Origin of the sequence: Rhodococcus sp. 05-2255-1e, from assembly GCF_002259025.1 — a bacterium.
GTDB classification, from domain to species: Bacteria; Actinomycetota; Actinomycetes; order Mycobacteriales; family Mycobacteriaceae; genus Rhodococcoides; species Rhodococcoides fascians.
Genome location: NZ_NOZE01000040.1, coordinates 1 through 229,918 on the forward strand (window position 1 = coordinate 1; position 229,918 = coordinate 229,918).

The 229,918-nt window shown below is 64.3% G+C and carries 220 protein-coding genes and 1 pseudogene (1 of these 221 cut by a window edge); 104 read left to right on the forward strand and 117 right to left on the reverse strand.

Going from position 1 to position 229,918, the window contains the following annotated elements; all coding sequences use genetic code 11:
• Positions 1-132: 132 nt before the first annotated feature.
• Positions 133-417, reverse strand: a complete 285-nt coding sequence (mftB, locus tag CH262_RS23380) for a mycofactocin biosynthesis chaperone MftB (protein WP_094718535.1) — start codon at positions 415-417, stop codon at positions 133-135.
• Positions 418-419: 2 nt separating this feature from the next.
• Positions 420-533, reverse strand: coding sequence for a mycofactocin precursor MftA (gene mftA, locus CH262_RS23385; protein ID WP_069973092.1), 114 nt, complete (start codon positions 531-533; stop codon positions 420-422).
• Between the two features lie 277 nt (positions 534-810).
• Between mftA and mftM the strand changes: the two genes are divergently transcribed.
• Positions 811-1,638 (forward strand): mycofactocin oligosaccharide methyltransferase MftM, encoded by an 828-nt coding sequence (gene mftM / locus CH262_RS23395; RefSeq protein WP_094718537.1) that lies wholly within the window; start codon positions 811-813, stop codon positions 1,636-1,638.
• 308 nt (positions 1,639-1,946) lie between these two features.
• Here the strand turns inward: mftM and CH262_RS23400 are convergent, their stop codons facing one another.
• The gene (locus tag CH262_RS23400) at positions 1,947-3,197 is read right to left on the reverse strand and encodes a molybdopterin molybdotransferase MoeA (protein ID WP_094718538.1); all 1,251 of its coding nucleotides are present in this window, start codon (positions 3,195-3,197) and stop codon (positions 1,947-1,949) included.
• Positions 3,194-4,252, reverse strand: coding sequence for a GTP 3',8-cyclase MoaA (moaA, locus tag CH262_RS23405; RefSeq protein WP_094718539.1), 1,059 nt, complete (start codon positions 4,250-4,252; stop codon positions 3,194-3,196). The genes CH262_RS23400 and moaA overlap by 4 nt, the downstream gene beginning before the upstream one ends.
• A 217-nt stretch (positions 4,253-4,469) precedes the next feature.
• On the opposite strand from moaA, the gene CH262_RS23410 reads away from it, so the two are divergent.
• Entirely contained in the window at positions 4,470-5,522 is a 1,053-nt protein-coding gene (locus tag CH262_RS23410) for a helix-turn-helix domain-containing protein (protein ID WP_080732023.1), read from the forward strand.
• Positions 5,523-5,546: 24 nt separating this feature from the next.
• On the opposite strand, the gene CH262_RS23415 is transcribed toward CH262_RS23410, so the two are convergent.
• The 12 genes from CH262_RS23415 to CH262_RS23470 all read right to left on the reverse strand — a co-directional run bounded on the left by CH262_RS23415 (position 5,547) and on the right by CH262_RS23470 (position 19,945).
• Positions 5,547-6,536 carry an NAD(P)/FAD-dependent oxidoreductase gene (locus CH262_RS23415; RefSeq protein WP_072692113.1) on the reverse strand — a complete coding sequence of 330 codons (990 nt, stop codon included), beginning with the start codon at positions 6,534-6,536 and terminating at the stop codon, positions 5,547-5,549.
• Positions 6,533-6,847: a ferredoxin gene (fdxA, locus tag CH262_RS23420; RefSeq protein WP_027496268.1), complete on the reverse strand. Its 315-nt coding sequence runs from the start codon at positions 6,845-6,847 to the stop codon at positions 6,533-6,535. The genes CH262_RS23415 and fdxA overlap by 4 nt, the downstream gene beginning before the upstream one ends.
• Before the next feature lie 37 nt (positions 6,848-6,884).
• Positions 6,885-9,065 carry a molybdopterin-containing oxidoreductase family protein gene (locus CH262_RS23425; protein WP_094718540.1) on the reverse strand — a complete coding sequence of 727 codons (2,181 nt, stop codon included), beginning with the start codon at positions 9,063-9,065 and terminating at the stop codon, positions 6,885-6,887.
• A 119-nt stretch (positions 9,066-9,184) separates the two neighbouring features.
• Positions 9,185-9,865 carry a MadR family response regulator transcription factor gene (locus tag CH262_RS23430; RefSeq protein ID WP_032365661.1) on the reverse strand — a complete coding sequence of 227 codons (681 nt, stop codon included), beginning with the start codon at positions 9,863-9,865 and terminating at the stop codon, positions 9,185-9,187.
• Positions 9,862-11,214, reverse strand: a complete 1,353-nt coding sequence (locus tag CH262_RS23435; protein ID WP_027496265.1) for a MadS family sensor histidine kinase — start codon at positions 11,212-11,214, stop codon at positions 9,862-9,864. The genes CH262_RS23430 and CH262_RS23435 overlap by 4 nt, the downstream gene beginning before the upstream one ends.
• Positions 11,211-12,398 carry an iron-containing alcohol dehydrogenase gene (locus tag CH262_RS23440; protein ID WP_027496264.1) on the reverse strand — a complete coding sequence of 396 codons (1,188 nt, stop codon included), beginning with the start codon at positions 12,396-12,398 and terminating at the stop codon, positions 11,211-11,213. Before CH262_RS23440 ends, CH262_RS23435 begins: the two co-directional genes overlap by 4 nt.
• A 186-nt stretch (positions 12,399-12,584) precedes the next feature.
• The gene (madC, locus tag CH262_RS23445) at positions 12,585-14,102 is read right to left on the reverse strand and encodes a MadC family VWA domain-containing protein (RefSeq protein WP_032387069.1); all 1,518 of its coding nucleotides are present in this window, start codon (positions 14,100-14,102) and stop codon (positions 12,585-12,587) included.
• Positions 14,099-15,136: a MadB family AAA-type ATPase gene (locus CH262_RS23450; RefSeq protein WP_032365664.1), complete on the reverse strand. Its 1,038-nt coding sequence runs from the start codon at positions 15,134-15,136 to the stop codon at positions 14,099-14,101. The genes madC and CH262_RS23450 overlap by 4 nt, the downstream gene beginning before the upstream one ends.
• Before the next feature lie 82 nt (positions 15,137-15,218).
• Positions 15,219-16,490, reverse strand: a complete 1,272-nt coding sequence (mdo, locus tag CH262_RS23455; RefSeq protein WP_027496261.1) for an NDMA-dependent methanol dehydrogenase — start codon at positions 16,488-16,490, stop codon at positions 15,219-15,221.
• A gap of 198 nt (positions 16,491-16,688) precedes the next feature.
• Entirely contained in the window at positions 16,689-17,921 is a 1,233-nt protein-coding gene (locus CH262_RS23460; protein ID WP_094718541.1) for an MFS transporter, read from the reverse strand.
• An 84-nt stretch (positions 17,922-18,005) separates the two neighbouring features.
• Complete coding sequence (locus tag CH262_RS23465) at positions 18,006-18,776, reverse strand: glutamate racemase (RefSeq protein ID WP_094718542.1); 771 nt, start codon at positions 18,774-18,776, stop codon at positions 18,006-18,008.
• Positions 18,773-19,945: a cystathionine gamma-synthase gene (locus CH262_RS23470; RefSeq protein WP_032365667.1), complete on the reverse strand. Its 1,173-nt coding sequence runs from the start codon at positions 19,943-19,945 to the stop codon at positions 18,773-18,775. The genes CH262_RS23465 and CH262_RS23470 overlap by 4 nt, the downstream gene beginning before the upstream one ends.
• 81 nt (positions 19,946-20,026) lie before the next feature.
• Between CH262_RS23470 and CH262_RS23475 the strand changes: the two genes are divergently transcribed.
• Complete coding sequence (locus tag CH262_RS23475; protein ID WP_048319849.1) at positions 20,027-21,199, forward strand: acyl-CoA dehydrogenase family protein; 1,173 nt, start codon at positions 20,027-20,029, stop codon at positions 21,197-21,199.
• Positions 21,200-21,256: 57 nt separating this feature from the next.
• Here the strand turns inward: CH262_RS23475 and CH262_RS23480 are convergent, their stop codons facing one another.
• The gene (locus CH262_RS23480) at positions 21,257-22,642 is read right to left on the reverse strand and encodes a cystathionine beta-synthase (RefSeq protein ID WP_094718543.1); all 1,386 of its coding nucleotides are present in this window, start codon (positions 22,640-22,642) and stop codon (positions 21,257-21,259) included.
• A 62-nt stretch (positions 22,643-22,704) separates the two neighbouring features.
• Between CH262_RS23480 and CH262_RS23485 the strand changes: the two genes are divergently transcribed.
• Entirely contained in the window at positions 22,705-23,751 is a 1,047-nt protein-coding gene (locus CH262_RS23485; protein WP_241258259.1) for an SGNH/GDSL hydrolase family protein, read from the forward strand.
• A gap of 72 nt (positions 23,752-23,823) precedes the next feature.
• Positions 23,824-25,044, forward strand: coding sequence for an acetyl-CoA C-acetyltransferase (locus CH262_RS23490; RefSeq protein ID WP_027496254.1), 1,221 nt, complete (start codon positions 23,824-23,826; stop codon positions 25,042-25,044).
• Between the two features lie 64 nt (positions 25,045-25,108).
• Here CH262_RS23490 and CH262_RS23495 read toward each other — a convergent pair whose 3' ends face one another.
• On the reverse strand, positions 25,109-25,957 hold the full coding sequence (locus CH262_RS23495; RefSeq protein WP_094718544.1) for a Bax inhibitor-1/YccA family protein: 849 nt from the start codon (positions 25,955-25,957) through the stop codon (positions 25,109-25,111).
• A 197-nt stretch (positions 25,958-26,154) separates the two neighbouring features.
• On the opposite strand from CH262_RS23495, the gene CH262_RS23500 reads away from it, so the two are divergent.
• A complete protein-coding gene (locus CH262_RS23500) occupies positions 26,155-26,580 on the forward strand; it encodes a hypothetical protein (protein WP_027496244.1) in 426 nt (141 codons plus the stop codon).
• A gap of 24 nt (positions 26,581-26,604) precedes the next feature.
• Here the strand turns inward: CH262_RS23500 and CH262_RS23505 are convergent, their stop codons facing one another.
• The gene (locus tag CH262_RS23505) at positions 26,605-27,723 is read right to left on the reverse strand and encodes a class I SAM-dependent methyltransferase (RefSeq protein WP_094718545.1); all 1,119 of its coding nucleotides are present in this window, start codon (positions 27,721-27,723) and stop codon (positions 26,605-26,607) included.
• Between the two features lie 91 nt (positions 27,724-27,814).
• Here CH262_RS23505 and CH262_RS28235 point away from each other — a divergent pair, with 91 nt between their 5' ends.
• Positions 27,815-27,937 carry a hypothetical protein gene (locus tag CH262_RS28235; protein ID WP_255032376.1) on the forward strand — a complete coding sequence of 41 codons (123 nt, stop codon included), beginning with the start codon at positions 27,815-27,817 and terminating at the stop codon, positions 27,935-27,937.
• A 3-nt stretch (positions 27,938-27,940) separates the two neighbouring features.
• Here the strand turns inward: CH262_RS28235 and CH262_RS23510 are convergent, their stop codons facing one another.
• Both CH262_RS23510 and CH262_RS23515 read right to left on the reverse strand, forming a co-directional pair.
• Complete coding sequence (locus tag CH262_RS23510) at positions 27,941-28,465, reverse strand: peroxiredoxin (RefSeq protein WP_027496242.1); 525 nt, start codon at positions 28,463-28,465, stop codon at positions 27,941-27,943.
• Positions 28,466-28,511: 46 nt separating this feature from the next.
• Positions 28,512-29,078: an antibiotic biosynthesis monooxygenase gene (locus CH262_RS23515; protein ID WP_094718657.1), complete on the reverse strand. Its 567-nt coding sequence runs from the start codon at positions 29,076-29,078 to the stop codon at positions 28,512-28,514.
• A gap of 172 nt (positions 29,079-29,250) precedes the next feature.
• On the opposite strand from CH262_RS23515, the gene CH262_RS23520 reads away from it, so the two are divergent.
• A complete protein-coding gene (locus CH262_RS23520; protein ID WP_027496240.1) occupies positions 29,251-29,748 on the forward strand; it encodes an Lrp/AsnC family transcriptional regulator in 498 nt (165 codons plus the stop codon).
• Positions 29,745-30,887, forward strand: coding sequence for an NAD(P)/FAD-dependent oxidoreductase (locus CH262_RS23525; protein ID WP_094718658.1), 1,143 nt, complete (start codon positions 29,745-29,747; stop codon positions 30,885-30,887). The genes CH262_RS23520 and CH262_RS23525 overlap by 4 nt, the downstream gene beginning before the upstream one ends.
• A 67-nt stretch (positions 30,888-30,954) precedes the next feature.
• Here the strand turns inward: CH262_RS23525 and CH262_RS23530 are convergent, their stop codons facing one another.
• Positions 30,955-31,602 (reverse strand): TetR/AcrR family transcriptional regulator, encoded by a 648-nt coding sequence (locus CH262_RS23530; RefSeq protein WP_052057208.1) that lies wholly within the window; start codon positions 31,600-31,602, stop codon positions 30,955-30,957.
• Positions 31,603-31,711: 109 nt separating this feature from the next.
• Here CH262_RS23530 and CH262_RS23535 point away from each other — a divergent pair, with 109 nt between their 5' ends.
• A complete protein-coding gene (locus tag CH262_RS23535; RefSeq protein WP_032387074.1) occupies positions 31,712-33,181 on the forward strand; it encodes an MDR family MFS transporter in 1,470 nt (489 codons plus the stop codon).
• A 32-nt stretch (positions 33,182-33,213) separates the two neighbouring features.
• Here CH262_RS23535 and CH262_RS23540 read toward each other — a convergent pair whose 3' ends face one another.
• From CH262_RS23540 to pdhA, 3 genes are read right to left on the reverse strand one after another with little or no spacing between them, the layout of a single operon-like run.
• A complete protein-coding gene (locus CH262_RS23540; RefSeq protein ID WP_094718546.1) occupies positions 33,214-34,563 on the reverse strand; it encodes a dihydrolipoamide acetyltransferase family protein in 1,350 nt (449 codons plus the stop codon).
• A gap of 57 nt (positions 34,564-34,620) precedes the next feature.
• Positions 34,621-35,625: an alpha-ketoacid dehydrogenase subunit beta gene (locus tag CH262_RS23545; RefSeq protein ID WP_032371090.1), complete on the reverse strand. Its 1,005-nt coding sequence runs from the start codon at positions 35,623-35,625 to the stop codon at positions 34,621-34,623.
• The gene (gene pdhA / locus CH262_RS23550; protein WP_094718547.1) at positions 35,622-36,704 is read right to left on the reverse strand and encodes a pyruvate dehydrogenase (acetyl-transferring) E1 component subunit alpha; all 1,083 of its coding nucleotides are present in this window, start codon (positions 36,702-36,704) and stop codon (positions 35,622-35,624) included. The genes CH262_RS23545 and pdhA overlap by 4 nt, the downstream gene beginning before the upstream one ends.
• Positions 36,705-36,838: 134 nt before the next feature.
• Between pdhA and CH262_RS23555 the strand changes: the two genes are divergently transcribed.
• Positions 36,839-37,318: an Lrp/AsnC family transcriptional regulator gene (locus CH262_RS23555; protein WP_027496234.1), complete on the forward strand. Its 480-nt coding sequence runs from the start codon at positions 36,839-36,841 to the stop codon at positions 37,316-37,318.
• Positions 37,319-37,601: 283 nt separating this feature from the next.
• Positions 37,602-38,630 (forward strand): Glu/Leu/Phe/Val family dehydrogenase, encoded by a 1,029-nt coding sequence (locus CH262_RS23560; RefSeq protein ID WP_094718659.1) that lies wholly within the window; start codon positions 37,602-37,604, stop codon positions 38,628-38,630.
• Between the two features lie 111 nt (positions 38,631-38,741).
• Here CH262_RS23560 and CH262_RS23565 read toward each other — a convergent pair whose 3' ends face one another.
• Both CH262_RS23565 and gabT read right to left on the reverse strand, forming a co-directional pair.
• The gene (locus tag CH262_RS23565; RefSeq protein WP_032366251.1) at positions 38,742-40,193 is read right to left on the reverse strand and encodes an NAD-dependent succinate-semialdehyde dehydrogenase; all 1,452 of its coding nucleotides are present in this window, start codon (positions 40,191-40,193) and stop codon (positions 38,742-38,744) included.
• A 1-nt stretch (position 40,194) separates the two neighbouring features.
• Entirely contained in the window at positions 40,195-41,559 is a 1,365-nt protein-coding gene (gabT, locus tag CH262_RS23570) for a 4-aminobutyrate--2-oxoglutarate transaminase (protein WP_094718548.1), read from the reverse strand.
• Between the two features lie 129 nt (positions 41,560-41,688).
• Between gabT and CH262_RS23575 the strand changes: the two genes are divergently transcribed.
• Positions 41,689-43,185 (forward strand): PucR family transcriptional regulator, encoded by a 1,497-nt coding sequence (locus CH262_RS23575; RefSeq protein WP_094718549.1) that lies wholly within the window; start codon positions 41,689-41,691, stop codon positions 43,183-43,185.
• 28 nt (positions 43,186-43,213) lie between these two features.
• Positions 43,214-43,924 (forward strand): YoaK family protein, encoded by a 711-nt coding sequence (locus CH262_RS23580; protein ID WP_032366254.1) that lies wholly within the window; start codon positions 43,214-43,216, stop codon positions 43,922-43,924.
• On the opposite strand, the gene CH262_RS23585 is transcribed toward CH262_RS23580, so the two are convergent.
• From CH262_RS23585 to CH262_RS23595, 3 genes are read right to left on the reverse strand one after another with little or no spacing between them, the layout of a single operon-like run.
• On the reverse strand, positions 43,921-45,606 hold the full coding sequence (locus CH262_RS23585) for a flavin monoamine oxidase family protein (protein WP_094718550.1): 1,686 nt from the start codon (positions 45,604-45,606) through the stop codon (positions 43,921-43,923). The two genes, CH262_RS23580 and CH262_RS23585, sit on opposite strands and share 4 nt — an antisense overlap.
• Entirely contained in the window at positions 45,603-46,448 is an 846-nt protein-coding gene (locus CH262_RS23590) for a carbon-nitrogen hydrolase family protein (RefSeq protein ID WP_094718551.1), read from the reverse strand. The genes CH262_RS23585 and CH262_RS23590 overlap by 4 nt, the downstream gene beginning before the upstream one ends.
• The gene (locus CH262_RS23595) at positions 46,445-47,077 is read right to left on the reverse strand and encodes a helix-turn-helix domain-containing protein (RefSeq protein WP_094718552.1); all 633 of its coding nucleotides are present in this window, start codon (positions 47,075-47,077) and stop codon (positions 46,445-46,447) included. Before CH262_RS23595 ends, CH262_RS23590 begins: the two co-directional genes overlap by 4 nt.
• A 115-nt stretch (positions 47,078-47,192) precedes the next feature.
• On the opposite strand from CH262_RS23595, the gene speB reads away from it, so the two are divergent.
• On the forward strand, positions 47,193-48,152 hold the full coding sequence (gene speB / locus CH262_RS23600) for an agmatinase (protein ID WP_027496227.1): 960 nt from the start codon (positions 47,193-47,195) through the stop codon (positions 48,150-48,152).
• 7 nt (positions 48,153-48,159) lie between these two features.
• Here the strand turns inward: speB and CH262_RS23605 are convergent, their stop codons facing one another.
• Positions 48,160-49,059 carry a universal stress protein gene (locus tag CH262_RS23605; protein ID WP_094718553.1) on the reverse strand — a complete coding sequence of 300 codons (900 nt, stop codon included), beginning with the start codon at positions 49,057-49,059 and terminating at the stop codon, positions 48,160-48,162.
• Positions 49,056-50,495 (reverse strand): amino acid permease, encoded by a 1,440-nt coding sequence (locus tag CH262_RS23610; protein WP_027496225.1) that lies wholly within the window; start codon positions 50,493-50,495, stop codon positions 49,056-49,058. Before CH262_RS23610 ends, CH262_RS23605 begins: the two co-directional genes overlap by 4 nt.
• A 215-nt stretch (positions 50,496-50,710) precedes the next feature.
• On the opposite strand from CH262_RS23610, the gene CH262_RS23615 reads away from it, so the two are divergent.
• From CH262_RS23615 to CH262_RS23625, 4 genes are all read left to right on the forward strand, one after another.
• A complete protein-coding gene (locus CH262_RS23615; protein WP_032366258.1) occupies positions 50,711-51,925 on the forward strand; it encodes a PucR family transcriptional regulator in 1,215 nt (404 codons plus the stop codon).
• 160 nt (positions 51,926-52,085) lie between these two features.
• Positions 52,086-52,241, forward strand: a complete 156-nt coding sequence (locus CH262_RS27845) for a hypothetical protein (protein ID WP_167326732.1) — start codon at positions 52,086-52,088, stop codon at positions 52,239-52,241.
• Complete coding sequence (locus tag CH262_RS23620) at positions 52,238-53,302, forward strand: TerC family protein (RefSeq protein ID WP_027496223.1); 1,065 nt, start codon at positions 52,238-52,240, stop codon at positions 53,300-53,302. Before CH262_RS27845 ends, CH262_RS23620 begins: the two co-directional genes overlap by 4 nt.
• 79 nt (positions 53,303-53,381) lie before the next feature.
• On the forward strand, positions 53,382-53,930 hold the full coding sequence (locus tag CH262_RS23625; RefSeq protein WP_027496222.1) for a Dps family protein: 549 nt from the start codon (positions 53,382-53,384) through the stop codon (positions 53,928-53,930).
• Positions 53,931-54,005: 75 nt separating this feature from the next.
• Here the strand turns inward: CH262_RS23625 and CH262_RS23630 are convergent, their stop codons facing one another.
• Positions 54,006-54,467, reverse strand: coding sequence for a hypothetical protein (locus CH262_RS23630; protein ID WP_027496221.1), 462 nt, complete (start codon positions 54,465-54,467; stop codon positions 54,006-54,008).
• Positions 54,468-54,585: 118 nt separating this feature from the next.
• Between CH262_RS23630 and CH262_RS23635 the strand changes: the two genes are divergently transcribed.
• Positions 54,586-54,783, forward strand: a complete 198-nt coding sequence (locus tag CH262_RS23635; protein ID WP_027496220.1) for a CsbD family protein — start codon at positions 54,586-54,588, stop codon at positions 54,781-54,783.
• 62 nt (positions 54,784-54,845) lie between these two features.
• Here the strand turns inward: CH262_RS23635 and CH262_RS23640 are convergent, their stop codons facing one another.
• Positions 54,846-55,580, reverse strand: coding sequence for an EAL domain-containing protein (locus CH262_RS23640; RefSeq protein WP_256988938.1), 735 nt, complete (start codon positions 55,578-55,580; stop codon positions 54,846-54,848).
• Positions 55,577-56,833, reverse strand: coding sequence for a PucR family transcriptional regulator (locus CH262_RS23645; RefSeq protein ID WP_032366259.1), 1,257 nt, complete (start codon positions 56,831-56,833; stop codon positions 55,577-55,579). The genes CH262_RS23640 and CH262_RS23645 overlap by 4 nt, the downstream gene beginning before the upstream one ends.
• A 353-nt stretch (positions 56,834-57,186) precedes the next feature.
• Between CH262_RS23645 and CH262_RS23650 the strand changes: the two genes are divergently transcribed.
• Positions 57,187-58,380 (forward strand): esterase/lipase family protein, encoded by a 1,194-nt coding sequence (locus CH262_RS23650; RefSeq protein WP_094718554.1) that lies wholly within the window; start codon positions 57,187-57,189, stop codon positions 58,378-58,380.
• Positions 58,381-58,449: 69 nt separating this feature from the next.
• On the opposite strand, the gene CH262_RS23655 is transcribed toward CH262_RS23650, so the two are convergent.
• The 5 genes from CH262_RS23655 to CH262_RS23675 form a co-directional block, all read right to left on the reverse strand.
• Positions 58,450-59,472 carry an LLM class flavin-dependent oxidoreductase gene (locus CH262_RS23655; protein ID WP_094718555.1) on the reverse strand — a complete coding sequence of 341 codons (1,023 nt, stop codon included), beginning with the start codon at positions 59,470-59,472 and terminating at the stop codon, positions 58,450-58,452.
• 33 nt (positions 59,473-59,505) lie between these two features.
• On the reverse strand, positions 59,506-60,357 hold the full coding sequence (locus CH262_RS23660) for a glycosyltransferase family 2 protein (RefSeq protein WP_094718556.1): 852 nt from the start codon (positions 60,355-60,357) through the stop codon (positions 59,506-59,508).
• On the reverse strand, positions 60,354-61,292 hold the full coding sequence (locus CH262_RS23665; RefSeq protein WP_256988940.1) for a glycosyltransferase: 939 nt from the start codon (positions 61,290-61,292) through the stop codon (positions 60,354-60,356). The genes CH262_RS23660 and CH262_RS23665 overlap by 4 nt, the downstream gene beginning before the upstream one ends.
• 77 nt (positions 61,293-61,369) lie before the next feature.
• Complete coding sequence (locus CH262_RS23670) at positions 61,370-62,482, reverse strand: glycosyltransferase (RefSeq protein ID WP_032366263.1); 1,113 nt, start codon at positions 62,480-62,482, stop codon at positions 61,370-61,372.
• Positions 62,479-63,513, reverse strand: a complete 1,035-nt coding sequence (locus CH262_RS23675) for a glycosyltransferase (RefSeq protein ID WP_256988942.1) — start codon at positions 63,511-63,513, stop codon at positions 62,479-62,481. The genes CH262_RS23670 and CH262_RS23675 overlap by 4 nt, the downstream gene beginning before the upstream one ends.
• 202 nt (positions 63,514-63,715) lie before the next feature.
• On the opposite strand from CH262_RS23675, the gene CH262_RS23680 reads away from it, so the two are divergent.
• The 4 genes from CH262_RS23680 to CH262_RS23695 all read left to right on the forward strand — a co-directional run bounded on the left by CH262_RS23680 (position 63,716) and on the right by CH262_RS23695 (position 68,118).
• Positions 63,716-64,660 (forward strand): WcbI family polysaccharide biosynthesis putative acetyltransferase, encoded by a 945-nt coding sequence (locus CH262_RS23680; RefSeq protein WP_256988944.1) that lies wholly within the window; start codon positions 63,716-63,718, stop codon positions 64,658-64,660.
• Complete coding sequence (locus CH262_RS28240; protein WP_256988945.1) at positions 64,657-66,975, forward strand: glycosyltransferase; 2,319 nt, start codon at positions 64,657-64,659, stop codon at positions 66,973-66,975. The genes CH262_RS23680 and CH262_RS28240 overlap by 4 nt, the downstream gene beginning before the upstream one ends.
• A 133-nt stretch (positions 66,976-67,108) precedes the next feature.
• Positions 67,109-67,306 carry a hypothetical protein gene (locus CH262_RS23690; protein WP_156158546.1) on the forward strand — a complete coding sequence of 66 codons (198 nt, stop codon included), beginning with the start codon at positions 67,109-67,111 and terminating at the stop codon, positions 67,304-67,306.
• Positions 67,307-67,404: 98 nt separating this feature from the next.
• Complete coding sequence (locus tag CH262_RS23695; RefSeq protein WP_051365079.1) at positions 67,405-68,118, forward strand: CDP-alcohol phosphatidyltransferase family protein; 714 nt, start codon at positions 67,405-67,407, stop codon at positions 68,116-68,118.
• Here the strand turns inward: CH262_RS23695 and CH262_RS23700 are convergent.
• On the reverse strand, positions 68,066-68,902 hold the full coding sequence (locus CH262_RS23700; protein WP_094718560.1) for a YihY/virulence factor BrkB family protein: 837 nt from the start codon (positions 68,900-68,902) through the stop codon (positions 68,066-68,068). The two genes, CH262_RS23695 and CH262_RS23700, sit on opposite strands and share 53 nt — an antisense overlap.
• Positions 68,903-68,941: 39 nt before the next feature.
• Positions 68,942-69,334 carry an OsmC family protein gene (locus tag CH262_RS23705; protein ID WP_027496209.1) on the reverse strand — a complete coding sequence of 131 codons (393 nt, stop codon included), beginning with the start codon at positions 69,332-69,334 and terminating at the stop codon, positions 68,942-68,944.
• Positions 69,335-69,541: 207 nt separating this feature from the next.
• Here CH262_RS23705 and CH262_RS23710 point away from each other — a divergent pair, with 207 nt between their 5' ends.
• A complete protein-coding gene (locus tag CH262_RS23710; RefSeq protein ID WP_032387094.1) occupies positions 69,542-70,495 on the forward strand; it encodes a hypothetical protein in 954 nt (317 codons plus the stop codon).
• Between the two features lie 76 nt (positions 70,496-70,571).
• Here CH262_RS23710 and CH262_RS23715 read toward each other — a convergent pair whose 3' ends face one another.
• Positions 70,572-71,753 carry a zinc-dependent alcohol dehydrogenase gene (locus CH262_RS23715; RefSeq protein ID WP_027496207.1) on the reverse strand — a complete coding sequence of 394 codons (1,182 nt, stop codon included), beginning with the start codon at positions 71,751-71,753 and terminating at the stop codon, positions 70,572-70,574.
• Positions 71,754-71,880: 127 nt separating this feature from the next.
• Here CH262_RS23715 and CH262_RS23720 point away from each other — a divergent pair, with 127 nt between their 5' ends.
• The gene (locus CH262_RS23720; RefSeq protein ID WP_094718561.1) at positions 71,881-72,879 is read left to right on the forward strand and encodes an iron-containing redox enzyme family protein; all 999 of its coding nucleotides are present in this window, start codon (positions 71,881-71,883) and stop codon (positions 72,877-72,879) included.
• Here CH262_RS23720 and CH262_RS23725 read toward each other — a convergent pair.
• Positions 72,861-73,025: a CDGSH iron-sulfur domain-containing protein gene (locus CH262_RS23725; protein ID WP_063216898.1), complete on the reverse strand. Its 165-nt coding sequence runs from the start codon at positions 73,023-73,025 to the stop codon at positions 72,861-72,863. The genes CH262_RS23720 and CH262_RS23725 overlap by 19 nt on opposite strands.
• Positions 73,026-73,086: 61 nt before the next feature.
• Positions 73,087-73,773: a HemK2/MTQ2 family protein methyltransferase gene (locus CH262_RS23730; protein ID WP_094718662.1), complete on the reverse strand. Its 687-nt coding sequence runs from the start codon at positions 73,771-73,773 to the stop codon at positions 73,087-73,089.
• Positions 73,774-73,975: 202 nt separating this feature from the next.
• Here CH262_RS23730 and CH262_RS23735 point away from each other — a divergent pair, with 202 nt between their 5' ends.
• Together CH262_RS23735 and CH262_RS23740 are read left to right on the forward strand one after the other, a co-directional pair.
• Positions 73,976-74,443, forward strand: a complete 468-nt coding sequence (locus tag CH262_RS23735; protein WP_094718562.1) for a hypothetical protein — start codon at positions 73,976-73,978, stop codon at positions 74,441-74,443.
• Between the two features lie 8 nt (positions 74,444-74,451).
• Positions 74,452-75,633 carry an NAD(P)/FAD-dependent oxidoreductase gene (locus CH262_RS23740; protein ID WP_094718663.1) on the forward strand — a complete coding sequence of 394 codons (1,182 nt, stop codon included), beginning with the start codon at positions 74,452-74,454 and terminating at the stop codon, positions 75,631-75,633.
• Between the two features lie 25 nt (positions 75,634-75,658).
• On the opposite strand, the gene glsA is transcribed toward CH262_RS23740, so the two are convergent.
• On the reverse strand, positions 75,659-76,867 hold the full coding sequence (gene glsA, locus CH262_RS23745; RefSeq protein ID WP_032387098.1) for a glutaminase A: 1,209 nt from the start codon (positions 76,865-76,867) through the stop codon (positions 75,659-75,661).
• A 106-nt stretch (positions 76,868-76,973) separates the two neighbouring features.
• On the opposite strand from glsA, the gene CH262_RS23750 reads away from it, so the two are divergent.
• Entirely contained in the window at positions 76,974-77,972 is a 999-nt protein-coding gene (locus tag CH262_RS23750; protein WP_052067056.1) for a fumarylacetoacetate hydrolase family protein, read from the forward strand.
• Positions 77,973-77,975: 3 nt separating this feature from the next.
• Here CH262_RS23750 and CH262_RS27850 read toward each other — a convergent pair whose 3' ends face one another.
• The 11 genes from CH262_RS27850 to CH262_RS23800 all read right to left on the reverse strand — a co-directional run bounded on the left by CH262_RS27850 (position 77,976) and on the right by CH262_RS23800 (position 89,573).
• Positions 77,976-78,119 carry a hypothetical protein gene (locus CH262_RS27850; protein WP_155288482.1) on the reverse strand — a complete coding sequence of 48 codons (144 nt, stop codon included), beginning with the start codon at positions 78,117-78,119 and terminating at the stop codon, positions 77,976-77,978.
• Between the two features lie 165 nt (positions 78,120-78,284).
• On the reverse strand, positions 78,285-80,480 hold the full coding sequence (katG, locus tag CH262_RS23755) for a catalase/peroxidase HPI (protein WP_218829328.1): 2,196 nt from the start codon (positions 80,478-80,480) through the stop codon (positions 78,285-78,287).
• Positions 80,481-80,555: 75 nt separating this feature from the next.
• Positions 80,556-81,035: a Fur family transcriptional regulator gene (locus tag CH262_RS23760; protein WP_032366272.1), complete on the reverse strand. Its 480-nt coding sequence runs from the start codon at positions 81,033-81,035 to the stop codon at positions 80,556-80,558.
• A gap of 128 nt (positions 81,036-81,163) precedes the next feature.
• Entirely contained in the window at positions 81,164-81,433 is a 270-nt protein-coding gene (locus CH262_RS23765; RefSeq protein WP_032366273.1) for a metal-sensitive transcriptional regulator, read from the reverse strand.
• Between the two features lie 52 nt (positions 81,434-81,485).
• Complete coding sequence (locus tag CH262_RS23770) at positions 81,486-81,905, reverse strand: DUF302 domain-containing protein (RefSeq protein ID WP_032383505.1); 420 nt, start codon at positions 81,903-81,905, stop codon at positions 81,486-81,488.
• Between the two features lie 42 nt (positions 81,906-81,947).
• Positions 81,948-84,101: an MMPL family transporter gene (locus tag CH262_RS23775; protein WP_256988948.1), complete on the reverse strand. Its 2,154-nt coding sequence runs from the start codon at positions 84,099-84,101 to the stop codon at positions 81,948-81,950.
• 164 nt (positions 84,102-84,265) lie between these two features.
• Positions 84,266-84,730, reverse strand: a complete 465-nt coding sequence (locus CH262_RS23780) for a MarR family winged helix-turn-helix transcriptional regulator (protein WP_051365075.1) — start codon at positions 84,728-84,730, stop codon at positions 84,266-84,268.
• Positions 84,731-84,744: 14 nt separating this feature from the next.
• Positions 84,745-86,541 carry an acetyl/propionyl/methylcrotonyl-CoA carboxylase subunit alpha gene (locus tag CH262_RS23785; protein WP_094718665.1) on the reverse strand — a complete coding sequence of 599 codons (1,797 nt, stop codon included), beginning with the start codon at positions 86,539-86,541 and terminating at the stop codon, positions 84,745-84,747.
• Between the two features lie 14 nt (positions 86,542-86,555).
• Positions 86,556-86,780: an acyl-CoA carboxylase epsilon subunit gene (locus tag CH262_RS23790; protein ID WP_094718563.1), complete on the reverse strand. Its 225-nt coding sequence runs from the start codon at positions 86,778-86,780 to the stop codon at positions 86,556-86,558.
• Positions 86,777-88,387 carry an acyl-CoA carboxylase subunit beta gene (locus tag CH262_RS23795; RefSeq protein WP_094718564.1) on the reverse strand — a complete coding sequence of 537 codons (1,611 nt, stop codon included), beginning with the start codon at positions 88,385-88,387 and terminating at the stop codon, positions 86,777-86,779. Before CH262_RS23795 ends, CH262_RS23790 begins: the two co-directional genes overlap by 4 nt.
• A gap of 43 nt (positions 88,388-88,430) precedes the next feature.
• A complete protein-coding gene (locus tag CH262_RS23800) occupies positions 88,431-89,573 on the reverse strand; it encodes an acyl-CoA dehydrogenase family protein (RefSeq protein ID WP_032383940.1) in 1,143 nt (380 codons plus the stop codon).
• Positions 89,574-89,666: 93 nt separating this feature from the next.
• Between CH262_RS23800 and CH262_RS23805 the strand changes: the two genes are divergently transcribed.
• The 6 genes from CH262_RS23805 (at position 89,667) to CH262_RS23830 (ending at position 93,115) form a co-directional block, all read left to right on the forward strand.
• A complete protein-coding gene (locus CH262_RS23805) occupies positions 89,667-90,248 on the forward strand; it encodes a TetR/AcrR family transcriptional regulator (RefSeq protein ID WP_230074079.1) in 582 nt (193 codons plus the stop codon).
• A gap of 81 nt (positions 90,249-90,329) precedes the next feature.
• Positions 90,330-91,349, forward strand: coding sequence for an LLM class flavin-dependent oxidoreductase (locus CH262_RS23810; protein WP_027496194.1), 1,020 nt, complete (start codon positions 90,330-90,332; stop codon positions 91,347-91,349).
• An 84-nt stretch (positions 91,350-91,433) separates the two neighbouring features.
• Positions 91,434-92,240 (forward strand): transglutaminase-like domain-containing protein, encoded by an 807-nt coding sequence (locus CH262_RS23815; RefSeq protein WP_027496193.1) that lies wholly within the window; start codon positions 91,434-91,436, stop codon positions 92,238-92,240.
• Positions 92,241-92,354: 114 nt separating this feature from the next.
• Entirely contained in the window at positions 92,355-92,525 is a 171-nt protein-coding gene (locus tag CH262_RS23820) for a CsbD family protein (RefSeq protein ID WP_027495724.1), read from the forward strand.
• An 88-nt stretch (positions 92,526-92,613) separates the two neighbouring features.
• A complete protein-coding gene (locus CH262_RS23825; RefSeq protein ID WP_174557318.1) occupies positions 92,614-92,871 on the forward strand; it encodes a lipopolysaccharide assembly protein LapA domain-containing protein in 258 nt (85 codons plus the stop codon).
• A gap of 28 nt (positions 92,872-92,899) precedes the next feature.
• A complete protein-coding gene (locus CH262_RS23830; protein WP_032368864.1) occupies positions 92,900-93,115 on the forward strand; it encodes a hypothetical protein in 216 nt (71 codons plus the stop codon).
• A gap of 11 nt (positions 93,116-93,126) precedes the next feature.
• Here the strand turns inward: CH262_RS23830 and CH262_RS23835 are convergent, their stop codons facing one another.
• From CH262_RS23835 to thiD, 3 genes are all read right to left on the reverse strand, one after another.
• The gene (locus CH262_RS23835; RefSeq protein WP_094718565.1) at positions 93,127-94,632 is read right to left on the reverse strand and encodes a Mur ligase family protein; all 1,506 of its coding nucleotides are present in this window, start codon (positions 94,630-94,632) and stop codon (positions 93,127-93,129) included.
• Complete coding sequence (locus tag CH262_RS23840; RefSeq protein WP_032364705.1) at positions 94,629-94,934, reverse strand: membrane protein; 306 nt, start codon at positions 94,932-94,934, stop codon at positions 94,629-94,631. The genes CH262_RS23835 and CH262_RS23840 overlap by 4 nt, the downstream gene beginning before the upstream one ends.
• Before the next feature lie 154 nt (positions 94,935-95,088).
• Positions 95,089-95,880: a bifunctional hydroxymethylpyrimidine kinase/phosphomethylpyrimidine kinase gene (gene thiD, locus CH262_RS23845; protein WP_032368862.1), complete on the reverse strand. Its 792-nt coding sequence runs from the start codon at positions 95,878-95,880 to the stop codon at positions 95,089-95,091.
• Positions 95,881-96,117: 237 nt separating this feature from the next.
• Here thiD and CH262_RS23850 point away from each other — a divergent pair, with 237 nt between their 5' ends.
• From CH262_RS23850 to CH262_RS23880, 7 genes are all read left to right on the forward strand, one after another.
• Positions 96,118-96,555: an SRPBCC family protein gene (locus CH262_RS23850; RefSeq protein ID WP_027496188.1), complete on the forward strand. Its 438-nt coding sequence runs from the start codon at positions 96,118-96,120 to the stop codon at positions 96,553-96,555.
• A gap of 171 nt (positions 96,556-96,726) precedes the next feature.
• Positions 96,727-98,097: an APC family permease gene (locus CH262_RS23855; protein WP_052056739.1), complete on the forward strand. Its 1,371-nt coding sequence runs from the start codon at positions 96,727-96,729 to the stop codon at positions 98,095-98,097.
• Positions 98,094-99,686, forward strand: a complete 1,593-nt coding sequence (locus CH262_RS23860; RefSeq protein ID WP_094718566.1) for a phytoene desaturase family protein — start codon at positions 98,094-98,096, stop codon at positions 99,684-99,686. The genes CH262_RS23855 and CH262_RS23860 overlap by 4 nt, the downstream gene beginning before the upstream one ends.
• Positions 99,687-99,843: 157 nt before the next feature.
• Complete coding sequence (locus CH262_RS23865) at positions 99,844-100,194, forward strand: STAS domain-containing protein (protein WP_141214482.1); 351 nt, start codon at positions 99,844-99,846, stop codon at positions 100,192-100,194.
• A 31-nt stretch (positions 100,195-100,225) separates the two neighbouring features.
• Complete coding sequence (locus CH262_RS23870; RefSeq protein WP_179275092.1) at positions 100,226-100,615, forward strand: STAS domain-containing protein; 390 nt, start codon at positions 100,226-100,228, stop codon at positions 100,613-100,615.
• On the forward strand, positions 100,612-101,046 hold the full coding sequence (locus CH262_RS23875; RefSeq protein ID WP_032368860.1) for an ATP-binding protein: 435 nt from the start codon (positions 100,612-100,614) through the stop codon (positions 101,044-101,046). The genes CH262_RS23870 and CH262_RS23875 overlap by 4 nt, the downstream gene beginning before the upstream one ends.
• A 17-nt stretch (positions 101,047-101,063) precedes the next feature.
• A complete protein-coding gene (locus tag CH262_RS23880) occupies positions 101,064-102,344 on the forward strand; it encodes a PP2C family protein-serine/threonine phosphatase (RefSeq protein ID WP_094718568.1) in 1,281 nt (426 codons plus the stop codon).
• Here the strand turns inward: CH262_RS23880 and dctA are convergent.
• The 6 genes from dctA to CH262_RS23910 form a co-directional block, all read right to left on the reverse strand.
• Positions 102,266-103,696 carry a C4-dicarboxylate transporter DctA gene (dctA, locus tag CH262_RS23885; protein ID WP_094718569.1) on the reverse strand — a complete coding sequence of 477 codons (1,431 nt, stop codon included), beginning with the start codon at positions 103,694-103,696 and terminating at the stop codon, positions 102,266-102,268. The two genes, CH262_RS23880 and dctA, sit on opposite strands and share 79 nt — an antisense overlap.
• Before the next feature lie 154 nt (positions 103,697-103,850).
• Positions 103,851-104,630 carry an ABC transporter ATP-binding protein gene (locus tag CH262_RS23890; protein WP_094718570.1) on the reverse strand — a complete coding sequence of 260 codons (780 nt, stop codon included), beginning with the start codon at positions 104,628-104,630 and terminating at the stop codon, positions 103,851-103,853.
• Positions 104,627-105,616 carry a FecCD family ABC transporter permease gene (locus CH262_RS23895; protein WP_080729059.1) on the reverse strand — a complete coding sequence of 330 codons (990 nt, stop codon included), beginning with the start codon at positions 105,614-105,616 and terminating at the stop codon, positions 104,627-104,629. Before CH262_RS23895 ends, CH262_RS23890 begins: the two co-directional genes overlap by 4 nt.
• Positions 105,617-105,675: 59 nt before the next feature.
• Entirely contained in the window at positions 105,676-106,722 is a 1,047-nt protein-coding gene (locus CH262_RS23900; RefSeq protein ID WP_027496182.1) for an ABC transporter substrate-binding protein, read from the reverse strand.
• Positions 106,723-106,836: 114 nt separating this feature from the next.
• Positions 106,837-107,766 carry an MBL fold metallo-hydrolase gene (locus tag CH262_RS23905; RefSeq protein WP_256988968.1) on the reverse strand — a complete coding sequence of 310 codons (930 nt, stop codon included), beginning with the start codon at positions 107,764-107,766 and terminating at the stop codon, positions 106,837-106,839.
• Between the two features lie 2 nt (positions 107,767-107,768).
• A complete protein-coding gene (locus tag CH262_RS23910; protein WP_032368892.1) occupies positions 107,769-109,433 on the reverse strand; it encodes an FAD-binding dehydrogenase in 1,665 nt (554 codons plus the stop codon).
• Positions 109,434-109,561: 128 nt separating this feature from the next.
• Between CH262_RS23910 and CH262_RS23915 the strand changes: the two genes are divergently transcribed.
• Entirely contained in the window at positions 109,562-110,764 is a 1,203-nt protein-coding gene (locus CH262_RS23915) for a helix-turn-helix domain-containing protein (RefSeq protein ID WP_218829325.1), read from the forward strand.
• Between the two features lie 113 nt (positions 110,765-110,877).
• Here CH262_RS23915 and CH262_RS23920 read toward each other — a convergent pair whose 3' ends face one another.
• The gene (locus CH262_RS23920; protein ID WP_094718573.1) at positions 110,878-111,777 is read right to left on the reverse strand and encodes a 3-hydroxyacyl-CoA dehydrogenase; all 900 of its coding nucleotides are present in this window, start codon (positions 111,775-111,777) and stop codon (positions 110,878-110,880) included.
• Positions 111,778-111,936: 159 nt separating this feature from the next.
• Between CH262_RS23920 and CH262_RS23925 the strand changes: the two genes are divergently transcribed.
• A complete protein-coding gene (locus CH262_RS23925; protein WP_032385547.1) occupies positions 111,937-112,302 on the forward strand; it encodes a DUF1330 domain-containing protein in 366 nt (121 codons plus the stop codon).
• 41 nt (positions 112,303-112,343) lie between these two features.
• Here the strand turns inward: CH262_RS23925 and CH262_RS23930 are convergent, their stop codons facing one another.
• From CH262_RS23930 to CH262_RS23945, 4 genes are all read right to left on the reverse strand, one after another.
• Positions 112,344-113,168, reverse strand: coding sequence for a dienelactone hydrolase family protein (locus CH262_RS23930; RefSeq protein WP_094714738.1), 825 nt, complete (start codon positions 113,166-113,168; stop codon positions 112,344-112,346).
• Positions 113,169-113,198: 30 nt separating this feature from the next.
• On the reverse strand, positions 113,199-113,534 hold the full coding sequence (locus tag CH262_RS23935; protein ID WP_135046238.1) for a DUF2834 domain-containing protein: 336 nt from the start codon (positions 113,532-113,534) through the stop codon (positions 113,199-113,201).
• A gap of 70 nt (positions 113,535-113,604) precedes the next feature.
• A complete protein-coding gene (locus CH262_RS23940; RefSeq protein WP_027496175.1) occupies positions 113,605-114,897 on the reverse strand; it encodes an MFS transporter in 1,293 nt (430 codons plus the stop codon).
• On the reverse strand, positions 114,894-116,531 hold the full coding sequence (locus CH262_RS23945; RefSeq protein ID WP_094718666.1) for a class I adenylate-forming enzyme family protein: 1,638 nt from the start codon (positions 116,529-116,531) through the stop codon (positions 114,894-114,896). Before CH262_RS23945 ends, CH262_RS23940 begins: the two co-directional genes overlap by 4 nt.
• A 153-nt stretch (positions 116,532-116,684) precedes the next feature.
• On the opposite strand from CH262_RS23945, the gene CH262_RS23950 reads away from it, so the two are divergent.
• The 3 genes from CH262_RS23950 to CH262_RS23960 all read left to right on the forward strand — a co-directional run bounded on the left by CH262_RS23950 (position 116,685) and on the right by CH262_RS23960 (position 119,621).
• Positions 116,685-117,314 (forward strand): TetR/AcrR family transcriptional regulator, encoded by a 630-nt coding sequence (locus CH262_RS23950; protein WP_094718667.1) that lies wholly within the window; start codon positions 116,685-116,687, stop codon positions 117,312-117,314.
• 82 nt (positions 117,315-117,396) lie between these two features.
• A complete protein-coding gene (locus CH262_RS23955; RefSeq protein ID WP_094718574.1) occupies positions 117,397-118,605 on the forward strand; it encodes an acyl-CoA dehydrogenase family protein in 1,209 nt (402 codons plus the stop codon).
• Positions 118,602-119,621 carry a phosphotransferase family protein gene (locus CH262_RS23960; RefSeq protein ID WP_094718575.1) on the forward strand — a complete coding sequence of 340 codons (1,020 nt, stop codon included), beginning with the start codon at positions 118,602-118,604 and terminating at the stop codon, positions 119,619-119,621. The genes CH262_RS23955 and CH262_RS23960 overlap by 4 nt, the downstream gene beginning before the upstream one ends.
• 15 nt (positions 119,622-119,636) lie before the next feature.
• Here the strand turns inward: CH262_RS23960 and CH262_RS23965 are convergent, their stop codons facing one another.
• Both CH262_RS23965 and CH262_RS23970 read right to left on the reverse strand, forming a co-directional pair.
• Positions 119,637-120,539: an arabinofuranosidase gene (locus CH262_RS23965; RefSeq protein WP_032385763.1), complete on the reverse strand. Its 903-nt coding sequence runs from the start codon at positions 120,537-120,539 to the stop codon at positions 119,637-119,639.
• A gap of 112 nt (positions 120,540-120,651) precedes the next feature.
• Positions 120,652-122,259, reverse strand: a complete 1,608-nt coding sequence (locus CH262_RS23970) for a diguanylate cyclase domain-containing protein (RefSeq protein ID WP_094718576.1) — start codon at positions 122,257-122,259, stop codon at positions 120,652-120,654.
• A 191-nt stretch (positions 122,260-122,450) separates the two neighbouring features.
• Here CH262_RS23970 and CH262_RS23975 point away from each other — a divergent pair, with 191 nt between their 5' ends.
• Positions 122,451-123,608 (forward strand): beta-ketoacyl synthase N-terminal-like domain-containing protein, encoded by a 1,158-nt coding sequence (locus tag CH262_RS23975; RefSeq protein ID WP_032368854.1) that lies wholly within the window; start codon positions 122,451-122,453, stop codon positions 123,606-123,608.
• A gap of 56 nt (positions 123,609-123,664) precedes the next feature.
• Here the strand turns inward: CH262_RS23975 and CH262_RS23980 are convergent, their stop codons facing one another.
• The 7 genes from CH262_RS23980 to CH262_RS24010 form a co-directional block, all read right to left on the reverse strand.
• The gene (locus tag CH262_RS23980) at positions 123,665-123,868 is read right to left on the reverse strand and encodes a zinc-ribbon domain-containing protein (protein WP_027496168.1); all 204 of its coding nucleotides are present in this window, start codon (positions 123,866-123,868) and stop codon (positions 123,665-123,667) included.
• Between the two features lie 97 nt (positions 123,869-123,965).
• Positions 123,966-125,159 (reverse strand): flavin reductase family protein, encoded by a 1,194-nt coding sequence (locus CH262_RS23985; protein WP_032385552.1) that lies wholly within the window; start codon positions 125,157-125,159, stop codon positions 123,966-123,968.
• A gap of 126 nt (positions 125,160-125,285) precedes the next feature.
• Positions 125,286-125,906 carry a response regulator transcription factor gene (locus tag CH262_RS23990; protein ID WP_057473990.1) on the reverse strand — a complete coding sequence of 207 codons (621 nt, stop codon included), beginning with the start codon at positions 125,904-125,906 and terminating at the stop codon, positions 125,286-125,288.
• Between the two features lie 80 nt (positions 125,907-125,986).
• Positions 125,987-127,450, reverse strand: coding sequence for an aldehyde dehydrogenase family protein (locus CH262_RS23995; protein ID WP_094718577.1), 1,464 nt, complete (start codon positions 127,448-127,450; stop codon positions 125,987-125,989).
• 85 nt (positions 127,451-127,535) lie between these two features.
• On the reverse strand, positions 127,536-128,813 hold the full coding sequence (locus CH262_RS24000; protein ID WP_094718578.1) for an amidase: 1,278 nt from the start codon (positions 128,811-128,813) through the stop codon (positions 127,536-127,538).
• Positions 128,810-129,079, reverse strand: coding sequence for a hypothetical protein (locus tag CH262_RS24005; protein WP_057473889.1), 270 nt, complete (start codon positions 129,077-129,079; stop codon positions 128,810-128,812). The genes CH262_RS24000 and CH262_RS24005 overlap by 4 nt, the downstream gene beginning before the upstream one ends.
• Before the next feature lie 122 nt (positions 129,080-129,201).
• Positions 129,202-130,725: a PAS domain-containing sensor histidine kinase gene (locus CH262_RS24010; RefSeq protein WP_094718668.1), complete on the reverse strand. Its 1,524-nt coding sequence runs from the start codon at positions 130,723-130,725 to the stop codon at positions 129,202-129,204.
• A gap of 210 nt (positions 130,726-130,935) precedes the next feature.
• Between CH262_RS24010 and CH262_RS24015 the strand changes: the two genes are divergently transcribed.
• The 6 genes from CH262_RS24015 to CH262_RS24040 all read left to right on the forward strand — a co-directional run bounded on the left by CH262_RS24015 (position 130,936) and on the right by CH262_RS24040 (position 136,080).
• Positions 130,936-132,090: an acyl-CoA dehydrogenase gene (locus CH262_RS24015; RefSeq protein WP_094718579.1), complete on the forward strand. Its 1,155-nt coding sequence runs from the start codon at positions 130,936-130,938 to the stop codon at positions 132,088-132,090.
• 17 nt (positions 132,091-132,107) lie between these two features.
• Entirely contained in the window at positions 132,108-132,473 is a 366-nt protein-coding gene (locus tag CH262_RS24020) for a hypothetical protein (RefSeq protein WP_032385555.1), read from the forward strand.
• Positions 132,474-132,573: 100 nt separating this feature from the next.
• On the forward strand, positions 132,574-133,872 hold the full coding sequence (locus tag CH262_RS24025) for an aromatic ring-hydroxylating oxygenase subunit alpha (protein ID WP_032385767.1): 1,299 nt from the start codon (positions 132,574-132,576) through the stop codon (positions 133,870-133,872).
• Positions 133,865-134,377, forward strand: coding sequence for an aromatic-ring-hydroxylating dioxygenase subunit beta (locus tag CH262_RS24030; protein WP_032385556.1), 513 nt, complete (start codon positions 133,865-133,867; stop codon positions 134,375-134,377). The genes CH262_RS24025 and CH262_RS24030 overlap by 8 nt, the downstream gene beginning before the upstream one ends.
• Complete coding sequence (locus CH262_RS24035; RefSeq protein WP_094718580.1) at positions 134,374-135,114, forward strand: SDR family NAD(P)-dependent oxidoreductase; 741 nt, start codon at positions 134,374-134,376, stop codon at positions 135,112-135,114. The genes CH262_RS24030 and CH262_RS24035 overlap by 4 nt, the downstream gene beginning before the upstream one ends.
• Before the next feature lie 9 nt (positions 135,115-135,123).
• Entirely contained in the window at positions 135,124-136,080 is a 957-nt protein-coding gene (locus tag CH262_RS24040) for a PDR/VanB family oxidoreductase (RefSeq protein ID WP_094718581.1), read from the forward strand.
• 100 nt (positions 136,081-136,180) lie between these two features.
• Here the strand turns inward: CH262_RS24040 and CH262_RS28245 are convergent, their stop codons facing one another.
• The 5 genes from CH262_RS28245 to fdhA form a co-directional block, all read right to left on the reverse strand.
• A complete protein-coding gene (locus tag CH262_RS28245; RefSeq protein ID WP_256988954.1) occupies positions 136,181-136,972 on the reverse strand; it encodes an amidohydrolase in 792 nt (263 codons plus the stop codon).
• Complete coding sequence (locus CH262_RS28250; protein WP_256988955.1) at positions 136,924-137,880, reverse strand: amidohydrolase; 957 nt, start codon at positions 137,878-137,880, stop codon at positions 136,924-136,926. The genes CH262_RS28245 and CH262_RS28250 overlap by 49 nt, the downstream gene beginning before the upstream one ends.
• 46 nt (positions 137,881-137,926) lie before the next feature.
• On the reverse strand, positions 137,927-139,294 hold the full coding sequence (locus CH262_RS24050) for an MFS transporter (RefSeq protein ID WP_094718582.1): 1,368 nt from the start codon (positions 139,292-139,294) through the stop codon (positions 137,927-137,929).
• Between the two features lie 171 nt (positions 139,295-139,465).
• Complete coding sequence (locus CH262_RS24055; RefSeq protein ID WP_032385561.1) at positions 139,466-140,020, reverse strand: nuclear transport factor 2 family protein; 555 nt, start codon at positions 140,018-140,020, stop codon at positions 139,466-139,468.
• Between the two features lie 201 nt (positions 140,021-140,221).
• Positions 140,222-141,439 carry a formaldehyde dehydrogenase, glutathione-independent gene (gene fdhA, locus CH262_RS24060; protein WP_032385562.1) on the reverse strand — a complete coding sequence of 406 codons (1,218 nt, stop codon included), beginning with the start codon at positions 141,437-141,439 and terminating at the stop codon, positions 140,222-140,224.
• A 207-nt stretch (positions 141,440-141,646) separates the two neighbouring features.
• Between fdhA and CH262_RS24065 the strand changes: the two genes are divergently transcribed.
• From CH262_RS24065 to araA, 9 genes are all read left to right on the forward strand, one after another.
• On the forward strand, positions 141,647-142,657 hold the full coding sequence (locus CH262_RS24065) for an aldose epimerase family protein (RefSeq protein WP_179275093.1): 1,011 nt from the start codon (positions 141,647-141,649) through the stop codon (positions 142,655-142,657).
• Positions 142,658-142,773: 116 nt separating this feature from the next.
• Entirely contained in the window at positions 142,774-143,775 is a 1,002-nt protein-coding gene (locus CH262_RS24070) for an ABC transporter substrate-binding protein (RefSeq protein WP_094718669.1), read from the forward strand.
• A gap of 10 nt (positions 143,776-143,785) precedes the next feature.
• The gene (locus CH262_RS24075; RefSeq protein WP_094718584.1) at positions 143,786-145,417 is read left to right on the forward strand and encodes a sugar ABC transporter ATP-binding protein; all 1,632 of its coding nucleotides are present in this window, start codon (positions 143,786-143,788) and stop codon (positions 145,415-145,417) included.
• A complete protein-coding gene (locus tag CH262_RS24080) occupies positions 145,414-146,478 on the forward strand; it encodes an ABC transporter permease (RefSeq protein WP_080729054.1) in 1,065 nt (354 codons plus the stop codon). The genes CH262_RS24075 and CH262_RS24080 overlap by 4 nt, the downstream gene beginning before the upstream one ends.
• Positions 146,475-147,512, forward strand: a complete 1,038-nt coding sequence (gene yjfF / locus CH262_RS24085) for a galactofuranose ABC transporter, permease protein YjfF (RefSeq protein WP_256988956.1) — start codon at positions 146,475-146,477, stop codon at positions 147,510-147,512. Before CH262_RS24080 ends, yjfF begins: the two co-directional genes overlap by 4 nt.
• Positions 147,509-148,570, forward strand: coding sequence for a LacI family DNA-binding transcriptional regulator (locus CH262_RS24090; RefSeq protein WP_256988957.1), 1,062 nt, complete (start codon positions 147,509-147,511; stop codon positions 148,568-148,570). The genes yjfF and CH262_RS24090 overlap by 4 nt, the downstream gene beginning before the upstream one ends.
• A complete protein-coding gene (gene araB / locus CH262_RS24095) occupies positions 148,560-150,233 on the forward strand; it encodes a ribulokinase (protein ID WP_032385563.1) in 1,674 nt (557 codons plus the stop codon). Before CH262_RS24090 ends, araB begins: the two co-directional genes overlap by 11 nt.
• Positions 150,230-150,907 (forward strand): L-ribulose-5-phosphate 4-epimerase, encoded by a 678-nt coding sequence (locus CH262_RS24100; protein WP_094718585.1) that lies wholly within the window; start codon positions 150,230-150,232, stop codon positions 150,905-150,907. The genes araB and CH262_RS24100 overlap by 4 nt, the downstream gene beginning before the upstream one ends.
• A 36-nt stretch (positions 150,908-150,943) precedes the next feature.
• A complete protein-coding gene (gene araA / locus CH262_RS24105) occupies positions 150,944-152,428 on the forward strand; it encodes an L-arabinose isomerase (RefSeq protein WP_032368850.1) in 1,485 nt (494 codons plus the stop codon).
• Positions 152,429-152,459: 31 nt separating this feature from the next.
• On the opposite strand, the gene CH262_RS24110 is transcribed toward araA, so the two are convergent.
• From CH262_RS24110 to CH262_RS24155, 10 genes are all read right to left on the reverse strand, one after another.
• Positions 152,460-153,152, reverse strand: coding sequence for a ZIP family metal transporter (locus tag CH262_RS24110; protein WP_094650344.1), 693 nt, complete (start codon positions 153,150-153,152; stop codon positions 152,460-152,462).
• 86 nt (positions 153,153-153,238) lie between these two features.
• Positions 153,239-154,177 carry a TAXI family TRAP transporter solute-binding subunit gene (locus tag CH262_RS24115; protein WP_094718586.1) on the reverse strand — a complete coding sequence of 313 codons (939 nt, stop codon included), beginning with the start codon at positions 154,175-154,177 and terminating at the stop codon, positions 153,239-153,241.
• 25 nt (positions 154,178-154,202) lie between these two features.
• A complete protein-coding gene (locus CH262_RS24120; protein ID WP_094718587.1) occupies positions 154,203-155,567 on the reverse strand; it encodes an MFS transporter in 1,365 nt (454 codons plus the stop codon).
• A gap of 123 nt (positions 155,568-155,690) precedes the next feature.
• On the reverse strand, positions 155,691-157,106 hold the full coding sequence (locus CH262_RS24125; RefSeq protein WP_027496157.1) for a sensor histidine kinase: 1,416 nt from the start codon (positions 157,104-157,106) through the stop codon (positions 155,691-155,693).
• Between the two features lies 1 nt (position 157,107).
• Positions 157,108-157,767 (reverse strand): response regulator transcription factor, encoded by a 660-nt coding sequence (locus tag CH262_RS24130; RefSeq protein ID WP_094718588.1) that lies wholly within the window; start codon positions 157,765-157,767, stop codon positions 157,108-157,110.
• 51 nt (positions 157,768-157,818) lie between these two features.
• Positions 157,819-158,928 (reverse strand): sensor histidine kinase, encoded by a 1,110-nt coding sequence (locus tag CH262_RS24135; RefSeq protein ID WP_094718589.1) that lies wholly within the window; start codon positions 158,926-158,928, stop codon positions 157,819-157,821.
• Positions 158,928-159,614 (reverse strand): response regulator, encoded by a 687-nt coding sequence (locus CH262_RS24140; RefSeq protein WP_032385567.1) that lies wholly within the window; start codon positions 159,612-159,614, stop codon positions 158,928-158,930. The genes CH262_RS24135 and CH262_RS24140 overlap by 1 nt, the downstream gene beginning before the upstream one ends.
• 48 nt (positions 159,615-159,662) lie before the next feature.
• A complete protein-coding gene (locus CH262_RS24145; protein ID WP_094718590.1) occupies positions 159,663-160,892 on the reverse strand; it encodes a cation:proton antiporter domain-containing protein in 1,230 nt (409 codons plus the stop codon).
• Between the two features lie 58 nt (positions 160,893-160,950).
• Positions 160,951-163,518 carry a DUF2156 domain-containing protein gene (locus CH262_RS24150; RefSeq protein ID WP_094718591.1) on the reverse strand — a complete coding sequence of 856 codons (2,568 nt, stop codon included), beginning with the start codon at positions 163,516-163,518 and terminating at the stop codon, positions 160,951-160,953.
• Positions 163,515-164,807, reverse strand: a complete 1,293-nt coding sequence (locus CH262_RS24155) for an alpha/beta hydrolase (protein WP_179274127.1) — start codon at positions 164,805-164,807, stop codon at positions 163,515-163,517. Before CH262_RS24155 ends, CH262_RS24150 begins: the two co-directional genes overlap by 4 nt.
• 300 nt (positions 164,808-165,107) lie before the next feature.
• On the opposite strand from CH262_RS24155, the gene CH262_RS27855 reads away from it, so the two are divergent.
• The 3 genes and pseudogenes from CH262_RS27855 (at position 165,108) to CH262_RS24165 (ending at position 168,027) form a co-directional block, all read left to right on the forward strand.
• Positions 165,108-165,395, forward strand: a complete 288-nt coding sequence (locus CH262_RS27855; protein ID WP_179275094.1) for an antibiotic biosynthesis monooxygenase — start codon at positions 165,108-165,110, stop codon at positions 165,393-165,395.
• A gap of 69 nt (positions 165,396-165,464) precedes the next feature.
• A pseudogene (locus CH262_RS24160) lies at positions 165,465-166,862 on the forward strand (LLM class flavin-dependent oxidoreductase); the annotation flags it as partial.
• Between the two features lie 403 nt (positions 166,863-167,265).
• Positions 167,266-168,027 (forward strand): hypothetical protein, encoded by a 762-nt coding sequence (locus CH262_RS24165; RefSeq protein ID WP_256988969.1) that lies wholly within the window; start codon positions 167,266-167,268, stop codon positions 168,025-168,027.
• Between the two features lie 37 nt (positions 168,028-168,064).
• Here the strand turns inward: CH262_RS24165 and CH262_RS24170 are convergent, their stop codons facing one another.
• From CH262_RS24170 to CH262_RS24195, 6 genes are all read right to left on the reverse strand, one after another.
• Positions 168,065-168,553, reverse strand: coding sequence for a hypothetical protein (locus CH262_RS24170; RefSeq protein WP_094693329.1), 489 nt, complete (start codon positions 168,551-168,553; stop codon positions 168,065-168,067).
• Positions 168,550-169,989: an APC family permease gene (locus CH262_RS24175; protein WP_057473881.1), complete on the reverse strand. Its 1,440-nt coding sequence runs from the start codon at positions 169,987-169,989 to the stop codon at positions 168,550-168,552. Before CH262_RS24175 ends, CH262_RS24170 begins: the two co-directional genes overlap by 4 nt.
• Entirely contained in the window at positions 169,982-171,940 is a 1,959-nt protein-coding gene (locus tag CH262_RS24180; RefSeq protein ID WP_094718594.1) for a primary-amine oxidase, read from the reverse strand. Before CH262_RS24180 ends, CH262_RS24175 begins: the two co-directional genes overlap by 8 nt.
• 140 nt (positions 171,941-172,080) lie before the next feature.
• Entirely contained in the window at positions 172,081-172,668 is a 588-nt protein-coding gene (locus CH262_RS24185; protein ID WP_032385777.1) for a TetR/AcrR family transcriptional regulator, read from the reverse strand.
• 226 nt (positions 172,669-172,894) lie between these two features.
• On the reverse strand, positions 172,895-174,367 hold the full coding sequence (locus CH262_RS24190; RefSeq protein ID WP_094718595.1) for an NAD-dependent succinate-semialdehyde dehydrogenase: 1,473 nt from the start codon (positions 174,365-174,367) through the stop codon (positions 172,895-172,897).
• Entirely contained in the window at positions 174,364-176,289 is a 1,926-nt protein-coding gene (locus CH262_RS24195) for an FAD-binding monooxygenase (protein ID WP_094718596.1), read from the reverse strand. Before CH262_RS24195 ends, CH262_RS24190 begins: the two co-directional genes overlap by 4 nt.
• 127 nt (positions 176,290-176,416) lie before the next feature.
• On the opposite strand from CH262_RS24195, the gene CH262_RS24200 reads away from it, so the two are divergent.
• The 11 genes from CH262_RS24200 (at position 176,417) to CH262_RS24250 (ending at position 188,449) form a co-directional block, all read left to right on the forward strand.
• Entirely contained in the window at positions 176,417-177,913 is a 1,497-nt protein-coding gene (locus CH262_RS24200; RefSeq protein ID WP_094718597.1) for a fumarylacetoacetate hydrolase family protein, read from the forward strand.
• Entirely contained in the window at positions 177,910-178,581 is a 672-nt protein-coding gene (locus CH262_RS24205; RefSeq protein WP_094718598.1) for a GntR family transcriptional regulator, read from the forward strand. The genes CH262_RS24200 and CH262_RS24205 overlap by 4 nt, the downstream gene beginning before the upstream one ends.
• 37 nt (positions 178,582-178,618) lie before the next feature.
• Complete coding sequence (gene hpaE, locus CH262_RS24210; protein ID WP_094718599.1) at positions 178,619-180,151, forward strand: 5-carboxymethyl-2-hydroxymuconate semialdehyde dehydrogenase; 1,533 nt, start codon at positions 178,619-178,621, stop codon at positions 180,149-180,151.
• Between the two features lie 45 nt (positions 180,152-180,196).
• Positions 180,197-181,348: a 3,4-dihydroxyphenylacetate 2,3-dioxygenase gene (gene hpaD / locus CH262_RS24215; RefSeq protein ID WP_032393250.1), complete on the forward strand. Its 1,152-nt coding sequence runs from the start codon at positions 180,197-180,199 to the stop codon at positions 181,346-181,348.
• Between the two features lie 34 nt (positions 181,349-181,382).
• Positions 181,383-182,168: a 2-oxo-hept-4-ene-1,7-dioate hydratase gene (gene hpaH / locus CH262_RS24220; RefSeq protein ID WP_048319581.1), complete on the forward strand. Its 786-nt coding sequence runs from the start codon at positions 181,383-181,385 to the stop codon at positions 182,166-182,168.
• Entirely contained in the window at positions 182,153-182,956 is an 804-nt protein-coding gene (locus CH262_RS24225) for an HpcH/HpaI aldolase family protein (RefSeq protein ID WP_094718600.1), read from the forward strand. Before hpaH ends, CH262_RS24225 begins: the two co-directional genes overlap by 16 nt.
• A 35-nt stretch (positions 182,957-182,991) precedes the next feature.
• Positions 182,992-184,398, forward strand: coding sequence for an aldehyde dehydrogenase family protein (locus CH262_RS24230; RefSeq protein ID WP_094718601.1), 1,407 nt, complete (start codon positions 182,992-182,994; stop codon positions 184,396-184,398).
• Positions 184,399-184,457: 59 nt separating this feature from the next.
• Positions 184,458-184,994, forward strand: coding sequence for a MarR family winged helix-turn-helix transcriptional regulator (locus CH262_RS24235; protein WP_032393384.1), 537 nt, complete (start codon positions 184,458-184,460; stop codon positions 184,992-184,994).
• Positions 184,995-185,299: 305 nt separating this feature from the next.
• The gene (locus tag CH262_RS24240; protein WP_094693313.1) at positions 185,300-186,139 is read left to right on the forward strand and encodes a MoaF C-terminal domain-containing protein; all 840 of its coding nucleotides are present in this window, start codon (positions 185,300-185,302) and stop codon (positions 186,137-186,139) included.
• 75 nt (positions 186,140-186,214) lie between these two features.
• Entirely contained in the window at positions 186,215-187,666 is a 1,452-nt protein-coding gene (locus CH262_RS24245; protein WP_032385586.1) for an APC family permease, read from the forward strand.
• 201 nt (positions 187,667-187,867) lie between these two features.
• Positions 187,868-188,449, forward strand: coding sequence for a TetR/AcrR family transcriptional regulator (locus CH262_RS24250; protein WP_094718602.1), 582 nt, complete (start codon positions 187,868-187,870; stop codon positions 188,447-188,449).
• 19 nt (positions 188,450-188,468) lie between these two features.
• Here the strand turns inward: CH262_RS24250 and CH262_RS24255 are convergent, their stop codons facing one another.
• Positions 188,469-189,035: a TetR/AcrR family transcriptional regulator gene (locus tag CH262_RS24255; protein WP_048319571.1), complete on the reverse strand. Its 567-nt coding sequence runs from the start codon at positions 189,033-189,035 to the stop codon at positions 188,469-188,471.
• A 79-nt stretch (positions 189,036-189,114) separates the two neighbouring features.
• Between CH262_RS24255 and CH262_RS24260 the strand changes: the two genes are divergently transcribed.
• The 5 genes from CH262_RS24260 (at position 189,115) to CH262_RS24280 (ending at position 194,139) form a co-directional block, all read left to right on the forward strand.
• Positions 189,115-189,909 (forward strand): SDR family NAD(P)-dependent oxidoreductase, encoded by a 795-nt coding sequence (locus CH262_RS24260; protein WP_094718603.1) that lies wholly within the window; start codon positions 189,115-189,117, stop codon positions 189,907-189,909.
• Between the two features lie 45 nt (positions 189,910-189,954).
• Positions 189,955-190,905 carry an alpha/beta hydrolase gene (locus CH262_RS24265; RefSeq protein WP_094718604.1) on the forward strand — a complete coding sequence of 317 codons (951 nt, stop codon included), beginning with the start codon at positions 189,955-189,957 and terminating at the stop codon, positions 190,903-190,905.
• Positions 190,906-190,947: 42 nt separating this feature from the next.
• Positions 190,948-191,481: a DUF6924 domain-containing protein gene (locus CH262_RS24270; RefSeq protein WP_032401212.1), complete on the forward strand. Its 534-nt coding sequence runs from the start codon at positions 190,948-190,950 to the stop codon at positions 191,479-191,481.
• Between the two features lie 49 nt (positions 191,482-191,530).
• A complete protein-coding gene (locus tag CH262_RS24275; RefSeq protein WP_094718605.1) occupies positions 191,531-192,589 on the forward strand; it encodes a GGDEF domain-containing protein in 1,059 nt (352 codons plus the stop codon).
• Between the two features lie 62 nt (positions 192,590-192,651).
• Positions 192,652-194,139 carry an FAD-dependent oxidoreductase gene (locus tag CH262_RS24280; protein WP_094718606.1) on the forward strand — a complete coding sequence of 496 codons (1,488 nt, stop codon included), beginning with the start codon at positions 192,652-192,654 and terminating at the stop codon, positions 194,137-194,139.
• Positions 194,140-194,169: 30 nt separating this feature from the next.
• On the opposite strand, the gene CH262_RS24285 is transcribed toward CH262_RS24280, so the two are convergent.
• Positions 194,170-194,577, reverse strand: a complete 408-nt coding sequence (locus tag CH262_RS24285) for a DoxX family protein (protein ID WP_032364793.1) — start codon at positions 194,575-194,577, stop codon at positions 194,170-194,172.
• Between the two features lie 140 nt (positions 194,578-194,717).
• On the opposite strand from CH262_RS24285, the gene CH262_RS24290 reads away from it, so the two are divergent.
• Entirely contained in the window at positions 194,718-196,004 is a 1,287-nt protein-coding gene (locus CH262_RS24290) for a competence/damage-inducible protein A (RefSeq protein ID WP_094718607.1), read from the forward strand.
• A 9-nt stretch (positions 196,005-196,013) separates the two neighbouring features.
• On the opposite strand, the gene CH262_RS24295 is transcribed toward CH262_RS24290, so the two are convergent.
• From CH262_RS24295 to CH262_RS24305, 3 genes are all read right to left on the reverse strand, one after another.
• Positions 196,014-196,769, reverse strand: a complete 756-nt coding sequence (locus tag CH262_RS24295; RefSeq protein ID WP_094718608.1) for an alpha/beta fold hydrolase — start codon at positions 196,767-196,769, stop codon at positions 196,014-196,016.
• 79 nt (positions 196,770-196,848) lie between these two features.
• The gene (locus CH262_RS24300; protein WP_032383918.1) at positions 196,849-197,643 is read right to left on the reverse strand and encodes an SDR family NAD(P)-dependent oxidoreductase; all 795 of its coding nucleotides are present in this window, start codon (positions 197,641-197,643) and stop codon (positions 196,849-196,851) included.
• Positions 197,644-197,699: 56 nt separating this feature from the next.
• Complete coding sequence (locus CH262_RS24305) at positions 197,700-198,374, reverse strand: TetR/AcrR family transcriptional regulator (protein WP_218829326.1); 675 nt, start codon at positions 198,372-198,374, stop codon at positions 197,700-197,702.
• A gap of 157 nt (positions 198,375-198,531) precedes the next feature.
• Between CH262_RS24305 and CH262_RS24310 the strand changes: the two genes are divergently transcribed.
• Together CH262_RS24310 and CH262_RS24315 are read left to right on the forward strand one after the other, a co-directional pair.
• On the forward strand, positions 198,532-198,972 hold the full coding sequence (locus tag CH262_RS24310; RefSeq protein WP_176457000.1) for a DUF3237 family protein: 441 nt from the start codon (positions 198,532-198,534) through the stop codon (positions 198,970-198,972).
• 33 nt (positions 198,973-199,005) lie between these two features.
• On the forward strand, positions 199,006-200,451 hold the full coding sequence (locus CH262_RS24315; protein WP_032385594.1) for an amidase: 1,446 nt from the start codon (positions 199,006-199,008) through the stop codon (positions 200,449-200,451).
• 21 nt (positions 200,452-200,472) lie between these two features.
• On the opposite strand, the gene CH262_RS24320 is transcribed toward CH262_RS24315, so the two are convergent.
• Positions 200,473-201,168, reverse strand: coding sequence for an SDR family NAD(P)-dependent oxidoreductase (locus CH262_RS24320; RefSeq protein WP_032385595.1), 696 nt, complete (start codon positions 201,166-201,168; stop codon positions 200,473-200,475).
• A gap of 101 nt (positions 201,169-201,269) precedes the next feature.
• Between CH262_RS24320 and CH262_RS24325 the strand changes: the two genes are divergently transcribed.
• Positions 201,270-202,145 (forward strand): helix-turn-helix transcriptional regulator, encoded by an 876-nt coding sequence (locus CH262_RS24325; protein WP_094718610.1) that lies wholly within the window; start codon positions 201,270-201,272, stop codon positions 202,143-202,145.
• Between the two features lie 31 nt (positions 202,146-202,176).
• Here the strand turns inward: CH262_RS24325 and CH262_RS24330 are convergent, their stop codons facing one another.
• Positions 202,177-203,502, reverse strand: coding sequence for an alpha/beta hydrolase (locus CH262_RS24330; RefSeq protein ID WP_094718611.1), 1,326 nt, complete (start codon positions 203,500-203,502; stop codon positions 202,177-202,179).
• 60 nt (positions 203,503-203,562) lie between these two features.
• Positions 203,563-204,051, reverse strand: a complete 489-nt coding sequence (locus tag CH262_RS24335) for a nucleoside deaminase (RefSeq protein WP_094718612.1) — start codon at positions 204,049-204,051, stop codon at positions 203,563-203,565.
• 167 nt (positions 204,052-204,218) lie between these two features.
• Between CH262_RS24335 and CH262_RS24340 the strand changes: the two genes are divergently transcribed.
• Complete coding sequence (locus CH262_RS24340) at positions 204,219-204,818, forward strand: sulfite oxidase-like oxidoreductase (protein ID WP_032393238.1); 600 nt, start codon at positions 204,219-204,221, stop codon at positions 204,816-204,818.
• Positions 204,819-204,825: 7 nt separating this feature from the next.
• On the forward strand, positions 204,826-205,572 hold the full coding sequence (locus tag CH262_RS24345) for a ferredoxin reductase (protein ID WP_256988959.1): 747 nt from the start codon (positions 204,826-204,828) through the stop codon (positions 205,570-205,572).
• A 21-nt stretch (positions 205,573-205,593) separates the two neighbouring features.
• Here the strand turns inward: CH262_RS24345 and CH262_RS24350 are convergent, their stop codons facing one another.
• Entirely contained in the window at positions 205,594-206,196 is a 603-nt protein-coding gene (locus tag CH262_RS24350) for a TetR/AcrR family transcriptional regulator (RefSeq protein ID WP_094718614.1), read from the reverse strand.
• A gap of 107 nt (positions 206,197-206,303) precedes the next feature.
• Between CH262_RS24350 and CH262_RS24355 the strand changes: the two genes are divergently transcribed.
• Complete coding sequence (locus CH262_RS24355) at positions 206,304-207,674, forward strand: alpha/beta hydrolase family protein (RefSeq protein WP_256988960.1); 1,371 nt, start codon at positions 206,304-206,306, stop codon at positions 207,672-207,674.
• An 8-nt stretch (positions 207,675-207,682) separates the two neighbouring features.
• Here CH262_RS24355 and CH262_RS24360 read toward each other — a convergent pair whose 3' ends face one another.
• The gene (locus CH262_RS24360; protein ID WP_094718616.1) at positions 207,683-208,330 is read right to left on the reverse strand and encodes a TetR/AcrR family transcriptional regulator; all 648 of its coding nucleotides are present in this window, start codon (positions 208,328-208,330) and stop codon (positions 207,683-207,685) included.
• A gap of 163 nt (positions 208,331-208,493) precedes the next feature.
• Between CH262_RS24360 and CH262_RS24365 the strand changes: the two genes are divergently transcribed.
• Together CH262_RS24365 and CH262_RS24370 are read left to right on the forward strand one after the other, a co-directional pair.
• On the forward strand, positions 208,494-210,011 hold the full coding sequence (locus CH262_RS24365; RefSeq protein ID WP_218829327.1) for a purine-cytosine permease family protein: 1,518 nt from the start codon (positions 208,494-208,496) through the stop codon (positions 210,009-210,011).
• On the forward strand, positions 210,011-210,811 hold the full coding sequence (locus CH262_RS24370) for an MBL fold metallo-hydrolase (protein ID WP_094718618.1): 801 nt from the start codon (positions 210,011-210,013) through the stop codon (positions 210,809-210,811). Before CH262_RS24365 ends, CH262_RS24370 begins: the two co-directional genes overlap by 1 nt.
• 37 nt (positions 210,812-210,848) lie before the next feature.
• On the opposite strand, the gene CH262_RS24375 is transcribed toward CH262_RS24370, so the two are convergent.
• Positions 210,849-211,421, reverse strand: coding sequence for a TetR/AcrR family transcriptional regulator (locus tag CH262_RS24375; protein ID WP_094718619.1), 573 nt, complete (start codon positions 211,419-211,421; stop codon positions 210,849-210,851).
• 118 nt (positions 211,422-211,539) lie between these two features.
• On the opposite strand from CH262_RS24375, the gene CH262_RS24380 reads away from it, so the two are divergent.
• Positions 211,540-212,205: an SDR family NAD(P)-dependent oxidoreductase gene (locus CH262_RS24380; RefSeq protein ID WP_094718620.1), complete on the forward strand. Its 666-nt coding sequence runs from the start codon at positions 211,540-211,542 to the stop codon at positions 212,203-212,205.
• An 80-nt stretch (positions 212,206-212,285) separates the two neighbouring features.
• Here CH262_RS24380 and CH262_RS24385 read toward each other — a convergent pair whose 3' ends face one another.
• Positions 212,286-213,260, reverse strand: coding sequence for an ABC transporter substrate-binding protein (locus CH262_RS24385; protein WP_094718672.1), 975 nt, complete (start codon positions 213,258-213,260; stop codon positions 212,286-212,288).
• 289 nt (positions 213,261-213,549) lie between these two features.
• Between CH262_RS24385 and CH262_RS24390 the strand changes: the two genes are divergently transcribed.
• The 5 genes from CH262_RS24390 to CH262_RS24410 all read left to right on the forward strand — a co-directional run bounded on the left by CH262_RS24390 (position 213,550) and on the right by CH262_RS24410 (position 217,987).
• Positions 213,550-214,533, forward strand: coding sequence for an ABC transporter substrate-binding protein (locus tag CH262_RS24390; protein ID WP_094718621.1), 984 nt, complete (start codon positions 213,550-213,552; stop codon positions 214,531-214,533).
• Positions 214,530-215,336 (forward strand): ABC transporter ATP-binding protein, encoded by an 807-nt coding sequence (locus tag CH262_RS24395; protein ID WP_094718622.1) that lies wholly within the window; start codon positions 214,530-214,532, stop codon positions 215,334-215,336. Before CH262_RS24390 ends, CH262_RS24395 begins: the two co-directional genes overlap by 4 nt.
• Positions 215,333-216,166: an ABC transporter permease gene (locus CH262_RS24400; protein ID WP_032385606.1), complete on the forward strand. Its 834-nt coding sequence runs from the start codon at positions 215,333-215,335 to the stop codon at positions 216,164-216,166. Before CH262_RS24395 ends, CH262_RS24400 begins: the two co-directional genes overlap by 4 nt.
• Entirely contained in the window at positions 216,166-216,972 is an 807-nt protein-coding gene (locus CH262_RS24405; protein ID WP_094718623.1) for a class II aldolase/adducin family protein, read from the forward strand. Before CH262_RS24400 ends, CH262_RS24405 begins: the two co-directional genes overlap by 1 nt.
• 202 nt (positions 216,973-217,174) lie before the next feature.
• Complete coding sequence (locus tag CH262_RS24410) at positions 217,175-217,987, forward strand: IclR family transcriptional regulator (RefSeq protein ID WP_179275106.1); 813 nt, start codon at positions 217,175-217,177, stop codon at positions 217,985-217,987.
• Positions 217,988-218,074: 87 nt separating this feature from the next.
• Here CH262_RS24410 and CH262_RS24415 read toward each other — a convergent pair whose 3' ends face one another.
• On the reverse strand, positions 218,075-219,520 hold the full coding sequence (locus CH262_RS24415; RefSeq protein ID WP_094718673.1) for an aldehyde dehydrogenase family protein: 1,446 nt from the start codon (positions 219,518-219,520) through the stop codon (positions 218,075-218,077).
• Between the two features lie 238 nt (positions 219,521-219,758).
• Between CH262_RS24415 and CH262_RS24420 the strand changes: the two genes are divergently transcribed.
• From CH262_RS24420 to CH262_RS24445, 6 genes are all read left to right on the forward strand, one after another.
• Positions 219,759-220,592: an IclR family transcriptional regulator gene (locus CH262_RS24420; protein WP_048319529.1), complete on the forward strand. Its 834-nt coding sequence runs from the start codon at positions 219,759-219,761 to the stop codon at positions 220,590-220,592.
• Positions 220,593-220,703: 111 nt separating this feature from the next.
• On the forward strand, positions 220,704-221,657 hold the full coding sequence (locus CH262_RS24425) for an acetaldehyde dehydrogenase (acetylating) (protein WP_094718625.1): 954 nt from the start codon (positions 220,704-220,706) through the stop codon (positions 221,655-221,657).
• Complete coding sequence (dmpG, locus tag CH262_RS24430; RefSeq protein WP_094718626.1) at positions 221,654-222,679, forward strand: 4-hydroxy-2-oxovalerate aldolase; 1,026 nt, start codon at positions 221,654-221,656, stop codon at positions 222,677-222,679. Before CH262_RS24425 ends, dmpG begins: the two co-directional genes overlap by 4 nt.
• Positions 222,676-224,217 carry an AMP-binding protein gene (locus CH262_RS24435; RefSeq protein ID WP_179275095.1) on the forward strand — a complete coding sequence of 514 codons (1,542 nt, stop codon included), beginning with the start codon at positions 222,676-222,678 and terminating at the stop codon, positions 224,215-224,217. Before dmpG ends, CH262_RS24435 begins: the two co-directional genes overlap by 4 nt.
• Before the next feature lie 10 nt (positions 224,218-224,227).
• Positions 224,228-226,510, forward strand: coding sequence for a CaiB/BaiF CoA-transferase family protein (locus tag CH262_RS24440; protein WP_179275096.1), 2,283 nt, complete (start codon positions 224,228-224,230; stop codon positions 226,508-226,510).
• Positions 226,507-227,283: an enoyl-CoA hydratase/isomerase family protein gene (locus CH262_RS24445; protein ID WP_094693255.1), complete on the forward strand. Its 777-nt coding sequence runs from the start codon at positions 226,507-226,509 to the stop codon at positions 227,281-227,283. Before CH262_RS24440 ends, CH262_RS24445 begins: the two co-directional genes overlap by 4 nt.
• Before the next feature lie 8 nt (positions 227,284-227,291).
• Here CH262_RS24445 and CH262_RS24450 read toward each other — a convergent pair whose 3' ends face one another.
• The 3 genes in view from CH262_RS24450 to CH262_RS24460 are tightly spaced (at most 5 nt apart) and all read right to left on the reverse strand, a layout consistent with a single transcriptional unit that may run on beyond the window.
• Positions 227,292-228,062, reverse strand: coding sequence for an IclR family transcriptional regulator (locus CH262_RS24450; protein ID WP_094718629.1), 771 nt, complete (start codon positions 228,060-228,062; stop codon positions 227,292-227,294).
• Positions 228,046-229,365 (reverse strand): M20 family metallopeptidase, encoded by a 1,320-nt coding sequence (locus CH262_RS24455; RefSeq protein WP_228139170.1) that lies wholly within the window; start codon positions 229,363-229,365, stop codon positions 228,046-228,048. Before CH262_RS24455 ends, CH262_RS24450 begins: the two co-directional genes overlap by 17 nt.
• A gap of 5 nt (positions 229,366-229,370) precedes the next feature.
• Positions 229,371-229,918 carry the 3' portion of an alcohol dehydrogenase catalytic domain-containing protein gene (locus CH262_RS24460; protein ID WP_256988963.1) on the reverse strand. Its footprint extends 439 nt past the window's final position, so 548 of the gene's 987 nt are visible here — the last part of the coding sequence; its start codon lies off the right edge, out of view; the stop codon is at positions 229,371-229,373.

Genomic DNA, 229,918 nt, shown 5'->3' on the forward strand with positions numbered 1-229,918 from the left:
GGTCAACTCCCACGTCAAACAAATCGGAGCATCGAGACCGAGCTCGAACTGATCGACCAATCTCCCTACCGGAGCTGGTCTTTCGAGGGTGGAAGTCATAGGGGCCGTCCTCTTCTACGAATGGGTCAGGTTCTACGGGCGAGTGATCATGTGCGAGTCCGCCAACGTCGCGAGCGCTCTCACGTAGGGAGCCGATGCCGAATCGCTGATCCCTGCGGCCGCGATCGCCGACCGCATATCCCGGTGGTCGGGCAGGGACTCGATGATCGCCACGATCGTGCGGTTCTTCAGAAACGACAGCTTGCGGGTCCCGAAGTGGTAGAGCAGCGCCCCGAACGACTCGGGACGCAACGCCACCTGCGGATGCAGAATCCACCGCACGTCCAGATCGAGCGTGTTCTGCACAGCAGTAGTCATGATCAGTACACGCCGCACATACCGTCGATCGAGACTTCCTCCACCAACGACTCCTCCACCAGATCGGACTCGACGACCGACGTACCGACCACAGCGTTCTCACTCTTCTTCGACATCTGATTCCTCCTACGAAATCTGTTCGGCCACAATCCGATCGACTGTGTTCAGGATCACCACGCTAACGGCCGTCGAGGTTTCCGACGCGTCATGGCGCAGGAACTGGTCGGCCGTCGCGATCAACCGTCCAGTTGGGTAGGTACCGGCCCGTCCGGCCTGCGGGGTGAGCGGCGTCTGAGCGGACCGACCAGCGGCCGATCCGAGTTCTGCCGCGGTTCGCTGTGGAAAGCTCACCTGAACAGAGGGTCACAGCAGAAACGACAGAAGAAGACTTACATGACCGAGATCGATGCATTGGCACCCGGACCCGACGGGGTCTGGGCTCATGAGAACGTCGTCGTCTGGCACACTCCCGGGCTCCGATTCGACGCCATCCGTGCAGGATCGACGGTGCAGGTCAACCACTGCCTCGCTGCGGGCGAGATCGGTGAGGGCCTCGTGCCGCTCATCACCGAACAGGCGCGCCACATCGGGCTGTCCCAACGCGAGTTCGAGCACGTGCTGGTCGGCATCGTGCGCACCACTGTCGCCGATCCGGTCGAGGCATGGACGACGTACTACCGAAACTCGTTGGATGATCTCCTCTCCGGTCGAGCAGAGTTCGCTCCTGTGCACGAGCGTGCCGCCGCGTCGGTCCGCGGTTCGGTACTCGATCTGGGTTCGTGCTTCGGCTTCTTCCCGTTGCGGCTGGCAATGCAGGGTTGTTCGGTCACCGCGACCGACCAGTCAGCGGGAACCATGAATTTGCTCGCGACTGTCGCTCCGCACCTCGGCGCGAGACTCGACACGGCAGTGTTCGATGCAGCCCGAATCCCGTTCGACGACAACAGTGTCGATACCGTGACAGCTCTGCACCTGCTCGAACACGTCGACGCCGAAACGGGCTCTGCCATCGTCGCGGAGGCACTCCGGGTGGCGCGCTGCCGCGTCGTCATCGCGGTACCGTTCGAGACCGAGACCACTGTCTGCCACGGACACATCCGCACGTTCGACGAGACGGCGCTGGCCGAGCTGGGACTATCGACGGGGAAGCCCTTCGAGACCTCGACCTACCACGGCGGTTGGCTCGTGATCGACAAGACGACGGCACCACAACTCGCCTGAACAGTCTCGATACTCCAGGCATGGGATCCGCGGGAGTACTAGAACGGTGGTGCTTTGTCGGCTTCCTCGTCGCTCGGTTCGGGTGTCGGGTTGTCGGGTGGTTCGGCGTAGGCGATGATGCCGGATCGTCTGGGTTGGGTGGGGATGTGTAGCCGGCGGTTTTGACGCTGTGGTGGTATTCGCAGAGGCATTGGAAGTTGTTGACGGTGGTCCAGCCGCCGAGTGGATTGGCGTGGTCGAACGGGATCACGTGGTCGATTTGGCAGCGTGCCGCGGGTCGGTGGCAGCCGAGGAAGCGGCAGTGGCGGTCATACGTACCGGCCCGGTCTCGATGCCGTACGTGAATCGAAGGTCCACGCGGGATATTGCCCTGTTGCCTGTGGGAGTGAGTCGCATGGGGGAACGACGACCAATCCGTTCGCGGCTGCCAATGCTCTCATCGAATGTGACTGCGTGACCTCCGCATCCGCGCCGTCGATGAATCCCAAGAGAACCCGAGGTGTGCTCGACGCCGAGGTCACGTCGCCGCGGACCCGCACAGTTCTCACCGTTCGCTCTGCCGCCGGATCCTGCAGGGCGGATGCCACGACCGGCCGGACGAACAGTTCGTACGAGATCAGCGCACTCACCGGATTCCCGGGCAGGCAGATGATCGGTATTCCATCGAATCGTCCGCAGCCCTGCGGTTTTCCCGGCCTGACCGCAACCGAGGCGAAGGTGACGTCGTGATCCGCCAGCGCAAGCCGGACCACCTCCTCGGTTCCTGCGCTGATTCCACCGGTCGTGATGATGACGTCGGCTACCGCAGCGCAGCGAGCAAGGGCCGCTCTGCACGCCTCCACATCGTCGGATACCGCCGATTCGAGGTACACATCGGCACCACACCGCAGCAGATCGGCTGCGATCATCGGAGAGTTGGCGTCGAAACACTCGCCGAGCGTCGGAGTTTCTTCAGCACAGCGGATTTCGGATCCGGTGGACAACACAGCCACGGTCAATGTCGAACCGATCCTGACATGCGTTCGTCCGAGTGCCGCAAGCAGTCCGACCTGAGCGGGAGTCAGCACCGTACCGGCCCTGATGGCCACGTCACCGGCATCGAAATCCGACGCACGACGGCGGATGTTGCTCTTGGAACCACTCGAACAGATGGTCACCGTATCGGAACCGAACGACGTCACGAATCCGCTGGTCTGTTCGACAGGCACCACCAGATCGGCCCCTCGCGGAAGTACTGCACCGGTCATGATTTGTACACATTCACCCGGTGCCACGCTCAGCTCGGTACTCGACCGTCCGGCGACGCTACGCGCCGAGACGGTCAGTGTGGCCGGCAGTCGTCGAGAACCGATCACATCGGTACGGCGCACAGCGAACCCGTCGACTGCAGAATTGTCGAACGCCGGCAGAACGCGCTCGGCAACGACATCCTCGGCGAGAACTGCGCCGACCGCAGATCCGATGGGTACCGCCCGTACTCGGGCTGCCAAGCCGAGATCTGCTATGGCACAACGGTGTTCGTCGACCGAACGGGTAGTCGAGTTTACGGTCCGCCTCATCCGCCGATGTAGGACATCTCGATCCGCTCGCCGGCCGGGGTGTCCCCCGATCCCGCTCGCAGTTCGGAGTATCGATCGTCACGGCTGTTCCAGAGCGCCGACAACCGCGCCACGAGAGCATCCTGCGATGCCCCCGAACGCAGCAGCGCGCGCAGATCGGTTCCCGCTGAAGCGAACAGGCACGTGTACACCTGCCCGTCCGCCGACAGCCTGGCCCGAGTACAGCTGCCGCAGAACGGTTTCGACACCGAGCCGATCACCCCGATTTCTCCCCTCCCGTCGCGATACCGATAGCGCGTCGCGACCTCGCCTTCGTACATCGACTCGATCCGCTCGAGCGGATGGGCTGCCCCGATGATGTCGACAATGGAGTCGACGTCCGTCACCTGCGCCATTTCCCACCGGTTCGTCGCCCCGACATCCATGTACTCGATGAACCGCACGACGATACCGGTCCCTCGGAACCGTTCGGCCAGGTCGAGAATCGAATCACCGTTCACGCCCCGTCGCACCACCACATTCACCTTGACGGGTGACATCCCGGCGCACACTGCCGCGTCGATGCCGTCGAGCACGGTCCGGACGGGTACGCGCGTGTCGCTCATCCGCGCGAACGTCGTCGGGTCGATCGAATCCAGGCTGACGGTAACGCGTTTCAGACCGGCCGCGTACAAGGATGCGGCCTGGGCTGCGAGCAACGACCCGTTCGTGGTCATCGCAAGATCGACGCCGTCGATGGCGCTCAATCGTTCGACCAGCGTGGCGATTCCGGCCCGCAGCAACGGTTCACCACCCGTCAGACGGATCTTTCGGAGGCCGATCGTCGCCGCCGCCCGCGCCACTCTGTCGATCTCGTCGAAGGACAGCAGCCTGCCGGTGTCGAGGAATCGGTGATCGGGACCGAACTCGGCTCGAGGCATGCAGTAGACACAGCGGAAGTTGCACCGGTCGGTGACCGAGATACGGAGATCCCGAAGTGCCCGTCCCCGAGCGTCCACCGTCCCCGAATCGAGGTTGATCGGATGGCTGCGCACTGCTCGAACGGGATCACCCACGGAGTAGTCCTTTCACTCGGTCGAACACCAGAATCGCGGACGGCAGTGCCTCACACTTGACCGCGCGCGCCCGGTAGTTGACGTGCAGCGACCAGCGCACGACCCTGCCTCACGACTTTCCGGCAAAGTTACGAACAGTGAATCAACCGGAAACATTGCGGGTTAATCTCGAAGAAAGCTCCTGCATCGCCGTGAGCGTCTACGACAAGGGGTCCCCATGCTGTCTCGATCCGGATTCTCCATTCCGACTCGAACGACCAGCCGCGGCGACTGGTCCGACATGTTGAACGAACACTTCGTCGCCCTGGACGTAGCCGACGTGGCGGACAGCCGATTCACCGGAGCCGTCCGATCGATGTCTCTCGCGCACCTGCAGGTGTCGACTGTCCGATCGACGACTCAACGCATCGCGCGAACCGACTCGCTCATCGAGAAGGACCGAATCGAATACGTTCAGATCGGGATGATCCGTCGAGGCCGCGCGATCGTGGTGCAGGACGGACGCGAATGCGTGCTCTCCCGCGGCGACTTCGCCATCTACGACACGTCTCGTCCCTTCGACTGGATCATCGACGGTCACCCCGACGACGATCAATGGGAGCTCGAAGTATTCACCTGGCCCCGTCACATGCTGCGACTCGACGAGCGTGAATCCAGCGACCTGACGGCCATGGCGTTCGACGGCTCGGCCGGTTTCAGCGGCCTCCTCGGCCGATTTCTGCACGACCTGGGGTCGACCCGGTCGACGCTGGGTACCGCGGGCGCACAGGCCATCGCAGACGAGGTCGGCGATCTGGTCAGCGTCATCGCAAGGAACACCACCACCAGCCCGGCGCTGGATTCCCCCGGCACCGCCCTGGTTCGGACGGCGCAACGCTATATCGAGGAACACCTCGCAGACCCAGATCTGTCGCCCAGCACGGTCGCGTCGGCCATGCTCGTCTCCACCCGCCAACTGCACCGTCTGTTCGCGGCCAGTGGCACTACGGTGGCGCGCAGCATTCGGGTCAAACGGCTCGAGCGCTGCCGACGCGAGATCATCGCCAGCGTCGCGGTGAACCGCTCGCTCGGCCAGATCAGTCGGCGATGGGGTTTCGCGGACTCCGCGGTGTTCAGCCGCGCCTTTCGCGAGCAGTACGGGATGAGCCCGCGTCAGTACCGCGCGGCCGCGTGCGCGCAGTCCGACGACCCGCGAGCGGTCACTCGCCCGATGTGGCCGAGCGACCGTGAGCAGCCCGAGGTCGGCACTGCTCACGGTCCTCGTCGGTGAAACTGAGCTCCTACGGGTCTCTCGTCAGTGGAGCGAGTCACTCGAGTGGCCGGGCACGATCGCTGCCGAACCGTCGACCAGCGGGGCGATGTGATTCACCGCTGTCGCGGCCTCGGCGAACCCGACTGCGATCAACTTGACCTTATCTTCGTGTCCGGCGACGTCGCCCGCCGCGAAGACTCGCCTTCGGCTGGTGCGCATCGTCCGTCCGACGGCGATATCGCGCTGGTACTTGTCCAGTCCCCACGTGGCGATGGGGCCGAGTGCGGCCTTGAACCCCAGTGCGGCAACAACACTCGATACCTCGAGCTGTCGACGGTCGACTCCGGTGCCGTCGACGATCGTCACCGATTCGACGGAGTCCACGCCCAGGATTTCCTCCACCTCGAACGGCGTGAGGACATCGACACCGGACCGCTCCAGCAAACCGAGGCTGTGAGCGTGGGCCCGAAAGTCGTTGCGCCGGTGCACCAGTACCACCGATTTCGCGATCGGCTCCAGGCTCAACGCCCAGTCGACTGCCGAGTCTCCGCCGCCGACGATCATCACCCGTTCGCCGGCGAGATCATCGAGTTTGGGCACGAAATACCGCAGGCCACGGTCGTGGAACTCGGCTCCGGCCGGCAATGGCCTCGGCGTGAACTTACCGATACCTGCGGCCACGAGAACGGCCTTGCCGACGACGGTCTCGCCCTTGTCCGTCGTGACCCGCACGAAGTTCTCGGATTCCTCGAGTTCGGTCGCCACGTGTCCCATCAGGTACGTCGGCTTCGCCTGATCCGCCTGTTCGACCAATGCGTCGACCAGATGTTGCGCCTTGATCGCCGGAAAACCGGCGACATCGAATATCTTCTTCTCGGGGTACAGGGCCGCCAATTGCCCGCCCGGATGGGGCAGAGCGTCGATCACGGTGACCGTCATGCCCCGGAAACCCGCGTAGTACGCACCGTACAGCCCCGCAGGTCCGGCACCGACGATGATCAGATCACTCTCGGAAACCGTTGCAGCACTCACTTCTTCGCCACTTCGTCGATCGAGGGATGGTCGTGCCCAACGGGGCCGAGATCTTCCGCACCACCGGAAGCATCTGCGTCCTCACAGAATTCGACGGCGATATCGACGAATTGCTTCTGTTCCTCCGGGATCTTGTGCTCCCAGAAGATGGCGTCGTTGGGACAGGCGGGCATGCACTTGCCGCAGTCGACGCACTCGTCGGGATTGATGTACATCATCCGCGCGCCCTCGTAGATGCAGTCGACGGGGCACTCCTCGGTGCATGCCTTGTCGAGCAGGTCGATGCACGCTTCGGTCACGACGTAGGCCATATCGGAATCCTCATGTTCGTAGTAGGAGAAAGAGTTGTCAGGCGTCGAGCGCGGCGACCTCGACGAGGGTGTCGGAGAAGGTCGGAGCGTTCCCGAGGTCGGCGAACACCGTCGGATTGAGCGACGCCGGGGTCGACAGCGACAGCATGTTCTTGCGCCATGCACCCATCGCACAGACGGTGACACCCTGCATGACCGACTTGTCGAGTTTGGCAACGACGGTGAATTCGCCGCGATCGTTGAAGACTCGCACCACGTCACCCGAAGCGATTCCCCGCCGTTCGCCGTCGACAGGGTTGACCAGCAGCGTCGGCTCCTTCTGCACTTTGCGGTGCATGTCGAGATTCCCGAAGCTCGAATTCAGGTACGCGTGTGACTTGGGCGTGAGCAGATTGAGTGGATACTTCTCTGCCAGTCCGGGATTGGTCCTCGACGACTCGCGCGGCGGGATGTAGTGCGGGAGCGGATCCACCGGCTGTCCCGGCTGGTGATCGTTCGATCCCTGCCGGAACAGCGGCAGCACGAAGTTGCCGCCCGCCGCCGCCGAGGACAGAAACTCCGTTTTGCCGGACGGCGTCCGGAAATTGCCCTCTGCGTGCGGTGCGTACTCGTCGGGACCGGGAAGGTTGAGTCGCTGCCACCCGAGCTTCTTGAGCGAGTCGATCGTGATGCCCTCCATTGCCGGGGCATTCCAGTCGTAGGAGAGGGCGAGGAGTTCCTCATCGGTTCGTGAGAACACCGGTTCGGTGAAGCCCATCGCGGCGGCCAATCGGCGAAACATCTCGGTATTGGGGACGGCCTCCCCGAGGGGCTCGATCGACCGGTTGTTGTACGTGACGAACAGGTGTCCCCAGGAGAAGTTGATGTCGTCCTGTTCGAGCTGTGTCGTGGCGGGCAGAATGATATCGGCGTAATCCGCTGTGTCGGTGATGAAGTGGTCGCTGACGACGGTGAACAGATCCTCCCGGCTGAGCCCGTCGATCATGCGCTTCTGATCGGGACACACCACCACCGGATTCGAGTTGTACACCATCAGTCCTTTGAGGGGCGTGTCCAGATTCAACCCGCCGGTCAGCGCCTCACCCAGCTGATACAGATTGATCACGCGTGTACCCGGAGTCTGCAGATCCGTCTGCAGAAACTCGGGCCAGTTCACCGGAAACGCCCACAGCGGCAGCTGCAGGATGCCGCCGCCGGGCTTACGCCAGGCCCCCACCAACGACGGTAGACAGGAGATGGCTCGGACGCTTTGCCCGCCACCTGCACTGCGCTCGATGGCGACGCCGATCCGAATGACGGAGGGCTGACTCTGTGCGTATTCCCTGGCCAGCGTGTAGATGTCTTCGACGGGAATGCCCGTCTCCTCGGAAGCCCATTGCGGGGTGTACTGCTGCACCCGCTCGGCCAATTCGTCGAAACCGATGGTGAAGCGTTCGATGTAGTCCGCGTCGGTCAATCCCTCGTCGATGATCACATGCATCATCGCCAGGGCGAGAGCGCCGTCGGTGCCCGGACGAATGGGGATGTACCAGCTCGCGGCCTTTGCTGTTCTGGTCTTGATCGGATCGATCACCACCACCTTGGCCCCGCGTTTCTTCGCCTCGGCTATGTACGGCCACAGGTGCAGGTTGGTGCTCATGGTGTTCGCCGCCCAGATCAGAATGAACTTGGAGTGGACGAAACTCTCGGGGTCGACGCCTGCCGTGTCGCCCACTGTCATCGCGTAGGCCGTGCACGAGCCCGCATCGCAGTAGGTGCGCTCGGCAACCGTCGCCCCGAGTCGGTTGAAGAATGCATCCCCGACGTTGAGACCCTGCGTGATTCCCTGGGTTCCAAGGTAATTGCACGGCATGATCGCCTCGGGGCCGAATTCCTCGGCGATGGAGGTGAACTTCTCGGCAATGGTGGCCACGGCCTCGTCCCACGAGATCCGCTCGAACTCTCCTGAGCCCTTGGGCCCGGATCGCTTGAGCGGGTACAGCACTCGGTCCGGGCTGTAGACCTTGTCGAGATAGTTGTCCACCTTCACGCAGAGGCCACCGTTGGTGTACGGGTTGGTCTTGCTCCCGCTGACGCTCGTCGCCACCCCGTCCTCGACGGTCACCACCATCGAGCACGAATCCGGACAATCCTGCGCACACGCTCCGAGAACGGTGAGTTCCGTAGGGCGGTCGGCCGGGGCGTCGTGTGAGCGCGTATCTTCCTGAACAGTCGTCATGGGTGCTCCTCGGCGTGGATATCACTGGTATGTGTTATCCGTAGCCTGCACCGCGAGGACGCTCCCGACAGGACGCCGAGCGCCGTCTACTTTGCACTCTGTGCCCGAAGGCTCATCGCTCAGATCAATCCCTGTTTGCTCGCGGCATAGACGGCCTCGGCACGGCGGGACACCGCAAGTTTGCGCATGATGTTGCTGACGTGAAACTTCACCGTCGTCGCCGAGATGAACAGACGTGTTCCGATCATGTTGTTGGACAGACCCGTTGCCAGTAGCCGGAGCACTTCGAGCTCCCGCTCGGTCAGCCGCTCGATGCTGCTCGGTGTGCCGTTGAGAGAACGAACGACGGCCGACGCGCTCCGGGAATCGAACGCACTCTCACCGCGCGACACCGCGCGGATCGCGCGAACCAACTCGGTGGTGTCGACGTCCTTGACCACATATCCCCGGGCACCGGCATGCACGGCCTCCACCACCAGACGATCGTCGAGGAACGTCGTCAAGACGAGTAGACCGATTCCGTTGTGTGCCTTGGACAACTGCGCACACAGGGCGAGACCCTCGTAATCGGAGCTGGCAGAGAGCTTGAGGTCCATCAGCACGATGTCGGGTGTGACCTGAGCGACGACGGCCAACCCCTCCTCTCGGGTCGACGCCTCCCCCACGATCGTCAGATCCGATTCACGCTCGAGTACCGAACGCAGCCCGTCGCGCAGGATCGCGTGGTCGTCGACCAGGACGATCCGAACCCTGGGCGGCGCCGCCTGAGGCGAACCGTCTCGTACCGCTGTGACGCTCATGCTGTGCCCTTCGTGGAATTCGGGTCGAGCGGTATACGCACTGCCACTCGCACGCCCCCGGTGCGGGCACGGCGGATCTCGAAGACCCCGCCGTGTTCGCGGGCGCGCGCCGCCATGTTCGCCAACCCGCGGTGGCGGCCGTCGACGTCGGTGGACTCGGCCATGTGCAGCATCATGCGCAAGTGCGCCGGATCGCCGTCACCGTCATCGGCAATCGACAGCTGTACCTGATCGAGCGAATAGCTCAATCGAAGAATGGCCCGGGATGCATGTCCGTGCACTGCAGTGTTGAACAACGCCTCTCCGGCGATGCGGAGCAAAGCATGCTCGCATTCGCTGCTCAACTCGACGGGAGTTCCCTCCACCCGCAGCGAGACCTGCAACTCGTCGGGCATGTGGACCACCGAAAGCTGTTCGAGCATTTCGGGAAGCGACGTTCGGTCGGCGTCCTGAGGGTGATTGAGCGCGTAGATCGCCGACCGCAGCTGATCCACTGCCCGACGCGTCAGATCCTTGGCCAGATCCAGCCTGTCACTGCGCTCTTCCGCCGAGATGTCGCTGCGACATACCTCGATTTGCATACCGGCCGACAACACGGCCTGGGTCACGCTGTCGTGCAGTTCGCGTGCGATGCGATGGCGTTCGTCGTCGAGCACCTGATGCCGATGTGCGGCACCCAATTGTCTTTGTGTCAGCAGGAGTTCGGCATTGCGGGCGGCGAGGTCGGCCGCTGTTCGATTCGCCTCGGCGTAGGCATTCTCGGTGCGCTCGAGGAGTTGTCTTCGGCTCTGGAACAGAGCCGAATTCTGCAGGGCCACCGCGGTTTGGCTGGCCAGGATGCTGAGCACCGCGGCGTCGGTGGCGTCCAGCACACGTTGCTCACCGGTCCACGCTGCAAAAGCGCCCACGACACCCCCGTCGTACGCGATCGGCACGAAGGCGTGATGGGCGGAGATCACCGGGGTCAGCCCGTCGCCGCACGTCGACTGTCGGATCGACTCGAGGCAGTCGACGACGTCGTCCGGCAACGGTGGCCCTTCGACGTTGTCGACCAGAAACGGTGTGGCGTCGGGTCCGAGTACCAATCTGCGAGGACCGGCGTCGGGGAACGCCCCGTCGGCGAGAGCGAACACGACCCAGCGCGCACTCAGATGGGCTCGTGCGGCCTCGGCCACAGCGCACACCAGCGTTTCCGGACCGTCGACCGTGCGCACCAGTGCTCGCGAAATCAGTTCCAGCGCATAGACAACGCGTTCCAAACGTTCTGCCGCGCCGCGATACTGGGGGTAGAACGTGTTCTTGCCCGAACGCAGTCCCGTCAGCAACGAGAGGTCGGGTCCGGTTGTCACAGTGCGGTCCTGAACAGATCGACCATCTCGCGGTGCGTGGCCGAGCGCGGGTTGGTGGACATGCACGCATCGCGTAATGCGTTGGTGGCCAACACATCGAGATCGGACTCGCTGACGCCGATCTCGGCCAGGCCGGCGGGAACACCGACCTGACGAGCGAGGCGGTCCACTCGATCGGCCACGGCCATGGCGGCCTCCTCCGGCCTGGCCCTGCCCTCGGGTAGCCCGAGACTCGTCGCGATGGCCACGTACGGCAATGGATCCTCGGCAGCGTTGAAACGAATGACGTGCGGCAGCAGCACACCGTTGATCACCCCGTGCGGGAGATCGAGCAGCCCGCCCACCTGGTGGCTCATCGCGTGCGTCGCACCGAGTATCGCGTTCGTGAATGCTAGGCCGGCCTCCAGACTCGCCTGCGCCATCGACCCTCGTGCAACCATGTCGGTCGGCTCGTCGATGGTGCGAGCCAACTGTGACATCACCATGGTGATGGCTCGGAGCGCATGATGGTCGGTGAGCTGGTTGTGGCCCAACGACACGAACGCCTCTATCCCGTGCGTCAGAGCATCCAAACCGGTTGCGGCGTTGAGCCATTCGGGCATCGTGGTCAGCAACATCGGGTCGATCACCGTGATGTCCGGTACCAGGGCTCGGCCGAGAATGGTGATCTTCGTCGAGCGTGCGGTATCGGTGACGATGCAGAACTGCGAGACGTCGGCTCCGGTGCCGGATGTCGTGGGCACCATCACCAGAGGCGGGATCGGCCGGGTGGCCCGATCCACCCCCTCGTAGTCGAGGATTCGACCGCCGTTGCCGGCGAGGACGGCAATCCCCTTCGCCGCATCCATCACCGACCCTCCGCCAATCGCCACCAACACGTCGCAGCCGAAGTCCGCGTAGTAACCGTGGCCGGCCTCGATTTCGACGTCCTTGGGATTGGGCGTCAGTGCGCTCCAGACCTGGGGCTCCAGCCCCTGCGCAAGAAGGAGGTCGACGAGCTGCCCGGCCCAGCCACTCTCGATCAAGCCGGCGTCCGTGACGAGCATCGGCCGTACCCCACCGAGACGACGCGTCGCATGCGCGACCTCTCCGAGCGAATCCGGACCGAACACGATCTCGGGCGCATGGAACTTGAGGACACGTGGCGTCTCGGCTCGGCTGCGCCGAGTATCGAGATCGTGCAGCGCCTTGCCGACGTTCGCAGTAGCTGCCTGGTCCACCGTTCACACCCTCGCTGTCCTTCGATCCGAACACGATCCGGACCTGTGATTCAGGTTACAACCTTACGAGCACAGTCGGTCCGTTCCCACCAGCACCGGGCCAGGTTCCTACCTACCCGATCGGGCAGGTACGTGGTGTGATGGGTCGGGTCAGGACAGCGCATGCCCCAGATCGGCGGCGTGCGCCGTCAACTGTTCCCCGTCTCGCGCCACGACCACCTGGTCGCAGAATTGTTCGTACTCCTCCATCGAGCACGCGGCCTGCGCCCAGTAGCGACGAGCTTCGGGAGTGATCCAGGCGATGCGGTGCACCTTGGAGCGAATCTTCTCCAACGCATCGAGTCCGGGCGGCCGTCCGTTGCACCGACCGTCCCCCACGATGATCACCGCGGTGCGCTTGTTCAACACCTCCCCGTGCGAGTCCAGCAGGTCCGCGAAGGTCTTGCCGTAATCGCTGCTCGCTTCGAGGTCCAATCGCGCATCTGCGAGTACTGCAGCCAGAGCACCGTCGCCCGTGCTCCCGAGCAAGGTGGTCGTCACGTCCACCGGAGAATCGACGAAGCCCATCACAGTGCAGCGGTGCGCACGCGAGTGCATCGCCTGGGCAAGTCTGAGCGTGAATGCGGTGATCGGGCGAACGGACAACGAGACGTCCGCCAGCACCAACAATCGAACCTTGTCCGGAACCGGTGTCCTGGTGACCAACCGAAACGGAATGCCGTCCGTGCGCAGGCTCGACCGAACCGTGCGACGCATGTCCAGCGGGCCCCGAGAGTGTTCGCGAGGCCGCGGCCGAGGAGTCCCGCGCATGTGCCGCAACACTTCGTGACTTGCGCGCTCGATCTCGGCATGGCTGTCGATCCCCCGCCCTGCGCCGTCGACCGGCACCGGTGACGACATCGTCCCGGTCAACTCACCCAGAGCTGCGACGAAGGCTTCGACGGCATCGGTGATCCTGTCCAACATCGCCGCGCTCAGCGGCCCGGAATCTCCGCCATCGCCGTACACGCTACTGGGATCGTAGGCATCGAACCATGCCAGGATACTTGCCGGATCCTCCCAGTTCAGTTGCCCTGCAACCGCTCCGCTCGTGCTCGACGCCAACTCCCCTGCAGCCATCGAACCGGAACGCTCCAGATCGACGGTGTAGGTCACGCCCCGTCGACCCATGTCGCCATCGGTATCGATGGACAGATCGTGATCCTCCGACGACAGACTGATGTCGTCGTCGTCCTTGTGTGGGTTGAAGCCCTTGTCGGCCTCGGGGGCGTCCAGCAGATCTCCGATCTCGACGGCACGCTCGTTGTATTCGGCGTACTTCGCCGCCTCCTGGTCGGCTCCCACGTCGAGATCGGTCGGGAGGCCACCCGCCACCTGCGCGCCTACCGGCGAAGTGTGTTCGTGGACAACAGTGTTCGAGCCGACTGCGAACAGCGAGTCGAACGCGAGATCGAATCCCTGCTGTTCGTGATCGTACTTCGCGCACGTGGCGCGTAACGCCGCGCGGAGAACCGTCAGGTCACGTGCCCCCAGGAGCCCGAGCACGCGTCGGACTTCGATGACCTCGGCCGGCGACGCCGCCACTCCGAACCGCCGCAGCGTCCGGCCGAACACTGCCGACAGCACGTCGAGTACCACCGACGGAGCGAACGGCTCGACCGCAGTCATCGTCGAATCCCGATGCCGCCCTTGTCCCGTCCACCATGACCCCGGAACGCCGTCGCGGTCGTGTTGACGACGGCTCCGAGAGATGTTGCTGCAGAGGCTGTCTCCGTCGCCGGGCCTGCCATCGCGATCTTCATGTCCGAGGAGTATTTGACCAGCGCGGCGAGCAGATACTTGCGGGTGTCCTCCGTGTGGCCGAGGACCGACGCGATACGAGCCGCGTCGATGACCTCCGAGATCGATGGGCTCTTGCGCAGCGGCAGCGCCCGCAGTTCGGTTGCCAGCGCCACGATGTCGGCTGCGACCCGATCGGGTACCTCCGGAGCGCGGGCGGTGACGATCTCCCGTTCCCGTTCGGCAGAGGGGTAGTCGAGATGAAAGTGCAGGCAGCGGCGTTTGAGGGCGGAGGACAGCTCGCGAGTGTCGTTGGAGGTCAGAATGACCCACGGATCACTTCGTGCGGTGAAGGTGCCCACCTCGGGAATGGTCACCTGCTTCTCGGCGAGCACCTCGAGCAGCAGCGCCTCCATGGATTCCTCGGTGCGGTCGACCTCGTCGACGAGAAGAACCACCGGCTCCTCGGACAGGATCGATTCCAGCAGCGGACGCACCGACAGGAACGGCTCGGAATACAGGCCGAAGTCTTTGGCGGCGAGCATCTTCGAGGCGTCGTCGATGTCGGTGACGTGCTGCGTCAGCGCACCGATGTGTTCACGCAGCATCTGCACGTGCAGAAGCTGTTTGGCGTAATCCCACTCGTACAGGGCCCGGTTGTCGTCGAGGCCCTCGTAGCACTGCAGGCGCACCAGCTTGCGGCCGCTCGCCGCAGCAAGCGATTTGGCGAGCTCTGTCTTTCCCACACCCGCCGGCCCTTCGAGCAGCAGCGGGCGATCGAGCGCTGTCGCCAGATGCACCACGGTGGCGAGGTCGTCGTCGGCGATGTAGTCCTGCTCGGCGAGCGCCCTCCGCAGATCGGCAGCGTCGGTGAATCGAACGGTGTCGGTGTCGTCGCTACGCACTGTCGACAGCGAGGTCATGTGTTTCCCTTCGAAGAGCGGCGGAGCCGCAGTGGTGCGGTTATGCGCCGCCCGGGGCACATAACCGCACCACTGCGCAGCATCAGTACGACTCGTTGATCGCGTGCGAGACGACCGGAATCATCGACTCGACGGTGACCTCGCGGGGGTTACCCGGGGTGCACCAGTCTTCCTGGATGTGCTCGGAGATCTTGAGTACCGACTTCTCGTCACCCTTGATCACGTCGCCCTTACCGGCGTACTTGCCGGTGTTCATCCGGTTCTTGTCGTACGTCGCAGAACGGATCGACCCGAAGTTGTCGGGAATGCCGACGTCCTTCGCGAGCCTGATGGCGGCTTCGACTGCGGCGTCGGCCGCCTGGACGGTGGTCATGTTCTTCGTGTCGACGCCCATGGCCACAGCGATCTCCGCGTAGCGCTCGTAGCGTGAGGGCAGGTTGTACTCCCACACGCGCGGCAGAGCGATGGCGTTGTTGAGGCCGTGTGCACTGTCGTAGAACGCACTGATCGCGTGGGAAATCGAGTGGATGACACCGAGTCCGCCGGAGTTGAACGCCTGCGTGGCGATGTACTGGGCGTTCATCATGCCCTCGCGAGCCTTCAGATTGCCCGGGTCGTAGACGGCCTCGCGAAGGTGCTTGGACACCAGGCCGATCGAGTAGATCGCGTTGCCCAGCGACGGCGCGAAATCGAGACGCGACACGTACGGCTCGGCACCGTGTGCCAGAACGTCGAAGCCACAGAACGCGGTCCACTGCTGAGGGCAGGTGTAGTAGAGCAGCGGATCGTCCAGTGCCAGAGTCGGTGTCGACGCCTCGTCGAAGGCGAGCCACTTGTGCGGCTTCTCCATGTCCGAGGTGTCGGTGATGACGTACGCCCAGGACGTCTCCGAACCCGTTCCGGCGGTGGTCGATACGGCGATATGCGGTGGGTTCTGCTTGTTCGTGGACTTGGAGAATCCCTCGAACTCGTTGATGTTGCGGCCGTCGTGGGCAACGACGACGCGGATGCCCTTGGCCGCGTCGTGGCTGGAGCCGCCACCGACGGAGATGACGCTGTCGCACTTCTCCTTCTGGTAAAGCGCGGCACCGTCCATGACGTTGTAGTCCTTGGGGTTCGACTCGACCTTGTCGTACAGAACCACCTCGACGCCCTGGTATTCGATCTTGCCGATCAGTTCCTCGATGATCCCGGATCCGCGGAGTCCGGTGGTGACGAGCAGGGCACGCTTGAATCCGAGTTCCTTCGCCTCGACGCCGATCATGTCGTGAGCGCCGACCCCCAGCTTGGCGCGGGGCAGCGGGTGAAACTCCTTGATGGGGAATTCCCAGATCTGATTGAGCTCGATTGCCATCGGTGTCTCCTCGGTGAGTGTGGTCAGGAAACGCCTGGGGTGTGTGATCGGCGTCTCACTGATGACCACCATGGCCGCACCGAGAGGAGATCGGAACACCTGCAGGGTAGAACCGTTCCAACACCGCTGCCGGACTATCCGATTGGGCAGTGCGTGGTGCCCGTCCTCGGGAGGGGAGATCGAGGAGTGATTGCTGCGCTATCGATTTCGTCGTTGCACAACCGAGAACCCGACGACCGAGATCAGTGCAAGAGCTATGACGAACGCCCCGTACACCTCGACCGTGGTGCTCAATCCGAGCCGGTGCACGGCGAGACCGGCGATCACCGCAGGCAGGCTGAAGGCGAGGTAGCTGATGACGAATGTCGTGGCGAACACGCCACCTCGCTCCGCAGCGGGGACCAACGAACCGAGTGTGCGCATCGCACCGAGAAACGTTGCTCCCCAGCCCGATCCTGCGACGACAGCGCCGACGAAATACAGCGCGACCGAGCCGATTTCGACCGACACCAAGGTCAGCGCGACGCCGCTTGCGAGCACCGACGCGCCGATCATCATCACCGTGCGAGCAAGCCCGTTGCGCACGACGACAGCTGCTACCGAGCCCGAGGCGAACAGCGAGAAGATCTCCAGGCCGCCCACGATGTGGTTGTCGATACCGAAGACGGTGCCGATGATCGACGGGCCCAGCGAGAGGTGGAACCCGCCGAGCGACCAGGTCGCGAACAGAGCAGGGGCAATGACCACGAACGGTGCCCGCACCAACTTCGGCAGCGAGGCTCGCGGCAGCAGGGTCGACGCCAGGTGACGTCGGGAATCGAAGCCGCGCATCGCCGACGTCTCCGGCACGAACAGCAGGGCCACGGCCAGTACTGCCGCGGCGGCGATCAACAGGGCGAACACGAGAATTTCGGGTGCCGGCGCCAACTGCACCAGCAAACCGGCCCCGATCGCGCCTGCCGCCAGACCGAAGGAGGGGGCGACGCTGTTGAGCAGCGGGCCGGTCGACACGGTGGGCTGCAGATCGATGATGGCCGCACTCATGGCACCCGTTGCCGCGCCTGCGGCGATTCCCTGCACGACGCGAGCAGCGATCAACACCGGGACACTGTCGGCGACGATGAACAACACCAGACTGACGATCAGCAGCAGCAGTGACGCGACCAGGATCGGTTTGCGTCCGATGTGGTCCGACAGACTTCCTACCGTGAGCAGAGTCAGCAGCAGCGCCAGCGCATAGACGGCGAAAACGACCGTGAGGGTGATCGCACTGAACCCCCACGACTGCTGGTACACCGGGTACAGCGGCGACGGTGCAGCCGAGGACGCCATGAGGACGATGAAGGCGACGCCGACCACCCAGAAGGCGTACCGATGCGGAATCCGCGCCGCTGCTCTGCCCTGAACGTCCCGCGTGTCGACACCGACCATGTGCTCATTCCCTCCACCGCAACAACCGTTACCTCAGTGAAGGACAACGCACGAACCCACCGGGCATTCCCCGGCGGTGCGGAACTACCGGGCCCGCGCACCGTCGAGTAGCACCGTCGCCTCGCGGTAACGATGTGCACTCTCCGGCAGTACGCCTTCGATGCCGCTCAGCCACACCGAGACCGATCCCGTGCCGGCCCGCGCCGAACCGACCTCGTCCGCGCGCCGCACCGTCTGATTGGCCACGGCCGCCGCGCTGTCGAACATCGTCACGCCGTCCGGCAGACGCGCGACGATCTCGTCCAGCACCAACGGGTAGTGGGTGCACCCCAACACGATGGACTCGACGTCGTCGGGAGTGGCGGCCACCGCAGCGTCGATGGCCGCCCGTATTCCGGCCGAGTCCCCGCGATCGATCGAATCGGCCAGGCCGTGGCAGGCCACGCTGGTCACCGTCCGACGAGAGGCGAATTCGTCGATCAACCGGGCCTGGTACGCACTTGCCGTCGTGGCCGCCGTCGCCCAGATCGCGATCCGATCACTGACCGCCGCTGCGGGCTTGATCGCCGGGACCGTCCCCACCACGGGGATCGAATCACCGAGCGCAGCCCGCACCTGGCTCAACGCCGTCACACTGGCCGTGTTGCACGGCAGCACCACGACCTCGGCACCGAGTTCGACGGCATGCCGAGCGGTACCGACCACCCGCTCGATCACCCACGCATCCGGCTTCGGACCCCACGGAGCGTTGTCGGGATCCATCATCAGCACCAGATCGAGCTCGGGACGCGACTCACGCAGGCGAGCAGCCGTCGGGAGCATTCCGAACCCCGAGTCGATCAGTGCAACGATCATGCCAGTGCTTGCTCGACGTCGCCCACCAGATCGGCACCGTCCTCGATACCGACGGACAGACGCACCAGGTCGTCCGGGACCTCGAGCAGCGAACCGGCAGTCGACGCGTGCGTCATCGCCCCGGGATGCTCGATGAGCGACTCGACGCCGCCCAAAGACTCTGCGAGAGTGAAAATCTCGGTCTTCGCGCAGAAATCGAGAGCGGCCTGCTTGCCGCCGGCCAACCGCACGGAGACCATGCCGCCGAACCGTCGCATCTGCTTCGCGGCCACCGCGTGAGACGGGTGCGACTCGAGGCCAGGGTAGATGACCTGCGAGATGGCCGGATGCCCGTCGAGGAATTCCACGATCTTCTCCGCGTTGTCGCTGTGCCGTTCCATCCGCAACGCGAGGGTCTTGATGCCGCGCAAGGTCAGGAATGCGTCGAACGGTCCGGGAACGCCCCCGGCACCGTTCTGCAGGAATGCGAACGCGGTATCGAGCTCTTCGCTGTCGGTCACCAGAGCGCCGCCGACGACGTCGGAGTGACCACCGATGTACTTGGTCGTCGAGTGCAACACCACGTCGGCACCGAGGGACAACGGCTGCTGCAGGTAGGGAGACGCGAACGTGTTGTCGACGACCAGCTTGGCCCCGCCCTCGTGCGCGACGCCCGCGAGCGCCTCGATGTCACCGACATTGAGCAGCGGGTTGGTGGGCGTCTCGACCCACACCAGCTTGGTGTTCGGACGCATCGCGGCGCGGACCTCGTCGACGTTCGAGACCGCGGCCACGGAGTACTCGATGCCCCACTGGGTGAAGACCTTGTCGATCAATCGGTACGTGCCGCCGTAGGCGTCGTTGGGAATGACGAGGTGGTCACCGGGACGCAGCGCCGACCGCAGCATGCAGTCGGTAGCGGCCATGCCCGACGAGAAAGCGCGACCGTAGGTACCGGATTCGATGGCTGCGAGGTTGGCCTCGAGCGGCCGACGCGTCGGGTTGCCGGTGCGCGCGTACTCGAATCCGCTACGCATTCCGCCGACCCCGTCTTGCGCGAAGGTGGAGCTGGCGTAGATCGGCACGTTGACCGCGCCGGTCAGTGGATCGGGCTCGTAACCCGCGTGGACCGCCTTCGTGGAAAAGCCCTGCCAGGAGGTGTTGTCTGCCTTGCTGCGCTGCTCACTCATGGCCTCCACACTAATCGGCCTGCGTCACCCGGCAGGGGCGTGGGTAACCTGCGAAGACAACCCCCAGCGGAAAGAGGCACCGTGGCCAACTCCCAGAGCGTCGACGAACTGTTCGCGATCGATTCCCTCCTCGACGACGAAGAACGTCAGATCCGGGACACCGTCCGCAAGTTCGGCAACGAACGCATCCGACCACACATCGCCGACTGGTTCGACGAGGGCACCGTTCCCGCGCGTGAACTTGCCAAGGAGCTGGGCTCGCTCGGCCTGCTGGGCATGCACCTCGAGGGCTACGGCTGCGCTGGAACATCGGCGACGGCGTACGGGCTGGCCTGCCTCGAACTCGAAGCCATCGATTCCGGCATCCGCTCATTGGTCTCGGTGCAGGGCTCGCTGGCGATGTTCGCGATCTGGAAGTTCGGGTCCGAGGAACAGAAGCAGCAGTGGCTGCCGGGGATGGCCGAGGGTTCGCTCATCGGCTGCTTCGGTCTCACAGAGGCCGACTTCGGGTCCAACCCCGGCGGCATGCTCACCCGCGCCAAGCGCGACGGTGACGACTGGATTCTCAACGGCAGCAAGATGTGGATCACCAACGGTCCGGTCGCCGACGTCGCCGTCGTGTGGGCTCAAACCGACGACAAGGTCAGGGGTTTCGTTGTCCCCACGGACACCCCCGGATTCACCGCGAACACGGTGAAGAAGAAGCTGTCTCTGCGCGCGTCGATCACGGGCGAGTTGGTGTTCGACGACGTCCGTCTCCCTGCCGACGCGATGCTGCCCGAGGCCCGCGGCCTGAGCGGCCCGTTGAGCTGCCTCAACGAGGCCCGGTTCGGCATCGTGTTCGGCGCGATGGGGGCGGCTCGGGACTGCATCGAATCGGCCGTCGAGTACTCCAAGACCCGCGCGGTGTTCGACAAGCCGCTGGCCGGATACCAGCTCACCCAGGCCAAGCTCGCGAACATGGCGCTCGAACTCGGCAAGGGTCAACTGCTCGCGCTGCATCTGGGCCGGCTGAAGGACAAGGGCGAGCTGCCGGGCGAGCGAGTGTCGCTCGGCAAGCTCAACAATGTGCGTGAAGCCATCAAGATCGCACGCGAATGCCGAACCATCCTGGCCGCCAACGGAATCACGTTGGAATACCCGGTACTCCGGCATGCCAACAACCTCGAATCCGTCCTCACCTACGAGGGCACATCCGAGGTCCATCAACTCGTGATCGGGCAGGCGCTGACGGGCTCCAGCGCTTTCCGCTAGAGCGACACTGTCGTGCGCGTTTTGCGTCCCTCAGGGTACGCAAAACGCGCACGACGGTCAGGCACCCTTACTGAGGAACCCGAGCAGATCGTGGCGGGTGATGACGCCGACGGGCTTGCCCTCTTCGACGACCATCAGCGCATCGGACTCCCCGAGGGCCTTGGTGGCGTCGGAGACGGTTTCGCCGGCACCGATCAGCGGGAACGGGGCACTCATGTGCTTGGCGACCGGGTCGGCCAACGCTGCGCGACCCTCGAACACGGCGCTGAGCAGATCGCGCTCGGTGACGCTGCCGGCGACCTCGCCTGCCATGACGGGCGGCTCGGCTCCGACGACGGGCATCTGCGAGACGCCGTACTCACGCAGGATCTCGATGGCGTCGCGCACGGTCTCGGACGGGTGGGTGTGCACCAGATCGGGCAGGGCACCGGACTTGCCGCGCAGCACTGCGCCGACCGAGGTCTCCTCGGTGGTGCCGTCCAACCGCGAACGCAGGAATCCGTACGAGGACATCCACGAGTCGTTGAAGATCTTCGCCAGGTAGCCGCGGCCACCGTCGGGCAGCAATACGACGACCAACGCGTCGGGGCCTTCGCGTTCGGCAACCTGAATGGCCGCGACAGCAGCCATGCCGCACGAGCCGCCCACCAGCAGACCTTCCTCGCGGGCGAGGCGACGAGTCATGTCGAACGAGTCGTTGTCGGACACGGCGATGATCTCGTCCGGGATCGACGGGTCGTAGGCGGTCGGCCAGAAGTCCTCACCGACACCCTCGACCAAGTACGGACGTCCCGTGCCACCGGAGTACACCGATCCCTCGGGGTCGACGCCGATGACCTTGACCTTGCCGCCGGAGACCTCCTTGAGGTACTTGCCGGTGCCGGAGATGGTGCCGCCGGTGCCGACGCCTGCGACGAAGTGCGTGATCTTGCCGTCGGTGTCGGCCCAGATCTCGGGCCCGGTGGTCTCGTAGTGGCTGGCCGGGCCGGCCGGGTTGGCGTACTGGTTCGGCTTCCACGCTCCCTCGATCTCGCGGACGAGTCGGTCGGAGACGCTGTAGTAGCTGTTGGGGTCTTCGGGCGCGACGGCCGTGGGGCAGACGACGACCTCGGCACCGTAGGCACGCAGCACGTTGCGCTTGTCCACGCCGACCTTGTCGGGGCACACGAACACACACTTGTAGCCACGCTGCTGAGCGACGAGCGCGAGGCCGACGCCGGTGTTACCGGACGTGGGCTCGACGATGGTGCCGCCGGGCTTCAACTCGCCCGAGGCCTCGGCTGCGTCGATCATCTTGACGGCGATGCGGTCCTTCGACGAACCACCCGGGTTGAGGTACTCGATCTTGGCTGCGACCGTGCCGGCGCCGTCGCCGATGACGGAGGACAACTTCACCAACGGGGTGTTGCCGATGAGTTCGGTGATGTGCTGTGCGATGCGCATTGCTCCATCTTCCCAGATGCAGGTATCGGACTCACGGCCACGGCTGTCGACACCCGCATACGATGGTGAGGGGGCACGACGAGAGGGATCGATCTGTGACGGCGAGCGGATGGCGTACCGCCGCGAAAGCGAGCGCCGCGACGGTACTTGCAGGCTCTGGAGCAGGGACTGCGTCCTGGGCCGCGTACCGACATCTGATGGGGCAGGCCGCTGCGGCCCGCGGCGTCATCGGACGCAACATTGCCAAGCCACCCGAGGCCGACGGGGTCTACACCGCCGGCTGCGCGGCACCCGAGCGGTGGCGCATGGGAAGTTCAGCAGATATTCATCTGATGATCTTCGGCGACTCCACCGCGGCAGGCGTGGGTTGCACTGTGGCCGACGAGGTCCCGGGTGTCCTGCTCGCCCGCGGGTTGGCCGAGGAAACCGGTCAACGAATCCGCCTGAGCACCAAAGCAATTGCCGGTGCCACGTCCAAGGGACTCGAAGGTCAGGTCGACGCCATGTTCGTCGCGGGCCCGCCGCCCGATGCCGCGGTGATCTTCATCGGCGCGAACGACGTCACCAAGAAATTCTCCATTCCGGCATCAGCGGCCAGGCTGGGCGATGCAGTCGAACGATTGACGGCCAAGGGCTGCGTCGTCGCGGTGGGAACGTGCCCCGATCTCGGTGTCGTGACGGCCATTCCGCAACCGCTGCGTACCGTCGTCCGCAATTGGGGTCGGCGGCTGGCCCATGCCCAGACGGCCAGGACTCTCGGCGCCGGCGGGCATCCGGTAGCCCTGGCGGACCTGCTGGCACCGGAGTTTCTGGCCGCCCCCGACACGATGTTCTCGGCGGACCGCTTCCACCCGTCCGCTGCGGGTTACGAGCTGGCCGCGCAACAGATTCTGCCGGTGCTCGCCTCGGCCCTCGGCGTCTGGCACGGCGGTCCACTGCCCGAACTGCCGACGGTGTCCGCCGCCGCCGAATCACGCAGAGCCATCCCCCGCGCCACCGCCGCAGTGGACCGCTTTCTCCGGCGCAGAACTGCCGAGCTCGACGCCGAGATCGACAGCGCGGCGGAGGATCTCCTACGTCGTGGAGATGGCCGTTCGGCGGGGTTGTAAGTTCGATCAGGAGACATCGCCTACTCGGCGGTAACAGAGCAGGTAAGCAGTATCGATATCGAAGGAGATCTCATGCCAGAGGCAGTCATCGTCGCCACCGCGCGCTCACCCATCGGCAGGGCAATGAAGGGGTCGCTCAAGGACATTCGTCCCGACGACCTCACCGCTCAGATGGTCGCCGCTGCGCTGGCCAAGGTGCCCTCGCTCGACCCGAAGGACATCGACGACCTGCTCCTGGGCTGCGGCCTGCCCGGCGGGATGCAGGGCAACAACCTCGCCCGCATCGTCGCGGTTCAGCTCGGCTACGACTCGCTCCCCGGAACGACGATCACGCGCTACTGTTCGTCCTCGCTGCAGACCACCCGGATGGCGCTGCACGCGATCAAGGCAGGCGAGGGTGACGTGTTCATCTCCGCTGGTGTCGAGAGCGTGTCCAGCTTCATCCACGGCAGCTCGGATTCGCTCCCGGAAAGCCACAACCCGATCTTCGCCGACGCCGAGGCCCGTACCAAGAAGGCACAGGAAGAGGGCGCGGACAGCTGGACCGATCCCCGCGAGAACGGCGAGCTGCCCGACGCGTACATCGCGATGGGCCAGACGGCCGAGAACGTCGCCCTGCTCACCGGCATCAGCCGTGAGGACCAGGACCGCTGGGGCGTCCGCAGCCAGAACCGCGCCGAAGAGGCCATCAACGCCGGCTTCTTCGAGCGGGAGATCACCCCGGTGACCCTGCCCGACGGCACCGTCGTCACCACCGACGACGGCCCTCGCGCCGGCACCACGTACGAGAAGATCAGCCAGCTCAAGCCGGTCTTCCGTCCGAACGGCACCATCACCGCCGGTAACGCGTGCCCGCTCAACGACGGCGCAGCAGCGCTCGTCATCATGAGCGACACCAAGGCCAAGGAGCTGGGCCTGACCCCGTTGGCTCGCATCGTGTCCACCGGCGTCACCGGCACGTCTCCCGAGATCATGGGCCTGGGGCCGATCGAGGCCACCCGTAAGGCGCTGAAGATCGCGGGCATGTCGATCTCCGACATCGACCTGTTCGAGATCAACGAGGCCTTCGCGGTGCAGGTCCTCGGTTCCGCCCGTGACCTCGGCATCGAAGAGGACAAGCTCAACGTCTCCGGCGGTGCCATCGCGGTCGGTCACCCGTTCGGCATGACCGGTGCCCGCATCACCACGACTCTGCTGAACAACCTGACGACACACGACAAGACGTTCGGCGTCGAGACCATGTGCGTCGGCGGCGGCATGGGCATGGCCATGGTGCTCGAACGTCTCAGCTGATCCGAGACGCACAACGAAAAAGCCCCGCCCTCCGAATCGGAGGGCGGGGCTTTTCGCGTGAGTACTAGTCGTTCTGGAAGTAGCTCAGCAGACGCAGGATTTCGACGTACAGCCAGACCAACGTGATGGTCAGGCCGAGCGCGACGCCCCAGGCTGCCTTCTCCGGAGCCTGTGCGCGGATCAGCTGATCGGCCTGGTCGAAGTCCAGCAGGAAGCTGAACGCCGCAATGCCGATGCAGACGAGGCTGAAGATGATGGCGATGGGTCCGCCGTCACGCAGCCCGAATCCACCGTCCATGAAGAAGCTGGCGACGAGGTTGCCGAGCATGAGCACGACGACACCGATGAGGGCACCGACGATCATGCGAGTCAGACGCGGCGTGACGCGAATTGCACCGGTCTTGTAGACGACCAGCATGCCGAAGAACACGCCGAACGTGCCGAGGATGGCCTGGCCGATCAGTGCCGATCCGCCGACTCCGCCGAACGAGACGTCGGTGAACATCAGCGACAGCGCGCCGAGGAACACACCTTCCGCCGCGGCGTAGGCAAGCACGATTGCCTTGTTGTCCATCTTGCGACCGAACGTCGCGAACATGACCAAGCCGAAGCCGATGAGGCCGCCGCCGATCACGAAGGGGATGGCCAAGCCCGGATTACCCGAGACCAGGAAGTACGAGATGATCGCCGTGACGCTGAGCACACCGAGGGTGATGCCGGTCTTGGTGACCACGTCGTCGATCGTCATGGCCCGCTCGGCGGGCTGCGTGGTGTACGGGTCGGCCTGTGTTCCGGGATGCTGGCCGAACGTTGCGGCCTGCGAGGCTCCAGCCGTCGCAGATCCGAATGTGGCGTATCCGCCGCCCTGCTGCTTGGGCAGGTTGCGGAACACCGGGTTGCTGGAGGTGCGCACCGTGTCTCTTCCCTTCGTAAGTTCTGATCCCCACCGGGGATCTCCCCGTCGGTCATCAGTAGAACGTTCGACATCCGGACAAAAGTTCCCGTGACGAGAACCTCTACGTCGGACAAAACGGACTCTACCGGGTCGCCCCTCGACAGGCAGCCACGACCGCGTGTGTGACACCGAATCGAAACGGGCACTATGAGGAAATGGCAATCGAAGACGGACCCGACCAGACCTTGGACCAAAGCGAAAGCCTCGACTCCGACGAGGTGCGCAACGACGACGGCGACACCGTGGTCGATCCCCCGGACCACTGGAGCGAAGCCAACAGTTTCGGCACCACTGCCCGTGAAGCAGCCGAGGGCGAGAGCCTCGACCTCAAACTCAGCGAAGAAGAACCCGACATCGCCGTCGAGGAGGATCTCGACCGTCCGATCACCGAGACACCGGACGACGAACTGACCGAAGAACTGGTCGACCACGTCATCGAGGAGTCCGACGAGGATCCCGACATCGATTACGCGGAAGGCCAGCGTCAGGCCGAGATCGTCGAAGGGACTCTCGTCGAGGATCGTGGGCGCGACAGGGGCCAGATCGACGGCACCCCGGAAGACGGCGGCCCCGTCACCTGACGCTCTCGCATCTGGTCTTCACCGTTACTCGCTCGGGAGCACCGAGCGAGTGACGGTGAACTTGGTGTTGCGTCCCATCGGATCGGTGGGCCCGACGGCGTCGGCGAGAGCCCGACGATAGTTCAGGTGCGTGTTGAACACCGTCCACAGCTGTCCGCCCGGCCGCAGCACGCGTCCGGCGGCCTCGAACAACTTGCCTGCCCCGCCTGTGTGTACCGCAGCGCCCTCGTGGAACGGCGGGTTGCAGACGATCAGGTCGACCGACCGGGACTCGAACGTCGACATCGCGTCGTCGGCCACCACCGAGATCGTGGTCCCGTTCGCCTCGGCGGTGGCAGCGGCCGACGCGATGGCCGCGGCGGATCGGTCCGTCGCGATCACCTCGAGACCGGGCCTGGTTCGAGCCAATTCGGTCGCGAGGATTCCACTGCCGCACCCCAGATCGACGGCGTTGGTTGCGCGAGGTGCCATCTTCGGCACGAACCCCAGTAGGAACCTCGTCCCGATATCGAGGCCCGCCCCGGCGAAGACCGCGCCGTGAGCCACGACCGTCAGGCCGAGGTCGTCGATTCGCTTCTCGACCGGGTACGTCATCTCCGACGCCACTGCCCCGGTCGCGGTCAGTACCCGCGCCTTCTGCCGTCCCCGACCCGCCGTGACGGTCTCGAACGACCGCCCGAGGATGTCGTTCATCGCAGGCGTCATGTGTTTGTCCCGGCCGCCGGCCAGGACGACGACGTTCTGGAGCGCATGCGCCGCGATGTGCTCGGCGATCTCGGTGAGCTCGGCCAGACCTCGTGGCAACTGCATCAACACGGTGCCGACGCCGTCGAGCAGTCCCGCACCCAGCCCGTGGTGGGTGTACGTGCCGACCATCGACACACGCGCCGCGTTCAGCTCCAGAGCGCGTACGCCGGTAACAGCGTCCTGGTGCACTCGCACGTCGGTGAACCCCAGGGCCGCCGCACCCAGAGTCAGAGCGCCGTAGCGATCACCGATCACAGCAATCGGTGCCGTGCGGTCGACCCCCAGTTCGTCGACGGTATCGAGCAGCAGACGATCTGCCGCGTCGACCGCATGCAGATTGGGTGCCTCGGCATCGGGCTCACGCCGCAGAGCTTCGAACAACGTTTCATCGGACACCCGGGCAGTATTCCACCGAACGCGACCGGCCGAGCGCGGTCGTTCCGCGCGGCAAGTGGCTATTGCGACCGATGAGGTGCATGCTCGGGGAATGGAACACAAAGACAAGAACGAGGCGCTCTTCAGCCATCCCGACGACGCTTCGACCGATGCCTCGGCCGAAGCGACCAAGCCCGCCGTCTACACGGCCCTCTTCAGCGGTGCCAACGACTGACCCTCACGACAGATACCGCAGGTACTCCAGCGCCTTGGTCGCGTGTACGTGACCGCGCTCGCTCTGCACCACCATCCGCACCGTACGGTGCCGATCGATCACGAACGTCGTCCGCTTCACGGACAACAACTGCCGTAGGTAACTGCGACGAGCCACGTTCGAGTGGCCGCGCTCGAAATCCCGAAGTCGACGCCTACGGGCGAACCACCCGCCGCGCCGCACTCCGAACTGTTCGGCCACCGCACCGTCGGAATCCGAGAGCAACGGGAAGTCGAACGACCTCTGCAGCGCGAAATGTTGGTTCTTGTCTCGGGTATCGGTGCTGATCCCCACTCGCTGCGCACCGAACCTGCCGAACTCCGCTCCCAGATCCCGAAAATGGCACGCCTCGGCCGTGCAGATCGGACTGTTCGCAGCCGGATAGAAGAACAGGACCACCGGCCCCGACGCCGTGAGCTCGGTGAGCGCACGACGTTCACCGGAATGATCGGGCAGCTCGAAATCCGGGGCGGTCTGTCCGATTCGCATGACGCAGAGGGTACCGCTCGGCTCGCAACGAGCAGGGCCGTGGCCGTCAACCGCGCGGTACGAGCCACTTTCGCAGTCGTGCGGTGACGAACGGCATCACCACGTACACCATCAGCGGAGTGCACATCATCACTACGACCGCAGTCCGCAGGGCCACGTTCAGGTGGGTCAGATGTGGAGTGATCACGAGGTTCACCAACAGGCTGACGGCATAGAACGCAACACCGATGGACACGGCCTGCTTCCACCGCGGCGGCGGACCGCCCACGACGCGCACGGCGTCGGTCAGGTTCGACTGTGGCTCGAACCATCCCTCCACGCCGGAAAGCCGATGTGTCACAACGTCGTCCGCTATCGGTCGGCCACGGCCGAGCCAATCGCGCCTCGCCTCCGAACGCAACCACGCCTCGAGATGGTCGTGCGTCTCGAATCGATACACCACGTGATAGTCCCTGGATTCGGCCGAGCTGCGCAGCCAGCCTCCGCCGAGAAAGCCCGGGAAGGTTCGCACCAGGTCGATGCCCCGGTCGGTCCATTCGACGAAGTCCGCCTCGTGTCCCTCGCGAACGCGTCGTGCGACCGAGGTCGTGACGTGCTCGAGCGTGTCGGTCATGGCCATGGGGTCCCCTCCTGCGCTGGTTCGTCGTCGATGCGTTCTACACAGACTGTGTCGAAATGGACCGAGTATCAAATCACGAACCGGATTGCAGACCGATGGCATACTGAAGCTCGCTGTGTGACTATTCGTCCACGAGCTTCCATCGCGATCGGTCTGGAGTGGACGTATGGCACCGAGCGAGACCGAATACGAACTCGACGACGTCGACCGACGGATCGTCACCGAACTGAGCCGAGACGGGCGCATGTCCATGAGGGCCCTCGCCGAAGCCACCCACATTTCCCGCGCACATGCCTACGTTCGCGTCGACCGCCTCGTCGACGAAGGTGTGATCGAGGGTTTCACCGCCCGCATCGCGTACGAGAAAGCCGGATTCGGCGCATCCGCGTATGTCGCACTGTCGATTCGGCAAGATTCCTGGCGGGCTGTCGCCGACGACCTCAGCACGTTCCCCTTCGTCGAACACGTCAGCCTGATGGGCGGCGACTTCGACGCCTTGGTCCTCGTGCGCGCTCCGGACAACTCGGCATTGCGACACCTGGTACTCGACAAGTTGCAAGGGCTGGACGGGATACTCTCGACGCGGACGTGGCTGATCTTCGACGAAGCAGTCGGCCCCGGAGCGCAGTGGTTCACGCCGAAGCCGAACAGGAGACATCCATGAGCGCCACCGAACAGCCCGCCCTCTCGGACGTCGTTGTCATCGGCGGCGGCATCGGCGGTGTCTCACTCGCATACGAACTCGCCGGCGACCGCCGTGTCACTCTGCTCGAGCGTGAGTCCACGTTGGCGTTCCACACCACCGGTCGATCCGCGGCTCTGTTTCTGGAGACATACGGCAACAGCACGATTCGCGCCTTGACGACCGCCAGCCGAGACTTTCTGGTGAACCCACCCGACTGCTTCCGGTCGGATTTGCTCACTCCGCGTCCACTGTTGCAATTCGCGGCCACGGGACGCGGCGATGCCCTCGAAGCGATGTACACCGACGTCAGTCGCCTCACTCCCGACGCGCAGCTGATCTCCCCCACCGACGCATGCACATTCTTCCCACCGCTACGGCCCGAGCTGATCGATTGCGCTCTGTACGAACCGCATTCGATGGAGGTCGACGTCCATGCTCTGCATCAGGGCTTCGTCGGAGGGCTGCGACAGCGGGGCGGTCGGATCCACACCAAGGCTTCGGTGACCGAGCTCGAGCGCGTGAACGATCTGTGGCACGTGCGCACCTCGGACGGGACGACTCATCGGGCTCCACTGGTCGTGAACGCGGCAGGGGCCTGGGCGGATGTCGTCGGCGCGATGGCGGGGGCCCGCCACATCGGCTTGGTTCCCAAGCGCAGGTCGGTCTTCGTGGTTTCCGCACCCGACGATCTCGACACAAAGAATCTGGCGACACTGAGCGACATCGACGAGAAGTTCTACATCAAACCCGAAGGCGCACAGCTGTTGTGCTCGCCGGCCGACGAGACGGCGGTCGAACCGAGCGATGCCCGTCCGGACGAGCTGGAGATCGCGCGGGCGTTCGACGACATAGCCGAGGTGACCACCCTGACTGCGCGACACGTTCGTTCGTCGTGGGCCGGACTGCGCAGCTTCGTTCCCGATCGCACCCCGGTGGTCGGGTTCGACCCCGAGCTCGAGGGCTTCTTCTGGTGCGCCGGGCAGGGCGGCTACGGAATCCAGACGTGCGCGGCGCTGGCCCGGGTGGGCGCGACTGTCGTTCGCGGAGAACCGGTTCCGGCCGACGTGGCCGAGCGCGGCCTTCTCGAAGCGGATCTGTCGCCCCGCCGCCTCGGCTAGAGGCGCTGCGCGCCATGTGCGCGGAAACTCGACCTGGGCTACGAAGTTCCACTCACGACGTGAGACCTCAGCCGGCGACGACGCGTCGCAGATCGCGCACTGTCGTCCGATAGATGTCCAGCAGGTCGGCATCCTGCCCGCCGTCGATCCTTACCGCCCAGTCGTCGAAGGCGATGCGCAGGGCCATACCGGCACCTTCGACCAACAGTCGTGCATACGAACGTGATTCGTGGTCGCCGAGGCGCTCGGTCACCGCATCGGTGACGCGGCACAGTGTCATCGCGTCGGCCGCGAAGGCTGCGGCCCGCAGATGCGCGTCGATACCGATCAGTCGCCGAGTGCGTAGGAGTCGGTCGCGCTCCTCCTCGGGCGCTGTCGACAGTCGCTCGACGGACTGCTCGTACAACGCTTCGATTCCAGGCAGCGTGATGTGCTCGGGCGCGGTAGCGGCGAGCCACTGGTCGAAGTCGACCTCGAAATCAGGGTCGATGCCGAGAACGGACTCCTCCTTCGAGGCGAAGCTGCGAAAGAACGTACTCGGCGACACCCCCGCTCGGCGCGCGATCTCGTCCACCGTGGTCGCGGCGCAGCCCTGCTTCTCGAATAACTCGAGTGCGGCGCGAGTGATCTCGAGCCGAGTGTCTCGGCGACGTCGCTCTCGCAGGTCCGGCACTCGTTCGCTCATCCTCGTCCATCCGTCGGCTGCGGTCGTCATTCGCTGCCAACTTACCAGCAATCGTCAAGTTGACAGTCACTGTCATAATGATTGAAGCTATCTACATACGATTGCAGCTTCGATCCCATACGCGAAAGTTTGTCGACACATGAGTTCACCCGAGACCGACCGCACCCCCGACGAGCAACTCGCGCCGGGCAGCAAGCTACTGATCGGCATATTGGTCATCGCGGCCTTCGTCATGATCCTCAACGAGACGATCATGAGCGTGGCGCTCCCGACCCTGATGGTCGACCTCGAGATCACGGCGACGACGGCCCAGTGGCTCACCACTGGATTCCTACTGACCATGGCGGTGGTCATTCCCGTCACCGGCTACCTGTTCCAACGCTTCACGCTGCGTCAGGTGTTCGTGACTGCGATGACCCTGTTCACCGTCGGCACCCTGCTCGCGGCCTCGGCACCCGGTTTCGAGCTGCTTCTGCTCGGCCGCATCACGCAGGCCAGCGGGACGGCGATCATGCTGCCGCTGCTCATGACCACAGTGCTCACCGTCGTCCCGGCCCACAAGCGCGGCGCGATGATGGGTGTGATCTCCATCGTCATCGCCGTCGCGCCGGCCGTCGGCCCCACCATCTCCGGAGTCATTCTCGACTCGCTGAATTGGCGTTGGATGTTCTGGCTGGTGCTTCCCATCGCGCTCGTCGCGTTCGGCATCGGAACCACACTGGTGAAGAACGTGACCGAGACGGGACGGCCCTTGTTCGATCCCACGTCGGTCGTGTTGTCCGCCTTGGCGTTCGGCGGCATCGTCTACGGCCTGAGCAGCCTCGGTCATTCTGCCGAGGAGTCCGTCGTACCGGTCTGGTTGCCGTTGGTGGTGGGAGTCATCGCACTCATCGTCTTCGTGCTGCGGCAGATCGCCCGCCAGGAACGCGGCGGCGCGCTGCTGGACATGCGTCCGTTCCGCACCCCCACCTTCAGCATCGGACTCGGCATGATCGCGATCTCGATGATGGCCCTGTTCGGTGCCCTGATCCTCCTGCCGATGTATCTGCAGAACGTGCGCGGACTCGACACCCTCGCAACCGGCCTGATGCTCCTGCCCGGCGGATTGCTGATGGGTCTGCTCGCCCCCTTCGTCGGCCGCATCTTCGACCGAATCGGGCCGCGCCCGTTGGTCATTCCCGGAGCCATGGTGGTGAGCGCCGCGTTGTGGTCGATGACGGTGCTGGACGCACAGTCGGCACTACCGCTGGTCGTCGGTATCCACATGCTGCTCTCGGCGGGGCTCGCGCTCATCATGACTCCGCTGATGACCTCCTCGCTCGGATCCCTTCCCACCCGCCTGTACTCGCACGGCAGCGCAATCTTCAACACCGTGCAGCAGCTGGCCGGAGCCGCAGGAACCGCGTTGTTCGTCACCGTCATGTCGAACACCGCAGCAGCCCGAATCTCCGACGGGGCAACACAGGTGGGTGGTTCCGAGGCAGGCATCCACACCGCATTCCTGTGCGGTGGGGCGGTGTCACTGGTCGCGGTGGCTGCGTCGTTCTTCATCCGAGCACAGGCAAGCAGTGATCGGGACGAGGCCGTGTCGGCGCAGCCGGTGCACTGAACCCCGGCGGCATTCACACCGCGCCGCCGCGGTCAGCCGAGCGCGATCAGATCGATCGGGTGAGTCAGCAGACGACCGACGAGGGCGAGGAATTCCGACCCCTGTCGGCCGTCGACCAGTCGATGATCGAACGAGAGCGACAGTGTCGTCACCGACCGTAAAGCGATCTCGCCGTTGTGTTCCCACGGCGTGCGACGGATGGACCCGAAGCACAGGATGGCCGCCTCGCCGGGGTTGAGGATCGGCGTGCCTGCGTCGACTCCGAACACCCCCACGTTGGTGATGGTGATGGTGCCGTCGGCCAGATCGGCCGGACTGCTCTTGCCCTCCTTCGCGATGCGCGTCAGGTCGGCCAGGGCACGCGCGATGTCCACCAGAGAGAGTTCGTGTGCGTTCTTGATGTTGGGCACCATCAATCCGCGGGGTGTCGCCGCCGCGATGCCGAGGTTGACGTAGTACTTGGTCACGATTTCCTGCGCAACCTCGTCCCAGCTCGAGTTCAGCGACGGATTCGATTTCAGGGCAACGAGAACGGCTTTGGACACCAGAGCCAACGGCGTCAGACGCACGTCCCGGAAGTGTGTGGAGGACCGCAGCGACTCGAGGAGTTCGAGCGTCTCGGTCACGTCGACGGTCACGAATTCGGTGACGTGAGGTGCAGTGAACGCACTTCGCACCATGGCCTCGGCGGTGTGCTTGCGCACCCCCTTGATCGGAGTGCGCTCCTCTCGACCGGTCCGCCCGGATACCGATTGCTGCGCCTCGGTCTCGAGCTGCACATCGGTGTCAATCTGCCCATCGGTCTCACTCCGCGCAGCCGACCCGCCCTGCAGGTACGACTCCACGTCCTGACGGGTGACGTCGCCGTGGCGTCCACTCGCGGGCAGCTCGTTCAGATCGACGCCGTTGTCCTTGGCCATCTTTCGTACCGGTGGGGCCGCAAGCGGCTTTCCGTTCTGCTCGTTCGGCGCGGACGCCGCAGGTGAGTCGACGCGGCCACCGCGTCGGCTCGAGTCTTCCTTCGCGACGCCGTAACCCACGAGCACCGGGACGCGCTCGTCCTCGTCCTCCCCGGACGACGTGGTCTGAACCGGGGAAACGGACTGCTCTGGATCGGAAACAACCGGTTCGTCGTCACCGCCGACTCTGATGTCGATGATCGGCACTCCGACCTCCACCGTGTCGCCCTCGGAAACATGTATGGCAGCAACAACACCGGCGAACGGAGAAGGCAATTCCACCGCAGCCTTGGCCGTCTCGACCTCGGCGATGTTCTGGTTGAGTTCGATGGTGTCACCGACCGCGACGAGCCAGGTCAACAGGTCGGCCTCGGTGAGGCCCTCCCCCAGGTCGGGCAGCGGAAAACTCTTGATGGTGGACATCGTCGAATCCTGTTCGGTCGGTATCGGCGGAGAATGTGATCGGGGCGAAACTGCAGCTCAGTGGGAACGGCAGCGGTCCACTGCGTCGAGGATCCGGTCGACGTCGGGAAGATAGAACTTCTCGAGCTTCGACGCCGGGTACGGCGTTCCGAATCCACCGACCCGCAGCACCGGCGCTTCGAGGTTGTAGAAGCACCGCTCGGAGATGCGAGCGGCTATCTCCGAGCCGAGGCCCATGAAGACCGGTGCCTCGTGTGTGACGACGAGCCGTCCGGTCTTGCGCACCGACGCTTCGACGGTCTCGAAGTCGATCGGCGACAGCGACCGCAGATCGATGACCTCGATCGAGATACCCTCGTGTGCAGCAACTTCGGCTGCCTTACGGGCAGTGGACACCAACGGTCCGTAGGCCACCAGTGTGATGTCGGTGCCCTCGGTGACCACCCGCGCCCGATGCAGCGGAAAGGCGGTGTCGAGATCGTCGACACCGAGGTCGATCGGACTCTTCTCCCAGTATCGACGTTTGGGTTCGAAGAACAGCACGGGATCGTCGCTGGCAATGGCCTGCTGGATCATCGAGTAGCCGTCGGCGGCGTTGCTGCAGGTCACCACGCGCAGTCCGGCGGTCTGGGCGAAGTAGCCCTCCGGTGATTCCGAATGATGTTCCACTGCACCGATTCCGCCGCCGTAGGGCACTCGGATGGTCATCGGGATCTTGACATTTCCGCTCGTGCGATAGTGCAGTTTCGCCACCTGCGACACGATCTGATCGAACGCCGGGTAGATGAAGCCGTCGAACTGGATCTCGCACACGGGACGGAATCCGCGCATCGCCAGGCCCACAGCGGTACCGATGATGCCCGATTCGGCCAGCGGCATGTCCAGTACTCGGCCGGGCCCGAAGTCCTTCTGCAGGCCGTCGGTGATGCGGAAGACGCCACCGAGCTTGCCGATGTCCTCGCCCATCAGCAACACCTTGGGGTCGTTTTCCATAGCGCGACGCAGGCCGGCATTGATGGCTTTGCCGAGCGGCAGGCTGGTGGGCCGTTCCAGGGTGGTCATGACGTGACTCCTTCGAATCCAGCTTGGTAGGAGGCGAATTGGGCCCGCTCGTCATCGAGCAGAGAGTGCGGGTCGGCGTAGACGTTGTCGAATACCGTCATCGCCGCGGGTTCGACGGTCTCGAGGCATCCACGTCGCAGATCGGCGGCGACGTCGTCCGCCGTCCGCTGGACCGAGGCCACGAACTCGTCGTCGAACACGCCGATTCGTCTGAGCAGCTTCTCGATTCGGTCGATCGGATCCTTGGTACGCCACTCGTCGTCCATGGCCCCGGATCGATACCTCGTCGGGTCGTCGGACGTGGTGTGCGGCCCCATGCGGTAGGTGACGGCTTCGATGAGCGTCGGGCCGCTGCCCTCACGGGCGCGGGCCAGCGCTGCTCTGGTCACGGCCAGCACCGCGAGGACGTCGTTTCCGTCGACCCGTACCGATGGGATGCCGAATCCCTCACCGCGTGCCGCGATCGTGGACTTGGTCTGCACGGTGACCGGTTCGGAGATCGCCCACTGGTTGTTCTGGCAGAAGAACACCACCGGTGCATGGAAACTGGCCGCGAACCCGAGAGCCTCCGAGATATCGCCCTGGCTGGTCGCTCCGTCTCCGAAGTAGGTGATAGCCGCACCGTCGGCACCCTCGAGCTGCATGCCGATCGCGTATCCGGTCGCGTGCAGACCCTGCGAACCGACGATGATCGCCGGCGTCGTCATTCGATATTCGTACGGGTCCCATCCCGACAGGGTCGATCCCCGCCAGAAACGGAGCATCCGAGTGGGATCGACTCCGCGGCAATAAGCCACCCCGTGCTCGCGGTAGCTGGCGAACACGAAGTCCTCGGAGTCGAGCGCGCGGGCCGAGCCGACCTGCGCCGCTTCCTGTCCGAGCAACGGAGCCCACAGCCCCAGTTCGCCTTGCCGCTGCAGCGCGGTGGCCTCGGCGTCGATTCGCCGGACGACCACGAGATCGCGATAGATCTCCTTCATCGCACCCGTGTCGATGTCCGCGACCAGAGGTGAATACGTCTCGTTGCGGACCACCGTTCCGGATTCCTTGATCAGCTGTATCAGCGAGGTGGTGTTCATGTCCGTGGCACTCTCCGTCGTGATGTGATGTCCTTCACAAGGACACCACCGACGCCCAGCGTGCACAAGTGATGACTTCAGAATTACGCAGTGTGCACAATATCGGGTAACGACCGAGCTACAGGAAGTGCGCAATGACCGATCTCGACAAGACCGACGCCCGACTCCTCCTCGCCCTCTGCGCCAAGCCTCGAGCCACCGGCGTCGAACTCGCCACCACGTTGGGCCTGTCCCGCAACACCGTCCAGGCACGCCTCGGGCGGTGGGACGACAAGGGGTCCCTCACCCCCATCGATCACCGTATTCCGCCGAAGTCGCTGGGACGTCCGTTGCAGGCCTTCGTGACCGCTCAGGTCAATCAGCACACGTTGGCAGCGGTCACCGAACACCTCCGCACGATCCCCGAAGTACTCGAGGTGTTCGGTCTGTCCGGCGCCGCGGACATGCACATCCGCATTGCGGCGGTCGACGCCGACGACCTGTACCGCATAGCAGGCCTGATCCTCGACATTCCTGGCGTCGAGCGGACCAACATGTCGATTGCCATGTCCGAGCTGATTCAGTACCGAACCAAGCCGTTGCTCGAACAGCTCGCCGACGACGGCCGCCGCTGAGCACCCCGACCATCCCCGCCGGGCCCATACCGACCGCATCACGCAATCTGCACGGTCCGAGCGATGCCGGTTGACCGGTCTGCGTCGTGCACGACACCCTGTGACGGACAAGACATCCGGGTAGCCGCTGCATCTGCTTCCATCCCCTGACCGAAAGAGACCGACTGTGTCCGTCGTTGCCGACCACTCTGCCGTCACACCCACTCGACATCGCTCTTCTGTTGCCCAGACCGCGAATTCGGCTTCGGCACCGGTCGCACCCGGTGTCTTCGACCGGCCCGACATGCCATCCGACTCCGCGCACGAGCGCGTGGTGTTCTGCCACGATCGAGACACCGGTCTGCGCGCGATCGTCGCGATTCACTCGACCGTGCTGGGACCGGCACTCGGCGGAACTCGCTTCTACCCCTACGCAAGCGAGCAGGACGCCGTGACCGATGTATTGAGACTCTCCCGCGGGATGACCTACAAGGCGGCTGTCGCAGGGGTCGATCTGGGCGGCGGGAAGGCAGTCATCATCGGCGACCCGACCGTCATCAAGACCCCGACATTGCTCGAGGCCTACGGCCGGTTCGTCGAATCGCTCGGCGGCACGTACGTCACGGCAGGCGACGTCGGCACCAACAGCGACGACCTCGATATCGTCGCCGAAGAAACGGCCTACGTCGTCGGTAAGAACACCACCGCGGGCGGCACCGGCGACAGCGGTCCACAGACGGCGCTCGGGGTCTATCTCTCCCTGCTGGCAGCAGCCGAATCGACCTGGGGCTCCGACGATCTGACCGGCAGACGAGTAGGTGTCGAAGGCGCAGGCAAAGTGGGTTACAACCTGGTGGCGCTCCTGCGCGGAGCGGGTGCCGACGTGCTCGTGAGCGACTCCTACGAACCCGCCCTCGAACGGATCGCCCAGGACTTCCCCGGCGTCACGATCGGAACCGACATCATCGGAGCCGACATCGATGTGTACGCCCCGTGCGCCATGGGAGCAACGCTCGACGCGTCCTCGGTGGGCCGGCTGTCGGCGTCCATCGTGTGCGGTGCCGCGAACAATCAACTGCTCACGCCCGACGTCGAATCGCTGCTGGCCGCCCGGGGCATCGTCTGGGTACCGGACTACGTGGCCAACGCCGGCGGCTTGATTCAGGTGGAAGGTGAACTGCGCGGACGAAATTCGGCCGAGGTGATGGCAACGATCGGACAGATCCGTACTACCGTCGCCGGCATATTCGCCATGGCACGCAGTGAAGGGATCCTGCTCGGAGCAGCCGCGGACCGGCTGGCCGAGAGGCGAATTGCAGCCGCCCGAGGTTAGGGACCGCACGCCCGGTGCGCTCCACCCGGCAGCGCATGTACCGCGCCGGCCTCAGGAGTGGAGCGCACCGCTGCGATCTACTGCACCGCTGCGATCTACTGCGGCGCCCGTCTACTGCAGCGCAATGTACTTGGTCTCGAGGTATTCCTCGATCCCTTCCGAGCCGCCCTCTCGTCCGAAGCCCGACTCCTTCACACCGCCGAAGGGGGCCGCGGCGTCGGAGATGGCACCCCGGTTGACCCCCACCATGCCGGTGTCGAGAGCAGCCGAGACCCGCAGAGCCCGATCGAGGCTCTCGGTGTAGAAATAGGCCACCAATCCGTACCGGGTGTCGTTGGCCGCGGCGACGGCCTCGTCCTCGGTCTCGAATCCGACGATGGCGGCAACCGGCCCGAAGATCTCGTCGCGCAACAAGTTTGCGTCGGCCGGGATGCGGTCGAGCACAGTGGGTGTGAAGAAGAACCCGGGACCGTCGGGCGCCGATCCGCCGGTGCGGATGCGGGCGCCCTTGGCAACGGCATCGTCGACGAGTGCCGACACCGTCCGTCGCTGCTTGTCGTTGATGAGTGGTCCGATGTCGGTACCGTCGCGATCACCGGGGCCGACCGTCAGTGCTGCGATTCTTGCGGTCAGCTTCTCGGTGAATTCCTCGCGAACGGGCTCGGCCACGTACAGACGGTTTGCTGCAGTGCACGCCTCGCCGCCGTTGCGCATCTTGGCCAGCATCGCTCCGTCGACGGCGGCATCGATGTTGGCGTCTTCGAAGACGATGAACGGCGCATTGCCACCGAGCTCCATCGATGTCCGGAGCAGTCGGTCGGCTGCATTGCGCACCAACAGCTTTCCTACTCCGGTCGATCCGGTGAAGGTGACCTTCCTCAGTCTGGGGTCGTCCATCAGCGGACCGGTGACGGATGCAGCGTCCGAGGCCGGGAGCACCGACAGCACACCGCTGGGCAATCCGGCGTCGGCGAACACCTGGCCGAGCAGGAGCATCGTCAGTGGGGTGTCCTCGGCCGGCTTGACGATGACGGTGCAACCCGCTGCGAGCGCGGGACCGATCTTGCGAGTTCCCATGGCCAGCGGGAAGTTCCACGGAGTGATCGCGAGTACCGGGCCGACCGGCATCTTGGTGACCAGGATTCGGCCGTTACCGGCGGGCGCAGGGGTGTACCGGCCGCCGATCCGAACCGCTTCCTCGCTGAACCAGCGCAGGAATTCACCGCCGTAGTTGACTTCACCGCGACTCTCCGCCAACGACTTTCCCATTTCCAGGGTCATCAGCAGAGCGAAATCGGCTGCACGTTCCTGCAACAGGACGAAGGCGCGCCGCAGAATTTCGGCTCGCTCCCGTGCAGGCGTTGCCGCCCACTCCGGTTGCGCCGCGGCAGCGAGATCGAGGGCCGCGATGCCGTCGGCCGCGCCTGCGTCGGCGACGGTGGTCAGTTCCTCACCGGTGGCGGGATTCAGGACGGCGAATCGCGCGCCCGACTGCGCGGGGGTCTGCTTTCCACCGAGCCACAGGTCGGTGGGCAGCGAGGACAACAGCTGCTCGACGGCCATGTCAGAGTCCCTTCGAAGCGTCGCGCAGTGCGTTCTCGAGGACCGTGAGTGCGTCGTCGAGCAACTCGTCGGAGATCACCAGCGGCGGAAGCAGGCGGATGACGTTGCCGTAGGTTCCGCACGTCAACACGATCACGCCTGCCGCGAGTGCCGCAGCGGCAACGGCTTTGGTGGCCTCGGGGTTCGGCTCACGTCCACCCGGTACGACGAGCTCGACGGCAAGCATGGCCCCACGGCCTCGAACCTCACCCATGATCCCCACCTCCGGCATCAACGCCGTGAGCCGATCGACGACGATGCGTTCGATGTCGCGAGCGCGGGCGTTGAGGTCGAGGGTCTCCATCTGTTCGATCGATGCCAGCGCAGCGGCGCATGCGACGGGATTGCCTCCGTAGGTGCCGCCGAGCCCACCGGGATGCACGGCGTCGATCAGATCGGCCCGGCCCGTCACCGCGGCCAGTGGCATACCGCCCGCGATGCCCTTGGCCATGGTGATCAGGTCCGGCACGATCCCCTCGTGCTCGCTGGCGAACCAGGCACCGGTGCGGGTGAATCCGGACTGCACCTCGTCGGCGATGAACACGACACCGTGCTTGCGCGCCCACTCGGTCAGCGCAGGCAGGAAGCCGTCCGCCGGCACGACGAAGCCGCCCTCACCCTGGATCGGCTCGATCAGGATGGCCGCGAGATTATCTGCGCCGACCTGCTTTTCGATCATGGAGATCGCACGGGCGGCGGCCTGTGCACCGGTGACGGCCGATCCGTCGGCACCGAGTCCTTCACGGAACGGGTACGACATCGGAACTCGATAGACCTCGGGAGCGAACGGCCCGAATCCACTCTTGTACGGCATCGACTTCGAGGTCAGAGCCATCGTCAGGTTCGTGCGGCCGTGATACGCGTGGTCGAACACGACCACGGCCGAGCGGCCGGTGGCGTGCCGGGCGATCTTGACTGCGTTCTCGACGGCCTCGGCACCACTGTTGAACAGGACGGTGCGCTTGTCGTGATCTCCCGGGGTGAGTTCGGCCAACTTCTCGGCGACCGCGATGTATCCCTCGTAGGGCGCGATCATGAAGCAGGTGTGCGTGAAGTGAGCGACCTGATCCTGCACGGCGGCAACGACAGCCGGATTCGACGCACCGACGGTCGTCACGGCGATACCGGCACCGAGGTCGATCAACGAATTGCCGTCGACGTCGACCACGACGCCGCCGTCTGCGTCGGCCACGTACACCGGCAGCGTCGATGCGACGCCTGCACCGACGACGGCCTTGCGGCGCTCGGCCAGAGCCGACGATTTCGGGCCGGGGAACGCGGTGACGATCCTGCGCTCCTGCGGAAGTCGGTATTCGATCGAAGCCATGGTCGCACCTTTCGGGTTGGTCTCTGTGCAGCAAGTATGCGACCGCGAGGGTCGACCGGAGACTGCCGATACGTACATTCGGGTGCAGAAGCACACGCCATTTCGTCAGGCACGATTACAGTGCGACAGGTGAGTGTGCAGATTTCCTGGTTGCTGAGACAACGCGACCTCCGGCTGAGTCATCGCGGCGGGCCCGAACGCAGCGGTGCCGCCATCACCTTCGCGCAGGCGACCGAGCTCACCGATCCGAGTCCGTGGTTGTCCGGCGGCGAGCTTATCCTCACGACAGGTCTCGGCTTCGACTCCGGCGGCCCCGCACTCGCGCAGTACGTCCGCACCCTCCGAACGGCAGGGGTTGCCTGCCTCGGATTCGGAACCGGTCTCTCGCACAGCGTGATTCCACGAGAACTTCTCGACGCGGCAGACGAGGTCGGGCTACCCGTCGTCGAGGTTCCCTACGACACTCCCTTCGCCGCGGTCATTCGGGCGGTCACCACACGCATCGCCGAGCAGGAGTACGAGGAAGTCCTGCGGGCGGCGTCGGTACAGAGCCGCATCACCCGCGCCGCACTGCACGGCGGCGTCGACGCGATCGTGCGCGAATTGGCGGTCGCCACGTCCACCTCCGTCGCGCTCATCGGACATCGCACCGAGTCGTTCCATCCGGTCGACGCGGCGGATCTGATCGCGCAGGCCCGCGAGATCGCCGCCAGTATCCGTCCGTCGTCGTCACCCGCGACGGTGTCGGTGAGCGAGCCGGGCCGCACCGTGAGCCTGCACTCGGTACCGATCACCGCCAGTGCGCCGAGCTTTCTCGCGATTCGCACGAAGGGGCCCGTGACGGGAGTCGAGCAGATATTGCTCGGGCATGCGGTGTCGCTGATAACCCTCGAACTGGAAAAGCCCGCGCGGCTGCGCGCGGAGCAGACGGCCCTCAACTCGCGCGCGCTCGGACTTCTCCTCGACGGGCATCTCCTGTCCCCCGGTGACACGCAGGCACCGAGCTATCTCGCCGATGCGGCCGACGACGACTCACGCATCACCGTGGTGGTTCTCCGCGGCGCGACGGGGCGGACGGGTTCGATCGCCGATGCCGTCGATGCTCAGTTCCGCGCCCACGCACGGGCGACGTTCGTCAGGTCCACCGACGACGGCGCCGAGATGCTGCTACCCGGCGGCGACGCTAATTTCGTTGCGCAGCTGATGAATTCTCTTCCCCGTTCGGTGTGTGCGGGGGTCGGCACCGACATGCACATCACCGAGGCCCCCACCGCGCTGAGACAGGCGCGGCTCGCGTGCGCGGCGGCCGGTCCCGGTGATCGGGTCGTCCACTTCACCGGGTCGATGCTGCTGGCGTCGGAACCTGTTCGGGAATCGTTGCGTGCCATGGCTGCCGTCACCATCGCCGTCCTGGCCGAGTACGACCGCACTCACACCGCGGATCTGGTGGGTTCGCTTCGGGCGTTCCTGGAAGCCAACGGGCACTGGGAAACCGCAGCTGCCCACCTGTCGGTGCATCGTCACACCTTGCGCAACCGCATCACACGATGCGAGGAATTGCTGGGGGTGGATCTGACGTCGGCGCGGGTGCGTGCGGAATTGTTGCTCTCCCTACTCGCGGCATGAGAGCGCCCCTCTGTGTCAGGATTTCGCGATGACCACCCCTCGTCCTGAACCCCAGATCTCCGTCGCCACCGCGAAGTCGGTTCGGCTCGGAGTGCTGCTGGCGGCAGTGGGCGGATTTCTGGATGCGTACACCTACGTCACTCGCGGCGGTGTGTTCGCCGGTGCCCAGACCGGCAACGTGGTGCTGCTCGGCGTGGACGTGGCGGGCGGGCGTTGGGTGGAGGCGCTGGTGTTCCTGCCGCCGTTGACGGCGTTCGTTCTGGGTGTCATGACGGCCGAGTTCATCGCGTTGCCTGCGATCGAGAGGATCGTGCGCAGGCCGGTGCGGGCTGTGCTCTGCTACGAGATCCTGGTTCTGGTGATCGTCGGGTTTCTGCCGGCAACGGTTCCCGATGCGGTGGTGTCGGTCATCCTCGCGCATGTCGCGGGCGTGCAGGTGACGACCTTTCGGGTGTTGGTGGATTCGCCGTTCAACACGACGATGACGACCGGCAACCTCCGCACCATGGCCATGGCGGCGTTTCATCGTGTGGTCGAGCACGATCGGGAGGCGGGGATCAGAGCTCGGCGGTTCGGCACGGTCATCGCCGGATTTCTCGGCGGCGCTGTACTCGGCGCGGTGTCGGTGGAGCTGTTCGCTCTGCGCGCGATCTGGGTGGTGGCCGTCATGCTGATCGTTGCGCTGGCACTGTTCGTGTTCGACGAGCGCCCACCTCGATCGGCGGCAGCGAAGCGTTAGTCGCCCAGTCGAAGCGGCGCGATGGTGTCGAAGACGTCGCCCGGGCCCGGGTTGTCCGGTGCCGAGGTGCCACCCAGGTGATGTACGACGCCCCACACCGCGTTCAGTGCTGTGTGAATCGCGCCCTCCGCCCAACCGGCGGTCCACGAGATGTCGTCGCCGGCAAGGAAGATGCCGCGGTGTCGGGGTTCGAGTTCGTCCTGCACGAAGTGGGTGAACAGTCTTTCCTGATAGCGGTAGTGCCCCGGCAGGTTGGCCTTGAACGCACCCATGAAGTCGCGCTCGGTCTCCCAGGACAGCGTCACCGGAGTCGAGATGATGTGGCTGCGAAAGTCGACGCCCGGGTAGATCTCCTCGAGGGATCGCAACATGATGTTCATGCGTTCGGTGGGATCGAGAGCCAGCAGTTTGAGCGAGTCGTCGGACCAGGTGTAGGACAGGCAGATCAGCCCCGGCTTTCCTTCGCCCTGATCGAGAAGGTATGTGCCGCGGCTCATTCGGTCGGTCAGCGTCATGCTGACCAGGTCACGCCCGGTCACCGGGTCCTTGTCTTTCCAGAACGGCCGATCGACGAGTGCGAACACCTTCGTCGACCCCATGTAGTGGGTACGTTCGATGGCGGTCCAGTGGTCGATCGGGAACAGATCGTCGTCGCACCTGATGTTGCTGAGCAACATCCAACTCTGCGCGGTCACGACCGCAACCGCGTACGTACGGATGTTTCCTCGGTCGTCGTGGATCGTGGTGCCGCCCCCGGTGCGCCTGATCTCGGTGACGCGCGGCATCGTGGTGCCGCCGTTCACCGAGGAGACCGACGTGCCCGCGGGCCAGTGCGCCAGGTCCGCGGGTGTGTCGGTCCACAACCGCATCGGCAGCTGCTGTGACCCGCCGACTATGCCGCGGTGGTGATCGTCGGCTGCGGTGATGACGACACGAAGGATCTCGAGAATGGAGTTGGGATAGTCGGTGTCCCAACCTCCTGTTCCGAAACCGACCTGGCCGAACAACTCTCGCATGCGAAACGACGAGAAATGCTCGGACGCAGCGAGGAATCCGTAGAAGGTCTGATCGTCGAATTTCACGATCAGTTCGTTCCAGATGCGCTTGATCTCGGCCGCGTCCCGCCTGCGGATGGCGCGCTGCAACGGAATCAGTTCGGCGTGCTCCTCGAGCGTTCTGTTCCATGCCTCGGCGACCTCGGCGAAGATCGGCGGGAGATCCTCGAGCTTGCGGGCGTAGTGGCTGGTGCCCTTGAGATCGATCACCGTACTGGGGGTCGCCTCGGCCAACGGGTTCGGGAACGGCGTCGTCTCGAGCCCGACGGAGTCGAGGTAGTGGAACAACGCGGTCGAGGACGGCGGAAACCGCATCGCGCCCATCTCGGCCACCACACCCGGATGCCCCTCGAACGGCACCGATCGCATGCGGCCGCCGATTCGATCCGATTCGTAGACAACCGGTTCCAGGCCGAGCCGAAGCAACTCGCGGGCCACGACCATTCCTGCGAGTCCGCCGCCGACCACCGCGACTCGGGTACCGAGTGCGGCGTCGGGAACGCTACCCAGGCCGGCCGGGTGGGCGAGGTAATCGTCGTAGGCGAACGGAAAGTCCGGCCCGAACATGGTGAGCGGTTGTTCGTCCTCGGGCTCGATCGCGCTGTCCGGGGTGACGGGTGTGGTCATCTGTCGTTCTCCTGCTCGGCTCGTACCGGGCCTGCGAACCCTGCGGGACGAGGTGCCGTCCGATACAGATCCGGACGTCGGTCGGAAAGGTGGGTGTTGATCGCTCGGGACCTGTCGAGGTCGGCGGGGTCCAGGTGCACCGTCAACAGTTGTTCGTGCACACCGGCTCTGGCGATGTCGGTGCCGTCGGGCGCGACGGCGCATGACAGCCCGCAATAGGTCAGAGTCGACTCGGTGCCGCAGCGGTTGACGTAGGTGACGAACACCTGGCTCTCGTAGGCCCGCGTGGGAACCACGTGGGTTGCGATGATCTCGAACGGCGACATCAGACCGGTCGGGACGATCAACCATTGCGTACCCGCGTCGGCGTGCGCGCGGACGGTCTCCGGAAATTCGACGTCGTAACAGGTGAGCAGACCGCAGCGCAGATCTCCGAAGTCGAACTGCACCACCAACTCCTGGCCTGGGGTGAAGTGGGCACGATCGAGCTCACCGAACAGGTGCGTCTTGCGGTACCGCGCCAGTGAAGTACCGGTCGCGTCGACGACCTGAACGGCGTTGTACACCGACTCGCCGCTGCGTTCGGGATATCCGTACACGATCGCGACGCCGTGAGCACGGGCCATCTGTGCGACCCTCCCGAAGATCGGCCCGTCGAACGGTTCGGCACGGTCGACGACGAGTTCACCGATGTCGTAACCGCTGACCGACATCTCCGGAGTGACCAGGATCGATGCACCTGCCGCCGCGGCTGCCGCGGCCGCGGCGTCGAGTGCTTCGAGGTTCGACTCGACATCGCCGGAATCCTCCGGCCCCTGATAGAGCGAGACGGTGTTCGTCACCGATGCATCCCCGGCTTTCCGATCGGTAGTTCTTCGGGCAGGGCTGGTGCCAGCACCCACAACACTCGCGCCCCACCGCTGCTGTCGCTGCGGAAACTGTGCCGACGGCGCGGCGAGAACGTGAAGGCGTCCCCCGTCCCGAGAGAGATGTCGTCCCCGCCGAAGTCCGCGCCCGGATCGGCGTCGAAGATCACCCGTAGCTCGCCGTCGATCACGTACACGAAGCTCACGTCGAGCGGCAGCGCGTACGCCTCGGACCCACTTCCGCCGCCGTGTTCGATATGGCCCAACAACACCTGCACGCGACGCTCCCCTACCGGCGTCAGCAGATACTCGGTCATCCGTTCTCCACCGAACATGATGCGCGGCAACGACTGTGCGCGTACCACTTCGCCGACGGGTGCGGCGTCGAACAGCGAGCCGACCGGTACGTCGAGCGCGGCGCAGACTCTAACCAGGGATGCGACCGATGCGTTCACCTGATCGCGCTCGAGCTTGGACAGATACCCCTTGGTGACCCCGCAGGTGTAGGCGAGCGCGTCGAGCGTGAGCCGCTTCTTCAGGCGCGCCTCCTTCAGGCGCGCACCGATCCGTGGCGCATCGACGTCGACCTGCGCGGCTGAAGACACCCTTTTCGCCTTTCAGGAAACTTGTGTTGACAAGACCGAGCATCAGAGTAACGCTTGCCGAGCGACATGGTCGACCTTTCGACGGCCGGGCGCTCGACTGCGGAGGGACATCTCGATGAATGCGAACAACCCGGAACACACCCCGGTCGGCCCGCTCGACGCCACCAAGGTCCCCCGTTACGCCGAACCGACGACATTCGCGCGACTCCCCCGGCTCGACGAGGTGTCGCGGGCAGACGTGACGATTCTCGGCGTGCCGTTCGATTCGGGGGTGAGCTACCGGCCGGGTGCGCGCTTCGGACCCGGCCACATTCGTGCGGCGTCGAAACTGTTGCGGCCGTACAACCCTGCCCTGCAGGTCTCGCCGTTCGCACGCCAACAGGTAGCCGACTTCGGCGACATCGGGGTCAATCCGTTCGACATCACCGAAGCGCTGCAGACCGTGCACGATGCCGTGACGGACCTACGTGCCGACGGCTCTTCGGTGCTGACTCTCGGCGGCGACCACACCATCGCGCTCCCGATCCTGCGTTCGCTCGCGCGTGATCACGGGCCGATTGCGGTGTTGCACTTCGATGCCCACCTCGACACCTGGGATACGTATTTCGGTGCGCCGTACACCCATGGCACGCCGTTTCGGCGGGCGAGCGAGGAAGGGCTCATCGACCTCGAACGCTCCCAGCACATCGGTATCCGCGGCCCTCTCTACAGTGAGCAGGACCTCGAGGACGACCGGGTGCTCGGCTTCCAGGTCATCCGCTCCGACGACTACGAGGTCGACGGCGTGGCCAGCATCGTCGAGCGGATGCGTCGTCGCCTCGACGGTGGCCCGGTCTACGTCTCGGTCGACATCGACGTTCTCGATCCCGCGCATGCTCCGGGCACCGGTACACCCGAGGCCGGCGGGATGACCTCGCGCGAGTTGCTCAACACGCTGCGCGGTCTCGTAGGGCTCAACGTGGTCGGTGCCGACATCGTGGAAGTCGCACCCGCATACGACCACGCCGAGATCACCGGCATCGCGGCGGCCCATGTCGCGTACGAGTTGCTGTCCGTGCTGGCGCTGAACCGGTAGCGGGCACTCACCGGCGCGGCAACACCAGAATCGGTACGGGCGAGTGCCGAATGATCTTCGTTGCCCGTGAACCGAGGAACACCCGAGCGATCGGACCCAACGGCCCGGACGATCCGATGGTCAGCACTTCGCCGTCCTGCCAGTGCAGTTCGTCGAGTGCTTCTCGCCAACTGCCCGCGGTCGCCAACTCGGTGTCGACGCGGTCGGCCGGTAACCCCACCGCGACAGCGTCGTCCACTGCAGCGGTCAGCGCCTCGCTCAGTCCTCGGGCGAGCTCCGCTGCTACGTCGTCCTCGGCTCGCAGCCCGATCTCGGGCGGATACATCGTCGCCCCGCGAACGACGAACGAGGCCAAGCGAAGTGGCACACCGGTGTCGCGGGCCAACTCCGCTGTAGGCCCGACGACGCGGGTGGCCTCGCTGTCGCCCGAGAACGCGCACGTGATCCGCGTCAGGACGGCCCGATCTCGAATGCGGTAGCCACGCGGGGCCAACGCGACGGTGACCGGCGAGGAATGGAGCAACTTGTCCGCGGTGGAACCGACGACGACTTGCCCGAGAGCACCGTCACCCGAGGAACCCAGAACCAGGATCGACGCCCCGGTGGTCTCCGCGGCCTCGGTCAATGCAGTGGACACCGAGCGGTGCGACATCCGGTGGAACGACGCCGCGACATCGGGTGCGCGTTCCTCCAAGTAGTGACGGGCTTTGGCCTCCGACTCGGTGGCCGTCGACGCGGCCCAGTCCGCGAACTCGGCGTCGACCCGGGCCATCGACGGCGTCGACCACGGCTTGGGAACCACGGTTACCACGTCGATGTTCGTGTTCAGGGATCGGGCCAGTTGCGCACCGAGATCGAGGGCACCGACACTTCCCTTGCCGGGCGCGAACGCGATCAGCACGCTCATTCCGCGTCCTTTCCGACCGATCGAAGCGCCGAATGATGCCGACCCCACAGGAAGTAGAACGCGAGAACCACGGCGAGCCAGAGCCCGAACCAGAACCATGTGGTCCACCGCAAGCCGGACAGGATGTAGATGCACGCGGCGATGGACAGGATCGGTGTCACCGGGTACCCCGGCACCTTGAACGGCCGCTCGAGGTCGGGCATCGTCCGGCGCAGGACGATCACGCCGATGGCCACGACGATGAACGCGACGAGCGTTCCGATCGACACCAGATCGGCCAACTTGTCCAGCGGAACGAACGCGGCGAGTATCGAGATGATCACCGCGACGACGATCGTGTTGTTGACGGGGGTGTGAGTCCGGGGACTGACCTTCGCGAACGCCTTGGGCAGCATCCCGTCTCGGCCCATGGCGAACAGAATGCGCGTCTGCCCGTACATCGTCACCAGAGTCACCGAGAAGATCGAGATCACCGCGCCCGCCGCCAGAATCGTGGCCGGCCATGCCCGTCCGGTCACATTTCGGAGAATCTCGGCCAACCCGGCCTCTTCCTGCCCGGCGAATGCTGTCCACGGCTGTGTTCCCAACGCCGCGACCGCAACGACGAGGTAGAAGACGATCACCACGACGAGTGCGGCAATGATGGCTCGCGGCATGGTTTTCTGTGGATTCTTCACCTCGTCCCCGGCTGTCGAGACGGCGTCGAGACCGATGAACGAGAAGAAGATGGTGCCGGCCGCCGCGGTGACACCTGCCGCTCCGAGCGGCATGAAGTCCGAGAAGTTGCCGGAATCGAAGGCGGTGAATCCGACGACGGCGAACAGCGCGAGCACGCCCAGCTTGATGACGACCATGACTGCGTTCACCGCTGCGGACTCGCTCGCACCGCGAATGAGCAACACGGCGCACAGAACGATCAGCACGACGGCGGGCAGATTCAGGATTCCCGGATCGGCGTCACCCGGTGCCGCGGACAACGCGTGCGGGATGGTGAAGCCGAAGAGATTGCCGAGAAGTTCGTTGAGGTATCCGCTCCAGCCGACCGCCACCGCGGCACTCGACACCCCGTACTCCAGCAGCAGGCAGGCCGCAACACCCATCGCGACCACCTCCCCCATCGTCACGTATGCGTAGGAGTACGTCGATCCCGACACCGGCACCGCCGAGGCCATTTCGGCGTAACAGATAGCGGCGAGCCCGGCGGCAATTCCTGCGGCCAGGAACGACAGGACCACGGCTGGACCGGCTTCGGGAACAGCGAGCGAGAGCACGAAGAAGATGCCGGTGCCGATGGTCGCTCCCACTCCGAACATCGTCAGTTGGAACGTCCCGATGGTGCGTTCCAGACCACCGGGCTGCTGGTCCGGTTCAGCGATCGGTTTCTTGCGGAACAACTGCGAGCGCAGACCCGATGCGGGTCCGTTCGACGATGTCATGGTCGAGACTCCCAACGTGAAGACGAACGGTGCGGACCGAACCGTGCCGCGGGCGGTACAGCAGCCGACGCGAGGCGATTTCGGTGATTCTGCTCCCCGAGCCACCCGGTCGCACACCGAACACGCCGCGCGGTCCACGAGCTCGCCGTCGAGCCGGTGTCGGTGTGAGCGCCGCCTACCATTGACCTCGACTCGGATGGGAGACCCTCGAACACATGGCCACACAGCCGGACGCGACACCGCTCGACGCGGTGGCCGCGCAAGCGGCCTCGGACGCAGGCGGCCTGGACGTCGCGTTCCTGGGGAACTTTCTCGACGTCGTGACCGATGCGGTGGACGCAGGTGTTCCGCTCACCCGCAAGCAACTTCGGGAGTGCCGCGTACACGGCGACGAAGCAGCCCGAGCGGGTGTGGCTCTGCGCGCGTTGCTCGACCTCTACCTGTCGGCGGCGTGGCGATTGTGGCGCGAGTTGCCCGCCGTGCAGGCCGCCGCAGCAGACCCGGCCGGGGTCGTCACCGCGGGCGAGGTCATGCTTCGAGCCGTCGACGACGCCGCGGCCGAACTCGCCGAAGGCTTTCAGCTCGCCCGGCGGACCCTGGTTCGCGTGGAGGTATTGGCACGCCGCGAGTTCGTGGACGATCTGCTCTCCGGAACGGCCGATGTCGCCGGTGTCCTGGGACGTGCGCAGACGTTCGGGCTGGATCTGTCGAGTCCGCACGCAGTCGCCGTGGTCACGTCCACGACTCCGTTCACCGACGCGACGTCGGCCATCGGGCTGGTCGAACGCAGCGTGCAGGGCAGCAAAGGGGACGCCGATCTCCTCGTCGCCACCAAGCAGGGTCGGCTGATCGTGGTGTTTCCGGCACCCGATCGCGAGGCCGTCGACCACGTGCTCACCCGTGTGGGACGAGTCCTCGGTGCGTCTGCAGCCGGCCCGAGCGATACGGTCGACCTGCGCCGTCGCGGCGAATACGGACGGATACAGCTCGGAGTCGGTCGCCCACGCAGCGGCGCAGTCGGCGTGGCGGCGTCGTACCGAGACGCCCTGGACGCGCTCGACCTCGCGTCGTCGCTGGGGCTCGACACACCCGTCGTCGACGCCCGTGATCTGCTCGTCTATCGCGTTCTGATCAGTGATCGCGCCGCGATCGCCGATCTGGTCGAGACGTTGCTGACCCCGTTGACGAGCGCTCGGGGCGGAGCAGGCCCACTGCTGGAAACATTGCAGGTGTACTTCGAGACCGGCGCGAACTCGGCGTCCACCGCACGCCGGATGCATCTGTCAGTGCGCGCGGTCACGTACAGATTGTCGCGAATAAGAGATTTGACCGGGCAAGATGTGGGCAATCCCGTCGAGGCATTTGCGCTGCACACGGCAGTACTCGGCGCGATGTTGCTCGACTGGCCGCGATCCGGCCTGCACTCCTGAATCGCACCTGAGGCCGAGATTGCCGGAAGTCGGCAAGAAAGTCCGCCGAAACATGTCCGCAAAACAACCCTGCCTGCAGCAAAGCAAACAGTCAGACTGGAGTAGTTGCGGTCGAACCGCCCCACATACCGATCGAACGAGAACGTAAGGAGCAGGACAGATGTCGTCGTTGACACAGAAGTTGACCGCGTTCGCTCGCAGCCCTCAGGGCAAACAGATGATCGACCGAGCGCGCCGATATGCAACCAAGCCCGAGAATCAGGCGAAGTTGAAGCAATTGGGCACGAAGTTCACCGGTAAGGGTGGCCGTTCATGAACGTCGTCCCATGGTGGGCGTGGGCCGCATTCGGTGCCGTCGTCCTGATCCTGCTGGCCATCGACCTGTTGGCGCACCGCGGCGCGCACATCATCGGCTTCAAGGAGGCCGCGTGGTGGAGCGCACTGTGGGTAGGCGTCGCCATCATCTTCGGCATCGTGGTGTTCTTCACGCTGGGAACAACGGCCGGAGTCGAGTACACGACGGCGTGGTTGCTGGAGAAGAGTCTGTCGGTCGACAACCTCTTCGTCTTCGCGCTGATCTTCGGCTACTTCAAGGTCCCCCGTGAGTACCAGCACCGCGTGTTGTTCTTCGGTGTCATCGGTGCCCTGGTCTTCCGTGCCATCTTCCTGGCCGCCGGTGTGGCCATCGTCAGCAAGTTCGCCGCGGTTCTGTTCGTCTTCGCCGCCATCCTGCTCTACAGCGCGTACAAGCTGATGAAGGACGAGGACGACTCGTACGACCCCGGCACCTCCATTGCAGTGCGCTTGCTCAAGAAGATCGTCCCCGTTCAGGACGAGTACTCCGGTACCAAGTTCTTCGTCAAGGAAGCAGGCAAGCGGGTGGCCACGCCACTGCTCGCCGTCGTGGTGGCGATCGAGGCGGCCGACCTGGTCTTCGCGGTCGACAGTGTTCCTGCCGTTCTGGCAGTGACCGACGACCCGTTCATCGTGTATTCCTCGAACGCGTTCGCGATCCTCGGCCTGCGTGCCCTGTACTTCCTGCTCGCAGGGTTGCTCGAGAAGTTCCACTACCTGTCCAAGGGACTGGCGATCATCCTCGCCTTCATCGGCGTCAAGCTGATCCTGCAGGCCGGGCACAAGGTGATCAGCACGTCGATCCCCGAGATCCCGTCCTTCGTCAGCCTGGTGGTCATCGTCGTGGTCCTGGCAGGCTCGATCATCCTGAGCCTGAAGAATCCCCCGGAGGAAGACAGCGCCGACGCGGTCGACAAGGCCGCAGCCGACAGTCCGATCGTCGATCCGACGGACGGAACCTCCACCGCCGGCACCTCGTCGACGGGTACGTCGGGTACCGATTCGCCTCGACTCGACAAGTAGTTCCGCACGACACATGCCCCGCCGGAATCGATCCGGCGGGGCATGTTTGTACTTCGCCGTGATGGGGCAAACCGTCGTCATGGCTGACAAGAACTCGTACACCGTTCCCGGACTCTCGTCGGACGTGGGCGCGCGCGTCGCAGCGATCCTGCAGGATCGCCTGAACGCCTACAACGACCTCCATCTCACGCTCAAGCACATTCACTGGAATGTGGTCGGACCGAACTTCATCTCGGTCCACGAAATGCTCGATCCTCAGGTCGAGGCCGTGCGCGGCTTCGCCGACGAGGTCGCCGAGCGCATCGCGACCCTCGGTTCCTCTGCGAAGGGAACGCCGGGCACCATCGTCAAGGAACGTTCCTGGGACGATTACTCGATCGGCCGGGCAACGGCGATCGAGCACCTCGGCGCTCTCGATCTGGTGTACACCGGGGTCATCGAGACCACCCGTAAGAACATCGAAGAGGTCGGCGAGATCGATCCGATCACCGAGGACATGCTCATCGGCCAGAGCGCCCAGCTCGAACTGTTCCACTGGTTCGTCCGCGCGCACCTGGAGAACTCCGGTGGTCAGCTCTCCACCGCGAGCGCGACCAGCGAAGTCGACGCTGCGAAGCAAGCCGGCTGACAGACATTTCCACCCGAAGCACCGGTCTCGCCGATCACGGCGAGGCCGGTGCTTTTCGTTGTGACAGAACCAAAATCACTCCGTCGGACGCGCCTCGTGGCCGCTGCGACCGTGCGTTCGTCGCTGTTCTTTCATCTCGGCCTCGAAGACGTGCCGACGTCCGTCGAGCAGCTCGTTCCGGACCGCCCGCTCGTGATCACGAAGTACCGTCCAATACCCGTCGTCGAACTCCTCGACGAGCTGGAACGTCCACCGCCCCTGAGCGATGTTGCGGCCGATCATGTCGGTCTCGAGTCGCTGTGCCAACGCGTCGTGCCCGGCGTCCGACAACGCGTCGGAGGCCTCCCCGAGCAGCAGATCCGCGTGTCCCATCAACTGATGGAACGAGTACAGGTGGCCGCGTGCGCGCTCGACGTATTCGAGTGCCTCGGACAATTTGCCCGTGGCTGCCACGGTATCGTCGTCCACTCCGTCGGGGCGGCGGTGCTCCGGTGCCGGCGTCTCATGCGAATGTGGGTCGTTCGTCTGTGCAGTCATGAACGGCACGTACCCGCATCCCGTGCCGGCAACACGGCCGGGAGTCCGATGATTACCGACCGCGATCTCGGGTATAGCTCCCATGCACGAGCAGCACAATCGATTTCGAGGAGTTCACATGGCTGATTTCATCGACAAGGCAAAGCACAAGGCAGAAGAGCTCGTGGGCGAAGCCAAGGAAAAGATCGGCCACAAGACCGACAACGACGACCTTGCTGCCGAAGGCGCAAAGGACCAGGCGTCGGGCAAGACCAAGCAGGTCGGCGACGACGTCTCGGACGCAGCCGGCAACATCAAGGACAAGTTCACGAACTGATCCATCGATGCAGCAGAACCCCGCACCCAGCCTTCACGGCTCGGGTGCGGGGTTCTTCTCTGTCACAGGCCTTCCGTCGGATTGGGCAGCGGCAGTGGCCGCCCGAACATCCATCCCTGCCCCAAGCTGGCACCGAGCGCTTTCGCACGTCGCAGATGCCGACGCGTCTCGATGCCTTCCGCCAGCACGATCGCGTTGCTCGACCGAACGTAGGCGCGAATCTGTCGCATTGCCGGTCGGGATCGCAGCGGAGCTCGCACGATCGACGCGTCGAGCTTGACGATGTCCGGTGCCACCAGCGCCAGTAGATCCAGGGTTGCCGGTGTCGCTCCGACGTCGTCCATGGCCACCCCCATCCCGCGTGCGCGCGCGCCGCGGACGAGGGCCATCAGCAACGGAACGTTCCGATCCAGATCACGCTCGGTGATCTCGAGGACCACGTCGAGATCGTCGCCGATGGCGTCGAGGTGCATGTCGACGTCCTGCTCGTCACGGAAGCAACCCGGTTCGATGTTGAGGAAGAACCGCACCCTGCGGGAGTAGGCACGTTCCCTCGCCGCCCGCAGAGCTGCCGCGCGGCAGGCCACATCCACTCGGCCGACGAGTCCCCGTTCACGGGCCAGAGCAAAGACGTCCTCGGGAAGTGCGCTGCTCGGCGACGGCCACCGAGCGAGGGCTTCGTAGCCGACGACATGTCCCGTCGACAGTTCGACAACCGGCTGAAACAGCGCCGCCACCGAATCCACCGACTCGAGCGCCGCGGACGCTGCCAGCACCGCGCCGTCCGAGACGGTCACAGTGATCGCTCGTCCACCGGGGTTCGGCGTGCCTCGAGGCGATCGGCGATCAGTGCTGCGTGCAGTCGCCGCAACCCCGACGGTTTCATCGGATCGAGACCGGTGAGTTGATCCACCCGCTTGAGGCGGTAGTCGACGGTGTTGGGATGCACCGTCAGCCACGTGGCTGTCTTCTTCCTGTTGGAATCGGAGTCCACGAAGGCTTGCAGCGTCGGAAGAAGGTCGACCGAGTCACGTAGCGGATCGATCAGAGTCACGAGGTGCTTTCGACCGAGTCCGGGCCGGCTCACCTGGTACTCGAACACCAGATCCGAGATGCGGTAGGTGCCCGGCGTGTAATGCAGCCTGCGGACCAGGCTCAAGAGCTCGTACAGGTGCGGCGCAGTCACCGAGATGTCGTCGATCGCTGCCGACCCGGTCGTCGCCGTCACTGCGACCTGGCCGGCGTCGGCAAGCCGCTCGACCAGTTCGTCGACGTCGGCACCCGGAACGTCGGGCAGCAGTACCGTTCCGCCCGTCGCACTGATGGATGCGATGGGGGCGATGTCTCCGTTGTGCGCTGCCAGGGCCGCGTGAATTCTCCGCAGCTTCCGTGCGGCCATCATCGCCGCATCGCCGCGCCTACCCCCTTCGTCGGCATGCGCCGGAAAGTGCAGGGCCACGACGTGATACTCCTCGGCGAGCAGCGCACCCATCCGATCGGCGATCCTGCGGGCAGTGCCGTCGCCGGTCAACAGAGCGTCGAGCAATTCGACGTCGTGCCGTGGACCGTTCTGCGCCAACGTGCGGAACTCGGTGAGATAAGCGTCGGACACCGCCTCGGTGACCACGTTCAGAAGCTCCATGATCAGGATCGTCCGGTCATCACCCGCCGCGCCTGCCTCCCGGTTCACCGCTGACTCGGCAGCCCGTAGACCCAGCGCGCAGCCCTCGTTGATCGCGTGCTGAATTCGGCCGAGTGGCACTCCGTCGCGGGCCCACCGCGTTGCGGCGTCCCGGAAGGTGTCCATGGCCCCCGCGACCGGTAGTCGACCGGAGTCGAGGACCCCTGCAGCCAGTTCGCTGCAGGTGGTCGCCATGTCGTCGAGCTCGCCCCGTGCACAGTCGCGCGGCGGCGGTACGTCCTCCGGATCGACGAAATACCGGTTCAGCATTCGCGCGGCAGTCTCCCGGGGCGTCCGCAAGCGGTCCGATGCACGTCGACCACCTGCGTACTCCTCCTGCGCCGTGTCCACACTGTCTGTTGCAGTCACCGAACCCCACCCCTCGTACTCGAAACCCGCGTCAGGTCATGTCCTTCAGGCGGTCGATGTCTGCCCACAACGCCCCTGCCTCGGTATCGAACCGTCCTTCCCCGGCCGAACCGTCGGCCGCGGTGAAGACATTCGAACCATAGTGCACAAATAAAACCTGAGGATTGTTTTGGGCCATGAACCCGGCAACAAATCCGCATTCATGTCCGGATCGTCGTCATTTGTGACGCCCCATCACGAATGAACGGTCACGTGCGGGCGGTTTCCAAACGTGATGTGGAGCACGTTCCGGGCCGGAATCCGGGCCTACAGTTCCGACTTGTCCACTTGACCCTCGTCGAAAGTCAGGCTCCATGACCACTTCTCGGTCCACCTTCCGTGCAACGAGGAAGGCCACCACAGTCCGCGCTGCGATGATTGCTGCAATGGCATGCTCCGTTGCCCTCGGTTCCGGTTTCGCAGCGCAGGCTCAGCCGGCACCCGTCCCGGCACCGGCACCGCCCGCAACCGTGCAGGGCAACACCGTTGTTCCGCCGGGTCCGACCGGCGCATACCCGAAGGCCTCGGATCAGGGCATCACGGCACCGAGCATCGATTCGGCTGCCCCCGCGACCGCGACGTACGACCCACGGACCGAGACCACCGGATACGGGCCCGATCAGAAGAACTTCCTGGCCGGATTCCTCTACAGCATCGTCAACCCCAACGTCGCACCCCAAGGTGCCAACGATTGGAACTGCAAGCCCACCGCCGCGCACCCCCGCCCGGTCGTCCTCCTGCACGGCACCTGGGAGAACGCGTACAACAATTTCGCGCGCATGTCGCCTGCCCTGAAGAAGGAGGGCTACTGCATCTTCGCGCTCAACTACGGAGACGGGGACTCCAGTGTCGTCGGCAATCTCCCGTCGCTTCGCGGTACCGCATCGGTCGCGTCCAACGCGAAGGAGATCGCCACCTACGTCGATGCTGTGCGGACGGCCACGGGCTCTGCGCAGGTCGACATCGTCGGCCACTCCCAGGGTGGGCTCGTCACCCGTCAGTACCTCCGTTTCGAGGGCGGTGCCAATCCGACCGACCCGACCAAGAACAAAGTGAACACGGTCGTCAGCGTCGCCGGATCGAATCACGGCACCACCCTCGTCGGCATCGGAACTCTGGGGCGCACCATCAACAACCTGGGACTCAATGTCCTGGGAGTCGTCGGTGCCATCGCCGGGCCGGCAGCTTCGGACCAGGTGATCGACTCGCCACTCGTCAAGGGACTGGCCGTCGGCGGTGACACCGATCCCGGCATCAAGTACACCGTGATCGGCACCAAGTACGACGAGGTCGTCACCCCGTACAAGACGACGTTCCTCACCGCAGGCCCCGGTGCCACCGTCAACAACGTCACCCTGCAGGACGGCTGCGGCATTGACCTGTCGGACCACCTGTCGATCTCCGTCTCACCGCGCGCGATCGGCATCGTCAAGAACGCACTGGATCCGAAGGGCTTCCCCGCGAAGTCGATCCCGTGTGCCTACAACTCGCCCATCACGGGCCAGTAGGACACCGGTACCTCCGTTCCACCGAGGGCGATCGGCCGATCGGGCCGATCGCCCTCGGCGGAAGTCCGGTCAGTTCTGTGCTGGGGTCCACCCCAGCGCCGGGCCGAGCTTCTGCGCCGTGTCGGTCAGGATCTGCACGTAGTCCTCGTGGTCGAAGCTGAACGGCAGCGCGAACGCCACCTCGTCGACCTCGCGAAAAGATCGATTGGCGTACAACTGCTCCGCGATCTCGTCCGAGGTACCCACGAGGTCCGGCGCGAACATCATCCGAGCCGGCCCCTGCGGTGCTCCGGTCCGTGCCGTACGCGCGTGAACGTAGTCCTCGTACTTGCGCTTCTGCGCAGCGGAAGCACTGTCGGTGGGGATGACCACCAACCCCTGGGAGACGCGCGCGTCGGCCCCGGCCGGGTGAGCCTCACGGAACCGCGCGATGTGCGCGCGCTGGATCGCATCGAAATCCGTCGACTCCTCGGCGCGCACCACACTGCTCACCAGAAGATTCATCGCGTTCTCCCCTGCCCACTGCGCAGAACGGAGACTGGCCCCGCCGTACCACATTCGGTCCCGTAGACCACGCGAATAGGGTTGTACCCGTTCGGAATACGCTTCGATTCCCTCGGTCCCCGACCACGTGGACGCAGGTTCACCGGCTACGAACCGAAGCAGCCGCGAGACTCGGTCGTAGCCGAAGTCCTCGTCCTCGGCGGTGTCGGGATACAACGAGTGTGCGACGCGATCGAAGTGCATCGGTTGTCCCACACTGATTCCCGCGTTGACGCGCCCACCGGACAGCACATCCACCGTGGCCAGGTCCTCGGCGAGACGCAACGGGTTCTCCCAACCCAACGGCGTCACCGCAGTGCCGAGCATGATGCGGTCGGTACGTTGCGACGCGGCGGCCATGACCGCGATGGGAGACGAGATACCGAACTGCAGGTGACGATGACGAAGCCACGCACTGTCGAATCCCAGCCGCTCCCCGAGTTCGATGATGCGGAGCGTCGATTCGTGGCCGACCTCGGGTGCGTTCTCGTCGAAGAGCCCGATGGTCAGAAATCCGAGCGAACGCAGGGGCCTGGATGGTTCGGGCACGTCTGGACCTCGTTTCGTGAAAGTCCGGCCAGCCTAATTCACACCGTCGTCGGTGTCGTGAACAGCGGCGGTGAGACGGCGAATCTCGGTGCCGCCGTACTCGAGCAACCCGAGGGATGCGAACGCATCGAGCCACCCGACCATCGGCCACCGGCCCCACCGGCGGAAGAAGGTCCGAGCGTTGACGACGATGTCGTCGAGATGTTCCACCGGAGGATCGGACACGGGATGGAACTGGTGGTACGCGTGAGCGCCGCCCACCCACCGCAACCCGATGCCCGACGCGCGGGCCGTGGCCGCGAAATCCGTGTCCTCGCCCCCGTACCCGGTGTAGTCCTCGCAGAAGCCGCCGATCTCGCTCCAGGTGTCGGCGTGCACGGCGAAGGACAACGACCAGAACAGGTCGAAATCGTGTCCGGGTTCCACTGCGCCCGCGGGCGGATTCGGTCGCGCCGCATGCGGTGCGGTGAGCGCGATCAGTGCGTCACCTTCGATCCCGATGCTGTCGGGTTTCAGGTAGGTCACCGGCCCGCACAACAGAGTTCGCCGACTGTCGGGGCGCAGTGCGGCGCGGCGATACCTGTCGAGCATCTCCGGGGCGGGTATGCAATCCACGTCGAGGAACACCACCAGCTCGGCACCCCGATCGAGGGCAGCGGCTGCCCCGAGGTTACGCGCTCGCGCCACCGGCAGCGGCGTCTGGGCATCCATGTCGAGAACCGTTGCCGCAGAGCCGGATCGGGCGAGCACATCCTCAATGTCGTCATCGCCCATGGCAACCACGATGTGCTCGACGGGCCGGTCGGTGGACTCGGCCAACCCGCGAATCTGCGCGGCGAGGTGCTCGTGACGGCCCGAGACCACGGTCACGACAACCACTTTCATCGTCGAGCCGTCCCGGACGCTGCCTGCTCGATCGCGCGAGCCGCCCGATCGGGTGCGCCGTCGGTACCGAGCAGCGACCATGTCCGTCCGCCGATGCCCAGGGCGCAGTCGGCAGCGCGTCGCCACCGATCGACCGAGGGCCACTCGTCGAGCACCGCGGCGATGGATCCGGCCGCCAGTGCGTGCGCGGTGGCAGCCTGCTCGTCGAACGGCCGGGCTTGCGGAACCACGATGGCCGGTGTGCCCGACGCGGCGACGTCGGCGACGGCGTTCTGCCCGGCGTTGGTCACCACGAGGGCCGCTGAGCACAGCACCGGCCACACGTCGTCCACCCAGTCACCGCCCGCCACTCCGAGTGTGCGGAAGTCGAACCGGTCGTCCGCGGCGGACCACCTGTCCACCAGTTCACGCGTCAACGAGGTGCCACCCGCCGCACCAAGGACGACAACCGAGCCTTCGGTGGCCGCAGTGTCAGGCGCGTCGATTCGTGTCCGTTCGGCGAACCGACTGATCGAGCCCGAGTACGTCGTCTTGGCGGCGTACGGATGCAACCAGGCCGGGTCGTACACTCTCCGAGACCAGGGCGCGAGAATGTGCGTCGCCGCGCGGTAGGCCATCGCGTGGACGGGATCGGCCCGGTTTCCCGGAATCGCCATGACGATCACCCGGACACCCATCAGCCGCAGAAACATCGCCACTTCCACGGACACATCGACAACCACTGCCCGCGGTCGCTCACGCGCAACCCAGTCGGCAATGATCGCCATCCGTGCGGTCAGCCCGTCGACGTCGTGGGGTGCCCAGTGCACCACTCCCCCCGCCGAGATGTCGTCGGCGGCTGCCTCGCCCACGGTGTCGTTCACATCCAGCGGGAGTGCGATCCATTCCGCTGCAGCATGTTCCGGAGGCCGCGCCCGCGAGGACAGCACCGTCATCGGCTCTCTCGAGTGGCGCGCAATCGCGTCGGACCGAGTGACGTGGCCTACCCCGTGGTGGTGTGCGTAGTAGCCGATCATGCAATCGCGAGACCGTGGGCGGACTCCGGTGCCGATGCGGACTCGAGGGTCGATCGGTACAGCTCCTCGTACTCGTCGACCATCCGGTCCACCGAACACACCTGCTCGGCGCGCGCCCGCGCGTCGTGCCTGTTCAACGCTGCCGCGGCGGGAATGGCGGCGGCGAGCCCGGCCACGTCGTCGGCGGGTACCAGCACTCCGGACGAGGCGTCGATGATCTCGGGTATCCCTCCGCGGGCGAATGCTGCCACCGGGGTACCGCAGGCCAGGGCTTCGGCGACCACCAGACCGTACGGCTCGGACCACACCGGCGACACCAGCGCGACCTCGGCACCGGCCACCAGCGCGGCGAGGGCCGGCTGATCGAGGTGCCCGACGTACCGGACTCGATCGTCGAGCAGGGGTTCGACGACACCGTGGAAGTATTCGAGGTTGCTGATGGGTCCAGCGATGCGTAGCGACCGGCCGGCAAGCTTTGCGGCGGCGATGGCCAGGTGCAATCCCTTTTCGGGAACCAACCGTCCGGACCACACCACGTAGTCGCCGCCCGCACCGAACGGCCAGTCCTGCAGCGAGATCCCGTTCCGGATGACGATCGTCCCGGACGCGACGTCGGCCCATTGCTCGGCTGCGAACGCACTGACAGCAGCAAAAGTGTTGGCACCGAACGGAGCCAGGGCAACAGCCGACTCCAGCCACGCGAACGGCGGCGTGTGCAGAGTGGTCACCATCGGCACCGGCAGTGTGGCGGACATAGCCAACGGCAGGTAGTGCAGGCTGTGGTTGTGCACGATGTCGAACGAGTTCGACAGCGCACCGGCCAGTTCCATCATCACGGCGAGGTATGCGTGGTGCTCGCGAACCGCAGTGGGGGTGACCGCGAGATCGGCGAGGGCAATCGGTGTCAGATCCAGCGTTCGGACCGGCAACATCGTGGCATCCAGATCGACGCTCGATCCGTCTGCGGCGAACAGACTGACGTGGTGCCCACGGTCGGTCAGCGCCCGCACCAGATTGTAGACGTGTGCCTCCAGACCGCCCGCGAAAGGCTGTGCCACCGGAAAACTCGATGACGCCAGCACCGCGATGCGAAGTGGCTTCTCGTTCAACGCATCTCCTTTGTCACTGCTGCGTAGATCCCAGCGTGGGTCGCTGCGATTCGTTGTCTCTGCTCGGCCCGGGTTGCGGCGTCGAGCGCTGTGGTCCGATCGGCGTGGGCCGCCTGCACGGCTGCCACCAACGTGGCGGGTTCGAACGAGTCGGTGTTCATGACGAAACTGTGAATCGGCGCTTGGTCGGCATAGAAGCCGCAATCGGACGCGACGACGGCCGTTCCCAGATCCCGACATGCCTCGAGCCAACCCGAATGTGTTCCGAACCGATACGGCAACACCGAGACGTCGATCGAAGACAGGTAGTCCCACAGTTGCTCGTCGTCGAATCGGGCGTGCACCCGCACATCGACGTCGGGGAAACTGTTGTAGTCCAGCAACTTCGCGCCGACGGTCGGGTCGTACCAGTGGCCGGCCGTGTCGAACACGTCCTCGTCGATGTCCAACCGCACCGTCGCAGCCGGTAGCGATCGAGCCGCCTCGACGACGGCGTCCATCACCGCAAGCGGGTCGATGTTCGCTCGCAGGTTCTTGGCGTGGACTCCGATGACGAACGAGTCCGACACCGGGCGTGGGACGTTCATTCTCTCGAGGGGCACCACGTGTGGGTGCTCGATCACCGTCGCACGCACGTTCCACCGATCGGCTATCCACGCAGCTGCTCCCTCGGTGAGGGTGATCACGGCATCGGCACCACGAATCAACACGTCCAGCTGCTCCAGATGACCGGTGTTGTCCGCGAAATGGGGATTGTGCGCGTCGTGCACCGTGAGCACCAAGGGCTTGCGATGGGCCCTCAGATACTCGACCGTGCGGGTCAAGTCTTCCGGTGAGAAGGACTCGAAGCCGAAGTGCACGTGCAGAACGTCGAAGCTCGAATCGGGTTGCTCGGCCAACCACCCGGCGTCGAGGAGACGAGGCGGCCACCACTGGCCCGGCACATCAACGCGAACCGGCGTCGGATCGGGCAACAGCACCACCGAGTTACCGGAGCCGTCGGGCACCGGCTGCACGTGCTGTACGTACACGTGAGAGGAGGGTACGGACGCAATACGAATCATGAATTCCTTCGGGTACAGGTCAGACGAATCGTGCCTGTTCCCGACACGCGCATGGGGTCTGTACCCACTTCGTACCGAGTTCAATCGCGGTTGGCGTCGCAGGTTCGGCGGGGCTACGTTGACCAGAAGAATGGTCGAACACACGCACTCACACGACGTCGGGGCAGACATGGACGGGCGTACTCGCCACTACGGCGATTTCTACGGAATATCGGGGCTCGAGGCCGCGCCACGTACACCCGTCGACGATCGCCCCCTGTTGCTCGTCTGGGGTAACTGTCAGGCCGAGGCGATGCGCATTCTGCTGAGCTCGGATGCGTCGATGCCGTTTCGGACGGTACGAATCCCGCCGGTACACGAACTCGAATCCGCCGATCTGCCGCACGTCGATCGATTGGTCCGGCAGACCTCGGTACTGCTGACTCAACCTGTGCGGGAGGGTTATCGGGATTTGCCGCTCGGGGTCCCCGATCTGACACGAGCACTCCCGCCGCACGCGGTGGTACTTCGTTGGCCCGTGCTGAGATACGCTGCGCTGCATCCTTTTCAGGTCATAGTTCGGCATCCGAGCGATCCAGCGGCCGTTCCGGATCTCGTTCCGTACCACGATCTGCGGACGATTGTGGCCTTCGAGCGTGGCGTGCGGTCCGGCGAGAACTGGGACCTCCCGGTATCCGACGCCGGCTTTCGTGATGCCGCGCAGGCGAGCCTGGACGAGCTACGACTACGCGAGAGCCGCGACACCGACATCGCTGCGTCCGACCTGTTCCAGGGTGCGGGAAGCCGTGCCACTCATACGATCAACCATCCGACCAACGTGGTGTTGACTGCACTCGCGCAGCGGATCCTGGACCACCTCGACACCGCCTGCACTGTGGGTGATCCAGGGAGAGAACTGCTCGGCGGTGTGCGAGCGCCCGTCGAACGCCGGGTACTGGACGCCCTCGGCTTCCCCGGTGATGCTCGCCCAGACTGGACGGTCGACGGTTCCGACGTGTCCAGCGATGTCGTACACCGCGCGCACCTCGATTGGTATGCGGCACATCCCCAGTTCGTCGACGCCGCACTGGCCCGCCACTCCGAGCTCCTGCGAATCCTGCAGACGACGCCGTGATCGCACCCGTGCATCATCTCGTGGTCGGCCCACCGGACCACGGAGTCGTCCGGTGCGCCCGCGACATGGCTGCCGCCACAGCGAGTCCCGTGGTGACCGCTCCCGACCGACTACCGCCCGACGCTCCCGTCCACATTCACTTCACCGACCGGCTGTTCGGACGTACTGCGCACGAGGCAGCCGATGCCATTGTCGCACTGGCACAGCAGCATCGAGCCCGCATCACCGTTACGCTGCACGACGTACCCCAGATCTCGGACGGCTCCGCGTTCGCGGCACGCACCGACTGCTACCGCCGAGTGATCGACTGCGCTGCGACGGTCGTGGTGTCGAGTGTGCACGAGCGACTGCTTCTCGAGGACGTACTCGACAGCCGACCCGACATCCGGGTGATTCCCCTACCGATAGACCGACCGGCACTACGATCCGACGACGTCGTCCCCCGGCGAGTCGTCGGGATTCTCGGGTTCGTCTATCCGGGAAAGGGACACAGCGAGGTACTCGGTGCCATGTCTGCACTGGAAACCGACGTCGGGTTCGAGATCGTCGGGGCCGCGTCGGCCGGACACGAGGACGTGCTCGACGAACTACGCGCCACTGCTCGGCATCTGGGCAGGCCGTTTTCTACGACCGGCTTCGTGCCCGATGCCGAACTGGGCGGCCGGTTGCGGTCCATTGCTGTCCCGGTTGCTTTCCACCGGCATGTATCGGCATCCGGTTCGATCAACACCTGGATCGCGGCGGGCCGTCGCCCTCTGGTCCCTCGTGGTCGATACGTCGACGAGATGGCCGTCAATTCGCCCGATGCGCTGTGGGTTCACGAGGACACAGTGGAGGGCCTGGCCGAGGCCATGGCAGAAGCGTTACGCCGACCCGAGAAGACATGGCAGGCCGCAGACTCGGCACCGTATCCATCGCCGGCGCAGGCGGCCGACCTGTACAGCTCCCTGTTCCGAGAAGGCATGGCTCTACCGTCCATCGCGCTGCCCGATGGCCGCTCGGTGGTTCCGCTCAATCGGTGGGATCTGGCACCGACCGCATCCGACACGCCCCGAGTGTCGGTCGTGATTCCCTACTTCCGGCAGCAGCACCAGCTCGACCTGGTTCTGACAGCGTTGACCGCGCAGACCTGGCCCGCGTCCCGCATCCAGGTGATCGTCGCCGACGACGGATCTCCCGAGGAACCGAACGTGGAGGAATTCGGCTCGGCTCTCGACATCACCGTCGTGCGCCAACCGGATCTCGGATTCCGGGCCGCCGCCGCACGCAATCTCGGTGCGTCCGCAGCGCGCGGAGACATCCTCTGCTTCCTCGACGCCGACACCGTGCCCGAACCCGATTACATCGAGGAATCGGTACGCCTGATCGTGGCCCTTCCCGATGCGGTGACGGTGGGTAGGCGTCGACATGCCGATTTCGGCGGGTGGTCGCCCGCGGACGTCGGGACCTGGTTCGAGGGGCGATCTGCGGGCCCGACGGAATTCACCGAGCCTCCATGGCTTCGTGACGGTTACGCCGGCTCGCGAGATCTTCTGGACGCGGACCGTCGTTCGTACCGATACGTCATCAGTGCCGTGATGTCCTGCAGCCGAACGTTGTTCGAGGAACTCGGCGGGTTCGACCCGACGTTCGTCGGGTACGGCGGAGAAGACTGGGAATTCGCGCATCGGGCCTACGCCGCAGGTGCCGTCCTGGCCCATCGGCCGCGAGCAGTCGCCTGGCACGACGGGCCCGACTGGGCCGAACGCACGGGCGGAGACCGAGAGCGGAAGAACGCCGAAGCGCTGATGCTGGCCTCCCGCATCACCGACCCTGCGGCGCGTACCCAGGGTCTGACCTACGCGCTGCCGGAGATCGTCGCGGTTGTCGATACCACCGGGCACAGCGCTGCGTCCCTCCTCGAGACCGTCGGCTCGGTCCTGAGGCATCCTGATTGTCGAGTGTGGATTCACGGACCCGGTGCCGAAGAATTACGGCGGCAGTGGGGCGACGCCGACTGCCGCATCCAGGTGGGTCTTCCGGGAGACACCGCACGTTCTCACGCGGTGCTCGAGGTGCGCGGCCTCGTCCTGTTCGGTGCCGGCGCACTTCGTCGTCTCGTGGAGACAGGAGCGGATCGGCTGACTGTCGACGTGGGCAACTCGGGCACGGTCGAGCTGCGCACGTCTCGGTCGAGCTGTCGCGCTCGACGGTGGTCGTCGACGATGGGAACGGCTTCCGAGGACCTCGCGGAGGCCCTGTTCGGGCACATGCATCGGACAGGCGCGGAGTTCGGGCTCTTCGCGGGCGAGGTTCAACCGAAACTTGCGTGGTGAATGTGGGGTGGTTCCGGTGTCGACTCGACCGAATCGGGTACGGCCAGTGGGAGAATGTAAATCGGCGGCAGACAAAAGCAACGGCGAGATCGGGCGAATGATGAACAGAACGCTGTATTCGATGATGTGGATGATGGCGATTATCTTTTTCGTCGCTTTGCTGTGGGGCACAGTCGGTTACGTGTACGCAGACACCCATCCTCTGCAGCGAGCGGCATTCGTCGGAGGCGGAGTGTTGATCGCGGGATGGCTGATTCTGTTCGCGGCCGTAGGGATCAAAATATCGCGGCTCAAAGCCCGCAGGAGACAGAGCAACTCCGACGAGCAGTAACTGTTGGAGCCGCTCGGGTGTGGGTTTCGAATAGGCGGGTATACACCGACGAATCTTTCGTAGAGTCGGTCTTTCGATTTGCCGAGCAAGGATCGTCGATGGTCAACCAGCGCAGCACACCGAGCCGGCGCACTTCGTCCGAACTTCCGGCGACCCGCCAGGAATATCTGTCGACATGGTCAGGTCTGCACAGCAACATCGATCCATCGTCGTCGGTGCTCGTGTCGACGTGGCTTCGTCTGGTGTACTTCCTGAGCGCCCCGCTCGTGCGCGCATCCGTCTCGGCCCACGTTGTCACCGTCGCCGCGGTGGTTGCGGCTGCAGGATCGGTGGCGTTGTCCCGGCCGGGCACCTCGCTGCCCCTCCTGGCGGCGGTGCTCATCGTGTTCTCCGGGCTGCTCGACGGTATCGACGGCGGCGTGGCCATGATCGGCCGTTCCCAATCGCAGTGGGGCTATCTGCTGGACACGGTGTCGGATCGGTGCAGCGATCTGCTGTTCCTCGCGGGCAGCCTCGCGCTGGGCGCTCCGATGCCCATCGTCGTTGCCGTCGGTGTGACGACATTGCTGCACGAGACGGCCCGCGCGCGTGCCGTCGGAGCCGGGATCTCCGACGTCGGCTTTCTGACAGTGTGGGAGCGGCCGTCTCGGGTCGTTGCCGCCGTCGTCACCGCGACCGTTGCGGGCGCGGGCCCCGGTAGCGCTCAGACGTCCGCGACGATCGGAATATCGGTGACGTGTGGGCTGGCCGTTCTCGGGTTCACCCAGCTGATGTTCGGGCTGTACCGACGGGCCGATCGAACTCGGCGGTGATCAGCCAGCCGGCGAGCGCCAGCACGTGAAAGACGAACATCCACAGCATGATTGCCACACCGCCGCCGATGTCGGTGAGACCGCCGAACGGTGCACCGAGGTCGACAGGAATGGCCAGGAACAGGATGAATCCGTGCACGAATCCGGTGACGATCGACGACGTGACCAAGGAGCCGGCCACGAGTGCCCGCCACCCCACCGCCCGCGGCGCGATGACCCGGTAGGTCCAGGCAAGCGGAACGGCCAGGATCAGCCACAGGCAGTTGAACCCCAGAAATATTCGTAGAGCCAGCGCACCGGCACCTCCGCCGCCCGTGGTCGCCTGCAGGACGCGTGCGAGGGTCAGCACCCCGATGAGCAACACCGGGGCGGCGACGAAGAAGGGAACCATGGCAGCTCTGCCTCGCCACCCGGTGAACGTTTCACGGGTCGGGGCGAAACGCACGATCGCCCTCCGCAGACCCTCTCCGTAGAACGTGGCGGGAAAGATCGAGATCACGACTCCCAGCGGTCCCAGGTGTATTCCGGCATCGGCCAGACCGTCGAGCGCCGCGCGGGCACCCAGCGCATCGGGCAGCAACGCCGACATGGCGTCGAATCCGCCTTGTACCCACTGCGCCGACACCAACAACACGGTCGCCCGGATCGTCAGAAGCAACAGTGGGACGACGGCGATCACCGCGTAGAACGTCAGTCCGCCCGCGATCAGCGTGGTGTCCTCACGCGCGAAGCCGGCTTTGATCGCCTGCACTCCGCGAACCGCCCGAACGCGAACGGATGTCATCGCGCGCGTTCGGAGCGGGTCCGCCGAACGATCGAGCGGTTATTCAAGGGTGACGTCCACGGCGTCGATCACTTTGAGGAACGGGCAGATCGACGTGGCCTGCGCGAGTACGGCCTCCGGGTTGTCGGTGCCCGGTAGCGACACCGACAGAGCGAATTTCGCGTCGTAACCGGATGCGTCGGAATCGGTCAGCACGACGGTGCCCTTGACCGCGAGTTCGTCGACACTGCCGCCGACGGTCCCCAGTGCGATTCGCAGTGACTCCACCAAGCAACTCGACAGCGCTGCGGCCATCAACTGCTCGGGGTTGGTGGCCTCGCCCGGGCCACCGAGTTCAGCCGGTTCTCGCACACTCAACGACAGCACTCCGTCGTCGGAGGTCACGCCGGTCGCAGTTGCAGAGACGGTTGCTGTGTACAGCTCGGTAGTCATCGGTGTCGGATGTCCATTCCGCCGCCGATCGAAACCGTCGAATCCCGCCGACACGAGTAGCGGTTCGGACGTGTCGCTGTTCACACCTGCGGTACGGCCGTTTGGCAAAACTTACCGGTGGGTAACACCCGAACAGGGCCGAGCATCACGCTGTGACCCACAGGCATCGGCCGGATCCATGTACCCACCCACCGAAAGGGGAGCACCATGAGCACATCGACTTTGATCGCTCAGTTGCGGATTGCACTGCAGCTGACACACACCGAAATTCAGGTCGCGGAAACCCGCGTCGTGCAGGCGCGCACCGAAGCGGTTCGTCGGGAACTGACGCAGAACGCCGCCAACGGACGTGACCGCGCCGCCGCCATCGAGGAAGCACTGCGCAATCTCGGCGGGCTACCCGAGGTAGTCGCACCGTTCATCGGGCGCACGTTCGCAGCGGTGAAGGCAGTCGCCGAGCAGGCGCAGCCGTTCGACGAGGCACTGCTGGGCGATCTCGCCCTCGAGCAGCAACTGCTGGGTCGAGCGAAGTACATCAAGGCTCTGGCGACAGCAGCCGAGGAACCGTCCGTCGTGGCACTGGCCGGCCGCTTGGCCACCGCGCACGCCGCCACGGTCGAATGGCTCGAGACCGTCCTTGCCGAAGACGCCCTGGGTGGACCCGCCGCACTGCGCCGGACGCCTTTCCAGGCAGCTGCCGGCACCGCAGTCAAGATCGTCAACGCACCGGCCAACTGGTCGGCCCGCGGTCTCGACCGCGCACTGGATGCCGCTCGCGCCACCCCGGATCGACTGAGCGCTCTGCTCGGCCGCGGTGCACACGCAGGCGACGTCGCCGTCAGAACGTTGACCGCCAGCCGCGACGCAGCACTCGAAGCCGCTGAAGATGTGACCCGCAGTGAGGGCGTCGACACTGTCGCCGACGCCATTCACACCGCGCGGTCCGCCGGTGGAACTCTCGGTGCCGACGAGCTTCCCGTAGCGGACTACGACGACCTCAACGTCTCGGACGCGGTGGCCGCCATCAAGGAACTGACCACACCCGCCGACGTACGCACTGTCGTGGCGTACGAGGAGGCACACAAGAACCGCCACGGAGTCGTGTCTGCAGGACAGACTCGCCTGGCAGCAATCGCCAAGGACGTCATCTCCGTCGACTGACGACGATCGATCGTTCCTTCTGCGAATACCGATGCGGCCCGTGAAGTTCCGGGCCGCATCGCTGTATTCGAAAGGTTCAGGGCTTCAACAGAACCTTGATCGCACCGTCCTGCTTCTTCTGGAAGATGTCGTACGCATGCGGCGCTTCTTCGAGCGAAAGCTCGTGAGTAGCGAACGAATCGACGCCCAACGGATCGTCGTCGCCGAGAAGCGGCATGATGTCGTCGACCCATCGCTTGACGTTCGCCTGGCCCATCCGCAGCTGAATTTGCTTGTCGAACAAGGTCATCAACGGTAGCGGATCGGCCATACCGCCGTACACACCGATGATCGAGATGGTTCCGCCGCGTCGAACGATGTCGATTGCCGAGTACAGCGCACCCAGCCGGTCCACGCCGGCCTTCTGCATCATCGGCGCAGCCACGGCGTCGGGCAGCATTCCGACGATCTGCTGGGCCAGCTTGCCGACCGGTGAGCCGTGCGCCTCCATTCCGACGGCATCGATCACCGCGTCCGTTCCTCGGCCGTCGGTCATGTCACGAATGACGTCGCCGACGCCCCCGCTGTGTTCGGCCAGATTCACCGTTTCGATTCCCCGTGCCGCAGCTCGCGCCAGGCGCTCGGGTACGAGGTCGACAGCAATGACCCGAGCACCCTTGTGCTGGGCGATGCGGGCGGCCATGTCTCCGATGGGACCGAGTCCGAGCACCGTCACCGACCCGCCTGCAGGTATCGACGCGTACTCCACCGACTGCCACGCGGTAGGCAATACGTCGGAGAGGTAGACGTATCGCGAATCGGGTCCGGCCTCGGGGACCTTGATGTGCGTGAACTGCGCCTGCGGAACACGGAGGTACTCCGCTTGCCCACCGGGCACTTGGCCGTACAGCTTGGAGAAGCCGAACAACGCGGCACCCATGCCCTGCTCACGAACCTGGGTGGTCTCGCACTGGGTGTACAGACTCGAATTGCACATGTAGCAATGTCCACACGAAATCTGGAACGGGATGACCACACGGTCTCCGACGGCGAGATCGCCTGTCTCCGAACCGACTTCCTCCACGATGCCCATGGGCTCGTGACCCAGAATATCGCCCTGGTCCATGAAGGCACCGAGCGTCTCGTACAGGTGTAGGTCCGATCCGCAGATATTGGTGGTCGTGATCTTCACAATTGCGTCCGTCGGCGCTTCGATGCGGGGATCGGGCACCGAATCGACGCTGACGTTCCTCTTGCCCTGCCATGTCACTGCGCGCATGGAGGCTCCTCTCTGTTACTCGACCCCGAAACTCGGAATCGCACGAAGCGGATTACCTGCTTCGTATGCGTGCAAACGCATCGGACCCACACGATTGACCGTGACCGGCAGCGGGTAGGCGTGAACAATGAGTGCTGTGACCCCTTCCATCGCCCCCACCCTCGTGTCGCCTCGGTTGCCGGTGCCGTGTGGTCCACTCTCGGACGCCGTGATCCGGTATCTCTCCACCGGCGGCGGTGCCGCACTGCCCAGCGCGTCGGATGCCGATCCGACGTCGCGTGATATGCAACTGGCGTTGCTCGTCAGCTACGAACTGCACTACCGCGGGTTCGAGGGCGTGGACGACGAACTGGAGTGGGATCCAGCACTGCTGCAGTTCAGAGCAGCACTCGAATCCGCGTTTCTGAACTACGTGCGCTCGAATGTCGAACCCGGCGACGACGTCGTCGCCGAAATGAAGCGACTGTCGGTCGAGGCGTCGTCCGGTACCGGCCCGTCGTGGTTCCTGCGGGACGAAGGATCGTGGGAGCAGATGCGCGAGTACTTCGTACATCGGTCCATCTACCACCTCAAGGAAGCGGATCCCCATGCGTGGGCGATCCCGAGGCTGGTCGGCCAGGTCAAGGCCTCGTATGTCGCCGTCGAATTCGACGAGTACGGCGGTGGCAGGGGTGAGCGTGTCCACCAGCATCTGTGGGCCGAATCCATGACGGCAGCAGACCTCGATGCGTCCTACCTCGGGTACGTGGACCGCGTCCCCGCCCAGACACTCGCGTGGGTCAACCTCATGTCGTTGTTCGGATTGCACCGCAGCCGGCGAGGTGCCACCGTGGGCCATTTCGCCGCCACGGAGATCACGTCCTCGCCGGGTTCACAGCGGTTCGTGCAGGGCCTTCGCAGGCTGTCAGCGCCGGCGGCATGCATCGCGTTCTACGCGGAGCACGTCGAGGCCGACGCCGTCCACGAGCAGGTCCTGCGCCACGACGTGGTGGAGAACCTGATCGGACAGGAACCACACATCGAAGCCGACATCGTATTCGGCATGCGCGCACTGGATTTCGTCGAGAACGAGCTCGCGGACCACGTGATGCAGCGGTGGTCCGCCGGTCAGTCGTCGCTGGACTGACTCGCTCGTCGCTTCGCGCGATGGCTCGTGTCGCACAGCGGGTACGTCTTGCTGCGCTTGCACGTGCACAGCGCGACGACGAAACGATCCGAGGTGACGACGGAGCCGTCGTCGAGTTCGATCTCGACCGGCCCGTCGATCAGCATCGGTCCGCCCCGGACCAGTCTCACCCGAGTGCGCGCAGGTGCAGCGTCACCACCCGTCGACTCATCGCTTGTCGCCACGCAACACCACCAATTCTTCCGTTCTGCGGCCCGATTCGAGTACGCCCTTGGCCTCGAGCCACTCGGCACGAGCCGTCATGACGGGCCCGAAGTCGATTGTGCGGCACGCCGCCTCCGATGCACCGAAACCGTGAGTATTCAGCATCTCCCGTGTTCGCTGCGGACCCGAGAATTCCGAGTGGACCACCAGCAGCACACCGCCGGGTGCCAGCAGTTCCGCGCCTCGCGTGCACAGAGGGTCGAGCACCACTCGCCCGTCCTCACCCGCATCCCAGGCGCGGTGCAAACCCATGCCGGTGGGCGCGGTCTCCGACGGAACGTACGGAGGGTTGCACAGCAGAATGTCGAACGGCTCCAGCTCGGTCGCCTCCGAGAACGACCCCAGCCGCACATCCACATCGACTCCGACCGACCGGGCATTGCGCTGCGCACAGGCAACCGCACGCGGAGAGATGTCGAAGGCCACCACCTCGCGGGCACCGAGCAGTGCTGCGGTGATGGCCACTGCGCCGCTACCGGTACACATGTCGAGTACACGGGCTCCGGGCACGAGCCCCGAATCTGCGGCGACGTCGCACAGCAGAAGTGAATCCTCCTGAGGCTCGTACACTCCGGGATCGGCGTGCACTCGTGCCAGCGAACGGACGGAATCGAATTCGGCTGTCGTCATGGACATTCCTCCCAGCGTGGATTGTCGGATTCGTATTCCCGCGTCCAAGCCCCGCAAACCGGTTGTTCGGAACAGGCTTACCGACACGCACTTCGGGGTAGTGCTAGGACGTGTGTGGTTGAGGAGCAGCCCGCAGTCTCGGCAGTCGACTGCCGCACTCCCCCTACACGGGTTCAGGAGTTCGGCTCCAGAGGAGTTGTCCATGATCGTCGTTCCGTCCATTCGAACTCCGCTCGCCGGTGTGGTTCCATCGCTCTCCACCGCCGACGACCGTGCCTCGAGTACCCGTTCCTCGCTCCCGGAGGCCGAGATGACGGTGTCGGTCGACGAGAGCGCAGGCGCCGACATCGAGGTGCGCATTGCCGGCACCATCACCGACGTGGACGTTCCGGTGCTGGCAGAGACGTTGGGGGAAGCCGCCGAGCGCGGCCGGGCTCTGATTCTCGATCTGTCTCGCGTCACGTTCGTCGCGGCGGGGGTTCGCTCCGTGCTCGACGCCACCGCTATTCGCCAGGGTCGCTGGCAGCAGAAACTCTCCGTTGTGCTTCCCGACGGCGCAGACCCGAGCGGCGTCTCGGACCGCGTGTCCGTCTACCGCACGCTCGCCGAAGCCCGCACCGAAACCGATGCCCGCACCGACGTCACAGCGCAGGCGGCCGATTCACGGTGAGCCGCACCATGTACGACGTGCTGATCATCGGTGGAGGCAATGCCGGGATCAGCGCGGCCGCACGACTGCTGAAGAAGGGCGTGTCCGACGTCGCCGTGATCGAGCCCAAGCAGGTGCACACGTACAAGCCCCTGTTGTCGTACGTCGGTGCCGGTCAGGCACCGCTGACCGAGGCCGAACGGACCCAACGCTCGGTGACCCCCGAGGGCTGTGTGTGGCTCGAAGATTCGGTCGTGTCGGTGGATCCGACAGAACGCTCGGTTCGCTGCGCGTCGGGAATGGAGTACGGCTACCGCGATCTCGTACTGGGGCAAGGCCTGATCGCCGACGAAGCCGCTCTGCCGGGTGTGCATGCGGCGCTTCGTTTTCCCGATGTCGCCAGCAACTACCTCGACCGGGCCGAGCGCACATGGCGGCTGGTCCGTGACCTGCCTGCACACAGCCACGCCGTGTTCACCGTGCCGCGTCCGCCCGTCGGGTGTACCGGGACAACCGTCAAGCCGCTGTTTCTCGCGGCCGCCCACTGGAAACGCACAGGACGACTACCGACCGTCGACATCACGTTGGTCGTAGATCGTGAGAGTCTGCTCGGAGTCCCTGACCTGGACCCCCGGCTCGCCGGCCACCTCCGAGACCTGGGTGTGCGCGTCCTGATGGATACATCGGTCACGGCGCTCGAGCCCGAGAGCAAGCGCATCACCGTCACCGATCACGCCGGGGTCGACGAGCGAATCGACTACGACATGCTGCACCTGGTCCCGCCGTATCGCGGACCACTGTGGGTACAGGAGTCCGGTCTGGCCGGAGAGCAGCAGCACGGTGTCGTCGACATCGACTCCCGCACGATGCGGCACCGACGCCACCCCGAGGTGTGGGCTGCGGGCGACGGTGCAGCGATCGACACCGACTCGTCGGGTGGCGCTCTACGCAAACAGATTTCGGTTCTCGTCGACAATCTCGTCGCATCCAGGAGCGGCGGAGCGATGTCGAGTTACGACGGGTACACCGTCGCACCCATCGCTGTCGAAGCACACACTCTGATTGCTGCCGAGTTCGACCGCACCGGTGCACTGGCCTCGTCGCTACCCTCGTTTCTCGATCCCCTGAAACCCAGACGGTCCGCGTGGGCGTTCGACCGATACGGCCTACCGCAGTCCTACTGGCACATGATTCTCGCCGGGAGACTGTGACACCGACCGTCTGGTTCGAGGTGTGTCAGCTGTCGCGAGAGGCGTTCATCAGCCCGTCGGGATCCTCGACGACGACGCGGTAGCCGTCGTCTTCCAGTCCGCTCACAGCCTCTCGAAGGAGGCGCTGTGCAGCGCCGTCGACGGCGCGCACTTCGGTGAAATCGACGACTATCTCCTCGCAGTCCGGGACGCCGGCCGCAAGACGGGCGACGACGGATTCCGCACCGGCGAACCTCAGCTCGCCCTGCAGTTCGACGGTCGTGACGCCGTCGGATTCGCTCAGCGTGCGAATGGCGGATTCCCCGCTGGGAGGGACGTGCATCATGTGCAGACCGAGGTCGCGTGACAGCCTCTCGAACACCGCAACCCCGCGGACGCTGTTTCCGTGCTCGTTCAACCGGGGCGAGATCACGGCAACACCCACCTGACCGGGGAGTACGCCCATGATGGCTCCCGCGACTCCGCTCTTGGCCGGAATGCCCACTGTCGCAATCCAACTGCCACTGCCGTCGTACATCCCACAGGTTGCCATGACAGCGAGAACGTGACGGTTGACCGCGGGGTCGACGACCTGTCGGCCGGTGGCCGGATCGGTTCCGCCGTTCGCCATCACCGAGGCGATCACGGCCAGATCGTTGCACGTCACCGTCACCGCGCACTGGCGCGCATACCCATCGACGACGACCGCGGGTTCCGCACCGAGGTGGCCGACCGACTTCAGCAGGTGCGCGATCGCGGTATTTCGATCGTCGGATTCCAGTTCGGCCTCGTACACCGCCCGATCGATGTGGAGTTCACGGCCGGCCATGGCTCCGAGCAGCTCGATGAGCCGCCCCGCTCGTTCTTCGCCGTCACTGCCCGCGATCATCGAATGTACCGCCAGCGCACCGGCATTGATCAGAGGGTTGCGCGGTCGACCGGTCCGCGCTTCCAACGAGATCTCGTTGAACGAATCACCCGACGGTTCGACGTCGACGGCCTCGAGCACCGCTGCGAGCCCGTTGTCCTCGATGGCCAACGCATAGGCCACCGCTTTGGCGATCGACTGGATCGAGAATTCGGTGTCGGTATCGCCCGCCCCGTAGTGCGACCCACCGACGGTGGCGAGCGCAACCGCGAACGTGTCGGGATCGGCCGCCGCCAATTCCGGGTTGCCGCTCGACATTTCCCCATCGTCGAGGTGTCGGCACTCCGTCAGGACGGACTGAAGATACTCGGGCACCGGTGATCTCATCACCCCACGCTAACCGTCGGGTCTTGACACGCCGACCGTGGCACCGTTTACACTCCGGGTTCCTCAACCGTTGTGGAGCATTGCTCCGCACAGATCGGACGCGCCCGTGCGATTGCGACGCTTGACCTCCACCGATTCCGCCGACCGCCTTGCCGTCCACGTGCCCGACACGACCACGTGGATCGATCTCGAGGCTGCGGTCTCGACTCTGGGTGCCCCCGAGATCCTGCGCCCGCTCACCGGTTCCATGCTTCGGTTCCTCGATGCAGGTGAACCCGCACGTGAAGCCGCAACGACGGTGGCGCGGCGGGCGGCCGACGAGGGCGTCGCCACGATGGACCGACCGGCACCGACCCTTCCGGTCGTTCCGGCGTCACTGCGCTGCTTCCTGGGTTGGGACGAGCACTGGGACCTGGCCGCACACAACCTCGTTCGGCGAAATCTACCGCGTGCCGTCCCGTTCATCCGTGGATTCGAGATGCTGACGCGTCGAACTTTCCCGGCCCTGCGTCCCGGTCCGGGGTTCGACGACCATCCGATCTACTACACCGGTAACCACCTGACCGTCGTAGCCGACGGGGCCGATGTCGACTGGCCGTCGTACAGCCGAGTTCTCGATTTCGAGCTCGAATTCGGTGCCGTCGTCACCCGACCGATCCGAGATGCATCCGAGCGGGAGGCCGAGGCTTCGATAGGCGGTTACGTCGTCTTCGACGACATCAGCGCGCGGGACACGCAGTGGGAGGAGCAGCGCCGGACTCCGTTCGGTCCGGTCGTCAAGACCAAGACGTTCGCCAGTTCGATGGGCGCCGACATCGTCACCCCCGATGAGGTTGCGGCGCATGTAGATTCGCTGGCCGCGGCCGTCCGGGTCAACGGCGAGCTCTGGTCGACCACCAGCACTGCCGGGATGCGCTATTCCATGGGTGAATCTCTGGCGTTTGCGAGTCGCGGCGAGAGCATTTACCCCGGCGAGCTCCTGACGTCGGGCACCCTGCCTCGCGGTTGCGGGCTCGAACTCGACCGGTGGATCGCTCCGGGCGACCGAGTCGAACTCGATATCGAACGGATCGGCTCCGTCACCAACACCATCGGTGCTCGCTGAGTCCTATCGGATTCCGCGCTCGGTGTCCGACTTGTCGGTCGACGCGTCCTGGAACATCTCGAGGAACGACCCGAAACCGGATGCACTCTGACGTGTTTCGTCTCTGTTGTTGTCCGCAGAGCCCGCGGATACGTCCTGTTGTGTCATGCAACCAGCATGACAATCGGACATTGCGACAAATCCAGGTGCAAAGTCACGAATCGGCATCGAAAGATAACAGCCCGGTAACGACGAACTTGAAGCTGTGGATGGATCCAGCTCGTATTCCATCCACAACTTCGAGTTCGGGTGGCGCATCAGCGCCGGTGAGTACTAGGCGAGCTCGAAGCGATCGAGCATCATGACCTTGTCCCAGGCTGCGACGAAGTCCCGGACGAACTTCTCCTTGGCATCATCGCAAGCGTAAACCTCTGCGAGAGCGCGCAATTCGGAGTTCGAGCCGAAGACCAGATCGTTACGTGTTCCGGTCCACTTCTTCTCGCCGGTAGCGGCGTCCTTGGCCTCGTAGATGCCGTCCTCCGCGGTGGGAACCCATTCGGTGCCCATGTCGAGGAGGTTGACGAAGAAGTCGTTGGTGAGCGTGCCGACCTTGTCGGTGAGGACGCCGTGCGTCGACCCCTTGTAGTTCGCGCCGAGTACACGCAGACCGCCGACCAGCACGGTCATTTCCGGTGCACTGAGCGAGAGCAGGTTGGCCCGATCGACCAGGTTGAACTCGGCGGGCAGCTTCTGGCCCTTGCCCAGGAAGTTGCGGAAGCCGTCCACCTTGGGCTCGAGATCGGAGAACGAGTCGACGTCCGTCTTCTCCTGCGTCGCATCCATGCGGCCCGGGGTGAACGGGACCGTGATGTCGACGCCTGCGTTCTTGGCGGCCTGCTCGACGGCTGCGACACCGCCGAGGACGACGAGGTCCGCGAACGACACCGTTCCGGAGAACGACTGCTGAATGCCTTCGAGAACGCGGATGACCTGTGCGATCTCGTCGGGCTCGTTGACCTCCCAGCCGGCCTGCGGCTGCAGGCGCAGACGGCCACCGTTGGCACCGCCGCGCTTGTCGCTGACGCGGAACGACGATGCCGCCGCCCACGCAGCCGAGATCAGCTGATCCTGGCTCAGTTCGGAACCGAGGATGGCCTGCTTGAGCTCGGCGATCTGGGCGTCACCGATCAGCTCGTGATCGACGGCCGGAATCGGGTCCTGCCAGAGCAGGGGCTCCGCCGGAACCTCGGGGCCGAGGTAACGCGAGACCGGTCCCATGTCGCGGTGGGTCAGCTTGAACCACGCCTTCTGGAACTCTTCTGCGAGCTCCTCGGGATGATCGAGCCAACGACGGGTGATCTGCTCGTAGATCGGATCGACGCGCATCGCGATGTCTGAGGTCAGCATCGACGGGTGGCGACGCTTGGACGGATCCGCCGGGTCGGGAACGAGATCCGCGCCTTCTCCGTTCTTCGGACGCCACTGGTGTGCGCCGCCCGGGCTCTTGTAGAGCTCCCACTCGAAGCCGTAGAGGGTCTCGAGGAACGAGTTGTCCCACTGGGTCGGCGTCGGGGTCCAGATGACCTCGAGTCCGCTGGTGATCGCGTCGGCGCCCGAGCCGGTGCCGAAGCTGTTCTTCCAGCCCAGGCCCATCTGCTCGATGGGCGCGCCCTCGGGCTCCGGTCCGATGTGGGCATCGGGGTCGGCTGCGCCGTGGGTCTTGCCGAAGGTGTGTCCACCGACCGCGAGTGCCGCAGTCTCGATGTCGTTCATGGCCATGCGGCCGAAGGTCTCGCGGATGTCCAGTGCGGACTGCACGGGATCCGGGTTACCGTTGGGGCCTTCGGGATTGACGTAGATCAAGCCCATCTGCACTGCGGCCAGCGGGTTCTCGAGGCTCGTGCGGTCACCGTGGTAGCGCTCGTCGCCCAACCAGGTCTGCTCGGGGCCCCAGTAGACGTCCTCGTCCGGCTCCCAGGCGTCGACGCGTCCGCCGGCGTAGCCGTAGGTCGGCAGGCCCATGGACTCGATGGCGACGTTGCCGGTGAGCACGATGAGGTCGGCCCAGGACAGTTTGCGGCCGTACTTCTGCTTGACCGGCCAGATGAGACGGCGGGCCTTGTCCAGGCTCGCGTTGTCGGGCCAGCTGTTGAGGGGAGCGAATCGCTGCATGCCGGCTCCGGCACCGCCGCGACCGTCCTGCTTGCGGTAGGTTCCGGCCGCGTGCCACGCCATGCGGATGAAGAACGGACCGTAGTGCCCGAAGTCCGCGGGCCACCACGGCTGCGAGTTCGTCATCACGGCTTCGATGTCACGCTTGACCTCGGCGAGATCGAGAGAATTGAACTCGGCGGCGTAGTCGTAATCCGCACCCATCGGATCGCCCACGGCCGGGTTCTTCTTGAGGATCTTGAGATTGAGCGCCTTGGGCCACCACTCGCGGTTGCCGCCGCCTTCGACAGGCGTGGGCATCGCGTTGTGCATGACCGGACACTTGCCACCGCTCTCCTGCGGCTGATCCTCGTTCATCTCTTTTTCGCGTGTTACGTGATCTTCAGACACGTGCTTCCTTCCAAGGTGTGACGATCGGGCTGTGATCGGTGGTCACGAACTCTGCTGTGTTCGAGACCGGGGAGGGAACTGAACGGGAACTGCCGGCTGCTCGCGAGCAGCCGAACACTGTGCGCAGAAGCCCCAGTAGATGACCTCTGCCTCGTCGATCGTGAAACCGACGGAGTCCGATGCGGTGAGACACGGCGTCTCGCCCACCGCGCAATCCACGTCTGCGATCACGCCGCAGTTGCGGCACACAGCGTGGTGATGGTTGTCCCCGACCCGAGATTCGTATCGTGCGGGAGATCCCGCGGGCTCGATGCGACGCACCAGGCGCGCAGCGGTCAGGGCATTGAGAACGTCGTACACCGTCTGGCGTGATACCTCGGGGAGCACCGATCGGACGAGTCCGAGAATCGTGTCGGTGTCCGCATGCGGATTGGTTTCGACGACCTCGAGCACGGTGACCCGCGGACGGGTCACGCGCAAATCGGCGGTGCGTAATTGCTCCGCATAGGGTGAGATCGGCATCACAGCGTCAGTATCCTCCGGTTTTCTGGACCAAGTCAAGTATGCAGTCGAATCCGCTGCTTGTCGACTGCAACTCGGTATCGACGGCAACCCGACACATGCCGTTCGTCCGGAGTTCGGCCGGCGGCTCAGGCCAGAGCCAGAAACAACTTTTCGAGCTCGGCCTCGGTCATCGGTTCCCTACCGTCAGCAGCATCCCCCGTCATGCACTCCCGTAGGCCGGTTGCCACGATCTTGAACCCGGCACGGTCGAGCGCCCGCGACACGGCAGCGAGCTGGGTGACGACGTCCTTGCAATCACGACCGTTCTCGATCATCCCGATGACACCCGCAAGTTGGCCGTGCGCACGCTTGAGCCGGTTGAGTACCAGTGCAATGCTGTCTTCGTCGCCGATCATGTCGATTCCTTCGATGGTGGTAGCAGTGAACCCCAGGGTACCCCCGGGGGCATCATTGCGGCGCGGTACCGGTACCGCCGAGGGCCGCGATTGCCGCCTGCAGTTTCGCCGTGGCCTCGGCGGCGACCGCACCCAACCGCGGCTCACCGGTGACCTCGACCATGATGGCCGGGTTCATGGCCTCGACGACGACGGACCGCGCCGCCGCCGGGTTCTCACGCACGACCACATTGCACGGCAACAGCAGACCGATCTGTTTCATCACCCCCACTGCGCGGTGAGCCAGTCCCGGGTTGCACGCGCCCAGGATCACGTAGCGCTCCATGTCCTCGTCGAGCTTGGCCTTCAACGTGGCCTGCATGTCGATTTCGGTGAGAACTCCGAATCCCTGCTCCGACAACGCCTTTCTCGTGCTCTCGATCGCGTCGGCGAAATCGGTGTCGGTCAGTGTGGTGGACAGTGCGATGTTCATGATGTCTCCTCGAAAATTGTTGTGTCAGTGTGAGCTGTTGTGTCAGTGAGAAAAACGGATGGAGGGCAGGACAGCACGTAACCATGCCGGCGACCACCACGCGCCGTGTCCGGTCAGCCGTAGCAGGACCGGAAGCAGGACGAGTCGAACCAGGAACGCGTCGAGCAGTACCGCAACACCCAGGATGATGCCCATCTCTTTCGGGGGCAACGGATCCGACAGTGCGAATGTGAAGAACACTGCCACCATCACCGCTGCTGCGGCAAAGATGACTCGTCCCGAGTGGGCCAACCCGTCCACCTGGGCAACCTTGGAATCACCGGAGCGCTCGTAATGCTCCTTGGCGGTAGCCAGGAGGAACACCGTGTAGTCCATGGCGATGGCGAAGATCATCGCGAAGAAGAACACCGGACCCCAACCGTCGAGAAATCCCTGCGGCGTGAAGCCCAGCAACGAGGATCCGTGTCCGTCCTGGAAGATCAGCTTGGCGACGCCGAACGCCGCCGCGGTGGACAGCAGGCTCACCGCGGTACCGAGCAACGCGATGAGCGGAGCCTGAAGCGCCACCAGCAGCAGCACGAATCCGAGAACCAGGATGATCCCGACGACTATCGGCAGGTAGTCGTTCAAAGCCTGCTGCAGGTCCAGGTTCTCTGCCGGTGCTCCGCCGACGAGTGCCGAATCGGGCAATGTCGATCGCAGCTCGGCGAGAATGGAGCCCATCGCTTCGTCGGACGGATCCACCGACGGAATTGCCTGCAGCAGTGCATATCCCGAATCGTCAGCCGCACTCTGCGGAGGCGTCACCATCGAGATCCCGTCGACCCGCGCAGCGACGGTTGCGGTCTCGGCAGCATCCACTTCGGGAACCACGATCTGCAGCGAACCCGGTGCGCCCGGTCCGAACCGGTCCTGAACGAGCTCGTAACCCTGCCGCACGGGGGCATCCTCGGGCACCACTGCTATCGACGGCATTGCCACCTTCAGCCCGAGCACCGGCAGGGCGAGCGCAATCAGAATCCCCACCGACACGACCGCGAACGGCCACGGGTGCTTGTGCAGCAACTCCCCCCATGCCGCGAACCTTGGGGATCGATGCACTTGACGCTTGGCGTACGGCAACGAAGCGGCGTTGACCTTGGGTCCGAGCGCACCCAATGCCGCAGGCAGCAGAGTCATCGTTGCCAGCAACACGAAGGCGACAGCCAACATGATCCCGACGGCCATCGTGCGCACCGCCGGCGCGGGGACCAGCAGCACTGCGGACAGACTCACCAGCACCGTCAGCCCGGACAACACGACGGCCTTACCTGCGGTGTCCATGGTGGCGGCGACGGCAGCCCGAGGGTCGGTGTTCCGCAGCGCGTCGCGGAATCGAGCGACGATGAACAGGGCGTAGTCGATTCCCAGCGCGAGGGCGAACATCATTGCAAAGTTCATGGCCCACACCGAGATCGGCGTGACACCGTTGAGCAGAACCAGACCACCAGCGGAGGCAACGAGCCCCGCGACGGTGAGCAGCAGCGGCAAACCGGCCGCGACAAGGGAACCGAAGGCAAGCACCATGATCGCCAAGGTGACCGGCCACGAGAACAGTTCGGCTTGGATCATGGCGTCGTGGTTCGCCTTGTTGAAGTCCGACCACAGGGCCGACGAACCGGTGGGATACACCTCGATTCCGTCGGTCGAGAGCGCAGTCAACCGCTCCTTCACATCGTCGACGGCCTTCACCATCTCGTCGGTCGTGCCGTTCGCCCCGGCGATGACGATGCCGGTGCGGCCGTCCGGGCTGATCGTCATATTCGGTTGCGGCGCAACGACGTCTCCGAATCGGGAGTCACCGGAGAACACCTCGGTCACGTCGTCGATCACTGCCCGAACAGCGGGGTCCGTGATGGATGCTGCGTCGGAGTGAACGACCACCTGCACCGCTGCGGACGAATTGCCACCGAAATGCTGCTGGGCCAGTTCTCGAACCTGTACGGATTCGGATCCGTTCGCCTGCCACCCGGCTCCCGCCAGATCGGTGAAGACCGAGGGCGCGAACGAACCGAGGCCGATCAGCGCGATGAGCCATACGCCGAACACCCAACGACGGTGGGTCACCATCGACGCACCCGCACGGCCGAGTAGTCCCGGCCCTCTCGCGGGCAGGCCGTCAGGTGGGCGAAGAATTTCGGCATCGCGCAGCGACATGGTTCTCCTATACGGGTGGGGGTATCGGTCGAGGCGGACGAAACCCCGAGCGATCGAACGTGCCCACCATTGCACATACCCAAGGGGGTATGCAAGTACCCCTGGGGGTATCACCTCAGGGGTACTTTCATCACCGTCGGCGGATCACAACCAGGACGTGTCGATCAGCGCCGCCTGTTCCACTGCTTCTCGATGCCGCGCAGCACTTCGAGTGTCTGTTCGGAATCTGCATCGACCGCCATCCGCGACCGAGCCCGTTCGAGCGCACGTTCGGCACGTGTCACCGCGCGATACCCCGAGTCGGTGGCGTCGACCAAGTACTGCTGTCGATTTCGCGGATTGACACTGCGCACCAACAGGCCCGCGTCGACGAGACTGGCAGTTGTCGCAGTGATGCTGGTTCGGTGTCGCACCAATTCACGTGAGAGCGCGCTGTACGACAACGGCCCTCTCCGACAAACCAATTCGAGTACCTCGTACCGTGCCCAGCTCAGTCCCTGGGCATCGAGCGCCTCCGCCAACCGCACCCGGGCGGCCGAGGCCATCCGCAATACCGTGGACACGATCTCGAACTCGGTGGAATGCGCCGGAGAGGTGTCGCCGTCGAACGATTCAGCGAGGGCAGTCATCGAAAGGTACTCCCCTACTTGATTTCTGCGAGGACGGTGCCTTGGGTGATGGCGTCGCCTGCGGTGACGCTCAGGCCGGTGATGGTGCCTGCTTTGTGGGCGGTGACGGGGTTTTCCATCTTCATCGCTTCCAGGACAGCGACGAGGTCCCCGGCGGCGACTTCCTGGCCTTCGTCGACGGCGACTTTGACCACGGTGCCCTGCATCGGTGCGGTCACCGAGTCACCGGACGCGGCGCCGGCTCCGGCACCACCACGGGTGCGGGCCTTGGGCTTACGCCGTACCGCACCGGCATTCCCGCCGCTACCACCGCCGAGGGTGAGCTCTCCCGGCAGCGAGACCTCGACGCGTCGGCCCCCGACCTCGACGATGACCGACTGCCGCGGCAGGGCCTCGTCGTCGTCGATCGGTTGCCCGGCGGTGAACGGGGGAACCTGGTTGTCCCATTCGGTCTCGATCCACCGGGTGTGCACCGAGAAGGAGTCACCGTCACCGATGAACGCGGGATCGGAGACCACCGCAGCGTGGAACGGAATCACCGTCGCCAACCCGTCGACGGTGAACTCGGCCAACGCCCGACGCGAACGAGCGAGGGCTTCCTCGCGGGTGGCTCCGGTGACGATGAGTTTGGCGAGCATCGAATCGAACTGGCCCCCGATCACGCTGCCGGATTCGACACCGGAGTCGACGCGGACACCCGGGCCGGAGGGGGCGGTGAAGGTGGTGACCGGTCCGGGGGCGGGCAGGAACCCACGTCCGGCGTCTTCACCGTTGATCCGGAACTCGAACGAATGCCCGCGCGGTTCGGGGTCTTCGGTGATGGTCAGTTCTTCGCCGTTGGCGATGCGGAACTGCTGCAGGACCAGGTCGATGCCGGAGGTTTCCTCGGTGACGGGGTGCTCGACCTGCAGGCGGGTGTTGACCTCCAGGAAGCTGACGAGGCCGTCTTGGCCGACGAGGTATTCGACGGTTCCGGCGCCGTAGTAGCCGGCTTCGAGGCAGATGGCTTTGGCGCTGGAGTGGATTTCTTTGCGTTGGGCGTCGGTGAGGAACGGGGCGGGTGCTTCTTCGACGAGTTTCTGGAAGCGGCGTTGCAGGGAGCAGTCGCGGGTGCCGGCGACGATGACGTTGCCGTGTTGGTCGGCGATGACCTGGGCTTCGACGTGGCGTGGTTTGTCGAGGTAGCGTTCGACGAAGCATTCCCCGCGCCCGAATGCGGCGACGGCTTCGCGGGTGGCGGAGTCGAACAGTTCGGGGATTTCCTCGCGGGTGCGGGCCACTTTCATGCCGCGTCCGCCGCCACCGAAGGCGGCTTTGATGGCGATGGGGAGGCCGTGTTCGTCGACGAACGCCAAAATCTCGTCGGCGTCTTCGACCGGTTCGGAGGTGCCGGGGACCGAGGGTGCTTTGGCGCGGGCGGCGATGTGGCGGGCGGTGACCTTGTCGCCGAGATCGCGGATCGACTGTGGGGACGGTCCGATCCAGATCAGACCTGCATCGATGACAGCTTGGGCGAAGTCGGCGTTCTCGGAGAGGAATCCGTAGCCGGGGTGGATGGCGTCGGCTCCGGATTTAGCGGCGGCGTCCAAGATTTTGTCGATCACCAGGTACGACTCCGCGGAGGTTTGTCCGCCGAGTGCGAATGCTTCGTCGGCCAGGCGGACGAACGGTGCATCGGCGTCGGGTTCGGCGTACACAGCGACACTGGCCAGCCCGGCATCAGCGGCCGCCCGGATCACCCGAACCGCGATCTCACCACGATTGGCAACAAGAACCTTGGAAATCTTCTTATGGGAGGTAGAGGTGGTCATCTGTGCGAAGTCCTTCACTGGCCGAATCGGGCATTGACGAAAAGAGCTGGGGCACTGGCGAGTCCGTAACGATGCATATCTTCAGGTCGACCCCACAGATCGATCGGGGCCGGTACGTCCTCGGCCACCGACGACTGCGCGGCAGTCAGAACCGCAACGACAGCAGCGATCTCGGAGTCCGTCGGACTTCCGCGAAACGACCAACTGGCAGACGCGGCGTCATGCTTCGCTGCACTCATAGTGGGATGTTTCCGTGTTTCTTCGGGGGCAGGGTCACTTGTTTGCGTTCGAGCAGCCGCAACGCGGTCACGATCTGACCGCGGGTGTGACTGGGCGGGATGACCGCATCGAGATACCCGCGCTCGGCAGCGACGTACGGGTTGACCAACGTGTCCTCGTACTGCTGCTGCAACGTCAGCCGCAACGCATCGACGTCCTCACCGTTCTTCGCGGCCTCGAGCAACTGCTTGCGGTAGACGAACCCGACCGCACCCGAGGCCCCCATCACCGCGATCTGCGCCGTCGGCCACGCCAAATTCACATCGGCACCCATGTGCTTGGACCCCATCACGTCGTACGCCCCGCCATAGGCCTTGCGGGTGATGACGGTGATCTTCCCGACCGTCGCCTCCCCGTAGGCATACAACAACTTCGCCCCACGTCGGATGATGCCGTTGTATTCCTGCCCCGTCCCGGGCAGGAACCCCGGCACATCGACCAACGTGATGATCGGAACGTTGAAACAATCACACGTGCGGACGAACCGGGCTGCTTTCTCCGAGGCATCGATATCCAACGTGCCGGCGAACTGGGTGGGCTGATTGGCCACGATGCCCACCGACCGGCCGTCGATCCGCCCGAACCCGACGATGATGTTGCGGGCCCGCCCTTCCTGGACTTCGAGGAATTCGTCGTCGTCGAGGATCCGGCGGATCACCTCGTGCATGTCGTACGGAGTGTTCGGCGAATCCGGAATCAGAGTGTCGAGTTCGAGATCCTCCGCCGTCAACGAATCCTCGATGGATCCGACGATCGGATCCGACGCGGCCGTCCGCGGCGCATCGGCCCGATTGTTCGACGGGAGGTAGGCCAACAGGTCGCGGACGTAGTCGAGGGCGTCCTGCTCCCCGGACGCGACGTAATGCGCGACCCCGGACTTCTCCATGTGGGTGTGCGCGCCACCGAGCTCTTCCATCGTCACGTTCTCCCCGGTGACGGTCTTGATGACGTCGGGGCCGGTGACGAACATCTGACTGGTGCCATCGACCATGACCACGAAATCGGTCAACGCTGGGGAGTAGACGTGTCCGCCGGCGGCGGGGCCCATGATCACCGAGATCTGCGGGATCACCCCGGATGCGCGGACGTTGCGGTGGAAGATCTCCCCGTACAACCCGAGGGAGACCACACCTTCCTGGATGCGGGCCCCGGCGCCTTCGTTGATGCCCACCAACGGCCTTCCGGTCTTGATCGCCAGGTCCATCACCTTGACGATCTTCTCGCCGTAGATCTCCCCCAAACTGCCGCCGAAGACGGTCGCGTCCTGGGAGAACACGCACACATCGCGGCCGTCGACGGTGCCGTAGCCGGTGACGACACCGTCACCGAAGGGGCGATTGTCACCCAACCCGAAATTCTGTGATCGGTGCCGCGCCAACGCATCGAGTTCGACGAACGAGCCCTCGTCGAGCAGGGCGGTGATCCGCTCGCGCGCGGTCAACTTGCCCTTCGCGTGGACCCGCTCCACCGCCGCCTCACCCGACGGCATCTCCGCAGCCCCCAGACGTTTACGAAGATCGGCCAATTTACCCGCAGTGGTATGGATATCGGGTTCGGTTGTCGTCATGCAGATGTCCCCTACGTGTGTGTGGAAAGCAAGGTGCGGATGGTCAGTTGGTCGCGAGTGATCGGGCGATGACGAGACGCTGAATCTGGTTGGTGCCCTCGAAGATCTGCGTGATCTTGGCGTCGCGCATGTAGCGCTCGACGCGGAAGTCTCTGGTGTAGCCGTACCCGCCGAACACCTGCACGGCGTCGGTCGTCACCTTCATGGCCGCATCGGTAGCGATCAGCTTGGCCACAGAAGCGTTGCGGGAGTAAGGAAGTCCGGCGTCCCGACGGCGAGCCGCGTCGAGATAGGTCGCGCGTGCGGAGTCGACTGCGGCGGCCATGTCCGCCAGAACGAACCCCAGACCCTGATGGTCGATGATCTTCTTGCCGAACGCAGTGCGTTCCTGCGCGTACTTCACGGCATCGTCGAGTGCAGCCTGGGCGATTCCGACTGCGACAGCGGCGATTCCGAGCCTTCCGGCGTCCAGCGCACTGAAGGCGATCTGCAGTCCTTGGCCTTCCGCTCCGATGCGCCATTCGGTGGGAACGTGCACGTTGTCGTAGTGCGCCGACGTGGTCGGGATCGCATGCAACCCCATCTTCTCCTCGGGCTTGCCGAAACTGAGGCCTTCGGTCCCGTCGGGAACGAGAAAACACGAGATCCCTTTGGAGCCTTCGCCGGTGCGGGCGAACAGGTTGTAGAAATCAGCAACACCGCCGTGGGTGATCCATGCTTTGGACCCGTTGACCGTGTACCCACCGTCAGCCGCGCTCGCCTTGCAACTCAGGGCCGCTGCGTCGGAACCGGCCTGCGCCTCGGACAGCGAATAGGCACCGATCTGCGACCCGCCGAGCATGTCGGGAAGCTTGTCGGCCTTCTGCTGATCGGTACCGAACGCCATTACGGGATAGCAGGCCAAACCGTGCACGCTCACCGCGACTGCAACGGCCGCCCATCGTGATGCCAATTCCTCGAGTACTTGGAGGTACACCTCGTACGGCTGACCTCCGCCGCCCCATTCCTCCGCGTACGGCAGGCTCAACAGTCCGGCTTCGCCGAGAGTGGCGAACACTCCCGTCGGATAGGTCTCGTTGCGCTCGTGTTCGTCGACGATCGGGTCGAGCACCTTGTCTGCCACATCGCGGGTCAGCGCGAGAAGGTCGCGCGCTTCGGCGGTGGGCAACAGACGAGCGACGGGCACTAGAACCTCCGGGATGTTCGGCATCAGTACTGAAGAATGATCCGCAGTACTGATGCACAGTACTGCACAAGACGATGCAGTACCATCCTGGATGTGAACGCACCCGTGACCTCGCATGCCACGGCTCGCCGTTCGGAATTGTTCGACCAACTCGTCAGCCTGTTCCTGGCCGAGGGGTTCGCTCACCTGACGCTCGACACCATCGCAGCTCGCCTCCGCTGCTCCAAATCCACCTTGTACACGTTGGCGTCGAGCAAGGATCAGTTGGTGGGCGGCGCAACCGTGCACTACTTCAAGTCCATGACCACCCAGGTCGAGAATGCGGTCGCCGAGGTCGACGGAACCCGCAACCGCATCACCACGTATCTCACCGCAGTCGGTGCCGCTCTGGAATCTGCGTCCGAGCAATTCATGACCGATCTCGCGTCGCTCGAATCGGCCCGTTCGGTGTACGAACGCAACACCGCAATCGCGGCACGACGGGTCCAGGAGCTGATCAGCGAGGGTGTGGCGAGTGGCGAGGTACGCGACGTCCATGCGGCATTCGTCGGTGACGTCGCATCCTCGGTCATGGTGCGCATCCAGACGCGCGAGGTGTTCCGCCTGACCGGTCTGAGTGACGGCGACGCCTACCTCGAACTGGCGAAGTTGTTGACGGCGGGTATCGGGGCGTAGTGCCGGCACCGGGGAATGAATCGACCCGGCTGAGCGCTGAGTCGTACGAACATAGTTGATCCTTCAACGAAAGAGCGCACGATGAAGAAGATCGGATTTCTGTCCTTCGGACACTGGTCACCGTCCCCGCAGTCGCAGACCCGATCGGCATCGGATGTGCTGTTGCAGTCGATCGACCTCGCGGTCGCGGCCGAGGAACTCGGAGCCGATGGTGCGTACTACCGCGTCCATCACTTCGCCAATCAGCTCTCTTCACCGTTTCCGCTGCTCGCCGCCGTCGGAGCCAGGACGAGCACCATCGAAATCGGTACCGGCGTCATCGACATGCGGTACGAGAATCCCTTCTACATGGCCGAGGATTCCGGCTCTGCCGACCTCATCTCGGGCGGGCGGTTGCAACTCGGCGTGAGTCGGGGATCGCCCGAACAGGTCATCGAGGGGTACCGCCACTTCGGATACTCCCCCGCGGAGGGCTCCGACCATGCGGACATGGCTCGCGAGCACACCCGCATCTACCTCGATCTGCTGGAAGGCAAGGGCTTCGCTCAGCCGAACCCGCGGCCGATGTTCCCCAACCCGCCTGGCCTGCTGCGCCTCGAACCTCACGCACCGGGTCTGCGCCAACGAATCTGGTGGGGCGCAGGCACCCGCGAGACGGCCGAGTGGACGGCGCGCCAGGGCATGAATCTGATGAGCTCCACACTTCTCAGCGAAGACACCGGGGTGCCTTTCCATCAGTTGCAAGCCGAACAGATCGAACGCTTCCACAAGACGTGGAGCGACGCGGGCCACGACTTCGCTCCTCGAACATCCGTGAGCCGCAGCATCTTTCCGATCGTCAACGATCTCGACCGCGCCTACTTCGGCCGAGAGGGCAGCGGCGACGACCAAGTCGGCTACCTCGACGGCGGCAAGGCTCGTTTCGGCAAGACCTACGCGGGTGAGCCCGATCGGCTGATCGAAGAACTGGCAGCGGACGAGGCGATCGCCGCCGCGGATACTCTGCTGCTCACCGTCCCGAACCAGTTGGGTGTGGAGTACTGCGCACACGTTCTGGAGACGCTGCTGCGCGACGTGGCCCCCGCACTGGGGTGGCGTTGATCACTCGGTGACCAGGGGCGATTGGTTTCGGCGGATACGGGTACTGGCAGCAGGTTCACCCGCCCCCACCTGCCAGGAGTCCTCATGCTCAAACGCGACGTATCCGCGCGCCTCGATGTAGACATCACCGCCGCCACCACTCTCGAATTCCAGATCGCCATCGCACCGCACCCCGGTACGACGGTCACCGAATCGCTCTCCTTCGTTCTCGACGGTAATCCCGTCGAGGCGAAGGAGGTCAGCGGACCGCACGGCAACCGCATTCACGTCATGCCCGCCGACGTCGGCAACTTACAGGTCTCGTACGACGCCACCATCCTGGGCAACACCACCCCGGCCCCCGTCACCGACTACGACATGTCGCTCTACCTTCGGCCCAGCCGCTACGCCGAAGCAGACAAGTTCTACGGTTTCGCCGCAACAGAATTCGGCGATTACGCCGATTCCGAGGAACTGCTGGCCAAGATCTCCGCCTGGGTGGGCGCACGTCTGAATTACGTTCCAGGAAGCAGTGATCCGATCGACGGAGCCGTCGACACGCTGCTTGCAGGCCAGGGAGTGTGCCGCGACTACTCGCATCTGGTCGTCGCGATGCTGCGCGCTGTCAATGTTCCTGCCCGCCTCGTAGCCGTGTACGCGCCCGGATGCGATCCGATGGATTTCCATGCCGTCGCCGAGGCGTTCGTCGGCGGCCAGTGGCGTGTCGTCGACGCCACGTGCCTGGCACCGCGGTCCACTCTGGTTCGCATTTCGGTAGGCCGCGATGCCGCCGATACCGCATTCCTGGACAACCACAAGGGTGCCATCACCCTGAACAGTTCCGTGGTCACCGCCGTGGTCGACGGCGAGCTTCCGCACGACGACATCACTGAGCTGGTCTCCCTCACCTGACCGCCGCGGTCGCTCGAGTGATGCAGATCACTTTCGCGCGACGTTTGCTTTCGGCCTCGAAAACCGACTATCTATCCGTTACCAACAATCACAGCCACCCGAAAGGTGCACACCATGAGCTTCATCGACAAGGCCAAGAACGCAGCAGAAGACGCCATCGGCAAGGCGAAGGAAGTTGTCGGCGACGCAACCAACAACAAGGACCTCGAAGCCGAGGGCAAGAAGGATCAGGGTTCGGCCGGCGTCAAGAAGGTCGGCGAGAACATCAAGGACACCTTCAAGTAACCAGCAGCCCCGCATCGAGTGCCGCCGGTCACCGCGATCGGCGGCACTCGGTTTCTGCTCACCTTCCACTTCACAGAACGGAACCCTCATGATTGCAACATCGGACACCACAACCACCAAGCGCCGCGGCGGATTCGCCTCGAAGTTGGCCCTCCTCGTCACGGTCGTGCTCGTTGCAGCACTGGTCATCTTCGTGCTGCAGAACACCGTTCACAGCACGATCAACTTCCTCGGCTGGAACTTCGATCTCGGGCAGGGCGTCGCAATGCTCGGTGCAGCCGTCGTCGGAGCGATCATCGCGCTGACGGCAACAGCAGCAGTCAAGGTTCGACGGGCCGTCCGCTGACAACCTCCCCCACGACAGGACTTCCCGCATGATCCCGCTGCTGGCCCGCAAGTATCTTTACCGCTACCTTGTCGTCGCGATCGGCTTGCCCATTGCTGCCCGGCTCCTGGCATTTGCCGGCGTGAGCCTCGAAAAGCGAACGGGCAGAGCCAATGTCGTATCCAATGCCCTGAAGTCCGCCGGCAGGTTCGCACAGCGTCGAGCAGACAAATCCGCTCGGAAACGTACGTCCGCAGCGCAGTAGCGGTAACGCGTTCAACTCCGCGCGACGTGGGCGGCGAGGACGTCGCGCAACACCTCACGGTCGTCGAATCGCAGGATGTGGTCGCCGTACACCTGTTCGGCATCGCAGCCCCGGCCTGCCACAACCACGGCATCCCCGGGCTGAGCAATGGCCACAGCGTGCTCCACGGCACGCCGCCTGTCGGCTTCGACTACCACCACCGCTGAGTGTGCAGCCCGAGCTCCCTCTTCCACTGCGGCTCGGATGGTGCCGGGGTCCTCCGACAGCGGACTCTCGTCGCTGACGATCACCACATCGGCCAACGTGGCTGCCGTTCGCCCGAGTGGAAACCGCTTACCCGGGTCACGTTCGCCCGTTGCCCCGACGACGACGATCAGTCGACCCGAGACCACGCTGCGGACGAACGGCAGCAGCGCCCGCTGACCTGCCGTGTTGTGCACGTAGTCCACGACGGCCAGGAAAGGCTGTCCGACGTCGACACGTTCGAGGCGGCCGGGAACGGCGTCGAGGCGTTCGAGTCCTGCCGCGACTGCTGCGATGTCGCGGCCGGCCGCCAACGCCATGGTCAGTGCGGCCAGAGCGTTCTCGGCCTGGTGCGGACCCAGCAGAGGTAGGCGGATCTCGACATCGCCCATCGGGGTTCGCGCTGTCAGGGACGTTCCGACGTCGGTGCACTCGATGTTCTCGCCGCGAACATCGGCACCGCGATCGGCCGTGGACCACGTCCAACAGGGAATATCGAGGCGTCCCGCCAGGATTTTGCCGTGCGGATCGCCGACGTTGACCACAGCGCGTGTCGATCGGTGCGCCGAGAACAGCTCGGCCTTCGCGGCGAAGTAACTGTCCATGTCTCCGTGGTAATCGAGGTGATCCGGCGTGAGATTGAGGAACCCCATCACCGCGAAACGGAGACCGTCGACGCGGTGCTCGGTGACGGCGTGAGAGGACACCTCGAGGGCAACCGCCGTAGCGCCCTCGTCTCGGAAACGGCGCAGAGTCCGATGCACTGTGGCCGCCTCGGGCGTAGTTCTGGCCGATTTTTCCCCGCCGTGCGGCCCCACCAAACCGATTCCGGTCATGGTCGCCACGGAGTCTCCCGCAGCAGCGAGCCCGGCTCCGAGCAGCAGGGTGGTGCTCGTCTTTCCGTTGGTCCCGGTGACTCCGTACAGATCGAGGTCTCGGTGCGCGAACCGATGAATTCGAGCGCACACCTCCCCAACCCGGCGGCGCGGGTTCGGCACGACGAGTGTCGGCAGAACCGTCGAGGCCCGGTCCGACAACGCCGCCACTGCCCCTCGGGCCTTGGCCTCGAGCTCGAAGTCGAGGCCGTGCGCTCGGCGGCCGGGCAACGCCACGTACAGGTCACCGGGACGAACCGTTCGCGAGTCGTCGCTTGCCCCGGTCACTCGCACGGAACGAATCGGCGGCGCAGCGCCGATCGAGAGTGCCAGCTCGTTCAGTTCCACGCCGACGCCGATCGACGACGTGCCACCCCTGCCGAGATCGGGCTCGATCAATGCCCCGCAGGGTCGGTCAGGTTCTTGCCTTCCTGTGCCTTGACCCGGCGACGCTCGAGCAACACCAGAACCGTGCCTGCGACGAGCAGAACGGGCGCGAGGACCGCGCCCGTCCACGCCCAACCCTCGAAACCGTAGCCGGCCGCAGTCAAGGTCAGTCCGAGGCTGACCAGCGCGAGACCGATACAGATGTAGCCGGGCCAGTTGCGCGCGTCGACGATCGCTTCCCCGGCGTGCCCGCGCATCGTGCGGTCGTCGTCGTTCGCTTCGGCACCGGAGTCGGCGGGGTCATGTTGGGCCATGGTGTCTCCTCGACTGCTGTTCGCTTCACCGGCGACGCATTCCGGGCCTGCAGGAACACGTCGATTACGTCAGTGTCCCCGCGGCGAACCCGTCCAAACATGAAGCCTCGCAGCACTCGAGGCAGACCCGTGATCGATATCCGGGCCGGCGGGCTCAGTTCTGCCAGGCGACGGCAGCGAACGGAGCGTGACTCGACAACCGGCCGACGATGCCGGCATGCGCGAAGTCCTTTGCCGTGGCCACTGCGTCGAGCACGCCGGATCCCTTGGCCAGCTCGGCAGTGATGGCAGCTGCGAACACGCATCCTGCGCCGGACACCCTCTCGTCGCCGATCTTCGGGGCGCGCAGGACGGTGAGGTCCTTTCCGTCGAACACGACGTCGACGGCTTCGTCTCCGGGTAGGCCGGCACCACCCTTGACCACGACGTACTGGGGGCCGAGGTCGGCGATCCTCCTGGCTGCCTCACCGAGATCCTCGACGGTGTCGATGGAGTCCATTCCGGACAACGTCGTCGCCTCGAACAGGTTGGGTGTGATGACGGTGGCCAGCGGAAGAATGTCGCGACGGAGCGCATTGTCGGTGTCGAGAGCCGCACCGGGTTCCTGGCCCTTGCAGATCAGCACGGGATCGACCACCACATGACGCCACGGCTGCAGGCGCAGTGATTCCGCGACCGTGGCGACGGTCGCGGGGGTGCCCAGCATGCCGATCTTGACGACATCGAGATCGTGAGCGGCGGTGGCCACTTCGATTTGATCTGCGATCACCGAACTGTCGATCGGCACGAAGCGGTGGCCCCATTCGGCCTTCGGATCGAAGGACACGATGCACGTGATGGTGCCGACCCCGTAGACCCCCAACCGCTCGAACGTCTTGAGATCTGCTTGCAGACCAGCCCCGCCGGTGGCTTCCGAACCTGCGATCACGTACGCGATTGTCGACATCGGCCCATTATGGCAACCGACGCCCCATACCGCGCCGGGTGGTCGAGAAGCCGCGTGCGCCGGGCCCACTGCCGCGTTGTGCCCCGGCTCAGCGGCAGGTAGCGTCACCGATATCCGAGTCGAGTCCAGGCCGGTCCCCCACTGCGCAACCGCCGTACGTGTGCCCCGAGAACGGCGGCATACCAACGCTTTTCGTTCGGCGTAGCGGCGTACCGAGATGACGACGGAGGTCCGAGCGTGACGACGAAACGCGACACCACAGCTCGATGCGAGGACGTGTGGAACGTTCTTGCCGATGGCTGGTCCTACGCAATGTGGGTGGTCGGTGCATCCCGAATCAGAGCGGTCGACGCGGCGTGGCCTGCTCCCGGCAGTGTCATCCACCATTCGGTCGGAGCCTGGCCGCTCGTGCTCAGCGACGTCACGCGCTCGGTCGCCGTCCACGAGAACCGCGAATTACAGCTGGAAGCCCGGGCCATGCCGTTCGGACGCGCCTCCATCACCGTCCGGCTGCACCCGACAGCAACCGGCTGCACGATCGAAATGATCGAGCACGCGAGCACACCGCCGTTCGAGCTCGTGCCCAACCGGGTTCAACATGCGCTGTCTCACCCCCGAAATTCCGAGGCACTCAGGCGTCTCGCACTGTTGGCGGAGCGCGCATCGAACCCGTAGAACCTGCCGCGTCCGGCGCGGCCGGCTCGCCGAAACGTCTGTGCCGCAACCGATCGAGAGAACACGGTTGAAGACCGAACACACCGGGCATGCGATTGCCATGACATCCCCGCTGCGTCGTTCGATTCGATCTGTCTCCAGCACCAGCCCCCGAAGCGGGAACCGGCACTGATGGCGTCCGACCACAGTCCGAGCGTCCACCCGGACGGCTCCGAGTCCGACGGGTCGTCGACGCCACTGCGCCGGGCGATCTCGGGCAAGTTGTTGTTCGTCTTCATTCTCGGTGACGTGCTGGGCGCCGGGATCTACGCTCTCGTCGGGGAAATCGCGGGTGAGGTCGGCGGAGCGATCTGGCTGCCGATGCTGCTCGCTCTCCTGATGGCCTTGCTCACTGCGGCGTCCTACGCCGAATTGGTGACCAAGTACCCCCGAGCGGGCGGGGCGGCGGTGTTCGCCCAGCGAGCCTTCGGGCGACCGATAGTGTCGTTCCTCGTCGGATTCTCGATGCTCGCGGCTGGCGTGACGAGCGCGGGAGGTCTGGCGCTGGCCTTCTCGGGCGACTATCTCGCAGTGTTCCTCGATGTGCCCGCCGTGCCTGCGGCGGTCGTCTTCCTTCTCCTCGTCGGACTTCTCAATGCCCGCGGGATCACCGAATCTCTCCGGGCCAACCTCGGTATGACGGTGATCGAGGTGTCCGGTCTCGTCGTGATCATCGCCCTGGCCGGGCTCGTTCTGAGCCGCGGCGACGGCGCACCGTCACGGGTGCTCGAATTCACCGACGACACCACGCCGACGCTGGCAGTGCTGGGGGCGGCTCTGCTCGCCTTCTACTCGTTCGTGGGGTTCGAGACTTCGGCCAACATCGCCGAGGAGGTCGAGGATGTGCGGCGGGTGTATCCCCGGGCTCTGCTCGGAGCCGTCACGACAGCCGGAGTGGTCTATGTGCTGGTCGGTCTCGCAGTCTCGACGGTCGTTCCGGCGGATACGCTGGCCCAGTCCACCGGTCCGCTGCTCGAGGTCGTCGACGCCGCCGACGCCGGAATCCCACCGTGGGTCTTCAGTCTGGTCGCCCTCGTGGCCGTCGCCAACGGCGCCTTGCTGACGATGATCATGGCGTCGAGATTGACCTTCGGCATGGCCCGCGACGGATTGCTTCCGGTCGCCCTGGCCAAGGTGCTGCCCGGCCGCAAGACTCCGTGGGCGGCCATTGTCGCGACCACTGTGGTCGCAATGGCGTTGTGCACCACCGGCTCCGTGGCCGCACTCGCCGAAACGGTGGTGCTGCTTCTGTTGTTCGTCTTCATCAGTACCAACATTGCCGTGCTCGTGCTGCGTCGAGACCGATCCGACACCGACCACTTCCGAACGCCGACGGCGCTTCCCGTCCTGGCGTTGATCACATGCGCCGTGCTGCTCACTCAGCAGTCCGCGGCCACGTGGCTCCGCGCCGGGCTGCTGCTCGCAGTCGGAATCGCGCTGTACTACGTCGGTAGGGTTGTGAGCAACAAGACCGCGACCGAGCCCAGGAGCATCACCCGATGACCACCACAGAGGTCGACGCAGTCGTCATAGGTAGCGGTCACAACGGATTGGTCGCCGCCGCGGCGATGGCCGACGCGGGGTGGGACGTCGTGATTCTCGAGGCGGCCGAACTACCCGGCGGCGCCGTCCGCAGTGCCGAACTGGTTCCTGGATTCACCAGCGACCTGTTCAGCGCGTTCTATCCGCTGGCTGTGTCCTCGCCCGCCATGACAGCACTCGAGCTCGAGCGTCACGGACTGACGTGGTCTCACTCGCCGACGGTCTACGGCCACGCGCGATCCCCGGAGGACACCGACGCTCCGGTCGTCCATCACGACGTCGAGGCGACCGCTGCTCTGTTGCGTGAGCACGACGTACGCGACGGTGACACGTGGCTGCGCCTGTTCGAGCAGTGGGAACGTATTCGCACTCCCCTGCTCGGTTCGCTCTTCGGGCCGTTTCCACCGGTACTGCCGGCAGCACGATTGGCGCGCACTCTCGGCGTCTCCGAGACACTGCGCTTCGTCCGGTTCGCTGCGTTGCCTGCACGGGTGATGGCCCACGAGCTGTTCCACAGCGAGGCCGCGCGGTGCCTGCTCCTGGGCAATGCGATGCACGGCGACGTACCCACCGACGCGCCGGTGAGCGGAATGATGGGATATCTGCTGACGATGCTCGCGCAGGACGTCGGGTATCCGGCACCCGTAGGTGGATCGTCGGCTTTGACCGACGCGTTGATTCGCCGGGCTCAGGCCTCGGGTGCTGTGCTGACGTGCAGTCGACCCGTCGAGTCCATCGATGTGCGGAGCGGTCGTGCACGCGCCGTGCACACGACAGGTGGCGAGACGTTTCGCGCTCGACGAGCGATCGTTGCCGACGTGTCGGCCCCCGCACTGTACGGGTCGTTGCTGCCCTTCGATGCGGTCCCGCGTCGCGTGCACGACGACCTACGTACGTTCGAGTGGGACACCCCGGTGGTCAAGCTCAACTACGCTCTCGACCGCCGAATACCTTGGCGCTCGGCATCTTTGGCCGACGCGGGCACCGTCCACCTCGGCGCGGACGACAACGGCCTGGTCCATTGGGCGGCCGATCTCACGACCGGGGTTCTCCCGCAGAGCCCGTTCATGTTGTTCGGCCAGATGACCACAGCGGACCGGTCCAGATCGCCCGAGGGCACCGAAAGCGCTTGGGCCTACACACATCTGCCGCGCGGGGTCGTCGACGACTCGGCCGCCGAGATCGTCGCCGACCGCGTCGATCAGGTGTTGGAACAGCACGCCCCGGGATTCGCCGATTCGGTGGTGGGACGGGTGGTGCAAAGACCGAGCGATCTGCACGGCGCCGATGCCAACCTGCACGGCGGTGCGGTCAACGGCGGTACCGCACAACTGCAGCAGCAGTTGATCTTTCGTCCCACGCCAGGATTGGGGCGCGCGGAGACCCCGGTGGAAGGATTGTTCCTCGGGTCCGCGTCCGCCCACCCCGGGGGCGGAGTCCACGGTGCGGCCGGGGCCAACGCCGCTCGGGCCGCACTCGGCCAGCGAGGGGCGAGCGGATGGGCGCGAAAGAAAGTCACCAGTGCACTGATCGAATTCCTGACCCGATGACGGCGTTATCGAAACGAGATCTTTCGTTACCGACTCGAGATCGTCGACATCACCGTCCGACATCTCGCACTGGCATCGTTGACTACACAACAAACCAGCGAGCAGGCGGAGACACCAGCCGGCCGCGCACTTCTCCGGAAGAGGTCTCGACATGTCGATGAGCATTGCCACCATGGACAACGCCGTTCGCGACGACGAAGCCGAGTTCCGACTCGACACCATCGTCCGTTCCGACGGGAACAACATCCTGCGGGCCTTCGGTGAACTCGACATGTCGACCCGGGCCGAATTCGTCCACGGCCTCGATCGCCTGGCCGCCGTTTCCTCCGTGGTCACGATCGACCTGTCCGAGGTGTCGTTCGTCTACTCGGGAGTCGCGAATGCCATCGTCGATGCGACCTACACCCACCCGGGCAAGATCGTTATCCACGCGCCGGCACGTTCGGTGCGCATGGTCCTCGACGTACTGGGTGCAGGCGACCTGTTCGTCGACGCGCCTGGATCGTGAATCGGACACGATGACAGGTAACCTCGGCCGTATGTCTGACGACCCGACCGGAGAACAGTTCGAGATCGTTTCGGATGTGCACGACGCGACTACCGTCATCACAGTCAGAGGCGAACTCGACCTGGATACCATCCCTCACTTGTCCGCCGCTGCGTTCCCTGCGGCCGACGCCGCGGAACGCGGACTGGTAGTCGACATGACCGATGTGAGCTTTCTGTCGTCGAGCGCCATCACCGTGTTGGTCCGGGTGTCCGACCGACTGCCCGAATCGTCGCGGATGGCACTGGTCGCCGTCGACGGGGTGGTCGTTCGCCCGGTTCAACTCAGCGGAATCGACCGGGTGATGGCCACCTTCACCACCGTTCCCGAGGCTGTGGCGCATGTGCAGTCGAGCGCGGTCGACAGTGAGGGTGGCCGATGACGTCCCACTCGCAGCCCGCCAGTCGGTGGAGTCACACTGCGACCGCTGAGGCTGCTGCTGCCAGCGCCGCTCGGCGCCGACTCCAGGGTTGGGCGCTCGACCTGGGAGTGCATCGGACTCTCGTGGACGACATCGCTCTTGGGGCCTACGAAGCCCTGGCCAACGTCGTCGAACACGCCTACAGCTCCGCGCCCGAACCGGGGACGATGACGATCACCGCAGCGTACGAACGCGAGACGCTGACCGTCACCGTCTCGGACACCGGCACGTGGCGTCCGCCGGCACCGACGACCACACGAAGCCACGGGCTCCAGCTCGCCGAGGCAGTGTCCGACGACCTCACCGTCGACCACCGTCCAGGTCTGGGCACCGTGGTCACCGCAGTGTGGCGGAACCCAGTCACGGCCGAATCAACCGGCCGCCCCTCGTAATCTTGGTAGGAGAAGCCATGACCGCCTCGGCTGCCGAACTACTCGACTCCGCACCGTGCGGGGTTTTTTCGATCGACGTTGCGTCCGGCGACATCCTTTACGCCAACGCGGCGGCCGCTCGCATCACGGCACTGAGTCGGGACGATCTGGTCGGCACCGCAGTCACGGATCTCTTCAGCCCCGAGTTCGCGCAGGTCTTGCGCGACATGCTCGCGGCAGCCACGTCGTCCGACTCCGACTCGCCCATCGGAGTGACGGCGCAACTCACCGGCGCACCCGCATCGGGCTCGCAGACGGCGGTGTCGATGCTCGCCAACAGCCTGCGAGCGGTGTCGGGTGCGACGACGGTGACCATGACACTCCACAACGAGACCGAGCGCCGAGTCCGCGAGCAGCACCTGATGGATGCGCGAATGTACGCCGAGGCAGCTCAGGACGACGCCGAAGCAGCTCTCGACCGATCTCAGGATGCATTGGGCGCGTCGGAGGAAGCCCGCAAGTTGGCGGAAGCCGAAAAGACTCAGGTACAAATTCTGGCCTCGACTCTGCAACGCACACTGTTGCCGCCGATCCTGTCCGCGCCGACGGGCATGCAGGTGGCGGCCCACTACCACCCCGCGTCCATCGACGAAGTGGGCGGCGACTTCTACGACGTGTTTCCCCTCGACAACGCGACGTGGGGTTTCTTCCTCGGCGACGTGAGCGGAAAAGGAGCGGGCGCGGCTGCCGTCACGTCCCTGACTCGATACACGCTGCGGGCCGCAGCGGTCTTCGATCGGGATCCGATCGCCGTACTCGAGAACCTCAACACGGTGCTCCACCACGAGTTTCACGGCGACGATCCGCGATTCTGCACCGTGGTCTTCGGTACCGTCGCGCCGGGACCCGACGGTGCCGTGGTGCACCTCGCCAGCGGTGGCCACCCACCGGCTCTTCGTATCGCGCACGACGGCGTCGTCGAATTCGTGGACACCACCGGCGGGCAGTTGGTCGGAGCCCTCACCGAACCGCACTTCGCCTCGGCGACGGTGACGATGCAGCCCGGTGACGTGTTGGCGTTCTACACCGACGGGCTGACCGAGGCGATCGTCGGCCCGGGCCGAACTCGCTTCGACGACGACGGCAGTCTGCACGCATTCGCCGCCGAACGAGGCCGGACCTCCGCGGCGAAGATCGTCGACGATCTGACCGAATTGTTGGCCTCGTTCGGTGACGGACTTCAGGACGACGTGGCGTTGCTCGCCTTCGAGGTTCCCCCGATCGATACCGATTCCGGCTCGGACCCGACCGACTCGTAGTCCTTCGACTCCTCGATCGCCTCCAACGGCGGTACCTCCTCACCGTCGAGCACTCTGCGCATTCGCTCTTTGTCGAGTTGGCCCTCCCAGTTCGCCACGACGAATGTCGCGACGCAGTTGCCGAGAAGGTTCACCGATACTCGCATGGAGTCCATGATCCGGTCGGCACCGAGCAGCAACGCCACGGCCGCAACCGGGATGGACCCGTGCCCGATGGCCGCAACGGTCGCCGACAATGCGAGGAACGACGAACCCGGTACTCCGGCCATGCCTTTGGAGGTCAGCATCAGGATCAACACCGCAGCGATCTGCTCTCCGAGTGTCAGGTCGACGCCGAGAGCCTGCGCGAGAAAGAGAATGCAGATCGACAGATAGAGGGTTGCTCCGTCGAGGTTGAACGAATATCCCGTCGGAACCACCAGACCGGTGGTCGTGCGGGAGCACCCTGCCTCGGTCAGCTTGACCATGATGCGCGGCAGTACCACCTCCGTCGACGCCGTTCCGAGGGCGAGGAACAACTCGTCCTTGATGTACCGCAGGAACTTCCAGAGGTTGACTCCGGCGAAGTACCGCGCGACGGCCGCGAGAACGAGAATGAACAACACGGCAGCCAGATAGCAGCACGCGATCAGTTTCCCGTAGCTACCGAGCGACGAAATGCCGTACTGGCCGACGATGTATGCCATCGCCCCGAAGGCACCGATGGGTGCCAGGCGCATGATCCAACCGATGATGGTGAAGAAGATGTGGCTGATGTGATCGACGAGTTCGAGCACGATCGGCGGGCCCTTCTCACCGAACTTCGCCAAGGCCAAGCCGAACAGCACGGCGAAGAACAGCACCTGCAGTAGCGCGTTCTCCGCGAATGCCGACACCACAGAGGTCGGAATGATGTTCAGCAAGAAGTCCACGGTGTGCGGCAATTCGCCGCTGCCGGTCTTCTGGTCGACGGCCTCGGCACCGGTGGCCAAGGTCTGCGGGTCGATGGAGAACCCGGAGCCCGGCTTGACGATGTTGCCGACCACCAGACCGAACACGAGCGCGAACGTCGTGATCAGCTCGAAGTAGACCAGGGCCTTGACGCCGATGCGGCCGACGGACTTGAGGTCGCCCACATGGGCGATGCCGATGACGACGGTGCAGAAGATGATCGGCGCGATCAGCATCTTGATGAGCTTGATGAAGCCGTCGGCCAGTGGTTTGAGGTCTGCACCCAGGCCCGGCCAGAGCCACCCGATCGCAATGCCTCCGACTATGCCGATCAGTAACTGCACGAAAAGCGATGCATACCAAGGCTTTCGGCGTACACCGGGTTCGGCTTCCCGGTCCGTTGCGGTCGGTCGTTCTGTCATGCGCTCACCGTTCGATCGAGTTTCCGTCGTGCTCGGCGACACCTCCGTCGCATGGCACCATGTTTCGGCGCGACCATCGTGCGCGAGAAATGTTTCGTCGATGTTGACGGTGATGGTCGATGGTGAAACCAGTCGACTCGATCGGCAGGTCGAGTTACACGTGCACCCCGAGGCCGGGCTCGAATCGGATCGACGGACTGTTGTTCGGTCCATCGTGGGTCACATGGGCACGCACGCGGTACACCCGCGCGATCAACTCCTCGGTGAGCACGTCGGCGGGTGCGCCTGCTGCCACCACCCGGCCCTCGGACAACACCACGAGTTGCGTGCAGAACATCGCCGCCAGGTTCAGATCGTGCAGTGCGATGACGCTCGTGATGGGTAACCGTGCGACCAACGCCAGCAATTCGAGCTGATGATGGATGTCGAGATGGTTGGTCGGTTCGTCGAGCAGCAGTTCCCGCGGCTCCTGAGCCAGGGCGCGCGCGATCTGCGCGCGCTGCCGTTCGCCGCCGGACAGCTGATGCCACAGGCAATGGGCCTTTCCTGCCAGACCCGTGTGCCGCAGTGCAGAATCCACGGCCGCCGCATCTGCAGCTGCGTCTCCGCCGAACGCTCCTCGATGGGGAATGCGGCCGAGCCGTACGACGTCGGCGACGGTGATGTCGAAGTCGGTGTCGGCGTGCTGACTCACCACGGCCACGATCTTCGCGACGTCCTTGCGACGCATCGCGGACAGCTCGGTTCCGTCGAGGGTCACCACGCCCGACGTCGGCCTGACGGCACCGTTCATCAGATGCAGCAGCGAGGACTTGCCGGATCCGTTGGGCCCGAGCAGCCCGACGGTATCGCCCGGGCCGGGCTCGAGGGACACCCCGTCGACGACCAGCGCACCGCCGCGACGCCACGTGACATCGGTTGCCGAGAGTGTCATGACGCCTTCTTCCGTCTGGACAGGATGGCGATGAATGCCGGGACGCCCACCAGTGCGGTACCCACGCCGACCGGCAGCGGCGTCGGCGCGAACGCGACGCGCGACACCGCGTCCACCCAGACCATGAAGACCGCCCCGATCAATGCCGTGACCGGAACGAGGCGACCGTGCCTCGAGCCGACGAGGAACCGCGCTGCATGCGGCAACACGAGCCCGAGGAATCCGATCGCCCCTGCCACACTCACCAAGGTGGCCGTGATGAGGGCGGTCACGACCAGGAGTGCGATGCGAGCCTTGCGTACCGGGATGCCCAGTGAGGACGCCACCTCGTTGCCGAACGAGAACGCGTCGAGCACGAATGCGTAGTAGAAGCAGACGGCTGTCCCGACCGCGACGACTGCGGCGCACAGAATCACGTCGTCCCAGCGAACACCCTCGAGCGAGCCCAGCAGCCAGAACATGACGCCGCGGGTCTCGTCGGAATCGGCGAACGCGAAGATCACCAACGACGTCAATGCCGAGAACAACTGGGTCGACGCCACTCCGGCCAGAATCACGCGGTCGTTGTTGCCGCCGGAGAGTTGAGCGAGCAGCAGCACCAGTCCGAATGCCACCAGTGCCCCGATGAACGCGCCACCGGACAGTCCGAGCGCGGCCCCACCGACTCCGAGGATCCCGACCAGCACCGCTCCTGTGGACGCGCCGGAACTGATGCCGAGCACGAACGGGTCGGCGAGCGGATTGCGGAGCAGCGACTGCATGATGACCCCGCAGATCCCGAGGCCGCTGCCGCATGCAGCTGCCACGAGGCTGCGTGGGAGCCGTTCTTCCCACACGATCGCGTTCTTGGACACCCGGACGGGGATGTCCGCCAGTCCCAGGTGGTTGAGCACGACGTCACGCACGTTGACCAGCGAGATCTGGGCCGGCCCGAGCGTCATCGCGATCGCCACGGAGACGACCAGAAGGAGAACCCCGCCGATCATGACGGCGGGCAGGCCGATCTGTCGTTTCGCCGAGACGCTCGGCTCGGCCGTGGTGGCGCTCAGGACCGAGGCCCGATCTGGTTCAGGCCTGCGGTCAGCTTCTCGACGGCGTCGACCAGCCGAATCGAGGGGTTCATCTCGGCGCCGTGCAGCGAGATGTACCGCTTGTTCTTCACCGCGTCCATGGTGCTGGTGACCGGGTCCGATTCGAGGAACGCAATCTTGTCCTCCAGCTTGTCCCCGGGGAAGCGATTGCGGAGTAGGTCTCCGAGCACCAGCACGGACGGATCGCGGTCCACCACTGTTTCCCACCCGACCGCTTCCCAGTCGTCCTGCAGATCGGAGTAGACGTTGGTGGCACCGACCTGATCGGCGAGGAGGGCAGGCGCTCCGGAGCGGCCGGCGAAGTACGGGCTCTTGGTGTCTGCGAACCAGAACGCGATGCTCTCACCGGTCTTGTCGTTGCCCGATGTGGCCGCGTCGAGACGGCCTTGCAGTTCGCTGATCAAGCTCTCACCGCGTTCCTGGACGTCGAACACCTCGGCCGTTTCGCGAATGGTCTGATACAGCGCGTCCATGGTCAACGGGGTCGTCCGGGGATTGCCACCGTTGACGCTCAGGCCGTTGTCACAGTCGGTGGGTGCGAGATACGTCTCGATGTTCGATTCGGCGAAGCGGCTACGGTCTGCGACACCGCCCTGCTTGTAATGGCGGCCGAACGACGCGGTCACGAAATCCGGGTCGGTGTCGAGCACCACCTCGTAGGTCGGCGCGTTGTCTGCCAACCGCGGTACGGATGCGTTCGCCTCGGCGAGATTCTCGCGGATCGGATCCGTCCACGATGCTGTCCCGACCATGCGATCCTGCAGACCGAGCGACAGCAGGATCTCGGTGGAATCCTGATCGAGAGACACCACTCGCTGCGGCGGAGCGTCGACGGTTACCGACTGGCCACAGTTGTCGAGTACGAGCGGGTAGACGGTCTTGCCGTCGCCGCCCGTGGCCGCGGTCTGCGACACCTCCTCGGACTCACCACATGCGGTGATCAGACCTGCAGCAAGAACCAGCGACGAGAGGGCAGCGACGCGCCTCGTACCTTTTTTCACGGGGTGACCGAACTTTCTCGACGTACTGAGCGGGAGGACGAACAAGAGGAGAGGATACCCTGCCCTATCTTGCTCGACGACCGCCGCGCATTTCGGTCGCTCCCGTTCGGTGCCTCAGACCATGTCTGCCCAGGGGTCCGCACGCCGCCACAGCGTCGGCAACTGCAGTTCGACCCCATCTCTGCGTGCACAGGCGGTCAATACGTCGAGCGAGGTGCGCATGTCGTCGAAGGCGTAGGGCAGCGGTCGCAACGGCCTGTCGAGGGGCCGGAAGAAGTCGTCCCAGTGCGTCAGCACGACGCGCCGAGCCCCCACCGACAACACCGTTTCCCGCCAATACTCGTCGATGTACTCGCGTGTTCGGCGCCCCAGCTGACCGATGGACAGGTACACCACCTCGGCGGAAAGGCCGTCGAGCATGCCCGCTCGGAACCCGGCGCTGCTGTGGACGAGAGCCCGCCTGCCGCTCGGACGGTGTTCGACTGCCATCGACCACGCCTCACCGCACCGGAACGCTCGCACCCGGGCAGGCTGCCGCAATGGCCGGTCGATCGTCCCGTGAGCTCGGTCCGGATACGAGTGAACCGACTCGACGAACGTGACGGTGAAATGACCCAGTTCGACCGCGGAACCGTCGGCGACGACGGTGATGCGAGCGTCCGGCAGCTGCGCGCCCCGCCCGATCTGTGCGGTCGAAGCACCACCGACCAGGACAGCGCCGGTCCGCAGTGCCACCGCTGCGGAGTCGAGGGCATGATCGAAATGAGAATGCGCGCACACCACCGCGTCGAGCGTCCCGATGCCCGCTCTGCGCAACGCACTGTCGATTCTCGGGCCGTCCGAACGTAGCGGCAGCAGAAGGGTTTTCGGCAGGGACGGACGAGAGAAGAAGCCGTCGGTCAGGATCGCCGACTCGCCGTCGTCGAACAGCAGCGTGCTCACCCCGAGAAACGAGACCGACACCGGGGATCGGGGATTCGCCGATGCTGTGGTGGCGATCTCGGCCGCATCGGGCAGTGGGGGTCTACCGAGCGAACGCGGCACTCTCACGCCTGCGCCGCCAGGGCTCGCCCTGCCTGTCGTCCGCCGAAGATGCATCCACCGAGGAAGGTTCCTTCCAAGGACCGGTAGCCGTGCACACCGCCGCCGCCGAATCCGGCGATCTCACCGGCAGCCCACAGCCCCTCGACGGCATTGCCCATCGAGTCGAGAACGCGACCGTCGAGATCGGTTTGAATGCCGCCCAACGTCTTTCGAGTGATGATGTTCAACCGCACCGCGATCAGCGGACCCGACTTGGGATCGAGAATCTTGTGAGGTGCAGCGGTCCGCGCGATGCGTTCACCGCGCGAGCGCCGGGAATTGTGGATGGCAGAGATCTGCAGGTCCTTGGTGAAAGGATTGTCCACCTCACGGTCTCGCGACTCGATCTGACGCCTGAGGTCGACACCGTCGATCAAGTCCTCGCCGGTGATTCGGTTCATGCCCTGGACCAATTCTTCGAGAGAATCTGCGACGACGAAGTCCTCGCCGTTCTTCTTGAATGCCTCCACCGGTTCGCTGGCACCGGGCAATACCCGCCCGAGAACGAGCTTGAGGTTCTTGCCGGTGATGTCCGGGTTCTGTTCCGACCCGGACAACGCGAATTCCTTCTCGATGATCTTCTGGGTCAATACGAACCACGAGTACTCGAAACCGCTGTCCTGGATCGCTTTCAGCGTTCCCAGCGTATCGAATCCGGGGAAGTTCGGAACCGGAAACCGTTGCCCGCGGGCATCGAACCACATCGACGACGGGCCCGGAATGATTCTGATGCCGTGGTTCTTCCAGATCGGATTCCAGTTCTTGATGCCTTCGGTGTAGTGCCACATGCGGTCCTTGTTGACCAGCCGTCCGCCGGCCTTCTCGGTGATGCCGAGCATTCGGCCGTCGACGTGTTCGGGCACTCCGGAGATCAACGACTTCGGCGGCGTCCCGAGCCGCGCCGGCCAATTCTCGCGCACCAGATCGTGATTGGCTCCGATTCCTCCTGCCGTCACCAGCACGGCTCCGGCGCGGAGCTCGAACTCACCCACTTCGACGCGGGTACTTCCTGCCCCTCGCTCCGCGGCACTGGCTTCGAGCATCGCACCGCGAACTCCGACCACCGCTCCCCCGTCGACGACGAATCCGTCGACCCGATGCCGAAAACCGAAGCGCACCAACCCTTTGTCGGCAGCCTCACGTACGCGACGCTCGAACGGCGCGACGACACCCGGCCCGGTGCCCCACGTCAGGTGGAATCGCGGAACCGAATTTCCGTGCCCCTCGGCCAGGTAGCCGCCGCGCTCGGCCCATCCGACGATGGGGACCCATCGCATTCCCTGAGCGTGGAGCCACGACCGCTTCTCACCTGCCGCGAAATCGAGGTATGCCCTGGCCCACCGATGACCCCAGTAGTCTTCCCCTGCAGGGTCGTCGATGCCGCGATCGAACGTCGCTGTGCCGAGCCAGTCCTGCCACGCCAGATCCGCCGAATCCTTGATGCCCATTCGACGCTGTTCGGGCGTGTCGACCATGAACAGTCCGCCGAGGGACCAGAAGGCCTGACCACCCAGGTTCTGCTCGGGTTCCTGGTCGAGGAGCAGCACGCGCTTTCCCGCGTCGGCCAGTTCGGCGGTTGCCACCAGTCCGGCCAAGCCGGCCCCCACCACGATCACGTCTGCGTCCATTGCCCCACTCTTCTGCTCGACCCGGGTGTCTCCCTCGACTGTGCTGTCGTCGGCCTCGGAACTCAAGGAAATCGAGTCGAATGAGTATAGGATTTATCAGGTGCTGATAAAGAGTGCGAGGTAGATCGATGTACCCGGCGCGGGTCGCCGTGGTCGCGAAGATCGAATCGGATCTGGGCTCCGTCGTCACATCCGCAGTACACGCGATTCGCGACGCGATCCCGGTCTACCGATCACTGCAGGGTGCACAATTGGCCGATGTCGAGGCCATCGCGTATTGGTCACTGAGGCGGTTGATGGCCCTGTGGGCGCACGGCGATCGGACGATCGACGACCGCGACCACAAGAGATTCCGAGCCATAGGTTCCGCACGCGCGGCAGACGGGCGGCCGCTGGCCGATGTGCTGCGCGCGTATCGAGTCGCGTCGAGCGTGTTCGTTCGGCACGTGACAACGGAGTATCTGGAAGTACTCGACCCGCCGGACATCGCCGAACTCGGCCTGGGCGTGCTCGACGCGATCGACGCCATATCCGAGGAGATCATCGGTGCGTATGTCATTGCGCGCGAACAGCTCACATCCAACCGTGCGCAGGCGCACGCCGCGTTGCTCGACGACTTGCTGGCTGCCAGACACAACTCACCCGGGGCGGTGTCGGACCGTACTCGCGAACTCGACCTGAAGCTGCCGACGCACCCGAACCTGCTCGTGGTGCAGTCCACCGATCCGGGCCGACCCATGTCCGACGACACCGTCGAGTCTCTGGTGCTTGCGATGGGCCTCGTCCCTCCGGACCGCACCACAACGGCGGATCAACGGACACACTTGTGCACTCGGCGCGAACAACGCGCGATCGCGCTGCTGCCGCCGTCGATCCATCGCGCCGAGGTCGACCTCGCGTGTCGGGATCTGCGGCTGCGCGGATGCCTCGTGGAGAGATCGACCGTTACCGATATCAGCAGTTCGTGGCGACTCGCCTCGGAAGCGCTCGAGACCGCACCGGATCACGCGTTCGACGGCCGGGCACTGCTCGATCAGGGCGACGGTCAGCTGTTGGCACTGTTGACAGCGCGCCCGACCGCCGACACGAGCGAGGTGGTGCGTAGCGTGCTCGGCCCGCTGACCGAGGCAGCGAACGAGCATATCCTGCTGGGTCTTTCGGCCTTCATCTCCACCGGCACAGCAACGGCTGCAGCCGCCCGACTGCAGGTGCACCCGCAGACTTTGCGCTATCGACTGCGCCGGGCTCAGGAACTGACCGGACGGGATCCGCGTTCGGCGTGGCATCGGTTGGCGCTGGACACCGCGATACAACTACGCCAACTCGGTTGACCCGGCTCGGCTGAATTCGGCGTCGCCGGTGGTCATGCGCACATGCGCCCATGACCGATTACTCGAGCCCGGGTCGTCGATCCCAGGATCACCGACAGGCGGGATCGAGTGATTCAGTTGATGTTCCACGACTCGACAGCATCGAGTCGCCGGCCGTCGGAGTCGTACGTGTAAAAGCCTTCACCGTCCCCGAGACCGGTCTTTCCCGCGTCGATACCCTTTTGCAGTATGTCGGCAAATTTGACCTGATCCTCGCCACCGTGTGCGCGCGCGATATGTGCTGCGACGTTGAAGCCGACAGTGTCGTATATCTGGAACGGACCGGCGGGTGCCCCGGTGGCTATGCGCCACACGTTGTCGATGTCCGCCGGATTTGCAACCCCGCCGACGTAGAGGTTGGCTCCCGCTTGCAGCAGCGGGATCAGAAGACTGTTCAGCACGTATCCCGGAATTTCCTTTCGGACCGGAACGGGAACGAGACCGATCTCCGAAGCAAAGCTCAGGACGACATCGAAGTAGACAGGATCTGTTGCAGCAGTTGCCATCACCTCACCGGTGTTGTATCGCCACACGAGATTGGCGAAGTGCAATGCGAGAAACTTTTCCGGCCGCCCGGTGGCCTCGGCGAAACTGCTGGGCAGTAGCGACGACGAGTTGGTCACAAAGACAGTTTTCGGCGGGGCGGACGCGCCGATATCCGACCAGACCTTCTTCTTCAGGTCGAGATCCTCCGGAACTGCTTCGATCACCAGGTCGGCGTCCGAAACAGCCTCCGCGACGTTGGTGGTGGTCGTGATGGATTCGATGGCCTTGTCGAAGCGCGCCTCGTCGAAAGTCTTCAGGTCACGCTTGTAGTATCCGCGCATCCATTCCCAGCGGTCCGGCAGCTTGGCCAGAAGTTCGTCGGAAATGTCGTATCCCACAACGGTTTTTCCGTGGTAGGCAGCCTGCATCATGATCTGTGAACCGAGCACTCCGGTTCCGAATACGGTCACGTTCTCAACATCGGACATAGACGACACACTTCCCTCTATCGAGTCACTGGTTTCCCGCTCCCCCAGTTCTACCGCTGAGCGCGGAGCCACCGTCTCGTGGGGGCCGACAGCGGATCGACTCGACCGACAACAGCGCTTCGCACTCCACAGGATCGACGGCTCACGCATACTCGAACGATGGCTGTCGATCCCCGCGGAAGAGACCTGAAGCGCTACCTCGAAGAAGATCCCGGCGGTCCGGTGGTGATGCTCAACCTGCTTCGGTTCGCCGAGGGTGGTCGCGACTCCTACGCAGAATATGCGAAAGCACTGGACGAGACTTTCCTCCCGCGCTACGGCGCGACGGTGCTGTACGCGGGCGACGGTTCGACCGCACTTGCCGCCGAGGACGGGCAGGCCTGGGATGCAGTACTCCTGGTCCAGTACCCGTCACGTAGGGCGTTCAGCGAGATGGTGGCCGATCCCGAATATCAGACGGTGACGGCGTTACGGACCGCCGCGTTGAAGGAGGCGGTTCTGCAGGCCACGATTCCGTGGTCGTGAATTCGACCTTCGGCTTCGCATCGTGTTCGCGCCGCGGGGCTTCACGGCGTTGCGAGCAATTTACTGCGGAACAGGTCGAGTACCTGGTCCAGAGCCTGCCGCGTCGGCTGACCCGGCTCGTCGATGAGTCCTTCCGTCACGACGGAGTGCGGCGGTCCGAAGGCTTCCGGATTGAACGAGGAGTCGGGCAATTCCACGGAGACGAATGCGTCGCCGAGTTGTTCCCTCAGAAACTCGAACCGTGCAGGGGGACACATCCTGTCGCCCTGGAACCGCATACCGAGAACAGTGAGATCTCCCGCAGCACAACGGCTTTTCACCTTCGAAAGGTCGCCGGCACTGATGTCGATGGAACGACTGCGTGACTTCGATGCCGCGAACGGAAGTGACGGTTGCGACAGCACCGGTGCGATCAATCGATCGTCGGCGGCCATGGCCAGGGCGAACCCGCCCGTGAAGCACATTCCGATGGCACCGACCCCCGGTCCGCCGCACCGCTCGTGTTCCTCGGCCGCCAGAGCACGCAGCCACACCACGACTCGCGACGACTTGCCGGTGGCCAGGATGGTGAATTCTCGACTGATACACGCCGGCACGATGGCGCGAGAGATCGTTGCCACCGTCCCGAGCACGCCCAGGGGCGCGGTCGAAGGATCCTTGCCGTCGACGCCGAACAGGTGCGGCACGATCGCGGTGCATCCGATCCCGGCGACGGTGCGCGCGAAATCCGCCACTCTCGGCGTGATGCCCGGCATTTCGGACATCACGATGACCGCCGGGCCGGTGCCGATTCGATAGACAGGCGCCGTGCGCCCGTCTGCGGTGAACTCGGTTCGCTCGAAGTCGGCAAGGGCGTCATCTGTCATCGAAGCGGTCCTCTTTCTCGATCGGCGACATCACTGCGAATACTCACGCAGCAACAGGTACAGCGGAAGCGCGAAGCAGATTCCCACCGAGCCGGTACCGACGGGAACCAGCCACCAGTGTTTGACGCCATGATCTTTGGCATCCCCTCTGGACCAGATTCCGAAAGCGATACTGGTGATACCGAGGTCGGCGGTCAGGGCTCGCGTCGGCGTGGACGCCACCCATTCGGAGAAGAACTTCGCTGCGCTGCCCGCGCTCACCCCGTGCTCGCGAAAGTAGCCGACGACGTAGGCATTGGGGACGACGAAGCCGATGACGGTCAGCAGCAGCAGGAGGCGTCGACGAGTGGCGTCTGCGGTTCTCATGACCTCAACGTAGAGCACCGCGCAACACCACCGGCGTGTCGTTCGATTCGACCGAGTCGGCCGGTCCGAGTCAGACGTCTTCGAGCCGGATGCCTTTGGTCTCCTTCATGTAGAAGCAAGCGACTCCGGTCAGGGCAGCGAGGAACATGATGTACACGCCGAAGACCCAGCCCAGATCCAACCCGAGGAACAGCTGGTTGAGATACGGTGCCGTTCCGCCGAACACCGCCACCGAGAACGAGTAGGCGAATCCGATTGCCTGCGTGCGGAGTCGGGTGGGAAAGCTCTCCGACAACGTCGACGACAGAATCGAGGCCGGGACGGCGATGACGAGCAGGGCCACCGTCGACGGCAGTAGCAATGACCACCACTGCGTGGAGATCAGCATCGTCAGCGGGATCTGCAGCACGAACATCAGCACTGCGAATGCCGCCAGCATCGGCCGCCGACCGATCGAATCCGAAAGGCGACCGAAGAACGGTAGCGACACCAGCGCTATCAACTGCGCGACGACGAGCATCCAGTAGGCGGTGTCCGGGTTCATCCCGCGCTGCGTGATGGCGAACGTCGACACGTAGGAGGTCCAGGTGTAGTGCGCCGCCGTGATTCCCGACGTCATTCCGATCATCAACACGATCGCTTTGACGACGGTCTTACGCGCGATCGGTTCTTGTTCGACCTTGTTCTGCTCCGAGTCGAACACCTCGCTCTCGTCCATGTTCTTGCGCAGGTAGAGAGCGAACAGAGCGAGGAGCGCGCCGAGGAGGAAGGGGATGCGCCAACCCCATTGCCCGACAGCAGAATCCGACAGGGTGGAGGTGATGACGCCACCCACTGTGTATGCCAGAGCCGATCCACCGAAGATGGCGACGAACGCGACGCTGCCCCACATGCCACGTCGGTTCGGTGGTGCGATCTCGCCGACGTAGGAATACGCCGTCGCCGACTCGCCGCCGTGCGCGAAACCCTGCATGACGCGTGCGAGCAACAGCAGTACCGAGGCCCAGGCCCCGATCGCACCGTAGGTGGGCATGATGCCGATCAGCAAGCTGCCGGTTGCCATCATCAGCATCGTGGTGACAAGGACGAACTTACGGCCCTTCTTGTCCGCGATTCGTCCGAACACGATGCCGCCGAGGGGCCGCATCAGGAATCCGACGGCGAACACCGCAAGCGTGGACAGCAATGCCGAGACAGGATCGGCCTGGCTGAACATGGCCGCCGCGATGAACGGGGCGAACACTGCGTAGGCACTCCACTCGTACCATTCGAGTACGTTGCCTATCGTGCTGGCGAACAGCGATTTCTTCCGTGAGGAAATATCCGGTGCCGAGCGGGTGTCGTGCGATGATCCGACAGTCATGGAGTGCCACTTTCGATCGAATTATTCTTCACAGGAACAGGTTTGAGTGCTGCACGTCGAATCTTCCCGGTCTGGGTTTTGGGAAGTTCGTCGATGATGTGGATGGATTTCGGACGCTTGTACGCGGCCAGTCGTTCACGCGCGAAGGCCATCAGTTCATCCGGCGTCGTGGTGGCGTCGCGCCGGAGTGACACGTACGCCACCACCGATTCCCCTTGATAGTCATCCGGCCTGCCCACCACAGCGGCCTCGAACACCGCTGAATGTTCGTAGAGTGCATCTTCGACCTCTCGGGGCCACACTTTGTATCCCGACACGTTGATCTGGTCCTTGAGCCGGTCGACGAGATACACCCAGCCGTGTTCGTCGATGATCGCCACGTCGCCTGTGCGCAGACGTCCCTCTGGCATCGTCGACTCGGACGCGTCCGGATTGCGCCAGTAGCCCGACACCACCTGCGGACCCGAGATCTCCAGTTCCCCTGCAACTCCCGGGGGTGTCGGCCGGCCCGAAGGATCGAGCGTTCGTAACGTCACGCGCGGAAGAGGCAACCCGACGGAGAGTGAACCGCTGGCCGCGTCCACCGGCGCGCGCACGCCGGGTGGCACGGCAATGACTCCCGCCGTGGTTTCGGTCATCCCGTATGCGTTGTGGATGTAGCAACCGAATTGGGACTCGAACGCGGCGACGGTGGCGGGCGGAATCGGTGCGCCTCCGGAATACAACGCCTTCACCGACTCGAAGTGGGCCCTCGTCGCACCCTCGGTTGCGGAGATCGCGTTGAACACCGTGATCGAACCGATGGTGTAGGTGACACGATGCTCGACGACAGCGTCGAGAGTGACTGCCGCGTCGAAACGATGCGCGAACACGAGCATGCAGTCGCGAATCAGGGCCACCGCCGCGTCGAGCATCGCGCCGGTGATGTGAAACAGCGGTGCGACGGCAAACACGACGTCGCCGTCGTCGAGACCGGCCCGTTCCCCGAAATCGAGGGCAGTCGCGAAGGCGTTCGCGTGCGAGATCTGCGCGCCTTTCGGCGGACCCGTGGTTCCTGACGTGTAGGCCAGTAGCGCGAGATCGTCCGGCCTGGGATCGAATTCGGGGAAAGATCGACCACGGTAGCGGTCGATCAGACCCATCAGATCGTCGTCGGGCCGGGGTGTCACGCGTGACGTCGACGCAAAGACTCGTGGGTCGTCGCGTGTCTGCAGGTCCAGTCCGCTGGTGCTCACGAGCAGTCGAATCGAACTGCCGCGCAACGTCGCCCCCACAGAATCGAGATCATGTTCGTCGCAGACGAGCGCGACAGGTTCTGCATCGTCGATCAAGGTGCGAAGTTCACGGTTGCGGTACATCGGGTTGAGGATCAACGCGACCGCCCCGATCTTCCACAGCGCGAGGAACGTCAAGGCGTACTGCGGAATGTTCTGCAGATAGATGCCGACGCGATCGCCCTGTGACACTCCTCGATCGAACAGTGCGGCGGCAAGTGCATCGGACGCCTCGTCCACCTCGCGCACCGTGAGCACGGCGTCGAAGTACGCCAGCGCCGGCCGGTCCGGGGTGTTGGCGACTCGGCTACGCCAGGCGTCGAGAACAGTCGCAGGCCCGGTCGCGCTGTCGAGGGTCATGAACGGCCCTTCCGCTCGAGCAGACTTTCGGCCCACGTGGACCGACCGAACACTCGTTCGGTATGCTGTCTCGATAGTGTTGCGGATCACAACTTCGGTGTCAACCCGGTGCGAACGCCCGGCCCAGTTCGCTGCGCCCTCTACGGTGATCGCATGACCTCGATCGGCGACTGGCGAACATACGAGGGCGCGGCACTGTCCCCAGCGCTGGCGTCGGCCTTGCGCATCTTCGTCGAGCAGGGCTACCACGGCACGTCGGTGCGGCAGATCGCCGCGGGTGCCGGCTTGTCGGTTCCCGGTCTGTATCACCACTTTCCGTCGAAGCAGGCCCTCCTGGTCGGCATCATGAATGCGTCGATGGACGAACTGTTACACCGGACTCGATCGGCCATGGACGGGGCGGGTTCGTCGCCGAAGGACCGATTCGACGCGGTCGTGGAGTCCTTGCTGCTGTTCCATATCCATCGCCGCGATGCCGCGTTCGTGTGCTCCACCGAGATTCGCAGTCTCGAGCCGGCCAACCGCGCCGCCTACATCGCCAAGCGCGACGAAGAGCAACGACTGCTCGACGCCATCGTCACCGACGGAGTCGAGTCCGGGGTCTTCGACACCCCGCACCCCGCGGATGCCAGCCGGGCCGTCACCACGATGTGCATCGGAGTGGCCACCTGGTACCGACCCGATGGCCCGCTGACGCCGGCCGAACTGGTCGAGGTGTACCTCGATATCGCACGCCGAACGGTCGGTGCCGCGACCGGCCGAGGCACTGCACAGAGGACATGAGTTCCTTGACCGGAACCTGCGTGTATGCCAGTCTTCAAGGGACCGAGCGAGTGTTCGGTCGGTATCGACCAGGGAGTGCAGAATGGCCATCGACCTCACCTTCGACGCAGACGTCGAGAAGCTGATCGACCGAACGCGGACGTTCACTCGCGAATACGTGCTCCCGATCGAGGATCGGTTTCTGGGCAATATCGCCGACGCAGGCGGCGACGGGCTCCGGGTCGAGATGCAGTCCGCAGCCAAGGAAGCGGGCGTGTTCGCACCGCACGCACCCGTCGAATACGGTGGGCACGGTCTGTCGATGAGCGACCGCGCACCGGTGTTCGAGGAAGCGGGCTACTCCCTGTTCGGCCCCATCGCACTCAATCTCGGCGCACCCGACGAGGGCAACGTCCACATGCTGGCGCACATCGCATCGCCGGCACAGAAGGATCAATTCCTCGCCCCTCTCGCCCGCGGCGATCAACGATCGGCATTCGCGATGACCGAGCCGGCACCGGGTGCCGGCTCCGATCCCTCGGCACTCACCACTGCGGCCGAACGGACCGACGGTGGATGGAAGATCAGCGGACACAAGTGGTTCATCACCGGAGCCGACGGCGCAGGGTTCTTCATCATCATGGCCCGCACATCCGGAAAGCCGGGTGACCGAGGCGGAGCCACGATGTTCCTCGCCCCGGCCGACACACCGGGCATCACGGTCGGCCGTCATATCGGCACCCTGGACAAAGCCATGATCGGCGGGCACTGCGAAGTGTTCTTCGAGAACGTCTTCGTGCCAGACGAGAACGTTCTCGGGGCCGTCGACGAGGGCTTCGCCTACGCCCAGGTGCGATTGGGGCCCGCCCGTATGACCCACGTGATGCGGTGGCTCGGAGCCTCGAGACGGGCGCACGACATCGCCGTCGCCCAGGTGGCTCAGCGCGAAGGGTTCGGCGGCAAGCTCGGCGATCTCGGCATGATCCAGAAGATGGTCGCCGACAACGAGATCGACATCGCCGCATCCCGTGCCCTGTTGATCAAGGCCTGCTTCGAGCTGGATCGCGGCGGCCACGCGAGCAACGAAACCTCCATCGCCAAAACGTTCGCAGCCGAGGCCATCTTTCGCATCGTGGACCGCAGCATCCAGATGTGCGGCGGGCTCGGGGTATCGGACGACCTGCCACTTGCACGGCTTTCGCGCGAAGTACGTCCGTTCCGGGTCTACGACGGACCGTCGGAAGTGCATCGCTGGGCTATCGCCAAACGAGCGGTCGGGGCAGCGAAGCGCGCCGCACAGGAGCAGTCATGAGCGACCTACCGGGCATGAACCGCGTTGCTCTGGAACGATTCCTGCGTTCCGAGGGCATCGATGTCGACGGTGAGCTGGCGGTCGAGATGATCAGCGGCGGTCGTTCCAATCTGACGTACAAGGTGTACGACGACACCTCGACGTGGGTGGTTCGTCGGCCCCCGACCAGTGGCCTGACCCCGTCGGCGCACGACATGGCCAGGGAGTGGGCAGTGACCGACGCGCTCGCGTCCACCGCGGTGCCGGTGGCCGAGACCGTGGCCTTCGACCGAGAAGGTGCCGTACTCGGCGCTCCGATGACGGTGGTCCGTTTCGTTCCCGGGCGCGTCGTGCGAACACGCGAGGATCTGCGCGATCTGACCGACGAGCAGGTCGCAGACAACGCCGCCGAATTGGTGCGGGTGCTCGCCGAGCTGCATGCCGTCGATCCTGCGGCCGTGGGTCTCGAAAAGTTCGGTCGCCCCGACGGTTTCGTTGCTCGACAGGTAGCCACGTGGGCGCGTCAGTGGCAGACGGTGAAGACACGGGAACTACCCGACGTCGACCGACTTCACCGGGCCCTCGAAGCTGCGGTGCCCACCGGATCGGCGGCGTCCATCGTGCACGGCGATTTCCGAGTCGACAATACTATTCTCGATGCCGAGGACGTGAGTTCTGTTGCAGCCGTGGTGGACTGGGAGATGTCCACACTCGGCGATCCGTTGACCGATGTGGCGCTGATGTGCGTGTACCGGCAACCCGTGTTCGATGCCGTACTCGGTGCCGACGCAGCCTGGACGAGCGACCGCTACCCATCGGCGGCGGATCTGGTGCAGCAGTACGCCGTTCGATCGGGCCGCGAGGTGGACAACTGGGGCTTCTACGTGGCGTTGGCCAACTTCAAGCTCGGTGTGATCGGTGAGGGCATCACCCACCGGGCACTGTCGGGCTCCGATACCGGTGCCGGAGCACGCAACGCCGCCGAAGCAACTGGAGAATTCATCGCGGCCGGCCTCCGAGCATTGTCGGCGGGCTGACCGCAGAAGCTGTTGCTAGGCAGCTTCTCTCATGATGCCGATGTGGCGAACGATTCCGGACAGTGCCGGAAGCTCCTGAGGTGCGGACCAGCCGTTCAGGTCGGCGCTGTCGGAGTAGAAGTACTTCTGGTTCGTGTAGTCGTCGTAGTACAACCGCCAGGTGCCGTCGGGCAACTCGACGACGGCGGGCCCTTCCTTCAACGGACCGAAATCGCGGAAGGTGAGGTCCCGAACGTAGGGACCACCCAGAGCGGGCGCGATCCAATGTTCGATGACCTTGTTGCTCTCACCTTTGGTGAAGGCGTGGTAGGTCGACCCGGCCTTCACCACCGTGGTGTCGATGTGGTCGTTGATGATTCCCACCAACGGAACCGGCGAGCTCCACGTCGTCAGGCCGGGATCGGTCGCCGTCATGAGATACGGCACGAACCCTCCGCCGGCAGACAACGACACGATGATGCTGACGCGGTCGCCCTCGACGAACCACTCCGGTGCCCACGCCTTGGTGGTGAACGGGGACAGAGACGGGAGTTCCGAGGACCCCGCCGAGCCGGTACCCGCCCCGGTCCCGGGCAGCAGCAGGCAGCAGAACGGGATCGGAAGGTTCTGCAGGAATTCCCAGTCCACCCGATTTGCGCTGCGCGCAAAGCCGATCTCCGCGCCGCCGCCCGTCGTATATGTCACGTAGTACATACCGTCTGCGGCTCGGAAGATGCTGGAGTCACGAACCACACCGGAGGGCGGCGTGTACGCGGCGGTCGCAACCGTGGTGAAGTCCGTTCCGTTGTTGGACTGGTACACGTCCATGTTGCGATCACTGTCGTTACTGAAGGCCACCATGGTGTACGTGACCGCAGGCGCAGCGCTACCCGTCCCTGCTGCGCCCAACAGCAGACCGACGGCGGCGACGAGCGTCATGGGAATGGCGAGGGCGTGCTTGCGCAGGGTCCTGATCACCGCTGAAGTATGTACGACACACGAGCCCCACGAGTAACAACAGTGCACAGTCGTGCCTGTTCGTTACCGAACGCTACGACTGCGCCGAGTACTGAGACACCGGCTTGGCCTGATACATCTCGTGGTCGGCATCGTCGAGAATGTCCAAGGCAGTGCGAGAATCACCACTGCCGACGGTCACGCAGCCGATACTGGCGGTCACCGTCAGTTCTCGGTCTGCCGTCGTGATCGGGGTTGCGAGTTCCGCCCGGACGTCGTCCGCCTCCGACCCCACACAGCACGGCACCACCGCCACGAATTCGTCACCGCCGATGCGTCCGACGAATGCGTCGTCGGGCAGAGCCCGCGTCAACCGCGCGGCCACGATACCGAGTACGGCATCACCGACCGTATGTCCGTGCAGGTCGTTGATGGTCTTGAAGTTGTCGAGGTCGATGAACAACACCGCCATGGCATCCTCCCGACTCGACCGGGACAGCTCCTGGTCGAGCCGCGCCAGAATCAGCGGGCGATTGGGAAGCCCGGTGAGGTCGTCGTGTGTTGCCGCGTGTTCGAGCTTCATGCTCGCCCGATAGGCATCGGTGACGTCGACGAACGTTGCCACGATCGAGGGTGACGGGCCGCCGAAGTTGAGCATGGTCGCAGTCAGAGACAGCCAGAAATGTCGTCCGTCCCGACGACGTTCGACTCCGATCACCGACTGGCTCGGCTTCCCGGTTCTGCCGGTGACGGCCACGGGGTGCTCGAGTCGCCGAATGGGTTGCTGATCGGTGCCGTACACCCGGAACGGCAGCACAGCGGACTGTCCCGTCGTCGCCGATCCCACCTTGATGTCGAGGATCGTCTTCGCCGCGAGGTTCGCCGACGTGATGCGACCGGCGTGGTCGAGTACGACGACACCTGCCTCCAGCGATTCCACCACGGCGGTGTAATGCTCCTCGGCCCGGCGGACGGCACTCTGGTCGGCGCAGACCAACACCCACCCGTCGGGCATCTGGGCCGCGGAGACCACCATCGCCAACGCCGTCCCGTCCGCGCGCAGATGCGAGTCCCACAGCCGGCCGCCGGCCGCGAGAATGGCCACCGGGTCGCAGGGCACCCCCACTGCATTCGATACGGAGAGGCCGAGCACATCTGCTGCGCGTCGTCCGTAGACCGACTCCGCGGCAGGATTCCAACTGGACACGACCCCGTCGGAGGACACCCCCACGATGGCGTCGCTGACGTGCTCGACCAACGCGGCTTGATAGTGCAGCGCCTTCTGTGCGGCCTTGTGTTCGGTGAGGTCGCGAAGGATGACCTGAAATGCAGGTTCTCCGTTCCACACCGTGCGGACCGAGACCGCCTCCATGGTCAGAGTCGATCCATCGAGGGCGAGTACCTCCGCCTCGGAGGCCGAACTGGCGGTTCCGTGCACGTCCAGGGCGGCGATGCGCTCGAGCATCGGCCCGATCGACGCGGCCGCGATGAAGTCGGTGATCGGACGGCCCACCACCGCACCGAGACTGTCGGCGCGCAGATACCGGAGCCCCGCAGGGTTGACGTAGACAAGGTTGCCTCGCCTGTGGACGACGATCGCGTCGGGCGAGTGTTCGATCAGAACCCGGTAGCGATCGGCGAGACCGGGCGACCCGGGATCGGCTTCGGGGTCGCCGACGACGTCGCGCTCCCCTGGGGCCATCTGCGGTCCTCGCGTTCGTAGGCGGTCTGTCGACACTCGATTCAACCACTTCTGTGGGCCGAGCCGGAATCTTCTGCACGGTTCGATGCTTATGTCCGTTTTCCGACTGGACCCAGTGCTTGTTTGCGGGGCTAAATCGAGGAACCAGCCGAAAACGGCTCGTACAACTCGAGAAGGAACGGGAATCGATCATGACATCTCACGGCATCGACATCAGTGGGATCGGCGCAGTGTCCGGCTACGGCTGGGGTACGGCCGCATTGTGGACCGGCCTGGCCAGCGGTAAGGCTGCCGCCACCTTGCACCACAACCGGTCACACCCGGGCCGCAACCCGGTGTGGCTTGCCAAAGTGCCCGACGGCGGACAGACCGACGACGGCACCAGCCGCTTCGGCCGCGCACTGCGCGGCGCTGCACGCGAGGCCATCGACGACGCACTCGCTCGGGGCTGGCGGCCCGGTCGGCGGGTCGGTCTGGTGCATGCGGTCGTCCTGGGTGAAGTGGACGAGTGGCGCAACTTCTATCTGGAGGACGGCGGTGTGCGGCGGGTGCGCGACTACCTGACGCTGATGCCGTCGACCCCGGTATCACTGCTGATGCAGGAGCACGGCTTTCACGGCCCGGCGATGAACGTCTCGGCCATGTGCGCGTCGGGCAACGCCGGCCTTCTCACCGCCAAGATGTGGCTCGATACCGGCTTCGTCGACGACGTCGTCTTCGTCGCCACCGACCTGTCTCTGACGCCGGAGAACATCGACCATTTCGTCGCGCTCGGCGTCGGGGTGGTCGACGTGGAACCTCAGGAGGGCTGCCGACCGTTCCAGGAAGGTAGTCGTGGGTTCGGAATGGGCGAAGCAGCAACAGCTTTCGTACTCACCAACCGTAGCGATGCTGCGTACGCGCGGGTACTGGGCGGTTCGATGACTCACGACGCGTTCCACGCGACGTCCATCGACCCGGCCCTGACACAGGTACGGGACTGCTTCGAAGCCGCCCTGACGGACGCCGGTGCCACGGCGCGCCAGGTGCGCTACCTCAATGCGCACGGGCCAGGCACCGCTCAGTGCGATGCCGCGGAAACGGAGATGCTGGAGACGGTGCTCGGCTCACACGCGCAGGTGTATTCGGTGAAGCCGCTCACCGGGCATTGCCAAGGCGCGGCGTCGGCCGTCGAAACCATCTCTGCCGTCATGGGATTCGATCGCGGACTGGTTCCTGCGGCCCCACAGGTCTCCGACGGACACCCGCAGTTGCTCGACGGATTCACCGCAGCCGAGCCGGGTCTGACGATGAAATCCTCACTGGGAATGGGAGGACACAATTCGGTGGTGGTGCTGGCTCCTGCGTGAGCGACGGTCTGCCGGATGGTTCGCGCGCCCGCACCGTCACGGGCGCGCGAGCCCGTTCAGATCGACACCCCGGCCCCGCAGATCCCGCATTCCTCGAACTCGACGCGTTTCCACCGCGCAACCGGGACGAAGAACAGCGTGAATTGCTGGTATTGCTTCATTCTCGCCCACTGGGTCGTGTTGTGGCACCGCGGGCAGTTTCGCGTTGCGCCAGGGCCGACGTGTTTGCGCTTGCTGCCGAAGCCGAAGAGGAGAAACATCGGACCAGCCTAGAGGTACGGGCACCGAGGGCGCTCGATTCCGATGCAACCGTGGTCGCCTACAAGGAAGACCCCTACCTGACGCCATCGATCGTCGCTACCCTGCAGTACTCGAGCCCCGAGCCGATTCGAGTACCGCCACCACGGCTCTGGCGCGTCGGATCCAGTCCGAGACCAGACGTCCGGGCACGTTCTGCGGAACCTGCGCGAGCCGAAGTGTCAGTGTGTGTCGACCGGACGGATCGCGGACCGGCAGCACGACCGATCCCACGTTGTACGTGCCGGTGTCGTCGAGCACCTGCGGCCGGTAGTCGACCGAGGTGCGGCCGATCTGCGCTCTGATCTCGCGTTCCTGCCGCGGAGTCAGGCGGCCGGACTCGTATTGCTTGGTGGCCTGCCGCATTTCGGTGTACGCGTCCGATCCCGCCGCAGGAAGAAACGAGATCCCGTAACCGTGTTCACGAATGAAATCGAGCCGGTCACGATGTACCTGGGTCCCCTTGTCCGCACCCTTCAGCTTGTCGATCCAGCGGTTCTGATCGGCCTCGGGCAACGCGAAGACGTAGGAGTCACCGATCGGTGGCACGATCGGTATACGTTGAGCCAGAGCGGCATCGCGGTCGACGCCGGGTGCCGTTGCGGACAGCACCGTCGCCATTTCGTCGGCACTGACGGCCGTCAGGACCGACACTTCGCAGCCGATCTCGGCGGCGAGAGCGTCGACCTCGGCGCGCGCAGCATGGGCAGCGTGTATGGCCGGAAGAATTTCGTGGTCCATTCGAGCGAGCAGAGACGTGCACACGAAACTGCCGTAGCCACCCTGGAAAAAGATCAGCGGCGACACCGGGTTCGTGATGGCCATGTCCTGAACCTCGCACAGCACGATCCAGTGATCGCCCGCGTCCACGGTCTTCCAGATCGTCGTGTCCATCCAACCGATCGCGTCGGTGAGCACCGGACTTCCGTTCGGTGATGCGTACCAATCGATTCCGGCGAATTTGTTCTCCCAGCGCTGCGCAATGGACATCACCTCACGTTCCTGATCGCCGCCGACGATGTTGATGCACAAGGATGAACAATCCTGCATTCGCGCAAAAGTACGCGACGTCTTCATCGGCATGAACGAGACGAGTGGGGGGTCGAGCGAGACCGAACTGAAGGTGCCGACGACCAACGCCAGCAGCTCCCCTGTCGGATCCGTGCCGGTCACCACCGCGACGCCCGTGGGATAGTGTCCCGTGACTTCTCGAAACGTTCTCTGCGTTTCCTCCGTGGTTACTGTGTGAGGCATGCCGATCTCCTGAGCATTGTCGACGGTGGACCGATTCGGTATTGCACCCAAATTAATTTCCCACCTGTTCTTACTGGTAGGCGGGAAACCTTTAGCCACACCGTCGGACAAGGACGTACACAGCCCTCAGACCGTTACTCGCCATGCCAGGACGTCACGGACCAGTGTGCCGAGACTTTCGGCCTCCGTCTTGGCCTTGATGCGCGCTCGATGCACATCGACGGTCTTGACGCTGGTACCCAAGCGGCGTGCGATCTGTTGACTGGCCATACCCTCGATCACCAGCCGCAACACCTCTCGCTCGCGCGGCGTCAGAGCATCGAGGCGCCGGTGTACCCGGTCGCGCTCCGCACGCTCGGAGAACACACCGGACGCCAGCCGAAGTTGCTCCTGAACGACCTCGAGCATGCGCTGCGGCTCGTACGGTTTCTCGAGAAAATCGACGGCTCCCGCACGCAGCGCACGTACCGACATCGGAATGTCCCCGTGCGCCGAACAGAAAATGATCGGAGCCGGATAATCGCGTCGGATCAATTCGTCCTGTAGCTCGAATCCGCTCATGCCCGGCATTCTGACGTCGACGATGACCACTCCGGGCTCGGCCGCATCCATTTCCTCGAGAAATGCGGTAGCGGTCGGATAGGTGAGCGCCTCTATTCCGACACTCTGCAGAAGAAACGCCAGTGATTGCCTGAGATCTTCGTCGTCGTCCACCACGTGAACGACGGTGGGCTTCACGGTTTCCATGAGTTCCGAGCCTAGCTGTGGACGGGCCCCGGCACAGCGGAAGCCGCCCACCGATCGGCCGACGGAGTCGACGTGGTCGGTCACAGGACGATCGTGACGGTTTTCGCCTCGGTGTTGGCCAAGATTCCTTCGTATCCGAGCTCACGGCCGAGACCACTGGCTTTGACTCCGCCCCAGGGCAATTGGGGAGCAAGTGGGGACCATCCGTTGACCGCGACGGCTCCCGCCTGCAATGCCGCCGACACGGTGTGGGCCCGCCCCAGATCGGTCGTCCAGAGCGTGGCCGCCAGGCCGTACTGATTGTCGTTGGCCAAAGCGATTGCGTCGGTGTCGTCGTCGAAGGGAACGACGATGCCCACAGGCCCGAAGATCTCTTCGCGGGCGATGGTCAGATCGTTGGTGCCGGCGAACACCGTCGGACGTACGAAGTGGCCGCGGTCGTTTCCGTCTGCGTCGCCGTCGGTACCACCCGCTACCAGGCGGGCACCCTCGGACTTGCCCTTCTCGATATAGCCGAGCACGCGGTTCTTCTGCTTCGCGTTGATCAACGGGCCCATTGTCGTCGAGGCGTCGAAGGGATTTCCGAGCACCTGCGCTCCGGCGGCCGCACCGAGACCCTCCACCACGGCGTCGTACACGGAGCGGTGCGCGAAGATACGCGTTCCCGCGGCACACACCTCGCCCGAGTTGGTGAACAGTCCCATTGCGGCACCGCCCACTGCCGATTCGAGATCGGCGTCGCCGAAGATGATCTGCGGCGATTTGCCTCCCAGTTCCAGCGTGGTGCGCTTGAAGTCCGCAGCGGAGTTCACCAGTATTCGGCGGCCGACGGCGGTGGATCCGGTGAACGACACCTTGGCTACGCCGGGGTGCGTCGTGAGCGCCTCGCCGGTAATCGAACCGATACCCGGAAGAACTTGCACGACGCCTGCTGGGAATCCGGCCTCCTCGAGCAACCGCGCGAGATGCAGGATCGACAACGACGCGTCCTCGGCCGGCTTGACGATCACCGTGTTACCCGTGGCCAGCGCCGGTGCCAATTTCCATCCGAGGATCATCAGTGGGGCGTTCCACGGAATGATCGTGGCGATGACCCCGACTGGTTCGCGGCGGGTGTAGGCAAACGTGGGACGGCCCATGTAGCCGTCGTTCGGCAGGGTCTCGCCGTTGATCTTGTCTGCCCATCCCGCGTAGTAGCGAAGCGAGGCAACAAGATTGGGGATGAACATCATCTTGCCGAGGAAGAACAGCCCACCCATGTCGAGCGATTCGAGGCGGGCCAGTAGCTCGGCGTCACGTTCGACCAAGTCGGCCAGCTTGTTCAACAACTGCCCTTTGTGCGATGGCGGCACCGCGGCCCAGCTTCCGGTCGACGCGGACTGCGCTGCGCGGACTGCACGATCGACGTCTGCGGCGTCCGCCGAGGCGATGTCGGCGAGCTTCTCACCGGTCGCAGGATCGAAAGTCTCGAATGTACCGGCGCCGCCGCTGCTCCAGCCCCCGTCGATGAAAAGATCGGTGGTGAAATTCGATACTGCGGTCATGGCCGCCTCCTGTGCTGGTCGAAGTGAATGGTGCTCGATGACGAAAGGAAATCGATGCCGAAACCGGCATCGGTGATGCCGGCGATCACGCCGCGGGCTGCGAGGCGATCACCGCGGCGATCCACGACGCGCCGACCAGGAGTTCTGCCTCCGAGTTCGGCGGTCCGATGACCTGAATTCCGAGCGGCAGGCCCCTGCCATCGGTCAGGCCGGGAACGGTGACAACAGGCAGTCCCCAGGCTTGCCACGCCCGGCTCAGTACCGGATCCCCTGTCGCGGTGAGACCTTCGGGGGCAGCGCCCGGGGCCGCGGGCCCCACGATGACGTCGACGCTGTCGAAGAGACTCAAGATGTGCTCCCGCGTCTCGGCGACGGTGATGCACGCAGCGTGGTAGTCCGCGGTGGTGGTTGCTGCTCCGCGTCGCAACAGTGCCGTCAGCGGAGCGCTGAGTCGGTCGACATCGGCGAAGAGTGCGCTCCGTTCGCGTGCTGCCTCGTAGGACATGACCACCGCATGGGCAGCGGTGGCGAGCGAAACGGCATCACCCGCGGGGAATGCCGACTGTCCGGCTCCATCCGCTCGAATCCCACGACCGAGACGGGCGAGAGCATCTGCCATGTCGGGCTCGACGACGCCGAGTTCGCCTGCGTCCCAGAGCAGTACCCGTGGCGGCGCAGACATGCAACCCAGAACCACCTCCTGCCCGACGAACGCGGACCACGCGCATGCAAGGTCGCGTACCTGGGCGGCATAGAATCCGTGACTGTCGAGACTGGCCGCCAAGCCGGTCACGCCCTCGGTCGAATGCCGCCCCCGAGTCATGACCATCGACGCGACGCCGCAGTACGAGGCGGGTCGAGTCACCGATCCGGCGGTCTGAGAACCGAGAGCCAAGGGCACCTGCCCCGACGCCACCGCGGCTGCCGAACCACTCGACGATCCCCCCGGGGTGCGCGACGGATCGGCAGGATTGCGAGTCGGTCCGGGGGCGAAGAATGCGAACTCGGTCGAGACGGTCTTGCCCGCGGGCACGGCACCTGCAGTACGCCATGCCTGCACTACAGCGGCATCGGCCTCGGCCGGCCCCCGCACGGCATAGAGATTCGTTCCGCATCTCGTCGGTAGTCCCGCGACGTCGACGATATCTTTGACTCCCAACGGAATTCCGCCCAGCGGGCCGGGCTGATCCTGGAGCTCGACCGGAGGCGCGTGCACTACCCATGCCGCAAGATCATCTTCTGTGTCGTCGATGCGGCGCTGGGACCGCCGCCATGCATCCTCTACGGTGCTGCGTCCGGCCCGTAGGTCGGCCACGAGATCGGCCAGCGACCACGGCTCGTACAGGGGAGAGCCGATGCTCATCGGTCGCCCCACACTGCGTCGGCTGTCCAATAGTCCATTCCACCGGCACTGACGAAATGCCGCCACTCCGAGACGCGCCGCAGTGATGGCTCGGCGCGCTCGGTCGCCCGATCTGCCGCATCCGGGCCATCGGCTCGGACCTGCCAATGCACCCAGTTCAGCTCGTTGCCCTCATGGTCGTGCATGAACAGGTCCACGTGTCGCCATCCGTACCCGTGAGTGTCGTTGTAGCACATCAGTGTCATGCGTTCGCGTGTGTCGTCCATACGTCGCTCTCCCGGATAGGTCCGGCTGCGCACTGCTCAGCAACCGAAGATCATGGGTCGACGCTACGAGCCGGGCGGTCGAACCGGAATGAAGAGTTCCTTGCCGACCCTGAAGATTTTCCCTACGCCGGTGGGCCCTGCTCGCCCGCAACAGCCGAGTCCCGATCGACCGTCGGGAGTACGAACCCGAACACCGAACCGCCCTCCGCGCCGGGGGTGTACCAGATGGAGCCGTGCTGCCTGGTGATGATCCGATAACTGAGTGCGAGACCGATCCCGCTGCCCGACTGCTTGGTGGTGAACGACTCCTCGAAAGGGTTGCGCTGCAGCCCTCTTCCTCGGTCTGTCACGGTGAAAGCACCACCGTCCTCGCGGTTCCCGGTGGACAGGGTGATCGTGCGGTCCGGGAGCGCGCACTGGGCCATTTCGTCGATCGCGTTGAAGCACAGATTGATGATGACCTGGCCGGTGAGTACGCGTTCGCAGCGCACCCGCACCGGATCCTCGGCGAGCTCGAAGTCGATTCGGACGGAATTCTGTTCCGCGCGGAGGCGAATGAAGTAGAGACATTCGGTGACGACGGTATTGAGATCTACCGTCTGATCGATCTGTTCGAGGTGTCCGACGAACGTCCTCAGTGTGGAGACGATCGTTGCTGCCCTTTCGATTTGCCGATGAGCCGATGTGAGACCGTACTCCACGCGCGACGCGAGATGACCGTCGCCGGTCAGGATGGTCTCGACCCCCGCCAGGAAGTTGCCCGCCGCCGCGAGCGGCTGCCCCAACTCGTGTGCGATTGCCATGGCCATATCGCCCATGGCGTTGTACCGAGCCAGATAGTTCTCGCGCTGAAGTTCCAGCCCGCGCATCTCCTCGGTGCGCACGCGATCGGACACATCGTGCAGCAACATCAGATAGGCGCTGACCTCGTCCTCCTGCAGTCGCTCGACACTGCCGTCCAGCCACCGTGTTCTGCCCTCTGCGGCAAGCACTTCCAGACGGACCGAGGCCACCGGACTCGCGTCCCGTGCCAGGTCGCTCCAGGTGGATCGGCGACCGGCTACATGAAACGACGCGTACGAGGCGAGGGACCTGCCTGCCGGGGGTTCGACACTGGGATCGATACCCAGGTGTTCCATCGCGGTGTCGGTCGCGAATCCGATCGCGCCGGTCTCGTCGAGCACGAACGCGATCGTGGACGTATTCCTCGACAGTGCGTCGACGTACGTGGTGGTCAACCTCAACGCACGTTCGGTGCGCTGCTCGTTCTCGATGTCCCGGAACTGCACCATCACCGCGGGGCCCTGGCGCAATTCGATCCTGGTCGCAATGGCGTCGGTCGGGATGATACGGCCGGATTTCGACCGATAGTGCCACTCGATACGACTGCTGCCGCATTCGACGGCCTCGTGCAACCACGCTCGTCCGACCACTCGGTCGTACTGCTGCGCAGAACTACTCATGTCGTTCGCCTTGAGAGGACGCATTTCGTCGAGATCGAATTCCAGCATCGCGCAGGCGGCGGGATTGGCCCACAGGATGCTTTTGGTCGCCCCGTCGTGCACGAGCACACATACCTGCGCGGCATTCATCATCTCGACGAAATCGGCCGGCACCAATTCCGGAACATGTGAGTCCATGGACATCTTCACGAGCGTATGCGCGGTGAACCGAACGATGTGCGGAAGGTTCGAATCTCACACCTGGACTGAAGAAATTACCTATACGACTGATGGACGCACCCCCTGTCGACCGCACTCTTTACCGATATTGGCCGCACGTGACTCGCATTACGGTCGAACCAACGAACAGGCCACGAGGCACGAGGCACGAGACCTTGCACAAGGAGACCGATCATGACCGTTACTCAGGACGCTCCACCCGACGCCGGAAGCACGGCCACTCTCGACGACGTGTTGGTCGAACTGGCTCAGCGGCGGACGGAGTTTCGCGATCAGCGTTTCGTCTCCCCCGACTTCGTGGCACGCCTCAAGGAAATCGGCATCTATCGGGCCGCCACCCCGAGATGCTTCGGCGGCGATCCGCAGGCCCCGGCGGACTTTCTGCGGACCATCGAGAAGATCTCCGTTGTCGACGGTTCGACCGGGTGGGTGGCGAGCTTCGGCTCTGCCTTGATCTACCTCGCCGCGTTGCCGGTGGACACTCAGGCCGAGCTGTACGCCGAGGGACCGGATGTCGTGTTCGCAGGGGGCCTGTTTCCGGTACAGCCGGCGGCGACGACCGACCGGGGATTCCTGGTCGACGGGCGTTGGAAATTCGCAAGTGGTTCGATGGGTGCCGACATTCTGGGCGTCGGAATTCCCGGTGACGACTCGACCGGCGGAAAACCCCGAACGGCGTTGCTGCGCCCGAAAGACGTAAAGATCGTCCAGGAATGGGATGTCGTGGGTATGCGCGGCACCGGGTCGTTCGACCTCGTGGTGAACAAGGTCGAAGTAGCGCGGGAGTGGACCTTCATTCGCGGCGGCTCGGCGACCATCGACGAGCCTCTCTACCGCTACCCGACGATCGCCTACGCCGCACAGGTTCTCGCAGTGGTCGGTGCAGGCGTCGCCAGAAGCGCGCTCGACTACGCAGTGCAGGTCGGTGCCGGCAAGTCCGGCATCACCGGAGCCCCCAAGCTCGCAGACCGGCCCTACTACCGCATTGCCGTCGCCGAGGCGGAAGCCGCCTTGCGATCTGCGCGAGCGTACTTCTACGAGGTCACCGACGAGGTGTGGAGCGCGGTGCTGAACGGGCTCGAACCCACCGACGCTCAGAATGCTCACCTCCGTCTGGCATCGACCCACCTCGCCAAGATTTCGGCGGCGACTGCAGCGAAAGTCGTCGAAATCTCGGGCACCGGAGCCATTTACGCATCGCACCCGCTTCAGCAGTGGACCGGTGACGCACTCGTTCCTCAGCAGCACGCATTCCTGGGCCCGGCCGTTCTCGACGCCGCAGGCGCAGTACTGATGGGCCTACCGCCCACCGTCCCCGGCTTCAAATGACCCTCGAAGGACAACACATGACCACTACTCCGCTTCGCGTTCTGTTCTGTATCGGCATCAACCAGAACTTCTTCGATCTCCCCGAGTCCGGAGTGACAGCCGGAGACGTCTGGACTGCGTTCGTCGCCCTGTCCGACGGCATCAAGGGTCTCGAGGGTGTCGACTTCATCGGCGATATCGACGACGACGCCACGATGGTCGGCCCCTCGGATTCCTGGCCGTGGACGTGCTACTTGCTCGCCGATGTCGACTCCCACGACACCGTCAAGCAGGCGTGCAATTTCTTGCGGACGATCGAAGTCGGATCCAGCGACTGGAAGCTGTGGAAGTACGTGAAGATCGAGGCCCGCATCGGCCGCGCACTCACGCCCCGCACGTACTGAACCACCGCGTACTCATGCTCCGCCGAACGACGTTGCACAGCTGCGCCGTTCGGTGGCCACCACTGACAACCTCGACAACGTGAGAGCTTTGGAGATATCGATGACCGTGCACGACACCGTAGAGACAACACCGAAGTCCCCGGCGTCCGATCTGGTGATGGGCGATCGTGTCGCGGGTCGGATCTACACCGACCCGGACGTGTTCGACGAGGAGATCACCAAGATCTTCGAGAGCACCTGGATCTGGGTCGCTCACGAATCGGAGCTCCCGAAGCCGGGCAGCTTCAAATCCACTCACGTCGGCCTGCAGCCGGTCATCGTGACCAAGAACCGCAAGGGACAGATCAACACACTGCTCAACCGCTGTCGGCATCGTGGTGCCAGCATCTGTGAGCAGAAGACCGGCGTCGCAAACGGTTTCACGTGTCCGTACCACGCCTGGTCCTACAGCCTCGACGGGCAGCTGCGCGGCATTCCGTACCCCGAGGGGTACGAGGGCGTCATCGAAAAGGGCGAACTCTCGCTCAGGAAACTGCGCACGGAGTCCTACGGCGGAATGGTGTTCGCGACGTTCGCGCAGGACATCGAATCCCTCGAAGACTTTCTCGGCGACGCCAAGCTGTGGATCGATCGATTCATGAAACAGGGCGGTGGCTACCCCATCAAGGTGCTGGGTACGCACCGATTCCGGTTCAACGGCAACTGGAAGATCCAGCTCGAGAACACCACGGACGGTTATCATTTCCCCATCGTTCATCGATCCTGGATGGCATCGGTCGACGCCGAGACGGCAGACATGATGTCGTTCATGACCAACCCGGAAGCCGTCACCCACGATCTCGGCAACGGTCACAGCGTCATGCAGATGGTGCCCGAGCACTCCGATCTCGATGCCGACGATGGATCCGAGCCGCTGCAGGCGCGTTTCGACGATCTCGTGGCCGAGCTGTCCGCTGCGGGTCTCGACGAGCCGGCGATCCGTAAAATCGTTCGCGCCATGCACGGCACCGGCTTCAACCTCAATCTCTTCCCGAACGTGTCGATGTCGGCTGCCTTCTTCCGTGTTCTCGAGCCGACCGCAGTCGACGCGACGACCATCGAGCATCTGGCAATCGGTCCCGACGGGCCGGCCGAGGTGGTGAATCCGGTCAACAGGGCGCGGTTGCGAGTGCACGAACACTTCCAGGGTCCGTTCGGTTTCGGTACACCCGACGACGCAGAAGGATGGGATCGCGTGCAACGCGGCGCTCAGGGCGCTCCCGACATGCCCATTCTCGTCAATCGTGGTGCTGCTCGGGAGAAGCCGAGTGCCGAAGGATGGCCCACCTCGCACGTGACCGACGAAACCGGTATGCGCGCCGCCTACGCACAGTGGAAAGAGATGATGAGCCATGACTGATACCGCCGTGGAAACGCTGTCGATCGCAGACACGCGTGTGGTACGAGCCATCGAATTGATCTGGCGCGAGGCCGATCTGCTCGATCGCAAGCAATACGAGACGTGGAAGGGCCTGTATTCCGAGGACGGCCTGTACGTCGTCCCGATCGGCTCGACCGGAGACGACTTCGACAATCGTCTCAACATGATCTACGACGACGCTCGGATGCGTGACATGCGGGTGGTGCGGATGACCGAGGGGTACGCGATCGCCGCCGTCGACGCTGCGATCACCACCCGAACCGTCTCCCGTTTCGTCGTCGAATCCTGTGCGGACGACACTGTTCACCTCAGGGCCGCACAGATCGTCGTCGCGTTCAAACGTGGGAAGCACGATCTGTGGGCCGGCGACGTGGAATACCGCATCCGACTGGGAGTCGACGGCGCAGCGGACCGGATCGCTCTCAAGGTGATTCGGCTCGTCGACAGCGAGGACGCCGTTCCCGCAGCCGGATTCCTGCTGTGAACGCGCCTGTTGCTGTCGTCACCGGCGGCGCGAGCGGGCTCGGCGAGCTCATTGTGCGCAAACTTCACTCCACCGGTCACCGAGTCGCTGTCGCAGACATCGACCTGGAGTCCGCGAATTCGTTGGCAGCCGAACTCGGCTCTGCCGACTCGGTCCGCAGCTACCAGGTGGATGTCGGTGACAGGTCTGCGATCGAGCGTCTTCTGTCCGCAGTGATCATCGACTTCGGATCGGTCGAGGTATTGGTCAACAACGCCGCCAAGACACAGGCACGTCCGCTGATGGACATCACGGCCGAAGAACTGGACTCGGTCATGTCCGTCGGGTTCAAAGGCACCTTCACGGCCTGCCAGATATTCGGTGCTTACATGGCCGGCAACCGGTACGGCCGCATCGTGAACATGGCATCTTTGGCGGGACAGAACGGTGGAACGGCAACCGGTGGGCATTATGCGTCGGCCAAGGGCGCGGTGATGTCTTTGACGAAAGTCTTCGCCCGAGAGTTGGCACCCTCCGGAGTGACCGTCAACGCGGTCTCACCCGGGCCCCAGGATTCCCCCATCGTGCGGAAGATCGTCGGCGAGGCCAATATCGAGTCCTACGCACAGACCATCCCCGTCGGTCGTCTCGGCGACCCGGCATTCATCGCCGAAATGGTGTCTCTGCTCGCATCGCCGACCGCAGCGTCGGTCACGGGTGCTTGTTGGGATGCCAACGGCGGAATCTACATGCGTTAGGAAGACGCCGTGTCCAGTGTCAAAGTTGTCGTAGCGCAGATCGTCGACGAAACGCCGAACATTCGTTCCCTTCGTCTCGTGCGCGACGGAGGGGGCGCACTCGGCCCCTATCAGGCCGGTGCCCACATCGACGTGACAGGTCCGACGGGCGTACTGCGGCAGTACTCCCTGTGCGGTCCCCCTGCCGAACCCGATTCGTTGCTCATCGCGGTCAAACGCGAGCTGGAGTCCCGCGGCGGATCCGAAGCGTTGCACCGGATTCGGGAAGGCGACGTCATCGAGATCAGCGAACCGCGCAACATCCTCGGGGTGGCACCGAACGCCGACGCCCATGTGCTGATCGCGGCCGGTATCGGGGTCACTCCCCTGCTGAGCATGGCGTATCAACTGCACCACAGCAGTTCCGATTTTCAGCTCCACTACTTCTCGCACAGTCGGGAGCACACCGCGTTTCTCGAGTTGCTGGAGGATCGGGCCGAATTCCGTGACAGTGTCCATCTGCACATCGGTCTCTCCCGCACACAGCAAAGGGCTGTTCTCGACGGGTTGGCCGGCTCCGTGAGCGCTTCCTCGGCCGTATACACCTGCGGTCCGGAAGGTTTCATGGAGACTGTGGTCTCGATCTTCACACCGACGGTGGGGCCGAACAACGTTCATATCGAACACTTCGTCGCCTCCGACATCGACACCTCTGGTGACACCGGGTTCACCGTCGAAATGGATACCGGTGAGTCCTTCGAGATACCTGCCGACCGATCGATTCTCTCCGTGCTGGAGGAGAACGGCATCGAGGTGTTCAAGTCATGCGAGGAAGGTATTTGCGGCTCGTGTGTGTCCGGCCTCCTCGAGGGCGAACCCGAGCACCGAGACAACTGCCTGTCGGCTGCAGACAAGGCCGCGGGCAACCAGATCGCGCTCTGCGTCTCGCGTGCGAAATCGAGCAAGTTGGTCATCGAGCTGTATTGATCGCAGCTGAACGGCCCACTCCCCCCCGCAATGTCGGCGGGGGGGAGGCCAGTCGGTATCACCCGCTTCCGCGCGAGGTCCGCACCATGCCCGGCACGCGCTACTGCTGCGCCCGCTCGTACACAGCGGTACCGCCGACTACGGTGCGCAGCACTGCCATTGCGGGTATGTCATGAGGGTCGACGGTGAGGAGATCACCCTCGATGACGGTCAGGTCGGCAACCTTGCCCACCTCGATCGATCCCTTCCAGTCCTCGGCGAAGTCCTGCCACGCCGCGTCGATCGTGTAGGTGCGGAGCGCCTGCTCCAACGAGATCGTCTGGTCCGGGCCGCTGACGGCCCGAGAGGCCTTGCTCTCGCGAAGAATCATCGTCGACAGCCCCTGTCGCCAACTGGGCATCGTGACAGGGGCATCCGAACTACTCATCAGTCGAACCCCTGAGTCCACGGCACTTCGATAGGGGAATTCGTATGCTGCCCTCTCGGTTCCGACGAACTCCGGCTCGAGATCAGCGATGGTCCATTTGATCGTCGGATTCATGTTGACGCCGATTCCTGCCTCGGCCAACCTGTCCAGCGTTTCTCGAGAAATGAAGTCGCCGTGAATCAAGTAGTGCCTCGGATCGGGTCGCGGGTGATCACGCTGTGCTGCGATCAGTGCGGCCGCCACCGTGTCGATCGCTCGGTCACCGGTGACGTGCACGCCTACCTGGTAGCCCTCGATATGGCCTCGTCGAATCATCTCGGTCACTTCTTCGACACGGCGTTCGTCGGTTTCACCACCGACACAGAGCGATCCGCAGCCGCCACCCACGTACTCCTCGTGCATCCACGACGTCTTGCTCAGCGGTATCCCATCGGCGAACACCTTGACGCCGAGCACCCGGAACATATGTGAGTCCGGGCCGGCCGGTGGTTCGATACCAGCCAGGTTTTCTCCGAATTCCTCTGCGTACCACTCATTCCGCACGGTAGCAGCAGTACGGATACGCGAATTCCGAGTTCGTCGGCGGCCGCCAGCTTCGCGTACGTGGCAAGGCCCCCACTGCCCATCGCACCTCCCGCGAGCGATTCTCCGCCGGGCCCCAGGGCGGGATCGGTGAAACTCGTGATGCCCTCGCGCTGCAGTGAGGCGATTGCCGATCGTGCGGCTTTCTCGCGTCGTGCGTCGTCGAGAAGTGGGAGGCCTGCCTGCACCAGAGACTGCGCCCCCTCCATGAATATGCCGGTGAGCTCTCCCTCGGCGTTCCTCACCGCGCGGCCGCCCTCGGGAACAACGGTGTTCTCGTCGACGCCCACGAGCCGTAGCGCAGCCGAGTTGACCCAGGACGTGTGCCGAGAGAAGTCCTGTAGGAACACCGGGTTGTGCGCAGACACCGCATCGAGATCCCAACGGGTCGGCGATCGCCCTGCCTCCCCGCGGCACTCATCGAGATATCCTTCGTTCCAGCCGGTTCCGATGATCCATTCACCTTCGGGCGCGGCGTCGACGGCTGCCTTCACAGCTGCGACGACATCCGCGATCGACTGCACCGTCGGGTACGTCACGTCCAGGGACAACGGCGGAGTATCCAAGCCGAAGGCAATCCCGTGTAGGTGAGAGTCGTTGATTCCCGGTAGGACGGTGTTGCCCGCGAGATCGATCACCACGGTGTCGGGCCCGATGTGCGCCGCAACGTCGTCGTCGATGCCGACAGCGGTGATGACATCACCGGTGACTGCGACGAACGACGCAATACCGAAAGCGGCGTCCATCGTGAAGATACGGCCGTTGATGTAGACAGAATCGGCGTACGTCATGACATTCCTCTGTTTCGGTGGCCGGATCCGGCCACTGTGATCGTGTTCAGGACGCACGAGCCGCGCCTGCCGCAATCCGATTGCGCTCCAACCGAACCGGCGCAGTCTCGGGCAGAATCCACAGGCAGGTCAGTGAGATGATGCAGGCACCGGCAAGGTAGTAGCCGATGTTCGAGGCATCACCGGTGAATGCGACGATCCGGTTCGCGATCAGGGGTGCAATGCCGCCGCCCAGCACCGCCCCGACATGGAACGCGATGCCCATCCCGGTCTGGCGTTGTTCCTTCGGAAACAGCTCGGTGAAGTACGTGTACATCGGGCCGAACAGGAACCCGGTGGCGGTGAACCCGATCATCAAACCGAGCACAACCGAGGTGACGGTGCCCCATTGGGCCATGTGGAAGATGGTGAGCACCGCCGCGATAGTGGCCAGCGCACCGCCCATCATCACCGGGCGGCGTCCGATCCGATCGGACAGCAGTGATGCAAGCACCACCGCCGCGCCGTGCAGTACCAACGCGGCGATACTGCCGTACACGATGTCGGTACGTGGGAGACCGAGCCCCTCCGGAGCTTCGGCAGTGGCGTACGACAGCATGAAGATCGCGAGCACGAAGGTCGTGGAGTTCAGCCCGACGTTGACCCCCGCCGCAAGCACGAGGCGACGCCAACTGCTCTTCACGACGGTCTTGAACGGCATCTGGGCCCGCACGGCCTCTTCCCCGCGCTCGGCCACCATCTGTCGGAACACCGGACTCTCGTGAACGCCCTTGCGAACCCACAGTCCCAACACCAGAACCAGACCGCCGAAGAGGAACGGCAGACGCCACGCCCACTCCTGCACCGTCTCTGCCGGCAACAGCAGAACCAATGCAAACGACGCGTTCGCGAGGATCGTGCCGATCGGGGACCCCAGAGCGGTGAAGACTCCGTAGCGTGCTCTTCGGTCGTCCGGGGCATGCTCGATGGCCAGCACGGCAGCGCCACCGGTCTCACCACCACGGCACAGTCCGTGAACGAGCCTGAGTAGAACCAGACAGACCGGGGCCGCGACGCCTACCTGTGCGTAGGTGGGGAGCACGCCGATGATCAGGGTGGCCGCGCCCATCCCGACAAACGTCAACTGCAGGGCGCGGCGGCGACCGTAGGTGTCACCGACCCAGCCGAAGAGCACGGCCCCGAGCGGGGCCATCAAGAATCCGATGCCGAATGTGGCCAGACCCATGAATGTGCCGAACCATGCATTACCCGTGCGGAAGAACGTATCGGTGAACACGAGTGCTGTAGCGGTTCCGTAAATAGCGAAATCGTAGAATTCCAGTGACGTTCCGACGCCGCTGGCGAATGCAATTCTTCCCAGACTCGAACGCTTCGGCGGTGACTCGGCTTCGGATGCAACTATCTTCTCGGACATCGGTATCGATCCTGTTCGGTTGGACGACCGCCGGACTGGAGAGTGATTCTCGCGGCGTTGTAGAGAACACTGTCGACCATCCCAAGAAGAATTTCAGCGCAACCGGGCCTGAATAAAGGTTCCCCTAGGCGGGCGACTCCACATCCCTATTGACATTTCGACCTCGATGCATCAGGGCTTCAACAACACCGACGAGCTGGGGAACGCTTCGGCGAAATGGTTCGGTAGCGGTGCCACGAACACGTTTTCGGTGCGAGTTCTGGAAATGAGCCACCGGCCTTCGACCTTACGAAAGGCGTTGTTGAGGCGGCTCGAACGCAACAGGCTCCTACCGTCGGAGAACAGCCAGGGCTGCATGTGAATCCACTGGCCTTCGGCCGTATCGCCGTCGACGTGTATCTGTTCCGAGGTGAGGTAGTGGGCGTTGAGCAACAACGCAGGATCGGTCTTTTCACCCCAGAAGCGGTTGAAGTGCGCCCGAATGGCATCCTTGCCTTCGGCGCGGCCGAATTGGCCGTCGTAGTACTCGCCCACGCCTTCCCAGACCGCGTCCTCGGTGTACAGGTCCAGCACCAGCTCGATTCGGCGAGCGTCGTCGTCCACGCCGAATTCGGGACACGGAGTGTCGCACAGGAACATGTAGCGAGCTTGGATGCGTCGAATGTCCGCCTCGGACTCGAGCACCTCGAGTCGGGCGGTGAGTTGAGCAATGGTTGTGTCGGTCATTCGATCTCCTCGGTAAACACCACGATCACGGACGGGTACGACTCGACGCTATGTCGACTCCGAAATCGGCGATATACGCAAATCCTTCAGCGTTGTCGGGCTCGTCCGTCACCCCCTGCGCTCCAACGCCTTTCGACCGCACACGAGAACGGCCGCCCTCGCATCCATCGGAGCGAGGGCGGCCGTAGTTTCGCCGCGGTGTCAGCCGGCGATCATGCCGTGCGGGTCGATGACGAATTTCTGTGCGACTCCGCTGTCGAATTCACGGTAGCCGCGGGGGGCGTCGTCGAGAGTGATGACCGTTGCGTTCACCGCCTTCGCAATCGACACTCGTTCTTTGAGAATGGCATTCATCAGTTCCCTGTGGTAGCTCATCACCGGGCACTGCCCGGTGGCGAACGAGAGCGACTTCGCCCAACCGGTGCCGAGGCTGAGCGAGAGCGCGCCACGTTGTGCGGCCTCGTCCACGCCGCCCGGATCGCCGGTGACGTAGAGCCCGGGAATTCCGATGCCACCGCCCGCCGTGGTGATGTCCATCAGCGAATTGAGCACCGTGGCCGGTGCTTCGTGGGACGAGTCTCCGCCGTGGCCGCGAGCCTCGAATCCCACCGCGTCCACCGCAGCGTCGACCTCCGGGACACCGAGGATCTGTTCGATCTGATCTTGCGGCGCGCCCTTGCCCACGTCGACGGTCTCGCAGCCGAACGTTCGTGCCTGCGCCAGCCTGTCGGCGTTCATGTCACCGACGATCACCACCGACGCGCCCAGCAATTGTGCGCCGACCGCGGCCGCCAGACCGACCGGGCCCGCACCCGCGATGTACACCGTCGCACCGGGTTTCACTCCCGCGGTGACCGCGCCGTGATATCCGGTCGGAAAGATGTCGGAGAGCATGGTCAAGTCCAGGATCTTCTCCATCGCCTGATCCCGGTCGGGGAACTTCAGCAGATTGAAGTCCGCGTACGGTGCCATGACGTATTCGGCCTGGCCGCCCACCCATCCGCCCATGTCCACGTAACCGAACGCAGAACCGGGTCGATCCGGGTTGACGTTGAGGCAGATACCGGTCTTGCGCTCCTTGCAGTTTCGACACCGTCCGCAGGCGATGTTGAACGGTACCGAGCAGATGTCGCCGACCTTCAAGAATTCGACGTCTCGTCCGACCTCGACGATCTCGCCGGTGATCTCGTGGCCCAACACCAGACCCTCGGGTGCCGTCGTGCGTCCACGGACCATGTGCTGGTCGCTGCCGCAGATGTTGGTCGAGACGACCTTCAGGATCACGCCGTGTTCGCATTTGCGGCCGACATTGGCCGGATTCACGCCGGGGCCATCGGTCAATTCCAGGCCCGGAAAAGCGATGTCCTGAACCTCTACCTTTCCTGGTCCGGCGTACGTCACTGCTCTGTTGTCTGCCACGATTTCTCCTGTTCGACGGTGTCCGGCTGCGTTCGACAGACCGAGATCGCCTGCGCAATAGCTCTTTTCATCTCATCGAGACGATCAACGCGCAGTGATGTGGCCTGCATCACACCATAGTATGCGCACCTACGAATACACGGTGCGTCGCCCGCCGCACGAAGCAATCCGGGGACCGATCTCACTCCCCGGAGCTATCGTCGACCGGTGCCCACCGACGACGATCACAACGAGACCATCACCATCGGACGTTCGCCCGGGGTGGAGGTGGAGGTACTCCCCTACGGCGCGACCCTGCAACGAATGTCGGTGACCGGAGGAGACGGCGAGCGCCGCGACGTTCTCGTCGGCGTGGCGGGCGAGCGTGAGCTTCGTTCGTCCACTGCCTATTTCGGCTCTACCGTCGGCCGGTACGCGAACCGGATCAAGGACGGCCGGTTCGAGATCGATGGGCAGGCGGTGCAACTGACGATCAACGACGGCACCAACCACCTGCACGGCGGAACCGACGGCTTCGACTCACGACCCTGGACGGTGATCGGGCGATCACCGGATTCGGTCGAGTTCGAGTTGATCAGCCCCGACGGTGATCAGGGCTACCCGGGTGAAGTCCGTGCGCGGGCCCAGTTCTCCGTCACGACCGATCGTGTGCGGTTGGAGTCGACGGCGACGACCACCGCGCCGACGGTGGTGAACTTGACCTCGCACGCGTATTTCGATCTCGATGGCCATGGCATCGACGATCACACCCTGCAGGTGTTCGCCTCGACGTACACCCCGGTCGACACCGAGGGAATCCCGACCGGTGCCATCGAATCCGTCGATGGCACCGCGCTGGATCTGCGCACGCCGGGACGAGTCGGAGACCTGGCCCGAGCAGCTCATCCGCAGTTGCTGACCGCCCGGGGTGTCGACCACAACTTCGTCGTCGACGGTACGGGGCTTCGGCGTGCGGCGATCCTGAGCTCCGAGCGCAGTCGAACGACACTGGAACTGTGGACCGATCAGCCCGGAGTGCAGGTCTACACAGGCAACTTCCTGGACGGCAGCGACGTGTCTCGACGCGGCTCGATGCTGCGCCAAGGCGACGGCATCGCGCTCGAACCCCAGCTGTTCCCTGATTCACCGAATCACCCGAACTTTCCCTCTGCGGTGCTGCGACCGGGCCAGACGTACCGGTCCGTGATCGAGTGGAGATTTTCTGCACTTCGCGCTTGAGTGAGCGCTCACAAAATTTTGGAATTCAAACGTTTCAAGTCTTGACGCGGCCCGATGTTAACGCTCACACTGTGTTGCACACGTCACAGTGGAGTGGCGACATTGAGGAGATCACCATGGCGTCGAAGACAATTTTTGCGGCGAGCGCGCTCATTCTGAGTGGTGCGATCGTCCTGAGTGCGTGCAGTAGCGGAGGCGGCGGCGACGCGTCCGGCGGCGGTGACGGCGCAACGGTGCTGGGCTTTTCCCAGGTCGGTGCCGAGAGCGGATGGCGCACGGCCAACACCACCTCCATCCAGGACGCGGCCAGCGCAGCCGGCATGGAGTTGAAGTTCTCCGACGCGCAGCAGAAGCAGGAAAACCAGATCAAGGCGATTCGCACGTACATCCAGCAGAAGGTCGACGTCATCGCTTTCAGCCCCGTCGTCGAGACGGGATGGGAGCCGGTCCTCCAGGAAGCCAAGCGCGCGAACATCCCGGTGATCCTCACCGACCGCTCCGTCGACACCACCGACGATTCGCTGTATGCCACGTTCCTCGGCTCCGATTTCGTCGAGGAGGGCAAGAAGGCAGGCGATTGGCTGGTCCAGAACAGCGCCACTGCGGACACCACCGGCGACGGCAAGATCAACGTGGTCGAGCTGCAGGGAACCACCGGAGCCGCTCCCGCCATCGACCGGGCCGAGGGATTCCGCGACGCCATCGGCGGCCAGTCGAACATCGCGATCACCGCGTCGCAGACCGGCGATTTCACTCGTGACGGCGGCAAGCAGGTGATGGAGTCGTTCCTCAACTCCAATCGGGGCCAGATCGACGTCGTCTTCGCCCAGAACGACGACATGGGCCTGGGCGCAATCCAAGCCATCGAAGCAGCCGGGCTGGTACCCGGAAAAGACATCAAGATCATCACCGTCGACGCCGTCAAGGACGGAATGCAAGCACTGGCGGACAAGAAGATCGACTTCATCGTCGAGTGCAACCCACTTCTCGGGCCGCAGCTGATGGAGCTCACGGACAAGATCGTCAAGGGCGAGGACGTTCCCAAGAGGGTCGTCACCGAGGAGACCACCTTCACGCCCGACCAGGCGGCAGCAGTACTCGCCGACCGCCAGTACTGAGAGTCGACGCATGCATACCGACACCGTTCCCACCGCGGAGCCGATCTCCAGCACAGAGCCGACTCCGCTCGTGGAGATGAAAGACATCTCGATCACCTTCGGTGCCGTCCGAGCCCTCGACGGGGTGTCGTTGCGGCTCTTCCCCGGCGAGGTGCATTCGCTGATGGGTGAGAACGGTGCCGGTAAGTCGACGTTGATCAAGGCACTGACCGGGGTCTACTCGATCGACAGCGGAACGGTCACGATCGACGGAACCGAACACGAGTTCGGGACGCCGAGCGCGGCCCAGGCTGCAGGTATCAGCACCGTCTACCAGGAAGTGAACCTTCTTCCGAATCTGACTGTCGCAGAGAACATGCTCCTGGGCCGCGAGCCCCGACGCCTACCCGGAAAACTGTTGGGGGCCATCGGCGGTATCGACACGCGAGCGATGAACCGCCGTGCCAGAACGACTCTCGACCGGCTGGGCCTCGACATCGAGCCGTCGTCGGTCCTCGGGGACCATCCGATCGCCGTGCAACAGCTCGTCGCCATCGCCCGCGCAGTCGATGTCGACGCCCGCGTCCTCATCCTGGACGAGCCGACCTCGAGCCTGGACAAGGACGAGGTCGAAACCCTGTACTCCGTCATCGAACGGCTGAGGGAAGACGGAACCTCGATCGTCTTCGTGTCGCACTTCCTCGACCAGATCTATCGGATCTCCGACCGAATGACGATCCTGCGCAACGGAAAGCTCGTCTCCGAGCGCCTGGTCGCCGACACTCCGCAGTTCGAGTTGGTCGAGTTGATGATCGGTCGGGAACTGGACACCTTGCGCGAACTCGACAGCCGCGAGCCGGTGATGGTTTCCGACGAACAGACGCCCGTCGTGGAAGTGTTGGGCATCGGACGCAAGGGTGCACTGGAAGCAACCGATCTGCGTCTTCATGCGGGACAGGTCGTCGGCATCGCCGGTCTGCTCGGGTCCGGCCGTACCGAGCTTGCTCGCCTGCTCGGTGGAGCCGATCGATCGGACTCGGGGTCGATCGAAGTGCATGCGACCAAGCACCGCATTCGCAGTCCACGCCAGGCCGCCGATCAGCGCATCGCCCTCACCAGCGAGGATCGCAAGGCCGACGGTGTGGTGGCCGATCTGACGGTGGCCGACAACATGCTGCTCGCTCTGCAGGCCAAGCGTGGATGGCTTCGTCCCATCCCCCGTGCCACCCGCACCAAGCTCGTCAAGGAGTACATCTCTGCACTCGACATCAGGCCCGCCGATCCGAACGCGTTGATGCGCAATCTGTCCGGCGGCAACCAACAGAAAGTGCTCCTCGCCCGCTGGCTCATCACCGAACCCGAACTTCTGATTCTGGACGAACCGACACGCGGAATCGACATCGGTGCCAAAGCACAGATCCAAACCCTGGTGGCCGATCTGGCCGCGCGCGGAATGTCGGTGGTGTTCATCTCCGCCGAGCTCGAAGAGATCCTGCGCCTCAGTGACCGCATCGTGGTCATGCGAGATCACCGCAAGATCGACGAACGTATCAACGACGGTGTGTCGGTCGGCGACGTGCTCGCCACCATCGCAGCCGGGGTGCGCACCGACGAACCCGTCGCGGCCGCCACTTCGACCACCGACAGGAATGTCGCATCATGACCGAAACCCTCGAACCATCGGCCGGCGCGCCCGCTCGCGCACGTGCCGCCCTCGCCCAGCCGGTCGTCTGGCCGCTGCTGGCTCTGATAGCTCTGATCGTCGTCAATGTCGTTGTGACACCGGATTTCCTCGACATTCGAATCGAGAACGGTGGCCTGTTCGGAAATATCGTCGATATCGCACGCAACTCCGCGCCGCTCATTCTGGTGGCCGTCGGCATGACGCTGGTGGTGGCAACCCGCGGCATCGACCTCTCCGTGGGCGCAGTGGCAGTCATCGCTGCCGCCGTTGCGTGTACTCGCATTGTCGCGGCACCGGACGAGGGTGCCACCACGACGATGATCATGGCTGTCGTCTGGGCACTGGGAGCATGTCTGCTGCTGGGTCTGTGGAACGGCCTTCTGGTGTCGGTCTTCGGGATTCAACCCATCATCGCGACGCTCATTCTGATGGTCGCCGGACGTGGCCTGGCCATGTTGATCACCGACGGAAACATCACGACAGTCAACAACCCGGCCTTCAGCACGCTCGCGTCGGGCACGCTTCTCGGACTTCCACTGGCACTGATCATCGCCCTCGTGGTCGTGGCAGCAACCGCACTGTTGACCCGGCGGACCGCACTGGGGATGCTCGTCGAAGCCGTCGGAATCAACCCGGAGGCAAGCAGACTGGCAGGCGTCCAGTCGCGGACGATCGTCTGGACGGTCTACGTGTTCGCCGCGGTGTGCTCGGGAATGGCCGGTCTGATCATCGCTGCGAACACCAACTCGGTGAACGCGAACAGTCTGGGCCAGTGGATCGAGCTCGACGCCATCCTCGCTGTCGTCATCGGCGGCACTGCTCTGACCGGTGGTCGATTCTCCATCGCCGGCACCGTCGTCGGTGCCCTGCTCATCGGCACACTCACGCGCACCATCACCAATGTCGGTATCCCCTCCGAGGCCAACTACCTGTTCAAAGCGGTCGTCATCATCGTGGTCTGCCTGTTGCAATCACCACGAGCCCGCGCATCACTGCGGACGTGGTTCCGCACCGACTCCACCAAGGCGGTACGACCGTGAGCGACCTCATGACTGCTCCCCCCACGACTACCGCGGCAGCACCGGGCCCCGCGCCCTCGACCTGGGACCGCGTGAAGCGGTACTCCCCACCGTCTCGGTTTCTGCCGGTCATCGCCACGTTCGCGCTGTTCGTCGGTCTGTTCGGACTCGGCGAATTCCGCTACAGCGGCTTCGCCGATCCACAGGTGTTCCTGTCACTGCTGATCGACAACTCGTTCCTCATCGTCCTCGCGGTAGGGATGACCTTCGTCATCCTCACCGGCGGAATCGATCTCTCCGTCGGGTCCGTCGTCGCACTCTCGACGATGATCGCCGCGCGCACACTGCAATTGGGCTGGCCACCGCTGCTGGTCATGGCCGTGGTGTTGCTGTGCGGTGCCGTGCTCGGCACCGTCATGGGTGCCCTCATCCACTATCTGCAGATTCAGCCGTTCGTCGCCACACTCGCGGGGATGTTCCTCGCCCGGGGCCTGTGCTACATGATCGGTGTCGAGTCGATCCCGATCACCGACGACACGTTCTCGTCCATCGCATTCGCCGTCATCGAACTACCCGGCGGCTACACCATCACCTGGAGCGTGGTGATCGCGCTGGCCACGGTGGCGATTGCTGCATACGTGTTGGCCTGCACTCGTTTCGGACGTTCGGTCTACGGAATCGGTGGCAACGAAGCGTCCGCGCTGCTGATGGGCCTGAAGGTGGCGGCCGTCAAAGTCGGTGTGTATACGATCAGCGGATTCTGCGCAGCGCTCGCCGGCCTGCTGTTCTCCTTCTACGCACTGTCGGGCTACAGCCTCAACGCCGTCGGTATGGAGCTCGACGCCATCGCCGCGGTGGTGATCGGCGGAACGCTGCTCACCGGTGGGCGCGGGTATGTCCTCGGCTCGCTGGTGGGAGTCCTGATCCTCGGTGCCATACAGACTTTCATCGCATTCGACGGAACCCTGAGCTCGTGGTGGACGCGAATCACGATCGGAGTGCTGCTCCTGGTGTTCGTTCTCGCCCAACGTCTGCTGACGGCGAGAAAGAGGTGACCAACACAGGGATCGACGGTAAGGCACCGGTCATGACCGACGTCGCCCGATTGGCCGGGGTATCCCATCAGACGGTCTCGCGGGTCATCAACGGTCAGAACAACTTACGCCCCGAAACCCGCGACCGGGTACAGAATGCCATCGACCAACTGGGCTATCGTCCCAATCGTGCAGCCAGGGCACTGGTCACCAAACGCTCCGCGTCGATCGGAATCATCGGCTCCAAAGGCGGGTTCTGGGGGCCGAGCACCACGCATCGCACCGTGCAGAGCGCGGCACGTGATGCCGGATTCTCCGTCAGCGCAGTCAGTCTCGCAACGCTGACACACGACGAACTCGTCGGCGCACTGCATCACCTGCACGACCAGGGCGTCGAGGGCATCGTGTTGATCGCCGCCACCGACGACGCTGTGGCAGCGGCTCGATCCGAGGAGTCCGTCGTTCCCGTCGTGGTCGTCGAAGGTGACCCCACCACCTCGACCTGGACCGTGGGCATCGATCAGGTCGGCGGCGCTCGATTGGCCACCCGACACCTGATCGAGGCAGGTCACGAACGCATCGTGCATCTGTCCGGACCGCAGGGATGGACCGAATCCCGCGGCCGTGAACAAGGGTGGCAGGATGCGCTCGACGAGGCCGGGCTGGCGTGGACACCGGTCCTCCGCGGCGACTGGTCCGCACGCAGCGGCTACGAGAACGGGCTCCGCCTCGCCGAGGACCACACCGTCACGGCCGCGTTCTGCGCCAACGACCAGATGGCCCTCGGCTTGCTGCGCGCCTTCCACGAGAGCGGCCGCCGTGTGCCCGAGGACTTCGCCGTCGTCGGATTCGACGACATCCCCGAGGCTGCTTTCCTGGTTCCACCACTGACGACGGTCCGCCAGGACTTCACCGAAGTCGGCAGACGCGCGATCGACGTCCTGCGCGCGGCACTGGACAACACTGCCGCGCCCGAGGCGTCCATCGATCCTGAACTCGTCGTTCGATCGTCCAGCACCACTGCACCGAAACCGACCACAACCGTTGCACCGCAACAAGGAGAATCGCATGTCCAATGACCGCTACACGGTAGGAGTGGACTACGGCACTCTCTCCGGCCGTGCCGTAGTCGTCCGTGTGTCCGATGGTGCCGAAATTGCATCTGCCGTACACGAATACAGTCACGCCGTACTCGAGGAAACCCTGCCCGGCAGTACCGTACGACTACCCGACGCGTGGGCTCTGCAGGTGCCGGACGACTATCGCGACGTCCTACGCCGCGCCGTCCCCGCTGCGATGGCCGCCGCGGGCATCGCGCCGGAGCAGGTGGTGGGCATCGGGACCGACTTCACCGCATGCACCATGGTGCCGACCTACGCGGACGGTACGCCGCTCAGCGAAGACCCGCGGTTCGTCGATCGCCCACACGCCTACGTCAAACTGTGGAAACACCATGCGGCGCAGGGACAGGCCGACCGGATCAACGAACTGGCCGCCCGTCGCGGAGAGAGCTGGCTCCCCCGCTACGGCGGCTTGATCTCCTCGGAATGGGAATTCGCCAAGGCGCTGCAGATTCACGAGGAGGACGCCGAGATCTACGAGGCCATGGACCGGTGGGTCGAGGCGGCCGACTGGATCGTCTGGCAACTGTGCGGAAACTACGTGCGTAATGCCTGCACCGCGGGATACAAGGGCATCTATCAGGACGGCAAGTACCCTTCCGTCGATTTCCTGACCGAGCTCGCGCCCGGGTTCGGTGGGTTCGTGGCAGAGAAACTCGACCAGCCGCTGGGCGAATTGGGCTCGCGTGCAGGCACGTTGACCGCCGAGGCCGCGGCTTGGACGGGATTGCCCGAGGGGATCGCCGTCGCGGTCGGAAACGTGGATGCGCACGTCACGGCCCCGGCTGCGGGTGCCGTCGAATCGGGCCGCATGGTCGCCATCATGGGAACATCCACCTGCCACGTCATGAGTTCGACCGTGTTGAACGACGTTCCGGGTATGTGCGGCGTCGTCGACGGCGGCATCGTCGCGGGGTCGTACGGGTACGAGGCCGGCCAGAGTGGGGTCGGCGACATCTTCGGGTGGTTCACCCGCACCGGAGTTCCCGCGTCCTACAGTGAAGCGGCAACTGCCGCAGGCGAGTCCGTGCACGAATACCTGACGCGGCTCGCGTCGGCCCAACAGGTGGGCGAGCACGGTCTGGTCGCGCTCGACTGGCACAGCGGCAATCGGTCGATCCTGGTCGATCACGAACTGTCCGGCCTGGTCATCGGATCGACGCTTGCGACGCGGCCCGAGGACACCTACCGCGCACTGCTCGAGGCCACGGCATTCGGCACCCGCGTCATCGTCGAGACGTTCCGCGACAGCGGCGTGCCCGTCGAAGAATTCGTCGTCGCGGGAGGGCTGGCCCGCAACCCACTGCTGATGCAGATCTACGCCGACGTGCTACGAATGCCGTTGTCCGTCATCGCGTCCGCACAGGGCCCCGCATTGGGCTCCGCCATCCACGCGGCAGTGGCCGCAGGCTGCTACCCGGACGTGCCGGTGGCGTCGAAATCGATGGGCAAGGTTCGCCGCGGTGCATTTATTCCGGACGAGTCCCGGTCGAAGGCATACGACTCGCTGTACGAGATCTACCTGGAACTGCACGATCGCTTCGGTCGGGACGTACCGACCATGCGCCGGCTGCGATCACTGCGTCGCGCAGCCCTGACGAGGAAGCTGGAAGCGAAATGACAGTTGTCGACGATGTTCGCGAGATCGTCGAGGAGATTCGCAAGGACGTGTCCGCACTGCACGCGGAATTGGTGCGCTACGGGTTGGTCGTGTGGACGGCGGGCAACGTGTCCGCGCGCGTTCCCGGTCGAGACCTCATGGTCATCAAGCCGAGCGGCGTCTCCTACGACGACCTGACACCGGGCAACATGGTGGTGTGCGATCTGCACGGTCGAGTGGTCGAAGGAGACCACGCGCCGTCCTCGGACACCGAGGCGCAGGCCTACGTCTATCGGCACCTCGACCACATCAACGGTGTGGTGCACACTCATTCGCCCTACGCGGTGGCGTGGGCCGCGCGCGGAGAACCCATTCCGGTCGTGACCACGATGTGCGCCGACGAATTCGGCGGCGACATCCCGGTGGGTCCGTTCGCCGTGATCGGCGACGACTCGATCGGGCGCGGCATCGTCGACACCCTCGCAGACAGCCGCTCTCCGGCAATACTCATGCAGAACCACGGCGTCTTCGCGGTGGGCCCGTCGGCCCGATCTGCGGTGAAAGCGGCGGTCATGTGCGAGGACGTGGCCCGATCGGTGCACCTGTCGTATCAACTGGGACAACCACTTCCCATCCCCCGCGCGTCGGTCGACGCACTCTACGACCGCTACCAGAACGTCTACGGCCAGCGCTGATCAGCGCCACATTTTTCCACGGAAGGTACATTCTCCATGTCCGAAGTATGGTTTCTCACCGGCAGCCAAGGCCTCTACGGCCCCGAGACGCTCGAGCAGGTGGCAGTCCAATCACGGGAGATCGCAGACAAACTCGACGGCGCACTGCCGGTATCCGTCGTCTGGAAGCCGGTGCTGCTCGACGCGTCCGCGATCCTGCGGTGCATGCGCGAGGCCAACGCCGCCGAGGACTGCATCGGCGTCGTCACCTGGATGCACACTTTCTCGCCGGCCAAGATGTGGATCGCAGGCCTGGACGCGCTCGATGTTCCACTGCTGCACCTGCACACGCAGGCCGGAATGTCGTTGCCCTGGTCCACGATCGACATGGAGTTCATGAATCTGAACCAGGCTGCGCACGGTGATCGCGAGTTCGGGCACATCGAGTCCAGGGTCGGCGTACTGCGCACCACCATCGCGGGCCACGTCGACAATCCGTCGGTACGGACGCGGGCGGAGCAGTGGGCGCGCGCGGCACTCGGCCGGGCAGAATTGCGTTCGCTGAAACTGGCCCGCTTCGGCGACAACATGCGCGACGTCGCGGTCACCGAGGGCGACAAGGTGGAAGCGCAGCTGCGGTTCGGCGTCTCCGTGAACACCTACGGCGTCAACGATCTCGTGGACGTGGTCGACAGCGTCAGCGAGTCGGCCGTCTCGGAACTCGTCGACGAGTATCGGTCGCTCTACGACATCGCACCGAGCCTCGACAAGGACGGGGATCGTCACGACTCCCTCCGCTACGGCGCACGCGTCGAAGCGGGAATGCGGCAGTTCCTCACCGACGGCGGGTTCAAGGCGTTCACCACCAACTTCGAGGACCTCGGCGGGCTGCGTCAGTTGCCGGGATTGGCGGTGCAGCGACTGATGGCCGACGGTTACGGCTTCGGCGGCGAGGGCGACTGGAAGACGTCGATGTTGTTGCGCGGCATGAAGGTCATGGCCGAGGGACTGGAGGGCGGTACGTCCTTCATGGAGGACTACACCTACCACCTCGTCCCCGGTGAGGAGAAGATCCTCGGTGCACACATGCTGGAGGTGTGCCCGTCCATCACGACGTCTCGTCCGACACTGGAAATTCATCCACTCTCGATCGGCGGCCGCGAGGATCCGGTGCGGCTGCGATTCACCGCCGATCCGGGGCATGGCGTCGTCGTCGGACTGTCCGACGTCGGTGAGCGATTCCGATTGACGGCCAACGTGATCGACGTGGTCGAGCCCGACGAGGCGCTGCCGAAACTACCCGTGGCATGCGCAGTGTGGGAACCGCAGCCCTCACTGTCGGTGTCGGCCGAATCGTGGTTGACCGCAGGCGCACCCCACCACACTGTGTTGAGTACCGCCATCGGTCTGCCTGTGCTGGAGGCATTCTCGGACATGATCGGTGTCGAGCTGCTCGCCATCGATTCCGGCACCACGACGCGTGGGTTCCAGCAGACTCTCCGATGGAATGCGGCGTACCACCGGCTCGCAGCGAGGTTGTGAGTCCGGGCCGCCGCGGCTACGGCCGCGGCGGTCAGCCCAGACCGAAAGCGACGAGAAAACCCGCGGCGGTGGCCATTCCGACCCACCAGCCGCCGTCTCGGTACGCCTCGGGCATCAACGAATCGGCCAGCACCGCCAAGGTCGCACCGCCGGCGAATGCCTGCACTGCCGATATCCCGGTAGCAGGGATGACGTCCGAGAGCAGGAACCCTGCCACGGTCACCAGTACCAGGACAACCGCAGTCACACTCCATAACCCGAGGGCGCGGGCTCGGCCGAAGTTGTGTTGATCTCGCATCAGAGCGGCACCGCCGACAGCCTCGGGAACATTGCCGACGGCGACGGCGACGAGGAGCACGAGGCCACCGCCACTGGTCAGTGACACACCCAACGCGGTGTTCTCCGGAACGCCGTCGAGCACGGTTCCGAGCATCAGCGCCCACCCGATAGCCGCCGGTCCCAGCTTGTTCTCGATGAGGTGGTTGGCGACCACGTACACCCCGGCACCCGCGAACAGCGCAGCACCGGCGACGACGATGCCGGACTGGGTGAATGCGGGCTCGAACAATTCCGAGGACACAGCCGCGATCATCGTGCCCGCGCCGAACGCCATCATGGCCGCGAGCACTCGTTTCGGCAGTGACCAGCGCAGGCCGACAGCGGCCCCGATCACCAACGGCAGGGCCGTGCCGAGGCCGTACAGCGCTGCTCCGACGGCGTTCACCCGTGTACCACTCGGTCGAACGAAAACTGGTCGGTCATGCACTGGGGATGACCGTAGCCACCGAGGTACAAACCGCTCTCGTCCGATCAACCGTGGCGAGCGCGGTATTCCTCTTCGGCCCCGGGGTGCAGAGGAATACCGCCCGTCATGACCAGTGAGCGTGCGTCGAGAAATTGGCTGCCGATCGCTTGCCCGGGGACCAGGGCCGACGATCGGTCGAGCAGAACGCTCACCAGGGCTGCGACAACTCGGTTCGGCACATCGGGGTGGGCCAACAGCAGATTCGGAATTCCGACGGTCGTCACCTCCGGGTGCGAGCCGTACACGTTCGGCGGAACCGGGACCGCCTCGTACGCGGTGCCGAACGCCCGACGCAGGTTCGGAACGAGACTGCCCAGTTCGAGCAACCGGATCTCGTTGCGCGGCTCGGCGAAAGCTGGGGTCGGCAATCCACCCGCCCACATCACCGCGTCGATCTCGTTGTCGGACAACGCGGTCGCAGCCGCCTTCATCGACAATTGAACTTCACGAACTGCATCCGGTCCCGAGACGCCGGCCGCGTCCAGGATCCGATGCGAGAGAACCGTCGCCCCCGATCCGGGCGCGCCGGTACTCACTCGTCGGCCCCGCAGATCACGCGCGGCCACGATGGTCGAATCGGCCCGCACAGCGACCTGAAAGTAGTTCTCGTAGACACATCCGACCGCGGCCAGGTCGGTACTCGGGTGACTGTATGCGGCGTCGATCAGCGTCATCGCCAGTTCGGCACGACCGGAGATCAACGCGTCGAGGTTGTCGAGAGAACCGGATGTCGTGAGCGGCACTACCTCGACCTCCGACAGTCCGGCAGCCGCGTCGGACAGCAGGCCGGAGAACTCCCAGAAGAAGCCGCCCACCTCGCCCGCCGCCAGGCGCAGTTGCATCGGCGGGTCCGTGGCGCAAGCTCCCATGGCCACCGCGGTCAGCGACACGACACCGGCCCGCAGAGCTGTTCTTCGAGAGAACAACGCAGCGGGCCGGAGCATGTCACTCACTGTAAGTCGTCACAGGTCACGCGAAAGCCTTGCCCTGCTCCCTGTCGAGGACGGTCTCGGTCTTGTTCCGCAGCACGAAGATGTACACCAGGAGCGAGATGCCGATGACGACGGTCACGTACAGAATGAACCACCCGACGTGCCCACCGTTCTTCGCGGCCTGGTAGATCAACGGAGCGGTACCACCGAACGCGGAGTTCGCCAGCGCGTAACCGAGGCCGACTCCCAAGGCGCGGATGTGTGAGGGGAACAATTCGGCTTTGACGATCGCGTTGATCGAGGTGTAGCCGGTGAGGATGACGTAGCCGACGCAGACCAGCGCCAGTGACTGCACCACCGACGTCGCCGACGGCAGATACGTGATGAGCACGTAGGTGTAGAGCACGCCACCGACGCCGAAGAAGACCAGCAGAGGCTTGCGTCCCACCTTGTCGCTGATCAAGCCGCCGATGGGCTGCAGCAACATCAGGAAGATCAGCCCGAACAGGTTGATCCAGGTCCCGGTCATTCCGCGGTCCTCGTACGCTGCCTTGATCATCGAGGGTGCGTTGACGCTGTAGGTGTAGAACGCGATGGTGCCACCGGCGGTCACCATGAAACAGATCAGCAGAGCGCGCCAATGCTTTCCGACCAATTCCCTGAGAGATCCGGACGCCTGATCGGCACCGCTACGAACTGCCTCGAGCTGATCCTTCGTCAGGGACTCGTCCATGCTGCGGCGCAGCCAGAAGACAACCACTGCGGCGACGCCACCGATGAAGAACGCTATGCGCCAACCGAAGTCCTCGATCTGCTCCCGCTCGAAGAAGACCTGCATGAGCAGCAGCGTGACCTGCGCCAGAACGTGGCCACCGATCAGCGTGACGTACTGGAACGAGGAGAAGAATCCGCGACGCTCACGAGTGGCGGCCTCGGACATGTATGTCGCCGACGCTCCGTACTCACCACCGGTGGCGAAGCCCTGCACCAGACGGCACAGAATCAGAATGACCGCGGCCCACACACCGATGCTCTCCCGGCCGGGGGTGAACGCGATGACCATCGAGCAGGCCGCCATGAGCGAGACACTGAATGTCAGTGCAGCTCGGCGACCGTTCCGGTCTGCGTAGCGTCCGAAGAACCACGAACCGACCGGACGCATCAGGAACGTGACCGCGAAGATCCCGTAAACGTAGATGGTCGAATTCTTGTCCGCCGAATCGAAGAACTGATTTTCGAAATACGTCGCGAAGACGGTGTAGACGTACACGTCGTACCACTCGACGAGGTTGCCCGACGACCCACGCAGTGTGTTGTAGACGGCGCGGCGGGTGGCTGCGGGAGACGAGACCGGCGGGTTCGCACGAGACGAACCAGCGGTCGAAGTGGCCTCGTTGGCCATGGGCAGGTCCTTCCACAGATAGTTTTCGGGTGGGTCGCCGAACGCGTGACAGCAACCGAAGTCCTTCTACTGTGACCCCCAGCACAGCCAGAACCAAGCTGTTTCGCGTTTCCTAACACTCCCTTAGGACAGGGACCCGCTCGAGCCGTGACGCGGGAGCAGCATTCGGACGATCAAACCGGACGGTCGATGAGCGTCGACCTCGAGGCGTCCTCCCACTCGTTCGATCAGGGCCGCGACTATTGCCAGGCCGAGCCCCGTTCCGGTCCCGTGAGCACTCGATGCCCGAAAGAACCGGTCCGCGATCATCGGTAATTCGGCAGCGGATACACCCGGGCCGGTGTCGGTGATCGACACCACGACGTGATCGTCGCCGGCTCGGCAGTCGATGTCGACATCCGCTCCCGAACCGGCGTACTTGGTCGCGTTGCTCAGGATCGCGTCGAGCATGCGCACCAGGTCTTCCTCCGGTACCGCAGCAGTGTGATCGGCTCCCGGGTCGGGATCCGCGACACGGACGGTCAACCCGGCCACTGTCAGTGCGTTCGACCAGAATCGGACTCTGTCGGTGAGCACGAACAGTACGTCGCACGCGGTCTCGCGATGCAGAACCGGCGTCTCGGCAGCAGCGAGAACCAGAAGATCCTCGACGACGGAGTCGAGCCGATCGACCTCCAGTGTCGTTCGCTGGTGCGCTTCGGCGACCGATTCGGGCACCCGCATTCCCAACACGTCCAGTCGAATTCGTAATGCCGCCAACGGGTTACGCAATGCATGGGCGGTGTCGGCCACCAGACGACGCTGCGCAGCGGTCGCGTTCTCCACATCGTCTGCCATCGCGTCGAACGCACGCGAGAGCGCTCGAACCTCGGGCGGACCGACGTGTGCGTCCGACTCGAGACGTGGCGAGTCGTCGAGAGGCCGGCGATCGTGAAAGGCGTCGCCGAACGATTGGACTCGCATCGACAACGACGTCAGTGGACGAACGACCCAGCGCGACAACGCAGCAGCGATCAGCGCCACCGTGGCCAAGATCAGCAGCGCACCGACAGCGATCACCGCCCACCCGATCGCCACATCCCGGCGGGCCGCGTCGGTGGAGGCTGCAATCACCACGGCACCGTCGACCTGCGTTCCCCCACCGATCGGTGCTGCCACCAGTACCGACGACGGCGACCACGGCGTCACACTCGACGGAAGGCCACCGCGTTGATTGCGCAGGGCACCGGCCACCGCCTGTTGCACGTCCGTGCGCGTCGTATCCAGACCCGACGCAGCACGCACCGCTCCGGTGCGGTCGACGACCACGATCCCCTCGCCGTACAGATCGTTGTAGCGCTGCACCGACTCTCGGATTCGAGAATCACCCGACTCGTCCTCCCGGGAGCTCAGTTCCGCGAAGTACGTTGCAGCGGCAGCTCGATTCTCACCGAATCGTTGGGCGCGTTCGCGACCCAGCAGCAATCCCAGCGGAACCGACAGCGCGAGAACGACGACGGCGGAGTAGACCATCAGCACCACGAGAACCCGGCGCCGCACGTCAGCTGTCCCAGCGGTAGCCGAAGCCGCGGATCGTGGCGATGGTCCCGGGTCGGCCGAGCTTGGCACGCAACGTCGTCATGTGCACGTCGAGCGATCGCGAGATCGCCACGTACGCATCGCCCCAGATCGCATCCATCAGCTGTTCGCGGCTCACCGCTTCACCTCGTCGAGTCGCCAGGTGCGCGAGCAGGTCGAACTCTTTGGTGGTCAGCCCGATGTCTCGCCCGTCGACTTCGACACTGCGCCCGACGAGATCGACGACCACGTCGCCCAACTCGAGCCGATCCACCGCCGCATCACTCGTTGCGCTCCGACGCCGCGCCGCCACTTCCAGCCGCGCGTGCAACTCCCCCAATCGAGCGGGCTTGACGACGTAGTCGTCCGCGCCCGCGCGCAGCGCTCGGACCACCGACCGCTCGTCGTCCCGCGCGGTCAGTACCACCACGGGCACCGAACTCAAGGTCCGCAGCTTACGAAGCGCCTCGAGGCCGTCCATGTCGGGCAGGCCGAGATCGAGGAGAACGACACCCATGCCGTGGTACCCGAGCAGTAGGTCGGCACCGCGGCGCATCCGGACAGGGTTGTGCCCCACCTCGGTCAGCGCATCCACCAATGCGTCGCCGACGCCGTCGTCGTCCTCCACCACCGCTATTCGCATCGCCTCGAGATTAGGCCACGACGGCCGACGGGCGTTGCAGGCCGACGCGGATCAGTCGATCGGAAGGACGACCCGCAAGGTGAAACCGCCGTGCACCGTCGCGGCGGCCGAGACGTGCCCACCCAACAATTCCGCCCGCTCGGCGAGTCCTACGAGTCCGTGCCGCGACGACGGGAATGCGAGCGGCGGCAGCGTGGGAGCCGTGTTCACCACCTGTACCGTCACCGATTCGTCGACTTCTTTCACGGTGACATCGACTTTCGAGCCCGGAGCATGTTTGCGAACGTTGGTCAGCCCCTCCTGGACGATTCGATACACAGCACGCTGAACGGAACTCGGCACATCCGACTCCACGTGCACGGTCAATTCGACGTCCAACTCGGATTCAGCCGCCAGCGCCGAGAGATCGGAAATGGCCGGCTGCGGATCGATTCCGTCGGCCTCGCCGCCCGATGCCCGCAGGACACTGACCATCTGCCGCAGCTCCTCGAGTGTTCGCACCGCGAGCGACCGAATGGTCCGGCTGGCGGCTTTGACCGCAGGATCGTCGTTGCTGACCATCAGGGCACCGACCTGAACCGCGATCAAACTCACCTGATGCGAGACCACATCGTGCATTTCTCGCGCCAGACGTGCGCGCTCGGTCGACAGCACCAGTTCGGCCTGCGCAGTCCGATCTCGCTCGCGAGCCTGGTGCAACTCGCTCAATTGCTGCTTCAGATCGCGCTGCGCTCGAATCAGCTGACCGAGGGCCACCGGGGCCGAGGCGTACGCGCCGGCCGCCAGGGTGATCGCGACGACCGACTCGAACGAGGAGTCCGTTGTCACCCACGCCATGCTGGCCGCGAACATACCTGCGCCGCAACAACCCACGGCCACGCGACTGCGAACGACGAACGCCACCGTCCCGAGTGAGAACACTGCCGCCAGCAACGTGACGCCCATTGCCAGACCGGGCAGCGTCAGTACGAATACGAGTACCGGAAATCGTCTGCGCCCGAACAACAGCACTGGGGTGAGGAGGGCGACGGCAACTTCCGCCGTGGTCGGATCCGGCAACGTGAGCAGTCCATCGGCGAAAGAAAGAACGACGAACACCGCATCGAGAATCACACCCGATCGCCGCTCGGTCGCACGCCGAACAGCCTGCACAGTGCTCACTACGACTCGCCCCCAACCGAAGTGGACCCGCCCGCCGACAATCCACCCCGCTCGGCTATCAAGGCCGCCTGCACCCGCGTCGAGACCTCCAACTTCGACAAGATTGCACTGACGTGATCCTTGACGGTTCCGGTGCCGAGAAACAGCGCGGCGGCGATCTCCGCATTGGAGTCGCCGTGCACCACGCGCACGAGAACGGCGCGCTCACGCTCGGTGAGCCGCGCGATCTTTCGGGCTTCGGTCGAATCACGGGCCGCTCCGAGAAACCCACGAACGACGGTGCGTCCGACGGTCGGCGACAGGACGATTCCACCAGCGGCAAGCGATCTGATGTGTCTCGGCAACTCTTCGGGATCGGTGTCCTTGACCAGGAAGCCTGCGGCACCGGTGTCGAGTGCACGCATGATGAAGTCGTCCGAGTCGAAGGTGGTCAGCATCGCCACTGCGGGCGGCTGCGGCAATGCGAGGATGTCGGCGAGGACGTCGAGCCCGTTGCGACCGGGCATCCTGATATCGAGCAGCACGACATCGGGTTCCGTTCCGACGACGAGATCGAGGGCGTCGGCCGCGTCGCCCGTGGCAACCACGTCGATGCCGGGCGCGGCCCCGAGGATGAGCTCGAAACCCGATCTGACGAGCGCCTCGTCGTCCACGACGACGACTCTGACGTTCTTGGTATCACCCACGACAGCACTCCTGTAGATCATCGAACAGTCACGGGCCCGGGAACACGATCAGCATAGGGCGCTGCTGGTGTGCGGCGAACGAAACCGTGCACGCGACAACACCCGGACCATGAAGGACGAGCCCAATCCGTGCATCAGCAGGCTGAGGGAGATGGTGACGATCATCGCCTGCAACACGATCAACCCGATGTCGTCGTCGAGTGCGTTGAACGCCAACAATCCCAGCACGATGGTCGTGATCCCGCGCGGACCGAGGATCGACGACGCAAGCCGATCGACGACGCCCAATCGTGAGCCCACGAGCGCCAGACACACCGGCACCAGTCTCACCACGGTCAAGGCCAGCACCGAGATGACGACGATGCGCCAGTCGAGACCGAGGTAGACGATGTACGCGGCCACCGCGCCGAATACGAACCACACCACGAGGGACGTGCATTCCACGAACTGTTCGGTGAGGGCAGTGTGCGGGTGGAGTTCGGAGCGCGCACACAGGTGCACGGCAACTCCTGCCACGAACGCCGCGACGAACCCGTTGCCGTGCAGAAGGATTGCCACCGAGAACGTCACGAGAGGGACAGCGAGCACGCCGATGGACAACGAGCTCGTGGTGGTCCACCCCCGTCGCAGGGCCACCTTCATCGCCCATCCGAAGGTAAGGCCGATGGCGCTGCCGACGAGTAGCGACACGGTGCTGGCGAGCAGCGCTTTCCCGATCGATGTGGTCACGCTGTCGACACTCGTCGCGGTGATCATGGCGAGCGCGAACACGAAGATCGGAGCAACGACCCCGTCGTTGTACCCGGACTCGACGTTGAGCGCCGACCGCACGCCGCGCGTGAGCCGATTGTCGGTCAGAATTGCCGTCGCTGGAGCCATGTCGATGGGCATGATCACACACGCGATCAGCAGCGCGACGGCAAAGCCGTACTCGGGCAACAGGAACCATGAGGCACTCGCCGCCAACGCAAGGCTCAGCGGTAGTGCGAGAAGAAGTAGCCGAAGCGACACCGAGGGCGAGCTCCCCAGCATCTTTCCCTCGACCCTGAGGGAATCGGAGAACAGCAGTGCAGCCAGAACGAGTTCGACGATCTGCTCGGTGACGTGATAGTTCAGCACCGTCACGATCTCGGGCCCGAAGAACCAACCGACCACTGCGCCCGCCGACGCGATCGCCAGAGGTGCGCTCACTCGCCACGACGCAAGCCTCGCGGACACCAGTGACCACAGTGCGACAACGCCGACGCAGCACAGCAGTGATTGAGCCAGTGCGGTCATCGGTGTACCCCCTCGTTCTTTCTCGGCCGGACACAGTCGATCCTGTCGGCGGGTGGCCTCACTGCCGGTCGCGTTTCGTTGCCCGGGAGCGAGCGACAGTCCACATCAGATGTGCGCTCTGGCTCAACGTCATTCGCGGTAGATACGCACGACCGACCGCATTGGCGATACCCGGAAGTGCGGCACTGTCGGGGAAGCTCATGTACATGGACTCGTACCGCGGCTGAAACTTGGATTTGAATGCCAGCAGAGACCTGAATCCGTAGACGGGTTCGAGTGCTCGGCCGACGGCATCGAGGAGCTTCTCCACCGGGTCCGGGCTCGATACTGTCGCAGAGAGACCGTCGGCCTCGATCGTTCGCGGGCTTTTGGCGAGTGGTGCGCCGGACAAGCTCACGAATTCGAAGCCCTCCGACGCGAACGACACTGCTGCCGACGCGATGAGGAATTCCACTGCCGGTCCGAATCCCGTCGATCGTCTCCTCATGAAATCGAGCGTCCATCCCACCACCTCCCCATCTCGATACACCGGCAACCAGGATGTGACACCGTGCACCGTTCGATCGGCATCGATGGCTATCAGGCATCGGACGTCCGGATCCTCCATCTCCGTCAATCCACCGAGAGTGAACCCCATCTCGGGCATCGCTTTGTCCGCCACCCACTCTCTGGAAATGGCCGCTATCTGATCGCGTATCACCGGTGATACGTCGGAATACGCTGTCCACTCGGCAGCGATTCCGGATTTCGTCGCTCGGTTGAACGACGTCCTGATGTCCTGGAATTTCTTACCGGTGAATTCCAGCGAGGTGAGGTCGAGGATGGCTTCCTCCCCCACGTGAACGGAGTTCCAGCCCAATGCATCTGCGACGCGACGGGTGTCAGCCGAGATCGAGTACAGGCACGGTGTCCACCCGTTGTCGGAACAGAAGTCCGCGAATGCGCGTACCGCGGCGGCATGGTCTTGTCTGGGTCCGACCGGGCCGGCAGTGGTCAACGCAATGCCGCCCACGACGCGGTAGGCCACGAAGCTGTTCCCGTCCGGCGTGAACCAATAATTGTTGCTGCTCCAGGTCGACATCCACGACAGATTCGACCCACCGCTGCGCACGAGGATGTCGCGAGCCCGCCGAGCATCGTCCGGCTCGACGTCGTAGGTGGGCCGCAGAAACATCGCCAGGACGGTCGCGCACAGCGTCACCCAGAACGCGACGCCGATCCACTGGTACATCCAGGACGGAACGAACTCCCCGGCAAGCAGAGCGGGCTCGAACCATTGCAGGTACACGCTGGGAATCAGGCGTTGAACGAAGTCGACGGCCAGTTCGGGAACGTATGCGATCGTCCGCGCCGACATCGATCCCGTGGCGGTGTAGAGCGTGCCCAAGGTGAGCAGCGCCAGACCGACGGATCGCAATGCCGCTCGTGCAGCTCCGTTCGGCGAGGCGATCGTGAAGGACGATCGGGTGAAGGCGAGGACCAGAGCCACCGCTACCGGGGTCAACAGCGGCGCGGCCGCCCGGATCAGATACGAACCGTCCAGCTGCACACCGGCATCGGACAATTCGGACCAGGACTCGTGCAACTGAGCGACGTTGAGGACCGCCGATGCCGTCAGACACAGCTGCGCGATCAGAGCCGACGTCCATGCCGCTCGCCTGCCCCGCCGGAGGCCGTCGCAGATCGTGACGAGAAACAGGGACGGTGCGACGGCGAGCACCGTGAACCCGAGCCCATCGAACCGCAAGGCGAACAATCCCTGCCGGCATTCGGAACTGTGGGCCGCCGAACTGCAGACCGCCCGTACTTCCTCGGCGGTCCACGGATCGGCCCGCAGCAATGCCTCCAGGACCCCGAACGGACCGGCAGCATCGTTCGACACGAGCGCGAGCACCGGGCCCAGCGCGCTTGCCAGCACGATCAGCGCTACCAGCAAGCGGCTCTCGCGGCGCGTCCCCGCCACCGCGTCCTCCGGATCGACTGGGCCGTGCATCACCCGGCCGACCGCGAGTCCGACGATGATGGATGCCAGCCCCACCAGATCCGACAACCCGCCGTGGAACAGCGCGAGCACGATCGCAGCGGCCGGCAGACCCACGCGAATTCTGCGGCGCCACAGGACGGGCATCGATGCACTCGCTGCCATGGCGACCCCAGCGACCCACGCCGCCGGATCGAACACCACGGACGTGCCGAGCCGACTGCCCCAGTCCTCGTCGAAGGAATCGACCGAGACGGCAAGGCTCAGTCCGGCAATGGCCCCGAGCACGGCAACGATTCCGACGGCCGCCAGAAACTTGGCCGAGCCCATGTGTCGTTCCAACGGCACCCCACACAGGAGCAACAGCACGACGGACAGCGAGAGCACGAGGAAATTCGGTGCGACGACCACAGAAGTGAGCAGCGTCCACCAATGCATCTGCGAGAGCGCCGAAATGCTCAGGTTCAGATGGTGTTCCACGAAGTCCGGATCGGCCGTCAGAGCGTGAACCGTCACGGTCGCGACCGCAGTCGTCGCCGCGATCACGATCGTGATCGGCGCGCCCGCAGTCCACCTTTTTGCGGCGCAGGCCAGGGCGCTCGACGCACGCACGATCTCGGGACGCGGCTCGATTCCCGTACTCATCGGGATATTCCCAATCGTGCTGCGATGGTATCGATTTGGCTCGACAAGCCGCCCGACCACACCCGGAAGTCGTGTCCGCCCGGAATCTCCTGGTACGAGACCTGCATCCCCGATGACCGGGCCGCCTCGTACAGCGCCTGCAAGCCCGGTTTGTTGTCGTTGTCGGACGCCCCCACCACGAAGACACCACCGCTGTTCGCGTACGAATTCGTCCGCAGCTTGTCCAGGGGATTGACCTTCTCGAAAAGCGTTGCGTCCCCATCGAAGACTGCGTCGAGAGTGCGTCGACGATCGCCGCCCAACGTCGGCTCGGCCTGACCGGAAATATCGAGGAACGTCGGGAACACCGACGGATAGTTGGTCGCCAGCTGCAGTGCACACGTTCCGCCGTAGGACAGCCCACCCACCGCCCAGGACGACGCGGAGTTGTCGACCTGAAGGAACGTTCTGACCCACGCCGGTACGTCGACTGCCAGGTACGTCGCAGCATTTCCTCGCGGGGAATCGACGCACAGAGGGTTGGCGAGCGTCGACCCGGTCCCGTCGGCAACCACGACGACGGGTGCGAGCCCGGAATGACGAGCGGCGAACGCGTCCATCGTTTTCACCAACCCTCCACTTCGCAGCCAGTCCCCCGGGCTGCCGGGCTGGCCGGCCAGTAAGACCAATACCGGCATCGACGGCCGACGGGCCGCGAAATACGCGGGCGGCAGGTAGATCTTTGCGGGACGGGCCGAGAAACTCGATGTCCGACCGGCTATGTCGGTGGTGACGACGGATCCGCCTGCCGGTAGACCACCGGGGTCCTGCCACTGTGCGACGGGCACGGGCTCCCGATGGTGCGCCGGCAACGACAGCAACGGGATCTCGTTCACCCGACTGGTCCCGACAGCCGCGCCGACAGTCGGAAAGTAGGCGAAGTACCCGTTGACGGCAGCGGCCGATTGCACGAGCACCGCACAAGCAGCGAGCACCACGACGACCGCGGTCCCGATGCTGCGACCGGCAAGCGAGCGGTACACCGCCAAGCCGACCGCCATTACACCGACACCGGCCCACAGGTAGACGACGAAGGGCAGTCTGTCCGGAAACGGATGCCACCAATGCTCGATGACGACGTAACCGACGCCGGTCACGACCGCGGCCGTCGCCGCCACGATCGGGACGACGACCTGCGCGTACCACGCCGACCTGACGGCAAGCAGCGCGATCGCGCCGACCGCAGCGATGCCCCAGAGGACCGGCACCAGCCAACCGTCGATCAACGACACGTCCTCGAACCACTGCACCCGGCCACTCCGATCATCGACTTCCTGTCCTTCGATCCTGGTGTCGGCCGCGGCCGAAGAACATCCACCGAAGGTCTGCTCCGTCCCCGCCGATCGGCGGGAGTTTCGATCGATATGTCCGTCGGTCGGCGCACACGCGCGCCCACCAATCGCGTCTCGCACGCTCGGCGACCGTTGGCCAGGCTTCGAATCAGGGTGATTCGAACCGTCGCTGCACGGACTCGGACGGGTTAGCTTCGGTAACGATGCTCGATTCGTGGTGGACGTCGGTCTGCCCAACAGTGAGGACAGTCGCACCGCATGGCGCTCAACAACGGAACTCTGATCCACCTGGTCGCACGAGAGGGAAAGCAGGACGAGGTCGTCGCGATCCTGGGCGAAGCACTCGGATCGGTGGCGCGGGATCCGCAGACCGCGACGTGGTACGCGTATCGAATCACCAACACCGAGTTCGGAATCTTCGGTTCGTCCGAGAGTCAGGCACCCCTCGGCCAGGACGGGCATCCGGTGCTCACCCGACTGTCCGACGATCTGCTCGCGCACGCGCCGTCGGTGCAGTCGTTCGACGTGCTCGCCTCCAAGGTCTGATGTCGACCGACCTGCGATGAGCAGCAGGTTCACCCCAGTACTCCAACCCGCTGATCGAAAGAGCCGAACATGAACGCAGGGCCCGACACCGCACGCAAGCAGCTGGTACTGAGTGCTTTCGACATGGCGTGCGTGGTGCACCAGAACCCCGGCATGTGGACCGACGCCGATGACCAGACTCACCGCTACACCGACATCGAGTACTGGGTGGAATTGGCCCAGACGCTGGAGGCGGCGGGTTTCGACATCCTCTTCCTGGCCGACGTCCTGGGGTTCTACGACGTGTACGGCGGCAACCGAGACGCCGCACTGCGTACCGCTGCGCAGGCGCCCGTAGCCGATCCGCTGTTGACGATCTCGGCCATGGCCGCGGCGACGAAGACGCTGAGTTACGGTGCGACGGTCTCGTCCACCTACGAGCTGCCGTACAAGTTCGCCAAGACCATGACGACACTCGATCACCTCACCAAAGGCCGGGTGGCGTGGAACGTCGTGACGTCCTACCAGCAGAGCGCAGCAGTCAATCTCGGCCTGACGCAGCAGATCTCGCACGACGAACGGTACGAGATCGCCGACGAGTTCATGGAGGTCTGCTACAAGCTGTGGGAGGGCTCGTGGGAAGAGGACGCGGTGGTGCGCGACCGCGCTCGTGGCGTCTACACCGAGCCGTCCAAGGTGCACGACATCGACCATGCCGGTAAGTACTTCACCGTTCCCGGTGCGCATCTGGGCGAACCGTCCCCGCAACGCACGCCGTTCCTGTTCCAGGCCGGGGCGTCGGCCCGGGGGCGCAAGTTCGCCGCCAAGCACGCCGAAGCGGTCTTCCTCGTCGGAGTCAACCCGCACGACGTTCGCCCCATCGTCGACCAGTACCGCATGTTGGCCGCCGAGCAGGGACGCGATCCGCGAAGCCTGAAGATCATCATGATGCTCACCCCCATCGTCGCCGAGACCGACGAGGCCGCGCACGAGAAACTGCTGCAGGTTCAGAAGCACGCCCAGGTCGACGCCGCTCTGGCACTGTGGGGCGGATGGACCGGAGTCGATCTCTCGGGAGCCGACCCCGACAAGCCGTTGGACCAGTTCCGAGGCGACGGCATCCGTGCGTTCAGCGACATGCTCACTCGGGTCGACAGCGAATTGGTATGGACACCACGCAAACTGGCGGAGTGGCTGTGCGTGGGCGGCATGAGCGCGAGCATCGTGGGCTCACCGAAGACGATCGTCGATCACTTCGAGGAGTGGATCGAGATCGCCGATGTCGACGGCTTCAACATCGCTCGCGTCACCAACTTCGAAACCTTCCGCGACTTCGGTGAATTGATCACCCCCGAACTCCGTCGCCGCGGATTGATTCCCGACACCAACCGAACCGAGGCCACCTCCCTGCGCGAACTCGTGCTGGGGCAGCCGCGTCTGCGCAACGACCATCCCGGCGCGGCCTTTCGGCCCGCCGCGACGACGGGTCCCCGTCCGGCCCCGCCGACGACCATTCGTGTCGCACCCCGCAATGTCGGACTCCTGGTCACCCTCACCGCCAAACCCGACACGGCAGACGCCCTGGAAAACTGGCTCACCGAGATGCACACCCACGCACTCGACGAGCCGGGCACCACAACCTGGTATGCAATCAAGTTGAGCGAGAACACGTTCGCGATCTACGACACGTTCCCCGACGAGGACGGACGCCAAGACCACCTGCACGGCAGCATCGTGAAGTCGCTTCGCGAACGTCAGCAGGAGCTTCTGGCCGAGCCGCCGACCATCCGTCAGGTGGACCTGCTCGCAGTCAAATCCCTGTTGACGGTCTGATCCACGAACGTCAGCAACTGGATTCTGCTGATACCAGAAATGACTGGACGTGGCTGACATGATCGAAGACATGATTGTCACCCCGTCCGTCGAACAGTTCCGTCGATTGGCACAGTCGTCTCCGTGGCGGTGGAGAACTGTCGAGCTCGCATTCGTGCGCGCCGGTCACACATCTCCGGTGCACGCATGGATTCGACGCCCGGGTTATCTTCGCGTGGAGAACGCCGCTGGTGAAGTCGTCGAATTATCCTCCGCTGCAATCCCGTTCGACGGGAGGGCAGCTGTGTACTCGAACGGAGCCGATGCCGACCGTCCCAGTGCACTGTGGGCATCGGATACGACCCCGGTGTTCGACGCCGATGGGTTGGTGTCGGCGTTACCATCGGAAACGGATTCGTGGTTCGTGGACTGGGACGATCCGTTCTACGAGAACTACCAATGGATCGCGATGCTCAACCCGATCGAACTCACTCGTTCACCGCACGACCATTCGTCCGCCGCGACAGGCACCGCCGTATCCGAGGTCGAGGTTGTCGAGCACGGCGGCCGTCAAGCGTGGGAGGCCACCGTCTGCACCACTCCGGAATACGACGCCCGATGCGAATGCTGCGCGTTACTGAGCGGGCACTACGACTTCGATACCGGGCACTGGGTTCCCGGGCCGCCGGTATCCGTGAGACTCGACGTACAGACCGGAATCTGTGTCTATGTCGGTCCGACCACGGAGGGTCCGACCGATGACTGCGACGTCGACGTGACAATCCTCGCCGTCGACGAAGCTATGGACGACAGCATGTTCGTGCGGGGCGGCCGCAAGTAATTCGGTATCGCCCCATGCTCGGACACCGATGGCATTGTCACACTGCCATCGGTGTCATCCCGAGGATCATCAGCACCGAACCGATTGTCGCTCCCCTTCTCGCCTGCGGCCGGTCCGACATGGCCACGAGAGTGGTTGCTGCAAGCCAACACACGAGTACGATCGCCGGCCCCCAAGGCAGTTGCGTACTGCTCGCTGCGTGGTGGTGACCCAGTGACGAAACCCCCGAGGTGCCCGAGCTCGGCATCGCCAGCAGCAGCGCGCCCATGGCGGTGAGGTCGACGGTGCACAGTCGTCTGGCTCGACTGCCGTTGGTACACCCCACCATGTGGAACGCCTGGCCCAGTAATCCGAGGGCGGCGATCAGGTAGATCCACTGCGGCACATGGGTCACCACCATGACCACCATCAGGACGGCCATGGAGCCGTGCGCGATCGTCATCGAACGTGACATCGCGCGCTGCGTCACCAGAGGGAGAAATGCGCCGACAGCGCCGGCGGCCATCAGCGCGTCGGCGGCGCTCACTGGGCCAGCTCGCCGGGTTCGTGCTCGATCGCCCGAGAAGCCTCGGTCGATCGTGAACGGCGAGTGGAGATACCCCGCAGCAGACCTGCGACGAAGAATCCCACAACGATGAGCAGCAGGATCGCAGCGATCGTGGACGAACCTCCGATGAGCAGAGTGAAGTTGTCGAGGACGAGCCCGAGAACGACGAGGAGCCCGAGGGTTCCGAGCACGGGGGCGATCTTCGTGTGCCACGTCCGCGAGTCGACTCGGGTTCGGGCGAAGAACGTGTAGATCGCAACTCCGGTGAGGATCATCAGCACCAGAATGCTCACTGTCGCCAATCCGGACATCCAGGTGAACAGCTGAAGTATCGGGTCTGCGCCCGCCAATGCGAACACTCCGACCACCAGAACGGCCGAGAGAGTCTGGAAGATCGAGCCCACATGTGGCGATCCGTGTCGGGCATGTGTCCGCGCCAGTGCTTTCGGCGCTGCGCCTCGTCTTGCCAGCGCGAAGACGTACCGTGAGATCGCGTTGTGGAAGGCGAGTAGTGCTGCGAAAAGGCTTGTCACGAGCATAATTTGGATGATGTCCGACCACGTCGCTCCGAGGAACTGTGCGGCCGCGGCAAAGGTGAGACCCGCCGGATCCGCGGCGGCCGCGTCGGCGACCGAGTTGCTACCGAATGCCAGCACGACCGCCCAACTCGACACCGCGTACACGGCTCCGATGACGATGACCGCGGCGTACGTCGCGATCGGCACCGTCCGCTTGGGGTCCTTGGCCTCCTCGCCGTAGATCGCGGTCGCCTCGAATCCGATGAACGACGCGATCGCGAACATCAGCGCGATTCCAGGAGATCCGGACAGGAACGCGTCCGGTGTGAACGACTGGACGTCGATACCGTCGGCACCGCCCTGAGCGAACACCGCCACCGACAACGCCAGCACGATACCGATTTCCAGTACCAACAGAACACCGAGAACCTTCGCGCCCAGATCGATGCTTCGGTAGCCGAGCACCGAGACGATGCCGATGAGCACCAGCGCCCACAGCCACCACGGTAGGTCCGGGCCGCCGTAGGAAACGACGAGTCCCTGCAACGTGGACGCCGCCAGTCCGTAGATTCCCGCTTGTATTGCGGTGTACGTCAGCAATGCGAGTCCCGCCGCTCCGAGACCGACGTTTTCGCCCAGACCCTTTCCGACGTATGCGTAGAACGCGCCGGTGTCGGTCATGTGGCTGCTCATTGCCGCGTACCCCACGCTGAACACCAGCAGCACCACTGCCGCGACGATGTATGCCATGGGCGCACCCGCGCCGTTGCCCGTCGCGATCATGATGGGCAGTGCACCGCCGATCGCGGTGAGCGGAGCCGCGGCTGCGATCACGAGGAAGACGATGCCGACAACGCCGATCGAGCCCTTCAGCTTTCCGTCTCGTGTGTCAGACATGGGAGCTTCCGTTCGTAGAATGGCACGGGGTGCTCGACGGCGCACAGTGTGCCGAGGTCGAGGCGGGGACGTCGAGCGTCGGATTCCGGTCGAAAAAGCCGACCGGCTTGAGTTTGAAGCCGGTGTAGTCGACCGGCATGATCGGCCAGTCCTCCGGTCTCGGGAAGTGGGTCAAGCCGAACGTGTGCCATACGACGATGTCCTTGCCCTCGATGTCCCGGTTACCGGCCACGTAACTGGGCAGCCCTGCTCCGCCGGAATGCTGATTCACGAAGTCTCCCGACGCGTAGCGCTCGGCCGCGTCGAACTGCGTGACCCACAGGTGTTTGGTGGCGAAGGTGGCACGTTTGGCGATGGACGAATTGTCGTCGGCGAGCAGCAATGGCTGACCTTCCGGATGCAACACGTATGCGACAGGCTTACCGAGTCGGTTGAGTGAATCCGGGTTACTGATGTGCCATACACGTCCCGTGGATCCGTTCGCGCAGCGAGCGGCCTCGGCCTCGGTCGTCAGTGGAGTCGTGGACAGAGCAAAAGCGTTGCCGTGCGGGTTGTCCGGGCCCATCGGGACGCGTCTGGTCTCGACTTCCTCCACCGAGTTCACGGCACCGTCGACCATCATGTCCAGCCGCGCGCTGAACAGGTGCTGATGGCACGGAGCACCGAGACCCGGGGCGATCTGCGAGGAGTACGGGTAGTCGTCTCCGAGATGACCGGAGGTGAACACGACACCGGTTGCCTTGACCTCGAATTCGATGGTGCCGTCGAGGTACAGGTACCAGAAGAAGCCGTAATCGTAGTTGCCGATGGTGGTGAAGAACGAAATGACCAGTCTACGTTGACGTCTCGTCTCATTCGAACCGGCCCACAGGTCGGTGTGCTTCCACAGGATGCCGAAGTCCTCTTCGTGCATGCAGACCGCGTTTCTCAACGTCTGCGGATTACCCAGCTCGTCTGCGATGACGACGTCGAAGTACGTGATGTCGCCGACGCAGTCACACCCGAGCTCCAAGGCATTGGCGTACCTGCCGACGAGGTACTCACCAGTATCGAAATAGTTCTGCCAGGAGCGGACCGGTGATGGATCACCGTACGGAACAACCATTTCCGCGATCGATGCGCGGTGAATGATCGGCCTGGTCGCCCCTTTGTCGTCGAAGCCGATCTGATGCAACACCAGGCCCTCTCGGGCGTCGAAGCCGACGCGAAGGCTCCACTTCTCCCACTCGACGAGATTGCCGGTGACCTCGAAACTCGGCCCCTCGGGCTGGGTGATCTCGATCGGCTTCTGCGTCGTGCGCATCGGACCGGTGACCTCGGGATCGGTGAAGTTGCCCGACTCCTCGGGGATCGGCACCACTCCGGTGTCGAGCACCTTTTCGACCGTCTTGTTCATGACGTCGACGAACCCGACCAGGCCGTCGATGGGATGCGCCCATGCGTGATCCGTCGGGTAATCCTGGCGAAATGCCAAGCCTCGCAGGATCCTTCGCCCTTCCTCGCCGGGGTAGTCGAAGACGCCGGCCGACAACGGTGCCACTCGGACGTGGTCGACATCGAGACCACGGCGCTCGAGCGCAGCCAACCATTCGGGATCGGTCCGCAGCGTTTCTTCGACGAGTCCGAATTCCTCGTCGAGAACCGGCATCTGGCCGTCACGGATTGCGTCGAGAGTCACCGACGACACGACCGCTCGCTCGGTGACCGATACGACGACGTCGACGGCGTTCGGCGTGGAGACGTCGTGCAGCAAGGCACGAAAGCGGCGGTCGATACCCGCCGCAGTGGGGTACAGCTCCGACTTGAGCGGCTCCTCCAGACCGACATAGACGAAGCGGCTGTGCTCACCCAGCAGTCCTGCGTCATCGAGGACGGCACGTACGTCCGCGATCTCTTCGGCGGTGGGCAAGGCCAGAGGGTGATCGATTCTTGTGGGAGAAAGAGTCGGCATGAACAGTCCTCGAGTAGGTTGGTTCTACATACGTTGGAAAAAAGATGTGACGGACGCTACACCTGTGGGCAACGGCTGTACAGATCACATTCGAAAGACGATCCGAAAAATTTCTGGCATCGAGCCAGTGAGCGCGGGCGCTAGGAACGCAGCAGCGCGAGGAAGTTGTCGAGCATCGCCAACTGCATCTTCGCAGAACTCTCCGATGGAGTGAGAACACCGAGGAGCTGCACGCCCATCATCATGCCGAGCAACTGCTCGATGACGACCGCGACATCTATGTCGCCGACCTCGCCTGTCGCACGTGCATCCTCGAGGTGACCGGCCATCTGCCCACGCCACAGAGTCAATGCACGGCGATTGATCTCGTCCATCCGCTCGTCGTACATCGCGCGCTGAAACAGAGAGATTGCAATACGGGCTTCGAGCAGCGTCTCTTGCGTCGTCGGCATGATCTCGCGACAGAAGATGCGAAGCGCGGCGAGACCTTTGGCGTCACGCATTCGCGCGTCGATCCGGGCGTTCGTAGCCTCGAAGACGAGCTCGAACGAGGTTCTGAGAATCTCGTCCTTGCCTGAGAAGTAGTGACTCAGCGCGCCGTTCGTGTAGCCGGCTTCGGTAGCGATGTCGCGCATGTTCGCGGCGTCGATCCCCTTTGCCGCGATCAGCCGCCACGTGGCCGCAGCGATGGCTCGCCTGCGTTCATCGTGGTCGACCAGCTTGGGCATGAGGCCACGGTAACGGCTCACCGGGCGGGCCCGACGCGCCGGTCGACGGTCGCAAGTCTCGACTCACGCTTTACCTCCTCTCGGTGAACGGTTCGTTGTTCTACGCCCGTTGAAAGAAGATTGCTCCTCCTGCGTTACGAATCCTCGTTGGCGCTGTGAATTTCGCGTTACCGGATCCTCACTGCGAACACACGTTGTGGGGTCCGAGACCCCCACAACGGCGTGTCTAGTCTGCGAAGGGCGACGGGGTCAGTGTGTATTTGGTTTGCAGATACTCATGGATGCCTTCGGCTCCACCTTCACGTCCGAGACCCGACATCTTCCAGCCCCCGAACGGTGCCGCGGCGTTGGACACCACACCGACGTTCAGTCCCATCATTCCGGTCTGCAGACGCTCGATCATGCGCTGGCCGCGACGGAAGTCCTCGGTGTAGACGTACGAGACGAGCCCGTACTCGGTGTCGTTCGCCAGTGAGACTGCCTCGTCGTCGGTATCGAAGGTCGCGATCGCGAGTACCGGACCGAATATCTCCTCATGGAGGATTTCGCTGCCCGGGGCCACGTCGGTCAGAACCGTAGGGGCAAAGAACGTCCCGGGCCGGTCGATCGCTGCGCCGCCGGTGGTGACCGTTGCGCCGCGCTGCACGGCGTCGGAGACCAACTCCTCGGCCTTGGCCACGGCCTTGCCGTCGATGAGCGGACCGATCGTCACCCCGTCCTCGGTCCCGCGTCCGATTCCGAAGGCATCGACTCGTTCGGTGACTCGCCGGGCGAACTCGGTTGCTATCGAACTGTGCACGATGAAACGGTTTGCCGCCGTGCAGGCTTGACCGATGTTGCGGAACTTCGCGGCAATGGCTCCGTCGACGGCCTTGTCCAGATCGGCGTCACCGAACACCACGAACGGGGCGTTACCGCCGAGCTCCATCGAGGTACGGAGAACCCCGGTGGCGGCCTGACGCAGCAGAGCCTGACCGACGGGGGTCGAACCGGTGAACGACAGCTTCCGCAATCTGGGGTCGGCAATGATCGGGCCGGATACCGCCGACGAGGACGAGGTGGTGACCACGTTGACGACGCCGTCGGGCAGGCCTGCCTCCTGCAGAATTTTCACCAGGAGCAGAGTCGTCAACGGAGTCAGCGCAGCCGGTTTGACCACGACAGTGCAGCCCGCAGCCAGAGCAGGGGCAATTTTACGAGTTGCCATGGCCAGGGGGAAGTTCCACGGCGTGATGAGAAAACACGGACCGACGGGATGCTGAGTGACGAACATCCGCCCGGTGTTCTCCGGGTTTGCGCCGTACCGACCCTGGACGTGGGTGGCCTCCTCGCTGAACCACCGCAGGAACTCGCCTCCGTACGCCACCTCTCCCCTGGCCTCGGCCAACGGTTTACCCATCTCGATGGTCATGAGGAGCGCAAAGTCCTCCTTTCGCGACTGCAGCAGGTCGAAAGCACGTCGCAGAATCTCGGCACGCTCACGCGCGGGGGTCGACGCCCACGAGTCGGCGGCGGCTACGGCCGCATCGAGTGCAGCCATCCCGTCCTCGGGGGTGGCGTCGGCGATGTCACGAAGGACCTCCCCCGTTGCCGGATCATGTACCGCCAGAGTTGTGTTCGAGGACGACGCGCGCCAGTGTCCCGCGATGAACAGTTCGCTCGGGACGGAGTCGAGGAGCTTCTTCTCGAGATCGGTCATACCAATTCCTTCGGGTTGGAGGCCGTGTTGCGCGGCAGCATGTTTCCGGCGAAGAACGTCGCCAGCTCGTCGGTTGCGCTGAGTGGAAGAACCTGTGCCACATACTGATCGGGACGGACCACCACGATTGCGCCGTCGCGATCGATTCCGCGCTCGGTGAAGATGTCGGTACTGGGATCGGTTGCGAAGACCTTCTCGTAGTCGACTAGTCCGAAGGGACCCCCGACGGGGAGGTACACGGGATTCACCGCGCCGATATCGACCGAGGCGTGGTCCTGCTGGTAGATCACCTTGACGTCGAAGAAACTGTCGATGTCGGTGCCCTGCGGGGTGAACCGCACGATCGGCGAATCGAGTGATTCGAGGAGCCACGACGACAATTCGGTCAACGCCACGCTGGCCGAGTGAAGGCCGGCGGCGGCCGCGTCAGCGAAAACGTAGATCCGCCAGCGTCCGTCTGCACGGTGATGATGACCGAGATGCATCGGATTGGCATCGCATACTCGCACCACCGGTGCCGACTTGAAACGCTTGCCCACCGGAAATCCGGTGGCCAGATTCTGATGGGTGGTATCGCCGACGATCATCGACGGCCGGTACTCGGTCATGAAGCCGGCCGGGAATTCTCCGGTCTTGACGTAGAACTCTTCGAGCTCGGACGGGTTGTCGAAGTCCTCCGGGCGCTTCGCCATCATGGCCGACCACTGTTTGTCGAAGTCGATCAGGTTCTGCGCGATGACCTGGCGTTCGGCGGTATAGGTTGCGAGCAGGCTCTCGGGCGCGCGGCCTTCGAGTACGTGCCCGAGTTTCCAGCCGAGGTTGAACCCGTCCTGCATCGACACGTTCATTCCCTGACCCGCTTTGGCGCTGTGGGTGTGGCAGGCATCGCCGGTGATGAAGACATGCGGCATACGCACCCCGACCTCGTCGGCCGGTACATCGTCGAAGCGGTCGGTCACGCGGTGGCCGACCTCGTAGACGCTATGCCACGCAACATTTTTCACATCGAGGGTGTAGGGATGCAAAATCTCGTTGGCCTGCGCGATGATCTGGTCGATGCTGGTCGTGCGCACCTTGCCGTTGTCGTCCTCGGCAACTTCCCCGAGGTCGACGTACATGCGAAACAGGTGACCACCCTCGCGTGGAATGTGCAGGATGCTCCCGCCCGAGCCGGACTGGATGGCGCACTTGAGGCGAATGTCGGGAAAGTCGGTGACAGCGAGAACGTCCATCACACCCCAGGCATGGAACGCTTTGTCTCCGACCGGCTTACATCCGATCGTGTCGCGCACGGCGCTGCGTGCACCGTCGGAGCCGACGACGTATTTGGCGTGAACCGTTCGCTTCTGCCCCACCTGATCGCCGCCGGTGTGCTCCAGTGTGACCGTGACCGGATAGTCGCCATCCCCGATCTCCAGCGTGCAGAATTCGTAGCCGAAATCCGGCTTCATTCGAGTAGGCGACAGAGCCATGACCTCGGCGAAGTAATCCAGGACGCGAGCCTGATTGACGATCAGATGGGGGAATTCACTGATGCCGGTTGCGTCGTCGGGCGTCCGCGCAGTGCGCACGATCTTCGAGGCGTCCTCGGGATCGGGCTTCCAGAAGGCCATTTCGGTAATTCGATAGGCCTCGGCCGTGATGCGATCCGCGAATCCGAACGCCTGGAAGGTCTCGACACTACGAGCCTGAATCCCGTCGGCCTGTCCTATCGCAAGACGTCCCGTGCGGCGCTCGACGATGCGCGTCGTCACGTCAGGAAACTGGGAAAGCTGTGCGGCGGTCATCATTCCTGCCGGACCGGTGCCGACGATGAGCACATCGACGTACTCCGGAAGCTCGTCCGGCCGGTCGATACCGGTCCCCGATGCTTGCTGGACGCGTGGGTCACCGGATACGTAGCCATGGTGGTGAAATTGCATTGCTGGACCTTCGCCGATTCTCTCGTGTGCTCGAGTGCTGTGTAGCACCGACGGTATTCATTGCGATCTGCGTCACTCATCGTATACGATCTGAGATATGATGCAAGGGTCGCAATCGAGGAGGAACATGAAGACCGAGAGCCACGATGCTGCCGTCATCGAGTCGAACAACTCACTGACCAGGCCCGGGAAGATCGTCGCGGTGCATCTGAGCTATGCATCACGAGCCGATCAGCGCGGTCGCCGCCCGGCTCATCCGTCCTACTTCCTCAAGCCGACAAGCTCTGTGGCGTCGACGGGCGACACGGTCGAGCGGCCGGCAGGCACCGAACTCCTCGCGTTCGAGGGCGAAATCGCCCTGATCATCGGGTCGACAACGCGATGGGTATCGGCAGAGAACGCCTGGAACCACGTCTCGGGCATCACGGCCGCCAACGACTTCGGCCTCTACGATCTGCGCGCCAACGACAAGGGATCCAACGTCCGCTCCAAGGGCGGAGACGGGTACACACCCCTGGGACCCGACGTCATCGACGCGCGTTCGGTCGACCCGACTGCACTGCGAATCCGGACGTGGGTCAACGGAACCGTGGCCCAGGACGACACCACGGCCGGCCTCATCTTCACGCTGCCCCAATTGATAGCCGACCTGTCGCAGCACTTCACACTCGAGCCCGGCGACGTCATCCTCACCGGTACACCCGCCGGCTCGTCGGTCGTCGTTCCCGGCGACGTCGTCGAGGTCGAGGTGAGCACGATCGACGATTCGTCGTCGACCGGCCGGTTGATCACAACGGTCACCCAGGGCGAGAACGAATTCGACCCAGGGCTCGGCTCTCTGCCGGCAGCAGACGATGCGCAGCGCGAGGACGCGTGGGGCTCGGCCGAAGCGGCCGGAATCACTACGCCTCGAACAGGTTTGAACCCCCAGCTACGAGACAAACTGACCCGGGTACCGGTGGCGGGTCTGTCGGCCCAGCTTCGCAAGCGGGGACTGAACAACGTGTCGATCGACGGTGTTCGCGCACTGAATACCGGCGACAAGATCGTCGGAACGGCCAGGACACTGCGGTTCGTACCCAACCGCGAAGACCTGTTCGTCTCCCACGGCGGCGGCTACAACGCCCAGAAACGAGCGTTCGACGCCGTGAACGACGGCGAGATCATCGTCATCGAGGCCCGCGGCGAACTCGGCTCCGGCACTCTGGGTGACATCCTCGCCCTACGTGCCCGATCCCGCGGCGCCGTCGGCGTCGTGACCGACGGAGGAGTCCGCGATCGCGACGCCGTAGCCGAGATCGGCCTCCCCGTGTTCGCCGCGACCGCACACCCCGCAGTATTGGGCCGCCGCCACGTCCCATGGGATTTCGACCTGACCGTCGCCTGCGGTGGAGCGACGGTACAGCCCGGCGACGTCATCGTCGGCGACAGCGACGGGGTCATCGTGATCCCGCCGGCGTTGGCCGAGGAAGTGGTCGACGAGGCGCTCGCTCAGGAAGAGCAGGACGCGTGGGTTGCCGACCAAGTCGCGGCCGGACATCCACTCGACGGGCTCTTCCCACCGAATGCGGAGTGGAAGAGCAAGTACGAGCAGTGGCGTAAGGATCAGGGAGTTTCCCAATGACACAGAGCAAATCGCAGGCCGCCTACCACTACATCAAGGACCGGATAGCGCGGCAGGAATACACGCCCGGCTACCGCCTCGTACTCGGCTCGATCGCGAAGGATCTCGACATGAGTGTCGTTCCGGTTCGTGAGGCGATCCGACAACTCGAGGCGGAAGGTCTGGTGACGTTCGAGCGGAACGTCGGTGCTCACGTGTCGATGGTGGACGACACCCAATATCGCTACAGCATGCAGAGTTTGAGCGTTCTCGAGGGCGCTGCCACTGCCATGGCCGCACGCCGATTGTCGGAGGACGACATTCGGAAAGCCCGTGCCGTGAACGAACGCATGATCGAGTCCCTCGAGCATTTCGATCCGCACCTGTTCACGTCGCTGAACAAGGAGTTCCACCAGATTCTGTTCGCGAAATGCGTGAACCCACGAATGCTGACACTCGTCGAAGCCGAGTGGGGCCGTCTCGGACACTTGCGCGCATCGACGTTCGCGTTCGTTCCCGGTCGCGCACGTGAATCGGTGCACGAACACGAGAACATCGTGCGGCTCATCGAAATCGGTGCGCCCCTCGGCGAAATCGAGAAGGCGGCTCGACGACACCGATCCGCAACGCTCGACGCATACCTGGTCCACGAGCACCCCGACGAAACCATCGGCCTACCGGCCTACTGAGTCAGATCAGACAACCGATCCCGATATTGGAGCATTCATGACGAACACTGTCGCCGAACAGGCACAACGCCACGTCCCCACCGACCTTCCCAGCAAGATCCAGCACTACATCGGCGGTGCGTTCGTCGATTCGATCGACGGCGACACTTTCGACGTTCTCGACCCGGTATCCAATGAGGTCTACCTGCAGGCCGCCGCCGGCAAGAAGGCCGACATCGACCGCGCTGTCGAGGCCGCCAAGAAAGCATTCAAGGAAGGCCCGTGGCCGCGCATGCTGCCGCGCGAGCGCTCCCGGATCCTCCACCGCATCGCCGACATCGTCGAATCACGCGACGCCCGGCTGGCCGAACTCGAATCCTTCGACTCCGGCCTCCCCATCACCCAGGCACTCGGTCAGGCTCGCCGCGCCGCCGAGAACTTCCGCTTCTTCGCAGACCTCATCGTCGCTCAGGCCGACGACACCTACAAGGTCCCAGGACGGCAGATCAACTACGTCAATCGCACCCCCATCGGGGTCGCCGGCCTCATCACCCCGTGGAACACCCCGTTCATGCTCGAATCGTGGAAGCTCGGCCCAGCACTGGCCACCGGCAATACCGTCGTCCTCAAGCCCGCCGAGTTCACTCCCCTGTCGGCATCGTTGTGGGCGGGCATCTTCGAGGAAGCCGGCCTCCCCGAGGGTGTGTTCAACCTTGTCAACGGCCTCGGCGAAGACGCAGGCGACGCGCTCGTCAAGCACCCCGACGTTCCCTTGATCTCCTTCACCGGCGAATCCAGCACGGGTCAGCTCATTTTCGGCAACGCCGCGCCCTTCCTCAAGGGCCTGTCGATGGAACTGGGCGGAAAGAGCCCGGCGATCGTGTTCGCCGATGCCGATCTCGAAGCAGCAGTGGACGCCACGATCTTCGGTGTGTTCTCTCTCAACGGGGAGCGCTGCACCGCGGGCAGCCGCATCCTCGTCGAACGGTCCATCTACGACGAGTTCGTCGAACGTTATGCTGCACAGGCCAAGCGGGTGAAGGTGGGCTACCCGCACGATCCCTCGACCGAGGTCGGTGCGCTGGTGCACCTGGAGCACTACGACAAGGTGATGAGCTACATCGAGATCGGCAAGACCGAAGCCCGCCTGGTTGCGGGCGGCGGCCGGGCCGAAGGCTTCGAGCAGGGCAACTTCGTGACCCCGACGGTGTTCGCCGATGTCGCACCCGACGCCCGCATCTTCCAGGAAGAGATCTTCGGACCGGTCGTGGCGATCACTCCGTTCGACACCGACGACGAAGCTCTCGAATTGGCCAACGGTGTCAAATACGGTCTCGCAGCATACGTCTGGACCAACGACCTCAAGCGCTCGCACAACTTCGCCCAGGCCATCGATGCCGGCATGGTGTGGCTCAACTCCAACAACGTCCGCGACCTACGCACCCCGTTCGGTGGGGTCAAGGCTTCTGGGCTCGGGCACGAGGGTGGCTACCGCTCCATCGACTTCTACACCCAGCAGCAGGCCGTGCACATCACGCTCGGCGAGGTACACAACCCGACCTTCGGCAAGGCCGACTCAGCCAAGCACTGACGCAGACAGCACCGACTCCCTTCACCTTTCGACAAGGACCATGACATGACCATCACCCCCGATGCCCCCGAGCCCGTCGTGACGCGCACCAGCCCGATCCGCTCGGCCGACCCGGTTCCCACCCCGCGGGCCACTCCCCCGGATGTATTGCGCTGCGCCTACATGGAATTGGTCGTCACCGACCTCGAGCGTTCACGCAAGTTCTACGTCGACGTACTCGATCTCGTCGTGACCGAGGAAGACGAGAACGCCGTCTACCTTCGCTCGTTCGAGGAATTCATCCACCACAACCTGGTCCTGCGCAAGGGCCCTGTCGCCGGTGTAGCAGCGTTCTCCTATCGGGTACGCAGCCCGGAGGATCTCGACAAAGCCGTCGCGTTCTACACCGAACTCGGCTGCCGCGTGGAGCGAAACCCCAACGGATACAACAAAGGAATCGGCGATTCGGTGCGCGTCGAGGATCCCCTCGGCTTTCCGTACGAGTTCTTCTACGACGTCGAGCACGTCGAGCGCCTCGCGTGGCACTACCACCTGTACACCCCGGGTGCGCTCGTCCGACTGGACCACTTCAATCAGGTGACCCCCGATGTCCCCCGCGCCGTGGCGTACATGGAGGATCTCGGCTTTCGCGTCACCGAGGACATCCAGGACGAGGCCGGGACGACGTACGCGGCCTGGATGCGTCGTAAGTCCACTGTGCACGACACCGCGATGACCGGGGGCGACGGACCACGGATGCACCACGTTGCTTTCGCCACGCACGAGAAGCACAACATCATCGCGATCTGCGACAAACTCGGCTCCCTGCGGATGTCCGACCACATCGAGCGCGGACCGGGACGGCACGGCGTCTCGAACGCCTTCTACCTCTACCTCCGCGACCCGGATGGCCACCGCATCGAGATCTACACCCAGGACTACTACACCGGCGATCCCGACAACCCGGTCGTCACCTGGGACGTGCACGACAACCAACGCCGCGACTGGTGGGGCACCCCGGTGGTCCCCAGCTGGTACACCGACGCCTCGATCGTCCTGGATCTCGACGGCAACCCCAAGCCGGTCATCGAGCGAACCGACGATTCCGAAATGGCCGTCACCATCGGGGCGGACGGCTTCTCGTACACCCGCAAAGAGGACACCGACGAAATGCCGGACTGGAAGAAGGGCGAGTTCAAGCTCGGCGCACAGCTGTAGTAACGACTCATTCCCCTACGGCACAGGAGAATTCATGCTCCCCCCGAACACCATCACGGCCATAGCCGACCAACTCGAAGAAGCCGAACGGACGCGGACGATGATTCCGCGGCTCACTGCTCGCTATCCCGACATGACCTTCGAGGATTCGTACGCGGTGCAGAACGAGTGGCGTCGACGGAAGGTCGAGTCCGGTCGACGCCTGGTCGGCCGCAAGATCGGCTTGACGAGCAAGGTGATGCAGGTCGCGACCGGCATCACCGAGCCCGATTACGGCGCGATCTTCGACGATCAGGTTTTCGACAACGGCTCGGTGATCGAACACGGACGCTTCTCCAATGTGCGCATCGAGGTCGAACTCGCCTTCGTTCTCGGGAGCCCGCTCGCCGGTCCGACAGCGACGATCTTCGATGTCCTGAAGGCAACCGAGTTCGTCGTGCCGGCTCTCGAGATTCTCAGTTCGCGGATCGAGATGCAGGGCCGCACCATCGTCGACACCATCAGCGACAACGCCGCACTCGGCGCGATGGTCTACGGCGGCAACCCCACCGACCCATCGACTGTGGACATGCGGTGGATATCGGCGCTGCTCTATCGCAACGAGACGATCGAAGAGTCCGGCGTCGCCGCCGCGGTGCTCAATCATCCGGCGACGGGCGTGGCGTGGTTGGCCAACAAGCTCTCTCAGCACGGCGACCGGCTCGAGGCCGGTGAAATCGTGTTGGCCGGATCGTTCACCCGCCCGATGTGGGTGCACCAGGGCGACAGCGTGCTCGCCGACTACGGCCCGATGGGAACGATCTCATGCCGCTTCGTCTGAACAAGACCTTCCGGGAGGCGTTGGCGGAGGCGGACCGGCCGCTGTACGGCGGCTGGATCACCACCGGGTCACCAGTGGCCGCCGAGATCATGGCCGGCTCGGGACTGGACTGGGTGCTGATCGACATGGAGCACGCACCCAACGGGCTCGAATCGGTTCTCGCACAGCTGTATGCGGCCTCGGCTTACCCTGTGACGCCGGTGGTGCGAGTACCCGTCGGCGACGCGGTGATCATCAAGCAAGTCTTGGATCTGGGCGCTCAGAACATTTTGGTCCCGATGATCTCGACGGCCGATCAAGCGCGCGAGGTGGCCGCCGCGGCACAGTACCCACCGGTGGGGCGGCGCGGCGTCGGTAGCGCGCTGGCACGATCGGCCCGCTGGAACCGGGTCGAGGACTATCTGGCGGACGGAGCCGATCACGTGTCCGTCTTCGTCCAGATCGAGACGGCCGAAGGGGTATCCAACGCAGCGGCTATCGCGGGAACGCCGGGGATCGACGGCGTCTTCCTCGGACCCAGCGATCTGTCCGCCTCGATGGGACTACTCGGACAGCAGAACCACCCCGACGTCGTGGCCGCAGTGAACGATGCGTTCACTGCGATCGCATCCACCGGAAAGCCGTTCGGAGTCAATGCTTTCGATCCCGGCCGTGCCGATTCCTACGCCGAGGACGGCGCACGGTTCCTGCTCGTCGGTGCCGACGCTGCAATCTTGGCGCGGGGTTCCGAGGCCCTCGCCCAGCGCTACATCGATCCATCGGCGCACAGCGCGCGCGCCAGCTACTGATCCTCCAACCCAGTTCGCCGTCGAAAGGACAGACAGTGACCATCACATTCGATTCGCTTCTCAGCGAGATCACCGATCCGAACGGACGCGAGATCCTCGACCCGGCAACCGGGGACGTCGTCGGGAAAGCACCGGTCGAGGGTGTCGACGTGCTCGACGCCGCGATCGCCCGCGCCACAGCAGCACAGCCTGCGTGGGCGGCGCTTACCGACGAGGACCGCACGGCGCGCCTGCTCCAGGCAGCCGATGCCATCGATGCAGCCACCGAGCCTCTCGCAGAATTACTTTCACGTGAACAGGGCAAGCCACTGAACGGACCCAATGCGCGGTTCGAGGTCGGTGCCTGTGCCAACTGGCTGCGTGCCACCGCGGCAACCGAACTCCCCGGCCGCACCCTCCTCGACGGCGACGACGGCAACGCCGAGATGTACTACCGTCCGCTCGGAGTCGTCGGGGCAATCGGACCGTGGAACTGGCCCATGATGATCACCGTCTGGCAGATCGCTCCCGCATTGCGGATGGGTAACACCACCGTCGTCAAACCGTCGGAATACACGCCGTTGAGTGTGCTGGCGCTCGCCACGGTCATCAACTCGGCGCTACCCGAGGATGTGCTGACCGTTGTCGCCGGCGAGGGAGACCTGGGCGCACGCCTGTCGTCGCACCCCGACATCGACAAGCTGATGTTCACCGGGTCCACCCGCACCGGCCAAGCGATCATCAAGAGCTCCGCCGATACGGTGAAGCGGCTCACCCTCGAACTCGGTGGCAACGACGCCGGCATCGTGTTGCCGGATGTCGATCCCAAAGCCATTGCGCAGGATCTGTTCTGGGGTGCCTTCATCAACACTGGACAAACCTGTGCCGCACTCAAGCGCCTGTACGTGCACACCGACGTCTACGACGCGGTCTGCACCGAACTCGCGGCAGTCGCGGAGGCGATGCCGATGGGCCGCGGTCTGGATGAGGACAACGTGTTGGGCCCGTTGCAGAACAAGGCGCAGTACGACATCGTCGCGAATCTTGTCGAGCGCGCCCGCGAATCCGGTGCCACCATGCTGGTCGGCGGAAACCCGGACGCCGACGCCCCCGGGCACTTCTACCCCACGACTCTGGTGTCGAACATCGACAACGACAACGCTCTGGTGACCGAGGAGCAGTTCGGCCCGGCCCTACCCATCGTTCGATACGAAACAGTCGACGAGGCAATCGAACTCGCCAACGGCCTCGATGTCGGACTCGGAGCTTCGGTGTGGAGTTCCGACCGCGATGCTGCCCGAAAGATAGCCGCTCGGATTCAAGCCGGCACGGTATGGATCAACAGCCACGGTGGCGTACACCCGATGGTTCCGTTCGGCGGCATCAAGATGTCCGGCTACGGCCTCGAATTCGGCGTCGACGGACTCAAATCGGTCTCGGCACCACAGGTCATCAACGGCTGATCGAACCGCATCGGCGTGCTCGGCCGGGCACGCCGATGCCGGTCCGATACCGTGGGACGGTGACCGCCGACTCCATCGACCCCACTCAGCTCGACTTCATGTCGTTCGTCGAGTTCGCCGTCGAGAAGGCGTCCACGGAACTCGAACAGGTCGATCCGGTTGCCATGCGGTTGGTGCTCGAGCTGCATCGAGTCACCGGTGCCGTGGTCTACGACCTGGAATCGAGTGTTCATCGCCCCAGTGGCTGGACATGGTCGGGTTTCCGAGTGTTGTTCGTTCTGTGGCTCGTCGGGCCGAGCGAATCGAAGCGCATCGCAGAGCTGGCAGGCATCAGCCGCTCTGCCACGTCCGCTCTGGTCAAGACCTTGATCAAGGACGGTCTGGTGGAATCGGAACGGTCCATCACCGACGGCCGAGCCCTGACCGTCTCGCTGACAGAATCCGGGCATTCCGCCATCACGGACACTTTTGCGGCTCACAATCGTCGTGAACAACTCTGGGCCGATGCTCTGACAGGCGAAGAACGCCAGATTCTCACCGGCCTTCTGCAAAAGCTGGCCACCGCGATCGACCAGGACGGCATCAAGCGGCGCTGACCGCTCGCCTACGGAGCAAGTGTTCCGCATCTACCCTCGCCGCACGCTCAGCATCACGAAAACCGTTCCGACGCAGGGCGTAACAGCCACCTCGCGGATTCGATTCGGCGCGCAGTTCCGACAGATATGTCCGATTGCTGTTTCCAGCGTGTTTCACGCGTAAACAAATCGATCAAACCCTTGATTATTTGCCCGCGATCCGTCATAGTTGTGCCACGGGTCACAATCGACCATCTGTTCAGTTTGCGCGGTGATCACCCGCCGGTCACCGAACACGACGCGCCGTCACCTTCGAGAGGTATGAAATGAAGACTGCAACAACACCGTTCAGCTGGAGCAAAGAAGACTGGGCTCCGCTCACCGAAATGGCCGACGGCTTCGACGAGTACCTGCCCGACCTCAGCCGGGCACTCGATGGCGAGGAGATCGTGCTGGACGCCCGGTACCTCGACGGCGGTAGCGACTTCACTCTGTCCCAGAAATTCTCCAGTTCGGCAGTCGAGTGGGCCGTGTTCGAGAACGGCACCGAGACCGCGCGCGGAACCGACAGCTACGAGCTGTTCGAGATGCAGCCCGGACTGTTCTACATCCACTACCTGCGGGCCGGGGAGGATCACCCCGTAGCCTTCAGCGCCGCGATCGACACCGCCAGCGGACAGGTCACCGGAGCGATCGGCGAACTCGGACTCGACCCCCGACCTGAAGCCGCGCGCCAGCAGTGGTTCCAGGGCCAGATCGCTGGATCCGGTGCCACGCCCGAGGACGCGCACACTGTCACCGACGAGCTGATCGGACGCCGCGTCCGGTACGCATACAGCGGTGAGGACGTCTACGACCACGTCTACCTGAACGAGAACATCTTCACGTGGCTGTGTGTCGGCGGTACCGAGCTCGGAGTCGGTGACACCGAACGCTGCACCTACTTCAAGCTGCGCGACAACACGTACCTCTTCTCTTGGCTGGAGAAGAACCTGGGCGTCGAAGGCATGGTTCTCATCGACCTGGCAGCCCACCGCACGGTCGGCATCCAGTTCGCCCTCGATCAGTACAGCGGAGAACTGGTGAATCTCACGATGGGCTCCTACGCCCAGGAATTCGAGCGCACGCCGTCGATCGACGCTGCGCGTCCGGGCCCCTCGGCCTGATCGCTCGTTTTCTTACGCATTCGGCCGAACACCACCTATTCGATCCTGCTCCACCTGCCACCCCGGAGATGCCCGATGTCCACCACACCACCCTTTTCGTCGAACGCAGCACCCCAGTCAGGTTCCTCCGAACGATCCGGATTGCGTCCGGGCACGTTGGGCGTCGGGGCCATCATCTTCTTCGTCGTTGCCGCCGTGGCACCCATGGCCGCAGTCATCGGTGCCTCACCGGTCGTGTTCTCGGCCAACGGCGCAACGGCACCACTGGTCTATCTACTTGCCGCTGCACTGTTCGTGATCTTCTCCTCCGGGTACGTCGCCATGAGTCGGCACATACGTAACGCCGGTGGGTTCGTGGCCTACATCGCGCAGGGACTCGGTGCGCGGGTCGCCACCGCAGGCGCAGGACTGGCAATCCTGTTCTACGGCAGCCTGCAAGCGGCACTGTGGTCACAGTTCTCGGTATTCGCGAACGCCTTGATCGCCGACCATCTCGGCATCGACATTCCCCCGTTGCTCATCGTGCTCGTCGTCCTCGCGGTGGTGACCACTCTGACCGTCGTCGGGGTGGACCTCAGTCTCAAGGTCCTCGGAGTTCTGGTCGCCCTCGAGATCGCTGCACTCGTCGTGCTCGACGTTGCCATCATCCTCGGTGGCGGCGGACCGTCCGGTAACTCTCTGGCCGCGTTCGATCCATCCGACCTGGTCGGCCCGGGTCTCGGCGTAGCGTTCCTGTTCGCCTTCGCTTGCTTCACCGGATTCGAAGCAACAGTGGTGTTCTCGGAAGAGGCCAAGAACCCACGTCGCACCATTCCCCGCGCCGTCTACGGATCCATCGCCTTCATCGGCCTGTTCTACGCCCTGACCGTGTGGGCAATCGGCAATTCGGTCGGATCGGATTCGGTTCAGGCTGCGGCCACCGATGACCCCGCCGGATTCGTGTTCGCCGTGGCGGAAAACGAGGTCGGGTCCTGGCTGGCGACGTCCCTCGAGGTTCTCGTCGTCACGAGTTTCGTCGCCATGCTCATCGGCTTCCAGAACATGTTCGCTCGCTATCTCTACGCACTGAGCAGAGCCGGCGTTCTGCCCGCTCGACTCGGTACCGTCACGGCCAAGTCGGGCACACCCGCAACCGCCGCTCTCTGCGTAGGTGTACTCATCGCTGTCGTCGTCGCCGGTTTCGGACTCGCCGGCGCAGATCCCATCACCGTCACCTTCAGCTGGCTTCTCTCGCTGGGCACCGTGGCGCTGATCGTGATCCTGATCCTCACATCCGTGTCCATCATCGCGTTCTTCGCACGGAACACGTTGGAGACCAACCCGTGGACGACGAAGATCGCGCCTGCGCTCTCGATCGCCGGATTCGGATCCGTGGCCTACATTGCGGTCACCAACTACGACGTCCTGCTCGGTGGCCAGGGCGGAGTTGCTCAGTGGCTGCTCCTTTTGATTCCCGCGGTGTCGGTCGCCGGGTTCGCTTGGGCCACAATGCGTCCCGCCATCAACTACGAGGCCGAATTGGTCTGAATTCCATCGATCCGGACGCCACCGCTTCGCCTCGCGGATCAGTCGGCGTTCGCCGCATTCGAGGGTATGACACCGCACAGCGTGCCCGAGGCCGCACCAGCGATTCTCTCCGAATCACCGTTGCTTCGACCACATCTCGGATCGCAAGCTGGGTACGGTGAGTAGCGCATCTTCGAGCCGACAGAAAGGGGCACACCGCACATGGCCGTCGAGCAGAGAGTTCACGAGTCCCGGTACGGTACCGGCCGCGACGCCCTGCTGGACGCGACCGTTCGAGCGGTCGCCGAAGACGGGCTTCGTCGCCTCACCTACAGGCGGGTTGCCTCGGAGGCCGGTGTCGGTCACACACTGGTGGCACACCACTTCGGATCGATCGACACTCTCGTCGAGGAGGCGCTGCACCGCTCCTACGTTCGCAGTGTCGCTACCATCACCACCCGGCCCGGTAGCGGCGATCTGAACGCGCTGTTCGCAGGGCTGTCCACATTTGCGGACGACGATGCGATCGATCAGACGTTTCAATTCGAGTTGATGCTCGAGTCACGCCGTCGTCCGAAGCTGAGGCCCCACATCCGGCGCGTACGTGACGCGTACGTCGATGCCATCGGCGCGGAACTGACGCTGGCAGGAATCGACCCCGATCCAGCTCTGAGCCACCTCGTCTACTCGGCTGCAGAGGGCCTGATACTCGAGCAGATCACCGGTGACGACCGACAGGCGACGGACAGCGCGTTGATCCACCTTCGTCGATTACTCGTACCCCGCCGGGCCCGCGAGCGGTAGCCGGACCGAATGTGTCGCCCTATTCGGCCGCGGAGGCATGCGTAGCCGGAGGTATGGTCGCGACCAATCGATCGATCACCGAACGGACGACCTCTGGAGCCGGGGCGTGCGTCAGCAATCCCTCCACGACGAACGTCCCGATGCGCAGCATCGCATCGGCTTCGGACCCGGACAGTCCAGCCTTCTCGATATCGGAAGCGAACAACGATTCCGCGAAGTGGTGAAAACCGTTGTGCCAGTGTTCGATTGCTGCCGACTTGGCAACTCGGTCGTGCACCGTCGATACCAGAGGGCCCACCCTCTGCAGTTGCTCCACGAGCCAGACCAAACGGTCGGCCAGGGATCGATCCGCGACGGTCGCATAATCTGCCGCGTCCTCGGCCGCGATAGCGGTCAGCACTGCGACCAGGATGTCGTCCTTGTCGTCGAAGTACCAGTACACGGTGTTCGGGGTGATCCCGACAGCTTTCGCCAGACGGCTGATCGATGCGCGCTCGAAACCGTCGGATACGAACATCTCGCGGGCAGCGGCGACGATGTCGTCGCGCTTGCTCTCTCTGTCGTGCAGTCCGCGATTCTTGGGCATGTCCCGAAGTTTATCTTGAATGCCATTCAAGACACTGCTACCGTTCTTGATGACCGTTCAAGAGATGGAGACGTAGCAGATGTCGAACACCGGACGCACAGCCCTGATCACCGGCGCATCCGCAGGCATCGGCGCGGCCTTCGCCCGTCACCTCGCCGCCGAGGGACACAACCTCGTTCTGGTAGCCCGTCGCGAGGATCGGTTGACTGCACTGGCAGACGAGCTCACCACGCGCCACAGCGTGCGGTGCGACGTGGTGGCAGCCGACCTGGCCGATCGCGACGCTCCCCGCGCGATCATGGAGCGCACGCGAGCCCTGGGTGTCGACATCGACATACTCGTCAACAATGCCGGAATGTCCGGGAATTCGAAGTTCGCCGACGCTCCCTTCGAGTCGCTGGCCGCGGAGATCCAGGTGATGATCACGGCGGTGACCGAACTTGCTCACCTCACTGTTCCTGGCATGAAAGAGCGAGGATACGGGCGCATCGTCAACCTCTCGTCGCTGGCGGCCCTACTTCCCCCCGCAGCCAGTCTGCTGTACACCGGCATCAAGTCCTACGTACTCGACATGTCGCAGTCACTCGACATGGAGCTGCGTCCCCACGGCATTCACGTCACCGCGCTCTGCCCGGGCTTCACGCACAGCGAGTTCCACGACGTCATGGGGACCAGGGAGGCGGCCACGTCCAAGCTCCCCTCGATCCTGTGGCAGAACCCCGAGGACGTCGTTCGCGAGGGATGGCGCGCGGTCGAGAACGTCACTCCGGTGTGCGTGCCCGGGTTGGTCAACAAAGCGACTGCTGTTGCAGCCAAACCGATTCCGACAAGTATCGGGTATTACCTCGGCAGGACACTCAATCCCTTCAAGTAACGAGTTTCGATCCATACAGTCTTTGCTGAACAGAGGAACAATCGCATGATCACCGACGACCACACCGGTTTCACTCGTACCGAGACGTCATTCCACTCGAACGGAGTTCGTTGCGCTGCTACGGTTTTCCGGCCGAGCAGCCCGGCCTCCGACCGTCTGCCGGTGATTGTCATGGCCCACGGGTTCGGCAGTCCCCGAGCCATGCGCCTGTACGCCTACGCGGAGCGTTTCGTCGCGGCCGGTTACGTGGTGTGCGTCTTCGACTACCGGTTCTTCGGGGACAGCGAGGGCGAACCGCGCCAGTTGTTGGACGTGAACGAACAGCTCATCGACTGGCGAAACGCCGTCGACTTCGCTCGCTCATTGGACGGAGTCGACAACAATCGGGTCGTCGGCTGGGGGACGTCGTTCGCCGGTGGCCACGTACTGACGTTGGCGGGCAACGGGGTTCGATTCGCAGCCGTCATCGCCCAGGTACCCCACATCGACGGCATTGCTGCCGTTCGCGCAACCGGATTGCGACAGGCTGTGCGGCTGGCACCGGCCGCCATGTCCGACGCTGTGCGCGCTGTCCTCGGCCGATCGCCGCGCTACGTCGACAGCGTCGGACTACCCGGCCAACGAGCCGTGATGGTCTCGCCCGACGCGATGAAGGGGCGTGACCGTCTCGTCCTCGAGTCCGGATTGTCCGACGGCGACTACCCCGAAACCGTCGCTGCACGAATCCTTCTGAAGATCTGGCGCTACTCCCCCGGGAGAACGATGGCACGTATCGACTGCCCCACTTTGGTGCAGATTGCGTCCGAAGACACAGTGACCCCGGCGTCCGTCGCACAACGCGCCGCGGCGAAAGTTCGCGGTGCGACGGTTCGAACCTACGTAGGCGGTCATTTCGACCCGTACGTGGAGCCGCTGTTCTCCTCGGTGATCGGAGATCAGCTGGCCTTCCTCGCCGAGACTGTGCCCGTGCAGCTCCGGGCTGTCCCCTCCGCCTGACCGCACGTTCGGTGCACCCCACAGTTCTCGGATTGGATCACCATGCCCGACGGCGCGAGCAGCTCCGAACTCTGGCTGTTGCGAACATATTTCGGTGAGGACGACGACGCAATCTGGACGTCCTTGACGGAGTCGGCGCGCAGCACACGATCTGCCGTCCCGGGTGCCGAGCTGGTCGTGTCGTCGGACCGAACACAGTGCCAGCAGCGTATTCGACGGGTCGTCGCACGACTGGCGACGCGCGCCGAGGCGAACGACGGACTGTATGTCGCGCTTGCCGACAAGCAAACGTTCGCGCGCCCGGATCGAACGCTGCTCACCATCGACTGTTCGGCGGTTCCGCGCAACGCCGAACGCATACCCTCGACTCGAATGACTCCGGACAGTGCCTTCCGGTTGGGCATCGACGGGCATGCACCGAAGATCGAACCGGCCCGGTTGTCGAAACCGAAACAGGCGACTACGTTTCACCACTCCGAGCCACTCGCCGCCGACCTCGCCGACCGTGTCGGCGAGGCAGTCCGAGCCAGTCTGCGCTGGCGATCGGACATGACACGAGACGGTTTCGGTGGGTAGACATCGGGACTCACCGGCAAGACGTGCGCCCACCGAGCGACCGGCCGGCATGCGGGCAAACGACGAGACACCCGACCCGCTGCTGCGGACGGGGGTTGTCGTTCAGACTCTGCTGTTCGGGATGCTCGGCATCGGCACCACGTTCACGCAAGACGGCCCCACCGAAGGACTCGGCACCGTACTGACCTACGCCGTGTGCATCAGCACGATTCCCGTCGCCCGGATCATGAGCAAAGCCGAATTCGGGATGGACTGGTGGTCTCGCCGCGCACCCGTCAACAACTGGTTCGTCGTGTATTGCGAACTCGGTGTCACCGTGGTGACGGCAACCTACGCTGATCCCCTTGCAGCGCTTCAGGGTGCGATGCTTCTCGCACTGGTCGGTGCGTACGCCGCGCACTTCGCTCGACCGAAAGTGATCTGGTTCCACGTCGGGTGGAGCACGGTGTACGTGCTCGTACTCGGAGCATCAGCATTGGCGACAACCCCTACCGACACCGTATCGGTCGTCCTACGAGTCGTGGTGGCCATCACGGTGATCAACGGCGCTGTCACGCTGCTGTCGGCGTTCTCACGAGCAGTACTGCACTCCTCTCGGGTTCATCTGTCCGACGCGATGACCGACCCACTGACCGGAGTGCTCAACCGGCGAGGCCTGGAAGCCAGAGCAGTCGGTGTCGGCAACGACCCCGTTCGCCCGGCCTTGTTGCTGATCGATATCGACCACTTCAAAGCCGTCAACGACCACCACGGCCACTCCGCGGGCGATGTCGCGTTGAGGCTGACGGCAATGCGATTGACCATGAGCGCCGGCCGACACGCGACGGTCTCACGACTGGGCGGCGACGAATTCGTCGTCCTCGTCCCGGATCCGACACCGACGCTCGGCGAATTCGCCGAGCGCCTTCGACAGGCCGTCCATAACGTCGCGGACGACATCCCGATCACCGTCAGCGTCGGTGCCGCACTGCCACAGGTGGATCCACGCTCCACCCGCACCGTGTTCGACCGAACACTCGCCGCCGCCGACGAGGCTTTGTATCGCGCGAAACGCAACGGCCGCAATTGCGTCGCTCTTGCGCGTCCGCCCGGCGATATCGTTCACTGACGACGGCGTACGGCGATCTGGTTTTCCGGGTTTCGTGACGACGAAGGCGGGAACTCGGTTGTATGCCGCCCAACTCGCTCTGGCTCGACCGACCCGACCGCTTGCCCTACCGCGCGATCGATTTCACCCAGAAGTACGACACCGTGGTCATCGGGGCCGGACTCACAGGTTTGGTCACCGCCCTGCTGTTCGCACGAGCCGGAGAACGCGTCGCGGTGCTCGAAGCCCGCACGATCGGTGCCGTCGCGACGGGAAACACGACAGCCAAGATCAGTGTTCTGCAGGGCACGAAGTTGTCGTCGATAGCGTCGAAACATTCGCAACAGCAGGTGCGACGTTACCTGCAGGGCAACACTGCTGGGCAGCAATGGCTGCTCGAATACTGCGCGGAGCGGGGTATAGCGGTCCAACGCGAGACGGCGTACACGTACGCCACGACCAGTTCCGGTCTCACCGCCGTTCGCGATGAATTGCGCGTCGCTCTCGGTGCCGGACTGAACGCCTCCTACGGCACCGACACCGAACTTCCCTTCGATGTCGCCGGTGCCGTGTCTGTTCCGGACCAAGCTCAATTCGATCCGATGGACGCCCTCATTGCCTTGGCCGAGGACGCCTCGAGCGCGGGTGCGGACATCACCGAAGGCACCCGAGCACTCGGTGTGAGACGAAGGCTTCGTCACGTCGACGTCAAGACGGATCAGGGTCCACTCCGCGGGTCGCGGGTCGTCTTGGCCACTGGCACACCCATTCTCGATCGTGGTGCATTCTTCGCTCGAATGGAACCGATGCGGTCGTATGCCGCCGCGTACGAGATCGACGGCGACGTTCCACGCGGAATGTACCTCTCGGCCGACTCCCCCAGCCGATCGATCCGGTACGCGCCCACCCCGGCCGGCGATCTACTCCTCATCGGTGGAAACGATCACGTCGTCGGGCGCGAGTCTTCTCCGCAGGCCCAGGTGAACGACCTCGACGAGTGGACCGCAGAGAATTTCCCCGGAGCCCGACGACGATACAGATGGTCTGCGCAGGACTACGGGTCGATCGACGCGCTGCCGTACGCCGGACCACTGCTGCCCGGCGACGATCGCATCTGGGTCGCCACGGGTTACGACAAATGGGGAATGACCAATGCTGCGGCCTCCGCGCTCGTTCTCGCACAACGGGCGTTCGGCGGTCGAACCTACTGGGCCGGCGCGTACGACAGCTGGAATCTGCGCCAACTCACCGGCATCGTCGACGCGATCCGTATCAATGCCAACGTGGGACTGAACATGACGAAAGGATGGGCGAAACCGATCACCGGGGGCACGAAAACCCCACTGGTCGAGGGTCAGGGCCACGTCGAGCCCGGCATCGCACCGAAGGCTGTCTGCACCGTCGGCGGCGTCACCCACCGCGTGTCTGCGGTGTGCCCACACCTCGGCGGCATCGTGGCGTGGAACGATGCCGAGAAGTCCTGGGACTGCCCGCTGCACGGTTCGCGTTTCGCTGCCGACGGCTCCGTGTTGGAGGGTCCCGTCACGTCGGGTCTGAATCCGTTGTCCTGACCCTTACATGTGTCGACAGGCGGCGTCTCACTACCGCACTATCGGCATGACCTGACGCACCTTCGGATCCCGTAGGTACAGCGCACCCCATGCAAGAATCCCGACGTAGACCGCGAACAGGACCGTGCTGAAGAGCGGCTTGTCTACCCGCCAGTTGGTGAGAACGGCACCACCGAGATAGCCGGTCAGGAGAACGGCACCCAGAAATGCGGTGCGCGGCACCACGTACAGCACCAAGCACACCAGTAGCACGACGCCGATGACGGGCGTCATCTCGTCGCGCAGCCCCAATTCCACCGTCGCGTCTTTCACCTGCTGCACATTCAGCAGTTTGCCGACGATATCGAAGATCAGAAACAGCGCCAGCAGGCCGGTGAGGACCCAGCCGACGCGCGCAGCGGTACGTGACGTGGTTGCAGGAGTGGTCGTCGTGGTCATGATGTTCTCCGATGTTCGAGATGCACGATGTCGCCGGTATCGACTGCCGTCGGTACGGAAACTCACCGCGGCCCCGGATTCGGTGTCGATCGAACCACCGTCGCGAGTCCACTCGAACCCGGTGACAGTAAAGTCGAAGAATGTCAGTGCGAGCAGGTGTTGTGGTCACGGGAACCGAGGTTCTTTCGGGTCGGGTGTCCGACAGGAACGGCCCATGGGTCGCCCAGCGACTGTTGGAACTGGGCGTCGACGTCGCCCACATCACTGTGTGCGGGGACAGGCCCGATGATCTCACCGCACAACTTCGCTTCCTCGCCGATCAGCGTATGGACCTCATCGTCACCACTGGCGGGTTGGGGCCGACCGCCGACGATCTCACGGTCGCGACCGTTGCCGCGTTGTACGGTCGAGAACTCCAGCTCGACGTCGAACTGGAGCAGCGCATCCAGCAGATCGTGCAGCGTTGGCGGAGTCGCCTGAGTTCCTCGCCCGATTCGGAGCCCCTTCTCGCGGGCATCCGCAAACAAGCCATGGTTCCGGAAGGCGCGCAGTCCATTTCGCCGACCGGCACTGCTCCCGGCGTCGCGATACCAGCGAGTGACTCCGGGATGCTGCCTGCGGTTCTGATTCTGCCGGGCCCACCGCGCGAACTACAGGCCATGTGGCCCGAAGCTGTGCAGACAGCGCCGGTCTCGCGAGTGTTGGCCAGGAGTGCCGCGGTTCGCCAGGACACCATCCGCGCGTACGGTCTGTCGGAGGCCGACCTCGCGGCGACCTTACGAACAGCGGAGCGCGAGGTAGCGGGATTCGGCGACCTCGAGATCACCACCTGCCTGCGTCTCGGTGAACTCGAAATGGTGACGCGCTATCCAGAATCAGCGGCGGCCGCATACGCCGACGTCGCAGCACTCATCGAAAAACACTATGCAGCACAGGTCTTTTCGACCGACGGATCCACGATCGACGACATCGTGGCGAGTCGCTTGACGGGCCGTCGCATCGCAACGGCAGAATCGTGCACGGGCGGCATGATCGCCGCGCGTCTCACCGACCGTGCCGGGTCGTCGGCATATGTGATCGGCGCGGTGGTGTCGTATGCAAACGAAGCGAAGACCGAACTTCTCGGTGTTCCAGCCGAGGTCATCGACCAGCACGGAGCCGTGAGCGAACCGGTGGCTGCACTGATGGCGGAGGGCGCGCTGAACCGGGTGGGTGTCGACATCGCTGTCTCGACCAGTGGCATCGCAGGCCCCGGCGGTGGCACCGAACTCAAGCCCGTCGGCACCGTGTGCTTCGCGATTGCCGTCCGCGATCAGCCGACCGTCACCCGGACACTTCGACTGCCCGGTGACAGGGCAAGTGTGCGTTCGCTTTCCACCACCGCAGCGATGCACATGCTCGCCGACGCCCTGGAGCCGACGGTCTGATTCTTGTGGTCAACGACCGACGATGGACTCTTCGATCGTCTTCGCCACCAGTGCCGCATCGTCGATCATCGGCACATGGCCGACGTTTGCCAGCGTGACGAAATGCGCCCCGGGTAGCCGCTGACGGGCCGGAGGGACGAAATGTTCGGGCGGGAAGATGTGGTCTCCACTCGACCACGCCACAGTGACGGGGCATGGCATTTCGGTGAACGGTGCCACGCTCTCGCGGGTGTTCAACAGGTCGTGAGCCGCATCGCATCCGACGAGGTCTTCGAATGATGCGGCAGCCTGCTGGTGCGTCATCTGTTTGCCGCGCAACGCAATATCACGCATGGCGAGCTGGCGAACGAACCCGAACCGCATCAGCGGCGGCATCAGTGAGCTGGTGGCGTCGGCCAGCTTCTTGGTCCGGATCAACGTCGCCCGACTCTTACCGGGATCGGCGTCAAACTCCCAGAAACCGGCGGGCGAGAGCGCGCACACCGAACGGGCCCGGCCTCTGCGAGCGAGCTCGATACCCATCCACCCTCCCATCGAATTGCCCGCGATGTGCACGGTGTCGAGACCACGATCATCGAGCAGCTGTTCTGTCACATCGGTCAGAGCACCGATGCTCGCGTGATCGAGACGACGTCCACCGCGATGACCCGCTGCAGTGGGGACGAGGAGGTCGTAGTTCTTCTCCAGAAGCGGTGCGACGGTGTCCCACGCTCGAGCCGACATCGTCACTCCGTGCAGCAACAGAAGTGGGGGTTTGATGCTCATCGATTTCTCTCGTTTCGTCGAGGGTGCCAGCTCCGCGTCGCCGTCGAGTATCCGCTACTCGACGTTGGGGTTCGAGTAGTCACGCGTGCGTGCCGCGGCCTCGCTCTTCGGCGATGGAGTTACCGCCGTCGACAACGAGGACCTGGCCGGTAATGTACGACGCCGATGCGGATGCGAGGAATGCGACGAGTGCCGCGACTTCGTCGGGCCTTCCGGAACGCCCCAGCGGGCTGGCCGCTCCCATTGCGTTTTCGTGTTCGGTTGCCGATCCCGTCGCGATCCAGCCTGGCGCAACGATATTGGCAGTGATTCCGCGATGCGCGTTGTCGATCGCTATCGACCGCGTCAAACCCACCAATGCCGCCTTGGCAGCGTGGTACGAGGCATCTCCTCCGTAGGCCATCACCGAGCCGGATACCGACCCTACGTTGACGATTCGGCCGAACCGCTGCTCCGCCATGGGCTCGAGCGCGGCGCGGGTGACGAAAAAGTTCGTGTCGAGGTTGCGTGAAATTGCCGCGTGCCACTGATCGTCCGAGGTGAGCTCGGCCGGGGTCTGTTCTTCGCTGCCCGTTGTTGCTGTCATGCCCGCGTTGTTCACCAATACATCTACCCGGCCGAACTGTTCGACTGCGTCGTTCACCAGTCGCTTCGCGGTCGACGAGTCGGTGAGATCGCCGACGAAGCCGATCACCTGCGCACCGGTAGCAGTCAACTCCGCGACACGGAGCTCGATCCGCGACGACGTCGCAGCGATGACGAGCGAGTGTGTTGCCGCCAATGCTCGTGCGCAGGCGAACCCGATACCGTCGGGGCCGCCTGCACCCGTCACCACCGCTACGGGCCTATCGATCTGGGCCGCAGTCGAAACCATGAGTCGAGCACCTCCACAATCGAACGAGCGAACGATGAAACCCCGGGGGGAAAAACCTACTCTCGGTCCCTCGAAGCAAGAGCCTCGAGCGCGTCGAGGTACATCTCGATCTGCTTGGCGAACACCTCTTCGTAATTCATCCGTGCCAGTTCGGCTTTGGCTTGCTCCGCATACGGGAACTTCTCGGGATGCTTCGGGGCATAGACCTGGACCCACCCTTCCTCCACTTCGCGCGGGTCCGACGCACTGAGCCGAGCGCCCTCGGCACTGACCGAACCGAGAACCAGATTCGCGAAGACCTGATACTGGATCACCGCGGCACGGCCTCGCAAACCGGCCATGTGCATCGCCCGAAGAACCCATTCCACGGCCCTGAGTTCGTTCGGTCCGTTGGTTATCAGGAAGAACGTGGCAGCGGCCGCTGCCGGGTGCGCCGTCGTCGTTCGCCACGCACGCCACGCGAGATCTTCGAGATCCGCGCGCCAGTCGTCGGTCGGCTCGTAGCCGTCCAGAGACAGCTCGTCGAGATGATCGGCCACTGCGGTGAGCAGGTCGTGGCGACTTGCGAAGTGTCGGTACACCGCCGTCGGGGACGCCTTCAACTCGTCACCCAGTCGCGAGAATTTCAACGACGGCTCGCCCTCGGTATCGAGAATTTGCATTGCCGCGGCGATGATTTCCTCCTGCGACAGCGATCCCCTCTTGCGACGCTTGCGTACGTCCGAACTCATCGGCACATCCCTTCGCGTCCGACGCATCGAGCGCGTTTGGACGTGTTTCCGTCTCGCTCTAACGCGATTTTCCTTAGTGAATGCTATTGACTATTACCTTGACTATGACCATAGTCACTGCAACACCAAAAAGATACGACCCGAGACAGGACGAGCCATGGACGCCCCCACGGCACCCGAGCTGCGATTCACATTCCGCATCGTCGCCGACACCGGCCCCTACCTACCCCTCGAACAACGAGCCACCGAGCTGCTCGAGTTCATTCCCATCACCGGCGGAACCATCGAAGGCGATGTTTCCGGAACCATCATTCCCGGCGGTGGTGACTGGTGCCTGACTCGCGCGGACGACGCCTACCGGGTCGAAGCGCGATACCTGATTCGTACCGATCAGGACGACATCGTCGACGTGGTCAACCTCGGGATAGTCCGTCACCTCCCCGGTGAGTCCGGCGAAGAGATGGGCTACTTCCAGTCCACTCCCCGATTTCGGACGACGTCACCACGACTTCAGTGGCTCACGCGTTCGGTGTTCGTGGGCCGCGCGACATCCCACGCAACCGGCACCACGATCGACGTCTTCGAAGTTCTGGCCTGATCACTCCCCGTCCCACTCCACAGGAGGCACAGCATGACTCAGGCACACCCCGTTCTCTGGACGCTCGATGCCCGCGAGATCGCCCGACTCGTTCGTACTCGCGCAGTGACCGCACGCGAGGTGATCGACGCGCACCTGGACCGCATCGCCGAAGTCAACGGTCACCTCGGCGCTCTCACCGTCGTATTCCACGACCGCGCACGCGAACTCGCGGACACCATCGATCGCCGAATCGCCGACGGTGAGGATGTGGGTGAGCTCGCCGGGGTACCGATCTCCGTGAAGGAGAACATCGACCTGACGTGGTCTGCGTCGACGCAAGGCTGGACCTTCCTCGCGGATGCGATCCCGTCGTCGGATTCGACGATGGTCCGACGGCTGATGGACGCAGGCGCGATCCCGATCGGCCGGGGAAACATGCCCGACACCGGATTGCGTTGGGACACCGACAACGAACTCTTCGGGCGGACCTACAACCCTTGGGATCGTGACCGAGTCGCCGGCGGCTCCAGTGGTGGAGACAGCGTCGCCGTGGCCACCGGCATGTCCGTCATCGGACTCGGCAACGACTACGGCGGATCTCTACGATTACCGGCCTACGCTGCCGGCATCTGCGCACTGCGACCGTCGGCGGGCCGAGTGCCGGCACCCTCACCCGTCGAGGCCTGGCCACTGACGGAACAGTTCTTCGCAGTGAACGGACCGATCGCTCGCCGGGTCGACGACCTGGACACCGCCTTCTCACTGATGCACGGGTCGGACGGCCTGGATCCGATGGCGTCCTCGATTCCTCACCCGACCACCTACGACGGCGTACGACGCGTCGCCGTCACGCGCGATCCCGCCGGCTGGGGTGTGGATCCACAAGTGGCCGAGGCAATCTCGGTAGCTGCCGATGCTCTGACCGCTGCGGGGTGGGAGGTCGTCGAGGCCGAGGCACCCATGATCGAGGAAGCTGCTGTGCTGTGGCGTCGACTCTCGGTCACCGAGTTCGTCGGCAATTTCCAGCCCGACAGCGGTGCCGAGCCCCTCGGCGCGGGCGCAACGCAGTATTTCCTCGACAACTCCTCGGAGACCGAGGTCTACGAGTCGATCGCCGAGTACAAGGCTGCGTGGGGTCAGCGTGTGCTGATTTCGGCAGCGTGGGAGAGGTTCCACGCCCAGTACCCGATCGTGTTGGGCCCGGTCTCGGCGCGGCGGATGACTGCCATCGGCTACGACTTGTCCGGTCCCGAAGCGACCACGCAACTGTGGCGTGATCACCGGTTACTGGTGACGGTCAACCTCCTCGGCCTGCCCTCGGTCGCCGTGCCCACCGGGCTCGACTCGGACGGCATCCCGTCCGGCGTTCAGCTGATCGCTCCACGCAACGGCGACCACATCGCACTCGCGGCGGCCCGAGCCGTCGAGCAGAGCGTCGGAACGTTCACTCCGCTGAAGAAGCCGGCGGGGATGGACCTGCAGAGCGTGATCGGCTGACTCCGACTGCCACGGAACAGGTCACCAGCTGACGGTTCCGTGGCGGTCGATGAACCGCCCGGATCCGTGGCCGGGCCCTTCGGTGGCGAGCTGCACGATGGCGTCGGTCCCCTCGGTGACGGTTTGCGGCCCGCTGTTCCCGTTGAATTCGGTTGCGGTGTAGCCCGGATCGGCGGCATTGATGCGAATGTCGCTCAGGCCCTTGGCATACTGCGTCGTCAACATCGTGACAGCAGACTTCGACGCGGTGTAGGCCGGAGCAATCACGCTGGATTCGACGCGAGACGAATCGTGTGTCGCCGCGAACGAACCCATTCCACTGCTGACGTTGACGATGACGGGATCGGTGGAGCGGCGCAGTAGTGGAAGGAATGCTGTTGTGGTGCGGACGATTCCGAGAACGTTGACGTCGAGTACCGACTGCACATCCTCGGCGGTCAACTCTTCGATCGCGCTGTGCGGTCCGGGAATGCCCGCGTTGTTGATCAGTACATCGACAACCCCCTCCTGCCGTTCCACGTCCGCCGCTGCCGATGCGACGGATTCGGCATCGGTGACGTCGATCCGAACGAACCGAGCACCCAACGCTGCTGCGGCATTCCTACCCCGCTCGGCGTCACGTGCTCCGAGGATCACGGTGTGGCCCTGATCGATCAGTCGGCGCGCGGTTTCGTAACCGAGGCCCTTGTTTGCTCCGGTGATGAATGTGATGGTCATGCCCCCAGTGTTCAGGTCGACCGGCGCGTGTTCCAGGCACGCCTGGACGGTAGGACAATCGGTACCACCCTCACACCCGCCCGAAGAGTGACAATGGAGTCGTGACCTCGACAACGGACGGACTCGGCGCGACGATCAGATCGTGGCGTGATCGACTCTCACCCGATGCTGTCGGACTGACGACCGGACGATCTCGACGGGCCACGGGGCTCCGACGCGAGGACCTCGCCGATCTTGCGGGCATTTCCGTGGACTACGTCGTGCGGCTCGAACAGGGACGAGCGACGACACCGTCGGTGCAGGTGGTGTCGTCCTTGGCGCGGGCTCTCCAGCTGACTCTTCCCGAGCGAGACCATTTATACCGCTTGGCCGGCCACATTCCGCCGGCCGACGGGACTATCTCCGACCACATTCCGCCCGGTGTGCGGCGGGTTGTCGGCCGACTCGACGAGGGTGCGGTTGCCGTCTTCGCCGCCGATTGGCAACTGCTCTGGTGGAACCGGAGTTGGGCCGCGCTGGTTGGTGATCCGTCGTCCGTCTCACCCTCGAAGCGAAACTTCGCTCGTGACTGTTTCCCCGTCGGCACGGACACACCCGGAATGTCCGCATGGCCGGTGGCGTCGTCCGCCGGCGACGGGTCGGTCCGCGCGGCAGTCGTATCGGACCTTCGGCGGGCCACCGGACGATTTCCCCACGACTCGAGACTGAGGGGCCTGATCGAAGAATTACGGACCGGCAGTGCAGAATTCGATTCTCTGTGGTCGGTCGGTGCTGTCGGTTCACATCGCGAGGATCACAAAGTGGTCCACCATCCGACGGTCGGACCGATCACCGTCGACTGCGACGTACTCACCGACGGAGACGCGGAGCTGAAAATCGTCGTCATGACAGCCGCCCCCGGATCGGAAGACGAAACGAAACTCCGGTTGGCCGCCGTTTCCGGTTCGGTCGGCCGGATACGGGTGCCAGTGCAGTAGCGGCCAGGCGAGTGCGTCAGCGACTGCTCTGCTATCCGACGATGCCGCGGAGAAACTCGATCCTGAGCCGGTTGTACTCGTCGGTCCACTGCGAGCCCGTGGTCATGAATGCATGCTCGAGGGTCCCCTCGTTCTTGCTGTACAGATTCAAGCGATTGGCGACGCCCATTCTGTCCAGCTTCGCGCTCAGTTCGGCCGCCTGATCGGGGAAGGTGCCGGTGTTGCCGTCGGTGATGAAGCTCGGCGGGAAGTCGAAAGTGGCGTTCTTCGTGACGTTTGCGCGCGCAAGCCAATCGGAATCGGTGGTGTCGAGGTAGCTGCGTGCACCGATGTCGTACAGAAAGCCGTTCGACGGACTCGGAGATTGCGGTGAGCCGGCCCTCCCCACATCGAGGACCGCACTGTCGAACACCAAGGCCTTCAGAGCGCTTCGATCCATCGTGGGTTCGATGCCCAGCGCACGTGCGTAGTCGGGGTTGGTCCGAACATTGGCGTAGCTACCCACGATCTGACCACCCGCGCTGCTTCCGGCGAGCACGACGCGGCTCATGTCCAAGCCGTATCGGTCGGCGTTCGTTTCCAAGAATTGCAGAGCCTCACCCAGCTGGATCGTCTGCGTGGGAAAACGGTATTCCGGTGCGAACGCATAATTCACCGACACCAGGTTGAAGCCGGCGTCGAGTACGGGGCCTGCCCCCGACGCGAAGTACGGGTTGTCCGTTCCGAGTTCGGAATCACCGTCGGCCTTGTCCCCCGCTATCCATCCCCCGCCGTGCACCATGACGTACGTGGGACGGCTGACCGACGGATCGTTGTCGGCGATGTAGATGTCGAGAAACGAATTGGGAAGCGTCGAGCCGTATTCGATGTCACTGGTGCGACCTGCCCCGTTCACTACCGTCATCGCTGTCGGCGCGGCAGAAACGAAGGAATTACTCTGCCCCAACGACTGCAGCGCTCGAACCAGCGGCGCCGGACTGGCGGCCGTAGTGATCGTCACTGCGGAAACCACCAACGCAATCGAGGCAGCGAGGCCGGCCGGTACGCCGAGAGCCGCCCGGCGAGTGCCATCCGAGGAGCCCGCCCAGGCCGATCCGAGCAGAAAGAACCCGAGCGCAGTCCCCGCGGTTGCGCTCACGACCCACAGCGCGTGAAAGGGCGTCACCAACCAGGCGACCTGAGCGACCACGGTCACTGCACCGAGCGAAGTTCCTACGGCTACATGCTTTCTGGCATCGGACGCGACGAGACAGGTGGCCACGACGGCCACGACGATGACCCACAATCCCACCGCGAACTGCTGACGGATCAGAAGACACTGGAGCCACGCGAGTGCAACACCGATACCACCGGTCATCACGAGGGCCGTTGTCGACGTTCTCGTTCGGCGGCCTTCCAAAATTTCGCTCACCCTCAGCTACGCCGTGGACGTGTGACGTTGCCTGTGCAGGTCACGGACAGCGTCGCTGAACTCGGCGACCGGCCCGTCGACCGCTGCTCCCGGCACGACCTGTGTGATGGTGAGCGGCGTGATCGCGAGCGGCGCAGCACCGAATTCTTCCAGCCACGTGAGCAATTGGGCTGTCGAGGTGGCGTAGACGATACGTCCGAGCCCGACAATTCCGTGGCTCGCCGCGCACATCGCACAGTGCTCACCGGAGGTGTACACCGTCGACGATCGTCGCTCACTGGGGTTCAGATTGGTCGCCGCCCACCGCGACAGTGCGATCTCGGGGTGCTGGGTGGGATCGTGTCGATCGCCGACGCGATTGCGATCTTCCGCAAACACTTCACCGCTGCCCGACACCAGCACCGAACCGAACGGATCGTTGCCCGTACTCACTGCGGCCGCCGCCAGATCCACAGCACGCGCCAGAAATGCACGGTCGTCGGCGGAAATACTCATGCCGCACCACATGGTGCGTCGACGATAGAAGTGTCCACACCTCGACCGTACCGGTACGAAGCACAGCGAACTCCGCATCGATCCCACGCGCTCCCGCCGAAACGCAGGTAGCCGACACCGTCACCCGACTTGTCAGACTCCCGACAACGAGCGCACAATTCTTCACCATGGCACTGATCTCGAAGGGCTTCGTGGGCCGACGGCGCGGCGACGACGGGCGCACTCCCCCCGGTCAGTATCTGACCAAGGATTTTCCCGTCCTCGCGATCGGGCCTGCGCCCGTGGTCGCGACCGACACGTGGTCGTTCTCGGTCACCACCGAACGGGGCGACACTCGCAGTTGGACCTGGGACGAATTCGCGGCACTTCCACACGAGACTCCGACCGTCGACATTCACTGCGTCACCAAGTGGTCGAAGCTCGACACCACGTGGAAGGGCGTGAGCCTGGACGTTCTGCTGGACGGTCTCGACACCGATGCCAGGTACGTCGTGGTGCACGGCTTCGACGGTTACACCACCAATCTCCCCCTCGAGGATCTCAGGGACGGGAAGGCCTGGTTGGTCACCGAATTCGACGGCGCTCCCTTGGCTCGCGAACACGGCGGTCCGGCAAGGCTTCTCGTTCCTCATCTGTACTTCTGGAAATCGGCGAAGTGGATCTCACGCATCGAGCTCACCCTGGAGAACGAACAAGGTTTCTGGGAGCGCGGTGGGTACCACGACTACGGAGACCCGTGGCGCGAGCAGCGCTACCAGGGCGACTGACGTGGCCGTGACGGCTGGAGCAAAACCCTGGCTGGTCGCCACGGCGGCGGCCGTGCGGCGTGAGACACCCACCGCGTCGACCCTCGTTCTGGACGTCGACGGTTGGCCCGGCCATCTCGCCGGGCAACACGTAGACGTCAAGCTCACCGCCGAGGACGGCTACAGCGCACAGCGCAGCTACTCCTTGGCCTCGGCACCCGACGGCACGACGCGTATCGAGATCGCCGTACAGAACGTCGCGGACGGCGAGGTGTCGCCCTACTTGGTCGAGTCCGTCGAGGTCGGCGATCGCATCGAAATTCGAGGGCCGGTGGGCCGATGGTTCGTCTGGCGGCCGTCCCAACCGTCGGAGACCCCGTCTCCCCCGGTCCTGTTGGTGGGTGGCGGTTCCGGCATCGTCCCGCTCCGCGCCATGGTTCGCGCACAGGCGTCCGCGACGGGCGGACGGGTGCCCTTCCGGGTGCTGTACTCCGTGCGCGAACCCGCAGAGGTCTATTTCGCGGACGAGTGGGCTCACCCTCCGGCGGGAGTGGACGTCACGATGATCCACACGCGGCGTGCTCCTGCCGGCAGCACACGGCCACTCGGTCGAATCACGTTGGAAGACATCGACGCTCACGGGTGGCCGGCGGAGTTCGAGCCGCGCTGCTACATCTGCGGGCCCACGAGCTTCGTCGACACGGTCGCGGACATGCTGGTAGCGCGCGGCCACTCGGCTGGAAACATTCGTACGGAGCGTTTCGGACCGAGCTGAGACCCCCCGAATCAGCGGCGCTCACAGCGCTACCCCGCAGTAAGCCATCACGGCATTCACCAGGCTGTCGATGAACTCGCGGTCGCATGGTTGCCGGGTCAGCAGATGGCGGAAGTGAATCGGTGAGATCAGTAGCTCGATCGCGAGGCCGGCATCGACATCAGCTGGCACCTCGGAACGCTCGACCGCGCGATGGATGATCACCTGTACGGACCGCAACCGTTGCGACCAGAACGTAGCGCGTGCTTCTGCGGTGGCAGGCGAGTCGGTAGTCGAGGCGAGCACTCGAATCAGGCCCTGCCCCAGTGCAGATGCGAGATATCCGTCGAGCGCAGTAGCGAATGCAATCAAGTCGTCCTTCAGCGCGCCCGTGTCGGGCACCCGAAGAATCCGCTCACTCCCGGTGAGCATGACGTCGAGAATCAAGTTCTCGCGCGTTCCCCACCGCCGGTAGATCGTGGTGTCACGCACTCCGGCCCGTCGACTGATATCAGGAATGCCGACCTTGTCGACACCGACCTCCACGACGGCAGCGAGCACAGCCTCGTGGACAGCTTCCGTCACCTGCGCGGCTCGACCGCCGGGTCGCCGCCGTATTCGAGGATCGGTAGGTGTGTACTCCACACCCCAAGGCTAAAGCAGAAAGTCTTGCATTTACCGATCGAGCGCCTTACCGTGCGTCTAAAGCAGATCTATCTGCGTTAAGGGACGGGAGCTACACGATGGCGTCGATGATCGAATGGGGACAGCGGGCACGAGTCAGCGCGAGAGCACTGACCCATACCACCGAAAGGGCCTCGCACAGAGGCGGTGTCGCGCCGTTTCTGCCTCGTCTGTTCGTGGACCGTGTCACCCACCTCGGCGGCATACCCGATGACGAGTTCCGCGGCCAGTTGGCTCGATGCCGCTCCTTCGAGGACGACAGGTGGGTTTCCTACTGGTCGACTTTCGCCACCGAGCACCTCGAACGCGCCGATGCGGCCTTGTCACGGTTGCATGCGCCCGTGAGTACTCGGCTGCTCGACACAGATGCTCCGACCGGCGCGGAACTGTCCGAATTGGGCGGCGCACTCGCCCCAGCGGCGTCGATCCTCGCCGACCGCGGAACGGTAGCCGATCCACACGCGACCGCACGCTTCATCGCTCAGCATCCCGACGCATCCGACGCGGCCGTCGCTGTCGACGGGTTGATCAAGGCGTTGGTGTACTACTTCGTCGCCGCATGGCCGGGCGGGACGCCGCGACGCCAGGACGCCTATCGCAGGTCGACTCGATTGTCGGAGTCGTTGTTGCTCGCCCTCGCACCGGTTATGGGGTACGTCGTGGAGGTGGTCGACATCGCCCTGCCCGGTACCTCCGACCGGGTACACGGAATTCTCGCGCTACCGCTGAACGCGAAACACGTTCCGACAGTCCTGGTTACGAACGGTCTGGAAGGGACCATTGCCGAAACATTGCTTCCCCTACTGGCGCAACGGGAGACAGGACTGGGCACGTTCGTCATGGAAATGCCCGGAACCTACTCGTACGACGAACCCATGACAGCTGCGTCCGAGAACGTGTACTCGGCAGTGATCGACTTCCTCGCGGCCGATGCGCGCATCGACGCGGACCGAATCGGCATGATGGGCTTCAGTTTCGGCGGATACTGGTCCGCACGCATGGCCGCGTCGGATCCACGATTGAAAGTGGCTGTGTCCAACGGTCCGCTGACGCACCGCAGTTTCGGTGCGATCAACTCGATCGGGATGCCCGAGGTGATGATATCGACGCTCATCCGCACACTCGGTGCGACCGGAATCCTGGACTTGGCGCGCAAGACCTCGAAAATGTCCCTACGGCATCGCTACCGGGATATCGACATCCCACTGCTGGTGATCAATGGAGCCGCAGACACGTTGGCCAGCACCCGTGACTCGATCGAACTCGCCGTCGACGCACCGAACGCCCAATTGGTTCTGTACGCCGACGACGACCACTGCGCGATGGGCAACGCCGAACACTGGTCGGCGTTGTCGACTCGCTTTCTCCGAGAGAATCTGGTCGATGCGTCGAACGCGAACCGGAACGACACGACGCCGCGAACATCCGATTCGTTATGAGGACCGGGTCAGCTGGAGACCAAAGTTCCAGGCGCAAGCCCTAATTCGAGCTCGGTGTGCCGGAAGACCATGTCCGTCGCGATCGGGTAGTTGATGGCAGAGGTCTCCGACAACGCTGTTCTGACGGCACTCTGCGCGAAGGTTCCGTCGATGAGGGCGAGGATGCGCATCGCAGTCGAAGCGCAGTCCAGCGGCGCGAAACGACCCTGTTCGCAACCGGATTCGAGAATTTTGATCAGGGTGTCGATATCGACTTCCATCTGGCTCACGACCTCCTGCTGCAGTGCCGGGCGGCGGGTGCTCTCACGCCAAGCGTCGAGCCACAGCAGCGCATATTCATCGTGGCTCGGGTCCGTCGCTTCGTCCAGGAAGATTCTGAGACGGTCGAGTGCATCGGCGGAATCGGCTGCAGCACCGACTCGCTGCGAGCGACGGCCCTCCACCGCTGCCGCGAACCCGGCAGCGATCAGCCCGTCCGAGGTTTTGAAGTAGTGGTTGACAAGGCCGGGATACACCTTGACCTCGTCGGCAACTTTTTTGGCCGTCAGCTGCCCCAACCCCTCCGACATCGCCAGCCTCCCGGCCACCTCTGCGAGCTCCCGACGCCTGGACTGCGGATCCTTCCGGCGGTGCGTGCTGGTCGCCGACAGCGTCATGACGACGACGCTACCACCGGTAGATGCGCGCGCCAGGAGGATATCGAGACCCAACGAAATTCGTCGCGAGGAGTTCGATCGTTCGGGTTGCGGAGACGTGGGTCACGCGTATTGTCACCACCACCAACAAGCTGTTGGTGGTGGTGACAATAAGGAGCAACGCGTGACGGACACCCGCGGTGGGCCAGGCACGAACGATGTCGGCAAGGTCGAAGCACACGGCATCGACCGAATACCCGACGACGAACGCTTCGGACACCCCCGGAGCCTGTTCGCGGTGTGGGCGGCATCGAACATCAACTTCTTGTACGTAGTTCTGGGCGGACTCCTGATCGTCTTGGGACTGAACCTGTGGCAAGCCATCGTCGTCGTGGCCGTGGGCAACCTGTTTTGGGCCGCAATCGGTTTCATGGCCACGAGCGGTCCGGTGTCGGGCTCGCCGAGCAGCGTGATCACCCGAGCACAGTTCGGTACCCGCGGAAATCGCATCAGCCTGGGCGTGTTCTCGTGGCCGGTGTTCATCGCCTACGAGGCGATCAATCTGTGTCTGGGCACCCTTGCCGGCGTCGCGATCCTGGATCAGCTCGGAGTCGATCTACCCCTGTGGGGCGAGGCCGCGATCCTCATCGTCATCGCTGCCCTGACGCTGGTCGTCAGCGTGTACGGACACGCGACCATCATGCGCGTCAGCGGAATCATCACCCTTGCCCTGACTGTCGCCATGGTCGTACTCGGGGTCTTCGTGGTGGCGAACACGAACTGGAGCTACCAGCCGCCGGAAGCTCTGACCGGCGGCGCAACCCTGGCCACCATGGCGGCAGGTGTGGCTCTGATCGCCGCATGCCCCTTGTCCTGGGGTGTGAGTCCCGACTACGCACGGTATCTGCCGCCGGACGCCTCCCGCGTGGCAGTCGCATCGTGGACCGCATTGGGCGGATACCTGCCCTCTGTGGCACTCGGTGCCGTGGGTGCGCTCGCCGGCACTGCCGTGGACATGTCCGACGCGCAGACCAGCCTGGGGACCATCGTCGACGGTTGGTTCTACCCGATTCTGTTGCTGGTCATCGTCATCGGCTCCATGGCGAACAACGTGTTGACCATGTACTCCTCGGGCCTGTGCCTGCAGGCAGTGGGCCTGACGTTGAAGAGATCGGTCACGGTGCTCTTCGACGGCGCACTCGGTGTGGCATTCGCGGCCTACGCACTGTTCGTCGCAGACTTCACCGATGCATTGAGCGCACTGCTCGAGCTGACCGTGGTTCTCCTGGTCCCGATGATCACGATCTACGTCGTCGATCAGCTGCGACGCCACAACGCCTACGACGGCTGGGAACTGAACGACCTGAGCCCCGGTGGCCGCTTCTGGTTTCACCGCGGATTCAGCATTGCCGGCATGAGTGCCTTCCTGATCGGAGCTGCGTCGGCGCTCCTGTGCGTCAGTACGACGGATTTCACCGGGCCGATCGCCGAGGCTCTCGGCGGAGCGGACGTGTCTTGGATCGTCGGACCGGTCGTGACCACCGCGGTCTACCTGTCACTTTCAGCACTGACGGATCGCGCCCGAATCACCGATGCCGCCGAACCAGCACATGCGCGCCCCGAATCGCGCATCGCGCAAGCACATCGGCCGACGCGGACCGCAACAACGACGACCGGGACACGAGAAAAGGAACAGATCTGATGCCGACCAGCTTGTCGACGCCGGCATCCGGCACCGCGAAGGACACGCCGGGTGCTGGACCCTGGTTCAGATCGCGCTCGGAGACGGCCACGTTGACGCGGATCGACGAACCTTCTGTTCATCCACTCCTGCAGGCGAACGTCTGGCATCTTCGCGGCCGCGATCGAGACCTGATCGTCGATACCGGACTCGGTGTCGCATCTCTGCGCGGACACCTCCCCCACCTGTTCGATCGCGATCCGATCGTCGTCGTCACACACGCACATCTCGATCACATGGGAGGAGCACACGAGTTCGACACGTGCCTCGCACACCCCGACGAGAACCTGACGTCTCCACCACCGGGAAGTCTGCGCGGTGCCCCGCTGGGCGTCGAACTCGGAATGGACTTGCGCGAGTTCGGTGTCACCGACGACACGATTCTTCTCGATGCACTACCCGAACCGGACTACGACATCGACCTCTATCGGCTCAGGCCCGCGGCGACCGTTCTCCCCGTGGAGCACGGCGCGACGATCGATCTGGGCGACGTCACCTACACGGTCCTGCACCTACCGGGTCATACTCCGGGCGGCATCGCGTTGTACTCCGAACACGACGGCACACTCTTCTCCGGAGACGTTGTGTACGACGACATTCTGATCGATCGTTGCCACGGCTCGAACGTCGCCGACTACCGCCGATCCATGGCAGAGCTCGCGACCCTCGACGTCGCCAGGGCCTATGCCGGGCACGGGGACAGCTTCGATGGGAATCGCCTGCGAACACTGACGCAGATCTACCTGGACGAGTCGAGGTGATGGCCTCGACGCCGCACGGAAACGTGCAGCGCGGCGACTAATCCAACTGGGTCGTCCAGGCCGCGGTGAGACCGCGTTCGACGACGCGACGCCAGCCGGGCGGTGCCGCCCCGTCGCGGCTCGACGTGCCTGCTATCCACAACATCGCCATGAGGTCGTCCGCCGTGAACGACGTCGAGAGCACGCCGGCGGCGTGTGCTTCGTCGACGAGTTTCGCACCCAGAGCCGTCGAGCGCTGGCAGGCGTCGATCAACGTGGTCGCGTTCGGGAACCGTCGGAGCATGGCGTCGTTCAGCGCCGGGTCGCTCAGCTGAAGATCGATCATCGTGTCGACGAATGTCTGCAATCTCGCACGGGGCGATCCCTGAGCCAGCGTGCGCTCGGTAAGTGTTTTGAGCTTCTCGCCTGCAACGGCGGGAACGACGGCGTCGATGAGTGCCTCGCGTGATCCGACACGGTTGTAGAGCGTGCCGATACTCACTCCTGCTTCCCGAGCGATGTCTTCGAGAGGTGCCCCCAACCCGTGCTCGGCGAACACCCGCAGAGCTGCGGAATGGAGCCTGTCCAGGTTCGCCTGTGCGTCTCGCCGAAGTCCTTTGTCGGGGACCATGCCAACTCCTAGATGTTGAGTGCGGCCTCAAGTTAGGGTACGAATTAAGTGAGGCCCACCTCAACTTAGCCCATCGCCTGTCTACACCGCCTACTCGGCGGTTCTCGGAAGGATCCTCATGCCCCTCATCGCCATCATCGGAGCCGGCCCAGGCCTCGGTCTGGAAATCGCTCGCGCGTTCGGCCGCAAGGGTTTCTACATCGCCCTCGTCGCCCGCAACCAGGCCAAGCTCGATACCCTCGCCGGCACTCTGACCGATGAAGGATTTCGCGCTCGCGGCTTTGCCGCCGATGTGAGTCGGCCCGACACGATCACAGCCGCCCTCGGCCGGATCAAGGCCGACCTCGGACCGATCGATGTGCTGGAGTTCTCCCCGGCGGATCCGACACTCGTTCCCGTGGATGTGCTCGAGGTGTCGCCTGAGAACCTGCAGCCGCAGATCGACTTCTATATCGGCGGAGCGCTCCGCGCCATCGGCGATGTCGTCCCCGACATGGTCGCCGCCGGCACCGGAACGATCCTGGTGACCACCGGTGGCGGTTCGATCAGTCCGATGCCGTTCCTGGGGAACGTCAACATCGCCGCTGCGGGCCTTCGCAACTGGGTGCTGAATCTGCACAACGCTCTCGAACCCAAGGGCGTCTACGTTGCCCACGTCGGCATCACCGCCCTCATCGGGGCAGGTCATCCGGAGGCCGAACCGGACGTCATTGCGAAGGCGTACACGACGTTGTACGACGAGCGCCGCGACGCAGAATTGCACTACGTCGCGTACGACGCGTGACATTCCGCTCGAGTATCTGAGACCGAGAGGAAGCGCGGCACTACCGCGGCCCCGCGTGTGTCGAGGCAGCGGCAGCGCTGTCAGCCTGCGTGCTGCGAAACCCAGCCGCTGAGCAGCACCGCCGACGGGTCGACCGGACCTGCCAACTTGCCCTGTGCAGCGAAGAAGTCGACCAGGCTCCCAGCTTGCTGGACGTCGGCTTCGGTGAAGTCTCGACCGCCGAAGTCGATCTGCGACACCCGATCCTGCGCTTCGGCGGCATCCATCTGGATTTCCGAGGACACCGCCCTCGCGGCACGAGCCGGATCGGTGTTGACGATCGCAGATGCCTCGGCAATGACCGAGAACACCTTGCCTGCAAGTTCTTCGTTGGCTGCGAGCCACCCCTCGGATGCGATGATCCACTGCGAATACTTCGCGCCGAAATCACCGGTCGTCGCGACGACTGTCGACCCGGCATCCTCCGCTTGCCCGACCCACGGGTCGAACGAGATGAACCCGTCGATGTCACCTCGTGCCAGCAGCGCCGGCTGCTCCGGCGGGCTCGTGGTCACCAGAGTCACCGCAGCTGGGTCGATCCCCAGGCTCCGCAGGTACAAATCGGTGAAGTACAAACCGATTCCGGGAAACACCCCCATTGTCTTGATGTCCGCCGGTGCGACCCCGTCCCGGAGAACGACCTGGAAGTAGCGGTCCGAATCCTGGAACACTCCGAGTGCGCGAAGGCTCGGGTTCGCGGCCATGACAGTGAGCGCAGTGGAATCGGCGTTGCCGGACAGCTCCGACGTTCCCGCCACCACGTTCTGCGCACCGGCCGCCCCGCCCTCCGTCTGGATGATCTCGACATCGAGGCCTGCGGCCTCGAACATTCCCTCACTGTCAGCGAGGAAGATCGGCGCGTACGACGGATCGACACCGACCGAGATCCGGACCAGATCGGCGGTCGCCGCTGCTTCGGTGGCCGGTCGCGAGCAGCCTGCGGCGAGCACGACCACCGAGGCCACCACGACGGCCAGCGCCCGACCGGCGGTCGGAAAAGTGCGTTTCAAGAGCATGTTGTGCCTTTCGATGTGGAGTGCGGTCGACACGGATGCCGCAGCAGTCCCATGTATCGGAAGACATGATGATGTCGGTGTTCGCGCTGACGTGTACGTCCGACGGTCCGGCCACCAGACCCCACTACGAATTCATCCGACATCGTTGCGCTGGGTTTCGGCCACGTTAAGACATCGGTCGGGTCCGCACGGTGGACCGCGTTGGTGGGCGCAGGGTCGGACCGCCACTAGCTTTGCCTCACACCGCCGCGAAATGCGGTCCAGATCACAGCAAGGAAAGCGTGCGCCCATGGCCCCACGATCGACAGTGACCACATCGAGTCTTGTTGCACTCGCCGCAATCACCGCACTGTTCGCGGGTGCGTGCACCCGCCCGGCGACCGAATCCGCGGCTGCAACGAGCTCCACCGGCAGCATTCGCATCGCGGTCGGTATCGACGCGTCGTACGCGCCGTTCTTCGTGGCCGACGAGCAAGGCCTCTTCGAAAAAGCCGGTCTCGACGTCGAATTGGTTCAGTTCGGCCGAGGTGGTGAAGCAGTCGATGCACTGTCCACCGGCCAGGTACAGATGGCGGGTAGTTCGGACACGACCACGATCGCCCAGCTCCAACAGAACCCGGCGCTACGTGCCATGTATTCGTACGAGTCGTCGGGCAAATACATCAAAGTCGTACTCCGCAACGGCGTCGACGGTCCGCAATCGATACGCAAGCTGGGCATCGTCGCCGGACTCAGCCAGATTTCGACCGTCAAGTACCTGGAAGCGAACGGTGTTTCTCCCGACTCCGTCGAGATGATCTCGGCAACCCCGACCGACATGCCTGCGCTCCTGAGTCGCGGTGACATCGACGGATACGTGATGTGGGAGCCCTGGCCGAGCGCTGCGATCGACCAGGGAACCGGCAAGGTCGTGGCGACCACCGGCGACTTCGATTGGTTCTACCACCATTGGGCAATCACGACCCAGTCGTGGCTCGATGGCAACGAGGACACCGCACGCGCCGTTCGAGACGTGCTGTCGGAGGCAACGGCAGAGGTCGAAGCAGATCCGCAGGCCGCGGCGGCGGCGACGAAAACCGCAGTGAACGTCGACGAAGCCCAGACGGTGCAGTCGATCGACGAAATCGATTACGCAGTAGAGGATTTGACGCCGACCAGCGTTGCCGATGCCCAGAGCGTGGTCGATTTCTACACCGAGATCGGTGCCATGAACAACCAACCCGACCTGAACACGGCGCTCCTCGTCGGTTGGTCGACGGAGGGATCACGATGAGTGTGGACACAGTGGAGGGCGTTCCGATCGAGGCACGCGACGTAGCCATCAGATTCGGCGAATTGGAGGTGGTCAGCGGCATCGACCTCGACATCCGACCGGGCGAGTTCGTCTGCCTGCTCGGGCCGAGTGGGTGCGGCAAGTCGACGCTGCTGTCGGCCCTGGCCGGGTTCGTGTCGGTGGCAGCAGGCGACATCAGTTGCGACGGCGAGTCGGTGAAAGGAAACAACACCCACGCCGGCATGGTGTTCCAGAGTTCCGAAGCATTGTTCGAGTGGATGACCGTCAGCCAGAACGTTGCGTACGGCCCCCGCATGCACGGATCGAGCAAGGCCGAACAGGCGCGTATCGCAACCGAGTACTTGGCCATGGTCGGCCTGAAGCACGCGGGCAGCAAGTACCCGACGCAATTGTCCGGTGGCATGAAGCAACGTGTCCAGATCGCGCGCGTGCTCGCCAATCAACCCCGCTTGGTGCTGATGGACGAGCCGTTCGGTGCCCTCGACGCCCAGACGCGTCAAGTTCTCCAAACCGAACTGGACGGAATCTGGCGGCGCACCGGATGCACCGTCGTGTTCGTCACCCATGACATCGACGAAGCGATCACCTTGGCCGACCGTGTCGTCGTCATGACAGCCGGTCCGAGCGCTCGCATCAAGAGCGTGTACGAGGTCGATGCTCCACGTCCGCGTGACCGCAATCATCCCGCCGTCGTCGAACTCTACGAACGACTACGAGACGACATTCGTGCCGAAGTGGTTGCCTCGCTTCGCAATCAAGGTATCGAGGAGGACACGCTATGACCGCCGTGATCGCAGGACGCACCGAGGCTGCGTCGCCGGCCAAGCCTGGTCGGGGCAATCGAGCGTGGGGTGCGGGAAAGTCTGCGATGCGTACCGCTGCTCTGTTCGTCGTCTCGGCCGCAATCGGTCTCGCACTCTGGTCGTTCCTGGCGTGGTGGTATGGACCGACGACGATGGCGTCGCCCGCGGCTGTCGTCTCGGCTGCGAAAGAACTGTCCGACACCGGGGTCCTGTGGACATCGATTCAGGCGTCCGGGCAACGAATCCTCATCGGGTGGGTTCTGGGTGTGATCGTGGGCGCGCCGGTGGGAATTCTGATGGGCCGCATCAATATCGTCCGCCAGCTGCTCGATCCGTACATCGAATTCTTCAGGTTCATCCCGCCCATCGCGTTCGTCACGCTGGCGGTGGTGTGGTTCGGCATCGGCGAAACATCCAAAGTAGTTCTCATCTTCTACACCTCGGTGTTCATCGTGACCGTGAGTACGATCGCTGCGACAGTCGCGATCAGCGAGAACAAGCTGCAGGCGGCCACGAACCTCGGCGCAGGCAGGCTACAGATCATGAAGACGGTCGTGCTGCCGTCCACGGTCCCGGGAATCGTGACCGGAGCTCGGTTGGCCATGGGTAACAGTTTCTTGACCATCGTGTCGGCCGAAATCGTCGCTGCCGATGCCGGCATCGGCTCCATGATCTGGCAGGCGCGCAATTACGGCCGCATCGACTGGACGTTCGTCGGGATCATCACTCTCGGAATCATGGGCTTTCTGTTCGACCGCGTACTGCGGTTGCTGTCCAGGCGGTTCCTCGGCCGCTACGGAGTCAAGTGATGCCGGGCTCGGCAGCAGCGATTGACGAACTCGCCTCGATACCGGATGCACCCGTTGGTCTGAGCAGCGCAGAAGAGCGGACGCGTCGCAAGATCGCGGTAGTGGGCGGCTACCGCATATTGTCGAAATTCGGCCTCGACGAGGGCATCTCCGGCCACATCACCGCCCGTGACCCCGAAGATCCCGATACCTTCTGGACCGCACCGTTCGGACGCCATTTCTCCCAGGTGCGGCCCGAGGAGCTGTTGCACGTCGGTGCCGACGGCACCGTTCTGTCCGGATCGGGACCGTTGAATCGAGCAGCCTTCGTCATCCACTCCACGGTGCACGAAGCCCGCCCGGACGTGATCGGAGCCGTGCACGCACACGGGCTGCACGGAAAAGCGTTCTCGTCCCTGCACCGGCTACTGCAGCCGATCACCCAGGACGCCTGCGCTTTTCACCAGGACCACGCACTGTACGACGAGTACCACGGAGTGGCTCTCGACGCCGAAGAAGGGGTAAGAATCGCCGCGGCGCTGGGTACGAACAAGGCCGTGATCCTGTCCAATCACGGCCACCTCACCGTGGGAACATCCGTCGAGGCGGCCGTGTGGTGGTACGTCTCGATGGAACGTTCGATGCAGGCCGAGTTGGCGGCGTGTGCCGCCGGAGATCCGGTGGTTCTGCACGACAAGATCGCGGCGCAGACGTTCGAGGCGGTCGGGGTGGACAAGGTGGGCTGGTTCGCCTACTCGACCATCATTCAGAGTATTGCTGCAGCAGAGCCGGACATCTTCGACGCTCGACCTCTGTTCGACGAATGATCGCTGTCGCCCGCAATTGTTAACACCCCGAAACAGGTTCACCCAGTGGACCCCGAAACCCGAACAAAAGGTGAACAAGGGCATAACGTCGAAGTCGAGGGGGGTTTCAGACATTTCGACGATAGAGGTGAGCATGTCTTCCGCACTCTCCGCACGATCTGCGACCGGTCCGCGACCGCTGGACATCGAGCCGACTGCGGACATGACCTCGGTATTGGCCAAGGCCAGGCTGATCGTCGACGCGTTCGACAGTACGAATACCGACCTCTCGCTGACCGAACTCACCCGTCGTAGCGGTGTGTCCAAAGCCAGCGTGCATCGGCTGGCCGGCGAGTTGGTCGAATGGGGTTTGCTCGAACGTGCAGGCACGAAGTACCGATTGGGGCTGCGGCTGTTCGAGCTCGGCCAGATGGTCCCCCGACAGCGCATTCTTCGCGACGCTGCCCTGCCGTACATGGAGGACTTGCTTCTCGCCACCCAGGAGACCGTCCACTTCGCTGTGCGTGAAGGTTTCGACGTTCTCTACATCGAGAAGATCGTGGGCCATCGGGGCTTGAACGAGAACTCGCGGGTGGCGGGACGACTTCCGCTGTACAGCACGGCAACCGGAAAGATCATGTTGGCGTTCTCGCCACGAGAGGTCTTCGACGAGGTCGTGGCGCAGGGCTTCGTCGCACATACCTCACGCACGACGATGTCGGTCGCAGTCCTGGCGCAGCAACTCGAGCGAATGCGTAAGGACCAGTTGGCCGTCGAGGTCGAAGAAACGCGACTGGGCTACATGAGCGTTGCAGTTCCGGTGTTCAGCGGTAACGCTGTTCTGGCCGGCGCACTGTCGGTCACCGCACCGACCTCGAGAATGAACGTCAATCGCGTTGCCGGAGCGCTGCGTACCGCCGGAATCGGCATCTCCCGCAGCCTGCAGGCCATGCGGTGCCTCCAGCCGGCGGGCGCTGCGCGCGGAGACGGGACGTGTCATCCCACCGTGTGTTCGTTCAACGGCTGCGGCAAATAGTTGGGAAGAGCGGCTTCGCCGCATGTGAGTGGAAGTTCGTAGTAGAGACCGAGTTTCCGTGCACGTGCAGCGAAGCCGCGCATCCGGCTAGGCGAGGTTGATGAACGTCGTCTTGACTTCGGTATAGGCATCGATCGAATGGGAACCGAATTCACGGCCCCAGCCACTCATCCCGAAACCACCCCAGGGTGATGCCGGGTCGAGCAGGGGCAGCTGATTGACGAACACCGTGCCGAAGCGCAACTTGGGCGGGAGTGTGAGTGCGGAGTCGAGTGCCTTGGTCCACACCACCGCAGCCAACCCGTACTCGGTATCGTTCGCCCGAGCGATGACCTCGTCCTCGTCGTCGTAGGCCATGACCGACAGCACCGGCCCGAAGATTTCCTCTCGGGCGATGGTCATGTCGTCGCGCACTCCGGCGAATACCGTTGGCTTGTAGAAGAATCCGTCGGACAGATCGCCCTGGACGCGGCTTCCGCCCGTCACCAATTCGGCTCCTTGTGACCGACCGGATTCGACGTAGGAATGCACTCGATCGAGATGTTCCTGGGATACCAGGGGGCCGATGACCGTCGACGGGTCGAATCCCGGACCGATCGGCAACGCGTCGGCTGCCGCGGCGATCTTGGAGGTGAATTCCTCTGCGCGCGAGCTGTGTACGAAGAACCGGGTGTAGGCACCACAGGCCTGACCCGTGTTGAACACAGCGCCCTGCAGGTTGCCTGCGACGGCAGCGTCGATGTCGGCGTCGGCAGCGATGATGCTGGGGGCTTTGCCACCGAGCTCGAGCGATACGCGCTTGAGATTTCCGGCCGAGGCTCGAACGATGTGCTGACCGGTTTCGGTCGATCCGGTGAACGACACCTTGTCGACACCGCGATGGGACACCAACGCCTTACCGACTTCGGGTCCTCCGGTCAACAGATTGACCACGCCCGCGGGCACTCCCGCTTCGAGGCACAGTTCCACCAGCTTCATGGTCGACAGCGGCGTCTGTTCGGCAGGCTTGAGAATTACCGCGTTGCCGGTGGCCAGTGCCGGTGCCAACTTCCACGCAGCAATGGCGAGCGGAAAGTTCCACGGGGTGATCAGCGCGCAGACACCGACCGGTACCCGCTGCTGGAAACTGAGGTTCCCGGGAATGGACACGGGCGAGACGGTGCCCTCGATCTTGGTGGCATAGCCCGCGTAGTACCGGAAGACCTGAGCGGTCAGCGGCAGGTTGACGCCGACGCTCATGAACGTCGGCTGCCCCTGGTCCGCGGTTTCGAGTGCCGCTATTTCCTTGGCGTCTCGGTCGAGCAAGTCGGCAATCCGCCACAGCAGCTGCCCTCGGGCATCCGGGCTCATCCCCTGCCAGGCATCGGACTCGAACCCCACACGTGCGGAGGCCACCGCAGCGTCGACGTCCGAGATCGTGGCCTCGGCGAACCGTCCGATCACCTGGTTGGTAGCCGGGTCCACGGTCTCGCCGGTACGGCCATCGGAGGCATCGACCCACTCGTTTGCGATGAGCAATTGCGTGTTGTGCATGTGTTCCCTCAACATCTCGTTCGGCGAGCGCCATATCGGACTTCGACGGTCCAATGTGCCAGCCGCGGAGCGACGCCGTATCGGGGAGTTTCGGTGACCGAACCGACCCCAGATATTCGACGCGTCGTAAACAACGCGTTTCGATCCGCTCACCGGGCTGGACATTGTTATCCATCTGGATAATGATGGTGGATGTGATGGGGCGCACATCCGTCACCCGTGAGCGCAGGAGGCAACCATGTCCGTGTTGGCACACCCGTTCGACCTGGATGAGGACTCATCGCTGGCTCCGCCCAACTCTGTCCTCGGGAAGGCCTTCTCGATACTCTCGGCCTTCGACGGCGACAGCGACTCGCTTCGTCTGGTCGACCTCTGCGAGCGCAGTGGCGTTCCCAAGCCGTCGGTATACCGGTTGGCACAGGAGTTGGTGGCACTCGGCTTGCTCGAGCGGGTCGGTCACGAGTACCGAATCGGGTTCAGCGTGTTCGCCCTGAGTCAGCGCGCAGGCAGCACATCTCTGCTTCGCCGAGTAGGCCGGCCGGTCCTCGTCGATCTCGTCGCGTCGACGCGGGGAACCGCACACCTGGCGGTTCGCGAGGGCACGCACACGTGCTACTTGGAAAAACTCGGAGGAACGCGAAGCGTGCACTCGCTCTCCCGTGTCGGCGGCCGTCTCCCACTGACGTGTACAGCGTCCGGAAAGCTGCTTCTGGCAATGGCTCCCGACTCCAATCGGCTGCTCGACCAATTGGTGGAGAGCGACTTTCCACGGCTGACCGCGCAGAGCGCGCGAAGCATGCACGCCGTCCGCCGCGAGATGGTGTCGATCCGTAATCAACGCCTGGCGACGGAGCGCGAAGAGGCTCTGGTCGGATACAAGAGCTTCGCCGTGCCCATCTACGATTCCGGCGACAACGCCATTGCGGCACTGTCCCTGACCGTGCCGGTGGACCACACCGGTGACGCCGCATTGATCAACGCACTCCGGCTCGCCTCGCACGCCATCACTCGGCAGCACACCCACGCGGCCATGAGCACGCCGAGCGTCTTCCCTGCGCAACGTCTGGCATAGGCCGTATCGCTCAACGGACCCGATTCGTGCGTCGATCGCCGTTCAGCTGTGAAGCTGGAGCAGTTCTGCCACAACGGCAGTGACGCCGCAGTCCGTGAGTGAGGTAAGCCCATGCCAATCGCCACCAGAGTCGCCATCATCGGATCTGGGAACATCGGGACCGATCTGATGATGAAGATCGGCCGCTCCGAGGTACTCGAGATGGGTGCCATGGTCGGGATCGATCCCGACTCCGACGGCCTCGCGCGTGCCCGAGCACTCGGCGTACCCGTCACCCATCGTGGAGTCGAGGGATTGATCGAGCTCGACGGGTTCGACGAGATCGACATCGTGTTCGACGCGACGTCGGCAAAAGCCCACCAGGCCAATGCAGCTCGGCTCGAACCACTGGGAAAGACGATGATCGACCTGACCCCGGCCGCGATCGGGCCGTACGTCATCCCGGCCGTCAACCTCGAAAACCACATCGCCGCACGCAACGTCAACATGGTCACCTGCGGTGGGCAGGCAACCATTCCGGTGGTCGCGGCCATCAACCGCGTCGTTCCCGTCGCCTACGCCGAAATCGTGGCGTCGATCGCATCCCGATCTGCGGGGCCGGGAACCCGCGCGAACATCGACGAGTTCACCGAGACCACATCCGCGGCGATCGTGACCGTCGGCGGCGCAGCACGCGGTAAGGCAATCATCGTGCTCAACCCGGCCGAGCCGCCATTGATCATGCGCGACACCGTGTTTGCCCTCGTGACCGACGACGGTCGTGATGCTCTCACCGAACGTATCCGCGAATCCGTGTCCGCGATGGTGGCCGATGTCTCCGCCTACGTGCCCGGTTATCGGTTGAAGCAGGAGGTCCAGGTTGTCGCGGTCCCCGACGATCAGCCCGTCGAGACGTTGCTTGCCGACCCGTCCGCACCGCGGCCCACACATCAGGTCTCGGTGTTTCTCGAAGTCGAAGGCGCTGCAGACTATCTCCCCGCCTTCGCAGGCAATCTCGACATCATGACCTCCGCCGGCATCCAGGTCGCCGAACGCATCGCAAGCCGAAAGGTGGCACTCCGATGAGCACCCCCATCTACGTCCAGGACGTCACGTTGCGGGACGGTATGCATGCCGTTCGGCACCGCATGTCCCCCACCGACGTTGCCCGCATCGTCGTCGCGCTCGACGCTGCCGGCGTCGACGCGATCGAGGTGGCGCACGGCGACGGGTTGGCAGGTTCGTCGCTGAACTACGGGCCGGGATCGCACAGTGACTGGGCATGGTTGGAGGCTGCCGCGTCGGTGATCCAGCGCGCCACCCTCACCACTCTCCTGCTCCCCGGTGTGGGATCGATCCACGATCTGAAGCGGGCATACGAGCTCGGGGTCCGGTCGGTACGCGTTGCCACTCACTGCACGGAAGCAGACATCTCCGCCCAGCACATTGCGGCGGCCCGCGAGATCGGGATGGATGTGTCCGGCTTTCTGATGCTGTCGCACATGGCAGAACCCGAGGCTCTGGCACAGCAGGCCAAGTTGATGGAGTCGTACGGCGCCCACTGCGTATATGTCACCGACTCGGGTGGTCGCCTGACGATGGGCGACGTCCAGGCTCGAGTTCGCGCCTACCGCGATGTGCTCGGACCGGAAACCCAGATCGGCATCCACGCCCACGAGAATCTGTCTCTGTCCGTTGCCAATTCGCTGGTAGCGGTCGAGAACGGCGCGTACCGAGTGGACGCGTCGCTGGCCGGACACGGAGCCGGGGCAGGAAATTGCCCCATCGAAGCCTTCATCGCTGCTGCGAACCTGACCGGACTGACTCACGGAAGCGACCTGTTCGCGCTGCAGGACGCCGCCGACGACATCGTTCGTCCGCTTCAGGATCGACCGGTCCGCGTCGACCGCGAGACGCTGACGCTCGGCTACGCAGGCGTGTACTCGAGCTTCCTTCGGCATGCGGAGGCTGCCTCGAGTGCCTACGGAGTCGACGTTCGTGACCTACTGATGGAATGTGGCCGTCGCAGACTGGTCGGTGGCCAGGAGGACATGATAATCGACATCGCTCTCGGTCTCGTGGCCGAAAGGGAAGCACTCCCGGCGTGATCGACCCGACCTCGTGGGCCGAGGCAGTCGAGCTCCGCGCCCACGCCGACGCCGACGGTGAAGTGATCCGTCGCGTCGGCGGGCCGAGCATCAGCGCCGGTCGGCTACTCGAGGACGCCCTGGCCATGGCCGGCTCGATGGCCGGTGTCGTCGGTGCCGGCAGCGTTGTCGCAACCGCGTGTTCGTCCGGACCCGCGGCCGCGACACTCACCACGGCCATCTCCTGGCTCGGAGCGATCGAGCTGCCGATCCCGACGGCACTGGATCCCACTGTCGCTCGTCAGCTGATGACTGCGGGCTCCGCTGTGCTCGTTGTCGCGTCTCCGGCGCGGCTGGCCATGGAGCCGCATCTGATTCGGCTCGGCGAATCCGTTGGTGTCGCAACGATGACTGTCGACGGCCACGTCGACGGCCTGGCTGCGGTGACGGACGGAACCCAGACCACACCGTCGCGTCATCGGACGTCCCCGGGCGACCCGGCCGCGATCATGGTCACGTCGGGCACCGGAGGGCGCCCGAAAGGCGCTCTTCTGTGCAATGGAGTCGGGCTCGGTCAGGCCCGACGTGTCTGCCGCGCCATGCATTACGGCTCCGACGACGTGCTGCTCAATGTGTTTCCCTGGCAACACGTCAATGCCCGTCATGCGGCGTTCCTACCCGCGGTGATGTCCGGGGCCCGACTGGTGGTCGACGACTTCTCCGCCCGACGGTTCTGGCGTACCGCCAGGGAAGAGCACATCACCGCCTTCAACTTCATGGGTGCGGTGTGCGCGATTCTGCTTCGCTCCCCCGCCACCGAAGACGATCGCGCTCATACCATTTCGCGCGCCTACGGCGGGCCTGCACCGGACTGGATGTTCCACAGCGTGGCGGAGCGCTTCGGTGTCGAGCTACGGCAGGCGTATGCATCGACCGAGCTCGGTGACGTGGCCACCACCGATGTGGTGCCGCGCCCGGGCGCGGCCGGTCGAGTCGTCGACGATTATCGAGTGCGCGTGGTGGACGACGACGGACGTACGGTGGACGACGGAACGCCCGGCTCGCTCGAGGTACGGCCGTATGGCGAGAACCTGACCTTCACCGAATACGTCGGAGAACCCGACATCACCCGAAAAGCCTGGCGTGACGGTTGGTTCGTCACCGGTGACTGCGGGCGTCTGGTCGACGGGTGGCTCTACTACGAGGGGCGAACCGCAGACACGATCCGACGCCGGGGTTTGACTGTCGATGCCGAACGAGTGGAGTGGGTGGCGTCCGGCCACCCGGACGTTGCCCAGGCTGCTGCGGTCGGCGTGCCGTCCGAGCTGACCGAGGACGAGGTTCTGCTCGCCGTCGTCCCCCGTCACGGACGACACATCTGCCCGCGCGATCTTCTCCGATACTGCGCGCAGGAATTACCGCGCCACGCGGTCCCCCGGTACGTCAACGTGGAGACGGCCTTGCCGACCACGGCCAGTAAGAAACTGAACCGGCGCGCACTGCGCGATCGCGGTATTCCGACCTCCGCGTTCGATGCCGAAGCGCACCAACAAGATTAGGAGCTTTCACTTGTCCGTTCCTGCGATTCGCGTACTGGACCTCACCGACCGGCTCGGATATCAGGCCGCGCGTGTGTTCGTCGGCCTCGGTGCCGACGTCGTACGGGTAGCCCTCCACGATAGTTCGGATTCGGCGGCAGACCGATTGCACTGGCACGCTGGGAAGAAGGTCCTTCGACATTCGGGAACCGTCTCGGACACCACGTTGATCGAACTGATCGCGCAGGCCGACGTGGTACTCGAATCCGGCCCCGCACCCAGGCTTCGCACTCTTGCTCTGCGCGAGAGTAGGCCGTCGCTGTGGGACGCGGTCGTGCACACGGTGATCACCCCGTTCGGCAATTCGGGCCCACGCCGAGAGTGGCTCGGTGACGACACCGTGATCACCGCAGCAGGCGGGATGGCGTGGCTCTGCGGCGATGCCGGGCAGGCCCCCGAGCCACCGCCACGCGAGCAGGGAACTCAACTCGCCGGCACCCACGGTGCCATCGGCGCATTGCTCGCCCTCATTGCACGACGTCGAACGAACGCGGGGCAATTGGTCGAGATCTCTGCGCAGGAGGCCGTCGCGGCCACGCTCGAGATCGGTGCCATCTCGTGGATCCACGGCGGGACGATTCCCGGGCGCACCTCGGGCATCTACGGTCACGTCGCCCACCGAGTGTTCCGGGCATCCGACGGGTTCCTCGCCGGCGGTTATTCCGGATCCCCCCGTATGTGGACGGACCTTCTGGCCTGGATGGTCGAAGAGGGCGAGGCCGAGGATCTGGCGGACGACCGCTGGCAGGACAACGAGATTCGGTGGCGCGAGCGAGCACATGTGGATGCAGTGGTGTCCCGCTTCACCGGTCGACGCTCGGCCGGACCGTTCGCCGAGGAGGCCCGTCGTCGAGCATTGCCCTGGGCCGAGGTGGCGAACGGACCTGCGCTGCTGGACAATCCGCAGCTACTGGATCGACAGTTCTTCGTCCACAGTGGAAGCAAGGGCAGCTACCGGGACGTCGGCTTCGGCTGGGAGTCACCCGCGCTACCGAGACCCGTCCGCCTCGCCGAGCCTCGCGATGTCACGGCAGCCGAAGCCTGGGCCGTTCCGCGACCGAACCCGCGCGACGACGCGGCCGAGGTACATCGCGACGAACGCGCACCGGCCGACGGGGCGAGTACGACCGGCGCACTGAACGGAGTCCGCGTTCTCGATCTGACCTGGGTTCTGGCCGGTCCGTACGTCACCAAGACATTCGCCGAACACGGTGCCGACATTCTCAAGGTGGAGTCGTACCACCGCAAGGACCCCACCCGCTTCTCGCCGGGGATGAGGCTGCGCCCCGACGCCGGATTCGACGACGGTGGCTACTTCCTCAACTTCAACCGCAACAAGAGAAGCGTTGCGTTGAATCTGAAAACCGAAGCCGGCCAGGATCTCTTGCGTCGCCTTGCCGCGGATGTCGACGTCGTCGTGGAAAATTTCAGCCCGGGCGTCCTGGCCCGATGGGGGCTCGATTACGAACAACTTCGCAAGATCAACCCCGGCGTCGTGTTGGTGTCCATGGCCGGGACCGGCCAGACGGGACCGTGGCGCGATGCCGTGACCTTCGCCGACACCCTCGCGGCCATGTCCGGACTGACAGCGGAGACAGCACGGGCCGATCGCGATCCACAGGGGCTGACGTTCGGACTCGGCGACATGGTCGCTGCGAATTCGGCTGTCATCGGCGCACTCGAACTGCTCTATCGCGGTGAAGGCGGCCACGTCGACCTGTCGCAGCTCGAGGCAATGGCGTCGAATTTGGGCACCGCCACTCTCGAAAGTCAAGTGGCGGAAAAGGTTCCGACCGACTCGGCACGAATCCTGAAGAGCCTCGGTGACGACCGATGGATAGCGGTCGGGAGTTGCATTCCCGACGCGCTGGACGACGCGCTCACTGCGATCGGGGTAGCCGTCGAGCACGATCCATGGGAAGCGCTCACGCAGACGGCCGCGACGACGGACGCCGACGTGCTCGCGGAGCGCCTGCAGAGCCAGGGAATCGCCGCATATCCCGTCCGCGACGGACGAGACCTGGTGGACACGGACGCACAGCTGCGCGCCCGCAATTTCTACCCCACCCTCGAACACCCACTGGCGGGATCCGTTGCGCACGAGGGTCTCGTCGCGCACCTGTCCGCTACCCCGGGCGGATTACGCACAGCAGCACCACTTCTGGGCCAGCACACCGACGACATCCTCGTCGAACAGCTGGGTCTGACTCCGGACGAGCTGGTCGACCTGCACAACGAAGGAGTTCTTTCATGAGTACCGAACCGACCGGCCATCGTTACGAGCGCGACGGCGACATCGTCACCGTGGTGATCGACCACGGGCCGATCAACATCGTCGATCCGGAACTGATCGAATCGATGATCACACATCTTCCCACCGTGCTGGACGACCCGACGGTGCGATGTGTGGTGGTTCGCGGCAAGGACCGAATCTTCGTCGGTGGAGCGAATCTGCGGGTCATGCAACGACTCGATCCCGATACCTATCGGGACATGCGTCGATGGGTGGTGGTGCAACGCTTGCTCGAACTGGCTCCCAAACCGGTGATCGCAGCGCTGAACGGCCATGCACTCGGTGGAGGTGCCGAACTGTCGCTGGCCTGCGACCTGCGAATCCTGCACGCAAAGGCCATGTTCGGATTTCCGGAGACAGATCTCGGGATCTTTCCCGGTGCCGGTGGATCGCAACGGCTGCCCCGTTTGGTCGGCGCACACCGGGCCAAACGATTCATCATCGACGCCACCAAGTTCACGGCGGAGCAAGCTCTACGAGAAGGCTTGGTCGACGTGGTCGCCGGTGACGATTTCGAGGACGTTGTTGCCCGCGAAGCACGTCGACTCGCCGACCGTCCCACCGCCACGATCGGTTTGGTGAAGTCCGTGATCGATCGCGGCCTGCACCTGCCCATCGACGAGGCCATGGCGGTCGAGGAGCAACACGTCATGGCCAACCTCGAGCTACGCGACGCCGCCGAGGGCATCGGATCGTTCCTCGACAAGCGTGCTGCGCAGTTCGAGGGTCGATGAGCTAGGGGTCAGTTGACCACGCCGGTAGCAGAGACGCTGTCGCTCAGCGACTTCACCAGCGTGGCCAACTGCGGCAGGTCCGATCGGGCGGCCGGCGCAGTCAACGACACCGCCGCCAACAGCAGGCCGGTGGGCCCGAAGATGGGCGCAGCGACCGAGCAGTAGCCTGCGGTCATCTCTTCCCGTTCGGAGGCGTACCCGTCGGCCCTCGCTCGGCGAAGTTGCTCGGCCAACATGCCGGGTAGCACGATCGTCGCCGGGGTCACCCGCTCCAGCGGGCCCCTGGCGAGCAGATCGTTGAACAGCTTCGGCTGCCCGAATGCGAGCAGCACCTTCCCGGTGGCCGTCGAGTGCAGCGGAAGCCGACCCGCGATCCGTGACGGGCGGGCGGAAGCGGGGCCGCCGGCGACCTTTTCGAGGTACAGAACTTCGTGGCCGTCGAGCACCGCCAAATGCACTGTCTCGTGGGTCCGATGATGCAGGGTCTCCATGAACGGCCGGACGGCGTCACGCAGAACACGTAATCTCGGGACGCGGCTCCCCAACTCGAAAGCCCGCATGCCGAGGCGATATTCGAGACCGGACCGCTCGAGCATTCCCCATTCGAGGAGTTCCCGGCTGAGCCTGTGTACCGATGCTTTCGATATCTGGGTGCGCTGCGCCAATTCGGTCAACGTGAGGCTGTCGTCGTCGAGTCGAAACGCTTCGAGAATCAACCGCGTTTTGCCCAGCACCGAGTTCGCGACGCTGGGTGCGGCGCAGTCATCCTGCTCGGGCACTGTCGTCTTTCGAGGGCAGGAGGAACACGGTACGGATCAGAATTTCTGCCAACCGCTGCATCTCTCGGACGTCCACCAGGTTCATGCCACGCGTGAAGTCGATGCTCGAACCATCGGGAACGGCAGCCACTTTCGGCATTCCGACCCGAGCCGTGGGCACACCGCGCATGCGTAGAATGTTCGCGTCGGTGGCACCGCTGTTGTCCATGATGATCTGGTGCGGTGAACCGGAGACCGTCTCGAAGGCATCGACCGCCGCTAGAATCACCGGTGAGTCGGGGGGCGTGTGGGTCGCCGGAATGGCCGCCACCGCTCGTGCCGACACCTCCACGCCGAGCTGCTCGCTCACCCCGGCCAGCATGGCGCGAACTTCGCGCAGCACCGTGGCCGGCGTCTGTCGGGTCGTCAGCCTCAGATCGAGCCGAAGCGTCACTGCCGCAGGGGTCGACGCCGCGAGCCGGCGAAGGCCGCCGCTGATCGACGAGACAATTCCCTGGGGCGTCATCGTCGAATATCGATGGCGCTGTGCGTATTCCTCGAGCCAGTCTTCGAGGGCGACGGCCACGCGGCCGGCCGACGCAACTGCGTTGCTGTACGGAATGCGGTGGCGACTGCCGACGTAAGTGTGTCCACCGTGCACGGTCACGTCGATCCACACGAGCCCGACCTCCTCGTGCAGCACCGTCCAACCGGGCTTGGCGATGACGGCGAAGTCGGTGGTGTACCCACGTTCGAGCATGAACCCCGCGCCGACACCGTGACCGGTGTTCGTGCGGTCCGGCGCACCGACTCCCGACACCGCGAAACTCGGCATGCCGCCGGCTCCGAAGCCGCCCACGACGTCACCGGGCGGAGTGACGCCGGCTGCGTGCAACGCATGCAGTACAGCCAGCACCACTGCGCCGTGGCCCTTGGGATTACCGGCTCCGAGTCCCTCGACGATGTCGCCCGAGACCACCGACCGCGGTGCGAGATCCGGCCGCCACGACACGGCCGCGCCGGGGATGTCCAGCGCGGGATCACCGGTGGTGAACGTGTCGATCGGGGCGTAGAGCAGAAGGGACGGTCCGTCGCCGCCGGGGATGGTCGCGACGGCATTCGCCTGGCTCGAGTCGATGCGCTGGACCTCGGCGTCGACCCCGGCCGAGGCCAGATCCGACGTGATCCACTCGGCCAGCGGTGCTTCCCCGCCGGTGGGGCTGGGAATGTCCACCATTGCCCGGACGGCAGCGAGCAGTCGTTCTCGCGTGAGATGTGCGAGAACGCGCTCGATGGCCTCGTCGGCGGAGTCCCTTCTGCTCACGGTCGTCACTTGGGAATGACCACCGCTCGTCCACGGACCTTTCCCGCGCCGAGGTTGTCGAGCGCAATCCCGGTCTCGTCCAACGAGAAACTCTCGTAGTCGAGCGTCAGATCTCCTGCAGCCAACAGTGCAGCGAGTTCGGCAACCGTGGCACGCGCGGACTCCTCGCGCCGAATCATGTTGACCGGCAACAGTGCAACGTCGTCGAGCAGCCAGTTCGACAGCCCGATCGACACGTCGTTGCCGGTGACGTATCCAATCGATACCGCGCGGCCGCCGGGGCGCACCCAACGGGATCTGACGATGAGATTCGACCCGCCCAGTGTGTCCACCAGCAGGGTGGCCGCGCGCTGCTCGGCGAGTACGGCGAACTGCTCGTCGTCACCGGCGACCAATGCGGTGGCACCGTCAGGGACCCGCGACGCCTGCTCGCGGTCGGCTACGAGGGCCGTCACCGTGGCTCCGTACCGCAGGGCCAGCTGGGTGACCATCGAGCCGACGGCACCGGCGGCACCGGCCACGATGACGTGTTCCTCGGCAGCGCTGCCGACGT

Excerpts from the sequence above, each read along its gene's own strand:
- mftB (WP_094718535.1), bottom strand. The coding sequence starts at position 417 with ATGACTACTGCTGTGCAGAACACGCTCGATCTGGACGTGCGGTGGATT.
- mftA (WP_069973092.1), bottom strand. The coding sequence starts at position 533 with ATGTCGAAGAAGAGTGAGAACGCTGTGGTCGGTACGTCGGTCGTCGAG.
- mftM (WP_094718537.1), top strand. The coding sequence starts at position 811 with ATGACCGAGATCGATGCATTGGCACCCGGACCCGACGGGGTCTGGGCT.
- CH262_RS23400 (WP_094718538.1), bottom strand. The coding sequence starts at position 3,197 with ATGAGGCGGACCGTAAACTCGACTACCCGTTCGGTCGACGAACACCGT.
- CH262_RS23410 (WP_080732023.1), top strand. The coding sequence starts at position 4,470 with ATGCTGTCTCGATCCGGATTCTCCATTCCGACTCGAACGACCAGCCGC.
- fdxA (WP_027496268.1), bottom strand. The coding sequence starts at position 6,847 with ATGGCCTACGTCGTGACCGAAGCGTGCATCGACCTGCTCGACAAGGCA.
- CH262_RS23425 (WP_094718540.1), bottom strand. The coding sequence starts at position 9,065 with ATGACGACTGTTCAGGAAGATACGCGCTCACACGACGCCCCGGCCGAC.
- CH262_RS23430 (WP_032365661.1), bottom strand. The coding sequence starts at position 9,865 with ATGAGCGTCACAGCGGTACGAGACGGTTCGCCTCAGGCGGCGCCGCCC.
- madC (WP_032387069.1), bottom strand. The coding sequence starts at position 14,102 with ATGACTGCGGTCGAGCCGTTCGCTCCGTCGGTGGTACTCGACGTGCTG.
- CH262_RS23450 (WP_032365664.1), bottom strand. The coding sequence starts at position 15,136 with ATGACCTCGCTGTCGACAGTGCGTAGCGACGACACCGACACCGTTCGA.
- mdo (WP_027496261.1), bottom strand. The coding sequence starts at position 16,490 with ATGGCAATCGAGCTCAATCAGATCTGGGAATTCCCCATCAAGGAGTTT.
- CH262_RS23460 (WP_094718541.1), bottom strand. The coding sequence starts at position 17,921 with ATGGTCGGTGTCGACACGCGGGACGTTCAGGGCAGAGCAGCGGCGCGG.
- CH262_RS23465 (WP_094718542.1), bottom strand. The coding sequence starts at position 18,776 with ATGATCGTTGCACTGATCGACTCGGGGTTCGGAATGCTCCCGACGGCT.
- CH262_RS23470 (WP_032365667.1), bottom strand. The coding sequence starts at position 19,945 with ATGAGTGAGCAGCGCAGCAAGGCAGACAACACCTCCTGGCAGGGCTTT.
- CH262_RS23480 (WP_094718543.1), bottom strand. The coding sequence starts at position 22,642 with ATGCGCATCGCACAGCACATCACCGAACTCATCGGCAACACCCCGTTG.
- CH262_RS23485 (WP_241258259.1), top strand. The coding sequence starts at position 22,705 with ATGGTGAGGGGGCACGACGAGAGGGATCGATCTGTGACGGCGAGCGGA.
- CH262_RS23490 (WP_027496254.1), top strand. The coding sequence starts at position 23,824 with ATGCCAGAGGCAGTCATCGTCGCCACCGCGCGCTCACCCATCGGCAGG.
- CH262_RS23500 (WP_027496244.1), top strand. The coding sequence starts at position 26,155 with ATGGCAATCGAAGACGGACCCGACCAGACCTTGGACCAAAGCGAAAGC.
- CH262_RS28235 (WP_255032376.1), top strand. The coding sequence starts at position 27,815 with ATGGAACACAAAGACAAGAACGAGGCGCTCTTCAGCCATCCCGACGAC.
- CH262_RS23510 (WP_027496242.1), bottom strand. The coding sequence starts at position 28,465 with ATGCGAATCGGACAGACCGCCCCGGATTTCGAGCTGCCCGATCATTCC.
- CH262_RS23515 (WP_094718657.1), bottom strand. The coding sequence starts at position 29,078 with ATGACCGACACGCTCGAGCACGTCACGACCTCGGTCGCACGACGCGTT.
- CH262_RS23520 (WP_027496240.1), top strand. The coding sequence starts at position 29,251 with ATGGCACCGAGCGAGACCGAATACGAACTCGACGACGTCGACCGACGG.
- CH262_RS23525 (WP_094718658.1), top strand. The coding sequence starts at position 29,745 with ATGAGCGCCACCGAACAGCCCGCCCTCTCGGACGTCGTTGTCATCGGC.
- CH262_RS23530 (WP_052057208.1), bottom strand. The coding sequence starts at position 31,602 with ATGACGACCGCAGCCGACGGATGGACGAGGATGAGCGAACGAGTGCCG.
- CH262_RS23535 (WP_032387074.1), top strand. The coding sequence starts at position 31,712 with ATGAGTTCACCCGAGACCGACCGCACCCCCGACGAGCAACTCGCGCCG.
- CH262_RS23540 (WP_094718546.1), bottom strand. The coding sequence starts at position 34,563 with ATGTCCACCATCAAGAGTTTTCCGCTGCCCGACCTGGGGGAGGGCCTC.
- CH262_RS23545 (WP_032371090.1), bottom strand. The coding sequence starts at position 35,625 with ATGACCACCCTGGAACGGCCCACCAGCCTGCCGCTCGGCAAAGCCATC.
- pdhA (WP_094718547.1), bottom strand. The coding sequence starts at position 36,704 with ATGAACACCACCTCGCTGATACAGCTGATCAAGGAATCCGGAACGGTG.
- CH262_RS23555 (WP_027496234.1), top strand. The coding sequence starts at position 36,839 with ATGACCGATCTCGACAAGACCGACGCCCGACTCCTCCTCGCCCTCTGC.
- CH262_RS23560 (WP_094718659.1), top strand. The coding sequence starts at position 37,602 with ATGCCATCCGACTCCGCGCACGAGCGCGTGGTGTTCTGCCACGATCGA.
- CH262_RS23565 (WP_032366251.1), bottom strand. The coding sequence starts at position 40,193 with ATGGCCGTCGAGCAGCTGTTGTCCTCGCTGCCCACCGACCTGTGGCTC.
- gabT (WP_094718548.1), bottom strand. The coding sequence starts at position 41,559 with ATGGCTTCGATCGAATACCGACTTCCGCAGGAGCGCAGGATCGTCACC.
- CH262_RS23580 (WP_032366254.1), top strand. The coding sequence starts at position 43,214 with ATGACCACCCCTCGTCCTGAACCCCAGATCTCCGTCGCCACCGCGAAG.
- CH262_RS23585 (WP_094718550.1), bottom strand. The coding sequence starts at position 45,606 with ATGACCACACCCGTCACCCCGGACAGCGCGATCGAGCCCGAGGACGAA.
- speB (WP_027496227.1), top strand. The coding sequence starts at position 47,193 with ATGAATGCGAACAACCCGGAACACACCCCGGTCGGCCCGCTCGACGCC.
- CH262_RS23605 (WP_094718553.1), bottom strand. The coding sequence starts at position 49,059 with ATGAGCGTGCTGATCGCGTTCGCGCCCGGCAAGGGAAGTGTCGGTGCC.
- CH262_RS23610 (WP_027496225.1), bottom strand. The coding sequence starts at position 50,495 with ATGACATCGTCGAACGGACCCGCATCGGGTCTGCGCTCGCAGTTGTTC.
- CH262_RS23615 (WP_032366258.1), top strand. The coding sequence starts at position 50,711 with ATGGCCACACAGCCGGACGCGACACCGCTCGACGCGGTGGCCGCGCAA.
- CH262_RS27845 (WP_167326732.1), top strand. The coding sequence starts at position 52,086 with ATGTCGTCGTTGACACAGAAGTTGACCGCGTTCGCTCGCAGCCCTCAG.
- CH262_RS23620 (WP_027496223.1), top strand. The coding sequence starts at position 52,238 with ATGAACGTCGTCCCATGGTGGGCGTGGGCCGCATTCGGTGCCGTCGTC.
- CH262_RS23625 (WP_027496222.1), top strand. The coding sequence starts at position 53,382 with ATGGCTGACAAGAACTCGTACACCGTTCCCGGACTCTCGTCGGACGTG.
- CH262_RS23630 (WP_027496221.1), bottom strand. The coding sequence starts at position 54,467 with ATGACTGCACAGACGAACGACCCACATTCGCATGAGACGCCGGCACCG.
- CH262_RS23635 (WP_027496220.1), top strand. The coding sequence starts at position 54,586 with ATGGCTGATTTCATCGACAAGGCAAAGCACAAGGCAGAAGAGCTCGTG.
- CH262_RS23650 (WP_094718554.1), top strand. The coding sequence starts at position 57,187 with ATGACCACTTCTCGGTCCACCTTCCGTGCAACGAGGAAGGCCACCACA.
- CH262_RS23660 (WP_094718556.1), bottom strand. The coding sequence starts at position 60,357 with ATGAAAGTGGTTGTCGTGACCGTGGTCTCGGGCCGTCACGAGCACCTC.
- CH262_RS23665 (WP_256988940.1), bottom strand. The coding sequence starts at position 61,292 with ATGACGGTGCTGTCCTCGCGGGCGCGGCCTCCGGAACATGCTGCAGCG.
- CH262_RS23680 (WP_256988944.1), top strand. The coding sequence starts at position 63,716 with ATGGACGGGCGTACTCGCCACTACGGCGATTTCTACGGAATATCGGGG.
- CH262_RS23690 (WP_156158546.1), top strand. The coding sequence starts at position 67,109 with ATGGCGATTATCTTTTTCGTCGCTTTGCTGTGGGGCACAGTCGGTTAC.
- CH262_RS23695 (WP_051365079.1), top strand. The coding sequence starts at position 67,405 with ATGGTCAACCAGCGCAGCACACCGAGCCGGCGCACTTCGTCCGAACTT.
- CH262_RS23700 (WP_094718560.1), bottom strand. The coding sequence starts at position 68,902 with ATGACATCCGTTCGCGTTCGGGCGGTTCGCGGAGTGCAGGCGATCAAA.
- CH262_RS23705 (WP_027496209.1), bottom strand. The coding sequence starts at position 69,334 with ATGACTACCGAGCTGTACACAGCAACCGTCTCTGCAACTGCGACCGGC.
- CH262_RS23710 (WP_032387094.1), top strand. The coding sequence starts at position 69,542 with ATGAGCACATCGACTTTGATCGCTCAGTTGCGGATTGCACTGCAGCTG.
- CH262_RS23715 (WP_027496207.1), bottom strand. The coding sequence starts at position 71,753 with ATGCGCGCAGTGACATGGCAGGGCAAGAGGAACGTCAGCGTCGATTCG.
- CH262_RS23720 (WP_094718561.1), top strand. The coding sequence starts at position 71,881 with ATGAGTGCTGTGACCCCTTCCATCGCCCCCACCCTCGTGTCGCCTCGG.
- CH262_RS23725 (WP_063216898.1), bottom strand. The coding sequence starts at position 73,025 with ATGCTGATCGACGGGCCGGTCGAGATCGAACTCGACGACGGCTCCGTC.
- CH262_RS23730 (WP_094718662.1), bottom strand. The coding sequence starts at position 73,773 with ATGACGACAGCCGAATTCGATTCCGTCCGTTCGCTGGCACGAGTGCAC.
- CH262_RS23735 (WP_094718562.1), top strand. The coding sequence starts at position 73,976 with ATGATCGTCGTTCCGTCCATTCGAACTCCGCTCGCCGGTGTGGTTCCA.
- CH262_RS23740 (WP_094718663.1), top strand. The coding sequence starts at position 74,452 with ATGTACGACGTGCTGATCATCGGTGGAGGCAATGCCGGGATCAGCGCG.
- glsA (WP_032387098.1), bottom strand. The coding sequence starts at position 76,867 with ATGAGATCACCGGTGCCCGAGTATCTTCAGTCCGTCCTGACGGAGTGC.
- CH262_RS27850 (WP_155288482.1), bottom strand. The coding sequence starts at position 78,119 with ATGACACAACAGGACGTATCCGCGGGCTCTGCGGACAACAACAGAGAC.
- katG (WP_218829328.1), bottom strand. The coding sequence starts at position 80,480 with ATGAACGAGGATCAGCCGCAGGAGAGCGGTGGCAAGTGTCCGGTCATG.
- CH262_RS23760 (WP_032366272.1), bottom strand. The coding sequence starts at position 81,035 with ATGCCGATCTCACCCTATGCGGAGCAATTACGCACCGCCGATTTGCGC.
- CH262_RS23765 (WP_032366273.1), bottom strand. The coding sequence starts at position 81,433 with ATGATCGGCGACGAAGACAGCATTGCACTGGTACTCAACCGGCTCAAG.
- CH262_RS23770 (WP_032383505.1), bottom strand. The coding sequence starts at position 81,905 with ATGAACATCGCACTGTCCACCACACTGACCGACACCGATTTCGCCGAC.
- CH262_RS23775 (WP_256988948.1), bottom strand. The coding sequence starts at position 84,101 with ATGTCGCTGCGCGATGCCGAAATTCTTCGCCCACCTGACGGCCTGCCC.
- CH262_RS23780 (WP_051365075.1), bottom strand. The coding sequence starts at position 84,730 with ATGACTGCCCTCGCTGAATCGTTCGACGGCGACACCTCTCCGGCGCAT.
- CH262_RS23785 (WP_094718665.1), bottom strand. The coding sequence starts at position 86,541 with ATGACCACCTCTACCTCCCATAAGAAGATTTCCAAGGTTCTTGTTGCC.
- CH262_RS23790 (WP_094718563.1), bottom strand. The coding sequence starts at position 86,780 with ATGAGTGCAGCGAAGCATGACGCCGCGTCTGCCAGTTGGTCGTTTCGC.
- CH262_RS23795 (WP_094718564.1), bottom strand. The coding sequence starts at position 88,387 with ATGACGACAACCGAACCCGATATCCATACCACTGCGGGTAAATTGGCC.
- CH262_RS23810 (WP_027496194.1), top strand. The coding sequence starts at position 90,330 with ATGAAGAAGATCGGATTTCTGTCCTTCGGACACTGGTCACCGTCCCCG.
- CH262_RS23815 (WP_027496193.1), top strand. The coding sequence starts at position 91,434 with ATGCTCAAACGCGACGTATCCGCGCGCCTCGATGTAGACATCACCGCC.
- CH262_RS23820 (WP_027495724.1), top strand. The coding sequence starts at position 92,355 with ATGAGCTTCATCGACAAGGCCAAGAACGCAGCAGAAGACGCCATCGGC.
- CH262_RS23825 (WP_174557318.1), top strand. The coding sequence starts at position 92,614 with ATGATTGCAACATCGGACACCACAACCACCAAGCGCCGCGGCGGATTC.
- CH262_RS23830 (WP_032368864.1), top strand. The coding sequence starts at position 92,900 with ATGATCCCGCTGCTGGCCCGCAAGTATCTTTACCGCTACCTTGTCGTC.
- CH262_RS23840 (WP_032364705.1), bottom strand. The coding sequence starts at position 94,934 with ATGGCCCAACATGACCCCGCCGACTCCGGTGCCGAAGCGAACGACGAC.
- thiD (WP_032368862.1), bottom strand. The coding sequence starts at position 95,880 with ATGTCGACAATCGCGTACGTGATCGCAGGTTCGGAAGCCACCGGCGGG.
- CH262_RS23855 (WP_052056739.1), top strand. The coding sequence starts at position 96,727 with ATGGCGTCCGACCACAGTCCGAGCGTCCACCCGGACGGCTCCGAGTCC.
- CH262_RS23860 (WP_094718566.1), top strand. The coding sequence starts at position 98,094 with ATGACCACCACAGAGGTCGACGCAGTCGTCATAGGTAGCGGTCACAAC.
- CH262_RS23865 (WP_141214482.1), top strand. The coding sequence starts at position 99,844 with ATGAGCATTGCCACCATGGACAACGCCGTTCGCGACGACGAAGCCGAG.
- CH262_RS23870 (WP_179275092.1), top strand. The coding sequence starts at position 100,226 with ATGTCTGACGACCCGACCGGAGAACAGTTCGAGATCGTTTCGGATGTG.
- CH262_RS23875 (WP_032368860.1), top strand. The coding sequence starts at position 100,612 with ATGACGTCCCACTCGCAGCCCGCCAGTCGGTGGAGTCACACTGCGACC.
- CH262_RS23880 (WP_094718568.1), top strand. The coding sequence starts at position 101,064 with ATGACCGCCTCGGCTGCCGAACTACTCGACTCCGCACCGTGCGGGGTT.
- dctA (WP_094718569.1), bottom strand. The coding sequence starts at position 103,696 with ATGACAGAACGACCGACCGCAACGGACCGGGAAGCCGAACCCGGTGTA.
- CH262_RS23890 (WP_094718570.1), bottom strand. The coding sequence starts at position 104,630 with ATGACACTCTCGGCAACCGATGTCACGTGGCGTCGCGGCGGTGCGCTG.
- CH262_RS23895 (WP_080729059.1), bottom strand. The coding sequence starts at position 105,616 with ATGATCGGCGGGGTTCTCCTTCTGGTCGTCTCCGTGGCGATCGCGATG.
- CH262_RS23910 (WP_032368892.1), bottom strand. The coding sequence starts at position 109,433 with ATGGACGCAGACGTGATCGTGGTGGGGGCCGGCTTGGCCGGACTGGTG.
- CH262_RS23915 (WP_218829325.1), top strand. The coding sequence starts at position 109,562 with ATGTACCCGGCGCGGGTCGCCGTGGTCGCGAAGATCGAATCGGATCTG.
- CH262_RS23920 (WP_094718573.1), bottom strand. The coding sequence starts at position 111,777 with ATGTCCGATGTTGAGAACGTGACCGTATTCGGAACCGGAGTGCTCGGT.
- CH262_RS23925 (WP_032385547.1), top strand. The coding sequence starts at position 111,937 with ATGGCTGTCGATCCCCGCGGAAGAGACCTGAAGCGCTACCTCGAAGAA.
- CH262_RS23930 (WP_094714738.1), bottom strand. The coding sequence starts at position 113,168 with ATGACAGATGACGCCCTTGCCGACTTCGAGCGAACCGAGTTCACCGCA.
- CH262_RS23935 (WP_135046238.1), bottom strand. The coding sequence starts at position 113,534 with ATGAGAACCGCAGACGCCACTCGTCGACGCCTCCTGCTGCTGCTGACC.
- CH262_RS23940 (WP_027496175.1), bottom strand. The coding sequence starts at position 114,897 with ATGACTGTCGGATCATCGCACGACACCCGCTCGGCACCGGATATTTCC.
- CH262_RS23945 (WP_094718666.1), bottom strand. The coding sequence starts at position 116,531 with ATGACCCTCGACAGCGCGACCGGGCCTGCGACTGTTCTCGACGCCTGG.
- CH262_RS23950 (WP_094718667.1), top strand. The coding sequence starts at position 116,685 with ATGACCTCGATCGGCGACTGGCGAACATACGAGGGCGCGGCACTGTCC.
- CH262_RS23955 (WP_094718574.1), top strand. The coding sequence starts at position 117,397 with ATGGCCATCGACCTCACCTTCGACGCAGACGTCGAGAAGCTGATCGAC.
- CH262_RS23960 (WP_094718575.1), top strand. The coding sequence starts at position 118,602 with ATGAGCGACCTACCGGGCATGAACCGCGTTGCTCTGGAACGATTCCTG.
- CH262_RS23965 (WP_032385763.1), bottom strand. The coding sequence starts at position 120,539 with ATGACGCTCGTCGCCGCCGTCGGTCTGCTGTTGGGCGCAGCAGGGACG.
- CH262_RS23970 (WP_094718576.1), bottom strand. The coding sequence starts at position 122,259 with ATGGCCCCAGGGGAGCGCGACGTCGTCGGCGACCCCGAAGCCGATCCC.
- CH262_RS23975 (WP_032368854.1), top strand. The coding sequence starts at position 122,451 with ATGACATCTCACGGCATCGACATCAGTGGGATCGGCGCAGTGTCCGGC.
- CH262_RS23980 (WP_027496168.1), bottom strand. The coding sequence starts at position 123,868 with ATGTTTCTCCTCTTCGGCTTCGGCAGCAAGCGCAAACACGTCGGCCCT.
- CH262_RS23985 (WP_032385552.1), bottom strand. The coding sequence starts at position 125,159 with ATGCCTCACACAGTAACCACGGAGGAAACGCAGAGAACGTTTCGAGAA.
- CH262_RS23990 (WP_057473990.1), bottom strand. The coding sequence starts at position 125,906 with ATGGAAACCGTGAAGCCCACCGTCGTTCACGTGGTGGACGACGACGAA.
- CH262_RS23995 (WP_094718577.1), bottom strand. The coding sequence starts at position 127,450 with ATGACCGCAGTATCGAATTTCACCACCGATCTTTTCATCGACGGGGGC.
- CH262_RS24000 (WP_094718578.1), bottom strand. The coding sequence starts at position 128,813 with ATGAGCATCGGCTCTCCCCTGTACGAGCCGTGGTCGCTGGCCGATCTC.
- CH262_RS24005 (WP_057473889.1), bottom strand. The coding sequence starts at position 129,079 with ATGGACGACACACGCGAACGCATGACACTGATGTGCTACAACGACACT.
- CH262_RS24010 (WP_094718668.1), bottom strand. The coding sequence starts at position 130,725 with ATGTCCATGGACTCACATGTTCCGGAATTGGTGCCGGCCGATTTCGTC.
- CH262_RS24015 (WP_094718579.1), top strand. The coding sequence starts at position 130,936 with ATGACCGTTACTCAGGACGCTCCACCCGACGCCGGAAGCACGGCCACT.
- CH262_RS24020 (WP_032385555.1), top strand. The coding sequence starts at position 132,108 with ATGACCACTACTCCGCTTCGCGTTCTGTTCTGTATCGGCATCAACCAG.
- CH262_RS24025 (WP_032385767.1), top strand. The coding sequence starts at position 132,574 with ATGACCGTGCACGACACCGTAGAGACAACACCGAAGTCCCCGGCGTCC.
- CH262_RS24030 (WP_032385556.1), top strand. The coding sequence starts at position 133,865 with ATGACTGATACCGCCGTGGAAACGCTGTCGATCGCAGACACGCGTGTG.
- CH262_RS28245 (WP_256988954.1), bottom strand. The coding sequence starts at position 136,972 with ATGTTCCGGGTGCTCGGCGTCAAGGTGTTCGCCGATGGGATACCGCTG.
- CH262_RS28250 (WP_256988955.1), bottom strand. The coding sequence starts at position 137,880 with ATGACGTACGCCGATTCTGTCTACATCAACGGCCGTATCTTCACGATG.
- CH262_RS24050 (WP_094718582.1), bottom strand. The coding sequence starts at position 139,294 with ATGTCCGAGAAGATAGTTGCATCCGAAGCCGAGTCACCGCCGAAGCGT.
- CH262_RS24055 (WP_032385561.1), bottom strand. The coding sequence starts at position 140,020 with ATGACCGACACAACCATTGCTCAACTCACCGCCCGACTCGAGGTGCTC.
- CH262_RS24070 (WP_094718669.1), top strand. The coding sequence starts at position 142,774 with ATGGCGTCGAAGACAATTTTTGCGGCGAGCGCGCTCATTCTGAGTGGT.
- CH262_RS24075 (WP_094718584.1), top strand. The coding sequence starts at position 143,786 with ATGCATACCGACACCGTTCCCACCGCGGAGCCGATCTCCAGCACAGAG.
- CH262_RS24080 (WP_080729054.1), top strand. The coding sequence starts at position 145,414 with ATGACCGAAACCCTCGAACCATCGGCCGGCGCGCCCGCTCGCGCACGT.
- araB (WP_032385563.1), top strand. The coding sequence starts at position 148,560 with ATGTCCAATGACCGCTACACGGTAGGAGTGGACTACGGCACTCTCTCC.
- CH262_RS24100 (WP_094718585.1), top strand. The coding sequence starts at position 150,230 with ATGACAGTTGTCGACGATGTTCGCGAGATCGTCGAGGAGATTCGCAAG.
- araA (WP_032368850.1), top strand. The coding sequence starts at position 150,944 with ATGTCCGAAGTATGGTTTCTCACCGGCAGCCAAGGCCTCTACGGCCCC.
- CH262_RS24115 (WP_094718586.1), bottom strand. The coding sequence starts at position 154,177 with ATGCTCCGGCCCGCTGCGTTGTTCTCTCGAAGAACAGCTCTGCGGGCC.
- CH262_RS24120 (WP_094718587.1), bottom strand. The coding sequence starts at position 155,567 with ATGGCCAACGAGGCCACTTCGACCGCTGGTTCGTCTCGTGCGAACCCG.
- CH262_RS24130 (WP_094718588.1), bottom strand. The coding sequence starts at position 157,767 with ATGCGAATAGCGGTGGTGGAGGACGACGACGGCGTCGGCGACGCATTG.
- CH262_RS24145 (WP_094718590.1), bottom strand. The coding sequence starts at position 160,892 with ATGACCGCACTGGCTCAATCACTGCTGTGCTGCGTCGGCGTTGTCGCA.
- CH262_RS24150 (WP_094718591.1), bottom strand. The coding sequence starts at position 163,518 with ATGAGTACGGGAATCGAGCCGCGTCCCGAGATCGTGCGTGCGTCGAGC.
- CH262_RS27855 (WP_179275094.1), top strand. The coding sequence starts at position 165,108 with ATGGCGCTCAACAACGGAACTCTGATCCACCTGGTCGCACGAGAGGGA.
- CH262_RS24165 (WP_256988969.1), top strand. The coding sequence starts at position 167,266 with ATGATCGAAGACATGATTGTCACCCCGTCCGTCGAACAGTTCCGTCGA.
- CH262_RS24175 (WP_057473881.1), bottom strand. The coding sequence starts at position 169,989 with ATGTCTGACACACGAGACGGAAAGCTGAAGGGCTCGATCGGCGTTGTC.
- CH262_RS24180 (WP_094718594.1), bottom strand. The coding sequence starts at position 171,940 with ATGCCGACTCTTTCTCCCACAAGAATCGATCACCCTCTGGCCTTGCCC.
- CH262_RS24185 (WP_032385777.1), bottom strand. The coding sequence starts at position 172,668 with ATGCCCAAGCTGGTCGACCACGATGAACGCAGGCGAGCCATCGCTGCG.
- CH262_RS24190 (WP_094718595.1), bottom strand. The coding sequence starts at position 174,367 with ATGACCGATCTCGAGAAGAAGCTCCTCGACTCCGTCCCGAGCGAACTG.
- CH262_RS24195 (WP_094718596.1), bottom strand. The coding sequence starts at position 176,289 with ATGCAATTTCACCACCATGGCTACGTATCCGGTGACCCACGCGTCCAG.
- CH262_RS24200 (WP_094718597.1), top strand. The coding sequence starts at position 176,417 with ATGAAGACCGAGAGCCACGATGCTGCCGTCATCGAGTCGAACAACTCA.
- CH262_RS24205 (WP_094718598.1), top strand. The coding sequence starts at position 177,910 with ATGACACAGAGCAAATCGCAGGCCGCCTACCACTACATCAAGGACCGG.
- hpaE (WP_094718599.1), top strand. The coding sequence starts at position 178,619 with ATGACGAACACTGTCGCCGAACAGGCACAACGCCACGTCCCCACCGAC.
- hpaD (WP_032393250.1), top strand. The coding sequence starts at position 180,197 with ATGACCATCACCCCCGATGCCCCCGAGCCCGTCGTGACGCGCACCAGC.
- hpaH (WP_048319581.1), top strand. The coding sequence starts at position 181,383 with ATGCTCCCCCCGAACACCATCACGGCCATAGCCGACCAACTCGAAGAA.
- CH262_RS24225 (WP_094718600.1), top strand. The coding sequence starts at position 182,153 with ATGCCGCTTCGTCTGAACAAGACCTTCCGGGAGGCGTTGGCGGAGGCG.
- CH262_RS24240 (WP_094693313.1), top strand. The coding sequence starts at position 185,300 with ATGAAGACTGCAACAACACCGTTCAGCTGGAGCAAAGAAGACTGGGCT.
- CH262_RS24245 (WP_032385586.1), top strand. The coding sequence starts at position 186,215 with ATGTCCACCACACCACCCTTTTCGTCGAACGCAGCACCCCAGTCAGGT.
- CH262_RS24250 (WP_094718602.1), top strand. The coding sequence starts at position 187,868 with ATGGCCGTCGAGCAGAGAGTTCACGAGTCCCGGTACGGTACCGGCCGC.
- CH262_RS24255 (WP_048319571.1), bottom strand. The coding sequence starts at position 189,035 with ATGCCCAAGAATCGCGGACTGCACGACAGAGAGAGCAAGCGCGACGAC.
- CH262_RS24260 (WP_094718603.1), top strand. The coding sequence starts at position 189,115 with ATGTCGAACACCGGACGCACAGCCCTGATCACCGGCGCATCCGCAGGC.
- CH262_RS24265 (WP_094718604.1), top strand. The coding sequence starts at position 189,955 with ATGATCACCGACGACCACACCGGTTTCACTCGTACCGAGACGTCATTC.
- CH262_RS24270 (WP_032401212.1), top strand. The coding sequence starts at position 190,948 with ATGCCCGACGGCGCGAGCAGCTCCGAACTCTGGCTGTTGCGAACATAT.
- CH262_RS24275 (WP_094718605.1), top strand. The coding sequence starts at position 191,531 with ATGCGGGCAAACGACGAGACACCCGACCCGCTGCTGCGGACGGGGGTT.
- CH262_RS24280 (WP_094718606.1), top strand. The coding sequence starts at position 192,652 with ATGCCGCCCAACTCGCTCTGGCTCGACCGACCCGACCGCTTGCCCTAC.
- CH262_RS24285 (WP_032364793.1), bottom strand. The coding sequence starts at position 194,577 with ATGACCACGACGACCACTCCTGCAACCACGTCACGTACCGCTGCGCGC.
- CH262_RS24290 (WP_094718607.1), top strand. The coding sequence starts at position 194,718 with ATGTCAGTGCGAGCAGGTGTTGTGGTCACGGGAACCGAGGTTCTTTCG.
- CH262_RS24295 (WP_094718608.1), bottom strand. The coding sequence starts at position 196,769 with ATGAGCATCAAACCCCCACTTCTGTTGCTGCACGGAGTGACGATGTCG.
- CH262_RS24300 (WP_032383918.1), bottom strand. The coding sequence starts at position 197,643 with ATGGTTTCGACTGCGGCCCAGATCGATAGGCCCGTAGCGGTGGTGACG.
- CH262_RS24305 (WP_218829326.1), bottom strand. The coding sequence starts at position 198,374 with ATGAGTTCGGACGTACGCAAGCGTCGCAAGAGGGGATCGCTGTCGCAG.
- CH262_RS24310 (WP_176457000.1), top strand. The coding sequence starts at position 198,532 with ATGGACGCCCCCACGGCACCCGAGCTGCGATTCACATTCCGCATCGTC.
- CH262_RS24315 (WP_032385594.1), top strand. The coding sequence starts at position 199,006 with ATGACTCAGGCACACCCCGTTCTCTGGACGCTCGATGCCCGCGAGATC.
- CH262_RS24320 (WP_032385595.1), bottom strand. The coding sequence starts at position 201,168 with ATGACCATCACATTCATCACCGGAGCAAACAAGGGCCTCGGTTACGAA.
- CH262_RS24330 (WP_094718611.1), bottom strand. The coding sequence starts at position 203,502 with ATGACCGGTGGTATCGGTGTTGCACTCGCGTGGCTCCAGTGTCTTCTG.
- CH262_RS24335 (WP_094718612.1), bottom strand. The coding sequence starts at position 204,051 with ATGAGTATTTCCGCCGACGACCGTGCATTTCTGGCGCGTGCTGTGGAT.
- CH262_RS24340 (WP_032393238.1), top strand. The coding sequence starts at position 204,219 with ATGGCACTGATCTCGAAGGGCTTCGTGGGCCGACGGCGCGGCGACGAC.
- CH262_RS24355 (WP_256988960.1), top strand. The coding sequence starts at position 206,304 with ATGATCGAATGGGGACAGCGGGCACGAGTCAGCGCGAGAGCACTGACC.
- CH262_RS24360 (WP_094718616.1), bottom strand. The coding sequence starts at position 208,330 with ATGACGCTGTCGGCGACCAGCACGCACCGCCGGAAGGATCCGCAGTCC.
- CH262_RS24370 (WP_094718618.1), top strand. The coding sequence starts at position 210,011 with ATGCCGACCAGCTTGTCGACGCCGGCATCCGGCACCGCGAAGGACACG.
- CH262_RS24375 (WP_094718619.1), bottom strand. The coding sequence starts at position 211,421 with ATGGTCCCCGACAAAGGACTTCGGCGAGACGCACAGGCGAACCTGGAC.
- CH262_RS24380 (WP_094718620.1), top strand. The coding sequence starts at position 211,540 with ATGCCCCTCATCGCCATCATCGGAGCCGGCCCAGGCCTCGGTCTGGAA.
- CH262_RS24385 (WP_094718672.1), bottom strand. The coding sequence starts at position 213,260 with ATGCTCTTGAAACGCACTTTTCCGACCGCCGGTCGGGCGCTGGCCGTC.
- CH262_RS24390 (WP_094718621.1), top strand. The coding sequence starts at position 213,550 with ATGGCCCCACGATCGACAGTGACCACATCGAGTCTTGTTGCACTCGCC.
- CH262_RS24395 (WP_094718622.1), top strand. The coding sequence starts at position 214,530 with ATGAGTGTGGACACAGTGGAGGGCGTTCCGATCGAGGCACGCGACGTA.
- CH262_RS24400 (WP_032385606.1), top strand. The coding sequence starts at position 215,333 with ATGACCGCCGTGATCGCAGGACGCACCGAGGCTGCGTCGCCGGCCAAG.
- CH262_RS24405 (WP_094718623.1), top strand. The coding sequence starts at position 216,166 with ATGCCGGGCTCGGCAGCAGCGATTGACGAACTCGCCTCGATACCGGAT.
- CH262_RS24410 (WP_179275106.1), top strand. The coding sequence starts at position 217,175 with ATGACCTCGGTATTGGCCAAGGCCAGGCTGATCGTCGACGCGTTCGAC.
- CH262_RS24415 (WP_094718673.1), bottom strand. The coding sequence starts at position 219,520 with ATGCACAACACGCAATTGCTCATCGCAAACGAGTGGGTCGATGCCTCC.
- CH262_RS24420 (WP_048319529.1), top strand. The coding sequence starts at position 219,759 with ATGTCCGTGTTGGCACACCCGTTCGACCTGGATGAGGACTCATCGCTG.
- CH262_RS24425 (WP_094718625.1), top strand. The coding sequence starts at position 220,704 with ATGCCAATCGCCACCAGAGTCGCCATCATCGGATCTGGGAACATCGGG.
- dmpG (WP_094718626.1), top strand. The coding sequence starts at position 221,654 with ATGAGCACCCCCATCTACGTCCAGGACGTCACGTTGCGGGACGGTATG.
- CH262_RS24445 (WP_094693255.1), top strand. The coding sequence starts at position 226,507 with ATGAGTACCGAACCGACCGGCCATCGTTACGAGCGCGACGGCGACATC.